This window comes from Micromonospora sagamiensis, assembly GCF_014680085.1.
Taxonomy (GTDB): domain Bacteria; phylum Actinomycetota; class Actinomycetes; order Mycobacteriales; family Micromonosporaceae; genus Micromonospora; species Micromonospora inyonensis.
The window spans coordinates 5,611,914-5,842,599 of the sequence record NZ_AP023438.1 but is presented as its reverse complement, the minus strand read 5'-3'; the positions used below and the strand labels follow the sequence as shown (position 1 = coordinate 5,842,599).

The window sequence follows — 230,686 nt, the reverse complement described above, 5'->3', positions numbered from 1 at the left end:
GGCGCGTGCCGGGTGCTCCCGGTGCGCGCCCCGTCGTCGTGGGTGCGGTCGGTGGGTGACACCCTCGGTCGCGACCTCGGTGGGCGTCAGACCGCCACCGGGGCGGGAGTCCGGTCGGCCGCCGTGGCCCGCAGCCGCAGCACCAGGTCGGCGGCGGCGACGACGCCGCCCGCCTGCCGCAGCCGCCCGCGCCACAGCTCCGCCCGGTGCCGGAAGACCGGATCGGTCAGCAACCGGTGCAGCTTGGCGACCACGTCCTCGACGTCCAGCGGGTCCTCCTGTTCGGCGGCGAGCCCGATGCCGGCGTCGACGACCCGGACCGCGCCGTCGTGGCAGTCGAGCCAGAACGGCATCACCAGTTGCGGCACCCCGAACCAGGCCGCCTCGTGGATCGCGTTGGCGGCGGCGTGGTTGAAGAACACCCGCACGTTCGGGTGTGCCAGCACCTCGACCTGCGAGGGCAGCCACGACTCGATGCGCAGGTTCGCGGGCAGGTCCCCGGCCGGCGGGAGGAGGTGCTGCCGCCCGGCCGGTAGCTTCCACAGCACGTGGTGCTCGGGCCCGAGCCGGGCGGCCACCTCGACCAGCGCGGCCACCTGGGCGGCCGACGGCCGCATGATGGTGCCGAAACCGATGTAGACCACCGACGGGTGGGCGTCGAGCCATGCGCGCAGCTCCGCGCCCTCCGGGCTCGGCGTGACGTCCGGCCGCACCATCGAACCGACCATGCGCAGGTTCGCCGGGGCGGTGTCGAACGGGTACTCCAGACCGAACACCGTGTAGGCCAGCAGGGCCTGGGCGGCGTCCGCGTACCGGCTGGGACTCAGCTCGGCGTTGCTGATCCCGGCGGCCCGCCGGCGCTCGGCGGCGGCGGTGCTGCGCGCCAACCGGTCCGGCTCCGTCAGGGCGGCCAGCAACGCCGCCCGGTGGCGGTCGTTGGCGGCCCGCTGGCTCGGGTTCATGTGCAGCGGCAGGCCGGACAGCGGTGTCGGGTACGCCGACGGGAGACTGTCCTGCAGGAAGTTCGACGGCGGCACGGAGACGCTGACGACGTACGGGACGCCCCGGGTGGTCGCCGCGTCCATCCCGTACGTGGCGAACGAGTCCACCACGGCCAGGGCCGGTTCCACCTCGTCGACCAGCTCCAGGCACCGCTCGTAGAGGTGGTGGAGGTGGTCGTGGTCGGTCGAGGCGTCGACGTAGCTGACGAAGTTCTCCACCCGCGACCCGGTGGACATCCGCTGGTGCTTCTCGTCGTCCCAGTGCTCGGGGCGCATCTCGAGCCGGGCCGGCCCGAGCGACAGGAACCGTACGTCACCGTCGCCGGGCAGCGCCTCGATGTCGGCCCGACGCTCGTCGGTGCAGGCGAACCGGACCGACCCGACGCCCCGGCGCTTCAGCTCGCCGGCCAGGGTGAGCAGCGGGTTGAACAGCCCGGCGCTTCCCGAGCTGACGATCAGCAGCGGACGTTCGTCGAACGTCGTCACCGTCGTCCCCCCTAGTCCATCGCCCGGCGCATGAAGCCACGGATTCCGGTGAGGGTGAAGAACACGAACACCACGGTCAGGACCAGCAGGTCCAGCCAGAGCGGCACCGACTCGACCCCGGGCGGCGCGACCAGCGACCGGGTGGCCTCGCTGACGTAGGTGAGCGGGTTGAGCGCGCAGATCACCTGGAACCAGCGCATCGAGTCGAGCCCGCGCAGCGGGAACTGGGTGGCGCCGGTGAACATCAGCGGCGTCATGATCACGGTGAACATGATCTGGATCAGGTTCGGCGGGACCAGCGTGCCGAAGGTCAGCCCCATGGCCGCGCCGACCAGCGAACCGACCACCAGCACACCGAGCACCGGCAGCACCGTCGACAGCGGCCAGGTCACGCCGAGCATCAGCATCCCGATCGGGATGAGCAGCAGGCCGGCGATCAGACCCCGGATCGCGCCGAAGACGATCTTCTCGATGGCCACCAGCGGGATCGCCATCGGGGCCAGCAACCGGTCCTCGATCTCCCGGGTGAACGAGAAGTCCATCACCATGGGCAGCGCGGTGTTCTCCAGGCCGATCAGGAACGCGTTGAGCGCGATCACGCCGGGCAGCAGCACGTTGGCGAAGTTGTCGCTGGCGTAGCCCAGGTCGCCCAGCACCTTGCCGAAGATCAGCAGCATGAACAGCGGCTGGATGAGAACCTGGGCGACGAAGCCGACCAGTTCCCCCCGGCTGGTGACGAAGAGGTCGCGCCAGAGCACCGCGCGGAAGGTGGCGAACTGGTCCGACCAGCGCACCGGCGGGGGCGTCGCGGCGGACGTCGGCGCGGACGGTGTGACGGGGGCGGTGACGCTCACCGAAGTTCCCTTCCGGTCAGGTGGATGAACACGTCTTCCAGGCTGGGCTGGCCGATGCTGAGGTCGCTGACCGCGCAGTTCAGGTCGGTCAGGATCTTCAACGCCATCGGCACCGCGTTGGCCGGGGCCCCCGAGGTGTAGAGGCGGAACGACAGCGTGGTGTCCGGGTCGGCGGTGACCTGCGGGGCCGGCGTCGGCATCGGGGGCATGCCCGGCATCATCGGCATGCCCGCGGCCGGCGCGGCCGGGGCGCCGCCGGGACGCAGCCGTTCCACCCGCTCCACGTCCGGGATGTTGTCCAGGGCGGCCTGCACCTCCTCGGCGGGGGCGCCGGCGGCGACGACCAGGATCAGCGTGCTGCTGCCCGGCAGGGTCCGGGTCAGCGCGGCCGGCGTGCCGAGGGTGAGCAGCTTGCCGTGATCGACGATGCCGACCCGGTCGCAGACCTTCTCCGCCTCGTCCATGTCGTGGGTGGTCACCACGACGGTGACCCCGGCCCGCTTCAGCTCGGCGATCCGGTCGTGCACGAAGAGCCGCGACTGGGGGTCGAGGCCGCCGGAGGGCTCGTCGAGGAAGAGCACCCGGGGCTCGTGCATGAGCGCGCGGGCGATCATGGTGCGCTGCGCCAGGCCACCGGAGAGGAAGTCGGTCCGGGACTTGGCGTGCTCGGCGAGCCCCATCTGCTCCAGCAGCTCGTCGGCCCGGCGGAGCCGCTGCGCCCGGGGGATGCGGTGGTACGCCGAGTGGAAGAGCAGGTTCTCCCGGACGGTCAGCGACCGGTCCAGGTTCACCCGCTGCGGGACGACCGCCAGCAGCTTCCGCGCCACAGCCGGTGCGCCCAGCACGTCCGCGCCGCACACGACGGCCCGGCCGGAGGTGGCCCGGACCCGCGTCGTCAGCACCCCGATCGTCGTCGTCTTGCCCGCGCCGTTGGGCCCGAGCAGACCGAAGACCTCGCCCGCGGTGACGGAGAAGCTCAGCCCGTCCACCGCCGGCGGCATGTCGGGCCGGTACTTCTTGACCAGCTCCTCGACCACTACTGCGTCGTCCACGTCGTCATGCTCCCGTCCTGGGTCCCGGTGGGACAGTTGTTCGTCGCCTCGATAGGGGGTGCTAGGGGGATGCCAGGGGCACGCCCCGCCGGCCTCACAGATCTCGCCCGGCCAGCCATTCGTGCACGGTCACGCCGAGGTCGGGACCCCGCTCGCCGACCATCGTGAAGTGGTCGCCCGCCGCGTCCACCGCCTCGTGCGGGTACGGCCACCGGGAGCGCCACCCGTCCGGCTCGCCGGACCACTCCCCCAGCGGCTCGCTGGCCCGGACCAGCAGCGTGGCCGATTCGATCGGCGCGGGCCGCCAGTCCAGGAACAGGGGGAGGTAGCCGGCCCACGCGGTGGCCCGGTGGTCGTCCATCGGGGTGTACGCGCTGTCCCGCTCGACCATTCCGTCGAGCAGTTGGCTCGTCCAGCCGCCGAGCACCTCGCTGTCGGCCGGGTAGGTGTCCATCAGCACCACGGCGGCCGGCGGGCGGCCCTGGCGCTCCAACTCCCGGGCGAGCACGTTGGCCACCATCGCGCCGCCGGAGTGCCCGGCCAGCACGAACGGGCCGTCGCCGACGGTGCGCAGCACGGTGTCGGCGTGCACCCGCAGCAGCGCGTCGAGGTCGGCGGGAAGTTCCTCCCCGACCCCGAATCCCGGGTTGGGCAGTGCCCACACGTCACGCCGGCCCCGCAGCCCGGCGGCGAACCGGGCGTACTCGTGGGCGCCGGAGAGCAGCGACATGGTGCAGCAGCAGACCACCGGGGTGCCCGGCCCCTCGGCGAGCCGCAGGATCCCGGCCGGGCGGGTGAGCTGTCCCGGCTCGGTGAAACTGGGCCGGAACTGGGCGAGCTTCACCAGCAGTTCGGCGTACCCGGCGGCGTCCTCGCGCGCCTTCGGCTGGCGGAACAGCGCGCCGAGGATGCCGCCCGCGCCCTCCGCGGTGGCCCCCTCGGCCGGCGCGTCGCCGGCCGCGTCGCCCAGCATCCGGCCGAGCAGGTGCCGGGCCAGATCGGCCGGGGTGGGGTGGTCGAAGAGCAGGGTGGCGGAGAGCTCCGCCCCGGTGTCCTGGCGCAGGGCGTCGCGCAGCTCCAGCGCGGTCAGCGAGTCGAAGCCCAACTCCAAGAAGTCCCGGTCGGCCTCGATCGCGCCGGGCGAGGCGTGCCCGAGCACGGTGGCCACGTGCGCCCGGACCAGGTCCAGCAGGATGCGGTGCCGGTCGGCGGCCGAGGCAGCGGCCAGCCGGTCCCGCAGGGCACGGGCCGGGTCGGTCGCCGTCCCGGCGGGCCGCCCGGCGGCCCGGTCGACGTCCACCGCCTCGGGAACGCCGCGCAGCAGCGGCGCGGGGCGCACGGCGGTGAAGGCCGGCACGAACGCGGGCCAGTCGACGTCGGCCACGGCGACCGCGTCGTCGCGGCCCTCGACCGCCCGCAGCAGCGCGTCGGCGGCCAGGTCCGGGTCGAGCGGCAGGATGCCCCGCCGCCGCAGCTGGCCCGGCTCGGCGACCTCGTCGGCCCAGGGCGCCCAGGCGACCACGGTGGCCGGTCGGCCGGCGGCCCGGCGGGCGGCGGCCAGGGCCTCCAGCGCGGCGCCGGTGGCGGCGGCGACGGCCGCGCCGCCACCTCCCCAGGTGGCGGCGGTGGAGGTGAAGACGACGAACTCGGCGACGGGCCGGCCGACGCAGGCGGCGTCGAGCGCGGCCACGGCGGCGACGTCCTCGCCGACCGCGGTGGCGAGGGCGACCGGTTCGACGGCGGCGACCGGGACGCCGGGCCCGCTGGAGTCGACCAGGTGCAGCACGGTGCACACCGGGGCACCGGCCGCGTCGAGCCGGTCCAGCGCCGCCGGCAGCGCGGCCGGATCGGCGACCGTGGTGACGTCGACGCCGGCGGCGGCCAGTTCGGCGGTCAGCTCGGCCGAGACCGGGGCCCCGGCGAGGAGGAGGTGGGTCGCGCCCCACCTGGCGAGCCAGCGCAGCACGTGCGGGCCGCGCACCGGCGCGGCACCGTGCACCAGCACCGCGCCCCGGGGCCGCCACGCCACACCCGTGGCGGCCGGACCGGCTGGGACGTGTTCCAGCCGCCGGGCGTGCAGCACGCCGGAGCGGACGGCGACCTGGTCCTCGTCCCCACCGCGAGCGACGACCCGCGCCAGCGCGTCGAGGTCCACCTGGTCGGGGCCGGCGGGCAGGTCCAGCAGGCCGCCCCAGAGACGGGGCTGCTCCAGCGCCAGCACCCGGCCCAGCCCCCAGACGGACGCCCCGGCGGGGCAGGGCGCGGGATCGTCGGCGTCGACGGCGACCGCGCCACGGGTGACGCACCACAACCCGGTGACGGTCGCGGTGTCGGCGAGGGCGCGGACCAGGCCGGCGGTGTCGGCCAGCACGGCGGTGCCCGACCGGTCGTCGAACGCGTCGAGCAGGGACACCACCCGCGCCGGAGCCTCGGCATCCGCGCCGAGCGCCGCCCGGACCGCGTCGGCCGGGTCGTCGCCGGAGCGGACCGGCACGGGCACCGGGGACAAGCCCTCGGCGCGCAGCGCCGCCAGCACCGGCTCCACCGGGGCACCGGCCGGCACGACGACCAGGCAGCGCCCGGCCGGGACCGGCCCGGTCGGCGGCTCGACGCGTACCCAGCCGGCGCGGTACCGCAGGCCGTCCACGCGGGACACCCGACGACGCCGGTCCCGGTAGGCGCCCAGGGCGGGCAGTACCGCCCGGAGTGCCTCACCCCGGTCGGCGTCGACCCCGAGCACGGCCGCCAGCGCGGAGGTGTCCCCGCTCTCGGCGGCGGCCCAGAACTCCCGGTCCTCCCCGGCGTCGGCCGGAGGAGGGCCGAGGGTGATCGGGTCGGGCCAGTAGCGTTCGTGCGCGAAGGCGTACGTGGGCAGGTCGACCCGGGCGGCGTCGGTCCCGGCGAAGAGTTCGGCCCAGCGGACCCCGCCGCCGCGCAGGTCCACCGCCGCGACGGCGGCGAGCAGACCGGCCACCTCGCACGCGTCCCGACGGGCCACCGGCACGAACGCCGCCGCCTCCAGGTCGGGCAGGCACTCCCGGGCCATCGGGGTGAGCGCCGCGTCGGGGCCGATCTCCAGGAACGTCCCGGTTCCCGCGCCGGCCAGGGTGGCGACACCCCGGTGGAACCGGACGGTGTCCCGGACGTGTTCGACCCAGTACCCGGGGTCGGTGGCCTGGGCGGCGGTGAGCAGCGCGCCGGTGCGGTCGGAGACCAGCGGCACGGTCGGCGGGTGCCAGGTGACCTTCTCGGCGACCACCCGGAAGTCGTCCAGCATGGCGTCCATCCGGGCGGAGTGGAACGCGTGGCTGACCCGCAGCCGGCGGACCTGCCGGCCCTGGGCGGCGAGCTGGTCCCCGGCCGCGAGCACCGCGTCCTCGTCGCCGGAGAGGACCACCGACGTGGGGCCGTTCACCGCGGCCAGGGCCACCCGGTCGTCGAGCAGCGGGGCCACCTCGGCCTCGGCGGCCCGGACGGCGAGCATCGCTCCACCGGCGGGCAGCGCCTGCATCAGCCGGGCCCGCGCGGCGACCAGGGCCGCCGCGTCGGGCAGCGACAGCACGCCGGCCACGTGCGCGGCAGCCAGTTCGCCGACCGAGTGCCCGAGCAGGTGCGCCGGCCGTACCCCCCAGGAGGTGACCAGGCGGTACGCGGCCACCTCGTAGGCGAACAGGGCCGGCTGGGTGAACTCGGTACGGTCCAGCAGCGCGGCCTGCGGGGTGTCCGGTGCGGCGAACACCACCTCCCGCAGCGGGCGGTTCAGGTGCCGGTCGAGTTCGGCCACGACCTCGTCGAACGCGGCGGCGAACACGGGGAACCGGCGGTACAGCCCGGCGCCCATGCCGACGCGCTGGGCGCCTTGGCCGGTGAACAGGACGGCGAGCTTCCCGGCCGGCCGGGCCACCCCGCGCAGCACACCGGGGGCCGGGCGGTCCTCGGCGACCGCCCGCAGGCCCTCGACGAGCGCGTCCGCGTCATCCCCGGTGACCACCGCCCGGTGCGGCATCGCCGCCCGGGTGGTGACCAGCGAGTACGCCACGTCGCCGGGGCGCAGTTCGGGATGGGCGGCCAGGTGCTCCAGCAACCGGCGGGCCTGCCCGGCCAGCGCCGGGGCGGAGCGGGCGGTGACCAGCCAGGGGGCGGGCGGGGCGGGCCGCCCGGCCGGGGTGGCCACGGCGGCGTCCTCCGGGGCGGCCTGCTCGATGATGGCGTGCGCATTGGTGCCACTGACCCCGAAGGCGGAGACACCCGCCCGGCGCGGGCCGTCCCCGTCCGGCCACGGCATCCGCTCGGTCGCCAGCCGGACCGCGCCGGCCGACCAGTCGACGTGCGGAGTGGGCCGGTCGACGTGCAGCGTGGCGGGGAGCAGACCGTGGCGCATGGCGAGCACCATCTTGATCACTCCGGCGACGCCCGCCGCGGCCTGGGTGTGCCCGATGTTCGACTTCACCGACCCGAGCCACAGCGGACGGTCCGTCGGCCGCCCCTGCCCGTAGGTGGCCAGCAGCGCCTGCGCCTCGATCGGGTCGCCCAGGGTGGTGCCGGTGCCGTGCGCCTCGACCACGTCGACCTGGTCGGCGGTCAACCCCGCGTTGGCCAGGGCCCGGTTGATGACCCGCCGCTGGGACGGGCCGTTCGGGGCGGTCAGCCCGCTGCTCGCGCCGTCCTGGTTGACCGCGCTGCCCCGCACCACGGCGAGGATCGGGTGCCCGTTGCGGCGGGCGTCGGAGAGCCGCTCGACGAGGAGCATGCCGACCCCCTCGGACCAGCCGGTGCCGTCCGCGGCGGCGGCGAACGACTTGCACCGGCCGTCGGTGGAGAGGCCACGCTGGCGGGAGAACTCGACGAACACCGTCGGGGTGGCCATCACCGACACCCCGCCGGCCAGGGCGAGGGTGCACTCCCCCAGCCGCAGCGCCTGGGCGGCCAGGTGGAGTGCGACCAGGGACGACGAACAGGCGGTGTCCACGGTGACCGCCGGTCCCTCCAACCCGAGGGCGTACGCGATGCGGCCACTGGCGACGGCGGCCGCGCTGCCGGTGCCGAGGTAGCCCTCCACGCCACCGCCGACCCCGGCGAGCAGGGCCGCGTAGTCGCCCTGGCTGCTGGTGGCCGCGTACACGCCGGTGGACGTGCCGCGCAGCGTGGTGGGGTCGATCCCGGCGCGCTCGAAGGCCTCCCAGGCGGTCTCCAGCAGCAGCCGCTGCTGCGGGTCCATGGCGAGGGCCTCGCGCGGCGAGATGCCGAAGAACGCGGGGTCGAAGTCCCCGGCGTCGTGCAGGAACCCGCCTTCCCGGACGTACGAGGTGCCCCGGCTGTCCGGGTCGGTGTCGTAGAGCGCGTCGAGGTCCCAGCCCCGGTCGGCGGGGAACGGGGCCATCGCGTCCGTGCCGGTGGTGACCAGTTCCCACAGCTGCTCCGGGGACCGGACCCCGCCGGGGAACCGGCAGCTCATGCCGATGATCGCCACCGGCTCGCTGAGCGCGGCGGTGAGCTGCTGGTTCTGCTGCTTGAGCTTCTGGTTGTCGAGCAGGGACGCGCGCAGCGCGCTGACGACCTCGTCCAGTGAGACGCTCATCGGATCCTCCTCAGGGCCGGCCGGGTCACGAGTCGGAGCCTTCGAGGGCCAGCCGGACCAGACTGGCGACGTCGAGTTCACGGATCTCGGCCTCCGGGGCGGCCGGGGCGGCGACCGGAGCCGGCTCCGCCGGGGTGGTGTCCCGCGCGAGCCGCAACAACGGGTCGAGCAGTCCGGCCCGGCGCAGCTGGTCCAGCGGGATCGCCGCGAGGACCCCCCGGACCGTCTCGTCGTCGCCACCGTCGGCCGGCTCACTCTCGTCGTCGCCGAAGAGCTCCTCGTAGAGGTGGCCGGCGAGGTCAGCCGGGGTCGGATAGTCGAAGACGACCGTGGTGGCCAGCTCGTGCCCGGTCTCGGCGCTGAGCAGGTTACGCAGCTCCACCGCGGTGAGCGAGTCGAACCCGAGGTCCAGGAAACCCCGTTCGGTGTCGACGGCGTCCGCGGTGGAGTGGCCGAGGACCTTCGCCGCGGTCACCCGGACCATCTCCAGGAGGCTGCCGCGCCGCTCGGCGGCGGGCAGCGGGCGCAGCTCGGCGAGCAGGTCCCGGCCGACCGTAGCGGAGGCCCCGGTCGGCTCGGCGGGACCGGCGGTCAGCTCCCGCACGGCCGGCAGGTCGGCCAGGAGCGGGCTGGGCCGCAGCGCGGTGAACAGCGGGTGGAAGGTGGCCCAGTCGATGTCGACGACGGTGACGCAGGCGTCCCCGACGGCGAGGGCGTGCCGCAGTCCGGCCATCGCCACGCCGGGCGGCATCACCCGCAGGCCGCGGCGGCGCAGCTGCTCGGGCCCGCTGTCGTCGAACATGCCGGACTCCGTCCACGGGCCCCAGGCCACCGACGTGGCGGCCAGTCCCCGCGCCCGCCGCCGGAGGGCGAAGGCGTCCAGGTAGGCGTTGCCGGCCGCGTACGCGCCCTGGCCGCCGCTGCCCCACACGGCCGCGATCGACGAGAAGAGCACGAACGCGTCCAGCTCGACGCCGTCGAGCAGTTCGTCGAGCAGTTCCGCGCCGACCAGCTTCGGGCCGACGACGTACGCCAGGTCCTCCAGGGTGGTGTCGGCCAGCGGCACCACCTCGCTGACCCCGGCGGCGTGCACCACCGCCCGTAGCGGCGGGCCCTCCCGCCGCAGCTCGGCGACCAGGTCGGTCATCGCGGACCGGTCGGCGGCGTCGGCGCGGGCCACCCGGCAGTCGATGCCGAGCGCCTCCAGTTCGGTCAGCAGCTCGGCGGCCCCGGGCGTGTCGGTGCCGCGCCGGCTGGTCAGCACGACCCGCTCGGCGCCGGCGCCGGCCACCCAGCGGGCCACGTGCCCACCGAGCGCACCGGTGCCCCCGGTGATCAGCACGGTGCCCCGGGGCCGCCACGGCTCGGGTTCGCCGACGGTGGCGGCGGGGGCGAGCCGGCGGACGAACACCCCGTCGTCGCGGACGGCGAGCTGGTCCTCGGCGACACCGCCGGTGAGCAGTCCCGCGAGCCGCGTCGCTGCCCCGGCGTCCATCGTGGCCGGCAGGTCGACCAGCCCGGCCCAGCGGGCGGACTGCTCCAGCGCCGCCACCCGGCCCAGCCCCCACAGCGCCGCCTGCCGGGGGCTGACCGGCGCGTCGCCGTCGGCGACCCCGACCGCGCCCCGGGTGGCGCACCAGAGCCGGGCCGCCACGTCGAGGTCGCTCATCGCGTGCAGCAGTTGCACGGTCGCGGCGAGGCCACGCGGCAACGCCGGGTACTCGGCGTGCGAGGCGACGTCCAGGCCGAGGAAGGACAGGACGGACACGGGCTGGTCGATGCGACCGAGCGCGTCGTGCAGGACGCCGACCAGCTCGTCCGGGTCGACGGTGGTGTCCACCGGCACGGTGGTCACGTCCGCGCCGAGCGCCCGGACGCAGGCGTCCAGGTCGGGGTCGGCGGCCAGGGCGGCGGGCAGCAGCACCAGCCAACGCTGCGGCGTCGCCGCCGACGGTGTGGCCGGCGCGGCCAGCGGCTGCCAGAGTTCCCGGTAGCGGGCGGCGTCCACCAGGGACCGCTCCCGGCCGCGCCGCCGCCAGGCGGACAGGGCCGGCAGCACCGTGCCGAACGGCTGGTCCCGGTCGACCTCCAGCTCGCGCAGCAGCGAGTCGAAGTCCTCAGCCTCGATTGCCGCCCAGAACCGGCTGTCCGTCTCGGTCCGGTCGTCGACCGGCGCGGTGAGCCACGCGGGCGGTTCGGGCCAGTAGCGCTGCCGGTCGAAGACGTGGGTGGGCAGGTCGGCGAGCTGCGGTTCGGCGTCGGCGTAGAGGGCCGGCCAGTCCGGGGACCAGCCGTGCACGTGCAGCGTGGCGACCGCCCGCAGCAGGGCGGCCGGCTCCGGACGGTCCCGGCGCAGGGTGGGTACCACCAGCGCGGACCGACCGCCGGTCGACCCGCCGTCGGCGAGGACGGCCTGGGTGAGGGCGGTCAGCACCCCGTCCGGGCCGACCTCCACGAACCCGGTGCAGCCCTGCTGGCGCAGGGCGGTGACCGCGTCGGCGAAGCGCACCGTGCCCCGGGCGTGCCGCACCCAGTAGTCGGGCGTGCCCAGTTCCGCCACGTCGACCGGCGCACCGGTGACCGTGGAGACCAGCGGGATGGCCGGGGCGTGGTGCGGCAGCCGCGCGGCGACGGCGGCGAGGTCGTCGAGCACCGGGTCCATCAGCGGGCTGTGGAACGCGTGGCTGACCGCCAGCCGGCGGGTCCGGACGCCCCGCGCGGCCCATTCGGCGGCCATCTCCCCGACCGTGTAGGCGGCCCCGGAGAGCACCACCGCGCTCGGACCGTTCACGGCGGCCACGCAGACCCGGTCCGCGCGGTCGCCGAGGCTGGCGAGCACGTCGGCCTCGGGCGCGGCGACGGCGAGCATCGCCCCGCCGTCGGGCAGCGCCTGCATGAGCCGCCCCCGGGCGGCGACCAGCTCGGCGGCGTCGGCCAGGGTGAGCACCCCGGCGGCGTGGGCGGCGGCGAACTCGCCGATGGAGTGGCCAGCGACCGCGTCGGGACGCAGTCCCCACGAGGTCAGCAGCCGGAACAGCGCCACCTCGACGGCGAAGATCGCCGGCTGGGTGAACTCGGTCCGGTCCAGCAGGTCGGCCTCGGCCGTGCCGGCCTCGGCGAACATCACCTCGCGCAGCGGCCGGGGCAGGTGCGGGTCGAGGACCGCGCAGACCTCGTCCAGGGCGGCGGCGAAGACCGGGTACGCCCCGGCCAGCTCGCGGCCCATGCCGGGGCGCTGTGCCCCCTGCCCGGAGAAGAGGTACGCCACCTTCGGCGTGCCGGTGGCCACCCCGGTGACCAGCAACGCGGAGTCGTCGTCGCGCTCCAACGCCCGCAACCCGGCGCGCAACTCCAACCGGTCGGCGGCGAGGACGACTGCCCGGTGCTCCAGCGCGGCCCGGGACACCGCCGACGACCAGCCGACGTCGACCAGTGGTGCCGCCTCCGGGCCGGTGAGCCGGTCGGCCCACGGGCCGGCCTGGGCGGCCAGTGACGCGGCGGTACGCGCGGACAGCAGCACCGGCACCAGTGGCAGCTCGGCCGGGGACAGGACCGGCACGGCCGGTTCCGGGGCCTGTTCGAGAATGGTGTGGGCGTTGGTCCCACTGATCCCGAAGGAGGAGACGGCGGCGCGGCGCGGCCGGCCGGTCAGCGGCCAAGGCCGGCCCTCGGTGAGCAGTTCGACCGCGCCGACGCTCCAGTCCACCTGGTCGGTGGGCTCGTCGACGTGCAGGGTCGGCGGCAGATAGCCGTTCCGCATGGCGAGGACCATCTTGATGATCCCGGCGACGCCGGCCGCGGCCTGGGTGTGGCCGATGTTCGACTTGACCGACCCGAGCCAGAGCGGCCGGTCGTCCGGGCGGTCCTGCCCGTACGTGGCGAGCAGCGCCTGCGCCTCGATGGGGTCACCGAGCCGGGTGCCGGTGCCGTGCGCCTCCACGGCGTCGACGTCGGTCGCGGTGAGCCGGGCGTTGCTGAGCGCCTGCCGGATGACCCGCTGCTGGGCGGGGCCGTTCGGGGCGGTGAGCCCGTTGGACGCGCCGTCCTGGTTGACCGCGCTGCCCCGGATCACCGCGAGTACCGGGTGGCCGTTGCGCCGGGCGTCGCTGAGCCGCTCCACCAGGAGCATGCCGGCGCCCTCACCCCAGCTCGTCCCGTCGGCGGCGGAGGCGAACGCCTTGACCCGGCTGTCCGGGGCCAGCCCCCGCTGCCGGCTGAAGCCGACGAACACGCCGGGGGTGGCCATCACGGTGACCCCGCCGACCAGGGCGAGGGAGCATTCGGCCGAGCGGAGCGCCTGACAGGCCCAGTGCAGCGCCACCAGTGACGAGGAGCAGGCGGTGTCCACCGAGACGGCCGGCCCCTCCAGCCCGAACGTGTAGGACACCCGACCGGAGAGCACGCTGCCGGCGTTGCCGGTCATCAGGTGCCCCTCGGCGCCCTCGGCACCGATCATCAGGTTGCGGTAGTCCTGGTAGTTGGTGCCGACGAAGACGCCGGTGGCGCTGCCCCGCAGCGCCTGCGGGTCGATGCCGGCCCGTTCGATCGCCTCCCAGGAGGTCTCCAGCAGCAGCCGCTGCTGCGGGTCCATCGCGAGTGCCTCGCGCGGCGAGATGCCGAAGAAGGCGGGGTCGAACTCGGCGGCCCCGGGGACGAAGGCGCCCTCGCGGGCGTAGCTGGTGCCCTCGTTGGCGGGGTCGGCGTCGAAGAGCCGGTCCAGGTCCCAGCCCCGGTCGGTGGGGAACTCCCCGACCGCGTCGCCCCCGGCGGCGAGCAGCTGCCACAGCCGCTCGGGCGTGTCCGCCCCGCCGGGGAACCGGCAGCTCATCGCGACGATGGCGATCGGTTCGTCGAAGACTGCCGCCGTGACCGGCGCGGTCGTGTCGACGGTGGTCCCGGTGAGCAGCTCGTCGAGGTGCGCGGCGAGCACCGTCGGGTTCGGGTAGTCGAAGGCGAGGGTGGCCGGCAGCCGCAGACCGGTCGCGGTGGCGAGGAAGTTCCGCATGTCCACCGCGGTCAGCGAGTCCAGCCCGAGGTCCCGGAACGGACGGGTGGCGGGGACGTCCTCGGCCGCCCCGTAGCCGAGGGCGGTGGCCGCGCACTGCCGGACCAGGTCCCGCAGTTCCGCGTTCCGCTCGGCCGGGCTGAGCCCGGCGAGCCGCTGGGCGAACGCCGACGACGGCGTGTCCTCCACCACGTCGGCCGGCTGCTCTGCCGGACGGGCCAGCTGCCGCACCTCCGGCAGGTCACCGATCAGCGGGCTGGGGCGGACCAGGGCGAACGCCGGGGCGAACCGGGTCCAGTCGATGTCGGCGATCACCGTGGTGATCTCGCCGCGCCGCAGGGCCCGGGCAAGCGCCTCCACGGCCAGCTCGGGGTCCATGGCGGTCATCCCGCCGCGCTGGAGCCGCTGCCGGGCGCGCTCGTTCTCGGCGGGCAGGCCGGCTCCGCTCCAGGCGCCCCAGGCGACGGAGAGCGCGGGGCGTCCCTCGGCCCGGCGCCGCTCGGCGAGGGCGTCGAGGTACGCGTTCGCCGCCCCGTAGGCGCCCTGCCCGGCGTTGCCGGTGGTGCCGGCGACGGAGGAGAAGAGGACGAAGGCGTCGAGGTCGAGGTCCCGGGTCAGCTCGTCCAGGTGCTCCGCGGCGGCGCACTTGGGCGCGGCGACGGCATGCAGCCGGGCCGGGGTGACGGTGTCGACGATGCCGTCGTCGAGGACGGCGGCGGTGTGCAGCACGGCGGTGAGCGGGGCGTCGTCGGGCACGGCCGCCAGCAGGGCGGCGAGCTGCGCCCGGTCGGTGACGTCGCAGGGCGCCACGGTGACGCGGACTCCCAGGTCGGTCAGCTCCGCCGCGAGGTCGGCGGCGCCCGGCGCGTCCGGACCGCGCCGGCTGGCCAGCAGGACGTGGGCCGCGCCGGAGCGGGCCGCCCAGCGGGCCATGTGTCCGCCGAGTCCGCCGGTTCCCCCGGTGATCAGCACGGTGCCGCGCATCTCCCAGCCGCCGTCACCGGGGTCGGTGCCGGCCGGCTCGGGCTCGGTGATCCGGGTGAGGCGGCGGACGAGGACGCCGGTCTCCCGGACGGCGACCTGGTCCTCGCCGTGGCTGTCGCCGAGGACCGCACAGAGCCGCGCCCCGGCACCCGGGTCGAGGTCGGCCGGCAGGTCGACCAGTCCGCCCCAGCGACCGGGGTGTTCCAGTGCGACCGCCCGACCGAACCCCCAGACGGCGGCGGCCGACGGGGCCGGCGGCGCGTCCCCGGCACCGACGGCGACGGCCCGCCGGGTGGCGCACCACAGCGGGGCCTCCACGCCCAGCGTGCCGAGCGCCTGCACCAGGTGGGCGGTCCCGACCACGCCGAGCGGGGTCGCCGGGTGTTCCGGGTGGGCCCGCTCGTCGAGGCCGAGCAGGGAGAGCACGGCGGCGGGGCCGTCGGCGGGGAGGGCCGCGCGCAGCCGGTCGGTGAACGCCGGCTGCTCGTCGGTCACGTCCAGCGGCACGGGTACGACGTCCGCACCGACGTTGCCGAGTGCGCCCAGCACACCGGTGACCAGCGGGTCATCGGCCAGGGCGGCGGGGATCGGGACGAGCCAGGTGCCGGAGAGCCGCGTCAGCGGCAGGTCGGGCAGCACCTCCCAGGTGACCCGGTAGCGCCACTGGTCGAGGTCGGGCTCCTCGTCGTCCTGGTGGACGAAGATCGGCGGTGCCGGCCAGTAGCGCTGGTGGTCGAAGGCGTAGGTCGGCAGGTCGACGATCGCCGTCTCCGCCAGCACCCGCCGCAAATCGACCGACAGACCGATCGCGTACGCGGTCGCGAGACTGGTCAACAGACGGGTCGGATCATCCTCACCCCGCCGCAACGTGCCCAACGTGTGCCCGGAGACACCCGCGTCGTCCAGGATCCCGGTCACCGGCATCGTCAACACCGGATGCGGCGAGATCTCCACGAACGTCGTGTGACCAGCAGCCACCGCAACCCGGACCGCCGGGTCGAACAACACCGTCTGCCGCAGATTCTCGTACCAGTAATCCGCACCCATCGACTCCGGGACCACCCACTCCCCGGTCAGCGTGGACACCAGCCGGACCCTGCCACTGCGCGGCTCGACGTCAGCCAGATCGACACGCAGCTGCTCCGCGACCTCCTGCACCGCCGGCGAATGCGACGCGTAGTCCACCGGAATCAACCGGGCACGCACCCCGTCGGCCTGACACGCGGCCACCAGATCCGCCACCGGCTGCGGCGGCCCCGACACGACCACGGTCGACGGACCGTTCACCGCCGCCACACCCACACCCGGGAACACCGGCAGACGCTCCGCCACCGCCTCGGCAGACAGGTCCACCGACGCCATCGCACCGGTCCCACGAAGAACCGCCAGCGCACGCGACCGCAACGCCACGGTCTTCGCCGCATCCTCCAGCGACAGGATCCCCGCGACACACGCCGCACCGATCTCACCCTGCGAATGACCGATCACCACCGCAGGCGTCACACCCACGTGCGCCCACACCGCAGCAAGAGCGACACCGACCGCCCACAGAACCGGCTGGACGACCTCCACCCGCTCCAACCACGACTCGTCATCACCCGTCAACACCGAGACGAGATCCACGTCGAGATACGGGGCGAGCGCGTCCTGACACTCCGCCAGGCGGGCGTCGAACACCGGCACCCGACCCACCAGACCCGCCGCCATCCGCACCGACTGCGCACCCTGACCCGGGAACACGAACACCGGACCAGCAGACGAACCCGCCAGACCCGTCACGACATTCCCCGCCGGCACACCCGACGCCAACGCGTCCAGCCCCGACAGCAACTCCTCGACACCGGAACCGACGACCACGGCCCGCTGGTCGAGGCTGGCGCGGGTCGTCGCCAGGGACCAGGCCAGCGCGGCGACGTCCGCCTGGTCCTGTGCGCGCACGTGTGCGGCGAGGCGGGCGGCCTGGCCAGCGAGGGCGTTCTTCGTCCGAGCCGACACGGGCCAGACGGTCAGGCCCGAGCCGACCAGGCCCGGAGCCCGGTCGCGGGTCTCGACCGTCTCGTCGACGGACTCGTCCGCCTGCTCGATGATCACGTGCGCGTTCGTGCCGGAGATCCCGAACGACGACACCGCCGCCCGACGCGGACGATCCACCACCGGCCACGGCCGCGCCCGCGTCACCAACTCCACCGCACCAGCCGACCAGTCGATGTGCGGCGACGGCTCGTCCACGTGCAACGACGGCGGCACCAGCCCGTGCCGGATCGCCTGCACCACCTTGATCACACCAGCCACACCGGCGGCGGCCTGGGTGTGGCCCAGGTTCGACTTCACCGAACCCAGCAGCACCGGGGTGGCGTCCCCGCGGTCCTGCCCGTACGTGGCCAGCAGAGCCTGCGCCTCGATCGGATCGCCGAGGCGGGTACCCGTGCCGTGCGCCTCGATCAGATCCACGTCGGTGGTGGAGAGCCGGGCCGACGTGAGGGCCTGGCTGATCACCCGCTGCTGCGCGGGCCCGTTCGGGGCGGTCAGGCCGTTCGACGCGCCGTCCTGGTTGACCGCACTGCCCCGCACGACCGCCAGGACCCGGTGGCCGTTGCGCCGGGCGTCCGACAGCCGCTCCACCAGCAGCCAGCCGACGCCCTCGGAGAATCCGGCACCGTCCGCCCCGGCGGAGAACGACTTGCACCGGCCGTCGGGAGACAGGGCACGCTGCCTGCTGGAGCCGACCAGGAGCCCGGGGGTCGCCATCACGGTGACCCCACCGGCCAGGGCCAGCTCGCACTCGCCCGCGCGGAGCGCCTGCACGGCGAGGTGCAGCGCCACCAGGGAGGAGGAGCAGGCCGTGTCGATCGACACCGCCGGCCCCTCCAGCCCCAGCGTGTACGACACCCGTCCGGACGCGACGGCCGCCGCGCCTCCGGTCATCGAGTGACCCTCGTCCCCGTCCGGCGACATCATCAGCAGGGTGCCGTAGTCCTGCCCGTTGGTGCCGACGAAGACCCCGGTCCGGCTGCCGCGCAGCGAGGCGGGGTCGATGCCGGCGGACTCGACCGCCTCCCAGGCGGTCTCCAGCAGGAGCCGCTGCTGCGGGTCCATGGTGAGGGCCTCGCGGGGCGAGATGCCGAAGAAGCGGGCGTCGAAGTCACCGGCTCCGTCGAGGAACCCGCCTTCCCGGGCGTACGAGGTGCCCGGGTTGTCGGGATCCGGGTGGTAGAGCCGCTTCAGGTCCCAGCCCCGGTCGTCGGGGAACAACGTGACGGCGTCCCGGCCGTCCCGCAGCAGCTCCCACAGGTCGTCCGGGTTTCGCACCCCGCCGGGAAGTCGGCAGCTCATCGCCACGATCGCCACCGGCTCCAGTTCCTGGGACTGGACCTCGCTGAGCCGTCGACGAGTGTCGTGGAGGTCAGCCATGACCCGCTTGAGGTAGTCGCGGAGCTTGTCTTCATTGCCCATGTCGGAGCCGCTTCCTCGCAGGGGACGAAAGAGCCGGAGTGGGTGGCGGGAGAGCCGGGGCGGGTCAGGAGATGCCGAGATCCTTGTCGACCATCGCGAACAGTTCGTCGTCGGTGGCGTCGTCGAGGTGCCGGCCGATGTCGCCGCCGCCACCGCCCTGAGCGAGCCGCGAGAGCATCGCCTGGAGGCGGACGGTGGCCCGGACCCGGGCCGCCTCGTCACCCACCACCACGTCGAGGCTGTCGGCGATGCGGTCCAGGTCGTCGAGGAGCACGGTCGGGGTCACCACGTCCTCCTGGGCCACCTCGGCGAAGAGGTACTCGGCGAGGGTGGTCGGGGTCGGGTAGTCGAAGACCAGCGTGACCGGGAGGGCCACTCCGGTCACCGTACCGAGCCGGTTACGCAGCTCGACCGCGGTGACGGAGTCGAATCCCAGTTCCCGGAACGCCCGCTGTTCGTCGACCGCCTCCGCCGAGGCGTAGTTGAGGACGGCGGCGACCTGGCCCCGGACCAACCCGAGCAGCACGGCCATCCGGTCGGCGGCGGGCAGCCCGGCGAGCCGTTCCCGCAACGAGTCGGGACCGTCGGAGATCTCGGTGCCGGCACCGACGTGCTCGTTCGCCTGGAGCCGACGGACGTCCGGCAGGTCGCTGATCAGCGGGCCGGGACGGGTCGCGGTGAAAGCGACGGCGAACCGCTCCCAGGCGATGTCGGCGATGGTGAGGGCCGGCTCGCCGTGGTCCACCGCCTGGTGCAGGGCGGTGATCGCGGCCTCCGGGGACATTTCCGGAACGCCGTGCCGGTGCAGCAGCTCACCGAACGGCCCCTCGGCCATGCCACCGCCGGCCCAGGCGCCCCAGGCGATGGAGGTGGCGGGCATGCCGAGGCCCCGCCGGTGCTGGGCGAGCGCGTCGAGGAAGGCGTTGCTCGGCGCGTAGTTGCCGACGCCGGAGCTGGCCACGGTGCCGGCGAAGGACGAGAACATGACGAACGCGGAGAGGTCCAGGCCGAGGGTCAGCTCGTGCAGGTGGTACGCGACGTCGACCTTGGCCTGGAGGACCCGTTCGATCTGGTCGATCCGGATCTCGTTGATCAGGGCGTCGTCCAGCACCGCGCTGGCGTGCACGACCGCGGTGAGGGGCTGCTCGTCGGGGATGCCGTCGATCAGCTCCGCCAGGGCGTCCCGGTCGGACGCGTCGCAGGCGACCACGGTGGCGCGGGCACCGAGGGCGGTGATGTCGTCGACCAGTTGCTGTGCACCCGGTGCGGCCATGCCGCGCCGGCTGGCGATGATGATGTGCTCCACCCCGCTGCGGGCCAGCCAGCGGGCGGCGTGCCCGCCGAGGGCACCGGTACCACCGGTGACCAGGGCCGTCCCGGAGGGCTCCCACGGGTTGGCGGGCTGGCTGTCGCCGAGCGGGACCCGGGTGAGGCGGCGGCCGAGCAGACCGGTCGGGCGGACGGCGATCTGGTCCTCCTCGCCGGCGGTGGTGAGAGCCGCGACGAGCAGGTCGGCGGAGCGCTCCTCGACCGCCTCGGGCAGGTCGACGAGGCCGCCCCAGCGTTCCGGGTGCTCCAGTGCGGCGACCCGGCCGAAGCCCCAGACCAGCGCCTGCATCGGCGACCGCAGCAGGTCGGCGCGGCCGACCGAGACGGCACCGGACGTGACGCTCCACATGGGGGCGGACAGGCCGATGTCGCCGAGGGCCTGGAAGAGCGCGACGGTGGCGGCGTAGCCACCGGGTACGGAGGGGTGCAGCGGGTGGACCAGTTCGTCGAACGCGAGCAGCGACACCACACCGGTCACCTCGGCGGGCCCACCGTCGGTGCCGGCACCGGTGGCGAGCGCCTCCCGCAGGAGCTTGCCGAGCAGGTCACGATCGACGTCGGTGGTGCTGACGGGGACCGGCACCACGCTTGCTCCGGCCGCCGCCAACGTCTCGACGCACGCGTCCTGCCAGGGCTCGACGATGTCCCCGGTCGGCATCACCACGACCCAGGTACCGCTCATCCCCCGGTTCGCGACACCGGTCAACGGCTTCCAGGTGTCCTGGTAGCGCCAGCTGTCGATGTCGGACTGCCGGCGTCGCTGCCGCCGCCACGAGGTGAGCAGCGGCAGGGCGGGCCGCAACGCGTCGACGGCCTGCTCGGCGGGGATGTCGTCGGTGGTGACCGCGTTGGCGAGCGCGGCCAGGTCACCGCGCTCCACGGCCGCCCAGAAGCCGGCGTCGCCGGGGTCGGCAGCGCCCTGGGCGAGGCTCTCCAGGTCGGGCCCGCCGCTGCCGTCCAGCCAGTAGTGCTGGTGGTCGAAGGCGTAGGTCGGCAGGTCGACGGTCGCCGTCTCGGCGAGGACGCGCGTGAGGTCCACCGGCAGCCCGGTCGTGTACGCCGTGACGAGGCTGGTCAGCAGGCGGGTCGGATCGTCCTCACCCCGCCGCAACGTGCCCAGCGTGTGCCCGGTGACACCCGCGTCGTCGAGGATCGCGGTCACCGGCATCGTCAGCACCGGATGCGGCGAGATCTCCACGAACGTCGTGTGACCCGCCTCGACCGCCACCCGGACGGCCGGGTCGAACAGCACCGTCCGCCGCAGGTTCTCGTACCAGTACTCCGCACCCATCGACTCCGGGTCCACCCACTCCCCGGTCAGCGTGGAGACGAGACGGACGTGACCGGCCTGCGGCTTCACCTCCGACAGGTCCGATCGGAGCTGCTCCGCGACCTCCTGCACGGCCGACGAGTGGGAGGCGTAGTCCACCGGAATGATCCGCGCCCGCACCCCGTCGGCCTGACACGCGGCCACCAGATCCGCCACCGGCTGCGGCGGACCCGACACGACCACCGTCTGCGGACCGTTCACCGCCGCCACCCCGACACCCGGGAACACCGGCAGACGCTCCGCGACCGCCTCGGCAGACAGGTCCACCGACGCCATCGCACCGGTCCCCCGAAGAACCGCCAGCGCACGCGACCGCAGAGCAACCGTCTTCGCCGCGTCCTCCAGCGACAGGATCCCCGCGACACACGCCGCACCGATCTCACCCTGCGAGTGACCGATCACCACCGCAGGCGTCACACCCACGTGCTCCCACACCGCCGCCAGAGCAATCCCGACCGCCCACAGAACCGGCTGGACGACCTCCACCCGGTCGAGCCACGACTCGTCATCACCCGTCAACACGGACACAAGATCGACGTCCAGGTGAGGCGCGAGCGCCCGCTGACACTCCGCCAGGCGGGCGTCGAACACCGGCACCCGACCCACCAGACCCGCCGCCATCCGCGCCGACTGCGCACCCTGACCCGGGAACACGAACACCGGACCAGCGGGCGAGCCGGCAGCAGTACCCAGCACCACGTTTCCCGCTGGCAGGCCCGACGCCACCGCGTCCAGACCCGACAGCAGTTCCTCGACACCCGAGCCGACGACCACGGCCCGCTGGTCGAACGTCGACCGGGTGGCCAGCAGTGACCAGCCGACCGCCGCCGGGTCGAGGTCACCGTGTTCACGCACGTATTCGGCCAGCCGGCCCGCCTGCCCGGCGAGCGCGCTCCGGGTCCGCGCGGACACCGGCCACACGGTCACGTCCGACGCGACCAGGCCGGGACGGTACGCGGACGCGGTGGCTGCGATGTCGTCCCCGTCCGACTGCTCGTCGGGGGCGGTGGTGACGGACGGCCGGTACTCCTCGACGATCACGTGGGCGTTGGTGCCGCTCACCCCGAACGAGGAGACACCGCCCCGGCGGGGCCGGTCCAGCTCCGGCCACGGCCGACGCTCGGTGAGCAGCGAGACCGCCCCGGCGTCCCAGTCCACGTGCGGGGACGGCTCGTCGACGTGCAGGGTCTCCGGCATCACGCCGTTGCGCAGGGCCATCACCATCTTCACCATGCCGGCGACCCCGGCGGCGCTCTGGGTGTGGCCGATGTTCGACTTCACCGAGCCGAGCCAGAGCGGCCGGTCGGCGGGCCGGTCCTGCCCGTACGTGGCGATCAGCGCCTGCGCCTCGATCGGGTCGCCGAGGGTGGTGCCCGTGCCGTGCGCCTCCACCATGTCGACGTCGGCGGTGCCGAGCCGGGCGTTGGCGAGAGCCTGCCGGATGACCCGCTGCTGCGACGGGCCGTTCGGCGCGGTGAGACCGTTGGACGCGCCGTCCTGGTTGAGGGCGCTGCCCCGGATCACGGCGAGGATCGGGTGGCCGTTACGTTCCGCGTCGGCGAGGCGTTCGAGGACGAGGACACCGCCGCCCTCGCCCCAGCCGGTGCCGTCCGCGCCGGCCGCGAACGCCTTGCACCGGCCGTCGACGGACATACCGCGCTGCCGGGAGAAGACGACGAAGACGCCGGGGGTGGCCATCACGGTGACCCCGCCGGCGATGGCCAGGTCGCACTCCCGGCGGCGCAGCGCGTTCACCGCCAGGTGCAGGGCGACCAGCGACGACGAGCAGGCGGTGTCGACGGTGACGGCGGGGCCGTTCAGGCCGAGGGTGAACGAGATCCGGCCGGAGGCGACGCTCGTGGTGTTGCCGGTGCCGAGGTACATGTCGACGCCCTCGGGGACGTTCGGCAGACCCATGCCGTAGTTGGAGGTGGTGACCCCGACGAAGACACCGGTCTGGGTGCCGCGCAGGGAGAGCGGGTCGATGCCGGCCCGCTCGACCGCCTCCCAGGACGTCTCCAGCAGCAGCCGCTGCTGCGGGTCCATCGCGAGGGCCTCGCGCGGGGAGATCCCGAACAGGGACGCGTCGAAGTCACCGGCGGCGTCGAGGAACCCACCCACCCGGGTGTAGCTCTTACCCGGCTTGTTCGGGTCGGGGTCGTAGAGCGACTCCAGGTCCCAGCCCCGGTCGTCCGGGAACTCGGTGAGGGCGTCCCGGCCGTCGGCGACGAGGTCCCACAGGTCCTCGGGCGAGTGGACGCCGCCGGGGAACCGGCAGCTCATCGACACGATGGCAAGGGGTTCCTGGTCGCGGGCCTCGACGGTCTGCAGCTTGCGCTTCGTGTCGTGCAGATCGGCGGTCACCCGCTTGAGGAAGTACCGCAGCTTGTCGTCGTCGCTCATCGGGCCGCACCTGCCTCGATCCGGGGGTCGGTCATGTCAGGAGATTCCAAACTCTTTGCTGATGAAGTCGAAGATCTCGTCGTCGCTGGCCGACTCGAGGTCGGGCCGGTCCTCCTCGGCGGCGGGGCCGTCGGCCAGGCCGGTCGCCTTGGCCAGCAGGTCCCGCATCCGGGCGGTGAACCGCTCCCGGGTCACCGGATCGAGCGGGATGGTGGTGAGCAGGCTCTCCACGGTGTCGATGCCCTGGAAGAGGGGCTGGGTGGAGGGGGCCTCCCCGGCGGTGATCTCGCTGGCCAGCTTCTCGGCGAGCGCGGTCGGCGTCGGGTAGTCGAAGACCAGCGTGGCGGGCAGCCGGAGACCGGACAGGCTGTTCAACCGGTTACGGAGGTCGACCGCGGTGAGCGAGTCGAAGCCGAGTTCGGTGAAGAGCCGGCCCGGGTCGATCGCGTCGGCCCCCGCGTGGCCGAGGACGGCGGCGATGTTCGCCCGGACCACGTCGAGCACCACCTTGCGCCGTTCCGGCTCGGCCAGGCCGGCCAGGCGCTGCCCGAGCGGCACGCCCCCGGGACCGGCACCGGTGCCGTCGACGGAACGCCGCAGCGGCACCCGGACCAGGGCACGGAGCATCGGGGCGAGCGCCCCGGACTCCGCCTGCCCGCGCAGCGTCCCGACGTCGAGCCGCATCGGTACGACGGCGGCCGCGTCCAGCCGCCAGGCGGCGTCGAAGAGGTGCAGCGCCTGCTCGGTGGGGAGCCCGGCCGCCCCCTGTTCGGCCATCCGCCGCACGTCGGCGTCACCGAGGTGGCCGGTCATGCCGCTGGCCTGCTCCCACAGGCCCCAGGCCAGGGAGATGCCGGCCAGTCCCCGGGCCCGCCGGTGCGCGGCGAGCGCGTCGAGGAAGGCGTTCGCGGCGGCGTAGTTGGACTGCCCGGCGCTGCCCAGCGTGGCCGCCGCCGAGGAGAAGAGCACGAAGGCGGCGAGGTCGCGGTCGGCGGTGAGCCGGTGCAGGTGCCACGCCGCGTCGATCTTCGGTACGGCCACCGCGTCGAGGCGTTCGGGCGTCATCGACTCGAACACCCCGTCGTCGAGGACACCGGCCGCGTGGACCACCGCGGTGAGCGGGTGCGCGGCGGGGATCGCGGCGAGCAGCGCGGTCAGGGCGTCGGGGTCGGCGGCGTCGCAGGCGGCGACGGTCACCTCCGTACCGTGGGCGGCCAGTTCGGCGACCAGGTCGTCGATCCCCTCGGCGGCCGGACCGCGCCGTCCGGCGAGCAGCAGGTGCCGGACGCGGTGCGTGGTGGCGAGGTGCCGGGCCAGGAGGCGACCCAGCACGCCGGTACCGCCGGTGACGAGCACCGTGCCGTCCGGGTCGACGCCGCCGGGCAGCAGTTCCACGCCGGCCGGCACCCGTCCGAGCCGGGGGACGCGCACCTGGCCGGCCCGGACCGCGACCTGCGGCTCGCCGCACCCGATCGCGGCGGCCAGCACGGCGGTGCTGGCCGGGTCCTCGTCGAGGTCGACCAGTTGCAGCCGACCCGGGTGTTCCAGTTGGGCGGCGCGCAGTAGACCCCAGACCGGCGCCTGGCGCAGGTTCACCACGGGCTGTTCACCCGTTGCGACGGCGTCGCGGGTGACCAGCACCAGCCGGGTGTCGGCGAACCGGTCGTCGGCGAGCCAGGCCCGTACCGCGCCGAGCACGCGGTGGGTGGTGGCACGCGCCTGCGCGGCGAGTGCCGGATCCGTGTCGTTCCCGTCACCGCCGACCGGGACGATCACCGCCCCGGGGGCCGGCTCACCCCCGGCGAGCAGCTCGGCGAGGGTGTCCGGGTCGAGGTCGGCGCGAACGCGGACGCCCGCCGACTCGCAGGCGGCGCTGAGCGCCAGGTCGTCGCCGACCACCACCCAGCCGGTGGCAGCGGGCACCGGACCGGCGGGCACGGGCAGCGCCGGCCAGTCGACCTGGAACAGCGACTCGTGACGGCCGGAGCGGGCGGCTCCGAGGGCGTCACCGGTGACCCGTCGCATGATCAGCGACTCGGCGTGCAGTACCGGCACGCCGGTGGCGTCGGCCACCTGGAAGGAGACCCCGACCTCACCGGCCGAGGCGACCCGGACCCGCAGGGCGGTGGCCCCGGCGGCGAGCAGGGTGACACCGGTCCAGGCGAACGGCAGCCGGGGGGCGTCGGGGTCGGCGCCGTCACCCATCCGGGCGAGGAAGCCGCCGATGGACATGGCCTGCAACGCGCCGTCCAGCAGCGCCGGGTGGACCCCGAACCGGCCGGCCTCGGCGTGGTGGTCGGCGGGCAGCTCGACCTCGGCGAAGACCTCGTCGCCGCGCACCCAGGCGGCGCGCAGGCCCCGGAAGACCGGGCCGTAACCGAAGACGGTCGCCTCGATACCGGAGTAGAAGTCGGCGGAGTCGACGGCGGTCGCGCCGGGCGGCGGCCAGACCCCGAGGTCGAACGCGGGCTGCTCGGCCGGACGGGCCGCGAGCAGGCCGGTGGCGTGGCAGGTCCACGCCACGTCGGCGAGGATCTCGTCGGAACCGTCCCGGTACGGGCGGGAGTGGAACTGCACCGTACGCCGGCCGTCCGCGTCCCGGTCACCGACGGTGAGCTGCACCTGGAGGGAGCCGAGGTCGGGCAGGACGAGCGGGGCGAGCAGGGTCAGTTCCTCCACCACGGGCGTGCCGGCCTGTTCACCGGCGTAGGCGGCCAGTTCCACGAAGGCGGTGCCGGGCAGCAGGATCGCGTTCATCACCCGGTGCTCGCCGAGCCACGGGTGGGTACGCACCGACAGGCGGCCGGTGAACACCATCCGCTCGCTGTCCGGGAAGGTCACCGTGGCGCTGAGCAGCGGGTGACCGGCCTCCTGGAGTCCGGCGGAGGCGACGTCCCCGGCGGGTCCGACGGGCAGGTCGACCCAGTAGCGCTGGTGGTCGAAGGCGTAGGTCGGCAGGTCGACGATCGCCGTCTCCGCCAGCACCCGCCGCAAATCGACCGACAGACCGATCGCGTACGCGGTCGCGAGACTGGTCAACAGACGGGTCGGATCATCCTCACCCCGCCGCAACGTCCCCAACGTGTGCCCGGAGACACCCGCGTCGTCCAGGATCCCGGTCACCGGCATCGTCAACACCGGATGCGGCGAGATCTCCACGAACGTCGTATGACCAGCAGCCACCGCCACCCGGACCGCCGGATCGAACAACACCGTCCGCCGCAGGTTCTCGTACCAGTACTCCGCACCCATCGACTCCGGGACCACCCACTCCCCGGTCAGCGTGGACACCAGACGAACCCTGCCACTACGCGGCTCGACGTCCGCCAGATCGACACGCAGCTGCTCCGCGACCTCCTGCACCGCCGGCGAATGCGACGCATAGTCCACCGGAATCAACCGGGCACGCACACCGTCGGCCTGACACGCGGCCACCAGATCCGCCACCGGCCGCGGCGGACCCGACACCACCACCGTCTGCGGACCGTTCACCGCCGCCACCCCGACACCCGGGAACACCGGCAGACGCTCCGCCACCGCCTCGGCAGACAGGTCCACCGACGCCATCGCACCGGTCCCCCGAAGAACCGCCAGCGCACGCGACCGCAGAGCAACCGTCTTCGCCGCATCCTCCAGGGACAGGATCCCCGCGACACACGCCGCACCGATCTCACCCTGCGAATGACCAACCACCACCGCAGGCGTCACACCCACGTGCTCCCACACCGCCGCCAGAGCAATCCCGACCGCCCACAGCACCGGCTGGACGACCTCCACCCGCTCCAACCACGACTCGTCATCACCCGTCAACACCGAGACGAGATCCACGTCCAGGTGAGGCGCGAGCGCCCGCTGACACTCCGCCAGGCGGGCGTCGAACACCGGCACCCGACCCACCAGACCCGCCGCCATCCGCACCGACTGCGCACCCTGACCCGGGAACACGAACACCGGACCAGCAGACGAACCCGCCAGACCCGTCACGACATTCCCCGCCGGCACACCCTCGACCAGGGCATCCAGCCCGGCGAGCAACTCCTCGACGTCCGCGCCGACGACAGCGGCCCGCTGGTCGAGGAGAGCGCGGGTGGCGGTCAGGGACCAGCCGACCGCAGCCGGGTCCACGTCACCGTGCGCACGGACGTGCTCGGCGAGCCGGGCGGCCTGACCGGCCAGGGAGGTCTTGGTGCGGGCGGAGAGCGGCCAGACGGTCACGCCCGCGGCCGGCGCCAGGCCCGGTGCCGGGTCGTGGGACTCGACCGTCTCGTCGGACTCGTCCGCCTGCTCGATGATCACGTGCGCGTTGGTGCCGGAAATGCCGAACGACGACACCGCCGCCCGACGCGGACGATCCACCACCGGCCACGGACGCGCCCGCGTCACCAACTCCACCGCACCAGCCGACCAGTCGATGTGCGGCGACGGCTCGTCCACATGCAACGACGCCGGCACCAGCCCGTGCCGCATCGCCTGCACCACCTTGATCACACCAGCCACACCGGCAGCCGCCTGCGCGTGCCCGATGTTCGACTTGATCGAGCCGAGCAGCAACGGCCGATCCCCCGGCCGGTCCTGCCCGTACGTGGCCAGCAGGGCCTGCGCCTCGATCGGGTCACCCAGGGTCGTACCCGTACCGTGCGCCTCGATCAGATCCACGTCGGCGGTGGAGAGCCGGGCCGACGTGAGGGCCTGCCGGATCACCCGCTGCTGCGACGGGCCGTTCGGGGCGGTGAGACCGTTCGACGCGCCGTCCTGGTTGATCGCCGACCCCCGCACCACGGCGAAGACGCGGTGGCCCTTGCGACGCGCGTCGGAGAGCCGTTCGACCAGCAGCAGGCCGACACCCTCGGACCAGCCGGTGCCGTCCGCCGAGGCGGCGAACGACTTGCACCGCCCGTCGGCGGCCAGACCCCGCTGCCGGGAGAACTCGACGAACGCGGTCGGCGTGGTCATCACCATCACGCCACCGGCGAGCGCCATGTCGCACTCGCCGCTGCGCAGCGCCTGGCCGGCCCAGTGCAGGGCGACCAGGGAGGACGAGCAGGCGGTGTCCAGCGAGACCGCCGGCCCCTCCAGCCCGAACGTGTAGGCGACCCGGCCGGAGATGACGCTGCTGGTGAGCCCGGTCAGCGCGTACCCCTCGGTGCCCTCCCCCGCGTACGCGACCAGGTTGCTGTAGTCCTGGCCGCTGGTGCCGACGAAGACACCGGTGCTGCTGCCCCGGACGGTGGCCGGGTCGATGCCGGCGGACTCGAAGGTCTCCCAGGTGGTCTCCAGCAGCAGTCGCTGCTGCGGGTCCATGGCCAGGGCCTCGCGGGGCGAGATGCCGAAGAACGCCGAGTCGAACTGGTCGACGTCGGTGAGGAAGCCACCGCCCCGGGTGTAGAAGGTGCCGGAGGCGTCCGGGTCGGGGTTGTAGAGCGAGTCGAGGTCCCAGCCCCGGTCGGTGGGCAGGTCGGAGATGGCGTCGACGCCGTCGGCGACGAGCCGCCACAGGTCCTCCGGGGACCGCACTCCGCCGGGCAGCCGGCAGGCCATGCCGATGATCGCCAGTGGCTCGTCGTCGCCCACCGGCACGACCGTGGTCGCCGGCCGGACCGGTACCGGCGTACCGGCGATCTCGGTGCCGAGGTGGACGGCCAGGTCGTAGGGGCTGGGGTAGTCGAAGACCAGGGTGGCCGGCAGGCGCATGCCGAAGGCGTTGTTGAGCCGGTTGCGCATCTCGACGGCGGTGAGCGAGTCGAAGCCGAACTCGTTGAACGCCCGGCGCGGTTCGATGGCGGCCGGGTCGGGGTAGCCGAGCACGGCGGCGGCCTGGCCCCGGACGATCTCGACGAGCGCGTTGACCCGGTCGTCGTCGCCGAGTGCGGCGAGCTGCTGCACCAGGGACGCGCCGGTGGTGGCCGCCGCGCTGCGGGGCAGCCGGATCAGGGCCCGGTACAGCGGCGGGATGCTGCCGGCGAACTGCGCCTTCATCGCGGCCAGGTCGAGGCGGGCGGGGACGAGCGCCGCGTCGGAGGTCCGGCAGGCGGCGTCGAAGAGGGCCAGGCCCTCCTCGGCCTCCATCGCGGCGACGCCGGAGCGGGAGATCCGGTTGAGGTGGACGTCGTCCAGCTCGGTGGTCATGCCGCTGCGGTCGGCCCAGAGACCCCAGGCGAGGGTGAGCGCGGCGCGGCCGTGTGCCTTGCGGTGGTGGGCGAGGCCGTCGAGGAAGGCGTTGGCGGCGGCGTAGTTGCCCTGGCCGGGTCCACCGGCGGTGGCCGCGAGCGACGAGTACGAGACGAACGCCTTCAGGTCCAGGTCGGCGGTCAGCTCGTGCAGGTTCCAGGCGGCGTCGACCTTCGGCCGCAGGACGCCGTCCATCCGCTCCGGGGTGAGCGAGGAGATGACGCCGTCGTCACGGACACCGGCGGCGTGGATGACGGCGGTGAGCGGGTGCTCCGCCGGGATGCCGGCGAGCAGCTCCGCGACGGCCTCCCGGTCGGCGACGTCGCAGGCGGCGACGGTGACCGTGGCGCCGAGCGCCTCCAGGTCGGCGCAGAGCTCGGCGACGCCGCTGGCGGACCGGCCGCGCCGGCTGGTGAGGATCAGGTGCCGGACGCCGTGGACGGTCACCAGGTGCCGGCTCATCAGCTGGCCGAGGGTGCCGGTCGCTCCGGTGATCAGGACGGTCCCGTCGCCGTCGAACGGTGCGACGAGCGGTTCGGCCGGGGCCGGCACGCGGGTGAGCCGGGCCCCGGCGGCGGCGCCGGAGCGGATCACGACCTGCGGTTCGTCGGTGTCGGCGAGCGCCACGAGGGTGGCGGCGGCACCGGCCGGGTCGTCCACGTCGACGAGGACGAACCGGTCCGGGTTCTCCGACTGCGCGGAGCGGACCAGACCGATGATCGCCGCGCCGGCCAGGTCGGTCAGGTCGCCGTCGGGTGTGGTGGCGACCGCACCCCGGGTCAGCACGACCAGCCGGGACGCGGCGAGCCGGTCGTCGGCGAGGAACTGCTGGAGCACGGCGAGCGCCCGGTGGGTCGCCTCGGCGACCGCGCGCGGCACGTCCGTGCCGGCGGGCGGGGCGAGGAACGGCACGACCAGCACCTCGGGGGCGTCCGACTCGTCGTCCATGGCGTCGCGCAGGGCGGCCATGTCGGGGTACGCCGCCACGGCGGTACCGGTGGCGGCGACGGCCCCGGCGAGGTCGGGGTCGCCGACGACCGCCCACGCGGCGGTGGACGGCCCGGCGGGTGCGGCCAGCGGGGTCCAGTCGATCCGGTACAGCGACTCGGCCCCACCGCCACCGGCGGTGCGGAGCTGGTCGGCCGAGACCGGTCGCAGGACGAGGGAGCCGACGGAGATGATCGGGGTGCCGGTGACGTCGGCCAGCAGCAGGGAGATGCTGTCGGTGCCGGTGTGCGTGACACGGACCCGGGCCGCCGCCGCGCCGGCGGCGTGCAGGGCGACGTCGTTCCAGGAGAACGGCAGCCGGCCGTAGCCGGGCGGGATGTTCGCCCCGGCGGGGGCACCGCCGGGCGGGGTGAGGCCGAGGGTGTGCAGCGCCGCGTCGAGCAGCGCCGGGTGCAGGCCGTAGGCGCCGGCCTCGGCGGCGGGCGTCTCCGGCAGCGCCAGCTCGGCGAAGAGGTCGTCACCGCGCCGCCAGGCGGAACGCAGCGCGATGAAGGAGGGACCGTAGTCGTAGCCCTGGGCGGCGAGGTTCAGGTACAGGTCGTCGGTGGCCACCTCGGTGGCACCGGCGGGCGGCCAGGCGGTCAGGTCGGACCAGCCGGTGGGGCCGCTGGGCGCGGCCGGCCCGCTGGCCAGTACGCCGCTGGCGTTGCGGGTCCAGACGCGCTCGCCGGGGGCACCGTCGGCGGGCTCGCCGTCCGGGGCGGAGTGCAGCGACACGGACCGGCAGCCGGTCTCGTCGGCCGGGCCGATCCACAGCTGGATGTCGACCCCGCCGGTCTCCGGCAGGATCAGCGGCGACTCCAGGGTGAGTTCCCGGACGTGGTCCGCGCCGACGTGCGCGCCGGCCTGGAGGGCGAGTTCGACGAAGCCGGTGCCGGGCAGCAGCACGGTGTCGAAGACGACGTGGTCGCTGATCCACGGGTGGGTACGCCGGGCCAGCCGGCCGGTGAACAGGAAGCCCTCGGCGTGGGCGACCCCGACGGCGGCGCCGAGCAGGGGGTGCCGGGCGGGGCGCAGGCCGACCGCGGTGACGTCCCCGGTCCACCCGGCACCGGCCTCCGGCCAGTAGCGCTGCCGCTGGAAGGCGTACGTCGGCAGGTCGACGCGGGTGGCACCGGTGTCGGCGAACCAGGACTGCCAGGTGACCGGAACACCGTGGATGTGCAGCTCGGCCAGCGCCGCCACCAACGCGTGGCCCTCGGGCCGGTCCTTGCGCTGGACGGCAACGGCGAGCACGCTCTCGTCACCGGGCAGGATGTCGGCGGCCATCGCGGTCAGCACACTCTGCGGGCCGACCTCCAGGAACGCACCGACCCCGGCGGCCCGCAGGGCGGTGACCCCGTCGGCGTAGCGGACCGCCTCCCGCACGTGCCGCACCCAGTAGTCGACAGTCCGGATCTCGTCGGCGTCGGCGAGCGCACCGGTCACGTTCGACACCACCGGCAACACCGGGGCGGCGAAGGTCAGCCCGGCCAGGACGGTGCGGAACTCGGCGAGCATCGGCTCCATCAACGGGCTGTGGAACGCGTGGCTGACCGCCAGCCGGCGGGTGCGCGCGCCCCGGTCCCGCCAGGTCCGCTCCACCTCGTCCAGTGCCTCGACCGCCCCGGACACCACCACGGACGTCGGCCCGTTCACGGCGGCGATGCCCAGCCGGCCGGTCAGCCCGTCCAGGGTGGCCAGCACGTCCGCCTCGGACGCGTTGACGGCGAGCATCCCGCCGCCGGCCGGCAACGCCTGCATCAACCGACCCCGCGCCGCGACCAGCGCACACGCATCCGCCAGGGACAGCACCCCGGCCACGTACGCGGCGGTGACCTCACCGATCGAGTGACCACCCACGAAGTCCGGCACCACGCCGAACGACTCCACCAGGCGGAACAACGCCACCTCGACCGCGAACAAACCGGCCTGCGTGAACACCGTCTGGTCCAGCAGCCCCGCCTCCGGCGTACCCGCCTCGGCGAACAACACCTCCCGCAGCGGACGCGGCAACAGCGGGTCGAGGTGACCGCACACCTCGTCCAACGCGGACGCGAACACCGGGAACGTCGCGGACAACTCCCGACCCATGCCGACGCGCTGGGCGCCCTGACCGGAGAAGAGCACCGCGAGCGGACCCCGGTCCCCGACCTGACCAGCGACCACCGCGCCGGACGGCTCCCCCGCCGCCAGGGCGCGCAACCCGGCCAGCAGGTCGTCCCGGCTGGTGGCGGCGACCACGGCCCGGTGGTCCAGGGCGGACCGGGAGGTCGCGGACGAGTAGGCCACGTCGAGGGGGCGCAGCGCCGGGTCGGCGGCCACCCGGGCGGCCCAGTTGCCCGCCTGGGCGGCGAGCGCGGCGGCGTCACGGGCCGACACCGTCACCGGCACGACCGGTCGCTCCACCGTCGGCGCGGCGTCGACCTCGGCAGGGACGGGAGCCTGCTCCAGGATGGTGTGCGCGTTGGTGCCGGACACCCCGAACGACGACACCGCCGAGCGGCGGGGGCGGTCCACCGCCGGCCACGGCGTCGCCTCGGTGACCAGCTCGACGGCACCGGCGGACCAGTCGACCTGCGGGGTGGGCTCGTCGACGTGCAGGGTGGGCGGCACGACGCCGTGCCGCATCGCCATCACCATCTTGATCACCCCGGCGATGCCGGCGGCGGCCTGCGCGTGCCCGATGTTCGACTTGACCGAGCCGAGCAGCAGCGGCTCCGCGCCGCCCCGGTCCTGCCCGTACGTGGCGAGCAGTGCCTGCGCCTCGATCGGGTCGCCGAGCCGGGTGCCCGTGCCGTGCGCCTCCACCACGTCGACGCCGCCCGCGGCGAGGCCGGCGTTGGCGAGGGCCTGCTGGATGACGCGCTGCTGGGAGGGCCCGTTCGGGGCGCTCAGCCCGTTGGACGCGCCGTCCTGGTTGACCGCGCTGCCCCGGACGACGGCGAGGATCGGGTGGCCGTTGCGCTGGGCGTCGGAGAGCCGCTCCAGCAGCAGGACGCCGACGCCCTCGGACCAGCCGGTCCCGTCGGCGGCGGCGGCGAACGCCTTGCACCGGCCGTCCGCGGCGAGGCCGCGCTGGCGGGAGAACTCGACGAACGCGGCCGGGGTGCACATGGCGGTGACCCCGGCGACCAGGGCCAGGGTGCACTCCTGCTGGCGCAGCGCCTGGGCCGCGAGGTGCAGGGCGACCAGCGAGGACGAGCAGGCGGTGTCGATGGTGACGGCCGGGCCTTCCAGGCCGAACGTGTAGGCGATCCGGCCGGAGACGACGCTGCCGGCGTTGCCGGTCATCAGGTGCCCTTCGAGGCCCTGCGCGGCGCCCATCAGCACGCTGCCGTAGTCCTGGCCGGTGCTGCCGGCGAAGACACCGGTCCGGCTGCCCTTCAGCGAGTGCGGGTCGATCCCGGCCCGTTCCAGCACCTCCCAGGAGGTCTCCAGCAGCCACCGCTGCTGCGGGTCCATGGCCAGGGCCTCGCGGGGGGAGATGGCGAAGAAACCCGGGTCGAAGTCGGCCAGGTCGTGGACGAAGCCACCCTGCGCCGTGTACGTCGTACCGGGCCCACCCTGCTCCTGGTCGCCGTCGTACAGGGACGCGAGATCCCAGCCCCGGTCGGAGGGGAAGTCGGAGATCACGTCCCGTCCGGACGCGACCACCTCCCACAGGTCCTCCGGCGACCGTACCCCGCCCGGGAAGCGGCAGCTCATGGAGACGATGGCGACCGGTTCCTGCTCGCCGGCCTCCACCTCGCGCAGACGCTGCCGCACCTGGTGCAGGTCGGCGGTGACCCGCTTGAGGTAGTCGAGAAGCTTCGCCTCGTTAGCCATGGACCGCCCACTCCTTGTGTTGAGCCGTGCACGCAGCGATCACGTCAGGACACCCCCAGCTCCCGGTCGATGAAGTCGAAGACCTCGTCGGGCGTGGCGTCCTGGAGCTTCTCGGCGACGGTGTCCGCGCCGCCCGCCGGGGCGTCGGCCTCGTTGAGGGAGGCCAGCAGCGCCCGCAGTCGCTCCGTGATCCGTTTCCGGGCGCTGCGGTCCGGTGCCGAGCCGGCCAGCGCCGCTTCCAACTTGTCCAGCTCCCCGAAGACCGGTGCGACGCCGACCACGCCGCCGTCGACGATCGCCGCCCGGACGTACTCGGCGAGGGCGGCGGCGGTCGGGTAGTCGAAGACGACCGTGGCGGGCAGCCGTACGCCCGTCGCCGCGGTCAGCCGGTTGCGCAGCTCCACCGCGGTGAGCGAGTCGAAGCCGAGTTCCCGGAACGCCCGGTCCGGCTCGACGGCGTCCGCCGAGGCGTGCCCGAGCACCGCGGCGGCCTGGCCGCGCACCAGGTCGAGGAGCGTCTTGCGCCGCTCGGCGTCGGTCTGCCCGGCGAGAAGGGCGGCGAGGGACTCCGCCGACGACCCGGCGTCCTCGGCCCGCTCGGCGGCGGCCCGCTGCGCCTCGGCGACGCCGGTGAGCAGCGGGCTGGGCCGCACGGCGACGAACCCCGGCACGTACAACGCCCAGTCGATGCCGGCCACCAGCGTCGCCGGCTCACCGCCCGCCACACACCGGGTGAGCGCGGCGAACGCCGTCGCGGTGTCGAGGCGGGCGACGCCGGTGCGGCGGCGGCGCTCCTCCACGGCCTGGTCGGCGGCGGCCATCCCGCCGGCGGCCCAGGGGCCCCAGGCGATCGAGGTGGCCGCCAGGCCCTGCCGGTGCCGCTGCTCGGCGAGCGCGTCGAGGTACGCGTTGGCGGCGGCGTAGCTGCCCTGCCCGGCGGCGCCGAGCTGGCCGACCATCGCGGAGAACAGCACGAACACGCGCAGCGGCAGGTCGGCGGTCAGCTCGTGCAGGTGCAGCGCGCCGAGCACCTTGGGCCGCAGGACGGCGGCGATCCGGTCGGCGGTGAGACCGTCGAGGACGCCGTCGTCGAGGACCCCGGCCGCGTGCACCACCCCGGTCAGGGGCGCGTCGGCGGGCACCTCGGCGAGCAGCTTCGCCAGCGCGGCGCGGTCGGCCACGTCGCAGGCGGCGACCGTCACCCGCGTGCCGGCGTCGGTCAACTCCCGGACGAGGTCGGCCGCGCCGGGGGCGTCCGGCCCCTGGCGGCTGGCCAGCAGCAGGTGCCCGGCGCCCCGGGCGGCCAGCCAGCGGGCCACCTCCGCGCCGAGCGCGCCGGTGCCGCCGGTGACCAGCGTCGTGCCGGAGTGGTCGGGTTCCTCGGGGACGGCGGTGCCGCCGGGCGCCCGCACCAGCCGGCGGACCAGGATCGTGGTGCCGTCGACCGCGAGCTGGTCCTCACCGTCGAGCCCGGCCAGGGCGGCGCAGAGCAGGTCCCAGCCGTGGTCGTCGAGGGTGGCCGGCACGTCCACCAGCCCGCCCCAGCGCTCCGGGTGTTCCAGGGCGACGACCCGGCCGAGACCCCAGAGCAGCGACTGCTCCGGCCGGGCCGGGGTCGCGCCCCGGGTGGTGCCGGCGGCCCCCCGGGTGACACACCACAGCGGGGCGGCCACGTCGAGGTCGCCGAGGGCCTGCACCAGGGCGAGGGACCGGGTCAGGAAGGGCGGCACCGGCTGGGTGTCGTCGACCGGGGCGTCGGCGAGGGCGAGCAGGGACAGCACGCCGTCCACCGGCGCGCGTCCGCCGTCGTCGGTACGGGTCGCGGCGGCCAGGTGCCCGGCGACGGCCGCCCGGTCGGTCAGCTCCTCGGGCAGCAGCACGAGCCGGGCGTCGGCGCCCCGCTGGGTCAGCTCGGCCACGGCCGCCTCGCCCTCGGTCGCGCGGTGCTCGTCCGCGACGACCCACCAGGCGCCGGGGAGGAAGCTGACCGGCGTGCCCGGGTACGGCTGCCAGACGCTGCGGTACCGCAGGTCGTCCAGCGTGGACCTCTCCCGCTGCTGGCGTCGCCAGGAGGCGAGCAGGGGCAGGGCGGCGCCCAGCCGGTCCCGCGAGTCGGCGGCGTCCTGCGCGGTGAGTTCCGCGAGCGCCGCCAGGTCCTCCCGCTCGACGGCCGCCCAGAACGCGGAGTCGACGTCGCTCGACGCCGAATCCGTCCCGCTCTGCCCCTCGGCCCGGGTCGGCCAGAACCGGGCCCGGTCGAAGGCGTACGTGGGCAGCACGACCGTCGGCGTCCTGGCGAGCACCTTCGTCAGGTCGACGGGCAGACCGATGGCGTGCGCGGTGGCCAGGTTGGTCAGCAGGCGGGTGGGGTCGTCGTCGCCCCGGCGCAGGCTGCCCAGCGTGTGCCCGGTGGTGCCGGTGTCGTCGAGGATCGCGGTGACCGGCATGGTCAGCACCGGGTGCGGGGAGATCTCGACGAACGTGGTGTGCCCGGCGTCGATCGCGGCGCGCACGGCGGTGTCGAACAGCACCGTCTGACGCAGGTTGTCGTACCAGTAGCCGGCGTCCATGCTCTCCGGCTCCACCCAGTCCCCGGTCAGGGTCGACACGAGGCGGGTGTGCCCGGCCTGCGGGCGCACGTCGGCCAGGTCGGTGCGGAGCTGCTCGGCGACCTCCTGGACCGCCGGCGAGTGCGACGCGTAGTCCACCGGGATCAGCCGGGCGCGGACGCCGTCGGCCTGGCAGGTTTCCACCAGGTCGGCCACCGGCTGCGGCGGCCCGGAGACGACCACGGTCGACGGACCGTTGACGGCCGCCACCCCGACACCGGGGAACGCCGGCAGCCGCTCGGCGACGGCTTCGGCGGACAGGTCGACCGACGCCATCGCCCCGGTGCCCCGCAGCACCGCCAGGGCCCGCGACCGCAACGCGACCGTCTTCGCCGCGTCGTCGAGGCGGAGGATGCCCGCGACGCAGGCCGCGCCGATCTCGCCCTGCGAGTGGCCGATCACCGCCTGCGGGACCACCCCCGCGTGCCGCCACACCTCCGCCAGGGCGACACCCACCGCCCACAGCACCGGCTGCACGACCTCCACCCGGTCCAGCCACGACTCGTCGTCCCCGGTCAGCACCGCCACCAGGTCCACGTCGAGGTGGGGGGCCAGCGCCCGCTGGCACTCGGCGAGGCGGGCGTCGAACACCGGCGTACGACCCACCAGGCCGGCGGCCATCCGCGCCGACTGCGCACCCTGCCCCGGGAACACGAACACCGCACCGGCACCGTGACCCGAGACCGTGCCGGTCACCGCGTTACCGGCCGGCGAGCCGGTGGCCAGGGCGTCCAGCCCGGCGAGCAGTTCCTCGGCGTTCGCGCCGACCACGGCGGCGCGCTGGTCGAAGACGGCACGGGTCGTGGCCAGGGACCAGCCGACCGTCGCCGGGTCGAGCCCGTCGTGCTCGCGGACGTGCCGCGCCAACCGAGACGCCTGACCCGCCAGGGCCGCCTTCGACCGCGCCGACACCGACCACACCAGCACGTCCGAGTCCACCAGCCCCGGTGTGACGTCCACCGGCGGCTCGGCCTCGTCGGCCTGCTCGATGATCACGTGGGCGTTGGTGCCGGAGATCCCGAACGACGACACCGCCGCCCGGCGCGGCCGGTCCACCACCGGCCACGGCGTCGCCTCGGTCACCAACTCCACCGCACCGGCCGACCAGTCGATGTGCGGCGACGGGGCGTCCACGTGCAACGTCGCCGGGACGACACCCTCCCGCATGGCGAGGACCATCTTGATCACACCCGCCACACCGGCCGCAGCCTGCGTGTGCCCGATGTTCGACTTCACCGACCCCAACAACAGCGGCACGTCCCGGCCCTGACCGTAGGTCGCCAGCAACGCCTGCGCCTCGATCGGGTCACCCAGGGTGGTGCCGGTGCCGTGCGCCTCCACCACGTCCACGTCGGCCGTGGACAGCCGGGCACTGGCCAGCGCCTGCCGGATCACCCGCTGCTGCGACGGGCCGTTCGGCGCGGTCAACCCGTTCGACGCGCCGTCCTGGTTCACCGCCGAACCGCGCACCACCGCCAGCACCTGGTGGCCGTTGCGCCGCGCGTCCGACAACCTCTCCACCAGCAGCATGCCGACGCCCTCGCCCCAGCCGGTGCCGTCGGCCGCCGCGGCGAACGCCTTGCAGCGCCCGTCGGCCGCCAGCCCGCGCTGCCGGGAGAACTCCACGAACAGGCCCGGCGTCGCCATCACCGTCACACCGCCGGCCAGGGCGAGATCACACTCGCCCCGCCGCAACGCCTCCGTCGCCAGATGCAACGCGACGAGGGACGACGAACACGCCGTGTCCACCGACACCGCAGGCCCCTCCAACCCCAACGCGTACGCCACCCGACCCGACAACACACTCGCGGCGTTCCCCGTCGCCCCGAACCCCTCCACGTCATCCGCGGACATCACCAACAGGGCCCCATAGTCCTGACCATTCGTGCCCACGAACACCCCTGTTCGCGAACCCCGCAAGGCCCCCGGGTCAACCCCTGCCCGCTCGATCGCCTCCCAGGAGGTCTCCAGCAACAGGCGCTGCTGCGGATCCATCGCCAGCGACTCACGCGGCGAGATCCCGAAGAAACCGGGATCGAAGTCCGCGACGTCGTACAGGAACGCGCCGCTGCGGACGTAGGAGGTGCCGGTGGAATAGGGGTCGGGGTCGTACAGCCGGTCGACGTCCCAGCCCCGGTCGCCGGGCAGGTCGGAGACGGCGTCACGGCCGGCGTGCAGCATCTGCCAGAACCGCTCGGGGTCGCCCGCGCCGCCGGGGAACCGGCAGGACATGGCGACGATGGCGACGGGCTCGTCGTCGGCCAGGGTCACGGGGGCGGCGGCGACCGGCGTCTCGGCCCCGCCACCCAGTTCCTCGTGCAGGTGCCGGGCGAGCACGGTCGGGGTCGGGTAGTCGAAGACCAGGGTCACCGGCAGCCGCAGCCCGGTGGCGGTGGCGAGCCGGTTGCGCAGCTCCACGGCGGTCACCGAGTCGAAGCCGAGGTCCCGGAAGGCGTGGTGCGGGTCGACGGCCTGGCCGCCGGCGTACTTGAGGACCGTGGCCGCCTGGTCACGGACCAGGTCGAGCAACGCCTGCTGACGCTCGGCGGCGCCCAGCCGGGCGAGGGCGGCGGCGGGGCCGGCCTCCTCGGCTTCCTTCGCCTCGGCGAGGCCCTTGGTGGCGGCGAGCGCCTGCGCCTCGGGGATCTCGGCGATCAGCGGCCCGGGCCGGGTCGCGGTGAACGCCACGTAGAACCGGTCCCAGGCGATGTTCGAGATGGTCAGGAACGTCTCGTCGTGCTCGACGGCCTGGTGCAGCGCGGCGACGGCGAGCCTCGGGTTCATCTCGGGGGCACCGTGGCGGTGCAACATCCGACCGAATTCGCCCTCGGCCATGCCGCCACCGCCCCAGGCGCCCCAGGCGATCGACGTGGCGGGGAGTCCGAGGCCGCGCCGGTGCTCGGCGAGGGCGTTGAGGAACGCGTTGCCGGGGGCGTAGTTGCCGACCCCGGAGCTGCCGACGGTGCCGGCCATGGCGGAGAACAGGATGAACGCGTCGAGGTCCCGGTCGCGGGTCAGTTCGTGCAGGTTGACCGCCGCGGTGACCTTGGCACCGAGCGCGTGGTCGACCTGGTCCAGGGTGAGCGAGCTGATCACGACGTCGTCGAGCACGGCGGCGGTGTGGACCACGGTGGTCAGCGGGTGCTCGGCCGGCAGGTCGTCGATGACGGCGGCGAGGGCCGCCCGGTCGGCGGCGTCGCAGGCGGCGACGGTGACCTGGGCGCCGAGGCCGACCAGCTCGGCCTCCAGCTCGGCGATGCCCTCGGCCTGCCGGCCACGGCGGCTGAGCAGCACCAGGTGGGACGCGCCGTTGGTGGCGAGCCAGCGGGCCACGTGCCCGCCGAGGGCACCGGTGCCGCCGGTGACCAGGGCGGTGCCGCTCGGCCGCCAGGTGCGGGCGGCCGGGGTGTCGCCCAGCGGGGCACGCAGCAGCCGACGGCCGAACGCGCCGACCCGCCGCAGCGCCACCTGGTCCTCCCCGTCGCTGCCGGCGAGGACGCGGACGAGCCGCCGGCCGGCGGCGTCGTCCCGCTCGTCGGGCAGGTCGAGCAGGCCGCCCCAACGGTCGGGGTGTTCGAGGGCGGCGACCCGACCGAAGCCCCAGGCGAGCTGCTGCACGGGGTGCGGCAGCGGGTCGCCGGGGTCGGTGGAGACGGCGCCCCGGGTGAGGCACCACAGCGGCGCACGGACGCCGGCGTCGCCGAGGGCCTGGGTCAGCGTGACGGTGCCGGCGAAGCCGACGGGCACCGACGGGTGGTCGGGGGCCGGGTTCTCGTCGAGCGCGAGCAGGGAGACGATCCCGGCGACGGGTCCGGCGGCGACCAGGTCGCGGACCCGGGCCGCGAGGGCGGCGCGGTCGGTCCGCTCGGCCGCCAGTTCCACGGGTACGACCGTCGCGCCGTGCCGGACGAGTGCGTCCCGGCAGAACGCGGCCTGGTCGGCGGCGGTGTCGTCGGGGCCGGTGACGAGCCACCAGGTGCCGGTGACGGCCGGCTCGTCACCGTCGGCGACGGGCAGCCAGGCGTCGCGGTACCGCCACGAGTCGACGGTGGCCTGGTCACGGTGCCGGCGCCGCCAGGCGGCGAGCACGGGCAGCACGTCGGCGAAGGCCGCCTCGGGCACCGCGTCGGTGGCGTCGGCGAGTTCGGCGGTGAGCGCGGTCAGGTCCTCCGCCTCGACGGCGGCCCAGAACCGGGCGTCGACCTCGTCGTCCGCCACCGGTCCGGCGACCGGGCCGGCGGGGCCCGCCACGGCGGAGGGTTGCGGCCAGTAGTGCTGCCGTTGGAACGGGTACGTGGGCAGGTCGACGAGACGTCCGGACCGGCCGGTGAACGCCGGCCGCCAGTCCACCGGCGCACCCCCGGTGTAGACCTCCGCGAGCGCACGGTGGAACCGGTCGAGACCACCCTCACCCCGACGCAGACTGCCCGTGACGGTGACCATGGCGGGGTCGGCCGCGACCAGCTCCACGCTCTCCTGCACCGCCATCGTGAGCACCGGATGCGCACTGACCTCGATGATCGTCGAATAGCCAGCCGCGACCAGACCCCGCACCGCCTCGTCGAACCGCACCGTCTGCCGCAGATTGCGATACCAGTAATCCGCGTCGAGACCGGCGGTGTCCCGCCACTCCCCCACCACCGTCGACCAGAACCGCACCTCGCCGGTGCGCGGACGCAGCCCGGCCAACAGCTCCAGCAACTGCTCGCGCAGCGGCTCGACGTGCGCCGAGTGGGAGGCGTAGTCCACCGGCACCCGCCGGACCCGAACCTCCCGGGACTCGTAGAGGGCCACCAACTCGTCCAGGGCAGCCACGTCACCGGAGACGACGACGGAGGTGGGTCCGTTCACGGCAGCCAACGCCACCCGGCCGTCCCACCGGGCGATCGTCGCGGTCGCCTCCTCGGCGGTCGTCGCGACCGACACCATCCCACCGTCGCCGGCCATCCCCGCGATGACCCGACTCCGCAGCGCCACCACCGCCGCCGCGTCCTCCAGGCTCAACGCCCCCGCCACGCACGCGGCAGCGATCTCGCCCTGCGAATGCCCCACCACCGCCGACGGACGGACCCCGTACGACTCCCAGAGCGCCGCCAACGACACACCCACCGCGAACAGGGCCGGCTGGACCACGTCCACCCGCTCCAGCGACGGCGCGTCCGGCGCACCCCGTACGACGTCGAGCAGCGACCAGTCCACGTACGGGCGCAACGCCTCCGCACAGGCGGCCAACCGCTCGGCGAACACCGGAGCCGTGTCCAACAGCTCCGCCGCCATACCCACCCACTGCGAACCCTGACCGGGGAAGACAAACGCCATTTCGCCCGGCGCCGCCGCCACACCGGTGACCGCCTCCGCCACCGGACGGCCGTCAGCGAACGCGTCCAACGCCGCGGTCAGCCCGTCCCGGTCGGCGGCGAAGACCACCGCCCGGTGATCGAGGGACGACCGACTGGCGACAAGCGACCAGGCGACGTCGCCGAGCGCCGCGTCCGGCACCTCCTCCAGGTGGTCCCGCAGGTCGCGCGCGCGGTCGGCGAGGGCGTCGGCGGTACGTCCGGAGAGCACCCAGGGCAGCTCGCCGGCCGGTCCGTCGGCCGCCGGTTGCGGCGTGGGCTCCTCGACGGGTGCCGATTCGAGGATGGTGTGCACGTTGGTGCCGCTGATCCCGAACGAGGACACCCCGACGCGTCGTACGCCGTCGACGGGCTCCCAGGGCCGGGCCTCGGTGAGCAGCTCGACGCGGCCGGCGGACCAGTCGACGTGCGGGGTGGGCTCGTCGACGTGCAGGGTGGGCGGCAGGACGCCGTGCCGCATGGCCAGGACCATCTTGATGATCCCGGCGACGCCGGCCGCGGCCTGGGTGTGACCGATGTTCGACTTGATCGAGCCCAACCAGAGCGGACGGTCGTCCGGGCGGTCCTGCCCGTACGTGGCGAGCAGCGCCTGCGCCTCGATCGGGTCACCCAGGGTGGTGCCCGTGCCGTGCGCCTCGACCGCGTCGACCTGCTCGGGGGTGAGCCGCGCGTTGGCCAGCGCCTGCCGGATGACGCGCTGCTGGGCGGGGCCGCTCGGGGCGGTGAGCCCGTTACTGGCGCCGTCCTGGTTGACGGCGCTGCCCCGCACGATCGCGAGGACCGGGTTGCCGTCGCGGCGGGCGTCGGAGAGCCGCTGGAGCACCAGCAGGCCGACGCCCTCGCCCCAGCCGGTGCCGTCCGCCGCACCGGCGAACGGCTTGCACCGCCCGTCGGCGGCGAGGCCGCGCTGCCGGGAGAAGCCGACGAAGATGCCGGGGGTGGCCATGACGGTGGCCCCGCCGGCCAGGGCCAGGTCGCACTCCCCCGCCTGGAGGGCCTGCGCGGCGAGGTGCAGCGCGACCAGCGACGACGAGCAGGCCGTGTCGACGGTGACGGCCGGGCCGTGCAGCCCGAACGTGTACGACAGCCGCCCGGCGAGGACGCTGGCCGAGACGCCGGTGGCGAGGTAGTTCTCGTCGACGTCCCCGGCGGCCATCAGCAGCGAGCCGTAGTCCTGCCCGTTGGTGCCGACGTACACGCCGGTGCGGCTGCCGCGCAGCGCGGTCGGGTCGATCCGGGCCCGCTCGAACGCCTCCCAGGTGGTCTCCAGCAGCAGCCGCTGCTGCGGGTCCATGGCCACGGCCTCGCGGGGGCTGATGCCGAAGAAGACGGGGTCGAACTCGCCCGCCCCGGCGACGAAGCCGCCCTCCCGGACGTAGCTGGTGCCGAGGTGCTCGGGGTCGGGGTGGTACAGCTCGGCGAGGTTCCAGCCACGCTCGCCGGGCATCAGGGTCATCGCGTCGGTGCCGGCGGCGACGAGGTCCCACAGCTGCTCGGGTGACGACACGCCGCCGGGGAAGCGGCAGCTCATCGCCACGATCGCGATCGGCTCCCGGTGCAGGCCGGCACCGTCGGCGACCACCTCGCTCAGGGTGTGACCGGCGGTCAGGCCGTGCAGGTGGGCGGCGAGTTCGGCGACCGTAGGATGGTCGAAGACGAGGGTGGCGGGCAGGGTCATGCCCGTCTCGGCGGTCAGCCGGTTGCGCAGCTCGACGGCGGTGAGCGAGTCGAAGCCGAGGTCGCGGAACGTGCGGTCGGGCAGCGGCTGGCCGGCCGGGTAGCCGAGCACGGCGGCGGCCTGGGTGCGGACCAGTTCGGTGAGCTGCGGCAGGGACCGGCCGACGACCACGGCGCGGACCGGCCCGGCCTGCCCGACGGGCACGCCCGGCAGGCCGGCGATCAGCGGGGTCGGCCCGCCCCAGGCGGCGGCGAGGCGCCCCCAGTCGACGTCGGCGACGGTGACCGCCGGGTCGTCGGCGTTGACCAGCCGGCCGAGCGCGGTGACCGCCTCGGCGGCGGGCAGCGGGTTGATGCCGCCCCGGGTGAGCCGGGCGGTCAGCGCGGCGGTCGCCGCCGCCATGCCGTCGGAGGCCCAGGCCCCCCAGCCGATGGCGGTGGCGGGCAGCCCCTGACCGCGCCGCCACGCGGCGAACGCGTCGAGGTAGGCGTTGGCCGCCGCGTAGTTGCCCTGCCCGGCGCTGCCGACGACACCGGCGAGGGAGGAGAAGAGCACGAACGCGTCGAGGCTCCGCCCGGCGGTGGCCTCGTGCAGCACCCGCGCGGCGCGGACCTTGCCGTCGAGGACGGCCTGCATCCGGGCCGGGTCGAGGCCGTCGAGGACGCCGTCGTCGACCACCCCGGCGGTGTGCACGACGGCGGTCAGGGCGGGCAGGCCGGCGACGAGGGCGGTCACGGCGTCGACGTCGGTGACGTCGCAGGCGACCACCCGGGCCGCGCCGAGCCCGGTCAGCTCGTCGAGGAGTTCGGCCGTGCCGGGGGCGTCCGGACCACGGCGGGAGGCGAGCACCACCTCGGCGGCGCCGTTGGCCAGCAGCCACCGGGCCACCTGGCGGCCCAGCGCGCCGGTCCCGCCGGTGACGAGCACGGTGCCGGAGGGCCGCCAGGCCGCTCCGGTGGGCGGGATGGCGGGGACGAGCCGCCGTCCGAACACGCCCTGCGGACGGATCGCCACCTGGTCGTGGCCGGCGTCGGCGAGGACGGCGAGCAGCGCCTCCCCGACGGCACGGTCGAGGTGACCGGGCCGGTTCGACCCGGTGGCGGGCCGGTCGGATCCGGTGGCGGGCAGGCCGGGCCCGGTGGCGGGCCGGTCGTATCCGGTGGCAGGCCGGCCGGGCCCGGTGGCGGGCAGGTCGATCAGGCCGGCCCAGCGGTCCGGCTGTTCCAGGGCGACGACGCGGCCGAGGCCCCAGGCCGCCGCCGCGTACGGGTCGGCGACGGTCTCGCCGCCGCCGACGGCCACGGCACCCCGGGTGAGGCACCACAGCCGGCCGGGCAGACCGGTGTCGGCGAGGGCCTGGACGAGGGTGAGCAGCAGAGCCGTCCCGGTGGGTACGGCGGGCGCGTCGGGCAGCGGCTCGTCCCGCTCGGGCAGCAGGCAGAGCACGCCGGCCCAGCCCTGCTCCCCGCGTTCGCGCAGCAGTCCACCCAGCGCCTCGCGTCCCACCCCGGCCGCAACCTGAAGGACGTCGACGTCCCCTCCGCCTCGCCGGAGGACGTCGACAACCCCGCCCCACTCTCCGCGATCTTGGACTTCTGGCTGCGGCGAAAGCCACATACCACCTGAATCCGGCGCCACAACTCCATGATCGGCGCGGAGGGTGGGGGTGGGGGTGGGGGTGACGAGGAGCCAGCGGGTGGGGAGGGCCGGGGCGGGGGCGGGGCGGATCGGGTCCCACGTGATCCGGTACGACCAGGCGTCCACCACGGCCTCGCGCAGGCGGGCCCGGCGCCACGAGGACAGCACCGGTACGGCCGGGGCGAGGGCCGCCACGGCGTCCGGGTCGTCCTGCACGGCCAGGTGGGACGCCACGGCGGGCAGGTCGCCGCGTTCGACGGCGGCCCAGAAGTCGCCCTCGGCACCGTCGGCGTGTGCGGCGGACGGGGCGGCGGCCGTGCCGTCGACCTCGGGCCAGTAGCGCTGGTGCTGGAAGGCGTACGTCGGCAGGTCGACCCGGGTGGCACCGGTGTCGGCGAACCAGGACTGCCAGGTGACCGGAACACCGTGGACGTGCAACTCGGCCAGCGCCGCCACCAACGCGTGAGCCTCGGGCCGGTCCTTGCGCTGGACGGCAACGGCGAGCACGCTCCCGTCACCGGGCAGGATGTCGCCGGCCATCGCCGTCAGCACGCTCTGCGGACCGACCTCCAGGAACGTGTCCACCCCGGCAGCCCGCAGGGCGGTGACCCCGTCGGCGTACCGGACCGCCTCCCGCACGTGCCGCACCCAGTAGTCGACAGTCCGGATCTCATCGGCGTCGGCGAGCGCACCGGTCACGTTCGACACCACCGGCAACACCGGGGCGGCGAAGGTCAGCCGGCCGAGGACCGCCCGGAACTTCGCCAGCATCGGCTCCATCAACGGGCTGTGGAACGCATGGCTGACGGTGAGCCGGCGCGTACGCGCGCCCCGGTCCCGCCAGGTCCGCTCCACCTCGTCCAGTGCCTCGACCGCCCCGGACACCACCACGGACGTCGGCCCGTTCACGGCGGCGATGCCCAGCCGGCCGGTCAGCCCGTCCAGGGTGGCCAGCACGTCGGCCTCGGGCGCGTTGACGGCGAGCATCCCGCCGCCGGCCGGCAACGCCTGCATCAACCGGCCCCGCGCCGCGACCAGCGCACACGCGTGCTCCAGCGACAGCACCCCGGCCACGTACGCGGCCGTGACCTCACCGATCGAGTGACCACCCACGAAGTCCGGCACCACACCGAACGACTCCACCAGGCGGAACAACGCCACCTCGACCGCGAACAAACCGGCCTGCGTGAACACCGTCTGGTCCAGCAGCTCCGTTTCCGGCGTCCCCGCCTCGGCGAACAGCACCGCCTTCAACGGCTTCGGCAGCGCCCGGTCCAGGTGGCCGCACACCTCGTCCAACACGGACGCGAACACCGGGAACGCGGCGTACAGCTCCCGGCCCATCCCGGCGCGCTGCGCGCCCTGGCCGGAGAAGAGCACCGCGAGCTGGCCGTGGGCGGAACCCGTACCGGCGAGGACGTTGCCGGCCGGCGAGCCGGCGGCCAGGGCGCGCAGCCCGGCCAGCAGGTCGTCGCGGTCGGTGGCCGCGACCACCGCACGGTGGTCCAGCACGGAGCGGGAGACCACCGACGAGTAGGCGACGTCGAGCGGCCGGGCGTCGCGGTCGGCGTCAACGAGCCAGGCGGCCCAGCGGCCGGCCTGGGCGGCGACGGCGGCGGCGGAGCGGGCGGAGAGCAGGACCGGGACGACCGGCCGGTCGACGGCGGGGGCCGCCTCGTCCGGGGCGGCCTCCGGCACGGGGGCCTGCTCGATGATGGCGTGTGCGTTGGTGCCGGACACCCCGAACGACGACACCGCCGCCCGGCGCGGCCGGTCCACCGCCGGCCACGCAGTGGCCTCGGTGGCGAGCGCGACCGCCCCGGCCGTCCAGTCGACGTGCGGGGACGGCTCGGTCACGTGCAGGGTCGGCGGGACGACGCCGTGCTGGATGGCCAGCACCATCTTGATCACGCCGGCGACACCGGCGGCGGCCTGGGTGTGACCGATGTTGGACTTGATGGAGCCCAGCAGCAGCGGGGCGGCCTCGCCCCGGTCCTGCCCGTACGTGGCGAGCAGGGCCTGCGCCTCGATCGGGTCGCCGAGCCGGGTGCCGGTGGCGTGCGCCTCCACGGCGTCCACGTCGGCGGGGCCGAGCCGGGCGTTGGCGAGGGCCTGCCGGATGACCCGCACCTGGGAGGGGCCGTGCGGGGCGCTCAGCCCGTTGGACGCGCCGTCCTGGTTGACCGCGCTGCCCCGGATCACGGCGAGGACCGGGTAGCCGAGACGTTGCGCGTCGGAGAGGCGGGCGAGCAGCAGCATGCCGGCGCCCTCGGACCAGGAGGTGCCGTCCGCTCCGGCGGCGAACGCCTTGCACCGGCCGTCGGGGGCCAGGCCGCGTTGCCGGGAGAAGCCGACGAAGACCGCCGGGGTGGGCATGACCGTCACACCGCCGGCGAGGGCCAGCTCGCAGTCGCCGTTGCGCAGCCCCTGGGCGGCCAGGTGGATCGCCACGAGGGAGGCCGAGCAGGCGGTGTCGATGGTGACCGCCGGCCCCTCCAGGCCGAGGGTGTACGCCACCCGGCCGGAGACGACGCTGGTGGCGTTGCCGGTGAGCATGTGTCCCTCACCGTTCTCGCCCTGGGCGACCACTGCCTCGTAGCCGTGCGTGGCCGCCCCGACGAAGACCCCGGTACGGCTGCCCCGCACGGTCGGCAGCGGCAGCCCGGCCCGCTCGAACGCCTCCCAGGACGCCTCCAGCAGCAGGCGCTGCTGCGGGTCCATGGCCAGGGCCTCGCGGGGGCTGATGCCGAACAGGTCGGCGTCGAAGTCCGCGGCGTCGTAGACGAAGCCGCCCTCGGAGACGTAGCTGGTGCCGGGGTGGTCGGGGTCGGGGTGGAAGAGCCGGTCGAGGTCCCAGCCCCGGTCGGCGGGGAACGGGCCGATCCCGTCGCCGCCGTCGCGGACGAGCTGCCAGAGCGCCTCGGGGCTGTCGACACCGCCCGGGAAGCGGCAGCTCATCGCCACGATGGCGATGGGCTCGGACTCCCGGGCCTCCAGCTCCCGCAGCCGCCGCCGGGTACGCCGCAGCTCCGAGGTCGTACGCTTCAGGTACTCGACGTACTTCTCGTCCTCGTTGCTCACCGTGGACCCACCTCACTCGGCATGCCGTGGTCGTTGCGGCTGGCGGTCACGATGTCTCCAGCTCGCGGTCGATCAGGTCGAAGATGTTCTCGGCGGTGGCCGATTCCAGGTCGTCGTCGCCGACCACGTCGGCCTGCCGATCGGCCAGCCGGTCCAGCAGGCCGTGCAGCCGGTCGGTGATCCGGCGGAACTCGTCGTCGGCCGGGTCGAGCCCGTCGAGCGCCGCCTCCAGCCGGTCGAGTTCCCGTCCGACGCCCGCCGACCGGTCGGCTGCCGTGTCCGCGAAGTCGAACTGCGTCGCCAGGTACGCGGCGAGCGCGGCCGGCGTGGGGTTGTCGAAGACCAGCGTCGCCGGCAGCCGCAGCCCGGTGGCCGCCCCGATCCGGTTGCGCAGCTCGACCGCGGTGAGCGAGTCGAAGCCGAGTTCCCGGAACGCCCTGGTCGGTTCCACGCCGGCCGAGTCGCCACGGCCGAGGACCACGGCGACGTGCGACAGCACCAGATCACGCAGGGCGCGTTCCCGCTTGTCCGCGGGGAGGGCACGCAGGGTGTCGACGAACGCCTGCCCACCGGCGGCCTCGGCGGCGACGGCCCGACGGCTGGCCGAGCGGACCAGGGCCGCCAGCAGCGGGTGGACGGGCGCACCGGACGCCGCCATCGCCGTGTTGATCTTCGCCGGCATCAGCACCGCGCGCTCCGACCGCCAGGCCGCGTCGAACAGGGCGAGCGCCTCGTCGTTGCCCAGCGCCACCAGTCCACTGCGCTCCAGCCGCCGCAGGTCGACCGTGTCGAGGTGCCCGGTGATGCCGCTGGCCTGCGCCCACAGGCCCCAGATCAGGGAGACCGCCGGCAGGCCGAGGGCCCGCCGGTGTTCGGCGAGAGCGTCGAGGAACGCGTTGCCGGCGGCGTAGTTGCCCTGGCCCGGCCCACCGAACACGCCGGCGGCGGCCGAGTAGAGCACGAACGCGGTCAGCTCACGGTCGAGCGTGGCCCGGTGCAGGTTCCAGGCCGCGTCGACCTTCGGCCGCAGCACCGCCGCGAGACTGTCCGGGGTGAGCGACTCGACGGTGGCGTCGTCGACGACACCGGCGGTGTGCACGACCGCGCGCAGCGGGTGCCGGGCGTCCACCATGGACAGCACGTGGTCGACGGCGTCCGGGTCGGCCAGGTCGGCGGCGACGATCGACACGTCCGCGCCGAGCGCCTTGAGGTCGGCCAGCAGCTCGTCCGCGCCGGCGGCGTCCGGGCCGCGCCGGCTGACCAGCAACAGGTGCCGGGCACCGTGCGCGGTGACCAGGTGCCGGCAGAGCAGCCCGCCCAGCGTCCCGGTGGCACCGGAGACCAGGACCGTGCCGTCCAGCCGCGGCACCTGCGGGATGCTCAGGGTCAGCTTGCCGACGTGTCGGGCCTGGCTGAGGAAGCGGAACGCCTCGGGGGCGCGGCGGACGTCCCAGGTGCGCCGGGGCAGCGGCCGCAGCGCGCCGCTCGCGAACAGCGCCATCAGCTCGTCCAGCATCCGCCTGATCGTGGCCGGGCCGGCGACCATCAGGTCGAAGACCTGGTAGCTCACGCCGGGGTGCTCGGCGGCGATCCGCTGCGGGTCCCGCTTGTCCGTCTTGCCCATCTCGACGAACCGGCCGCCCCGGGGCAGCAGCCGCAGTGACGCGTCCACGAACTCGCCGCTGAGCGCGTTGAGCACCACGTCCATGCCGCGCCCGCCGGTGCGCTCGCGGAACTTCTCGACGAAGTCGAGGGTGCGCGAGGAGGCGATGTGCGCGTCGTCGAAGCCGGTGGCGCGCAGCGCCGGCCACTTGCCGGGGCTGGCCGTGCCGTAGACCTCCGCGCCGAGGTGGCGGGCGATCTGGACGGCGGCCATGCCGACGCCACCGGCGGCCGAGTGCACCAGCACCGACTCGCCCGCCGTCAGCCGGCCCAGTTCGACCAGCCCGTACCAGGCAGTCAGGAAGACCACCGGCACGGCGGCGGCTTCGGCGTACGACCAACCGTCGGGGATGCGGGTGAGCATGCGGTGGTCGGTGACCGCGACCGTGGAGAACGAGCCGGAGATGATGCCCATGACGCGGTCGCCGGGGGCGAGGTCGGTGACGCCCGGACCGACCTGGAGCACCACGCCGGCACCCTCGCTGCCCAGCACCTGCTGGTCCGGGACCATGCCGAGGGCCAGCACCACGTCCCGGAAGTTGAGCCCCGAGGCGCGCATCTCGACGACGACGTGTCCCTCCGGCACCTCGTCCGTCCCGACCGGGACGGGCAGCAGGGCCAGGTTCTCCAGGGTGCCCTTCTCGGTGACGTCGAGCTGCCACGGCACCTCGTCGCCGGGCAGCGACAACGCACCGGCGTCCCGCGCCCGGACGAGCCGGGGCACCAGGACGACGCCGTCGCGGACCGCGAGCTGCCCCTCGCCGCCCGCGACCGCAGCCGCGACCACGGCGAGGGAGGCGGCGGCGGCGTCGGTGTCGAGCAGCGTGAACCGGCCGGGGTTCTCGGACTGCGCCGACCGGACCAGTCCCCACAGGGCGGCGCGGGCGAGGTCGCGGGGGGCCTCGCCGGGCGCGGCGGCGACCGCACCCCGGGTGTGCAGGACCAGGTGGCTCTGCTCCAGCCGAGGCTCGGCGAGCCACCGCTGCACCAGCGCCAGGGCGTCCCGGGTCGCGTCGTGCGCGTCCACGTCGGCGCGGGACGGGTCCACGTCCGATCCGACCCGCAGGTCGACCACGACATCCGGTACGTCGGCGCCGCCGTCGAGCGCGGTGACCAGCGCCGCCAGGTCGACGTGGCCCGCGACCGGGTGTCCGGCGGCGGCCAGCGCGTCGGCCAGGCCGAGGGCGTCGTCGCCGAGCAGCGCCCAGCGCGTCGTGCCCCCGGCGGTCGCGTCGCCCGCCGGCAACGGCGTCCAGTCCAGGTGGAACAGCGAGCTGCGGCGCAGCGCGGCGGCCTCGTCGGCCCGGCTGGCGGCGACCGGACGGAAGGTCAGCGACTCCACCGTGGCGACCGGCTGCCCGGCCGGGTCGGCCAGGGTGACGGCGACCGTGTCCGGGCCGAGCGAACGGAGCCGCACCCGCAGCCGGGTGGCGCCGTGGGCGTGCAGGCTGACCGAGCGGAAGGCGAACGGCAACCAGCCGGTGCCGGCGGCGTCTGCCGAACTGCCGAGCAGGCCGCTGGGCCCGGTGGCCTGGAGAGCCGCGTCGAACAGGGCCGGGTGCAGGCCGAACTGGGACGCCTCGGCGGCCACCTCGTCGGGCAGTGCCACCTCGGCGTACACCTCGTCGTCGCGGCGCCACACCCGGCGCAGGCCCACGAACGCGGGGCCGTAGCTGATCCCGCTCTCGGCCGTCTGCGCGTACCAGGTCTCCAGGTCGGTGTCGACCTCGACCGCGCCGGCCGGCGGCCACTCCCCCGACACGACCACCGGGGCGGGGAACTCCGGCAGCAGCAGGCCCTCCGCGTGCCGGGTCCACTCCCCGTCTCCGCCCTCCTCGGGGCGCGAGTGCACGGTGACGCTCCGCTCGCCGGCGGCCCCGGGCGCGCCGAGGCGCACCTGCACCTGGACGGCACCGGTGGACGGCAGCACGAGCGGGCTGATCAGGGCCAGGTCACCCACCTGGCCGGCGTCGACCTCGTCGCCCGCGCGGACCACCATGTCCATCAGGGCGGTGCCGGGGACGACCACCAGTTCCCCGACGACGTGGTCGGCCAGCCACGGGTGGGTGTGCACGGACAGCCGCCCGGTGAGCACCACCGTCTGGTCGTCGGCGACCGGTACGGCCGCGGCGAGCAACGGGTGCCCGGCGTCCTGGAGGCCGGCCGAGCTGACGTCGCGCACCCGGTGCGCGGGGGCCTTCAGCCAGTACCGTTCCCGGTCGAAGGCGTACGTGGGCAGGTCGACGGCCGGTGCCGGGGTGAGGACCCTCGTCCAGTCGACGGGCAGGCCGAGGACGTGGGCGGTGGCCAGGTTGGTCAGCAGTCGCGCCGGGTCGTCGTCGCCCCGGCGCAGGGTGCCCAGGGTGTGGCCGACGGCCCCGGCGTCCTCGAGGATCGCGGTGACCGGCAGGGTCAACACGGGATGCGCGGACACCTCCACGAAGGTGGTGTGGCCGGCCTCGATCGCCACCCGCACGGCGGCGTCGAAGCGCACCGGGTTGCGCAGGTTCTCGTACCAGTAGGTCCCGTCCATCACGGTCGGGTCGGCCCACTCGCCGGTCAGCGTGGACACCAACGGCGTGTGCCCGGACCGGGGGGCGAGGTCCGCCAGGTCGGCGAGCATCCGCTCGCGGATCCGCTCCACGGCCGGGGAGTGCGACGCGTAGTTGAACCGGATCGGCCGGGCCCGCACCCCGTCGGCCCGGAACTCCTCCACCAGCTCCGCGACCTGCTCCGGCGGGCCGGAGACCACCACCGTCGCCGGCCCGTTCCGCACCGCCACGACCACCTCGGGACGGTCGGCCAGCCGGGCGGCGACCTCGTCGGCGGGCAGGTCGACCGCGGCCATCGCCCCGGTGCCGGCCAGCGTGGCGAGCGCACGGGCGCGCAGGATCACGGCCTTCGCCGCGTCCTCCAGCGACAGGACGCCCGCCACGCAGGCCGCCGCGATCTCGCCCTGCGAGTGGCCGATCATGAGCCGGGGGACCACCCCGGCGTGCCGCCACACCTCGGCGAGGGCGACGCCCACCGCGAACAGCACGGGCTGGAGCACCTCCACCCGGTCCAGCCACGACTCGTCGTCGCCGGTCAGCACGGAGACGATGTCCACGTCCAGGTACGGCGCGAACGCCCGCTGGCACTCGGCCAGCCGCGCGTCGAACACCGGACAGCGGCCGACCAGGCCGGCGGCCATCCGCGCCGACTGGCCGCCCTGCCCCGGGAAGACGAAGACGACCCCGGCCCCGGTCTCACCGGCCGGTTCCGTCACCATGTTCGTCGCCGACGACCCGGTCGCCAGCGCGTCCAGCCCGGACAGCAGGTCCTCGACGCTCGTCCCGACCACGGCGGCCCGGTGCTCGAACGTCGACCGCGTGGTGGCCAGCGACCAGCCGACCGCCGCCGGCTCCAGTCCGTCGTGCCCGCGCACGTGCCGCGCCAGCCGGACCGCCTGACGTGCCAGGGCGGTCCTCGACCGCGCCGACACCGGCCACACCGCCACGTCCGCGTCCACCAGCCCCGCAGCGGCGTCCACCGGCGGCGCGGCGGCGCCGGCCGACGGCAGGTCGTCCGGCAACTCGATGATCGTGTGTGCGTTGGTGCCGGAGACGCCGAACGACGACACCGCCGCCCGGCGCGGCCGGTCCACCACCGGCCACGGCGTCGCCTCGGTCACCAACTCCACCGCACCGGCCGACCAGTCGATGTGCGGCGACGGGGCGTCCACGTGCAACGTCGCCGGCACCACGCCCTCCCGCATGGCAAGGACCATCTTGATCACACCCGCCACACCGGCCGCAGCCTGCGTGTGCCCGATGTTCGACTTCACCGACCCCAACAACAGCGGCACGTCCCGGCCCTGACCGTAGGTCGCCAGCAACGCCTGCGCCTCGATCGGGTCACCCAGGGTGGTGCCGGTGCCGTGCGCCTCCACCACGTCCACGTCGGCCGTGGACAGCCGGGCACTGGCCAGCGCCTGCCGGATCACCCGCTGCTGCGACGGGCCGTTCGGCGCGGTCAACCCGTTCGACGCGCCGTCCTGGTTCACCGCCGAACCGCGCACCACCGCCAGCACCTGGTGGCCGTTGCGCCGCGCGTCCGACAACCTCTCCACCAGCAGCATGCCGACGCCCTCGCCCCAGCCGGTGCCGTCGGCCGCCGCCGCGAACGCCTTGACCCGCCCGTCGGGGGCCATGCCGCGCTGCCGGGAGAACTCCACGAACAGGCCGGGCGTCGCCATCACCGTCGACCCACCCGTCAGGGCGAGATCACACTCGCCCTGACGCAGCGCCTGCACGGCCAGGTGCATCGCGACGAGGGACGACGAACACGCCGTGTCCACCGACACCGCAGGCCCCTCCAACCCCAACGCGTACGCCACCCGACCCGACACCACGCTCGCCGCGTTCCCGGTGCCGCCGAACCCCTCCACCTGGTCGCCGGCCACCACCAACAGGGACCTATAGTCCTGACCGTTCGTGCCCACGAACACCCCTGTTCGCGAACCCCGCAACGACCCCGGAACAACCCCTGCCCGCTCCAGCGCCTCCCACGACGCCTCCAGCACCAACCGCTGCTGCGGGTCCATGGCCAGGGCCTCACGCGGGCTGATCCCGAAGAAGGCCGGATCGAAATCCGCCACGTCGTAGACGAAGGCGCCCTTGTCCGTGTACGTGGTGCCGGGCTTCTCCGGGTCGGGGTCGACCAGTCGGTCGAGGTCCCAGCCACGATCGGTGGGGAACTCGTCGACGGTGTCCACGCCGTCGGCGACCAGCCGCCACAGGTCCTCCGGGCTGGTGACGCCGCCCGGGAAGCGGCAGGCCATCGCCACGATGGCCACCGGCTCGTCGTCGTGCACGGCGGACGGGGTGACGGTCTCGGTTGCTGCCCCGGTGTCGCCGAGCAGTCCGGCGAGCAGGAAGCGGGCCAGCACCACCGCGTTGGGGTGGTCGAAGACCAGGGTGACGGGCAGCGGCTGCCCGATCGCGGCGACGAGCCGGTTGCGCAGCTCGACCGCGGTCAGCGAGTCGAACCCGAGATCCCGGAACGCGGTGGTGGCCGGGATCGCGGTGGCGTCGTCGTGACCGAGCACGTCGGCGGCGAGTTCCCGGACCAGGTCGGCGAGGGTCTCCTCCCGCCGGGTCGGGGTGAGCCCGGCCAGCTGGCGGCGCAGCGTCGCCGCGGCGCTGTCCTCGCCGTCGTCGAGCGGCGCCCCGCCGTCGAGGGCCGCCTTCGCCTCCGGTACGCCCTCCAGCAGCGGTCGACGCCGGGCGGAGGCGAACGCGGGGGCGAACCGGGACCAGTCGACGTCGACGACGGTGAGGGCGACGTCGTCGTGGTCGAGGGCCTGTTGGAGGGCGCTCATCGCGACGGTCGGGTCCATCGGCGGCACGCCCCGGTGGCGCAGCTTCTGGTCGGAGTCGGCCGTGTGCATGCCGCCCTCCCCCCAGGAACCCCAGGCGATGGCGGTGCCGGCCCGCCCGTCGGCGCGCCGCTGCTGCACGAGCGCGTCGAGGTAGGCGTTGCCGGCGGCGTACCCGGCCTGGCCGGCGCTGCCCCAGGTGGCGGCGATGGACGAGTAGACGACGAACGCGTCGAGTTCCTGGTCGGCGAGGAGGTCGTGCAGGTGCGCGGCACCAGCGCTCTTGCCGGCCGTCACCTCGACCAGTTCGGTGGGGGTGACCGCCATGAGCGGGGTGGTCTGGGCGATGCCGGCGGTGTGCACGACGGTGCGTACCGGTGGGCCGTCGGCCTGGACCCGGTCGAGCAGGTCGGCGACGGCGGCCCGGTCGGCGATGTCGCAGGCGGCGACGGTGACCCGGGTGCCGAGGTCGCGCAGCTCGGCCGCCAGCTCGGCGGCACCGGGCGCGTCCGGGCCGCGTCGGCTGACCAGCACGATGTGCTCGGCGCCGGCCGTGGCGAGCCAGCGGGCGGCGCGGGCACCGAGGCCGCCGGTGCCGCCGGTGATCAGTGCGGTTCCGGTGGGCGTGAAGTGCCGTACCGGGGGACGGTCGCCGAGTTCCGCGCGGACCAGCCGGCGGACGAAGACGCCGGGGGCGCGTACCGCGAGCTGGTCCTCGCCGGCCGGTCCGGCGAGGATCGCGGCGAGCCGGCCGGCGGTACGGCCGTCGAGGCGGGACGGCAGGTCGACCAGGCCACCCCAGCGATGGGGTGCCTCGACGCTGATCACCCGGCCGAGGCCCCAGATCGCGCCCTGGCCGGGGTCGGTGAGCCGGTCGTACGAGGCGACGGTGACCGCCCCCCGGGTGACCAGCCACAGCGGCGCGGCGAGTTCGGCGTCGCCGAGGGCCTGCACCAGGGCGAGGGTGGTGGTCAGGCCGGGCAGGGCGGCGGCGTCGCCGGCCTGCGGTTCCCAGGCGAGCAGGGAGATCACCCCGGCGACGTCGACGCCGGCCAGGGACGCGGCGAGCCCGGCCCGGTCGGCGTCGGGTTCGACGGTCAGCGGCAGCAGCTCGGCACCGGCGTCGGCCAGAGCGGCCCGGACGTCCTGCACCGCCGGGTCGTCGTCGAGCCCGGCGGGCAGCGCCAGCAGCCAGGTGCCGTGGAGGCGGGCGGCGGCCGGTTCGGGAGTCACCTGCCAGTCGGCCCGGTACCGCCAGCCGTCGAGGAGGGAGTGTTCCTGCCGCTGGCGTCGCCAGCCGGCGAGGACGGGCAGCAGGGTGCGCAGCGATTCGGTGGCCTCGGCGTCGTCGACGGCGAGGGTGCCGCGCAGGGCGTCCAGGTCGGCGCGTTCGACGGCGTCCCAGAACCGGTGGTCGAGCAGGCCGGCGCTGCTGGTCGGGGCAGTTGGCTCCTCCGCCGGCACCCAGTAGTGCTGTCGCTGGAAGGGGTAGGTGGGCAGGTCGACGAGGGATCCGGAGCGACCGCCGAACGCGGGCCGCCAGTCGACCGGCACACCCGCGACGTAGACCTCCGCGAGGGCACGGTGGAACCGGCCGAGACCACCCTCACCACGGCGCAGACTGCCGGTGACCGTGACCACGGCGGGGTCGGCGGCGGCCACCTCGACGGCCTCCTGCACCGCCATCGTCAACACCGGATGGGCGCTGACCTCGACGAACGTGGCGTAACCGGCGGCGAGCAGACCGCGCACCGCCTCGTCGAAACGGACCGTCTGCCGCAGGTTGCGATACCAGTACCCGGCATCGAGACCGGCCGTGTCCAGCCACTCCCCCGCCACCGTCGACCAGAACCGCACCTCGCCGGTACGCGGACGCAACCCGGCCAGCAGCTCCACGAGCTGGTCCCGCAACGGCTCGACGTGCGCCGAGTGGGAGGCGTAGTCCACCGGCACCCGCCGGACCCGGATCTCCCGGGCCTCGTAGTGCGCCACCAGCTCGTCGAGGGCGGCGACGTCGCCGGACACGACCACGGACGTGGGCCCGTTCACGGCGGCGAGGGCGATCCGCCCGTCCCAGCGCGTGATCGTCTCCGTCGCCTCCTCGGCGGTGGTGGCCACCGAGACCATCCCGCCGTCCCCGGCGACGCCGGCGATGACCCGACTGCGCAGCGCCACCACCGCCGCCGCGTCCTCCAGCGTCAGCGCCCCCGCCACGTGCGCGGCGGCGATCTCACCCTGCGAGTGCCCGATCACCGCCGACGGGCGCACCCCGTGGGACTCCCACAGCGCCGCCAGGGACACCCCGACCGCGAACAGGGCCGGCTGCACCACGTCCACCCGGTCCAGGGACGCCGCCCCGGGCACCCCCCGCACCACGTCCAGCAGCGACCAGTCCACGTACGGACGCAGCGCCTCCGCGCAGGCGGCCAGCTTCTCCGCGAACACCGGCGCGGTGTCCAGCAGTTCGGCGGCCATGCCCACCCACTGCGAACCCTGACCCGGGAACACGAACGCCACCTCACCGGGGTTGCCGGCGACACCCGTGACGACCTCCGACCTGGGCCGCCCGTCGGCCAGCGCCGTCAACCCGGCGGCCAGTTCGTCCCGGTCGGCGGCGAAGACCACCGCCCGGTGTTCGAGGGGCGACCGGGAGACCACCGAGGTCCAGGCGACGTCGGCCGGGCTCAGGTCGGCCTCGCCGGTGACGTACCCCGACCAGAGCTCGGCCTGACGGCGCAGTGCGGTGCGGGTACGGCCGGTGAGCAGCACGGGCGCGGGTGCGGGAAGGACCGGCCGTTCGGCGTCGGCGGGGGTGTCCTCGGCTTGTTCGAGGATGATGTGGGTGTTGGTGCCGCTCATCCCGAACGAGGAGACGGCGGCCCGGCGTGGCCGGTCGACGGCCGGCCACGGCGTCGGTTCGGTGACCAGGGCGACCGCGCCAGCGGTCCAGTCGACGTGCGGGGTGGGCTCGTCGACGTGCAGGGTGGCCGGGACGAGGCCGTTCCGCATGGCCTGGACCATCTTGATGATCCCGGCGATGCCGGCGGCGGCCTGGGTGTGCCCGATGTTGGACTTGATCGACCCGAGCAGCAGCGGAGCGCCCACGCCCCGGTCCTGGCCGTACGTGGCGAGCAGCGCCTGCGCCTCGATCGGGTCGCCCAGGGTGGTGCCGGTGCCGTGCGCCTCGACGACGTCGACCAGGTCCGGGGTGAGCTTCGCACTGGCCAGCGCCTGCCGGATGACCCGCTGCTGGGCGGGACCGTTGGGGGCGGTGAGCCCGTTGCTGGCGCCGTCCTGGTTGACCGCGGAGCTGCGGATGATCCCGAGCACCGGGTGACCGTTGCGGCGGGCGTCGCTGAGCCGTTCGAGCAGCAGCACACCGACGCCCTCGCCCCAGCCGGTGCCGTCGGCGGAACCGGCGAACGACTTGCACCGCCCGTCGGCGGCGAGCCCGCGCTGCCGGGAGAACTCGACGAACGGGCCGGGGGTGGCCAGCACGGTGGCCCCGCCGGCCAGCGCCAGGCCGCACTCGCGCTGGCGCAGGGCCTGGCAGGCGAGGTGGACGGCGACCGAGGACGACGAGCAGGCGGTGTCCACGGTGACCGCGGGCCCTTCGAGCCCGAACGTGTACGCGATCCGGCCGGAGACGACGCTGGCGGCGGTGCCGGTGAGGACGTACCCCTCGACGCCGGGGGCGCGGTGCATGACGGCGGCGTAGTCCTGGCCGGAGGTGCCCATGAAGACGCCGGTACGGCTGCCGCGCAGCGACAGCGGCGCGATGCCGGCCCGCTCGAACGTCTCCCAGGTGACCTCCAGCAGCAGCCGCTGCTGCGGGTCCATGGCGACGGCCTCACGGGGCGAGATGCCGAACAGGGCCGCGTCGAACTGCCCGGCGTCGTTCAGGAACCCGCCGGACGCGGTGTACGAGGTGCCGGGGTTGTCGGGGTCGGGGTGGTGCAGCCGGTCGAGGTCCCAGCCCCGGTCGACGGGGAAGTCGCCGATGGCGTCCCCGCCGGCCGAGACGAACCGCCACAGCTCCTCCGGCGAGGTGATGCCGCCGGGGTAGCGGCAGCTCATGGCGACGATGGCCACCGGCTCGGACTCCTCGGCGGTGACCTCACGCAGCCGCTGGCGGGTCTGGTGCAGCTCGGCGACGACACGCGTCAGATACTCGCGGAGCCGCTCCTCGTCCGACATGGTCGGCTTCGGCCCCTCGTTCTCCACCGGCACGTTCGCCATGGTTGGTCTCACTTCCTCGTTCTCTGCCGGTACGTGACGCGTGCCCTCAGGAAAGCCCGAGGTCCCTGTCCAAAAGATCGAAAAGCTCCTGGTTGCTGGCCGTACGCAGCCGGTCGGCCACGTCGGCGGCCTCGTCGGGCCGCTCGCCGGCACCCCGCTCGGCGGCGCCGAGGCGCTCCAGCAACCGGTGCAGCCGCATGGTGATCCGTACCCGGCCGAGGTCGTCGGCCTCGCGCAGGGCGAGCGCCTCCTCCAGCCGATCAAGCTCCTCGACCGTGGGCAGCGCCTCCACCGACGCCTCGCTGACCAGCTCGGCGCGCAGATGCTCGGCGAGGGCCTGTGGGGTCGGGTAGTCGAACACGACCGAGCTGGGCGGATTGAGCCCGGTGGCGCCCGCCAGCCGGCCGCGCAACTCCACGGCGGTCAGCGAGTCGAAGCCGAGGTCCCGGAACGGCCGGTCGGCCTCCAGGGCGTACGGGCTGTCGTGGCCGATCACCTCGGCGGCGGCGGCGCGGATCAGGTCGACCAGCAGCCGGTTCTGCTCGGCGGTGGTGAGGTCGGCGAGCCGCTTGCGCAGGGCGGTGAGGACCTCCTCGCCGCCCTCGGCGGCCGGGTCGGGGCCGGCGCGCAGGGCCGCCACCTCGGGCAGGTCGGTGATCAGCGGCCGGGGCCGGGCGGAGGTGAAGACCGGAGCGAAGCGCGTCCAGTCGACGTCGGCGACGGTGAGGACCGTCCCGTCGCCCTCGACGGCGGCGCGCAGGGCGGCCATCGCCGGCTCCCGGTCGAGCAGGGAGACCCCGCGCCGGCTCATCGCCACGGCGTGGTCGTCGCTGACCATGCCGCCACCGGCCCACGGCCCCCAGTTGACCGAGAGCACCCGGGCCCGGCCGGCGGGCCGGGACTGCGCCCAGGCGTCGAGGAAGGCGTTGCCGGCGGCGTACGCGCCGTGGTCGCCGACGCCCCACGCCGCGGCGATGGAGGAGAAGTAGACGACCAGTTCGAGGTCGTCCGGGTCGAGCAGTTCGTCGAGGTGGCGGGCCCCGGCGGTCTTGCCGGAGACCACGTCGGCGAGCTCGTCGGTGGTGACCACGGAGACCGGGTTGAGGCGTCCGACGCCGGCGGCGTGCACCACGGCGCGCACCGTCTCGCCGTCGCGGCGCAGTCCGTCGACCAGGGCCGCGACGGCGTCCCGGTCGGCCAGGTCGCAGGCGACCGCCGTGACCTGCGCGCCGATCTCGGCCAGCTCGGCAACCGTGTCGGCGACGCCGGGGGCGTCCGCGCCGCGTCGGCTGACCAGGATCAGCCGCCGGGTACCGTGCCGGGCGAGCCAGGTGGCGGCGTACCGGCCGATGGCGCCGGTGCCGCCGGTGATGAGCACGGTGTCCGGCGGCTGCCAGGCCGGGGCGTCGGCCGTACCGGCGCGGGCCGCCCGGGCCAGCCGCCGCAGGTGCGTGCCGAGCGGGCGGACGGCGAGCTGGTCCTCGGCGTCGGTGTTGGTCAGCGCCCGCAGCAGGTGCTCACCGGCGGCGGCGTCCAGCTCCGCCGGCAGGTCGAGCAGGCCACCCCAGTGAGCGGGGTGTTCCAGGGCGGTGACCAGCCCGAGGCCCCAGGTGGTGGCCTGGGCGGGGTGGGCGATCGGGTCGCCGGGACCGGTGGTCACGGCCTGCCGGGTGAGCAGCCACAGCGGCCCGGCCGGCGCGGCGTCGGTGACGGCCTGGACGAGGGTGAGGTTGCCGGTGAGCCCGGCGGGCACGTTCGGGTGGTCGGGGTGGGGTCGCTCGTCCAGGGCGAGCAGCGAGACGATCCGGCGGGGCGGGCCGGCGGGCAGCAGCCCGGCCAGCTCGGCCCGGGTGACCGTCGCCGGGTCGACCGCGACGGTCCGTACGTCGCCACCGTGCCCGCCGACCAGCTCGGCGATCCGGTCGGCGGTCTCCGCCGCCGCGCCGGCCGGGACGACCAGCAGCCAGTCCCCCGTGGCCGCGCCGGCGGTGAGCCGCCGCTGCGGCCAGGTGATCCGGTAGCGCCAGCCGTCGACCAGCGCGTCGGACTGCCGCCGGCGGTGCCACTCGGCGAGGGTCGGCAGCTGGGCGCGCAGCGGCTGGTCGGGGTCGACGCCGAACCGGGCCGCCAGCCCGTCGCCGTCGCCCTCGGCCACCGCCTGCCAGAACGCCTCGTCGGCGGTGCCGGCCACCGGGGCGACCGGGGCGGCGGCGCCGACCACGTCGCCGTTCTCGACGGGCCAGAACCGCTGGTGCCGGAACGCGTACGTGGGCAGCTCGACCGGGTCGACGGCGGGCAGCAGCGCCGCCCAGTCGACGGGTACGCCGTGGCAGTGCAGCCGGGCCAGCGCGCCGAGCAGCGTCGCCACCTCGCCCCGGCCACGGCGCTGCGTCCCGGTGACGAGCGGGCCGCCCTCGGGCAGCGCGTCGGCGGCCAGCGCGGTGAGCACGGTGTCCGGGCCGACCTCCAGCAGGGTGCCGACCCCGAGGTCGCGCAGGTGGGTGACGGTGTCGGCGAACCGGACCGCCTCCCGCACGTGCCGCACCCAGTAGTCCGGGGTGCAGACCAGGTCGGGGTCGGCGACCCGGCCGGTCAGGTTGGACACCAGCGGCACGGTCGGCGGGGCGTAGTCGAGGGTGGCCGCGACGGCGGCGAACTCGGCCAGCATCGGTTCCATCAGCGGACTGTGGAACGCGTGGCTGACGTTGAGCCGCTTGGTGCGTACGCCGATCGCGGCGAAGCGCCCGGCCAGTTCGGTGAGCGTGGCGTCGGCACCGGAGAGCACCACGGCGGCCGGTCCGTTGACGGCGGCGATCGCCACCCGGTCGGCGTACGGGGCGAGGGTGTCGGTGACCTCGGCCTCACCGGCGGCGACGGCGAGCATCCCGCCGCCGGCCGGGAGGGCCTGCATGAGCCGGCCCCGGTTGCCGACCAGGGCGCAGGCGTCCGGCAGGGTGAGCACGCCGGCCACGTGCGCGGCGGCGATCTCCCCCACGGAGTGCCCGGCGACCAGGTCGGGGCGGACGCCCCAGCCGGCCAGGAGCCGGTGCAGCGCCACCTCGACGGCGAAGAGCCCGGCCTGGGTGAAGACGGTCTGGTCGAGCAGCTCGGCCTCGGCGCTGCCCTCGTCGGCGAAGAGCACGGTCTTCAGCGGCCGGGGCAGGTGGGCGTCGAGGTGCTGGCAGACCTCGTCGAGGGCCTCGGCGAACGCGGGGAACGCCCGGTACAGCTCGCGGCCCATCCCGGCGTGCTGCGCGCCCTGCCCGGAGAAGAGCACGGCGACGGTGCCGCCGGACCCGGCGACGTCCCGGGTGAGGCTCGGGTGGGTCTGCCCGGCGGCGAGCGCCCGCAGCCCGGCCAGGTACCCGTCCGGGTCGGCGGCGAGCAGCACCGCGCGGTGCCGCAGGTGGGACCGGCCGGTGGCCAGGGCCCGGGCGACGGCGACGGGGTCGGCGGCGGGCGTCACGGACGCCCAGTCGGCGAGCCGGGCCGCCTGGGCGCGCAGGCTGTCCTCGTCGTTGCCGGAGACCGCCCAGGGCAGCAGCGGCAGCGCGGCCGGTCGCCCGGCGTCGGGCGCGTCGGCCTCGGCGGGCGGGGCCTGTTCGAGGATGACGTGGGCGTTGGTGCCGCTCACCCCGAAGGCGGAGATCGCCGCCCGGCGCGGCCGGTCCACCCCCGGCCACGGGGTGGGCTCGGTGAGCAGCGTGACGGTGCCCTCCGACCAGTCCACCTGCGGCGTGGGCTCGTCGACGTGCAGGGTCGGCGGGAGCAGGTCGTGCTGGAGCGCCATCACCATCTTGATCACACCGGAGACGCCGGCGGCGGCCTGGGTGTGACCGAGGTTCGACTTGACCGAACCGAGCAGCAGCGGCCGGTCCGCGGGCCGGTCCTGCCCGTACGTGGCGAGCAGCGCCTGCGCCTCGATCGGGTCGCCGAGCCGGGTGCCGGTGCCGTGCCCGTCGACGGCGTCCACGTCGGCCGGGGTGAGCCCGGCGTTGGCCAGGGCCTGCCGGATGACCCGCTGCTGGGCGGGCCCGTTCGGGGCGGTGAGCCCGTTGGACGCGCCGTCCTGGTTGGTGGCGGAACCGCGCACCACGGCGAGGACCCGCCGGCCGTCCCGGCGGGCGTCGGAGAGGCGCTGGAGGAGCACCAGCCCGACGCCCTCGCCCCAGCCGGTGCCGTCGGCGGCCCCGGCGAACGACTTGCACCGCCCGTCGGCGGCGAGGCCGCGCTGCCGGGCGAACTCCAGGAACGGACCGGGGGTCGCCATCACGGTCACCCCGCCGGCGACCGCCATGTCGCACTCACCGGCCCGCAGCGACTGCACGGCCAGGTGCAGCGCCACCAGCGACGACGAGCAGGCGGTGTCGACGCTGACCGCCGGCCCCTGGAGGCCGAAGGTGTAGGAGAGGCGGCCGGAGAGCACCGCCGCGACGTTGCCGGTGGCCTGGTAGCCCTCGGTCTCCGCCCGCGCGGCCATGAGCAGGGTCGCGTAGTCCTGGCCGTTGGTGCCGACGAAGACGCCGGTGCTGGTTTCCCGCATGTCGGCGGGGGCGATGCCGGCCCGCTCGAACAGCTCCCACCCGGTCTCCAGCAGCAGCCGCTGCTGCGGGTCCATCACCAGCGCCTCGCGGGGCGAGATGCCGAACAGGCCGGCGTCGAAGCCCCCGGCGTCGGCGAGGAAGCCGCCCTCCCGGGCGTACGAGGTGCCCGGGGCGTCGGGGTCGGGGTCGTAGATGGCGTCGAGGTCCCAGCCCCGGTCGGCGGGGAACGGGCCGATGGCGTCCCGGCCCTCGGCGACGAGCCGCCACAGGTCCTCCGGACTGGCCACGCCGCCGGGGTAGCGGCAGCTCATCGCGACGATGGCGACCGGCTCGTCCAGGGCGGCGACGGCCCGGGCGGCGGCGGGCGCCTGCTCGGTGACGCCGAGGATGCGGTCGGCCAGCCATCCGGCGAGCAGTGCCGGGGTGGGCCGGTCGAAGACCAGCGTGGCGGGCAGCTTCAGCCCGACCGCCTCGCCGAGCCGGTTGCGCATCTCCACGGCGCTGAGCGAGTCGAAGCCGATCTCGCGGAACGGCCGGTCGGCGCCGATCGCCTCGGCGGAGGCGTGCCCGAGCACGGCCGCGGCGTGCATCCGCACCAGCTCCAGCAGGGTGCGGCGGCGTTCCGGCTCGGCCAGCCCGGCGAGCCGGGCACGCAGCGGGGACGCCTCGGCGGGCTCGTCGTCGTCCCGGGCGCGGGCGGCGACGAGCCGGGCGACCTCGGGGACGTCCTCGATCAGCGGCCGGGGGCGGGTCAGCGCGTAGGTCTGGTGGAACCGGTCCCAGGCGATGTCGGCGACGGCGAGGGTGACCTCGTCGTGCGCGAGGGCCTGGGCGAGGACGGCGACGGCCAGGTCGGGACGCATCGGGCGGACGCCGGAGCGGAACATCTGGTCGGCGCCCTCGGCCTCCATCATCCCGCCGCCGTCCCAGGCACCCCAGGCCACGGCGGTGGCGCGGAGGCCACGGCGACGACGGTCCTCGGCGAGGGCGTCGAGGAAGGCGTTGCCCGCGGCGTAACCGCCCTGGAAGCCGCCGCCCCAGACGCCCGCGCCGGAGGAGAAGAGCACGAAGGCGGCCACGTCGCCGAACGCCTCGTCGAGGTTGACCGCGCCGGCCACCTTGGCGTGCAGGCCGTCGGCGAGTTCGGCCAGGTCGGTGCCGGCGAGCGGGCCGGCGTGGGCGACGCCCGCGGCGTGGAAGACCGCGTCGATCCGGACGTCCTGACCGGCGAGCCGGTCGACCAGGGCGTGCAGCGAGTCGCGGTCGGTCACGTCGCAGGCCACCACCGTCACGGTCACGCCGAGGGCGGTCAGCTCCGCCTCCAGCTCGGCCGCGCCGGGTGCCGCCGAGCCCTGCCGGCTGGTCAGCACCAGGTGGGACGCGCCGTCGCGGGCCAGCCACCGGGCCACGTGCGCGCCGATCGAGCCGAGGCCGCCGGTGACCAGGACGGTGCCGGCGGGACGCCACCCGGCGGCGTCCGGCGGGGTCTCCGCGCCGGCGCGGACGAGCCGGCGGGTGAACAGGCCGGAGGTGCGTACCGCGATCTGGTCCTCGTGCCCGACGCCGGCGAGGGCGACGGCGAGCCGGCCCCGGGCGCGCCGGTCCAGGACGGCCGGCAGGTCGACGAGGCCGCCCCAGCGGTCGACGTGTTCCAGGGCGGCGACCCGGCCGAGGCCCCAGACCATGGCCTGCCGGGGACGGTCGAGCGGGTCGGCCCGGCCGGTGGAGACGGCGCCCCGAGTGGCGCACCACAGCGGTGCGACGATCCCGGCGTCACCGAGAGCCTGCACGAGGACGAGGGTGCCGGCGAGCCCGGCGGACACGACCGGGCGGTCCGGGTGGTCGGCCTCGTCGAGGGCGAGCAGGGAGAACACACCGGTGACGGCGACGTCGAGGTCGGCGAGCTGCCCGGCGAGCGCCACGCGGTCCGGGTCGCCGACGGTCATCGGTACGACGTCCGCGCCGGCCTCACCGAGTGCCTGGATGGTCTGCCCGACCAGCGCGTGGCCCGCGTACGCGGCCGGCGCGACGAGCAGCCAGGTCCCGCCCAGCCGGGCGGACGACGCGGCGGGCAGCGGCTTCCAGTGCACCCGGTACCGCCAGGCGTCCACCGTGGACTCGTCGCGGCGGCGCTGCCGCCACTCGGACAGCACCGGCAGTGCCTCGCCGAGCGCCCGTACCCCGGTCTCGTCGATGCGCATGGCGGCGGCCAGCGCGTCGGCGTCGGACCGCTCGACGGCGTCCCAGAACTGGCGGTCGACGGGGTCCTCGGCGGTGGCGGCCGGGCCGGTCCGCACCGGCGCCTCGGGCCAGTACCGCTGCCGGTGGAAGGCGTACGTGGGCAGTGGCACGGCGGGGCCGGTGCCGACGCCGCAGACGGCGGTCCAGTCCGCGTCGACGCCGTGGACGTGCAGCTCCGCCAGGGCGGTGAGGATGCGGTGCCAACCGCCCGCGCCCCGGCGCAGGGTGTTCACCACGGCGGCCTCGTGCTCGACGGAGTCGATGGTCTCCTGCATGCCGAAGCTGAGCACCGGGTGCGGGCCGACCTCCAGGAAGACCTGGTGGCCGTCGGCGAGCAGGCTGCGCACCGCCTGTTCGAAGTTCACCGTCTCGCGCAGGTTGCGGTACCAGTAGCCGGCGTCGAGGGTGGTGGTGTCGGTCTGCTCGCCGGTGAGCGCGGAGTAGAACGTCAGCTCGGCGGGGCGGGCGGTGATCCCGCCGAGGCTGGTCAGGAGCCGGTCCCGGACGGCCTCGACGTGCGGGGAGTGGGAGGCGTAGTCGACGTCGAGGTGGCGGGTGCGCACGTCGTCGGCGTCGCAGGCGGCAGCCAGCTCGGCGAGGGCGTCCGGGTCGCCGGCGACCACGACCGAACCGGGACCGTTGACGACGGCCACGGTGAGCCGGCCGTCCCACCGCGTCAGCAGCTCACGGACCCGGTCGGCGGACAGGGAGATCGACAGCATCCCGCCCCGGCCGGCGATGTCGGCGAGCACCTGGCTGCGCAGGGCGACGATCCGGGCGGCGTCCTCGAGGGAGAGGGCGCCGGCCACGCAGGCGGCGGCGATCTCCCCCTGGGAGTGCCCGACCACCGCGGCCGGCCGTACGCCGAGCGAGCGCCACACCCGGGCCAGGGAGACCATCACCGCCCACAGGGTCGGCTGCACGACGCCGGAGGCGACCAGCGGCGGGGCGTCGTCGGCGCCGCGCAGCACGTCGGTCAGCGACCAGTCGACCCAGGGTGCGAGGACGGCCTCGCACTCGGCGATGGACGCGGCGAAGACCGGCGAGTCGGCCAGCAGCTCGGCGGCCATGCCGGGCCACTGCGAGCCGTGCCCGGAGAAGACGAAGACGGGGTTGGTGTTGCGCAGGGCCGTGCCGGTCACCACGGCGGGGACGGTTTCGCCCTTGGCGAGCGCGGTCAGGCCCTGGGTCAGCTCGGCCTGGTCCTGGCCGAGCACGACGGCCCGGTGCGGGAACGCCGAGCGGGTGGTCGCGAGGGCGTACGCCACCTCGGCCGGTTCGATCTCGGGGTGCGCGGCGAGGTGCGACCGCAGCCGGACGGCCTGCTCCCGCAGTGCGGCCCGGTCGGTGGCGGACAGCACCAGCGGGACGAGCCCGGCGTCGGCGGCGACGCCCGGATGGAACTCGGTGACGACGGTGGACTCCGGGGCCTGCTCCAGCACGACGTGGGCGTTGGTGCCGGAGATACCGAACGACGACACCGCCGCCCGACGCGGCCGGTCCACCGCCGGCCACGGCGTCGGCTCCGTCGCCAACGCCACCGCCCCGGCGCTCCAGTCCACGTGCGGGGACGGCTCGTCCACGTGCAACGTCGGCGGCACCAGGCCGTACCGCATCGCCAGCACCATCTTGATCACACCGGCCACCCCGGCCGCAGCCTGCGTGTGCCCGATGTTCGACTTGATCGACCCGAGCAACAGCGGCCGATCCTCCGGCCGCTCCTGCCCGTACGTGGCCAGCAGCGCCTGCGCCTCGATCGGGTCACCCAGGGTCGTACCCGTACCGTGCGCCTCCACCGCGTCCACATCAGCAGTGGTCAACCGCGCGTTCGCCAGCGCCTGCCGGATCACCCGCTGCTGCGACGGACCATTCGGCGCGGTCAACCCGTTCGACGCGCCGTCCTGGTTGACCGCGCTGCCCCGGACCACGGCGTAGATCCGCCGGCCCTCCCGCTGAGCGTCGGAGAGCCGCTGCACCAGCAGCACACCCACACCCTCACCCCAGCCGGTGCCGTCGGCGGACGCCGCGAACGACTTGCACCGACCGTCGGCCGACAGACCCCGCTGCCGCGAGAACTCGATGAACGTCCCCGGCGTCGCCATCACCGTCACACCACCGGCCAGCGCCAGGTCACACTCCCCCGACCGCAGCGCCTGCACCGCCAGGTGCAGGGCGACCAGCGACGACGAGCACGCCGTGTCGACGGTGACCGCCGGGCCTTCGAGGCCGAACGTGTACGCCACCCGACCCGACAGGACGCTGCCCGACGTCCCGGTGCCGATGTAGCCCTCCACCTCGGCGGGCAGGTCGAGCAGCCGCGAGGCGTAGTCGTGGTACATCACGCCCGCGAACACGCCGGTACGGCTGCCGCGCAGTCGCACCGGGTCCAGCCCGGCGGATTCGAACGTCTCCCAGGACGCCTCCAGCAGCAACCGCTGCTGCGGGTCCATCGCCAGGGCCTCACGCGGGCTGATGCCGAAGAAGCCCGGATCGAACTCGGCCGCCCCGTACAGGAACCCGCCGTGCCGGGTGTACGTCGTGCCGCTGCTGTTCGGGTCCGGGTCGAACAGCGACTCCAGGTCCCAGCCCCGGTCGGCCGGGAAGTCGCTGATCCCGTCCCCACCGGTGGACAGCAGCTCCCACAGCTGGTCCGGGTTGTCCACCCCACCCGGGTACCGGCACGCCATGCCGACGATCGCGATCGGCTCGTCGAGTCGGGTGCCGGTCACCACCTCGGTCGCCGGGGCCGTGGCGCCCTGGCCGCCGGCCAGCTCGGCGTACACCTGGGCGGCCAGGATCTGCGGGGTCGGGTAGTCGAAGACCAGCGTCGAGGCGAGCCGCAGGCCGGTCGCCGCGTTGATCCGGTTGCGCAGGTCGACGGCGGTCAGGGAGTCGAAGCCCAGCTCCCGGAACGCCCGGTCCGCCGGCACCGCCTCCGCGCCACCGTGGCCGAGCACCTGGGCGACGAGGCCCCGCACGAGGGCGTCGACCTGGTCGCGGGCCTCCTGGGGGGCCAGGCCGGCCAGCCGGTCGGCCCAACTGCCCTTGCCGGCCTGCCGGCGGGCGGGGACCGCGCCCAGCAGCGCCCGCAGCAGCGACGGCACCCGCCCGGCGACGACCTGCGACCGCATCGCCGGAACGTCGATGACGGCGGGCACGAGCGCGGCCCGGCCCACGGCCACGGCGGTGTCGAGCAACTCCAGACCCGTCCGGGCGCTCATCGGGGTCAGGCCGGCCCGCGCCGACCGGGCCCGGTCGGCCTCGGACACGGACGCGGCCATGCCGGGGGTGTCCCACATGCCCCACGCCAGGCTGACCGCCGGCAGGCCCGCCTGACGGCGCTGCGCGGCGAGGGCGTCGAGGAACGTGTTCGCGGCGGCGTAGGCGGCCTGGCCCGGGGAGCCGAGGACGCCCGCCACGGACGAGAACAGCACGAACAGGTCGAGGTCCAGGTCGCGCGTGGCCTCGTGCAGCCACCAGCCGGCGGTGGCCTTGGGGGCTAGGACGCCGGCCAGCCGCTCCGGGCTGATCGCCGAGACCACGCCGTCGTCGAGCACGCCGGCGGTGTGCACCACGCCGGCCAGCCGTCCGGGGACGCCCGCGACCAGCGCGGCCACCCGGTCCCGGTCGGTGACGTCGGCGGCGACCACCTCGACCCGGGCGCCGAGGCCGGTCAGCCGCTCGGCGAGCGCGTCCGCGCCGGGGGCGGCCGGGCCCTGCCGGGACACCAGCAGCAGCGACCGCACGTCGTGCGCGGTGACCAGGTGCTCCGCGACGAGGGCGCCCAGTGCCCCGGTGCCGCCGGTCACCAGCACCGTGCCGTCGCCGACGGTGGGCGCGTCCGCGGCCGGCGGCAGCGCGGCGCGGACGAGGCGGGGGGTCAGCACCGCGTCGGCGCGCAGCGCCACCTGACCGCCGGTGGGCGGCAGGTCGGCGACGACGCCGGCCAGTACGGCGAGCGTGGCGGTGTCCGGGTCCCGGTCGAGGTCGGCCAGGACGATGCGCTCCGGATGCTCGGACTGGGCCGACCGGAGCAGGCCCCACACGGCCGCGCCGGCCAGGTCGGCGAGCTGGTCGGCGTCCCGGGCCACCACCGCGCCCCGGGTCAGCACCACCAGCCGGGAGTCGGCGAGGGCGTCGGCGGCCAGCCACGCCTGCACCGCCGCGAGCACGTCCGAGGCGACCGCCCGGACGGACTCCGGCACGTCCACGCCGGACGGGGCGGCCACCGGCAGCACCAGGGTGCGCGGCAGCGACCCGGGGTCGGTCGCGGCGGCCAGCACGGCCGCCACGTCGGCGTACGCGGGCAGGTCGGCCGGGTTGGACTGGTCCGGGCCGGCGAGCAGCGCCCAGCCGGACAGGTCGTCGACGGGCGTGACCTCCTCGGCCTGCCAGGCGACCTCGAACATCGACCGGGCCGCGGCGCCGGGGGCGGCCAGGCCGGTCATCTCCCGCAGGACCAGGGTGTCCACCGACACGACGGGGGCGCCCGCGCCGTCGGCGGCGACCAGTCGTACCGCGGAGCCCTCGGCGGTCAGCCGGACGCGCAGCGCCGACGCGCCGGACGCGTGGACCTGGACGCCCTGGAACGCGAACGGCACCCGGGGGCCACCGCCCTCACCGGCCAGCAGCAGCCCGATGGGGTGCAGAGCGGCGTCGAGCAGCGCCGGGTGCACCGCGAAGCCGCCCGCCGTCTCCGCGACGTCCTCCGGCAGGGCGACCTCGGCGTACACCTCGCCGTCGCCGGTCCACAGCCGGCGCAACCCCTGGAACGCCGGCCCGTAGGTCAGGCCGCGCCCGGCCAGCGCGTCGTACCAGTCGTCCAGCGCCACCTCGGTCGCGGTGGCCGGCGGCCACGCCCCGAGGCCGGGCTCGTCGGCGGCGGCGGGTTCGAGCACGCCCTCGGCGTGCCGCACCCAGCCGGCGTCCGGGTCCTCCTCGGCCTGGGCGTGCACGGTCACCGCGCGGGCACCGGCGTCGTCGGCGGGGCCGACACGCACCTGCACCCGGGTGCCGCCGGTGGCGGGCAGGGTCAGCGGCGCGGCGACGGTCAGCTCCCGTACCCGGGAGACGCCGATCTCGTCGCCGGCCCGCACCGCGAGTTCGATCAGCGCGGTGCCGGGCAGCACCACCGCGCCGGAGACCGCGTGGTCGGCCAGCCACGGGTGGGTGGCCAGCGACAGCCGGCCGGTGAGCAGCACCATGTCCTCACCGGCGACGGAGACCGCCGCGCCGAGCAGCGGGTGCCCGGCCGCGCCCAGGCCGGCGCCGGAGACGTCGGCGAGCCGGCCGACCGGCTCCAGCCAGTACCGCTCGTGCGCGAACGCGTACGTGGGCAGGTCGACCCGGCGGGCGCCGGCACCGGCGAGCAGGGCGTCCCAGTCGACGGCGAGACCGTCGGCGTGCAGCTGGGCGAGGGCCTCCAGGACGGCACGGGGCTCGGGCCGGTCCTTGCGGGACAGCGGCACCAGCACCGCCGCCGGGTCGGTGAGGCAGCTCTGCGCCATGGCGGTGAGCACGCCGTTGGGGCCCAGCTCCACGTACGTGCCGACGCCGGCCCCGGCCAGGTGGTCGACGGCGTCGGCGAAGCGTACGGCCTCCCGGACGTGGCGCACCCAGTAGCCGGGGCTGCACAGCTGCTCCGGCTCGGCGATCCGGCCGGTCAGGTTCGACACGATCGGCACGGTGGGCGGCCGGAACGTCAGCTTCTCCGCGACCGCCGCGAACTCGGCGAGCATCGGGTCCATCAGGGCGCTGTGGAAGGCGTGGCTGACCCGGAGCCGGTGGGTGGGCACGCCCCGGCCGGACCAGAGCGCGGCCACCTCGTCGACGGCCTCGGCGTCGCCGGAGACGACCACGGCGGTAGGGCCGTTGACGGCGGCGATGTCGATCCGACCGGCGACGCCGGCCAGCGACTCGGCCACGGCCGCCTCGTCGGCGCCGACGGCGAGCATCGCCCCGCCGTCCGGCAGGGCCTGCATGAGCCGGCCCCGGGCGGCGACCAGCGCGGCGGCGTCGGCGAGGGTGAGCACCCCGGCGACGTGCGCGGCGGCCAGCTCGCCGATCGAGTGGCCGACCAGGAAGTCGGGGACGAGCCCGAACGACCCGGCGAGCCGGAACAGGGCCACCTCGACGGCGAACAACCCGGCCTGGGTGAAGACCGTCTGGTTCAGCAGGGCGGCCTCGGCCGAGTCCGCCGGAGCGAACAGCACCTCGCGCAACGGCCGGGGCAGGTGCGGGTCGAGCTGCGCGCAGACCTCGTCCAACGCGGACGCGAAGACGGGGAACGCGGCGTACAGCTCGCGGCCCATGCCGGCGCGCTGGGCGCCCTGGCCGGAGAAGAGGAACGCGACCCGGCCCCGGCCGGTGGCGGTGCCGGTGACCACGGCGGGAGCCGGCTCGCCGGCCGCGAGGGCGCGCAGCCCGGCGAGCAGGTCGGCACGGTCAGCGGCGAGGACCACGGCCCGCCGGTCCAGCCCGGACCGGCGCAGCGCGGACACGGCGACGTCGACCGGCCGGACGGAGTCGTCGGCGGCCAGGTGGTCGGCCCAGCGGCGGGCCTGCGCGGCGAGGGACTCGGGACTGCGGGCGGAGAGCGGGACCGGCACCAGCGGCGGCGCGACGGCCGGCGTCGCCGGCTCGGGCTCCTCAACCGTGGGGGCCTGCTCGATGATGACGTGGGCGTTCGTGCCGCTGATGCCGAACGACGACACGGCGGCCCGCCGCTCCCGGCCGGTCGCCGGCCAGGGGCGGGCGTCGGTGAGCAGCTCGACGTCGCCGGCCGACCAGTCGATGTGCGGGGACGGCTCGTCGACGTGCAGGGTGCGCGGCAGGACGCCGTGCCGCATCGCCAGGACCATCTTGATGATGCCGGCGGCCCCGGCGGCGGCCTGGGTGTGGCCGAGGTTGGACTTCACCGAGCCGAGCCAGAGCGGCTCCCCGCCGGCCCGGTCCTGCCCGTACGTGGCGAGCAGCGCCTGCGCCTCGATCGGGTCGCCGAGGGTGGTGCCGGTGCCGTGCGCCTCGACGACGTCCACGTCCGCCGGGGAGAGCCGGGCGTTGGCCAGGGCCTGCCGGATCACCCGCTCCTGGCTGGGGCCGTTCGGGGTGGTCAGGCCGCTGCTGGCGCCGTCCTGGTTGACCGCGCTGCCCCGGACCACCGCGTAGATGCGTCGACCGTCGCGTTGGGCGTCGGAGAGCCGCTGGAGCAGCAGCACGCCGACGCCCTCGGCCCAGCCGGTGCCGTCGGCGGCGGCGGCGAACGACTTGCACCGCCCGTCGGAGGCGAGCCCGCGCTGCCGGGAGAACTCGGCGAAGACGCCCGGGGTGGAGAGCACGGTGACGCCACCGGCCAGGGCGAAGTCGCAGTCGCGCTGGCGCAGCGCCTGCACGGCGAGGTGTACGGCGACCAGCGACGACGAGCAGGCCGTGTCGATGGTGACGGCCGGCCCTTCGAAGCCGAACGTGTACGCGACCCGGCCCGACACGACGCTGCCGGAGTTGCCGGTGCCCAGGTACCCCTCCACGCCCTCGGGCAGGTCCAGCACCCGGGAGGCGTAGTCGTGGTACATCACCCCGGCGAACACCCCGGTGCGGCTGCCGCGCAGCCGCTGCGGGTCGAGACCGGCGGACTCGAACGCCTCCCAGGCGCTCTCCAGCAGCAACCGCTGCTGCGGGTCCATGGCGAGGGCCTCCCGCGGCGAGATGCCGAAGAAGGCCGGGTCGAACTCGGTGGCCTCGTAGAGGAAGCCACCCTTGTCGGTGTACGAGGTGCCCGGGTTGTCCGGGTCCACGGAGAAGAGGCGTTCCAGGTCCCAGCCCCGGTCGGTCGGGAAGTCTCCCACCCCGTCCCGGCCGTCGGCGACCAGCTGCCACAGCTCGTCCGGGCTCTGGACGCCACCCGGGTAGCGGCAGGCCATGCCGACGATGGCCATCGGCTCGCGGTCCTTCGCCTCCACCTCGCGCACGCGCCGCCGCGCCTCACGCAGGTCCGCCGTGGCGCGCCGGAGGTAGTCGAGGAACTCTTCCTCAGTGGGCATCGAGCCACTCCGTATCGTGGTCAGAGATCCGGGGCATCCGGGGTCAGGCCGATCCGAGCTCGTCGTCGAGAAGGCTGAACAGCTCCTCGGCGCTGGCGGTGCTGAGGTTGCCGTCACCCGTGGCGGCGTCGTCGGCGCCGGCCTCGGCGTACGTCCACAGCGACAGCAGTTCCCGCAGCCGGGCGGCGACGGCGGTGCGGTCGGTGTCGTCGACGGCGACCGCGCGCATGGCGGTCTCCAGCTTGTTCAGCTCGCCCAGCACGGACAGCGCGCTGGTGGTCCGCTCGGCGAGCAGCGCGCCGCGCAGGTGGGCGACCATCGCGCCGGTGGTCGGCCGGTCGTAGATCAGGGTGGACGGCAGGCGCAGCCCGGTGGCGGCGGTGAGCCGGTTGCGGAACTCCACCGCGGTCAGCGAGTCGAAGCCCAGCTCCACGAAGCCCTTCTCCTCGTCGATGTCGCGGATCGAGGAGTAGCCGAGCACCGCCGCCGCGTGGGTGCGGACCAGGTCGGACAGCACCCGGTCCCGCTCCGACTCCGGGGTGGCGGCGAGGGTGTCGCGCAGCGCGGTCGCCGCGTCGGCCGCCGGAGTCGCCGTGGCCGGGGCGGCCCCGGCCGGGCGGACCAGGCCGTGCAGCAGCCGGGGCAGCGCCGGGCCGAGCCGGCCGAGCAGCCCGTGGTCCAGGCTCACCGGCACGACCACCGCGTCACCGAAGCGCAGCCCCTCGCTGAACAGCTCCATGCCCTCGTCGGCGTCCAGCGGGTGGAAGCCGGCCCGGCTCATCCGCTGCTCGTCGACGTGCCCCTGCGGTCCGCCGGGCTCGTCGGGGTTGGCCCACGGCCCCCACGCCATCGAGGTGACGGCCAGCCCGCTCGCCCGCCGGTGGTGGGCGAGCGCGTCGAGGAAGGCGTTCGCGGCGGCGTGGTTGGCCTGGCCGGGGCCGCCGAACAGCCCGGACGCGGAGGAGAACAGCACGAAGGCGGCGAGGTCCAGCTTCTCGGTCAGCTCGTGCAGGTGCCAGGCGGCGTCCACCTTCGGCCCGAGGACGGTGTCGAACCGGGCCGGGGTGAGCGCCGGCAGCACCCCGTCGTCGAGGATGCCGGCGGCGTGCACGACGCCGACCAGCGGCCGGTCGGCGGGGATCTCGTCGAGCAGCACGGCGAGGGCGTCGCGGTCGGTGACGTCGGCGGCGACGACCTGGGCGGCGGCGCCGAGCCCGGTCAGTTCGGCGACGAGGTCCGCCGCGCCGGGTGCGTCGGCGCCGCTGCGGCTGACCAGCAGCAGCCGGGGCACCCCGTGCCGGGTGACCAGGTGCCGGGCGACCAGCCGGCCGAGCGCGCCGAAGGCGCCGGTGACCAGGACGGTGCCGCCGGACAGGTCGGGCGTCGGCCGGTCCTGCGGCGGCGGTCCGGTCCGGACCAGTCGGGGCACCCGCAGGTGTCCGGCCCGGACAGCGAGCTGCGGTTCCCCGGTGGCCAGCGCCGCCGGCAGCGCGACCGCCGAACGGGGGTCGTCGTCGAGGTCGAGCAGCACGAACCGGCCCGGGTTCTCCGACTGGGCGGAGCGGACGAGGCCCCACGCCGTGGCGGCGGGCAGGTCGGCGGGCCGGTCGTCGCCGTCGACGCAGACCGCACCCCGGGTGACCAGGACGAGCCGGGCGTCGGCCAGCGGTTCCCGGCTGAGCCAGTCCTGCGCCAGCGCCAGCGTCTCGTGGCTGACCAGGTGCGCGGCCCGTGCCGGGCTCGGCTCGTCGGTGCGCTGCCCCACGCAGGTGACGACCACCGCGTCGGGCACGGCCGCCCCGCCGGCCACGGCCGCCACCAGTTCGGCCAGGTCCCGGTACGACTCGATGCCCGGCCAGCCCTCGGCGTCGCCGAGCACGGCGATACGGGCGGACCGGTCCGTCCCCGGCTCGGGGGCGATCCAGTCGAGCCGGTGCAGCGACCGGTTGGCCGCACGACGGGCCGCGTTGAGCTGGTCGGAGCTGATCGGCCGCAGGACGAGGGCGTCGAGGGAGGCGACCGGCGTGCCGCCGGTGTCGGTGACGGTCGCCGCCACCGATCCCTCGGTCGCGGTGAGCCGCACCCGCAGTTCGCGGGCCCGGGTGGGCGCGACGGCCAGCCCGGTCCAGGAGAACGGCAGTCCGGGCTGCGCCGCGCCGGACGGCGACGGGGCGTCCTCGGCGCGGCCGAGGGCGCTGGCGCCGATGGCGTGCAGGGCGGCGTCGAGCAGCGCCGGGTGCACCGAGAACCCGACGGCGTCGGTGGTGCCCGCGTCGGCGTCCAGCGCCACCTCGGCCAGGATGTCGTCGCCGTGCCGCCAGGCCGCGCGCAGCGCCCGGAAGACGGGGCCGTAGTGGTAGCCCTGCTCGGCGAGGTGCGGGTAGAGCGTGTCCAGCGGGATCGGCTCGGCGTCGGCGGGCGGCCAGGCGCCGGCCGGGGCCACAGTCACCGCCCGGGTGGGGGCGAGCAGGCCGGCGGCGTGCCGCTGCCACTGCCGGGCCGCCCCCGGCCGGTCGGTGCCCTCGTCGACGTACGAGTGGACGGTCACCGACCGGCAGCCGTCGCCGTCGGCCGGGCCGACGCGGACCCGCAGGTCGACGCCGCCCGTCGGCGGGACGACGAGCGGTGCCTCCAGCACCAGTTCCGTCACGTGGGCGGTGTCCACGGTCCGACCGCTCCAGGACGCCAACTCGACCAGGGCGGTGCCGGGCAGCAGCACGGTGCCGAGCACGGCGTGGTCGGCCAGCCACGAGTGGCTGGCCAGCGAGATCCGCCCGGTGAACAGCAGGCCGTCGTCGCCGGGCAGGTCGGCCACGGCGCTGAGCAGCGCATGGTCCACGGCGTCGAGACCCACCGACGGCAGCCCGGCCCGACCGGCGCCGCCACGCGACAGCCAGTACCGGTCCCGCCCGAACGCGTACGTGGGCAGGTCGACGGTCGGTGCCGGGGTGAGCACCTTCGTCCAGTCCACGGGCAGACCGATCGTGTGCGCGGTGGCCAGGTTCGTCAGCAACCGCGCCGCGTCGTCCTCACCCCGCCGCAGGGTCCCCAACGCGTGACCGTCGACGCCGACGTCCTCCAGGATCGCCGTCACCGGCATCGTCAACACCGGATGCGCCGACACCTCCACGAACGTCGTGAACCCCGCCTCGACCGCCACCCGCACCGCCGCGTCGAACCGCACCGGGTTCCGCAGGTTCTCGTACCAGTAGCCGCCGTCCATGACGGTCGGGTCGGCCCACTCGCCGGTCAGGGTGGAGACCAGCGGCGTGTGCCCCGCCTGCGGGGCAAGCCCCGCCAGGTCGGCCAGCATCCGCTCGCGGATGCGCTCCACCGCCGGGGAGTGCGACGCGTAGTTGAACCGGATCGGCCGCGCCCGCACCCCCTCGGCCCGGAACGTCTCCACCAGCTCCGCCACCTGCTCCGGCGGACCGGAGACCACCACCGTCGCCGGCCCGTTCCGCACCCCGACAACCACCTCGGGGAAGTCGACCAGACGCGCGGCGACCTCCCCGGCCGGCAGGTCCACCGCCGCCATCGCCCCGGTGCCGGCCAGCGTGGCGAGCGCGCGGGCCCGCAGGATCACCGCCCGCGCCGCGTCCTCCAGCGACAGGACACCCGCCACGCAGGCCGCCGCGATCTCACCCTGCGAATGACCGATCACCAGCTGCGGGGTCACGCCGGCGTGCCGCCACACCTCCGCCAGGGCGACACCCACCGCGAACAGGACCGGCTGCAACACCTCCACCCGGTCCAACCACGACTCGTCGTCACTGGTCAACAACGACACGACGTCGACGTCCAGGTACGGCGCGAACGCCCGCTGACACTCCGCCAGCCGGGCGTCGAACACCGGACAGCGGCCCACCAGACCAGCGGCCAACCGTACCGACTGACCACCCTGCCCCGGGAAGACGAACACCACCCCAGGCCCATGATCGGCAGCCACACCCGACACGACGCTCTTCGCCTGCGAACCCGCCGCCAGCGCGTCGAGGCCGGCGAGCAGGTCGCCGGTGCCCGCCCCGACCACGGCGGCGCGGTGCTCCAGCGCGGCCCGGGTGGTGGCCAGCGACCAGGCCACCGCCGCCGGGTCCAGCCCGTCGTGCTCACGGACGTGCCGGGCAAGCCGTTCCGCCTGGCCGCGCAGCGCGATGGCCGACCGCGCGGACAGCGGCCACACCAGCTGCCCCGCGCCGACAAGTCCCGCAGTGGGCCGATCGGCGGCGGGGGCCTCGGGCTCCGCCTCGTCCGCCGGCTGCTCGACGATGACGTGCGCGTTGGTGCCGGAGATGCCGAACGACGACACCGCCGCCCGACGCGGCCGGTCCACCACCGGCCACGGCGTCGCCTCGGTCACCAGATCCACCGCACCGGCCGACCAGTCGATGTGCGGCGACGGCTCGTCCACGTGCAGCGTCGCCGGCACGATCCCGTGCCGCATCGCCTGCACCATCTTGATCACACCGGCCACACCGGCGGCGGCCTGCGCGTGACCGACGTTCGACTTGATCGACCCCAGCAGCAGCGGCGCCGACCCGTCCCGCTCCTGGCCGTACGTCGCCAGCAACGCCTGCGCCTCGATCGGGTCACCCAGCGTGGTGCCGGTGCCGTGCGCCTCCACCACGTCCACGTCGGCCGCCGACAGCCGGGCACTGGCCAGGGCCTGCCGGATCACCCGCTGCTGCGACGGGCCGTTCGGCGCGGTCAACCCGTTCGACGCGCCGTCCTGGTTCACCGCCGAACCGCGCAGCACGGCGAGGACGCGGTGGCCGTTACGCCGCGCGTCGGAGAGCCGCTCGACGAGCAGCATGCCCACGCCCTCGGACCAGCCGGTGCCGTCGGCGGAGGCGGCGAACGACTTGCACCGGCCGTCGCCGGCCAGGCCGCCCTGCCGGGCGAACTCGGCGAAGGTGTCCGGGGTGGCCATCACCGCGACACCGCCGGCGAGGGCGAGGTCGCACTCGCCCCGGCGCAGCGCCTCGCCGGCCAGGTGCAGCGCCACCAGCGACGACGAGCAGGCGGTGTCCACGGTCACCGCCGGTCCCTCCAGGCCGAGGGTGTACGCCACCCGGCCGGAGATGACGCTGTGCGCCCCGCCGGTCATCAGGTAACCCTCGGTACCCTCCGGCACCTCGGTCAGCCCGGTCCCGTAGCCGGAGGTGGACGCGCCGACGTACACGCCGGTGCGGCTGCCCTTCAGGCCGGTCGGGTCGAGCCCGGCCCGCTCCAGGACCTCCCAGGACGCCTCCAGGGTGAGCCGCTGCTGCGGGTCCATGGCCAGGGCCTCGCGCGGGGAGATGCCGAAGAACGCCGGGTCGAACCCGGTCGCGTCGTACAGGAAGCCGCCGGCGGGAGCGAAGCCGCTGTCCGGGGCGGGGACGTCCCAACCCCGGTCGGTGGGGAACGGACCGATGGCGTCGACGCCGTCGGCGACCAGTCGCCACAGCTCCTCGGGGCTGCCGGCACCCCCCGGGTAACGGCAGGCCATGCCCACGATCGCGATCGGCTCGTCAGCGCCGACGGCGACCGCGACCGCGGCCGGCACGGCGGCGTCCGCGCCGAACGCCGTCTCGCGCAGGTGCCGGGCCAGGTCGGTCGGGGTGGGGTGGTCGAAGACCAGGGTGGACGGCAGCCGCAGCCCGGTCGCCTCGTTCAGCTTGGTGCGGAAGTCCACGGCGGTGAGCGAGTCGAAGCCGAGGTCCTTGAACGGCCGGCCGCGCAGGTCGTCCGGGGTGGCGTGGCCGAGCACCCGGGCGGTCTGCTCGTTGACGATCCGGAGCAGCTCCCGCTCCTGCTCGGCCTCGGGCAGGTCGGCCAGGTGGCGCAGCGCCTCGGTCGCACCGGCGGGCGCGGCGGCGGTCTCCGCCTCGGCCGCCACGAGCGCCCGCACCTGCGGCAGCTCGGACAGGAACGGGCTGGGCCGGGTCAGGGTGAACGCCGGATGGAAGCGGCTCCAGTCGACGTCGGCGACGGTGACGCCGGGGGCGGACCGGCGCACCGCCCGGTCGAGGGCGACGAGGGCCCGCTGCGGGTCGATGGTGGGCAGGCCCATCCGGTGCAACTGCTCGGTGGCGGTGTTCTTGGCGGCCATGCCGTCGGCGCCGCCCCACGCCGTCCAGGCGACGGCGGTGGCGGCGAGCCCCCGGTCCCGGCGGTGCACCGCGAGCGCGTCGAGCAGCGAGTTGCCGGCACCGTACGCGCACTGGCCGGCGCTGCCCCACGTCCCGGAGACGGACGAGAAGAGCAGGAACGCGGCGAGCGGCCGGTCGGCCAGGCACTCGTCGAGGTGCAGCGCGCCGAGCACCTTCCCGGCGACCACGTGGGAGAACTCGTCCAGGGTGGTGCCGGTCAGCGGGGTGAGCTGGTCGGTGCCGGCGGCGTGCACCACCACGGTCAGGTCGGGCAGCGACTCCAGCAGCGCCGCGACGGCGGGCCGGTCGGTCATGTCGCAGGCGGCGGCGGTCACCCGTCCGTCGCCGTACTCGTCGAGGAGACCGGCCAGGCCGGGGGTGGCGGCGCCCCGACGGCCGACCAGGACGACCCGACGCGCACCCCGGTCGAGCAGCCAGCGGGTGACGTGGCTGCCGAGCGCGCCCGTACCGCCGGTGACCAGGACGGTGCCGTCGGCCCACCAGTCCGTGGTGGGCCGGTCCGGGGCGGTGGCCGGGGTGAGCCGGCGGCCCCAGACGCCACCGGGGCGGACCGCGACCTGGTCCTCTCCGCTGCCGCCGGCGAGGACGGCGGCCAGCCGGCGCAGCACGGCGGCGTCGACGGTGGCCGGCAGGTCGACGAGGCCGCCCCAGCGGTGCGGCTGCTCGACGGCGGCGGCCCGGCCGAGACCCCAGACCAGGTTCTGGAGCGGGTGGTCCACCCGGTCGGCGGGGCCGGCCTTGACCGCTCCGCTGGTCGCGCACCAGACGGGTGCGTCGAGGTCGAGGTCGGTGAGCGCCTGGACGAGCACGAGGGTGGTGCCCGCGGCGACGGTCATGCCAGGGTGGGCGGGCAGCAGCCGGTCCTGCCCGGCGACGAGGTGCAGCACCCCGGCGACCGGCTGGTCGCCGACGGTGCCGCGCAGCCGGTCGACCAGCGCCGCCCGGTCGAGATCGTCGGCGCCGACGCGCAGCAGTGCCGGCTCGTCGCCGCCGGCCCGGAACAGCTCGACCAGGTCGTCCGCCCAGGCCGGTGCGGCGTCCACCGGCAGCACCAGCAGCCAGCGCCCGGTCGGCCGGTCACCCTCGGTGACCGGAACCGGCTTCCACACCACCTGGTACGACCAGCCGTCCGCCACGGTGCTGTCGTGCCGGTTGCGCCGCCACGAGGCGAGGACCGGCAGCGCGGGCAGCAGGGTCCGCACCGGGTCGTCGTCGCCGCCGAACTGGTCGCGCAGCGCGTCGACGTCGGCCTGCTCGACCGCCGACCAGAACGCGGCGTCCTCGGTGGCGACCTCGCCGGCCGGGGTGGCCGGGGGCGGCTCGGGCCAGAACCGCTCACGGTGGAACGCGTACCGGGGCAGCGGAACGCGGCGCGGGTCGGCCCCGGCGAAGAGGTGCCGCCAGCCGACCGGAACCCCGGCGACGTGCAGTTCGGCGAGCGCGGTGAGCAGCGACGCCGGCTCGGGGCGGTCCCGACGCAGCAGCGCCACGGCGGCCGTCGGGTCGTCGTCGGCGTCGAGGATGTCCCGGGTCAGCGCGGTCAGCACACCGCTCGGCCCGACCTCCAGGAAGGTGCCGACGCCGAGGGCGCGCAGCTGCTCGACGCCGTCGGCGAAGCGGACGGCCGCACGGACGTGCCGCACCCAGTGCGCCGTGGTGCGGATCTCGTCCGGGTCGGCGAGCGTCCCGGTCAGGTTGGAGACGATGGGCAGGGTGGGGGCGCGCAGCTCCAGCCGGTCCACCACGGCGGCGAAGTCCGCGAGCATGGGCTCCATGAGCGGGCTGTGGAAGGCGTGGCTGACCCGTAGCCGCCGGGTGCGCACCTGCCGGTCGGCGAAGACCCGCTCCACCTCGGCGACCGCGTCGGCGGCGCCGGAGACCACCACGGCGGCGGGGCCGTTGACGGCGGCGATGCCGACCGGGCCGTCGATGCCGGCGAGGACGGCCTCGACCTCGTCCGGTCCGGCGGCGACGGAGAGCATGACCCCGCCGCTGGGCAGCTGCTGCATGAGCCGGCCCCGGGCGGCCACCAGCGCGGCGGCGTGGGGCAGGGACAGCACCCCGGCGACGTGGGCGGCGACCACCTCGCCGATGGAGTGCCCCATCAGCACGTCCGGGGTGACCTGCCAGGACTCCAGCAGCCGGTACAGCGCCACCTCGACGGCGAAGAGCCCGGCCTGGGTGTAGAGGGTCTGGTCGAGCAGGTCGGCCTCGTCGGTGCCCGGTTCGGCGGCCAGCACCGGACCGAGCGGGCGGGGCAGGTACGGGTCGAGCGCGGCGCACACCTCGGCGAGCGCGCGGGCGAACACCGGGAACGTCGCGGCGAGTTCCCGGCCCATGCCGGGACGCTGGGCGCCCTGGCCGGAGAAGAGGAACGCGAGCTGCCCGCCCCGGGGGCCGGCCCCGACGACGGCGGAGCCGGTGCCGCCGTCGGCGAGAGCCCGCAGGTCGTGGCGGAGGCCGGCGCGGTCGCCGGCGAGGACGACGGCCCGGTGTTCCAGGGCCGTCCGGGTGGTGACCGAGGACCAGCCGACGTCGACCGGTCCGGCGTCGGCGGCGTCGGGATCGGTGTCGAGCCAGTCGGCCCAGCGTCCGGCCTGCGCGGCGAGGCCGGCGTGGTCGCGGGCGGAGAGCAGCACGGGCACGAGCCCGGCGGCCGTGACCGGGGCCGGGCCGGTGGCCTCGGCCGGTTCGCCGGTGACGGGGCCGTCCACGCCGGTCGCGCTCCCGGCGTCGGTCGTCGTGGCGGTCGCGGTCCCGACGTCGCCGGTCGCGGTCCCGGAGGCCGGGGAGCCGGACGCCACCGGGGGGGCGGTGGTGGCGTCCGGGGTCTCCACCGGCGGCTCTTCGATGATCACGTGGGCGTTGGTGCCGCTCATGCCGAACGAGGACACGGCCGCGCGGCGGGGCTGCTCCCCCGCCGGCCAGGGCTGCGCCTCGGTGAGCAGCGACACCGCGCCCGCGGTCCAGTCCACGTGCGGGGTGGGCTCGTCGACGTGCAGGGTGGCCGGCAGCGTGCCGTGCCGCAGGGCCATCACCACCTTGATCACCCCGGCGACACCGGCCGCCGCCTGGGTGTGGCCGATGTTGGACTTCACCGACCCCAGCCAGAGCGGCCGGTCGGCGGGACGACCCTGCCCGTACGTGGCGAGCAGGGCGGTCGCCTCGATCGGGTCGCCGAGGCTGGTGCCGGTGCCGTGCGCCTCGACCGCGTCCACGTCGGCCGGGGTGAGCCGGGCGCTGGCCAGGGCCTTGAGCACGACCCGCTGCTGGGACGGCCCGTTCGGGGCGGTCAGGCCGTTGGACGCGCCGTCCTGGTTGACCGCGCTGCCGCGCACCACGGCGAGGACGGGGTGACCGTTGCGGCGGGCGTCGGAGAGGCGCTCGACGAGCAGGACGGCGACGCCCTCGCCCCAGGCGGTGCCGTCGGCGGCCCCGGCGAACGCCTTCACCCGGCCGTCGGCGGCGAGACCGCGCTGCCGGGAGAAGCCGACGAACGCGGACGGGGTGGACATGACGGTGGCGCCGCCGGCCAGCGCGAGGGTGCACTCGCCCTGACGCAGGGCGTGGCAGGCCAGGTGCAGCGCGACCAGCGACGACGAGCAGGCGGTGTCGACGGAGACGGCCGGACCCTCGATGCCGAGCACGTACGAGATCCGCCCGGAGACGACGCTCGCGGCGGTGCCGGTGAGGACGTACCCCTCGACGCCCGGCGGGGGAGCCTGGAGCAGCGCGGCGTAGTCCTGGCCGGTGGTGCTGGCGAAGACGCCCACCTGGTGGCCACGGAGCGCGGCCGGGTCGATGCCGGCGTGCTCGAACGCCTCCCAGGAGGTCTCCAGCAGCAGCCGCTGCTGGGGGTCCATGCCCAGCGCCTCGCGGGGAGAGATGCCGAAGAACCCGGCGTCGAACTCGGTGGCCGAGTCGAGGAACCCGCCCTGCCCGACGTACGAGGTGCCGGGGTGGTCCGGGTCGGGGTGGATCAGCCGTTCCAGGTCCCAGCCCCGGTCGGTGGGGAAGTCGGAGATGGCGTCACCACCGGCGGCGACCAGCCGCCAGAGGTCCTCGGGTGAGCGCACCCCGCCCGGGAAGCGGCAGCCGATGCCGACGATGGCGATGGGCTCCCGGTGCGCCGCCTCCAGGTCGCCGAGCTTCCGCTTCGTCTGGTGGAGATCCGCGGTAACCCATTTCAGGTATTCCCGGAGAGTGTCTTCAGTCGCCATCAGTGCCACCCTTTTCGAGCCGGAAGAATTAGGCGACCCAATTCCATCAACCGACGCCTCAAGCCGCGTTACCACAGCCAATTCAGCCCGACCACGAATTGCTATTAATCAACAGCGTCGAAGCGCCGACCACGCCCTAGTTACCGGAGGAAGGTATTGGGCGGCCGGTGACGGTCACAACCCCTAGGCTGCCCCTAGGGCCGCCCCTAACGCAGACGGCGACCGGAACGGCCGCAGCCACGCCGGGGGCGGCCCCGCCGAGGGTCGGCGCGACGGCCCGGCGGAGCCGGTCGGGGTGGCCGTGACCGCCACCTCGACCGGCTCCGTCGACGCGTGTCGACAATGACCGACGACGGGTCAGAAAACGCCGCCGACATTGCCGCCGGGGCCGCCGAGCTCCCGGTGGATGAAATCGAACAGCTCGGCGTCGCTGGCCCCGTCGAGGGTCGGCGCCGCCGGTGCCTCGACCGCCCGGTCGTCGCCCCACCGGGCGAGGAACGCCTGCATCTGCACCAGCAGCTTCTGCCGGGTCAGCGGATCCGGCGCGCTGGTGGCGAACAGGCCGTCCAGCTTCTCCAGCTCCGACAGCAGGCCGGCGGTCGCGGCGACCCCGTCCTCCACCACCAGCGTGCGCAGGTGACGGGCCAGTGCCAGCGGGGTCGGGTAGTCGAACACCACGCTGGCCGGCAGGGTGACCCCGGTGGCCGCCCGGAGCCGGTTACGCAGCTCCACGGCGGTCATCGAGTCGAAGCCGACCTCCCGGAACGCGCGGGTCGGACCGAGGTCCCCGGTGCCGGGATGGCCGAGCACCGCCGCGGCCTGGGTGGACACCAGCTCGACCAGCACGGCGTCCCGTTCCGCCTCCGACAGGGGCCGGAGCCGTTCGCGCAGCGCCTCCGCCGCCCCGTCGTCCGCCGCTTCCCCGCTGTGCAGGTTGCGCAACGCGTCCCGCGCCTCGGGGATCTCGGCGAACAGCGGCCGGGCCCGCACCGCGGCCACCGCCGGCACGAACCTGTCCCACCGCACGTCGGCCACCACGACCTGGGTGCCGTCGACGGCGGCCTGCCGCAGCGCGGCGGTGGCCAGGTCCGGTGCCATGCCGGGCAGGCCGCGCCGGCTCAGCTGCTCCAGGTCGTCGTCGGTCAGACCGTCGGCCCAGGGGCCGAACGCCACCGACGTCGCCGGCAGCCCGGCCCGCCGCCGGTTCGCGGCGATGACCTGGAGCAGGGCGTCGCCGGCCGCCTGGCCGGCCCGCCCGCCGGAACCCCACACCCCGGAGGTGGAGGAGCAGAGCACCAGCGCCCCGAGGGCCTGGCTCTCCAGCTCGTCGGCGTACCGGGGGATGTCGCCGACGGTGGCGACCAGGTCGGCGGCGAGACCCGTGAGGGTCAGCTCCACCAGCGGTACGGTGCCGGTGTCCGCCGGCACGTGCAGCAACCCGGTCACCGGCCGGCCGTCGGCGGCGAGCTGTTCCATCCGGTCGGTCAGCTTCCGGCCGGCCGGCTGGTCCAGCGGCACCACGGCCGCGCCCTGCCGCTCCAGCCAGCCGGTGGCGTGCCGGGCGACCACGCCCGCCCCACCGGTGACCAGGACGGTGCCCTGCGGCGTCCAGCCGCCGCCCGTGCCGTCGGCCGGGCCGGTGTCCCGGACCAGTCGCCGCGCGTACGCCCCCGAGGCGCGGACGGCGAGCTGGTCCTCCCCCTCGGTGTTGGTCAGCGCGGTGACCAGCGCGACGCCGAGGCCCCCGGTCACCGTGCCGGGCAGGTCGACGAGGCCGCCGACGTGCCGGGGGTGTTCCAGGGCGGCGGCCAGGCCGAGACCCCAGCTGGTGGCCTGCCACGGCCGACTGGCCGGCTCGTCGTCGGTGGCGACCGCACCGGTGGTGACGAGCCACAGCGGCAGCGGCTCGTCGACCTCCCGGCCGACGTGCGCCTGGAGCAGCAGCAGGTTCGCCGCGAGCCCGGACGGCAGGGAGTCCTGGCCCGGGTGCGGTGCCTCGTCCAGGGCGAGCAGGGAGAGCAGCCCGGTCGGCTGGTGCTCCGCGCAGGCCCGGACCAGGTCGGCGGCGAGCCCGTCCCGGTCGGCGGTGGACGGGTCCACGGTGAGCAGGTGCACCGTGGACCCACCGGCGCGCAGCGCGTCGGCGATCGTCTCGGCCGCCTGCCGTCGCGGAGCGACGACCAGCCAGCTGCCCGGCTGGCCGGCGGTGAGCCGCTGGGGCCGCCAGGTGACCCGGTACCGCCAGCCGCCGATCGTGCCGTCGGTGTGCTGCCGGCGACGCCACGAGTCCAGCTCCGGCAGCAGATCCTTCAGCGGCTGGTTGGCGTCGATGCCGAGCCGGTCCAGGTCGCCGTCGGTGACCGCCTGCCAGAACTCGGTGTCGACCCGGTCCGCGCCGCCGGTCAGCGGCCTGGTGAGGGTGGGCCAGTACCGCTGCGGCTGGAACGCGTACGTGGGCAGTTCCGGCAGGTCACGCGGTGCGGGGCGGGGGCCGGCGAGCGGCGTCAGCACCGCCGTCCAGTCGACGTCCCGGCCGCTGGTGTACCGGGTGGCCACGGCGGTGAGCAGCGCCGTCACCTCCGGCACGCCGGCCCGCTGGGTCGCCAGGGCCGTCGCGTCGTCGGGGAGCAGGTCGGCGTTCATGGCGGTGAGCACCGCGCCGGGGCCGATCTCGACGAACGTGTCGACGCCCGCAGCCCGCAGGGCGGCCACCCCGTCGGCGTACCGGACCGCCTCGCGGACGTGCCGCACCCAGTAGTCGGCGGTGCGGATCTCGTCGGCGTCGGCGAGCGCGCCGGTCAGGTTCGACACCACCGGCACCAACGGCGCGGCGAAGGTCAGCCCCTCGACCACGGCCCGGAACTCGTCGAGCATCGGCTCCATCAACGGACTGTGGAACGCGTGACTGACCGTCAACCGACGCGTCCGCGCACCCCGCTCCCGCCAGCTTGCCTCCAGCTCGTCCAGCACCTCGACGGCACCGGACACCACGACAGCCGACGGGCCGTTCACCGCAGCGATCCCGACCCGGTCGGTCAGACCGGCGAGCGTCGGCGTCACCTCGGCTTCCGGTGCGGCCACGGCGAGCATCCCGCCACCAGCCGGGAGTGCCTGCATCAACCGACCCCGCGCCGCCACCAGCGCGCACGCGTCCGCCAGGGACAGCACTCCCGCCACGTGCGCGGCGGTGATCTCACCGATCGAGTGACCACCCACGAAGTCCGGCACGACACCGAACGACTCCACCAGACGGAACAACGCCACCTCGACCGCGAACAAACCGGCCTGCGTGAACACCGTCTGATCCAGCAGCTCCGCCTCCGGCGTTCCCGCCCCGGCGAACAGCACGGTCTTCAACGGCTGCGGCAGCAGCGGATCGAGGTGACCACACACCTCGTCCAACGCCGACGCGAACACCGGGAACGCGGCGGACAACTCCCGACCCATCCCGGCACGCTGCGCGCCCTGACCGGAGAAGATCACGGCGGTGCCGCCCGTCGTGGCCGGGACGGCCGACACGAGCGCGGGGTGCTCACCACCGGTGGCGAGGGCACGCAGCGCCGCCAGCCGGGTCTCCCGGTCGGCGGCGACGACCACCGCCCGCTGGGCCAGGTGGGCGCGCCCCTCGGTCAGGACCCAGGCCGCCGCCCCGTCGTCGGGTCGGTCCCCCGTCTCGACGACAGGGTCGCCGAGCCGGCGGGCCAGCCGGTCGGCCTGCTCCCGCAGTCCGGCCGCCGTCGCAGCGGAAACCGGCCACGGCAACACCTCGACGCCGCTCGTCACCTGGTCGGCGGCGTCCGTGGTCGCGGCCCCGTCGGAGCTCGACGGGCCGTCGGTCGTCCCGGCAGGCTCCACGGTCGGTGCCTGTTCGAGGATCACGTGGGCGTTGGTGCCGCTGATGCCGAACGACGAGACGCCGGCCCGGCGGGGACGGCCGTCGGCGTCCCACGGGCGTGCCTCGGTGAGCAGCGCCAGCGGTCCCGACGCCCAGTCCACGTGCGGGGACGGCTCGTCGACGTGCAGGGTCGCCGGAAGCGTCCCGTGCCGCAGTGCCAGCACCATCTTGATCAGGCTGGCCACGCCCGCAGCGGCCTGGGTGTGGCCGATGTTCGACTTCACCGAACCCAGCCAGAGCGGCCGGTCGGCGGGGCGGTCCGGTCCGTACGCGGCCATCAGCGCCTGCGCCTCGATCGGGTCGCCCAGCGTGGTACCGGTACCGTGCGCCTCGATGGCGTCGATATCGCCCGGGGTCAGACCGGCGTTGGCCAGGGCGTGCCGGATGACACGCTGCTGCGCCGGCCCGTTCGGGGCGGTCAGCCCGTTGGACGCGCCGTCCTGGTTGACGGCGCTGCCCCGGACGACCGCGAGGATGCGCCGGCCCTCCCGTCGCGCGTCGGAGAGCCGTTGCAGCAGCAGGACGCCGACGCCCTCGCCCCAGCCGGTGCCGTCGGCGCTCGCGGCGAACGCCTTGACCCGCCCGTCGGTGGCCAGGCCGCGCTGCCGGGAGAACTCCAGGAACGCCCCCGGCGTCGACATCACCGTCACGCCGCCGGCCAGCGCGAGGTCGCACTCGCCGGAGCGCAGCGCCTGCGCGGCCAGGTGCAGGGCGACCAGCGACGACGAACACGCCGTGTCGACGGTGACCGCCGGCCCGTGCAGCCCGAACGAGTACGCCAGCCGGCCGGAGACCACCGACGCGCTGTTGCCGGTGGCCTGGTAGCCCTCCACCTCGGACCGGGCACCGAGGAGCAGGGTCGCGTAGTCCTGCCCGTTGGTGCCCATGAACACGCCGGTCGCGGAGCCACGGACCCGCTGCGGGTCGATACCGGCCCGCTCGAACGCCTCCCACGTGGTGTGCAGCAGCAGCCGCTGCTGCGGATCCATGGCGAGTGCCTCGCGGGGGTTGATCCCGAAGAAGCCCGCGTCGAAGTCGGCCACGTCGTCGAGGAAGGCGCCGCTGCGGGTGTAGCTGGTGCCCACCCGCTCCGGGTCGGAGTCGAAGAGCGCGTCGAGGTCCCAGCCCCGGTCGGTGGGCATCGGCGTCACCGCGTCCACCCCGTCGACCAGCAGCTGCCACAACTCCTGCGGAGAGGACACCCCGCCGGGGAAGCGGCAGGCCATCGAGACGATGGCGATCGGCTCGTCGGCTGCCGGCCGGACCACGGTCACGCCGGTCGCCGGGCCGTCGCCGGCCACGCCGGCCACCAGTTCGGTACGCAGGAAGCGGGCCAGTTCCGCCGCCGACGGGTGGTCGAAGACCACGGTCGACGGCAGGGTCAGCCCGGTGGCCCGGCCCAGCCGGTCCCGCAGCTGCACGGCCGCGAGGGAGTCGAAGCCGAGTTCCCGGAACGCCCGGCCGGCCGGCACCTGGTCGGCGGAGCGGTGGCCGAGCACGGCCGCCGCCTCCGCGCGGACCAGGTCGACCAGCAGGTTCTCCTGGCCGGTGGCCGGCAGCGCGGCGAGTCGGGCCCGCAGCCCCTCGGTGGCGGCGTCGGTCTCCGGGCTTTCCGGCTCCACGGCGACGACCGGGGCGACCCGGTCGAAGAGGTGGCTCGGCCGGGCCGCGGTGAACGCGGCGACGAACCGGGACCAGTCCACGTCGACGATCACCGGGGCCGCCTCGGGGGCGTTCACCCAGCGGCCCAGCGCCGCGACGGCGGCGTCGGGCGCGAGCGGGGTGAAGCCCCGACGGCGCAGGCCCTCGGCCGTTTCGCCGGCCGCCATGCCGTCCTCCGCCCACGGGCCGTAGGCGAGGGCGGTGGCGGGAAGGCCAGCGGCCCGGCGGGCGGCGACGAGGGCGTCGAGCAGGGCGTTGCCGGCCGCGTAGCCGGCCTGCCCGCCGCCGCCCCAGACGCCGGCCACGGAGGAGAAGACCACGAACGCGTCGAGGTCCCGGTCGCGGCACGCGGTGTCCAGGTGCAGGGCACCGAGCACCTTGCCGGCCAGCGTCGCCGACAGGTCGGCGTCGGTCAGCTCGTACGCCGGGGTGGTCCCGCCGGACGCGCCGGCGGTGTGCACGACGGCGGTCAGCGCGGGCAGCCCGGCGACCAGGTCGGTGACCGCCCCGGCGTCGGCGACGTCGCAGGCGACCACCCGGACGGTGCCGTGGACGGCCAACTCGTCGACCAGTTCGGCCGCGCCCGGGGCGTCCGGGCCACGCCGGGAGGCGAGGACCACCTCGGCGGCACCGTTGACGAGCAGCCAGCGGGCCACCCGCCGGCCCAGCGCGCCGGTACCACCGGTGACCAGCACCGTCCCCGACGGACGCCAACCCGAACCGGCCGGCGGCGCGGCCGGCACCAGCCGGCGACCGAAGACACCGTTGCGGCGGACGGCCACCTGGTCCAGGGTGCCGTCACCGAGCACCGCGACGAGCGCGGCGCGGGTGTTCCGGTCCGCGCGGGCCGGCAGGTCGACCAGGCCACCCCAGCGGTCCGGCTGTTCCAGGGCGACGGCACGACCGAGGCCCCAGGTCAGCGTCGCCCAGAGGTCACCGGGCTGGTCACCCGGCGCGACCGGCACGGCGGCCCGGCTGAGCGCCCACACTCGACCCGGCAGGCCGGCGTCGGTCAGCGCCCGGACGAGGGTGAGCAGCACCGCCGTGCCGGCAGGCACACCCGGCGCGTGCGGAAGCGACCGGTCCTGCCGGGGCAGGACGCAGAGCACACCCGCCCACCCGTCGGCACCGGTGCGGCGCAGCCGCTCGCCCAGCTCCGCCCGGTCGACGGTCGGCGCGACGGTCAGGGTGTCGACCTGCGCACCGGCCCCGGTGAGCGTCTTCGCGACGCCCGCGTCGGTGTCGCCGCCCACGGTGACCACGAGCCACCGCCCGGACAGCCCGACCACCGGGGCCGGGCGCACCGGCTCCCAGTCGACCCGGTACGACCACCCGTCCAGCTCGGTGTCCCGGGTTCGGGCCTTCCGCCAGGAGGTGAGGGCGGGCAGGGCCGGGGTGAGGGCGTCCACCGCGTCCGTACCGAGCTGGTCGGCGAGGCCGCTGAGGTCGCCGCGCTCGACCGCCGTCCAGAACTCGACATCTCCGGCGTCGGCGACGACGCCCTGCGGCCGGTCCACCGTCGCGGGCCAGTACCGCTGGTGCTGGAACGCGTACGTCGGCAGGTCCACCCGCCGCGCACCGGCCCCGGTGAACCACTGCTGCCAGCTCACCGCCACACCGTTGACGTGCAGCTGCCCCAGAGCCGCCAGCAGACCCGGAACCTCCGACCGGTCCCGCCGCTGCACCGCCACCGCAACGACATCCCCGTCGCCGGGCAGCACGTCAGCGGCCATCGCGGTCAGCACACTCTGCGGACCGACCTCCACGAAGGTGTCGACCCCGGCGGCGCGCAGGGCGGTGATCCCGTCGGCGAAGCGGACCGCCTCCCGCACGTGCCGCACCCAGTAGTCCGGGGTACGGATCTCGTCGGCGTCGGCGAGCGCCCCGGTCAGGTTCGACACCACCGGCACCAACGGCGCCCGGAACGTCAACCCCTCCAACACCACCCGGAACTCGCCCAGCATCGGCTCCATCAACGGACTGTGGAACGCGTGACTCACCGTCAACCGACGCGTCCGCACACCCCGCTCCCGCCAGATGCGCTCCACCTCGTCGAGAGCTTCGACCGCACCCGACACGACCACCGCGTTCGGGCCGTTCACGGCCGCGACACCGACCCGGTCGGCCTGCCCCTCGATCGAGGCGGCCACCTCGGCCTCGGACGCGGCCACCGCCAGCATCCCGCCACCAGCCGGCAACGCCTGCATCAACCGACCCCGCGCCGCCACCAGAGCACACGCATCCGCCAGCGACAACACCCCCGCCACATACGCGGCAGTGATCTCACCGATCGAATGACCACCCACGAAGTCCGGCACCACACCGAACGACTCCACCAAACGGAACAACGCCACCTCGACCGCGAACAACCCGGCCTGCGTGAACACCGTCTGATCCAACAACCCCGCCTCAGGCGAACCCGCCCCGGCGAACAACACCTGCTTCAACGGCTGCGGCAACAGCGGATCCAGGTGACCACACACCTCGTCCAACGCCGACGCGAACACCGGGAACGTCGCGGACAACTCCCGACCCATGCCGGCACGCTGGGCGCCCTGACCGGAGAACAGCAGCGCCACCTGACCACGCTGACCCTGCACACCGGTCACCACCGTCCCCGACGGCTCACCCCCGGCGAGAGCCCGCAACGAGACGAGCAGGTCGTCCCGGTCCGTCGCCGTGAGCACCGCACGGTGCTCCAGAGCCGGACGCGTCGTCACCGACGACCAACCCACGTCCACCGGACGCAACGCCTCGTCACCGGCGAGCCAACGAGCCCAACGATCCGCCTGCCCGGCCAGAGCACCCTCCGACCGCGCCGACAACAGCACCGGCACGGCCTGCGGCGTCGTCGACGGCACGATCTCGCCCTCGACCACCTCCGCTGGTGCCTGCTCGATGATCACGTGCGCGTTCGTACCGGAGATGCCGAACGACGACACCCCGGCCCGACGCAGCCGGCCAGTCTCCGGCCAAGGCGTCACTGCCGTGGCCAGGGTGACCGCTCCGGCGGTCCAGTCCACGTGCGGCGACGGCTCGTCCACGTGCAGGGTCGGCGGTACCAGCCCGTGCCGCATCGCCAGCACCATCTTGATGATGCCCGCCACACCCGCCGCAGCCTGCGTGTGACCGATGTTCGACTTGATCGACCCCAACAGCAACGGCCGACCCTCCGGCCGGTCCTGCCCGTACGTCGCCAACAGGGCCTGCGCCTCGATCGGATCACCCAGGGTCGTACCGGTGCCGTGCGCCTCGACCGCGTCCACATCCGCCACGGTCAGCCGCGCATTGGCCAGGGCCTGCCGGATCACCCGCTGCTGCGACGGACCATTCGGCGCCGTCAACCCGTTCGACGCACCATCCTGGTTCACCGCCGTACCCCGCACCACCGCCAGGACCCGGCGACCCTCACGCCGCGCATCGGAGAGCCGCTGCACCAGCAGCACACCCACACCCTCCGACCAACCCGTCCCATCCGCCGACGCCGCGAACGACCTGCACCGACCATCCGTCGACAGACCCCGCTGCCGCGAGAACTCGATGAACGTCCCCGGCGTCGCCATCACCGTCACACCACCCGCAAGCGCCAGATCGCACTCGCCGGAGCGCAACGCCTGCACCGCCAGATGCAACGCCACCAACGACGACGAACACGCGGTGTCGACGGTGACCGCCGGGCCTTCGAGGCCGAACGTGTACGCCACCCGACCCGACAGCACACTGCCCGACGTCCCGGTACCGACGTAGCCCTCCACCTCGGCGGGCAGATCCATCAGACGCGTCGCCCAGTCGTGGTACATCACGCCCGCGAACACACCGGTGCGGCTGCCCCGCAGCCGGTGCGGGTCGACCCCGGCGGACTCGAACGTCTCCCACGAGGCTTCCAGCAGCAACCGCTGCTGCGGATCCATCGCCAGCGCCTCACGCGGCGAGATCCCGAAGAACGCCGGGTCGAACTCGCCAGCCCCGTACAGGAATCCACCCTGCCGGGCATACGAGGTGCCGCTGCTGTTCGGATCCGGGTCGAACAGGGACGCGAGGTCCCAGCCCCGGTCGGCGGGGAACTCGCCGATCCCCTCACCACCACCGACCAGCAGCTCCCACAACTGCTCAGGGGTCTCCACCCCACCCGGGTAACGGCACGCCATACCCACGATTGCGATCGGCTCGTCCACCGCCCGGGAGGCCACCACCTCCGCACGGGCACCCACCACACCGGTGAGCTGCTCGTACACGAACCCCGCCAGAACGGCCGGCGTCGGATAGTCGAACACCAACGTCGACCCCAACCGCAGACCCGTCGCCGCATTCACCCGATTCCGCAGATCCACCGCGGTCAGCGAGTCGAAGCCCAGTTCGCGGAACGCCCGATCCGCCGGCACCGCCTCCGCACCACCATGCCCCAACACCTGCGCCACCAGACCACGCACCAACACGTCGACCTGGGTACGAGCCTCGTCCTCGGAGAGCCCGGCGAGCCGCGCGGCCCACGCGCCACCGCCCTGTCCCGCCTGGCGGCGGGTGACGGTCGTGCCGATCAGCGTGCGCAGCATCGGCGGTACGACGTCACCGGAGGTGGCCGCCCGCATCGCCGGTACGTCGATGACCGCCGGCACCAGGGCGGCCGGACCGGCGGCGAGAGCGGCGTCGAACAGTTCGAGCCCGGTCTCGGCGCTCATCGACGGGAGACCCGCGCGGGCCGACCGGGCGCGGTCCGTGTCGGCGAGCGACGCGGCCATCCCAGCGGTGTCCCACATACCCCACGCCAACGACACCGCCGGCAACCCCAGCCCACGCCGGAACACCGCGAGACCATCCAGGAACGCGTTCCCCGCCGCATACGCCGCCTGACCCGGCGACCCCAACACCCCCGCCACCGACGAGAACACCACAAACAGATCCAGACCCAGACCCGCCGTCACCTCATGCAGATGCCAACCCGCATCCACCTTCGGCGCCAACACACCAGCCAACCGCCCCGCCGTCAGCCCCTCAACCACCCCGTCATCCAGCACACCCGCCGTGTGCACCACACCCGCCAGCCGACCGGTCGACGAAATCTCGGCGACCAACGCCTCCACCTGCTGCCGGTCGGTCACGTCGCAACCGGCCACCCGGACGCCCGCCCCCAGCGCGCTCAACCGCTCGACCAGAGCGTCCGCACCCGGCGCGGCCGGACCCTGACGGGAAACCAGCACCAGCGACCGCACCCCGTACGCCACCACCAGATGCTCCGCCACCAGAGCACCCAACGCACCCGTACCACCGGTCACCAGAACCGTGCCGTCACCCACCACCGGCGGCTCCGACGACACCGGCACGGACGCCCGCACCAGCCGGGGCACGAACACCCCACCCGCACGGACCGCCACCTGACCACCCGACGCGTCACCGGCCGCCCACCCGAGCAGGCCGCGCACGTCCGCGTCCAGATCCCCGTCCACGTCGGCCAACACGATCCGGCCCGGGTGCTCCGACTGCGCCGACCGCAGCAGACCCCACACCGCCGCACCCGCCAGGTCGACCACCCGATCACCCGACCCGACCGCCACCGCACCCCGGGTCACCACGACCAACTTCGAACCCGCCAACACCCCGGCCGCCAACCACGCCTGCACCGTCGCCAGAACCCCGGACGTCACCGCCCGCACCGACGCCGACAGGTCAGCGTCGACCTCGGGCGCGACGAGGAGCGGCAGCAGCAGCGTCTCCGGCGCGGCACCGGCCTCGACAGCGGCCAGCACCGACGCCACATCCGGGTACGCCGGCAGATCCCACCGGGCGGCCAGTTCGGCCGCCAGCTCGCGGCCGGTTCCGTCCCCGGTCAGCAGCACCATCCCGGACGGCTGCCGGTCCGGGGTGACCTGCTCGGCCTGCCAGCGCACCTCGAACAGCGAGCGGGCCGCAGCGCTCGGGGTGGCCAGGTGGGTCAGTTCGCGCAGCACGAGGGAGTCGACCGACACCACCGGCGCGCCCGCCTCGTCACAGGCGACCAGACGCACCCCGGCACCGGACCGGGACAACCGCACCCGCAGCACCCGCGCCCCGGAGGCATGCACCTGCACACCCTCGAACGCGAACGGCACGCGCGGACGGGCACCAGTCTCCGCGTCGAGCAGGCCGATCGCGTGCAGCGCCGCGTCGAGCAGCGCCGGGTGGACCCCGAATCCGGAGACGTCCACCGATTCCTCGGGCAGGACGACCTCGGCATGCACCGCGTCGTCACCGGTCCACGCCCGGCGCAGGCCCTGGAACACCGGCCCGTACACCAGACCGTGCCCAGCCAGCGCCTCGTACCAGCCCGCCACGTCCACCTCGGACACACCCGCCGGCGGCCACACACCGACCACCGGCTCGTCGGCCGACGCCGCCTCCAGCACACCGTCCGCATGCCGGACCCAACCCGACTCGGGGTCGTCGTCCTGGCGGGAGTAGATGGTCACCGCACGCTGCGACGAACCGGCAGCGCCGTCCACCCGAACCTGGATCCGCACCCCTCCCGTCTGGGGGACGGTCAACGGCGTGGCCACGGTCAGCTCCCGGAGCCGGGAGAGGCCCACCTCGTCACCGGCCCGGACGGCCAGCTCGATGAGAGCCGTGCCCGGCACCAGCGTCACGCCAGCGACGGCGTGGTCCGCCAGCCAGGGGTGCGTGGTCAGCGACAGCCGGCCGGTCAACACCATCTCGTCGTCGCCGGCCAGGTCGACGGCCGCGCCGAGCAGTGGGTGCTCGGCGTCGCCCAGCCCCGCACCGGACACGTTTCCGGTTCGCAGCCGGCCCGTCGCGGGCCAGTACCGCTGGTGCTGGAACGCATACGTGGGCAGGTCCACCCGCCGCGCGCCGGCCCCGGCGAACCACTGCTGCCAGGTCACCGCCACGCCATGGACGTGCAGCTCGCCCAGAGCCGCCAGCAGCGCGGCCACCTCCGGTCGGTCCCGGCGTTGGGCGGCCACCGCAACGACATCCCGGTCATCCGGCAACACGTCAGCGGCCATCGCCGTCAATACACTCTGCGGACCGACCTCCACGAACGTGTCCACCCCGGCAGCCCGCAGAGCGGTGACCCCATCGGCGAACCGGACCGCCTCCCGCACGTGCCGCACCCAGTAGTCCGGGGTACGGATCTCGTCGGCGTCGGCGAGCGCCCCGGTCAGGTTCGACACCACCGGCACCAACGGCGCGGCGAACGTCAGCCCGGCCAGGACGGCCCGGAACTCGTCGAGCATCGGCTCCATCAACGGACTGTGGAACGCGTGACTCACCGTCAACCGACGCGTCCGCACACCCCGCTCCCGCCAAGCTGCCTCGACCTCGTCCAGCGCGTCCACCGCACCCGACACGACGACAGCCGACGGGCCGTTCACCGCAGCGACACCGACCCGGTCCGTCGCCCCCTCGATCGAGGCGGCCACCTCGGCCTCGGACGCGGCCACCGCGAGCATCCCGCCACCAGCCGGCAGGGCCTGCATCAACCGACCCCGCGCCGCGACCAGCGCGCACGCATCCGCCAGGGACAGCACACCCGCAACGTGGGCGGCGGTGATCTCACCGATCGAGTGACCACCCACGAAGTCCGGCACCACACCGAACGACTCCACCAGGCGGAACAACGCCACCTCGACCGCGAACAACCCGGCCTGCGTAAACACCGTCTGATCCAGCAGCTCCGCCTCCGGCGTTCCCGCCTCGGCGAACAGCACCTCCCGCAGCGGGCGCGGCAACAACGGATCCAGGTGACCGCACACCTCGTCCAACGCGGCGGCGAACACCGGGAACGCGGCGGACAACTCCCGACCCATCCCGGCACGCTGCGCACCCTGACCCGAGAACAGCAGTGCCACCTGACCACGAACGGCAGCCGTACCGGTGACGACGGTGCCGGACGGCTCACCCGCCGCCAACGACCGCAACGAGACGAGCAGGTCGTCCCGGTCCGTCGCCGTGAGCACCGCCCGGTGCTCCAGAGCCGGACGCGTGGTCACCGACGACCAACCCACATCCACCGGACGCAACGCCTCGTCACCGGCGAGCCAACGAGCCCAACGATCCGCCTGCCCGGCCAGAGCACCCTCCGACCGCGCCGACAACAGCACCGGCACGAGGTCGTCCGGCAGGGTCGACTCGACGATCTCGCCCTCGATCACCTCCACCGGCGGCTGCTCGATGATCACGTGGGCGTTCGTACCGGAGATGCCGAACGACGACACCGCCGCCCGACGCGGCCGGTCCACCGCCGGCCACGGCGTCGGCTCCGTCGCCAACGCCACCGCACCGGCCGACCAGTCCACATGCGGCGACGGCTCGTCCACGTGCAGGGTCGGCGGCACGAGGCCGTGCCGCATCGCCAGCACCATCTTGATGATGCCCGCCACACCGGCCGCAGCCTGGGTGTGACCGATGTTCGACTTGATCGACCCCAACAGCAACGGCCGATCCTCCGGCCGCTCCTGCCCGTACGTCGCCAACAGCGCCTGCGCCTCGATCGGGTCACCCAGGGTCGTACCCGTACCATGCGCCTCCACCGCGTCCACATCAGCCGTGGTCAACCGCGCGTTCGCCAGGGCCTGCCGGATCACCCGCTGCTGCGACGGACCATTCGGCGCCGTCAACCCGTTCGACGCACCATCCTGGTTCACGGCCGTGCCTCGCACGACGGCAAGCACCCGGCGACCCTCACGCCGCGCATCGGAGAGCCGCTGCACCAGCAGCACACCCACACCCTCCGACCAACCCGTCCCATCCGCCGACGCCGCAAACGACCTGCACCGACCATCCGTCGACAAACCCCGCTGCCGCGAGAACTCGATGAACGTCCCCGGCGTCGCCATCACCGTCACACCACCCGCAAGCGCCAGGTCACACTCCCCCGACCGCAACGCCTGCGCGGCCAGGTGCAGGGCGACCAGCGACGACGAACACGCCGTGTCGACAGTGACCGCCGGGCCTTCGAGACCGAACGTGTACGCCACCCGCCCCGACAGCACACTGCCGGAGTTGCCGGTGCCGACATAGCCCTCCGCGTCCGGCGGCAGGTCGGCGAGCCGGGAGGCGTAGTCGTGGTACATCACCCCGGCGAACACGCCGGTACGGCTGCCCCGCAGCCGCACCGGGTCCAGCCCGGCGGACTCGAACGTCTCCCAGGACGCCTCCAGCAGCAACCGCTGCTGCGGGTCCATCGCCACCGCCTCACGCGGCGAGATCCCGAAGAACGCCGGATCGAAGTCCGCAGCGCCGTGCAGGAAGCCCCCGTGCCGGGTGTACGACGTCCCGGCGCTGTCCGGGTCCGGATCGAACAGGGACGCGAGGTCCCAGCCCCGGTCGGCCGGGAACTCGCCGATCCCCTCCCCACCGGTGGACAGCAGCTCCCACAACTGGTCCGGGGACTCCACCCCACCCGGGTACCGGCACGCCATACCCACGATCGCGATCGGCTCGTCGACGCCGGCAACCGTGCTGACCGACAGGTCCGCCGACGTCTGCCGCGCACCGGCCAGCTCGGACCACAGGTGGTCGGCGAGCACCGCCGGGGTCGGGTAGTCGAACACCAACGTCGATGCCAGGCGCAGGCCGGTCGCCGCGTTGAGCCGGTTCCGCAGGTCCACCGCGGTCAGCGAGTCGAAGCCCAGGTCGCGGAACGCCCGGTCGGTGGGGACCGACTCCGCGCCAGCGTGCCCGAGCACCTGGGCGACCAGACCGCGTACCAGCGCGTCGATCCGGACGCGGGCCTCGTCGGGGGTCAGACCCGCCAGGTGGTTGGCCCAGTCGCCGCCCTGTCCCGCCTGGCGGCGGGTGACGGTCGAGCCGACAAGGGTCCGCAGCACGACCGGCACCGGGCCACCCGTGCCGAGCGCGGTCCGCATCGCCGGTACGTCGAGAACCGCCGGCACCAGCGTCGGTCGCGCCGCGCCGAGCGCCGCGTCGAACAGTTCCAGACCGGTTTCCGCGCTCATCGGGGTGATGCCGGCCCGAGCGGACCGGGCGCGGTCCGTGTCGGCGAGCGACGCGGCCATCCCAGCGGTGTCCCACATACCCCACGCCAGACTGACCGCCGGCAACCCCAGCCCACGCCGGAACACCGCGAGACCATCCAGGAACGCGTTCCCCGCCGCATACGCCGCCTGACCCGGCGACCCCAACACCCCCGCCACCGACGAGAACACCACAAACAGATCCAGATCCAGACCCAGACCCGCCGTCACCTCATGCAGATGCCAACCCGCATCCACCTTCGGCGCCAACACACCAGCCAACCGCCCCGCCGTCAGCCCCTCGACCACCCCGTCATCCAGCACACCCGCCGTATGCACCACACCCGCCAGCCGACCACTGTCGGTGAGCTGACCGACCAGGTCACGTACCGCGTCGCGGTCGGTCACGTCACACGCCACCACCCGCACCGACGCGCCCAGGCCCGACAGCCGCTCGACCAGAGCGTCCGCACCCGGCGCGGCCGGACCCTGACGGGAAACCAGCACCAGCGACCGCACCCCGTACGCCGCCACCAGATGCTCCGCCACCAGAGCACCCAACGCACCCGTACCACCGGTCACCAGAACCGTGCCGTCACCGACGGTCACCTCGGCCACCGCAGGCACGGACGCCCGGACCAGGCGCGGTACGAACAGCGCACCCGACCGCACGGCCAGCTGACCGCCCGCCGAGTCACCGGACGCCGAGGCGAGCACACCCAGCGCACCCGTGTCCAGGTCACCGTCGACGTCGGCCAACACGATCCGGCCCGGGTGCTCCGACTGCGCCGACCGCAGCAGACCCCACACCGCCGCACCCGCCAGGTCGACCACCCGATTACCCGACCCGACCGCCACCGCACCCCGGGTCACCACGACCAACTTCGAACCCGCCAACACCCCGGCCGCCAACCACGCCTGCACCGTCGCCAGAACCCCGGACGTCACCGCCCGCACCGAGGCGGGTACGGCGGTGTCCTCGTCGGTGCCGGGCAGGGGCAGCAGCAGCACCCGTGGGGCCGCCGCCGGGCCGGCGTCGACCGCCTCGACCAGCGCCGCTACGTCCGGGTACGCCGGCAGGTCCGGCAGCCCGGCCGGTGACTCCCCGGCCAGCAGCGCCCAGCCGGACGTGTCCCCGGCGGTGGTGGCCGCGTCGGCCTGCCAGACGAGTTCGAACAGCGAGCGGGTCGCCGCGACGGGCGCCACGACGCCGGTCAGTTCGCGCAGCACGAGGGAGTCGACCGACACCACCGGCGCGCCCGCCTCGTCACAGGCGACCAGACGCACCCCGGCACCGGACCGGGACAACCGCACCCGCAGCACCCGCGCCCCGGAGGCATGCACCTGCACACCCTCGAACGCGAACGGCACGCGTGGGCCCGAGGTCTCCTCCCCGGACAGCAACAACCCGGTCGGGTGCAGCGCCGCGTCGAGCAGCGCCGGGTGCACCCCGAACCGCGCGGCCTCCCCGGCCTCGTCCTCGGGGAGCGCGACCTCGGCGTACACCGCGTCGTCACCGGTCCACGCCCGGCGCAGGCCCTGGAACACCGGCCCGTACACCAGACCGTGCGCGGCCAACGCCTCGTACCAGCCCGCCACGTCCACCTCGGACACACCCGCCGGCGGCCACACACCGACCACCGGCTCGTCGGCCGACGCCGCCTCCAGCACACCGTCCGCATGCCGGACCCACTCGGGATCGCCCTCGGACTGCGAATGCACCGCGACGGCCCGGAGACCCGTCGGGTCGGCCGCGCCGACGCGCACCTGGACCCGCACCCCACCGGTCTCGGGGAGCACGAGCGGAGCGGCGATGGTCAGCTCCCGGAGCCGGGAGACGCCCACCTCGTCACCGGCCCGGACGGCCAGCTCCACGAGTGCCGTACCGGGGACGACCACCGCTCCGGAGACGGCGTGGTCGGCGAGCCACGGGTGGGTGGCGACGGAAAGGCGACCGGTGAGCACCACCATGTCCTCGCCGGCGACGGTGACCGCCGCACCGAGCAGCGGGTGACCGGCCATGCCGAGTCCGGCCCCGGTCACGTCGCCCGCGCGGGCCCGTCCGATGCCGAGCCAGTACCGCTGGTGCTGGAACGCGTACGTCGGCAGGTCCACCCGCCGCGCGCCAGCCCCGGCGAACCACTCCTGCCAGCTCACGGCCACACCGTGCACGTGCATCTGCCCCAGCGCGGCCAGCAGACCCGGAACCTCCGACCGGTCCCGCCGCTGCACCGCCACCGCGAGCACGTCCCCGTCGCCGGGCAGCACGTCAGCGGCCATTGCCGTCAGCACACTCTGCGGACCGACCTCCACGAACGTGTCCACTCCGGCAGCCCGCAACGCGGTCACCCCGTCGGCGAAGCGGACCGCCTCCCGGACGTGGCGCACCCAGTACTCGGCCCGGGTCAACTCCTGCGGATCCGCCACCGCCCCGGTCAGGTTCGACACCACCGGCACCAACGGCGCCCGGAACGTCAACCCCTCCAACACCACCCGGAACTCAGCCAGCATCGGCTCCATCAACGGACTGTGGAACGCGTGACTCACCGTCAACCGACGCGTCCGCGCACCCCGCTCCCGCCAGATGCGCTCCACCTCGTCCAGCGCGTCCACCGCACCCGAGACGACCACCGCGTCCGGGCCGTTCACCGCCGCGACACCGACCCGGTCGGTCAGACCGGCGAGCGTCTCGACGACCGCCTCCTCGGACGCGGCCACCGCCAGCATCCCGCCACCAGCCGGAAGGGCCTGCATCAACCGACCCCGCGCCGCCACCAGAGCACACGCATCCGCCAGCGACAACACCCCCGCCACATACGCGGCGGTGATCTCACCGATCGAATGACCACCCACGAAGTCCGGCACCACACCGAACGACTCCACCAGACGGAACAACGCCACCTCGACCGCGAACAGGCCAGCCTGCGTGAACACCGTCTGATCCAACAGCCCCGCCTCAGGCGTCCCCGCCCCGGCGAACAACACCTGCTTCAACGGCTGCGGCAGCAACGGATCCAGGTGACCACACACCTCGTCTAACGCCGACGCGAACACCGGGAACGTCTCGTACAGCTCCCGGCTCATGCCGGCACGCTGCGCACCCTGACCGGAGAACAGCAACGCCACCTGACCACGCTGGCCCTGCACACCGGTCACCACCGCACCGGACGGCTCACCCCCAGCGAGAGCACGCAGCCCCACCAACAACTCGTCCCGGTCGCTTGCCGTGAGCACCGCGCGGTACTCCAGAGCCGGACGCGTGGTCACCGACGACCAACCCACGTCCACCGGACGCAACGCCTCGTCACCGGCGAGCCAACGAGCCCAACGATCCGCCTGCCCCGCCAGAGCACCCTCCGACCGCGCCGACAACAGCACCGGCACGGGAGCGACCGGTGCGGGCGCGTCGGCCCGGGAGGTCCGGGTCTCGACCGGAGGCTGCTCGATGATGACGTGCGCGTTCGTGCCGCTGACCCCGAAGGAGGAGACCGCCGCCCGACGCGGCCGGTCCACCACCGGCCACGGCGTCGGCTCCGTCGCCAGCGCGACGGCCCCAGCGGTCCAGTCCACGTGCGGGGACGGCTCGTCCACGTGCAGGGTCGGCGGGACCAGGCCGTGCCGCATCGCCAGGACCATCTTGATGATGCCCGCCACACCCGCAGCCGCCTGCGTGTGACCGATGTTCGACTTGATCGACCCCAACAGCAACGGCCGGCCCCCCGGCCGGTCCTGCCCGTACGTCGCCAACAGCGCCTGCGCCTCGATCGGATCACCCAGAGTCGTACCCGTACCGTGCGCCTCCACCGCGTCCACATCCGCCACGGTCAGCCGGGCGTTCGCCAGAGCCTGCCGGATCACCCGCTGCTGCGACGGACCATTCGGCGCCGTCAACCCGTTCGACGCACCATCCTGGTTCACCGCCGTACCCCGCACCACCGCCAGGACCCGGCGACCCTCACGCCGCGCATCGGAGAGCCGCTGCACCAGCAGCACACCCACACCCTCCGACCAACCCGTCCCATCCGCCGACGCCGCGAACGACTTGCACCGACCATCCGTCGACAAACCCCGCTGCCGCGAGAACTCGATGAACGTCCCCGGCGTCGCCATCACCGTCACACCACCCGCAAGCGCCAGATCGCACTCGCCGGAGCGCAACGCCTGCACCGCCAGGTGCAACGCCACCAACGACGACGAACACGCCGTGTCCACCGTCACCGCCGGCCCCTCCAGGCCGAACGTGTACGCCACCCGGCCGGAGACCACGCTGCCGGAGTTGCCGGTGCCGATGTAACCCTCGAGTCCCTCGGGAAGTTCCTGCACCTGCGAGGCGTAGTCGTGGTACATCAGGCCGGCGAACACGCCGGTACGGCTGCCCCGCAGCCGCGCCGGATCCAGCCCGGCGGACTCGAACGTCTCCCAAGACGCCTCCAACAGCAACCGCTGCTGCGGATCCATCGCCACCGCCTCACGCGGCGAGATCCCGAAGAACGCCGGATCGAACTCGGCCGCCCCGGTGAGGAAGCCCCCGTGCCGGGAATACGAGGTGCCCGGGTGGTCGGGGTCCGGGTGGAACAGGGACGCGAGATCCCAGCCCCGGTCGGTCGGGAACTCGCCGATCCCCTCCCCACCGGTGGACAGCAACTCCCACAACTGGTCCGGGGACTCCACCCCACCCGGGTAACGGCACGCCATACCCACGATCGCGATCGGCTCGTCGGCAGCAGCGGCGGCGACCACCTCCGCACGGGCACCCACCACACCGGTGAGCTGCTCGTACACGAACCCCGCCAGAACAGCCGGCGTCGGATAGTCGAACACCAACGTCGACCCCAACCGCAGACCCGTCGCCGCATTCACCCGATTCCGCAGATCCACCGCGGTCAGCGAGTCGAAGCCCAGTTCGCGGAACGCCCGATCCGCCGGAACCGACTCCGCACCACCATGCCCCAACACCTGCGCCACCAGACCACGCACCAACACGTCGACCTGGGCACGAGCCTCGTCGGGGGTGAGCGTGGCGAGGCGCTGCGCCCAGCCACCGGCCGCTCCACCACTGGCCTGACGGCGGGTGGCCACGGTGCCGACGAGGGCACGCAGCATCGGCGGTACGCCGGTGGCGGTGGCCGCCGCGCGCAGGGCCGGTACGTCGACGACGGCGGGGACGAGCGCGGGGGTGTCGGTGGCGACGGCCGCGTCGAACAGCGCGACGCCGACCGGCCCGGTGATCAGGCCGAGGCCGGCACGGGTGACCCGGGAACGGTCGGTGGCACTGAGGGTGGCCGCCATACCGTCGGTGTCCCACATGCCCCAGGCGAGGGAGTGCGCGGGCAGACCGTGTCCCCGGCGGTGCCCGGCGAGGGCGTCGAGGAAGCTGTTGGCCGCCGCGTACGCGCCCTGACCGGGCGAGCCGAGGACCCCGGCGATGGAGGAGAACGTCACGAACAGGTCGAGGTCCAGGTCGGCGGTGGCCTCGTGCAGCCACCAGCCGGCGTCGACCTTGGGGGCGAGGACCCTGGCGAGCCGGTCGGGGTCGATGCCGGTGACGACGGCGTCGTCGAGGACACCGGCGGTGTGCACCACCCCGGCGAGCCGGCCGTCCTCGGTGACCTGCCCGACGAGGGCGCGCACGGCGTCCCGGTCGGTGACGTCGCAGGCGAACACCTCGACGCGGGCACCGAGGCCGGTCAGCTCGGCGGCCAGTTCCGCCGCGCCGGGAGCGTCGGGGCCACGCCGGCTGACCAGGGCGAGGGATTCCACGCCCCGTTCGGTGACCAGGTGCCGGGCGATCAGGGCACCGAGCGCGCCGGTGCCGCCGGTGACCAGGACCGTGCCACCGCGCAGACGCGGGGTCTCCGCGGGTGAGGCGTCGGCGCGTACCAGACGGGGGGTGAGGGCCGCGTCGCCGCGGACCGCGAGCTGCGCCACGGTCGGGTCGACGGCGGCGGCGAGCAGCGCGACGGTCGGCGCGTCGAGGTCCCGGTCCAGGTCCGCCAGGACGATGCGGCCGGGGTGCTCGGACTGGGCGGAGCGCACCAGGCCCCACACGGCCGCACCGGCCAGCTCGTCGGCCGGGTCGGCGTCGACGGCCCGCACCGCACCTCGGGTGACCACCGCGAGTCGGGTGTCGGCGAGGTCGTCGGCGGCCAGCCACGCCTGCACGACGGCGAGCACGTCGGCGGTGGTCGCACGGACCACGGCCGGCAGGTCCTCCGCCGGCAGGTTGGCCGGCGTCGCCGGCACGGTCAGCAGGATCAGCGGGGGTACGTCGCCGGTGGCGACCAGTTCGGCGACTGCCGGGTACGCGGGGACGCCGGGCAGCGCCGGCGTGGACGCGCCCAGCAGGGCGACTCGGGGTGCCTCGGCGGGGTCGATCGGCTCCGCCTGCCAGGCGACCTGGAACATCGATCGGGCGGCGAGGGCCGCCGCCGTCGGGTCGACGCTGGTCATCTCACGCAGGACGACCGAGTCGACGGAGACGACCGGACGGTCGGTGTCGTCGACGGCGAGCAGCCGCACGCCCCCACCGACCCGGGTGAGCCGGACCCGCAGGGTGTCCGCGCCGATGGCGTGCACCTGGACGCCGGTGAACGCGAACGGCGCCTTCGGGCCGCTGGTCCCGTCGCCGGGCAGCAGGGCGGTCGGGTGCAGGGCGGTGTCGAGCAGGGCGGGGTGCACGCCGAAACCGGTGCTGCCGTCGGGGGTGGCGGGGAGGGCGACGTCGGCGTAGACCGTGTCCCCGCCGGCCGTCCAGGCCCGCCGCAGGCCCTGGAACACCGGCCCGTAGGTCATGCCGTGGCCGGCCAGTGCCTCGTACCAACCGTCGAGGTCGACCTCGACGGCCCCCGCCGGCGGCCAAGCCCCGAGGCCGGTGTCGTCGGTGGGGTCGACGGCGGTGAGCACGCCCTCGGCGTGCCGCACCCAGTCGCCGTCCGGGTCGTTGTCGGGCTGGGAGTGGATGGTGACGGCACGCCAACCGGCGTGGTCGCGCGGGCCGACCCGGACCTGGACGCGCAGCGCGCCCTGGGCGGGGAGGACGACCGGGGCGGCGATGGTCAGCTCCTCCACCCGGCAGGGGCCGAACTCGTCCCCGGCCCGCAGCACCAGCTCGACCAGTGCCGTGCCGGGGACGACCACCGCGCCGGCCACCACATGGTCGGCCAGCCAGGGCTGGGCGGCGACGGAGAGCCGGCCGGTGAGCACGGCGGCGTCCTCGCCGGCCAGCCGGATGGCGGCGGCGAGCAGCGGATGCCCGGCGGCGCCGAGACCGGCGACGGAGACGTCCGAGGACCGGCCGGCGGGGCGCAGCCAGTAGCGTTCCTGCGCGAAGGCGTACGTCGGCAGGTCGACCCGGGTGGCGGCGGTGCCGGCGAAGATCGGCGTCCAGTCGACCGTGCCACCGGCGGTGAAGAGTTCGGCCAGGCCGGCGAGCAGGGCGCGCGGCTCGGCGCGGTCCCGGCGCTGGGTGGGGACGGCGAGGACGCCGTGGGCGTCTCCGGTGAGGGTCTCGCGGACCAGGGCGGTGAGCACCGCGCCGGGGCCGATCTCGACGAAGGTGTCGACCCCGGCAGCCCGCAACGCCGTGACCCCATCGGCGAAGCGGACCGCCTCCCGCACGTGCCGCACCCAGTAGTCCGGGGTACGGATCTCGTCGGCGTCGGCGAGCACCCCGGTCAGGTTCGACACCACCGGCACCAACGGCGCCCGGAACGTCAACCCCTCCAACACGGCCCGGAACTCGTCCAGCATCGGCTCCATCAACGGACTGTGGAACGCATGGCTGACGGTCAACCGACGCGTCCGCACACCCCGCTCCCGCCAGATGCGCTCCACCTCGTCGAGAGCTTCGACCGCACCCGAGACGACCACGGCGTCCGGGCCGTTCACCGCCGCGACACCGACCCGATCGGCCTGCCCCTCGATCGAGGCGACCACCTCGGCCTCGGACGCGGCCACCGCCAGCATCCCGCCACCAGCCGGAAGGGCCTGCATCAACCGACCCCGCGCCGCCACCAGGACACACGCATCCGCCAGCGACAACACCCCCGCCACATACGCGGCAGTGATCTCACCGATCGAATGACCACCCACGAAGTCCGGCACCACACCGAACGACTCCACCAGACGGAACAACGCCACCTCGACCGCGAACAACCCGGCCTGCGTGAACACCGTCTGATCCAACAACCCCGCCTCAGGCGAACCCGCCCCGGCGAACAACACCTGCTTCAACGGCTGCGGCAACAGCGGATCCAGGTGACCACACACCTCGTCCAACGCCGACGCGAACACCGGGAACGCGGCGGACAACTCCCGACCCATCCCGGCACGCTGCGCGCCCTGACCGGAGAAGAGCAGGGCGACAGGGCCGCGGTCGGTGGCGCGGCCGGTCACCACGGCGTCGGTGGGTTCGTCGGCGGCGAGGGCGGCCAGTGCCGAGGTCAGCTCGGCGTGGTCGGCGGCGAACAGGACCGCGCGGTGCTCCAGCGCGGTACGGGCGGTCAGCGACGTCCAGCCGACGTCGACGAGCCGGGGCAGGTCGCCGGTGGCGAGGCGGTCGGCCCAGTGCCGGGCCTGGCGGGTCAGCGCGCCCTCACCCCGGGCGGAGAGCAGCACCGGCACCAGCGGTGGCGCGGTGGGCTCGACGAGTTCGCCCTCGACCACCTCGGCCGGCGGCTGCTCGATGATGATGTGCGCGTTGGTGCCGCTGACGCCGAAGGAGGAGACCGCCGCCCGACGCGGGCGACCGGTCTCCGGCCACGGCTGGGCCTCGGTGAGCAGCTCGACCGCGCCCGCCGACCAGTCGACGTGCGGGGTGGGCTCGTCCACGTGCAGGGTGCGGGGCAGCACGCCGTGCCGCAGCGCCTGCACCATCTTGATCACACCGGCCACCCCGGCGGCGGCCTGGGTGTGCCCGATGTTCGACTTGATCGACCCCAACCACAGCGGCCGGTCGGCCGGCCGGTCCTGCCCGTACGTGGCCAGCAACGCCTGCGCCTCGATCGGGTCACCGAGCGTCGTCGCGGTGCCGTGCGCCTCGACCGCGTCCACGTCGGCGGTGGTGAGCCCGGCGCTGGCGAGGGCCTGCCGGATGACCCGTTGCTGCGAGGGGCCGTTCGGCGCGGTCAGGCCGTTCGACGCGCCGTCCTGGTTGACCGCGCTGCCCCGCACCACGGCGAGGACACGGTGGCCGTGACGCTGCGCGTCGGAGAGCCGCTCGACGAGGAGCACGCCGACGCCCTCGCCCCAGCCGGTGCCGTCGGCGGCGGCGGCGAAGGAGCGGCACCGCCCGTCGGCGGAGAGGCCGCCCTGTCGGGTGAACTCGATGAACGCCCCGGGGGTGACCATCACGTTCACCCCGCCGGCGACCGCGAGGTCACACTCGCCCTGCCGCAGGGACTGCACGGCCAGGTGCAACGCGACCAGCGACGACGAGCAGGCGGTGTCCACGGTGACCGCCGGGCCCTCCAGCCCGAACGTGTACGCCACCCGACCGGAGATGACGCTGTGCGCGCCGCCGGTGAGCCGGTAGCCGTCCAGGCCGGGGGTCTCGTCGCCGGTGCCGTAGCCGGTCGGGGACGCGCCGACGAACACGCCGGTGGGGGTGCCGTGCAGCCGGTCGGCGGCGACTCCGGCCTGCTCGAACGCCTCCCAGGTGGCCTCCAGCAGCAGGCGCTGCTGCGGGTCCATGGCCAGGGCCTCGCGGGGCGAGATGCCGAAGAAGTCCGGGTCGAAGTCGCCTGCCCGGTCGATGAACCCGCCGTGCCGGGTGGCCGAGCGGCCGGGTGCCTCGGGGTCGTCGGCGAGGAGCCGGTCGAGGTCCCAGTGCCGGTCGGTACGGAACTCGGTGATGCCGTCGCGGCCCGAGGCCACGAGTTCCCACAGTCCGTCGGGGTCGCTGACCCCACCCGGGTAGCGGCAGCTCATCCCGACGATGGCGATGGGCTCGTCGGCGCTGTCCCGACCAGCCGTGCCGGCCGGTGTCCCGGCCGAAGCGGCCTCGGCGTCGTCGAGGCGCAGCAGGGACGCCAGGTGCCCGGCGAGGGCCGCCGGGTTCGGGTAGTCGAAGATCAACGTGGTGGGCAGCGCCAGGCCGGTCGCACCGGTGATCTGGTTGCGCAGTTCCACCGCGGTCAGCGAGTCGAAGCCCAGTTCCTTGAACGCCCGCCTCGGGCTGACCGCGTCGGTGCCGGCGTGGCCGAGCACGGCGGCGGCGTGGTCGCGGACCAGGTCGGTGAGGTGGCGGTCCCGTTCGGCGCGGGTGAGCCCGGCCAGCCGTTCGCGCAGCGCGGACGCATGGTCGGTGGTCCCGTCGGCCGGGCTGTCGACCAGGGCCTCGCGCGCCTCGGCGATGTCGTCGAGCAGCGGGCGTGGCCGGGCCGAGGCGTACGCGGGCGCGAACGTGGCCCAGTCGATGTCGGCGACGACGAGGCAGGTCTCGCCGTGCTCGACCGCGCGCCGCAGGGCGAGCAGCGCGGCGGCCGGCTGCATCGGGTTGAGGCCACGCCGGCTGAGGAGCCGCTGTGCCTCCTCGGTGGTGGCCATGCCACCCTCGGCCCACGCGCCCCAGGAGACGGAGGTGGCGGTGAGTCCCCGGGCGCGGCGCTGCTCGGCGAGCGCGTCGAGGTACGCGTTCGCGGCCGCGTACGCGCCCTGCCCACCGCTGCCCCACACCCCGGAGATGGAGGCGAAGGTGACGAAGGCGTCGAGCTGCCGGTCGCCGAGGAACTCGTCGAGGTAGGCGGCACCGGCGACCTTGCCGGCCAGGACGTGGTCGAACACGTCGAGGTCGGTGTCGACCAGCGCGGTGAGCTGGGTGATCCCGGCGGCGTGCAGCACGGCGGTCAGCGGGGCGACCTCGTCCAGCCCGGCGACCAGTGCGGCGACCTGGTCGCGGTCGGCCATGTCGCAGGCCACGACGCTGACCCGTACGCCGGTGGCGGTCAGTTCGCCGGCCAGCTCGCGGGCGCCGGCCGCGTCGAGACCGCGCCGGCTGGTGAGGACCAGGTGCTCGGCGCCGTTGGCGGCGAGCCAGCGGGCGGCCTGCGCGCCGATCGCGCCGGTGCCGCCGGTGACCAGGACGGTGCCGCGTGGCTGCCACGGGGCGACCTGCCCGGCGGTACGCGTGCCGGTGCGGGCGAGCCGACGGACGAAGGTGCCGAACGGGCGGACGGCGAACTGGTCCTCGTCGTCGTCGGTGGTCAGGATGCGGGCGACCTCGGCCCACGTCGAGGCGTCGGGGTCGGCGGGCAGGTCGACCAGGCCGCCCCAGCGGGTCGGGTGTTCCAGGCCGACCACCCGGGCGAGGCCCCAGAGGGCGTGCTGGGCGGCGCTGGCCACCGGTTCGGCCGGGTCGGTGCCGACACCACCTGCGGTGAGGCACCACAGCGGGGCGGGGAGGTCGGCGTCGGAGAGGGCCTGCACGAGCCGGGTGGTGGCGACCAGCCCGGTGGGGACGCCGGGGTGACCGGGGTACTCACCGTCGGTCAGGCCGAGCAGGGAGACCACCCCGGCCAGCGGGGCGTCCCGGTGCGCGGCGAGCGCCTCGGCGAGTGCCCGCCGGTCGACGCCGGCCGGGTCGACGTCGACCCGCCGGACAGCCGGGCCGCCGGCCGCGGCGAGCCCGTCCACCCAGCCGTCCAGGGCCGGGTCACCGGCCGGGGCGACCACGAGCAGGGCACCGGGGACGGTGGTCGGCTTGCTCTGGCCGACGGGCTTCCACACCACCCGGTACGACCAGCCGTCCAGCACCGCCCGCTGCAACCGGGCCTTCCGCCAGGACGACAGCACGGGCAGCGCCGGGGCGAGCACCTCCAGGTCGGCCGGGTCGCCGTCGAGCTGGGCGGCGAGCGCGGCCACGTCGGCGCGTTCCACCGCCGACCAGAACTCCACGTCGACCACGTCCGGGCTGACCGGCCCGGCGCCGGCCGGGGTGGTCCGTTCGGTCCAGTAGTGCTGCCGCTGGAAGGCGTAGGTGGGCAGGTCGGTGAGGACCCCGGCGGCGGGGAGCACCTGCCGGTGGTCCACGGGCAGGCCGTGGGCGTGGGCGGCGGCGATGCTGGTCAGCATCCGCACGGCCGCGTCCTCGCCCCGGCGGAGGGTGGCCAGGACCTGCCCGGGGACCCCGGCGTCGTCGAGGATGGTGGTGAGCGGCATGCTCAGCACCGGGTGCGCGGAGACCTCGACGAAGTCGGTGAACCCGGCGTCGAGGGCGGTCCGCACGGCGGCGTCGAACAGCACGGTGCGGCGCAGGTTCTCCGCCCAGTAGTCGGCGTCCATCTCGGTGCCGTCGATCCAGGTGCCGGTGACGGTGGAGAGGATCCGGATCTGACCCGCGCTCGGGGTCAGCCCGGCCAGGTCCGTCCGCATCCGCTCGGCGGCGGCGTACACCAGCGGGCAGTGCGAGGCGTAGTCGATGTTGATGGCGCGGGCCCGGATCCCGTCGGCGGTGCACGCGGCGACCAGCTCGGCGACCTGGTCGTGCGGGCCGGAGACGGTGACCGCGCGGGGGCCGTTGACCACGGCGATGCCGACCCCGTCGGGCAGCCGTCGGGTGGCCTCGTCGGCGGAGAGGTCGAGGGCGGCCATGGTCCCGGGTTCGGCGAGGTCGGCGATGGCCCGCAGCCGCACCGCGAGCAGTTTCACCGCGTCGGCGAGGGTCAGGACCCCGGCGACGTGCGCGGCGACGACCTCGCTCTGCGAGTGGCCGATGACGACCTGCGGGGTCATGCCGGCGGCCCGCCACACCCGGGCCAGGCTGATGGTGAGCGCGAACAGGATCGGCTGGACGATCTCGTGGCGGCCGAGCCAGGTCTCGTCGTCGCCGGTGAGGTGGCCGACGATGTCCAGGTCGAACCAGCGGTCGAACTCGGCCTGGCACTCCGCGAGCGCCTCGTCGAAGACCGGGCAGGCGCCGATCAGGCTGGCCGCCATCCCCAGGTGGTGCCCGCCGTAGCCGGGGAACACCCAGATCGGGCCTTCGGCCGGCTCGCCGGCCACGGCGGTGACCAGGGACCCGGCGGGGCGGCCCTCGGCGAGGGCGTCCAGGCCGGCGAGGAGCTGCGCCGGTTCCGCGCCGACGACGGCGGCCCGGTGCTCGAAGACCGACCGGGTGGTGACCAGCGACCAGGCCACCCGGGCCGGGTCGAGGTCCTCGCGGGAACGGACGTACCGGGCGAGCCGGGCGGCCTGCTCGCGCAGGGCCGGCGCGGAGCGGGCGGAGAGCGCCCACACGGTGGTGGGCGTGGTGAGCAGGCCGGACCGGTCCGACTCCGGTTCCGGGGCCGGGGCCGACGCGGCCTGTTCGAGGATGACGTGGGCGTTGGTGCCGGAGATGCCGAACGACGACACGGCGGCCCGCCGGGGCCGGTCCGCCGCCGGCCAGTCGCGGGCCTCGGTGAGCAGCGACACCGCGCCGGTGGACCAGTCGATGTGCGGGGACGGCGCGTCCACGTGCAGGGTGGCCGGCAGCCGTCCGTGCCGCATCGCCATGACCATCTTGATGATCCCGGCGACACCGGCGGCCGACTGGCTGTGCCCGAAGTTCGACTTGATCGAGCCCAGCCAGAGCGGATCGCCCCCGTCGCGTTCCTGCCCGTAGGTGGCGAGCAGCGCCTGCGCCTCGATCGGGTCGCCGAGCGTGGTGCCGGTGCCGTGCGCCTCCACGGCGTCCACGTCGGCGGGGGTGAGCCGGGCGTTGCTGAGCGCCTGCCGGATGACCCGCTGCTGGGCGGGACCGTTCGGGGCGGTGAGCCCGTTGGACGCGCCGTCCTGGTTGATCGCGGAGCCGCGCACCACGGCGAGGATCCGGTGGCCGTTGCGCTGCGCGTCGGAGAGCCGTTCGACGAGGAGCAGGCCGACACCTTCGGCCCAGCCGGTGCCGTCGGCGGACGCGGCGAACGCCTTGCACCGCCCGTCGGAGGAGAGGCCGCGCTGCCGGGAGAAGCCGACGAAGGCGCTTGGGGTGGCCATCACGGTCACCCCGCCGGCCAGGGCCAGGTCGAACTCCCCGGCGCGCAGCGCCTGGCAGGCCAGGTGCAGGGCGACCAGCGACGACGAGCAGGCGGTGTCCACGGTGACCGCCGGCCCCTCCAGCCCGAGCGCGTACGCGATCCGGCCGGAGACGACGCTGCTGACAGTGCCGGTCAGCAGGTAACCCTCGTCGGCGCCGTCCGCACCGCCGTCCGCGCCGACGCCGTAGCCGTTGGCGGTGGTGCCGACGAACACGCCGACCTTCTGCCCGCGCACCCCGGACGGGGCGATGCCGGCACTCTCGAACGCCTCCCACGACGTCTCCAGCAGCAGCCGCTGCTGCGGGTCCATCGCCTGGGCCTCACGCGGGCTGATGCCGAAGAAGTCGGCGTCGAAGGAGGCCGCGTCGTAGAGGAACCCGCCCTGCTGGGTGCTGGAGCGGCCAGCCCGCTCGCCGGTCGGGTCGTACAGGTTGTCCAGGTCCCAGCCCCGGTCGGTGGGGAAGCCGCCGATCGCGTCGCCGCTGCGGGCCACCAGGTCCCACAGCTCGTCGGGGTTGGACACCCCGCCCGGGTAGCGGCAGGACATCGCCACGATGGCGATGGGTTCCCGGGCGGCGGCGGTCAGCTGCTGGTTGAGCTGCTTGAGCCGGCTGGTCTCCTTGAGGGAAGCCCGAAGCGCCTCGACGACCTTATCTGCAGACGTGGACATCATGTACTCCGTACGTGGGACAAGGGTCAGGACTCGGAGCCGTCGAGCGCCAGCCTGATGAGGGTGTCGGCGTCCATCTCGTCGATGTCGACGCCCTCGTCGGTGGAGGCGTGGTCGGTGTCGTCGCCGTCGGCGAGGGTGAGCAGCAGGTCCAGCAGTCCGGCCTCGCGGATGCGGGCCAACGGGATGGTGGCGAGCGCCTGCCGCACCGCCGTCTCCGCCGGGTCGGCCGTCTCCTCCCGCTGCGTCTCGGGGACCAGCTCGATGAGCAGGTGCCCGGCGACGGTGGCCGGGTCGGGATAGTCGAAGACCAGCGTGGTGGGCAGGGACAGGCCGGTGACCCGGGTGAGCCGGTTGCGCAGCTCCACGGCGGTCAGCGAGTCGAAGCCCAGTTCCTTGAACGCCCGCCTCGGCTTGACCAGCTCGGGACCGGTGTGGCCGAGCACGGCCGCCGCCTCGGCGCGGACCAGGTCGGTCAGGTGCCGCTCCCGCTCGTCGCCGGGCAGGGCGAGCAGCCGCTCGCGCAGCGACCGGCCGCCGTCGGCCGGCGCGGTGTCCTCGGCCGGGCCGGCGGCCTGACGGGCCTCCGGCAGGTCGGCCAGGAGCGGACGCGGTCCGGCCGACTCGTACGCCGGGGCGAACGTCGCCCAGTCCACGTCGACCACGGTGAGGCAGGGCCGGTTACGGCCGACGGCCACCCGCAGGGCGTGCACCGCGTCCTCCGGCGACATGGCCCGCAGCCCGCGCCGGGCCAGTTCCCGCTGGGCGTCGTCGGTGGCCATGCCGCCGTCCGCCCACGGACCCCACGCCACCGAGGTGGCGGCGAGTCCCCGGGCACGTCGCCGCTCGGCCAGGGCGTCGAGGTACGCGTTGCCGGCCGCGTAGCCGGCCTGCCCGCCGCTGCCCCACACCCCGGCGATCGAGGCGAAGAGGACGAACGCGTCGAGCGGACGGTCGCCGAGCAGCTCGTCGAGGTGCACCGCCCCGGCGATCTTGCCGGCCATCACGCCGGCCAGCCGGTCCAGGTCGGTGTCGACCAGCGGGGCCACGTCGTTCAGCCCGGCGGCGTGCACCACCGCGGTCAACGGTTCCGGGTCGTCGTCGATCCGGACGAGCAGCGCGGCCACCGCGTCCCGGTCGGCCACGTCGCAGGCGGCGAGGGTGACCCGGGCCCCGAGGGCGGTCAGCTCGTCGCGCAGCTCCGTCGCGCCGGGGGCGGCGTCGCCACGCCGGCTGGTCAGCACCAGGTGCGCGGCACCGTTGCCGGCTGCCCAGCGGGCCACGTGCGCGCCGAGCGCGCCGGTGCCGCCGGTGACCAGCACGGTGCCGGAGGGCCGCCAGCGCTCGGCCGCCGCCGGGTCGGCGGGGGTGGCCCGGGTCAGCCGGCGCGCGTACACGCCGGTCGGCCGGACCGCGAGCTGGTCCTCGTCCCCGGCGGCGGTGAGCGCCGCCGCCAGCCGGACCGGGTCGGCGTCCCGTTCGGGCAGGTCCAGCAGGCCCACCCGGAGCTGCGGCAGTTCGAGGCCGGCGACCCGGCCCATCCCCCAGAGGGCACCCTGGGCGGCGCTGCGCGCCGGGTCGTCGTCGCCGGTGCCGACCGCACCCCGGGTGACGCACCACAGCGGGGTCGTCGCACCGGCGTCGTGCAGCGCCTGGACCAGCAGCAGGGTGGCCGCGACACCGGCCGGCACGGCCGGCTGCCCCGGGTGCGGCCCGTCGGCCAGGCCGAGCAGGGAGACCACGCCGGTGACCGGCCCGTCGGCCAGAGCGGTGGTCAACCGCCGGGTCAGTCCGCCACGGGTGGCGGTGGCCGGGTCGACGACCAGGCGCCGGACGTCCCCGCCGGCAACGGTCAGCGCGGCGGCCACCTGCTCCCCCGCCGGGTCGCCGTCGGGGCCGACGAGCAGCCATCCGCCCGCCGCCGTCGCCGGGTCACCGAGGTCGATCCGCCGCCATCCCACCTGGTACGACCAGCCGTTCACCGCCGCGTCGCGGGTCCGGGCCTTCCGCCAGGAGGTGAGGGCGGGCAGGGCCGGGGTGAGGGCGTCCACCGCGTCCGTACCGAGCTGGTCGGCGAGGACGGTCAGGTCGCCACCTTCGACGGCGGCCCAGAACTCGGCGTCTCCCGCGTCCACGACCGGGCCCCTCGGGCGGCTGACCGGCTCGGGCCAGAACCGCTGGTGCTGGAACGCGTACGTCGGCAGGTCCACCCGACGCGCGTCGGTGAACCACGGCGCCCACCGGACCGGCAGGCCGTGCACGTGCAGCTCACCCAGGGCGGTCAGCAGCGCGGCGGCCTCGGCACGGTCCCGACGTTGGACGGCCACCGCGAGCACGTCCCCGTCGCCGGGGAGCACGTCGGCGGCCATCGCGGTCAGCACACTCTGCGGCCCGATCTCCAGGAACGTGTCCACGCCCGCCTTGCGGAGCACGGTGACCCCGTCGGCGAAGCGGACGGTCTCCCGCACGTGGCGGACCCAGTAGCCCGGGTCGTGGAACTCGTCGGCGTCGGCGAGCGCCCCGGTCAGGTTCGACACCACCGGCAGCAACGGCGCGGCGAAGCTCAGCCCCTCGACCACGGCCCGGAACTCGTCGAGCATCGGCTCCATCAACGGACTGTGGAACGCGTGACTCACCGTCAACCGACGCGTCCGCACACCCCGCTCCCGCCAGCTTGCCTCCAGCTCGTCGAGCGCGTCGACCGCACCCGAGACGACCACCGCGTCCGGGCCGTTGACCGCAGCGATCCCGACCCGGTCGGTCAGACCGGCGAGCGTCTCGACGACAGCCTCCTCGGACGCGGCCACCGCCAGCATCCCGCCACCGGACGGCAACGCCTGCATCAACCGACCCCGCGCCGCCACCAGAGCACACGCATCCGCCAGCGACAACACCCCCGCCACGTACACGGCGGTGATCTCACCGATCGAATGACCACCCACGAAGTCCGGCACCACACCGAACGACTCCACCAGACGGAACAACGCCACCTCGACCGCGAACAGGCCAGCCTGCGTGAACACCGTCTGATCCAACAACCCCGCCTCCGGCGAACCCGCCCCGGCGAACAACACCTGCTTCAACGGCTGCGGCAACAGCGGATCCAGGTGACCACACACCTCGTCCAACGCCGACGCGAACACCGGGAACGTCTCGTACAGGTCCCGGCCCATGCCGGCACGCTGCGCACCCTGGCCCGAGAACAACAGCGCCACCTGACCACGCTGGGCAGTCGTGCCGGTCACCACCGTGCCGGACGGCTCACCTGCGGCGAGAGCGCGCAGCCCGACGACCAGCCCAGCCCGGTCGGTCGCCGTGAGCACCGCGCGGTGCTCCAGAGCCGGACGCGTGGTCACCGACGACCAACCCACGTCCACCGGACGCAACGCCTCATCAGCCGCCAGCCAGTCGGCCCACCGGCCTGCCTGCGCGGCGAGGGCCGTCTCCGACCGCGCCGACAGCAGCACCGGGGTCACCGCCGGCACCAGCGGCTCGACGGCCTCGACCGCGTCCGTCACCGGCGGCTGCTCGATGATCACGTGCGCGTTGGTGCCGGAGATACCGAACGAGGAGACCGCCGCCCGGCGGGGCCGGCCCACCGCCGGCCACGGCGTCGCCTCGGTGGCCAGCGCGACCGCCCCGGCGGTCCAGTCCACGTGCGGGGACGGCTCGTCCACGTGCAGGGTCGGCGGCATGAGGCCGTGCCGCATCGCCATGACCATCTTGATGATGCCCGCGACACCGGCAGCGGCCTGGGTGTGACCGATGTTCGACTTGATCGACCCCAACAGCAACGGCCGGTCCCCCGGCCGATCCTGCCCGTACGTGGCCAGCAGCGCCTGCGCCTCGATCGGGTCACCCAGGGTGGTGCCCGTGCCATGGGCTTCGACCGCGTCCACGTCGGCGGTGGTCAACCGGGCGTTGGCCAGGGCCTGCCGGATCACCCGCTGCTGGGCGGGGCCGTTCGGCGCGGTGAGCCCGTTGGACGCGCCGTCCTGGTTGACCGCGCTGCCGCGCAGCACGGCGAGGACGCGGTGCCCGCGCCGTTGGGCGTCGGAGAGCCGCTCCACGAGGAGCATGCCCACGCCCTCACCCCAGCCGGTGCCGTCCGCACAGCCGGCGAACGCCTTGCACCGGCCGTCCGGGGCGAGACCCCGCTGCCGGGAGAAGCCGACGAAGGCGCTGGGGGTGGCCATCACGGTCACGCCGCCGGCCAGCGCGAGATCACACTCCCCGGACCGCAGCGCCTGCGCGGCCAGGTGCAGGGCGACCAGCGACGACGAACACGCGGTGTCGACGGTGACCGCCGGCCCCTCCAGACCGAACACGTACGCCACACGGCCGGAGGCGACGCTGCCGGCGGTGCCGTTGACGAGGTAGCCCTCCAGTTCCTCGGACGCCTCCAACCGGCCCGCGTAGTCGTGGTGGATGAGCCCGGCGAACACACCGGTGGTGACCCTGGTGTCGCGCGGGTCGAGGCCGGCGGACTCGAACGCCTCCCACGAGGTCTCCAACAGGAGCCGCTGCTGCGGGTCCATCGCCAGGGCCTCACGGGGCGAGATGCCGAAGAACTCGGGGTCGAACTCGGCCGCGTCGTACAGGAACCCACCCTGCCGGGTGGTGGACGTCCCCGCCCGGTCCGCGTCCGGGTCGTAGAGGGTATCGAGGTCCCAGCCCCGGTCGGTCGGGAATCCGTCGATCGCGTCCCGACCCGAGACGACCAGGTTCCACAGCTGCTCCGGGCTCGACACGCCGCCCGGGAACCGGCAGGCCATGCCGACAATGGCGATCGGGTCGTCGTCACCGGGCACGGTGACGGTCCGGGTGGCGGCGGGGGCTGCCGCCACGGAGTGCCCCAACTGCTCGTGCAGGTGCTCGGCGAGCCGCTCCGGGGTCGGGTAGTCGAAGACCAGGGTCGCGGTCAGCCGCAGCCCGGTCGCCGAGGCCAACCGGTTCCGCAACTCCACCGACGTCAACGAGTCGAAACCCAACTCCTTGAACGCCCGACCACCCGGCACCGCCTGCGCCGACGCATGCCCCAGCACCGCCGCCGCCTGCGCACAGACCAACTCCACCAACAGCCGACGCGCCTCGTCTTGCGACAGCCCGGCCAACCGCTCCGACCAGCCCGTACCCGCGCCGGTCTCGACCGAGCGCGACTGCCGGCGTGCCCCGGTCCGGGCCAACCGACGCAGGATCGGCGGGACCTGCGCGGGCTCCCCGGTGATCCGCAGCCGCGCGGCCACCACCGTCGGCGGCCTGCCGGCGATCGCGGCGTCGAACAGCGTGGCGCCCTCGGTGGCGGTGAGACCGCTCATGCCGAGCCGGCCCAGCCGCTGCCGGTCGTCGGAGCTGAGACGCGCGGCCATGCCACCCGTGGCCCACATGCCCCAGCCGATGCTGGTGGCCGGCAGGCCCTCCGCCCGCCGGTGCTGGGCGAGAGCGTCGAGGAACGCGTTCGCCGCCGCGTAGTTGCCCTGGCCGGGCGAACCGAGCGTCGCCGCGATCGACGAGAACACCACGAACGCCGACAGGTCCAGACCAGCCGTCGCCTCGTGCAACACCCACGCCGCGTCCACCTTGGGCCGCAGCACCGTCGACAGGGCGTCCGCGTCGAGGGAGGTGATGGTCGCGTCGGCGACGGTGCCGGCGCAGTGCACCACGGCGGTCAACGGGTGGGCGGCGTCCACCCCCGCGACCAGGGCAGCGGCCTGCTGCGGGTCGGACACGTCCACGGCCAGCGGCGTCACCGTCGCGCCCGCCTCGGTCAGCTCCGCGACCAGCGCCGCGTAGTCGCTGCCGTCGGCAGGCAGGCGGCGGGAAGCCAGCAGCAGGCGGTTCGCCCGCCCCGTGGTGACCAGGTGCCGGGCGACGACACCGGCCAGGGCACCAGACGCGCCGGTGACCAACGTGGTGCCGTCCGGGTCCATCTGGGCGGGCACGGTCAGAACGACCTTGCCGACGTGGCGGGCCTGGCTGATGTGCCGCAACGCCTGCCGCGCCTGCCGCACCTCCCACACCCGCACCGGCAGCGGCTTCAACGCGCCCTGCTCGAACAGGGCCAGCAACTCGGCCAGCATCTGCCCGATCCGCGCCCCACCAGCCTCGTTCAGGTCGAACGCCCGATAGGTCACCCCCGGATGCTGCTCCGCCACCACCTCGGCGTCACGGACGTCGGTCTTGCCCATCTCCACAAACCGGCCACCACGCGGCAGCAACCGCAACGACGCGTCCACGAACTCACCCGCGAGCGCATCCAACACCACATCCACACCCGCGCCACCCGACGCGGCCCGGAACACACCCTCGAACTCCGTCGTCCGCGACGACGCGATCCGCTCCTCAGCGACACCCAGCGCCCGAAGGCTGTCCCACTTGCCAGGACTCGCCGTGGCGTACACCGTCGCACCGAAATGCTGCGCCAGCTGGATCGCCGCCATGCCCACCCCACCCGCACCCGAGTGGACCAGCACCGACTCACCCGCGCGCAGACCGGCCAGGACGCGCAACCCGTAGTAGGCGGTCAGGAAGACCACCGGCACCGAGGCCGCCTCGACGAACGACCAGCCGGCGGGGATCCGTGCGATCCGCTCCCGCTGCGCCACCACCTGCGGGCCGAAACCGGGCTCGAACAACCCGAACACCCGGTCCCCGGGGGCGAGACCGTCGACGCCCGGACCGACCTCCAGCACGATGCCCGCGCCCTCGCTGCCCATCACCGCATCCGGGTCCGGGTACATGCCGAGCGCCATGAGCACGTCGCGGAAGTTCACGCCGGTCGCGCGTACCGCGATGCGGACCTCGCCGGGAGCCAGGTCGACCGGCGAGGTCGGGACGATCTCGACGCCGTCCAGGGTGCCGGGACGTACCGCGGCAACGTGCCACGGGCCGTCGGCCGGCGGGGTCAGTTCCGTGCCCACCTGCCGGACGAGCCGGGGCACGTACACCCGGTCGCCCCGTATCACGAGCTGTCCGCCGACAGTGGACGGGTCCGCCGCGACGGTTGCCAGCACGCCGAGCGCCCGCGCGTCGATGGTCTCGTCGGTGTCGGCGAGCACGATCCGGTCCGGGTGTTCCGACTGCGCCGACCGCAGCAGACCCCACACCGCCGCACCCGCCAGGTCGACCACCCGCTCGTCGTCCTGTGCGGCCACCGCACCGCGGGTAGCCACCACCAGCCGGGAGTCGGTCAGCCCGTCAGCGGCGAGCCACGCCTGCACCGTCGTCAGGACCTGGTCGGTCAGGGCCCGCACCGCCTGCGGCACCGGGGCGTCGACGGCACCGCGCACCGTCAGCAGCACCACCTCGGGCGCGGTGTCTCCCGCCGCCACGGCGGACACCAGCTCCGCCACGTCGGTGTAGACCGGGGCGGCGGGCAGGGTAGCGGTGACGTCCGGGGCACCCAGCAGGGCCCAGCCGGTCGGTCCTCCGGCCGGCGTGACGTCCTCGGTCTCCCAGGTGACCTCGAACAGCGACCGGGAGGCCGCCCCCGGGGCGGCGGCCACACCGGTCAGCTCCCGCAGGACGAGGGAGTCCACCGACACCACCGGCGCACCCGACTCGTCCACCGCCACCAGACGCACACCGGCGCCGGCACGACTCAACCGCACCCGCAGCACCCGTGCCCCCGAGGCGTGCACCTGCACACCCTCGAACGCGAACGGCACCCGCGGGCCACTCCCCGCGTCCAGCAATCCGATCGGATGCAACGCCGCGTCCAACAACGCCGGGTGCACGCCGAAGCCGGACACGTCCGCCGCCTCCTGCGACAGGGCCACCTCGGCGAACACCTCGCCGTCGCCCGACCACACCCGACGCAGCCCCTGGAACACCGGCCCGTACGACAGGCCGTGACCCACCAGCGCGTCGTACCAGCCGGTCAGATCGGTCTCGGTGGCCGACGGGGGCCACACGTCGATCGCCGGCTCGTCATCCGTGGTGGGCTCCAGCACACCCTCGGCGTGCCGGATCCACTCGGCGTCCGCGTCGTCGTCGGGCTGCGAGTACACGGCGACGTCCCGTCCACCGGCCTCGATCGCGCCCACGCGCACCTGCACCCGCACCCCGCCGGAGGCCGGCAACGACAACGGCGCGGCGACCGTCAGTTCGCGTACCCGGGAGGCACCGACCTCGTCGCCGGCCCGCACCACCAGCTCCACCAGCGCCGTACCCGGCACCAGCACCGAACCCGACACCACATGGTCGGCGAGCCACGGATGCGTCGACACCGACAACCGGCCCGTCAACACCACCCCGTCGTCACCGGCCAGCCGGACGGCCGCACCCAGCAACGGATGCTCCGCCGCCGCCAGCCCCGCACCCGACACGTCACCCGCACGCCAGGCCACCACCTCCGGCCAGAACCGCTCCCGCTGGAACGCGTACGTCGGCAGGTCCAGCCGGTTGCCGGAGCCGGCGGTCAGCGGGGTCCAGTCGACGGCGACGCCACCGACGTACGCCTCGGCGAGGGCCGCGAGCAGGGCGGACGCCTCGGTACGGCCCCTGCGCAGGATCGGTACCACCACCGGGCCGCTGCCGTCGGCCCCGCCCTCGGCGAGGCAGTCCTGGGTCATACCGGCGAGGACACCGTCCGGCCCGACCTCCAGGTAGGTGCCGACGTTGCGCTGTCGCAGGTAGCCGATGCCGTCGGCGAAGCGGACCGCCTCGCGGACGTGCCGCACCCAGTAGTCGGCGGTACGGATCTCGACGGCGTCCGCGAGCGCCCCGGTCAGGTTCGACACCACCGGCAGCGACGGCGCGTCGAAGGTCAACCCCTCGACCACGGTCCGGAACTCGTCGAGCATCGGCTCCATCAACGGGCTGTGGAACGCGTGGCTCACCCGCAGTCGGCGCGTCCGCGCACCCCGCTCCCGCCAGAGGCGCTCCACCTCGTCGAGAGCCTCGACCGCACCGGAGACGACCACCGCGTTCGGACCGTTGACCGCCGCGACCCCGACCCGGTCGGTTAGACCGGCAAGCGTCGGCGTGACCTCGGACTCCCGGGCGGCCACCGCCAGCATGCCCCCACCCGCCGGCAGGGCCTGCATCAACCGGCCCCGGGCGGCCACCAGCGCACACGCATCCGCCAGCGAGAGCACCCCGGCCACGTGCGCGGCCGTGATCTCACCGATCGAGTGACCGCCGACGAAGTCGGGGACGATCCCGAAGGACTCGACCAGGCGGAACAGCGCCACCTCGACGGCGAACAGCCCGGTCTGCGTGAAGACGGTCTGGTCCAGCAGCTCCGCCTCCGGCGAGCCCTCGGTGGCGAAGAGCACCTCGCGCAGCGGCTGCGGCAGCAACGCGTCCAGGTGGCCGCAGACCTCGTCCAGGGCGGCGGCGAACACCGGGAACGCCCCGTACAGCTCCCGGCCCATGCCGGCGCGCTGCGCGCCCTGACCGGAGAAGAGGACGGCGAGCCGGGCGGTGCGGGCCGTACCGCGTACCACGATGGAGGAGGGCTGGTCGTCGACGATCGTGTCGAGACCGGCGAGGAGACTCTGCCGGTCCCGGGGCAGCAGCACCGCCCGGTGCTCGAAGGCGGAGCGGCCGGTGGCCAGCGCGTGGCCGAGGTCGGGCAGGGCGACGCCGGGGTTCTCCGCCAGCCAGGTGCGGAGCCGGTGGGCCTGCCCACGGAGGGCCGGACCGGTACGGGCGGAGAGCACGCACGGGGTGGTCAGGTCACCGGAGACGGCCGGCGCCGACGCGGCCGGTGCCGCCTCGGGTGCCTGTTCGAGGATGGTGTGGACGTTGGTGCCGGAGATGCCGAACGAGGAGACGGCGGCCCGGCGGGGCCGGTCCAGCTGCGGCCAGGGGCGGGGCTCGGCCAGCAGCTCGACCGCACCGGCCGACCAGTCGACGTGCGGGGACGGCTCGGCCACGTGCAGGGTCGCCGGCAGCAGCCCGTGCCTCATCGCCAGGACCATCTTGATCACACCGGCCACACCGGCCGCCGCCTGGGCGTGGCCGATGTTCGACTTGATCGAGCCGAGCAGCAGCGGCCGGTCCTCCGGCCGGTCCTGCCCGTAGGTGGCCAGCAGGGCCTGGGCCTCGATCGGGTCACCGAGGGCGGTGCCGGTGCCGTGGGCCTCGACGGCGTCCACGTCGGCGGGGGTGAGCCGGGCGTTGGCGAGGGCCTGCCGGATCACCCGCTGCTGCGACGGACCGTTCGGGGCGGTGAGCCCGCTACTGGCCCCGTCCTGGTTGACGGCGCTGCCCCGGACGACGGCGAGGATGCGCCGCCCGTTGCGCTGGGCGTCGGAGAGACGCTCCAGCAGCAGCATGCCGACGCCCTCGGCGAACCCGGTGCCGTCGGCACCCGCGCCGAAGGCCTTGCACCGCCCGTCGGGCGACAGGCCGCGCTGGCGGGAGAACTCGGCGAGCATGCCGGGGGTGGACATGACGCTGACGCCACCGGCGAGGGCGAGCCCGCACTCGTTCTGCCGCAGCGCCTGGGCGGCCAGGTGCAGCGCGACCAGCGACGACGAGCAGGCGGTGTCGACGGTGACCGCCGGCCCCTCCAGGCCGAAGAGGTACGAGATCCGGCCGGAGGCGACGCTGCCGGCGCTGCCGTTGCCCACGTACCCGTCGAGTTCGTCGGAGGTGCCGAGCGCCTTGCCGGCGTAGTCGTGGTAGATGAGGCCGACGTAGACGCCGGTGCTGCTGCCCCGTGCGGTGAGCGGGTCGATGCCGGCCCGTTCGAACGCCTCCCACGAGGTCTCCAGCAGCAGCCGCTGCTGCGGGTCCATCGCCAGGGCCTCGCGGGGGCTGATGCCGAAGAAGGCGGCGTCGAAGTCGGCGGCGTCGTAGAGGAAGCCGCCGTTGCTCGGGACGGCGGTGCCGTCCCCGGCGTCGGTGCGCAGGGCGGCGACGTCCCAGCCGCGGTCGGTCGGGAACGGCGCGATGACGTCGGCCCCCGCCGTGACCAGGTCCCAGAGCTGCTCGGGGGTCTGCACGTCGCCGGGGAAGCGGCAGGCCATGCCGACGATGGCGATCGGCTCGTCGACGTCGGTCGTCGTGACGGTGGCCGGGGACGGTGCCGGGGCGGCCCGGCCACCGATCTCGCGGTCGAGGAAGTCGGCGAGCACGACGGGCGTCGGGTAGTCGAACGCGACGGTCGCCGGCAGCCGCAGCCCGGTGGCCGAGGCGAGCCGGTTGCGCAGCTCGACCGAGGTCAGCGAGTCGAAGCCGATCTCCTTGAACGGTCGCAGCGGGTCGACGGTGTCCGCCGAGCGGTGACCCAGCACCGCCGCGACGCTGCCGGCGACCAGGTCGAGGAGCTGACCGCGCCGTTCGACCGGGCTGAGCGCGGCGAGCCGCTCGGCCACCGACAGGTCGGCGGTGTTGCGCGCCGCCGAGCGCCGTCGGGTGCGGGGCTGCCGCACGAGGTCCCGCAGCAGCGCGGGCACCCGGTCCGCGTCCGGCCCCTCCGCGACCGCCGGCACCTTCATCAGGACGACGTGCGCGCCGCCGTGCCGCTGCGCGGCGTCGTAGAGGGCGAGCCCTTCGGCGTCGGTGAGCGGGGCGCTGCCGGCGCGGATGGCGCGCCGGTGCTCGTTGGCGTCGAGGTGGGCGGTCATGCTGCTGGTGGTGGCCCAGAGCCCCCAGGCGAGGCTGGTGGCCGGGAGGCCGTGGGCCCGCCGGTGCTGGGCGAGGGCGTCGAGGAACGCGTTCGCCGCCGCGTAGTTGCCCTGACCGGGCGAACCGAGCGTCGCCGCGATCGACGAGAACACCACGAACGCCGACAGGTCCAGACCGGCGGTCGCCTCGTGCAACACCCACGCCGCGTCGACCTTCGGCCGCATGACGGTGGCCAGGGCGTCCGCGTCCAGGGATCCGATCGTGGCGTCGGCGATCACTCCGGCGCAGTGCACCACGGCGGTCAGCGGGTGGGCGGCATCCACCCCCGCGACCAGGTCGGCGACCTGCGCCGGGTCGGCGACGTCCGCCGCGACCGTGGTCACGGACGCGCCCGCCTCGGTCAGCTCCGCGACCAGCGCCGCGTAGTCGCTGCCGTCGGCGGGAAGGCGACGCGACGCCAGCAGCAGGCGGTGGGACCGCCCGGTGGCGACCAGGTGCCGGGCGACGACACCGGCGAGGGTGCCCGACGCGCCGGTGACCAGCGTGGTGCCGTCCGGGTCCGGCTGGGCGGGCACGGTGAGGACGACCTTGCCGACGTGGCGGGCCTGGCTGATGTGCCGCAACGCCTGCCGGGCCTGCCGCACGTCCCACACCCGGGTCGGCAGCGGCTTCAACGCGCCCTGCTCGAAGAGGGCCAGCAACTCGGCCAGCATCTGCCCGATGCGGGCTCCGCCGGCCTGGTTGAGTTCGAACGCCTGGTAGGTCACGCCCGGGTGCTGCTCGGCGACGAGTTCCGGGTCGCGGACGTCGGTCTTGCCCATCTCCACGAACCGGCCACCACGCGGCAGCAGCCGCAGCGACGCGTCCACGAACTCACCCGCGAGCGCATCGAGCACCACGTCCACACCGGCCCCACCGGACACCGACGTGAACGCCTGCTCGAACTCCGTCGTCCGCGACGACGCGATCCGCTCCTCGGCGACACCCAGCGCCCGAAGGCTGTCCCACTTGCCAGGGCTCGCCGTGGCGTAGACGGTAGCCCCGAAGTGCTGCGCGAGCTGGATCGCCGCCATGCCGACCCCACCCGCACCCGAGTGGATCAGCACCGACTCACCGGCCCGCAGACCGGCCAGGTCGTGCAACGCGTAGTACGCGGTCAGGAACACCACCGGCACCGAGGCGGCCTCGGTGAACGACCAGCCCGCCGGGACCCGCGCGATCCGGTCCCGCTGGGCGACCACCTGCGGGCCGAAACCGGGCTCGAACAACTCGAACACCCGGTCCCCGACAACGAGACCGTCGACGCCCGGACCGACCTCCAGCACGACACCCGCGCCCTCACTGCCCATCACCGCGGTGGAATCCGGGTACATGCCCAGGGCGATGAGGACGTCGCGGAAGTTCACACCGGTCGCGCGCACCGCGATGCGCACCTGACCGGCGGCCAGGGGCAGATCGGTGCCGGCCACCAGGTCGACGCCGTCGATCGTTCCCGGCTCCACCGCCGCCACGTGCCAGCGGTCGGTGGACGGGACGAGACGGTCGGCGGTGGGCCGGGTGACCCGGGGTACGAGCACCGTGCCGCCGCGGATCGCGAGCTGCCCACCGGTCGGGGCCGGGTCACCGGCGACCGCCGCGACCAGCGCACCGGCGTCGGCGTCCAGGACGCCGTCCAGGTCGGCCAGGACGATCCGGCCCGGGTGCTCCGACTGCGCCGACCGCAGCAGACCCCACACCGCCGCGCCGGCAAGGTCACCGGCCGGGTCGCCCGGCTGCGCCACCACCGCGTCACGGGTGAGCACCACCAGACGGGAGTCGGCGAGCGCGTCAGCGGCCAACCATGCCTGCACGGTCCCGAGGACCTCGGAGGTCAGTGCCCGGACGGCCGCCGGAACGGACGGCCCGGTCGCCGTCGCCGGCACCGGCAGCAGCAGCACCTCCGGCAGGGTTCCCCCCGCCTCGACGACGGCGAGCAACGTCGCCACGTCCGGGTACGCCGGCATTCCGGGAAGATCGACGGGGAAGGCGGCAACATCGGTCCGGCCGTCGGCGGTCAGGAGCACGCAGCCGGAGACCTCCCCGGTCGGTGCGATCTCCTCCGCCTGCCAGGTCACCTCGAAGAGGGAACGGTCGGCCGCGCTCGGCGCGGAGACCGCACCCATCTCGCGCAGCACGAGGGAGTCCACCGACACCACCGGCGCACCCGACTCGTCCACCGCCACCAGACGCACACCGGCACCGGCACGAGTCAACCGCACCCGCAGGACACCGGCCCCGGCGGCGTGCACCTGCACACCCTCGAACGCGAACGGCACCCGGGGCCCGGATGCCCCGTCCCCGGACAGCAGCAGACCGACCGGGTGCAGCGCCGCGTCGAAGAGCGCGGGGTGCACCCCGAAGCCGGACACGTCCGCCGTGCCGTCGGGCAGGACGACCTCGGCGTACACCTCGTCGTCACCGGACCACACGCGGCGGAGCCCCCGGAACACCGGCCCGTACGCGAGGCCGTGGCCGACGAGCACGTCGTACCAGCCGGTCAGATCGATCTCCGTGGCCGACGGCGGCCACGTGGTGAGGCCGGGCTCCTCGTCGACGGCCGGTTCGAGCACACCTTCGGCGTGCCGGACCCACTCGGCGTCGGCGTCGTCGAGCTGCGAGTAGACCGCCACCTCCCGGCCACCGGCGCCGTCGGCCTCACCCACCCGCACCTGCACCCGCACCCCACCGGACGCCGGCAACGACAACGGCGCGACAACCGTCAACTCCCGAACCCGCGACGCACCCACCTCGTCACCGGCCCGCACCACCAACTCCACCAACGCCGTACCCGGCACCACCACCGAACCCGACACCACATGGTCGGCCAACCACGGATGCGACGACACCGACAACCGGCCCGTCAACACCACCCCGCCGTCACCAGCCAGCCGCACCGCCGCACCCAGCAACGGATGCCCCGCCACCCCCAGACCCGCAGCGGAGACGTCACCCACCCGCCAGGACGCCACCTCCGGCCAGAACCGCTCACGCTGGAACGCGTACGTCGGCAGATCCACCCGCGACGCGCCGGAACCGGCGAAGACGCCTGCCCAGTCGACCGGTACGCCGGCCGCGTGCAGGCCGCCGAGGGCGGCGAGGAGCTGGCGGGGGCCGTTCTCGTCGCGGCGCAGCGAGCCGACGACGACGCCGGGCTGCCCGGCGGCGGGGTGCTGGCCCGCCGGTTCGGCGGTCGCCCGGTCGAGCGCGTCCTGCACCACCACCTTGAGCACGGGGTGCGGGCTGACCTCGACGAACGTCCGGTAGCCGGCAGTGATCAGCGCGTCGACGACGGGAGCGAGGCGGACCGGCTCGCGTAGGTTCCGGTACCAGTAGTCGGCGTCCAGTTCCGTGGTGTCGATCAGGTCGCCGGTGACGGTGGAGTGGAAGGCCACCTCGGTCGGGTGGGACTCGATCGTGCCGAGTGCCACGGCCAGGTCCTCGCGGACCGCCTCGACGTGCCCGCAGTGGGACGCGTAGTCCACGGCGATCTGCCGGGCCCGGATGCCGCGCTCGGCGCAGGTGGCGAGCAGCTCGGCGACGGACGTGGCGTCGCCGGAGACAACGGTGACGCTGGCCCCGTTCAGCGCGGCGACCGAGAGGCTCTCCGCCCAGGGCGCGATGAGCTGCGCGGTGTCGGCGGCGGAGAGCGGCACGGAGACCATACCGCCGAGCCCGGAGATGGCGAGCAGGCCCCGGCTGCGGGCCACGACCAGCCGCATCGCGTCGGGGAGAGTGAGCGCGCCGGCCGCACAGGCGGCGGCGATCTCGCCCTGCGAGTGACCGATGACCGCGTCCGGACGGACGCCGCAGGCCTTCCACACCTCGGCGAGGGAGACCATGACGGAGAAGAGCAGCGGCTGGACGACGTCGACGCGGTCCATCGGCGGGGCACCCGGCGTGCCGCGCAGGACGTCCTCGATGGACCAGTCGACCAGTCGGGACAGCTCTGCCGCGCACTCCTCCATCCGGCTCCGGAAGACCGGCGAGGAGTCGAGGAGGTCGAGGGCCATGCCGGTCCACTGGGAGCCCTGGCCCGGGAAGACGAAGACGACCTTCGGCGTACCGTCGCCGATGCTCGCGGGGTGTTCGGCCTCGGCCAGCGTGGCCAGCCCGGCCAGCGCGTCGTCGCGGTCGGCGGCGACCACGACCTGCCGGTACGGGTGGTGCGCGCGGCCGGTGGCGAGCGAGTACCCGAGGTCGAGCAGGTCGAGGTCCGGCCGCTCGGCGAGGTGGTCGCGGATCCGCGCCGCCTGGTCGCGCAGCGCGCGGGCACCACGGGCCGAGACGGGCAGCGGTACGGCGTCGGCGGTGACCAGCCCGGGCAGCGCGGTGGGGCGCTCGGGGCGGAGGGCCGGGGTGTCGGCCGGGGCCTGCTCGATGATGGCGTGGGCGTTGGTGCCGCTGATGCCGAACGACGACACCGCCGCCCGACGGGGCCGGTCCACCGCCGGCCACGGCGTCGGCTCCGTCGCCAGCGCGACCGCCCCGGTGGTCCAGTCCACGTGCGGCGACGGCTCGTCCACGTGCAACGTCGGCGGCACCAGGCCGTGCCGCATCGCCAGCACCATCTTGATCACACCGGCCACCCCGGCCGCAGCCTGCGTGTGCCCGATGTTCGACTTGATCGACCCGAGCAACAGCGGCCGGTCCTCCGGCCGCTCCTGCCCGTAGGTGGCCAGCAGCGCCTGCGCCTCGATCGGGTCACCCAGGGTCGTACCCGTACCGTGCGCCTCGACCGCGTCCACGTCGGCCGTGGTCAGGCGGGCGTTGGCCAGCGCCTGCCGGATCACCCGCTGCTGCGACGGACCATTCGGCGCGGTCAACCCGTTCGACGCGCCGTCCTGGTTGACCGCGCTGCCGCGCAGCACGGCGAGGACGCGGTGGCCCCGCCGTTGGGCGTCGGAGAGCCGCTCCACGAGGAGCATGCCCACGCCCTCACCCCAGCCGGTGCCGTCCGCACCCCCGGCGAACGCCTTGCACCGGCCGTCCGGGGCGAGACCGCCCTGCCGGGAGAACTCGGAGAACATGCCGGGAGCGGCCATCAGCGCCACGCCACCGGCGAGGGCCATCTCGCACTCGCCGGAGCGCAGCGCCTGCGCGGCCAGGTGCAGCGCCACCAGCGACGACGAACACGCCGTGTCCACCGTCACCGCCGGCCCCTCCAGACCGAACGTGTACGCGACCCGGCCGGAGGCGACGCTGCCGGCGGTGCCGGTCAGCAGGTGGCCTTCGAGCCCTTCGAGGCCGTCGCTGCCGCTGGCGGCGTAGCCGGAGGAGGCGGCGCCGATGAAGACACCGGTGATGGTGCCCTGTCCGCTGGTGGGGTCGATGCCGGCGTACTCGAATGCCTCCCAGGAGGTCTCCAGCAGCAACCGCTGCTGCGGATCCATCGCCAGGGCCTCACGGGGCGAGATGCCGAAGAAGCCAGGGTCGAACTCGGCCGCGTCGTACAGGAAGCCACCCTGCCGGGTGGTGGACGTCCCCGCCCGGTCCGCGTCCGGGTCGTAGAGGGTATCGAGGTCCCAGCCCCGGTCGGTCGGGAATCCGTCGATCGCGTCCCGGCCCGAGACGACCAGGTTCCACAGCTGCTCCGGGCTCGACACGCCGCCCGGGAACCGGCAGGCCATGCCGACGATGGCGATCGGGTCGTCGTCACCGGGCACGGTGACGGTCCGGGCGGCGGCGGGGGCTGCCGCCACGGAGTGCCCCAACTGCTCGTGCAGGTGCTCGGCGAGCCGCTCCGGGGTCGGGTAGTCGAAGACCAGGGTCGCGGTCAGCCGCAGCCCGGTCGCCGAGGCCAACCGGTTCCGCAACTCCACCGACGTCAACGAGTCGAAACCCAACTCCTTGAACGCCCGACCACCCGGCACCGCCTGCGCCGACACGTGCCCCAGCACCGCCGCCGCCTGCGCACAGACCAACTCCACCAACAGCCGACGCGCCTCGTCCTGCGACAGCCCGGCCAACCGGTCGCGCCAGGAGGAGCCGCCCGTGCCGGTCGCACCGGTCGCCTGACGGCGTCCGCCCGCGCGGGCGAGCAGCCGCAGGATCGGCGGGACCTGCCCGGCGTCCCCGGTGATCCGGAGGCGGGCCGCCGCGATCGCCGGCAACGCCCGGGCGGTAGCGGCGTCGAACAGGGCGGCACCCTCGGTGGCGGTGAGACCGCTCATGCCGAGTCGGCTCAGCCGCTGCTCGTCGTCCCGGTCGAGGTGGGCGGTCATGCTGCTGGTGGTGGCCCACATGCCCCAGCCGATGCTGGTGGCCGGCAGGCCCTCCGACCGCCGGTGCTGGGCGAGAGCGTCGAGGAACGCGTTCGCCGCCGCATAGTTGCCCTGACCGGGCGAACCGAGCGTCGCCGCGATCGACGAGAACACCACGAACGCCGACAGGTCCAGACCAACCGTCGCCTCGTGCAACACCCACGCCGCATCGACCTTCGGCCGCAGCACCGTGGCCACGGCGTCCGTACCGAGGGAGGTGATGGTCCCGTCGGCGAGCACCCCCGCGCAGTGCACCACGGCGGTCAGCGGATGCGCCGGGTCGACGCCCGCGACCAGGTCGGCGACCTGCTGCGGGTCGGCCACGTCCACGGCCACCGGCGTCACCGTCGCGCCCGCCTCGGTCAGCTCCGCGACCAGCGCCGCGTACTCGCTGCCGTCGACGGGAAGGCGACGCGACGCCAGCAGTAGGCGGTGGGACCGCCCGGTGGCGACCAGATGCCGCGCCACCACACCCGCCAGGGTGCCCGACGCGCCGGTGACCAACGTGGTGCCGTCCGGATCCATCTGGGTCGGCACGGTCAGGACGACCTTGCCGACGTGGCGGGCCTGGCTGATGTGCCGCAACGCCTGCCGCGCCTGCCGCACGTCCCACACCCGGATCGGCAGCGGCTCCAGCACACCCCGCTCGAACAGGGCCAGCAACTCGGCCAGCATCTGGCCGATGCGGACACCGCCCGCCTCGTTCAGGTCGAACGCCCGGTAGGTCACGCCCGGGTGCTGCTCGGCCACCAGCTGCGGGTCCCGGACGTCGGTCTTGCCCATCTCCACGAACCGGCCACCACGCGGCAGCAGCCGCAGCGACGCGTCCACGAACTCACCCGCGAGCGCATCCAACACCACATCCACACCCGCGCCACCCGACGCGGCCCGGAACACACCCTCGAACTCCGTCGTCCGCGACGACGCGATCCGCTCCTCGGCGACACCCAGGTCCCGCAGCGTCCCCCACTTACCGGGGCTCGCCGTGGCGTAGACGGTAGCCCCGAAGTGCTGCGCGAGCTGGATCGCCGCCATGCCGACCCCACCCGCACCCGAGTGGATCAACACCGACTCACCGGCCCGCAGACCCGCCAGGTCGTGCAGCGCGTAGTACGCGGTCAGGAACACCAGCGGGACGGAGGCGGCCTGAGCGTACGACCAGCCGGCGGGGATCCTCGCCACCCGCTCCCGCTGCGCCACCACCTGAGGGCCGAAACCGGGCTCGAACATGCCCATGACCCGGTCGCCGGGGACGAGGTCGTCGACGTCGGGACCGACCTCCAACACGATGCCCGCGCCCTCGCTGCCCATCCGGGCCGCCGGATCCGGGTACATGCCGAGTGCGATCAACACGTCGCGGAAGTTCACGCCGGTGGCCCGCACGGCGATCCGCACCTGTCCCGCGCCCAGCGCGGGAGCCGGGGCGGGCACCAGGTCGACGCCGTCCAGCGTGCCGGGCGTGACCGGCGCGAGGTGCCAGAGGCCCGACGCCGGGGGCACCAGGTCGTCGCCGGTGAGGCGGGTCAACCGGGGTACGAGCACCGTGCCGCCGCGGATCGCGAGCTGCCCACCGGTCGGGCCCGGGTCACCGGCCACCGCCGCGACCAGCGCACCGGCGTCGGCGTCCAGGACGCCGTCCAGGTCGGCCAGGACGATCCGGCCCGGGTGCTCCGACTGCGCCGACCGCAGCAGACCCCACACCGCCGCACCCGCCAGGTCGACCACCCGGTTCTCGTCGCCGACCGGCACCGCCCCCCGGGTGAGCACCACCAGACGGGAGTCGGCGAGCGCGTCAGCGGCCAACCACGCCTGCACGGTGGCCAGGACGTCCACCGTCGACGCCCGAACCGCCTCCGGCACCGGGATCCCGGCGGTGCCCCGCACCGGCAGCAGCACCACCTCCGGCGACGACTCCCCCGCCTCGACGGCGGCGAGCAGCGTCGCCACATCCGCGTACGCCGGCATCCCCGGCAGGTCGACGCCGGAGTCATCGGCCGTCAGCAGCGTCCAGCCGGCGACCTCGACCGGGGTGACCTCCTCGACGTGCCAGGTCACCTCGAACAGGGAACGGTCGGCCGCGCTCGGCGCGGAGACCGCACCCATCTCGCGCAGCACGAGGGAGTCCACCGACACCACCGGCGCACCCGACTCGTCCACCGCCACCAGACGCACACCGGCACCGGCACGACTCAACCGCACCCGCAGGACACCGGCCCCGGCGGCGTGCACCTGCACACCCTCGAACGCGAACGGCACCCGGGGCCCCGAACCCGAACCCGCGTCCAGCAGACCGATCGGATGCAACGTCGCATCCAGCAACGCCGGATGCACCCCGAACCCGGAGCCATCCGCCGCCTGCGGCAGCGCCACCTCGGCGAACACCTCGCCGTCGCCCGACCACACCCGACGCAGCCCCTGGAACACCGGCCCGTAGGCGAGGCCGTGCTCCGCGAACGCCGGATACCAGCCGGTGAGGTCCACCTCGGACGCCCCGGCCGGCGGCCAGGCCGTCAGGACCGGCTCGTCGGCCGACGCGGGTTCGAGGACGCCTTCGGCGTGCCGGACCCACTCGGCGTCGGCGTCCTCGTCGAGCTGCGAGTAGACCGCCACGTCCCGGCCACCGGCGCCGTCGGCGTCACCCACCCGCACCTGCACCCGCACCCCACCGGACGCCGGCAACGACAACGGCGCGACAACCGTCAACTCCCGAACCCGCGACGCACCCACCTCGTCACCGGCCCGCACCACCAACTCCACCAACGCCGTACCCGGCACCACCACCGAACCCGACACCACATGGTCGGCCAACCACGGATGCGACGACACCGACAACCGGCCCGTCAACACCACCCCGCCGTCACCAGCCAGCCGCACCGCCGCACCCAGCAACGGATGCCCCGCCACCCCCAGACCCGCAGCGGAGACGTCACCCACCCGCCAGGACGCCACCTCCGGCCAGAACCGCTCACGCTGGAACGCGTACGTCGGCAGATCCACCCGCGACGCGCCCGTGTCGGTGAACCACTCCGTCCAGGTCACCGGCACGCCGTGGACGTGCAGTTCGGCGAGGGCGCCCAGCAGGCCGGCGACCTCGGGCCGGTCCCGGCGCTGGACGGCGACGGCGAGAATGTCGTCGTCGCCGGGCAGGGCGTCGGCGGTCATCGCGGTCAGCACGCTCTGCGGGCCGACCTCCAGGAACGTGTCGACCCCGGCGGCGCGCAGCGCGGTGACCCCGTCGGCGTACCGGACCGCCTCGCGGACGTGGCGCACCCAGTAGTCGGGGGTGCGGAGGTCGTCGCCGTCGGCGACGGTACCGGTCAGGTTCGACACCACCGGCAGCACCGGCGCGGAGAAGGTGAGCCGGGTCAGCAGGGTCCGGAACTTCGCCAGCATCGGTTCCATCAGCGGGCTGTGGAAGGCGTGGCTGACGGTCAACCGGCGGGTACGCACCCCCCGCTCCCGCCAGAGGCGTTCCACCTCGTCCAGCGCCTCGACCGCACCCGACACGACGACCGCCGACGGGCCGTTGACGGCCGCGATGCCGAGCCGGTCGGTCAGGCCCTCGATCGAGGCGGCCACCTCGGCTTCCGGCGCGGCCACCGCGAGCATCCCGCCGCCGGCCGGCAGGGCCTGCATCAACCGGCCCCGGGCGGCGACCAGCGCGCAGGCGTGTTCCAGCGACAGCACTCCCGCGACGTGCGCGGCCACGATCTCCCCGACCGAGTGACCGCCGACGAGGTCCGGAACGATCCCGAACGACTCCACCAGGCGGAACAGCGCCACCTCGACCGCGAACAGTCCGGCCTGGGTGAACGCCGTCTGGTCCAGCAGGTCCGCCTCGGGCGTACCCGCCTCGGCGAAGAGGATGGTCTTCAACGGCTGCGGCAGGGCCCGGTCGAGGTGCCCGCACACCTCGTCGAGCGCGGCGGCGAACACCGGGAACGCGTCGTACAGCTCCCGGCCCATGCCGGCGCGCTGCGCGCCCTGACCGGAGAAGAGCACCGCGAGCGGACCCCGGTCGGCCGCCTGACCGGTGACCACCGCACCCGACGGTTCCCCCGCCGCGAGCGCCCGCAGCCCGGCCAGCAGGTCGTCGCGGCCGGCGGACGACAGGACGACACGGCTGTCCAGGGTGGTCCGCGAGGTGACCGAGGCGAACCCGACGTCCAGGGAGCGCAGGTCCGTCTCGCTGTCCAGCCAGGCCGCCCAGCGGCCGGCCTGCGCGCTGAGCGCGGCGGGGGTCGCGGCGGAGAGCAGGACCGGAACCGCCGGCAGCGTCCGCGCACCGGGCGCGTCGTCGGTCGCGGGTTCGGACGTGGGGGCCTGTTCCAGGACGAGGTGGGCGTTGGTGCCGCTCATGCCGAACGACGAGACGGCGGCCCGGCGCGGCCGGTCCACCTCGGGCCACGGGCGGGCCTCGGCGAGCAGGGAGACCGCGCCGGCCGTCCAGTCGACGTGCGGGGTGGGCCGGTCGACGTGCAGGGTGCGGGGCAGGACGCCGTGGCGCATCGCCAGGACCATCTTGATCACGCCGGCCACGCCGGCCGCCGCCTGGGTGTGCCCGAGGTTCGACTTCAGGGAGCCGAGCCAGAGCGGCTGGTCGGCCGGGCGCTGGCTGCCGTACGTGGCGAGCAGGGCCTGGGCCTCGATCGGGTCACCCAGCCGGGTGCCGGTGCCGTGCGCCTCGACGACGTCGACGTCGGCGGGGGTGAGCCGGGCGTTGTCGAGGGCCTGCCGGATGACGCGCTGCTGCGCCGGGCCGTTCGGGGCGGTCAGTCCACTGCTGGCCCCGTCCTGGTTGACGGCGCTGCCCCGGATGACGGCGAGCACGGGGTGGCCGTTGCGGCGGGCGTCGGAGAGCCGCTCGACGAGCACCATGCCGACGCCCTCGGCCCAGCCGGTGCCGTCCGCGTCGGCGGAGAACGCCTTGCAGCGCCCGTCGGAGGCGAGGCCGCGCTGGCGGGAGAACTCGACGAATCCACCGGGGGTGGCCATCACGCTCACGCCACCGGCGACGGCGAGGGTGCACTCGCCGTCCCGCAGGGCCTGGCTGGCCAGGTGCAGGGCGACCAGCGAGGACGAGCAGGCGGTGTCGATGGTGACGGCCGGGCCCTCCAGCCCGAACGTGTAGGCGAGCCGCCCGGAGATGACGCTCGCGGCGGTGCCGGTCAGCACGTACCCCTCGACGCCCTCGGGCAGGCGGCGCAGCACGGACGCGTAGTCCTGGCCGGCGGTGCCGACGAAGACCCCGGTACGGCTGCCGCGCAGGGTGCCCACGTCGATGCCGGAGCGCTCGAAGACCTCCCAGGTGGTCTCCAGCAGCAGCCGCTGCTGGGGATCCATGGCGAGCGCCTCGCGGGGCGAGATGCCGAACAGGGTGGGATCGAAGTGGCCGGCGTCGCGCAGGAAGCCGCCCCGGTCGCTGTACGAGGTGCCCGGGTGGTCCGGGTCCGGGTGGTACAGCTCGGCCAGGTCCCAGCCGCGGTCGGTGGGGAACGTCCCGGTCGCGTCCGTGCCGGTGGCGACGAGGTCCCACAGCTCCTCGGGCGAGCTGACGCCGCCGGGGAAGCGGCACGCCATGCCGACGACGGCGATCGGCTCGGGCTCGGCGTCCTCCAGTTCCCGCAGGCGCCGGTGCGCCTGGCGGAGTTCCGTGGTCACCCACTTCAGGTGTTCGAGGAGCTTCTCTTCGTCCGCCATGATCCACCCGCCCGGAACTTGCTACCGATCGATTTCCGCCGAACACTGAGGAAGCCATCGATCCGAGCCGGCATCTTCGACCGGCAGCGACCGATGGCGACACGGACGTGCACTCACCGCTTCAAGGTCTGTTCCTCACCGCTGACCACCCGCACGCCACCGCCCCCTCCGACCGTGGGAATGCCGGCATCCGACCGCTACCGTGAGTGGACGGTACTGAGCGGTGAACTGCCGCCCAACCCCTACGGACCCCTCATTCAGCTGTGGTCGGCGGGCCCTCGGGCAGGCCGGATAACAGCAGCCTGAGGCGGTCGGAACGGCCCTGCCGCCGGCCCGGCGCAGGCGGTCAGGCGAGGTGTCCGGCGGGGGCCGGCAGGAGGGACCGCAGCCGGCCGGGAGGGGTGGCGCGGCGACGCCACTCCCGCGGGTAGCCGACCGACACCTCCTCGAACCGCACCCCGTCGTACCAGGTGGTGCGCGGGATGTGCAGGTGACCGTAGACGGCGACGCGGGCGTCGTAGCGCAGGTGCCAGTCGGCCGTCAGGTCGGTGCCGCACCACTGGGCGAACTCGGGGAACCGCAGGATGCGGGTCGGCTCACGGACCAGCGGGTAGTGGTTGACCAGGACGGTGGGCAGCCCGCCACGCTCCGTGTCCAGCCGGCGCTCGGTCTGGATCACCCGCGCCCGGCACCAGGCGTCCCGGCTCGGATACGGGTCCGGGTGCAGCAGGATCTCGTCGGTGCAGACGACCCCGGTCTCATGGGCCCGCGCCAACGCCTGCTCCCGGGTGTACGTCCCCGGGGGCCGCCACGTGTAGTCGTAGCCGACGAAGAGCGGGGCGATGAGCACGGGATCGCCGTCGGCGTCCCACACCGGGTACGGATCCTCCGGGGTGACCACCCCCAGCCGGCGGCACAGCTCGACCAGGTGCCGGTAGCGCGCCTCGCCGCGCAGCTGCACGGCGTCGTCCCGGGGCGTCCACAGTTCGTGGTTGCCCGGTGCCCAGATCACCTTGGCGAACCGCTCACTGAGCAGACCGAGCGCCCACTCGACGTCGGCGACGAACTCGCCGACGTCACCGGCGACGATCAGCCAGTCCTCGTCGTTGCCGGGGCGCAGGCCCTCGACGATCGCGCGGTTCTCCGCGTACACGACGTGCAGGTCGCTGATCGCGAGCAGTTGGCGGACGTGGGTCACACGGAACCTCCCGTACCTCCGGGTACCCGCGCGCACCCCACCGTCCGTCCCGCGTACCGACCGGGGACGACCACCTGACGGGCTCCGACCCTACGGAGCCCGTCCGGCGGTGGCACACCCCTAGATGCGCGCGGCGCACCCCTAGGGCGGATGGCGGTCACGACTTGCCGAACTCCCGCGCGATGATGTCGAAGATGTCGTCCTCCGTGGCGCCGGCCAGGTCGTCGGCCACGTCGACCGGCTCCCCGGCGGGGGCCTCAGCGGCTGCCGTGGGCGACGCACCGCCCCGCCACCGGGCGACCAGGTCCTCCAGCCGGCGGGTGATCTCCGCGTCGTCACGCCGATCCCCCGGAACGGCCCGCAGGAGCTGGTCGAGCCGCTCGATCTCGGCGACGACCGGACTGGCCGCCCCGTGCGGCACCAGCTCGGCGCACAGGTGCGCGGCGAGCGCCGCCGGCGTCGGGTGGTCGAAGACCAGGGTCGTCGGCAGGGTCAGACCGGTCTCGGCGGTGAGCCGGTTGCGCAGCTCGACGGCGGTCAGCGAGTCGAAGCCGAGTTCCAGGAATCCCCGGCCGGCCCGGATCGCCGCCGGGGTGCGGTGCCCCAGGACGGTGGCCGCGGTGCCGCGTACCAGGTCGAGCAGGGTGCGCTCCCGCTCGGCCTCGCCTGCGGCGGCGAGCCGGTCCCGCAGGTCCTGCGGTGCCCCGGTGTCCGCCGTCGGCGTCTCCGGCTGACCGGCGACGCCGGCCTCCGGAATGCCGTCGAGCAGCGGGCTGGGACGCAGCGCGGTGAAGGACGCGGCGAACCGGTCCCAGGCCACGTCGGCGACGACCACCGAGACGTCGTCCCGGTCGAGGGCACCCTGCAACGCGGTGACCGCCAGCTCCGGCGCCATCGCCGGCAGGCCGCGCCGGGCCAACTGCTCCTGCTGTTCGCCCTGGGCCATGCCGGCCCCGGCCCACGGGCCCCAGGCCACGGCCGTGCCGGCGAGGCCACCGGCCCGCCGCCGCGCGACCAGCCCGTCGAGGTACGCGTTGGCCGCCGCGTAGCCGGCCTGCCCCGCCGAACCCCACACGCCCGCGATGGAGGAGAACACCACGAACGCGTCCAGCCCGTCGGGCAGCAGCTCGTCGAGGTGGGCCGCCCCGTCGACCTTGGCCCGCAGCACCTGGGCCAGCTCCTCGGCGGTCATCGCGGCGAGCGGAACGGACTGCGCCGCACCGGCCGTGTGCACGACGGCACGGACGGGGTCACCCTGCCCGGCCAGGCCCTCGATCAGCGCCGACAGCTGCGCCCGGTCGGCGACGTCACAGGCGGCCACGGTCACCCGAGCCCCCGTCGCCCTCAACCGCTCGGCCAGCTCCACCGCGCCCGACGCCCGCTCACCCTGCCGACTGGTCAGCACCACATGACCGGCCCCGGCACCGATCGCCCACTCGGCGACCCGCGAGCCGAGCGCCCCCGTACCGCCGGTGACCAGCACCGTCCCCGACAGCCGGAAAGCCCGGCGTACCGGATCATTCGCGGCACGCACCAGCCGCCGGACGAACACCCCCGACGGCCGCACCGCCACCTGGTCCTCGACACCGCCCGCCAGGGCCCCGGCCAACCGACGGACCGTCCGGCTGTCCACCGTCTCCGGCAGATCCACCAGGCCACCCCACCGGCGCGGTTCCTCCAACGCCGCCACCCGGCCGAGCCCCCACACCGCAGCCCCGAGGGCATCCGTCACGGCATCGGAGCGCCCGACGGACACCGCGCCCCGGGTCAACCACCACACCCGGCCGCCCACGCCGGCAGCACCCAACGCCTGCACGGTCGACAGCGCCTCACCGACACCCGCACCGGCGAGCGACAGCAGCGACACGACTCCGGTCACCTTGCCGACGTCGCGGAGCGCCTTCGCCACCAGCTCGCGGTCGTCGGCCGGGCCGTCGAGCGTCACCGTCCGGACCTCCCCGCCGGCTTCGGTCAGACCGTCGGTCACGGCCGCGAGCACTGCGGCGTCCAAGCCGAGGTACGGCACCAGCAGCAGCCACGTGCCGGACAGCGCCGGCTCGGCATCCGGTACGGCAGTCCAGTCGACCCGGTAGCGCCAGGAGTCGGCGGTGGAACGCTGCCGTCCCTCCCGCCGCCACCGGGCCAGCTTCGGCAGCAACGCACTCAACGGCTGATCCGCGTCGAGCTGGAACTGCTCCCCCAGCCCGGCCAGGTCCTCCTGCTCCACCGCCGCCCAGAACCGCTCGTCGGTCTCCGACGCGGGGGCTGCGGCAGGGGCGGCGGCCAGCGGGGTGTCGTACAGCCAGTACCGCTGTCGTTGGAAGGCGTAGGTGGGCAGATCGACGGTGCGCGGCTGGTGGCCGTGCTGGGTGAACCAGCCCGCCCAGTCCACCGGCGTGCCGGTCACCTGCAGCCGGGCCAGAGCGGTCACGAGGCTGCTCGCCTCGGGCTGGTCCCGCCGCAGTACCGGAACCAGATGCACCGTCCGGTCGGTCGTTGTGTCGGCGGCCATCGCCGTCAACGTCGCATCCGGCCCCACCTCCAACACGGTGGCCACACCCAACCCGTGCAGCGTGGCCACCCCGTCGCCGAACCGCACCGCCTCCCGCACATGCCGCACCCAGTACTCCGGGCTTGCGATCTCGGACGGATCCGCCACCTGACCGGTCACGTTCGACACCACCGGCACCCGAGGCGCAGACCAGTTGAGGCCCGCGATGGCGGCACGGAACTCGTCGAGCATCGGCTCCATCAACCGCGAATGAAACGCATGACTCACCGACAACCGCCGCGTCCGCCAACCCCGCTCGGCGCAACCCTCGGCCACCCGATCCAACTCGGCGACCGGGCCGGACAACACCACAGCCCTGGGACCGTTCACCGCCGCCAAGTCGACACCGTCACCGGCCAGCTCACGCACCTCAACCTCGGGCGCACCGACCGCCAACATCCCCCCACCAGCCGGCAACGCCTGCATCAGAGAGCCTCGCGCCGCCACCAGAGCACACGCATCCTCCAGCGACAACACCCCCGACACGTACGCCGCCGTCACCTCACCAATCGAATGACCCGCAACGTAGTCCGCCGTCACACCCCACGACGACAACAACTCATACAGCGCCACCTCGACCGCGAACAGACCCGCCTGCGTGAACACCGTCTGATCCAACAAGCCCGCAAGCTCGGTGCCCGAATCGGCGAACACCACCTCCCGCAACGAACGATCCAACCGCCCCTCAAAGAGGGCACACACCCGATCGAACACATCCGCGAACACCGGGAACCGGTCGTACAGCTCCCGACCCATCCCCGACCGCTGCGCACCCTGACCCGTGAACAGCAACGCCCGACGACCCGACACCACCTCACCAGTCACCAGACCGGGAACGGAGCCGCCATCAGCCAGAGCAGTCAGACCCTCCACCAGGTCGTCACCGGCCGTCCCGAGCACCACCGCGCGGTGCTCCAACGCCGCCCGAGCCGTAGCCAGGGACCAGCCCACGTCGACCGGTGACTGTTCCTGGGCCCGGCGCAGGTGCTCGGCGAGGCGGCCGGCCTGCCTGTTCAGGGCCTCCACCGAACGCCCCGACACCAGCCACGGTACGAGTGGCATCCCGGTGGTCACCGGCTCGGCCTCGACCGACGCCACGGACGGCACCGGTTCTGGCTCCGGCTGCTCGACGATGACGTGCGCGTTCGTCCCGGAGATGCCGAACGACGACACCGCCGCCCGACGCGGCCGATCCACCGCAGGCCACGAACGCGCCTGCGTCACCAACTCCACCGCACCGGTCGACCAGTCCACCTTCGACGACGGCACGTCCACGTGCAGAGTCGCCGGCACCACACCGTGCCGCATCGCCAGCACCACCTTGATGATGCCCGCGACACCGGCGGCGGCCTGCGAGTGGCCGATGTTCGACTTGATCGACCCCAACAACAGCGGCTCGTGCCCGTCACGACCCTGCCCGTAGGTGGCCAGCAACGCCTGCGCCTCGATCGGGTCCCCGAGCGTGGTGCCGGTGCCGTGGGCTTCGACCACGTCCACGTCCGCCACGCCCAGGCGGGCGTTGGCGAGAGCCTGCCGGATCACCCGCTGCTGCGAGGGGCCGTTCGGCGCGGTCAACCCGTTCGACGCACCATCCTGGTTCACGGCACTGCCCCGCACCACCGCCAGGACCCGACGACCGTCACGCCGCGCATCGGAGAGCCGCTGCACCAACAGCACCCCGACGCCCTCGGACCAGCCGGTCCCGTCGGCGCCCTCGGCGAACGACTTGCACCGCCCGTCCGGGGCGAGACCGCCCTGACGGGAGAACTCGACGAAGGTGGCCGGCGAGGCCATCACGGTGACGCCCCCGGCGAGAGCCAGGTCGCACTCCCCCGACCGCAGGGACTGCGCCGCCAGATGCAGCGCCACCAGCGACGACGAACACGCCGTGTCGACGGTGACCGCCGGCCCCTCGAACCCGAACGAGTACGACACCCGCCCTGACAGCACGCTGGTCGCGTTGCCGGTGAGCAGGTGACCGCCGACCTCCTGGTCCCGACCCATCGCCGTCGAGGCGTACCCCTGGAAGCTGGCACCCGCGAAGACGCCGACCCGTTCGCCCTTCAGGCGCGACGGGTCCACGCCGGCCGACTCGATCGCCTCCCAGGACACCTCCAGCAGCAGCCGCTGCTGCGGGTCCATGGCCAGCGCCTCACGGGGCGAGATCCCGAAGAACTCCGCGTCGAAGGCCCCCGCGTCGTAGACGAAGCCGCCCTGGCGCGGAAAGGACGTGTCGGTGAGCTGGCCGTCGAGGAACTTGTCCCAGCCCCGGTCGAGCGGGAAGTCGGAGATGCCGTCCCGGCCGGTGGTGAGCAGTTCCCAGAGCTGGTCGGTGTTGTCGACACCGCCGGGCAGGCGGCAGCCCATGCCGACGATGACGATCGGGTCGTCGTCGACCGCGATGGCCCGCTCCTCGGCCACCGCCGGAGCTGGCGCACCGGTCAGTTCGGCGCCCAGGTGAGCTGCCAGGACCAGCGGCGTCGGGTGGTCGAAGACCAAAGTGCTGGGCAGAATGAGGCCGGTCTCGGCGGTGAGCCGGTTGCGCAGCTCGACGGCGGTGAGCGAGTCGAAGCCCTGACGCTGGAACGCCCGGTCGGCCGGTACGGCGTCCGGTGTCGCGTGCCCGAGTACGGCGGCAGCCTGGGCTCGGACGAGGTCGAGCAGGTACGCGTCCCGCTCGCTGCGTGTCATGCCGGCGAGCCGGCGGCCAAGCTGCGTGCCGTCCCCGGTGTCTCCACTGGCGTCGGCCTGCGCGGGTCGCGCGTCGGGGATCTCGTCGAGCAGGGGACTCGGGCGCAGGGCGGTGAAGGACGCGGCGAACCGCTCCCAGGCCACGTCGGCCACGACCACCGAGACGTCGTCCCGGTCGAGGGCCCCCTGCAACGCGGTGACCGCCAGCTCCGGCGCCATCGCCGGCAGACCACGCCGGGCCAGTTGCTCCTGCGCCTCGCCCTGCACGGCCATGCCACCGCCGGCCCAGGGCCCCCACGCCACGGCGGTGCCGACGGCACCCCGGTCACGGCGACGTGCGATGAGCGCGTCCACGAAGGCGTTGGCCGCCGCGTACCCGGCCTGGCCCGCCGAACCCCACACGCCCGCGATGGAGGAGAACACCACGAACGCGTCCAGCCCGTCGGGCAGCAGTTCGTCGAGATGGGCCGCCCCGTCGACCTTGGCGCGGAGCACCTCGGCCAGCTCGTCCTGGCTGACGTCAGCGAGGGGGGTGAACTGGGGGGCTCCGGCGGCGTGCACGACGGCGCGGACGGAATCGCCCTGTTCCGCCAGGCCCGCCAGCAGCGTCACGACCTGCGCCCGATCGGCCACGTCACAGGCCGCGACGGTCACCCGCGCCCCGGACGCCCGCAACCGCTCGGCCAACTCCACCGCACCCGGAGCCCGCTCCCCGCGACGGCTGGTCAACACCACGTGCCCGGCACCCGCACCGACCGCCCACTCGGCGACCCGCGAGCCGAGCGCCCCGGTACCGCCGGTGACCAGCACCGTCCCCGACAGCCGGACGGCCCGGCGCGCCGGATCAGCCGAGGCACGCACCAACCGCCGGACGAACACTCCCGAGGAGCGCAGAGCGAGCTGGTCCTCGGTGCCGGCCGTCACCATCCCGCAGAACCGGCGGACAGCCCGCTCGTCCATCTCCTGCGGCAGATCCACCAGGCCGCCCCATCGGCGCGGCTGTTCCAACGCCACCACCCGGCCGAGACCCCACACGGCGGCCCCGACCGGATCCGCAGGCTCGTCGGCCCTACCCACCGACACCGCACCCCGGGTCACCCACCACACCCGGCCGCCCAGGTCGCAGTCACCCAACGCCTGCACCACTGCCAGCGCCGCACCGACACCCGCACCCGCGAGCGACAGCAGCGACACCACCCCGGTGAGGTCGCCCGCGTGGGACACGGCGGTGCGCAGCCGCTCGGCAACCTCGTCGCGGCGCAGGGCCTGCGGGTCGAGGAGCACCGTCACGACTTCAGCGCCGTGCGCGGCCAGGCCCGCGACCACAGGGTGGTCGGCCAGCGTCGGCGGTGCCAGCACCAACCAGGTCCCGGTCAGACCCGCCTTGGGTACGGACGCCGCCGGCCGCCACTCGACGCGGTAGCGCCAGGAGTCGGCGGTGGAGCGCTGCCGTCCCTCCCGCCGCCACCGGGCCAGCTTCGGCAGCAACGCACTCAACGGCTGATCCGCGTCGAGCTGGAACTGCTCCCCCAACCCGGCCAGGTCCTCCTGCTCCACCGCCGCCCAGAACCGCTCGTCGACGTCACCGTCCGGACGCGAGGTCACGCCTCCGGCAGCCGTCACCTCCGGCCAGTACCAGGTGCGCTGGAAGGCGTAGGTGGGCAGGTCGACGGTGCGCGGCTGGTGGCCGTGCTGGGTGAACCAGCCCGCCCAGTCCACCGGCGTGCCGGTCACGTGCAACCGGGCCAACGCGGTGACCAACGCGGTCGTCTCCGACTGGTCCCGCCGCAGCGCGGGAACCAGATGCACCGTCCGGTCGGTCGGCGTGTCCGCGGCCATCGCCGTCAACGTCGCATCCGGCCCCACCTCCAACACGGTGGCCACACCCAACCCGTGCAGCGTGGCCACCCCGTCGCCGAACCGCACCGCCTCCCGCACATGCCGCACCCAGTACTCCGGGCTTGCGATCTCGGACGGATCCGCCACCTGACCGGTCACGTTCGACACCACCGGCACCCGAGGCGCAGACCAGTTGAGGCCCGCGATGGCGGCACGGAACTCGTCGAGCATCGGCTCCATCAACCGCGAATGGAACGCGTGACTCACCGACAACCGCTTGGCCCGCCAACCCCGCTCGGCGCAACGCTCCGCCACCCGATCCAACTCGGCAACCGGACCAGACAACACCACAGCCCTGGGACCGTTCACCGCCGCCAAGTCGACACCGTCACCGGCCAGCTCACGCACCTCAACCTCGGACGCACCGACCGCCAACATCCCCCCACCAGCAGGAAGGGCCTGCATCAACGAACCCCGCGCCGCCACCAGAGCACACGCATCCTCCAGCGACAACACCCCCGACACGTACGCCGCCGTCACCTCACCAATCGAATGACCCGCAACGTAGTCCGCCGTCACACCCCACGACGACAACAACTCATACAGCGCCACCTCGACCGCGAACAGACCCGCCTGCGTAAACGCCGTCTGACCAAGGAGAACCCCGAGCTCCGTACCCGACTCGGCGAACACCACCTCCCGCAACGGATACACGAGCCGACCCTCGAACAGGGCACACACCCGATCGAACACATCCGCGAACACCGGGAACCGGTCATACAACTCCCGACCCATCCCCGACCGCTGCGCACCCTGACCCGTGAACAGCAACGCCCGACGACCCGACACCACCTCACCAGTCACCAGACCGGGAACGGAGCCGCCATCAGCCAGAGCAGTCAACCCGGTCACCAGGTCATCGCAGCCACCACCCAGCACCACTGCCCGGTGCTCCAACGCCGCCCGAGTGGTGGCCAACGACCAACCCACGTCCACCGGCGACAGCTCGGCGTACTCCCGGACAAACCCGGCCAACCGGCCCGCCTGCCCGGCCAGGGCCTCCGCCGACCGCCCCGACACCAACCACGGCACCACCGGCAACGCGTCAGCCGCTGGTCCGGCCTCCACCGACGCCACGGCCGGATCCGACACCGGTTCGACTTCGGCCTGCTCGATGATCACGTGGGCGTTGGTGCCGGAGATGCCGAACGACGACACCGCCGCCCGACGCGGCCGATCCACCACAGGCCACGGACGCGCCTGCGTCACCAACTCCACCGCACCCGCCGACCAGTCCACCTTCGACGACGGCGCGTCCACGTGCAGCGTCGCCGGAACAAGCCCGTGGCGCATCGCCTGCACCACCTTGATGATGCCCGCCACACCGGCAGCCGCCTGCGTATGACCCAGGTTCGACTTCACCGAGCCGAGCAACAACGGCTCGTCCCGATCCTGCCCGTACGTGGCCAGCAACGCCTGCGCCTCGATCGGATCACCCAGCGTCGTACCCGTACCGTGCGCCTCCACCACGTCAACGTCCACCGTCGACAACCGCGCGGACGCGAGAGCCTGCCGGATCACCCGCTGCTGCGACGGACCGTTCGGCGCGGTCAACCCATTCGAGGCGCCATCCTGGTTCACGGCACTGCCCCGCACCACCGCCAGGACCCGACGACCGTCACGCCGCGCATCGGAGAGCCGCTGCACCAACAGCACCCCGACGCCCTCACCCCAGCCCGTGCCGTCCGCCGAGTCCGCGAACGACCGGCACCGCCCGTCGGCGGAGAGTCCCCGCTGCCGGGAGAACTCCACGAAGGCACCGGGGGTGGACATCACGGTCACACCGCCGGCCAGGGCCAGGTCGCACTCCCCGGACCGCAGGGACTGCACCGCCAGATGCAACGCCACCAGCGACGACGAACACGCCGTGTCCACGGTGACCGCCGGCCCCTCGAACCCGAACGAGTACGACACCCGCCCCGACAGCACGCTGGCGGAGGCTCCGGTGGCGCCGTAGCCGGCGAGGTCTTCGCCGCCGTGCCGGATGAGACTGTCGAAGTCCTGCCCGTTCGTGCCGGCGAAGACGCCGACGCGGCTGCCGCGCAGGGAGTTCGGGTCGATCCGGGCGTCCTCGATCGCTGCCCAGGACACCTCCAGCAGCAGCCGCTGCTGCGGGTCCATGGCGACCGCCTCGCGGGGCGAGATGCCGAAGAAGTCCGCGTCGAACGCGCCCGCGTCGTCGAGGAAGGCCCCCTGCGTGACGTACGACGCTCCGGGGTGATCCGGGTCGGGGTGGTACAGCGCGGCCAGGTCCCAGTGCCGGTTCGTGGGGAAGTCGGACATCGCGTCGACACCGTCGGCGAGCAGCCGCCAGAACTCCTCCGGCGACCCGGCTCCGGCGGGGAACCGGCAGCCCATGCCGACGATGACGATCGGGTCGTCGTCGACGGGGCGTACCGCCGGGTGTCCCGTTTCGGGCCGGGCGTGTTCGCCCAGCAGTTCGGTACGGACGTGGGCCGCCAGGGCGGTGGGGTTCGGGTGGTCGAAGGCGAGGGTCGCGGGCAGCGTGAGCCCGGTGGCGGCGTCGAGCCGGTTACGCAGTTCGACGGCGGTGAGGGAGGTGAAGCCGAGGTCCCGGAACGCGCGCCCGGCCGGCACCTGGTCGGCGCTGCCGTGGCCCAGCACCGCCGCGACCTCGGCGCGCACCAGGTCGTGCAGAGCGTCGAGTTGCTCGGCCTCGGAGAGCCCGGCGAGGCGGTGCCGCAGGACGCTGCCGCCGCCGGCCCGGTCGGCGGTAGCGGCGTCGGTCACCTGGGGTGCGGTCAGCAGGTCCCGGATCAGCGGATCGGGTCGGCCACCGACGACGCTGGCGGACACCCGGTTCCAGTCGACGTCGGCGACAACCAGGTGGGTCTCGTCGTGGTCGAGTGCCCGGGTCAGGGCGCGGACAGCCGTCACGGGGTCCATCGCCGCGATGCCGTTGCGGGCCATCCGGCGTTCGAAGTCGCCGGCGCTGACCCCGCCGTCGGCCCACAGGCCCCAGGCGACGGAGGTGGCCGGCAGTCCCTCGGCCCGGCGGCGTCGGGCCAGGGCGTCGAGCCAGGCGTTTCCGGGGGCGTAGTTGGCCTGCCCGGGTCCGCCCATGGTCCCGGCCAGGGAGGAGAACAGGACGAACGCCGACAGTTCGTGGTCACGGGTCAGCTCGTCGAGATTGCGGGCAGCGTCGACCTTGGCCCGCAGGGCGGTTGTCATCTGCGCGACGGTGAGGGCGTCGACCAGGGTGTCGTCGAGCGCCGCCGCGGTGTGCACGACGGTGGTGAGCGGTAGGTCGGTAGGGATGGTGGAGAGCAGGTCGCGCAACGCGTCCCGGTCGGCCACGTCGCAGGCCGCGACGGTGACCCTGGTGCCGAGTCCGGTCAGCTCCTCGGCCAGGGCTCCGGCACCGGGGGCGTCGGGGCCGCGCCGGCTGACGAGCAGCAGGTGGTCGACGCCCGCCGCCGCGAGAGCGCGGGCGACGTGGCCGCCCAGCGCACCCGTACCGCCGGTGACGAGCGCTGTGCCACGTGGGGTCCAGCTACGGCCGGGGCCGACCGGCTGACTGGCGTGGACCAGCCGTCGGGCGTACGCGCCGGTGGCGCGGAGGGCGAGCTGGTCCTCGGCGCGCTCACCGCCGAGCAGCCGGCGCAGCAGCCGTACGCCGCGTGCGTCCACCGTCTCGGGCAGGTCGACGAGGCCACCCCAACGGTGGGGGTGCTCGGCGCGCAGCACGCCACCGAAGCCCCAGAGCATCGCCTGGTCGGGGTCGACGAGGGCGTCGCGGGGGTCGACGGAGACCGCGCCCCGGGTGGCGATCCAGAGACGGGCGGCGATCCCGGCGTCACCGAGGGCCTGGGCGAGGGTGACCGTGGCGGCGAGACCGGCCGGCACGGAGGCGGAGTCGGGATGCGTACCGGAGGCGAGGCCGAGCAGGGACAGGACGGTCCCGGGCTGTCCCTCGGCGTACGCCTCGGTCAGATCCTGCGCGAGACGCGCTCGGTCGCTTCCGGCGGCCACCGGCAGTACCCGTACGCCGGGGGCGGTGAGTGCGGTCGTCCACTCCCCGGCGGTGCCGTCGGGCTCGGCGGGCACGACGAGGAGGAGGTCCCCGGTCTCGCGGCGGGTGCTGTCGGGCAGCGGCTGCCAGGTGACCCGGTACCGCCACGAGTCGAGGGTCGACTCCGTCTCCTGGCGGCGTCGCCATGCGGAGAGGGCGGGGAGTACGGCACCGAGCGGGGCGTCGGGGTCGACGGCGAGGGTGGCGGCGAGCGTCTCGGCGTCCTGGTTCTCGATGACCTGCCAGAACGCCTCGTCACCGGGGGAAGTGACGCGGCCCTCGACACCGTGGGCCCGGGTACGGGCGTTGAGCCAGTACCGCCGGTGGTGGAAGGCGTAGGTGGGCAGGTCGACGGTGTGCGGCTGCCCGCCGGTCTGGGTGAACCAGCCCGTCCAGTCGACGCGCGTACCGGTCACGTGCAACCGGGCCAACGCGGTGACCAACGCGGTCGTCTCCGACTGGTCCCGCCGCAGGGCAGGAACCAGATGCACCGTCCGGTCGGTCGGCGTGTCGGCGGCCATCGCCGTCAACGTCGCATCCGGCCCCACCTCCAACAGCGTGGTCACACCCAACCCGTGCAGCGTGGCGACCCCGTCGCCGAACCGCACCGCCTCCCGCACATGCCGCACCCAGTAGTCCGGGCTTGCGATCTCGGACGCATCCGCGACCCGACCGGTCACGTTCGACACCACCGGCACCCGAGGCGCAGACCAGTTGAGGCCCGCGATGGCAGCGCGGAACTCGTCGAGCATCGGCTCCATCAACCGCGAATGGAACGCATGACTCACCGACAGTCGTTTGGCCCGCCAACCCCGCTCGGCGCACAGGCCGGCCACCCGATCCAGCTCGGCAACCGGGCCGGACAGCACCACAGCCCTGGGAGCGTTCACCGCCGCCAAGTCGACACCGTCACCGGCCAGCTCACGCACCTCAACCTCGGGCGCACCGACCGCCAACATCCCCCCACCAGCCGGCAACGCCTGCATCAGAGAGCCTCGCGCCGCCACCAGAGCACACGCATCCTCCAGCGACAACACCCCCGACACATACGCCGCCGTCACCTCACCAATCGAATGACCCGCAACGTAGTCCGCCGTCACACCCCACGACGACAACAACTCATACAGCGCCACCTCGACCGCAAACAGACCCGCCTGCGTAAACGCCGTCTGATCAAGGAGAACCCCGAGCTCCGTACCCGACTCGGCGAACACCACCTCCCGCAACGGATACGCGAGCCGACCCTCAAACAGGGCACACACCCGATCAAACACATCCGCGAACACCGGGAACCGGTCATACAACTCCCGACCCATCCCCGACCGCTGCGCACCCTGACCCGTGAACAGCAACGCCCGACGACCCGACACCACCTCACCGGCGACCAGCCCCGGAGCCGAGCCGCCCTCGGCAAGCGCCGCCAAGCCGGCGGACAGGTCGTCGCGGGACGTGCCCAGCACCACGGCCCGGTGCTCCAACGCCGCCCGGGACGTGGCCAACGACCAACCCACATCAACCGGCGACAGCTCGGCGTACTCCCGGACAAACCCGGCCAACCGGCCCGCCTGCCCGGCCAGGGCCTCCACCGACCGCCCCGACACCAACCACGGCACCACCGGCAGGTCCACGCCGACCGAGGCCTGCGTCAGCTCGTCCTCCGCCTCGGCCTGCTCGACGATCACGTGGGCGTTGGTGCCGGAAATGCCGAACGACGACACCGCCGCCCGACGCGGCCGATCCACCACAGGCCACGAACGCGCCTGCGTCACCAACTCCACCGCACCCGCCGACCAGTCCACCTTCGACGACGGCACATCCACATGCAGAGTCGCCGGAACAAGCCCGTGGCGCATCGCCTGCACCACCTTGATCACACCCGCCACACCGGCAGCCGCCTGCGTGTGACCGAGATTCGACTTCACCGACCCCAACAGCAACGGCTCGCGCCCGTCACGACCCTGCCCGTACGTGGCCAGCAACGCCTGCGCCTCGATCGGATCACCCAGCGTCGTACCCGTACCGTGCGCCTCCACCACGTCAACGTCCACCGTCGACAGCCGCCCGGACGCGAGAGCCTGCCGGATCACCCGCTGCTGCGAGGGGCCGTTCGGCGCGGTCAACCCGTTCGACGCACCGTCCTGGTTCACCGCCGTACCCCGCACCACGGCGAGGACGCGGTGGCCGTTGCGGCGGGCGTCGGAGAGGCGTTCCACGAGGAGCACGCCGACGCCCTCGGACCAGCCGGTCCCGTCGGCACCCTCGGCGAACGACTTGCACCGCCCGTCCGGGGCGAGACCGCGCTGCCGACTGAAGTCGATGAACGTTTCCAGCGTGGTCATCACGGTGACGCCGCCGGCCAGCGCGAGCGTGCACTCGCCGGAACGCAGCGACTGCACCGCCAGGTGCAACGCCACCAGCGACGACGAACAGGCCGTGTCGACGGTGAGCGCCGGCCCCTCGAAGCCGAACGTGTAGGCGACCCGGCCGGAGAGCACGCTGCTGGCGGTGCCACCGCCGATGAAGGCGTCCAGGGTGTCCGGGACCTCGTCGAGCCCGGCGGCGTAGTTGTGGTACATCATGCCGGCGAAGACACCGACGCGGCTGCCGCGCAGGGAGAGCGGGTCGATCCGGGCGTCCTCGATGGCCTCCCAGGACGCCTCCAGCATGAGCCGCTGCTGCGGGTCCATGGCCAGGGCCTCGTACGGGGAGATCTTGAACAGGTCCGGGTCGAAGTTCCCGGCGTCGTGCAGGAACCCTCCTTCGCGGGCGTAGGTGCTGCCCCGCCGCTCCCCCGTCGGGTCGTACGCCCGGTCGGTGTCCCAACCCCGGTCGACGGGGAAGCCGGTGACGCCGTCGGTGGCGGTGGCGACGAGGTCCCACAACTGCTCGGGCGAGCGGACCCCGCCCGGGTAGCGGCAGCTCATCCCGACGATCGCGATGGGCTCGTGGTTCTTGGCGTCGACCGCCTTCAGGCGTTCGCTGGTCTCGTGGAGGTCAGCGGTGACGCGCTTGAGGTACTCACGGAGCTTGGCTTCGTTCGCCATCGGGGATTCACCTGTCGCGTTGGTCGGCAAGCGGGGCGGTTCGACGGTCAGGAACGACCGAACCTGCTGTCGATGAAGTCGAAGAGTTCGTCGTCGCTGGCGTCGTCGAGGGACGGGGCGGCGGAACCGGTCTCCCCGGCCTCGCCCTCCCAGCGGGTGAGCAGCGCCCTGAGCCGCGCGGTGACCGCCGTGCGGGTCTCCTCGTCGGCGGTCAGCTCGGCCAGGGTCTCCGCCGGGGTCGCGGAGAACGCCGTCTCCAGCCGGTCCAGCTCGTCGAGGAGGGTCGGCGCGGACCGGCCAGGGCCGAACTGCGCCATCAGGTGCCCGGTCAGCGCCTCCGGGGTGGGGTGGTCGAAGACCAGGGTGGCCGGCAGCGACACACCGGTCAGGGTGGTGAGCCGGTTGCGCAGTTCCACGGCGGTCAGCGAGTCGAAGCCGAGTTCGGTGAAGGACTGCGCGGTGCCGACGGCGGCCGACGAGGCGTACCCGAGCACCTCAGCGACCTGGCCGGTGACCAGCTCCTCGACCAGCCGGCGGCGGTCCTCGTCGGAGGCCGCAGTGATCCGGTCGCGGAACCCGGCCGCCGGCGCGGCCGACCCGGCGGCGCTGCGCCGCACGCGGACGCCGGCCAGGCCACGCAACGGTGCCGGAAGGTGCTCGACGGTGCCGAGGGTCCGCAGCCCGGCCAGGTCGAGGCGGACGGGCAGCAGCAGCGGCTGCCGGCTGCGCCGGCTGGCGTCGAAGAGGGCGAGGGCCTGCTCGGTGCCGAGCGCGACGATGCCCTGGCGGGCCATCCGTTCCCGACCGCCCGTGCCCAGGTCGCGGGTCATCCCGCTGCCCTCCTCCCAGAGCCCCCACGCCAGGGAGGTGGCGGCGAGCCCGGCGGCGTGCCGGTGGTGGGCCAGACCGTCGAGGAAGGCGTTGGCCGCCGCGTAGTTGCCCTGCCCCGGGCCGCCGAGCGGACCGGCGATCGAGGAGAAGAGCACGAACATCGGCAGGTCCAGGTGCCGGGTGAGGTCGTGCAGGTGCCAGGCGGCGTCGGCCTTGGGGCGGAGTACCGCGGCGGTCCGCTCCGGCGTCAGCGCGGTGACGACCGCATCGTCCAGAGCCCCGGCGGCGTGCACCACCCCGGTGAGCGGGTGTTCGGCGGGAACGGTGGCGAGCAGCGCGGCGACGGCGTCCCGGTCGGCCACGTCGGCGGCGACGAGGCGGGCCTGCGCGCCGAGGCGGGCGAGGTCGGCGAGGAGGTCGGCGGCGCCGGGGGCGTCGTGGCCGCGCCGGCCGACCAGGAGCAGGTGCCGGACCTTGTGCGTGGTGACCAGGTGCCGGGCGATGATGCCGCCCAGGGTGCCGGTGGCGCCGGTGACGAGCACCGTGCCGTCCGGCAGCAGGTCGGTGGTGCCGGTCGGGTAGGCGTCGGCCGGGGCGAGCCGGGGTACGAGCAGCTGCCCGTCCCGGATGGCGAGTTGCGGCTCGTCACCGGCCAGGGCCCGGCCGAGCAGGTCGGCGTCGACCGCGTCGTCGAGGTCGGCCAGCACGAACCGGCCGGGGTGCTCCAGTTGCGCCGTGCGCACCAGACCCCAGGCGGCGGCACCGGCCAGGTCGGTCACCTCCCCGGCGGGACCGGCGGGGACCGCGCCCCGGGTGAGCACGACGAGCCGCCGGTCGGCGAACCGCTCGTCGGCCAGCCACTCCCGCACGGCGGTCAGGACTTCGGCAAGCCGGGTGTGGGTCGCGGCGAGGGGATCCCCGGGTCGGGTGTTCCCGACGGGGAGCAGCACCAGCCGGGGATCGTACCGACCGGCGTCGATGGCGTCGGCGAGCGCGGCGATTCCGCCGGGCAGCGACACGGCAGCGGGTGCGGCGTCGTCGAGCGCCACGATCCCGGCCGCCGACCGGGCCGGCAGCGGCAGCGCGGACCAGCGCAGGTCGAAGAGGGGCAGCTCGGCCGGTCCGGTGGTGTCGAGCTGGCCGGCACCGACGGGCCGGGAGAGGAGCGAGCCGATCCGGGCGACGGGTGCACCCGCACCGTCGGCGAGGGCCAGCGACACCGCCGAGCCGGCCCGGGTGACGCGTACCCGCAGGTGGGTCGCGCCGACGGCGGCGAGCGCGACGCCGGACCAGGCGAACGGGAGGCGGGCCCCGGACGCGTCGGCGTCGGCGTCGTCGGTGAGACCGACGACGTGCAGCGCCGCGTCCAGCAGCGCCGGGTGGAGGCTGAATCCGCCGGTGGCGGTGCCGTCGGGCAGCGCGACCTCCGCGAAGACCCCGTCGTCGGTACGCCACGCGGCGCGCAGCCCACGGAAGGTCGGCCCGTGGTCCACACCGAGGCGGTGCAACTGCTCGTAGATCGGCTCGACCGGCACGACGGTGGCACCGGCCGGCGGCCACTCGGTCAGCGGTTCCGGCGCGTCCGGGCTACCGGGAGCGAGGACGCCCTCGGCGTGCCGGGTCCAGTCGCCGCGCGGGTCGTCCGCCTGGCGGGAGTGGATGGTGACCCGGCGGCGGCCGTGCTCGTCGGGGGCGGCCAGGTGGAGCTGCACCCCACGGGCGCCCTGCTCGGGCAGGACGATCGGGGCGGCGAGCGTCAGCTCCTCCAGCGTGTCGCAGGCGGCCTGCGCTCCGGCGTGCAGCGCCATCTCCACCAGTGCCGAGCCCGGTACGACGACCGAACCCCACACCACGTGGTCGGCGAGCCAGGGCTGGGTCTGTACGGAGAGCTGGCCGCCGTGGATGCGGACGTCGTCGGCGGCGGTGACGAGTTCGGCGTCGAGCAGGCCGTGATTCGTGCCGCGCACGCCGAGTCCGGAGGCGTCGGCTCCGGACGCCCCGGCGTTGAGCCAGTACCGCTGTCGCTGGAAGGCGTAGGTGGGCAGGTCGACGGTGTGCGGCTGGTGTCCATGCTGGGTGAACCAGCCCGCCCAGTCCACCGGCGTACCGGTCACGTGCAACCGGGCCAACGCGGTCACCAACGCGGTCGTCTCCGACTGGTCCCGCCGCAGCGCCGGAACCAGATGCACCACCCGGTCGGTCGGCGTGTCCGCGGCCATCGCCGTCAACGTCGCATCCGGCCCCACCTCCAGCACCGTCGACACACCAAGCCCGTGCAGCGTGGCGACCCCGTCGCCGAACCGCACCGCCTCCCGCACATGCCGCACCCAGTAGTCCGGGCTTGCGATCTCGGACGCATCCGCGACCCGACCGGTCAGGTTCGACACCACCGGCACCCGAGGCGCAGACCAGTTGAGGCCCGCAATGGCAGCGCGGAACTCGTCGAGCATCGGCTCCATCAACCGCGAATGAAACGCGTGACTCACCGACAGTCGTTTGGCCCGCCAACCCCGCTCGGCACACAAGTCGGCCACCCGATCCAACTCGGCAACCGGGCCGGACAGCACCACAGCCCTGGGAGCGTTCACCGCCGCCAAGTCGACACCGTCACCGGCCAGCTCACGCACCTCAACCTCAGGCGCACCGACCGCCAACATCCCCCCACCAGAAGGAAGGGCCTGCATCAACGAACCCCGCGCCGCCACCAGAGCACACGCATCCTCCAGCGACAACACCCCCGACACGTACGCCGCCGTCACCTCACCAATCGAATGACCCGCAACGTAGTCCGCCGTCACACCCCACGACGACAGCAACTCGAAGAGGGCCACCTCGACCGCGAACAGGCCCGCCTGCGTAAACGCCGTCTGATCAAGGAGAACCCCGAGCTCCGTACCCGACTCGGCGAACACCACCTCCCGCAACGGATACGCGAGCCGACCCTCGAACAGCGCACACACCCGATCAAACGCACCCGCGAACACCGGGAACCGGTCATACAACTCCCGACCCATCCCCGACCGCTGCGCACCCTGACCGGTGAACAGCAACGCCCGACGACCGGGTGCTGCCTGCCCGACCACGAGCGCGCCGGCCCGCTCGGTGGCGCCACCGGCGAGGGCGTCCAACCCGGCGGACAGGTCGCCACCGGTCGTTCCCAGCACCACCGCGCGGTGCTCCAACGCCGCCCGGGTGGTGGCCAGGGACCAACCGACGTCCACCGGCGACAGGCCAGCCTGCTCCCGGACGAACCCGGCCAGCCGGCCCGCCTGACCCGCCAGGGTCTCCGCCGACCGCGCCGACACCAACCACGGCACCACCGGCAGGTCAACGGCGGTCGTTGCCGGCGACGCGTCGGCTTCCGCCTCGGCCTGCTCCACGATCACGTGGGCGTTGGTGCCGGATATGCCGAACGACGATACCGCCGCCCGACGCGGCCGATCCACCGCAGGCCACGAACGCGCCTGCGTCACCAACTCCACCGCACCCGCCGACCAGTCCACCTTCGACGACGGCACATCCACGTGCAAAGTCGCCGGCACCACACCGTGCCGCATCGCCAGCACCATCTTGATGATGCCCGCGACACCAGCGGCGGCCTGCGTGTGACCGAGATTCGACTTCACCGAGCCGAGCAGCAACGGCTCGTCCCGCTCCTGCCCGTACGTGGCCAGCAACGCCTGCGCCTCGATCGGATCACCCAGCGTCGTACCCGTACCGTGCGCCTCCACCACGTCCACGTCGGCGGGGGTGAGCCGGGCGCTCGTCAACGCCTGCCGGATCACCCGCTGCTGCGATGGACCGTTCGGCGCGGTCAACCCGTTCGACGCACCGTCCTGGTTCACCGCCGTACCCCGCACCACCGCGAGCACCCGGTGACCGAGCCGCTGGGCGTCGGCGAGGCGTTCGACGAGGAGCATGCCGACGCCCTCGGCGAGGGAGGTGCCGTCGGCGGCGTCGGCGAAGGCCCGGCACCGGCCGGAGCGGGAGAGGTTGCCCTGCCGGGTGAAGTCGACGAAGACGGCCGGGGTGGGCATCACGGTGACGCCGCCGGCCAGGGCGAGGTCGGACTCGCCGGAGCGCAGCGACTGCACGGCCAGGTGCAGCGCCACCAACGACGACGAACAGGCCGTGTCGACGGTGACCGCCGGTCCCTCGAACCCGAACGTGTAGGCCACCCGGCCGGAGCTGATGCTGCCGGCGTTACCGAGGCCGAGGTAGTCGACGACGCCGTCGGGCACGTCGGCCGCGCCGGCCGCGTAGTCGCCGTGGGTGAGGCCGGCGAAGACGCCGACCCGGCCGCCCTTCAGCGCGGTCGGGTCCACCCCGGCCGACTCGAACGCCTCCCAGGACACCTCCAGCAGCAGCCGCTGCTGCGGGTCCATGGCCAGCGCCTCACGGGGCGAGATGCCGAAGAAGCGGGGGTCGAAGTGGCCGGCGTCGTGGACGAAGCCGCCCTCCCGGACGGAGGAGGTGCCGGGACGTTCCCCGGTCGGGTCGTAGAGGTCGTCGAGGTCCCAGCCCCGGTCGGTGGGGAAGCCGCCGACGGCGTCGCCGGACGCGGCGACCAGGTCCCACAGCGCCTCCGGGGAGGTGACGCCGCCGGGGAACCGGCACGCCATGCCGACGATGGCGATCGGCTGCCGGGCCTCGTCCTCGACGTCACGGAGCCGTTGCCGGGTCCGCCTCAGGTCGGTGGTGACCCGCTTCAGATACTCCCGGAGCTTCTCTTCGGTGTCCATCAACCTGACCCATCGCAGTGGCCGGCGGAGACCTGACGCGGTCGACGGTGCGCATGCGCGAATTCTCAGGCCAGTTTCGGTTCCACGTCCTTGAGTACACGTCACCCGAGAGCCACGGGTCCCCCTCTGCGGGGAAGTTATGGCGTCGTATGAGCTGCGACAACCCCTAACCGGTACGGCCGGTCCGCTAGGGGTGGCCCGCGTCCGGCGGCGCGGTTAGCGTCCGGTGGAATGGCCGGGTGCCCGGAGGTCCGGGCCCCATCGCTGGGAAGGACCGCGCGACGATGACCGACCACGACAACGGCCTGTGGGTACGCCGGTTCCACCCGGCCCCGGCCGGTGCGCCCCGGCTGGTGTGCCTGCCGCACGCCGGCGGATCCGCGAGCTTCTACTTCCCGGTCTCCCGGGCGCTCTCGCCGGCCGTGGAGGTCCTCAGCATCCAGTACCCGGGCCGGCAGGACCGCCGCCACGAGCCGTGCGTCGACACCATCCCGGAGCTGGCCCGACAGGTCTTCCGGGTGCTGCGGCCCTGGCTGGACCAGCCGTTGGCGATCTTCGGGCACAGCATGGGCGCGAGCCTCGGCTTCGAGGTGGCGCGGCTGATGGAGGCGGAGACCGGCAGGCCGGCCGCGCACCTGTTCCCGTCCGGGCGACGGGCGCCGTCGCGCCGGCGGGACGAGACGGTGCACCTGCTCGACGACGAGGGTCTGCTCGCCGACGTGAAGAAGCTGAGCGGCACGAACTCGGCGGTGCTCGGTGACCCGGACATGCTGCGGGCCGCGCTGCCGGCCATCCGCAACGACTACCGGGCGGCGGAGACGTACGAGTACACGCCGGGCCCGAAGCTGACCTGCCCGGTGACGGTGTTCACCGGCGACGACGACCCGAAGACCACGGTCGACGAGGCCAGGGCGTGGCAGGAGCACACCACCGGGCCGTTCGACATGCACGTCTTCCCCGGCGGGCACTTCTTCCTGGCCCAGCACCAGCCGGCGATCCTGCGTACCCTCTCGGCGGCGCTGACCCGGGCGGCGGTCGGCTGACCGGAGCCTGCCCGACGCGTGTCGTGGCCCTCACCACCGGGTGTTCCCCGACGGTGAGGGCCACGTCGTGTCACGGCTTGTGGGCGACGGCGATCACGTAGTCGAGCAGGGCGATCTCCTTCTTGATCAGGGTCTCGTCCCGCCAGTGGTTGGCCATCCCCTTGACGGCGCTGCGCTCGGCGGCGGCCTGGAACGCCGGGTCGTGGGGCCGGGCGGCCTGGAACCGCCGCCAGCCCTCCCAGGTGCGGTCCTGGATCGACTGCACGTCGGCGTTGACGAACCCGGCGGCGGTGAGCTGCACGGCGTAGACGGTCCGGTCGTGCCAGTTCTCGTCGGGGATGCTGAACTTGACGAAGCTCAGCGGGCCGGAGCTGATGGACATCCGGGGGGTGTCGTTGCTCAGCGGGATGATGTCGGCGGTGGCGAGGGTGCCGCCGGGCTTGAGCACCCGGAAGGCCTCGGCGAAGAAGGCGCTGCGCGGGTGGAAGTGGAAGGCCGACTCGAGCGCGACGACCCGGTCGAAGGTGTTGTCCGGGAAGGGCAGCTCGGTGGCGGTGCCGAGCTGGAACTCGGCCTGCTCGGCCAGGCCCTCCCGGCTGGCGCGCTCGCGCGCGTGCTCGACGTGCCGGGGGGTGACGTTGATGCCGTGCACCTTGGCCACCCGGCGGTCGCGCAGCCAGGCGAAGTCCTGGTCGCCGTAGCCGAAACCGACGTCGAGGACGGTGTCGTCGGGCTTGAAGCCGGCCGCGTCGGCGAGCTTCGTGGCCAGCGCCTCGCCGGCCACGTCGAGGCTGGTCACGCCCTCCTCCCAGTAGCCGACGTTCATGTACCGGCTGCTGCGGGCGGCGAACTCCACGTCCGGGGACTGGATCTCGTAGAAGCGGCGGACCCGGGTCACCGGGTCCTTGGTGGCCAGGGTCCGGATCACCCGGCCGAGGGTGCGGAGGTTCTCCAACATGTCTGTTCCTTCAGCAGCAGGGAGTGGTCAGGGGTGCAGTGCCCGGCTGGCGACCTGCCGGCGCAGGTCGTCCACCAGGGCGGCCGGGCCGTCCGGTCCGGCCGCCACGCCGAAGACGTAGAAGTCGGGTCGGACGAGCACGGCGTCGGCGTTCGCGTCGGCCAGCCAGGCCAGGTGGACGCCGTCGAGGTCGACGACGTCGATCGGCGCGCTGGCCTCGCCGGACGCCGGGACGGCGGCGGAGTCGGCGGGGGTGGTGCCGTCGGCGGGGCGCACGGTGACCCGGTGGGCACCGAGGGTGTCGAGGAACGCGGTGGCGTCCGGGTCGAGTGTGGCCGGGCCACGGGTGAGCAGGACGAAGCCGGTCCCCACCACCTCGTCGAAGCGTCCGGTCCGGCCGCCCGCGGTCACCCGGCCCTGCACGGCGGGAGCTCCCGCGTACGGGGCGGGGTTGCCGGCCGGGTCGCGGCGCAGCACGCCGTCGACGACCGCCTCACGCAGCGAGCGGGCGTGCCGCTGCTGGGTACGCCGGCGCAGCGCGGCCAGCATCACCGCGTCCCGGCCGGCGGCCTTCTTCTGGTCGGTCTCGCAGATCACCGTGCCGGAGTCGATGGACATCCGGATGGCGTGCTGCACGTGGGCCCGCCGCTCCGCCTCGTAGGTGTCGAGCAGGGACGCGTCGGCGACTCCCCGGTGCACCAGGTCCAGCTTCCAGGCGAGGTTGACCACGTCCCGGAAGCCGGAACTCATGCCCTGGCCGAGGAAGGGGGGCATGACGTGGGCGGCGTCGCCGGCCAGGAACACCCGCCCGGAACGCCAGGTGTCGGCGTAGCAGGCCTGGGTGGTGTAGACGCCGTAGCGGTCCAGCCGGGCGGTGTCCGGGGTGATGTCGAACAGGCCCAGCAGCCGCCAGGCGCTGGCCTCGCCCCGGAACTCCTCCAGGCTCTCCCCCGGCACCCGCATGAACTCCCAGCGGCGGTGGTCGGGACCGGCGGAGACGGCGGTGCGGGGCCGGGCGGGGTCGCAGATCTGGAGGTTGTTCGGCTTGAACTCGTGCGGCTCGTCGAGCACCACGTCGCAGACCAGCCAGTCGTAGCCGAAGCCCAGGTCGGTGACGGTGGCGCCGAGCCAGCGGCGGACGAAGCTGTTCGCGCCGTCACAACCCAGCACCCAGGACGCGGTGAAGGCGTGCTCCGCGCCGGCACCGTCGACGGCGGTCACGTCGACCCGGTCGCCGTGGTCGGTCAGTCCGGTGACCTCCAGCCCCCGGTGCACCTCCACGCCGGGCAGGGCGCGTCCCCGCTCGGCGAGGCGGTCCTCCAGGCCGGGCTGGTAGAACGAGATGGAGTCGGGCCAGCCGGTGGGGCCGTCGTCGGCGACCTTGACGTGCAGCAGGGTCCGGCCGAAGCCGTTCTTCCAGGTGTACTCGCCGGACAGTTCGGTGACGTCGTCGAGCCGGTCGCCGAGGCCGCAGGCGGCGAGGATACGGCTGGCCTCGCCGTCGTAGGACACCGCACGGGGCATGTTGTACGGCGTCTGCCACTTCTCCACCACGCGCACGGTGAGCCCGCGCTGGGCGAGCAGGATCGCCGCCACCTGGCCCACCGGGCCGTAGCCCACGATCAGTACGTCCGTCATCACCGTTCCTCGGGTTTCCGCCTCGGGCCGGGCATCTACAGCCCGAGTTCCGTGTCGATCAGGCTGAAGATCTCGTCGTCGCTGGCCTGGTCGAGGTCCAGGTCGTGGTCGGTGGTGGAGGCGCCGCGCATGGTCCGCCACTTGGCGACCAGCACCTCCAGCCGGGCGGTGACCTGGGTGTGCAGCTCCGCTTCGACGGTCGTCTCGGCGAGTGCGCGTTCCAGGTTCTCCAGTTCGGCGAGGATGGCCGGGGTGGCCTCCGCGTCGTCCGGGACGAGCCGGGAGCGCAGGAACGCGGCGAGCGCGGTGGGATCCGGGTAGTCGAAGATCACCGTTGCCGGCAGCCGCTCGCCGGTCGCCTCGGCCAGCCGGTTGCGCAGCTCCACGGCGGTCAGCGAGTCGAAGCCGATCTCGTTGAACGCCTGCTCGGGCCGGATCGCCTCGGGGCTGCCGTGGCCGAGCACGCTCGCCGCCTCGGCACGCACCAGGTCGAGCAGGTACGCGGACTGCTCGGTCGCGGTGAGCGCGCGCAGCCGACCGGCGAGGTCCCCGCCGCCGGTGGCCGTCGTGGCGCGGGAGCGGGGTCGTTCCCGCCGGACCAGGCCACGCATCAGCGCCGGCACCACGGCCCGCCCGGCGAGGGCGGTCACGTCGACCCGGGTGGGCACCAGATGCTCCTCGGCAGCGGCCAGACCGGCGTCGAACAGCGCCATGCCGAGGTCGGTGGGGATGGCCAGCTGGCCGTCCCGGGCGGTGATCCGGGGGTCGGTGCGGTCCAGCCCGCCGGTCATCGCGCTGGCCTGCTCCCACAGCCCCCAGGCGTACGACTGGGCGGGCAGTCCGGCCCCGCGCCGCCGCCGGGCCAGCGCGTCCAGGTACGCGTTGGCGGCGGCGTAGTTGCCCTGGCCGGGTACGCCGAACACGCCCGCGCCGGAGGAGAAGAGCACGAACCCGGCGAGGTCGAGGTGGCGGGTCGCGTCGTCGAGGTGGCGGGCGGCGTCCACCTTGGGCCGGAAGACGGTGTCGATCCGGTCCGGGGTGAGCGCGGTGACCACCCCGTCGTCGAGCACCCCGGCGGCGTGCACGACGGCGGTGAGCGGGTGCGCGGTGGGCACCCCGGCGACGAGCCGGGCCACGTCGGCGCGGTCGGCGACGTCGGCGGCGACCACGGTGACCGTGGCGCCGAGGGCGGTCAGCTCGTCGGTCAGCCCGGCCACCCCGGGAGCGTCCGGGCCACTGCGGCTGGCCAGCAGCAGGTGCCGTACGCCGTGCCCGGTGACCAGGCGGCGGGCGACCAGCCCGCCGAGCAGGCCGGTGCCGCCGGTGAGCAGCACGGTGCCGTCCGGGTCCCACCCGGCGGGCATGGTGAGCACCACCTTGCCGACGTGGCGGGCCTGGCTGACGTACCGGAACGCGTCGGGGGCCTGCCGGACGTCCCAGGCCCGTACCGGCAGCGGACGCAGGGTGCCGGCGGCGAAGAGGTCCATCAGGGTGACCAGCATCCGCTGGATCTCCTCGGGCGCCACCGTGGTCAGGTCGTACGCCTGGTAGGCGACGCCGGGGTGGTCGACGGCGACGAGGTCCGGATCGCGCAGGTCGGTCTTGCCCATCTCCAGGAACCGCCCGCCGCGCGGCAGCAGCCGCAGCGACGCGTCGACGAACTCACGGGCCAGGGCGTCGAGCACCACGTCGACACCGCGTCCGCCGGTGGCGGCGAGGAACCGCGCCTCGAAGTCGAGGGTGCGGGACGAGGCCAGGTGGTCCTCGCCGATGCCCATGGCCCGCAGCGCCGGCCACTTGCCGGGGCTGGCGGTGGCGTAGACGTCCGCGCCGAGGTGCCGGGCGATCTGGACGGCGGCCATGCCCACGCCACCGGCGGCGGCGTGCACCAACACGGACTCGCCGGCCCGCAGCCCGGCCAGGTCGACCAGACCCCGCCACGCGGTGAGGAAGACCACCGGCACCGACGCGGCCTGGGCGAAGGTCCAGTCGTCGGGCATCGGGGCCAGCAACCGGCGGTCGGTGACCGCGACCGGTCCGAAGCAGCCGAGGAAGACCCCGAGCACCCGGTCACCGGGGCGCAGGTCGGTCACGGCCACGCCGACCTCGGTGACCACGCCCGACGCCTCACCACCGGGTGGACCCGGATCGCCGGGGTAGAGGCCGAGGGCGTTGAGCACGTCCCGGAAGTTCAGTCCGGCGGCGCGGACCCGGACGCGCACCTCCCACGGGCCGAGCGGGGCGTCGGCCGCGTCGGTGGGGACCAGCGTCAGGTGTTCCAGGCTCCCCCGGGTCGGCACGTCGAGCCGCCACGCCGGGACGGCCGGCGGGGTGAGCGTGGCCGCGTCGGCGCGGCGGGCCAGACGCGGGGCGTACGGGGTGCCGTCCCGCCACGCCACCTGCGGCTCGCCGGTGGCGAGGACGGCGGCGACGGTGGCGGCGTCCGGCGTGCCGTCGGTGTCGAGCAGGACGAACCGGTCGGGGTGCTCGGACTGGGCGGAGCGGACCAGTCCCCAGGCGGTGGCCGCGTCGGGATCGTCGACCTCGGCGGGGCCGTGCACGCCGACGGCGCCCCGGGTGAGCAGGACCAGCGGGGTGCCCGCCCAGCGGGCGTCGGCGAGCCAGGCCTGCACCAGCGCGAGGGCCTCGGCGGCGACGAGCCGGGCCCGGTCGCCGTCCACCGGACCGGCGGCCGGCACGGCTCCGTCCACACCGGCGGCCGACGCGGGGCCGGCGGTGTGCCGGCCGTCCGCCGTCGGTCCGGGCCAGCCCGGCGCGGCGAGGACGACGTCGGGCGCGGGTGCTCCCGCGTCGACGGCCCGGGCGAGCGCGGCCGGGTCGGCGTGGTGTCCGAACCCGTCGACAGCCCGGCCGAGCGCCACCACCCGGGTCGGGGTGACCGGTTCGGGCACGGTCAGCGGTTGCCAGTCGAGCCGGAACAGCGCGTCGTCGACGGCCGCGTCCCGCGCGCCCAGTTCGGCGCGGGAGATGGGGCGCATGGCCAGCGAGGCGACCTCGGCCACCGGAGCGCCGGCCGCGTCGACGGCGGTCAGGGTGAAGGCGTGCGGGCCCACCCTGCGCAGCCGGACCCGCAGCGCACCGGCCCCGGCGGCGTGCAGGACGACCCCGTTCCAGGCGAACGGCAGCAGCATCCGGTCGGCTCCGGCGTCGGCGAGGCCACCGAAGTGCGCGGCGTGCAGCGCGGCGTCGAGCAGCGCGGGATGCAGGCCGTACCGGTCGGCGTCGGCGCGCGGGCCGGCGGGCAGCTCCACCTCGGCGTGGACCTCGTCGCCGCTGGTCCACACCGCCCGCAGGCCCTGGAACGCCGGTCCGTACGCGTACCCGTCGGCGGCCAGGCGGGCGTAGAAGTCGGTCAGGTCGACCGGGCGGGCGTCCCGTGGGGGCCAGGCGGTGGCCTCCGGCGGCGCGGTGGGCTCCCCGGCGGAGAGGGTGGCGGTGGCGTGCCGGGTCCACGGCGCCCCGGCCGGCCCGTCGGCGGGACGGGAGTGCAGGGTCACCGGGCGACGGCCGTCCTCGCCGGCCGAACCGACGGCCACCTGCACCTGGGTCGCCCCGTCCGGGGCCAGCGCCAGCGGCGCCTCGATGACCAGCTCGTCGAGGGCCGGGCAGCCGACCTCGTCACCGGCGCGCAGGCACAGCTCGACCAGGCCGGTACCGGGTACCAGCACCGTCCCGGCGACCGTGTGGTCGGCCAGCCACGGTTGCTCGGCGACGGAGAGCCGGCCGGTGAACAGGTGGCCGCGCGCCTCGGCCAGCGGCACGGACGCGCCGAGCATCGGGTGGTCGGCGGCGGCCAGGCCGACCGCGCCGACGTCGCCCCGGCCGGTGACCGGCCGGGGCCAGTAGCGGCGGTGGGCGAAGGCGTACGTGGGCAGGTCCACCCGCCGCCCGCCGGCCAGGGCGGGACGCCAGTCGACCGGGACGCCGCGTACGTGCAGCTGGGCTACGGAGAGCAGGAAGCGGTCCAGGCCACCCTGGTCGCGCTGGACCGAGCCCACCGTCACCGCCCGGTCGTCGTCGGCGAGGGTCTGTTCGACACCGACGGTGAGCACCGGGTGGGGGCTGCACTCGACGTACGTGTCGTGGCCCTCGGCGGCCAGCGCGCGGACCGCCGACTCCAGCTCGACCGGCTGGCGCAGGTTGCGGTACCAGTAGTCGGGGTCCATCTCGGGGCCGTCGAGCCAGCGCAGGTCGGTGGTGGAGAACAGCGGCACCGCGGCCGGGCCGGGCGTGATGCCGGCGAGCGCCCCGGCCAGGTCGTCGCGGATCCGCTCCACCTGGGCGGAGTGGGAGGCGTAGTCGACCGCGATCCGGCGGACCCGGACCTGCTCGGCGGCGAGTTCGGTGAGGAGGTCCTCGACGGCGGCCTCCTCGCCGGAGACCACCACGGCGGCCGGACCGTTGACGGCGGCCACGGCGACCCGGTCACCGAAGCGGGCGATCCGCTCGCGGACCACGTCGGCGGGGAGCGCCACGGAGGCCATCGCGCCCTGTCCGGCCAGGGTGCGGATGGCCCGGCTGCGCAGCGCCACCACCCGGGCGGCGTCGGGCAGGGAGAGCACCCCGGCGACGCAGGCGGCGGCGATCTCGCCCTGCGAGTGGCCGACCACGGCGGCGGGTTGGACGCCGTACGAGCGCCACAGCTCGGCCAGGGACACCATCACCGCGAACAGGACCGGCTGCACCACGTCGACCCGGTCCAGGCCGGGCGCGCCGGGGACCCGACGCAGCACGTCCGGCAGGGACCAGTCCAGGTGGGGCCGGAGCGCGGCGTCGCAGGCGGCCATCCGCTCGGCGAAGACGGGGGCCCGGTCGAGCAGGTCCAGGGCCATGCCGTCCCACTGGGAGCCCTGCCCGGGGAAGACGAACACGCACCGGCGGGCCGGACCGGCCTCGCCGCGCACCAGTTCGGGGGCGGAGCGGCCGTCGGCGAGCGCGTCCAGCGCGGCGGCGATCCGGTCCGGATCGCCGCCGACGAGCACCGCCCGGGTGTCGAAGGTGGCCCGGCTGGTGGCGAGCGACCAGGCCACGTCGAGCGGGCGCTGGTCGGGCCGCTGGGCGAGGTGGGCGCGCAGCCGCCGGGCCTGGCCGGCCAGCGCCTCGGGGGTACGCGCGGAGAGCAGCCACGGCAGGGCCGGCACGCCACCCGGCAGGTCGGCCGCCGGTGGCCCGGCGGGCGGCTCGGCCCCGGGCACCGCCTCGACGACGACGTGTGCGTTGGTGCCACTGATGCCGAACGAGGAGACACCGGCCCGCGCCGGCCGGTCGGTACGGGGCCAGGGGCGGGCTTCGGTCAGCAGGTCGACCGACCCGGAGGCCCAGTCGACGCGGGAGGTGCGGTGGTCGGCGTGCAGGGTGCGGGGCAGCCGGCCGTGCCGCATGGCGAGGACGACCTTCAGCACCCCGGCGACACCGGCGGCGGCCTGGGTGTGCCCGAGGTTGGACTTCACCGAGCCGAGCAGCAGCGGCGGGACGTCGGCCGGGCGCTGCCCGTACGTGGCGAGGATCGCCTCGGCCTCGATCGGGTCGCCGAGCGGGGTGCCGGTGCCGTGCGCCTCCACCACGTCCACGTCGGCCGGGGTGAGGCCGGCGGCACCCAGCGCGGCCCGGATGACCCGTTCCTGGGAGGGCCCGTTCGGGGCGGTGAGCCCGTTGGACGCGCCGTCCTGGTTGACCGCCGTGCCGCGCACCAGGGCGAGGACGGGGTGGCCGCGCCGCCGGGCGTCGGAGAGCCGCTCCACGACGAGCATCCCGACGCCCTCGGACATGCCGAATCCGTCGGCGGACTCGGCGAACGCCTTGCACCGGCCGTCGGCGGCGAGGCCGCGCTGGCGGCTGAACCCGGTGAGACCGGCCGGGGTGGACATCACCGACACGCCACCGGCCAGTGCCAGGTCGCAGTCCCCCTGGCGCAGGGCCTGCACCGCCAGGTGCAGCGCGACCAGCGACGCCGAGCAGGCGGTGTCCACGGTCACCGCCGGGCCCTCCAGCCCGAGCGCGTACGCCACCCGTCCGGAGAGGACGCTGCCGGCGGTGCCGGTGAGCAGGTGGCCCTCGTCGGCGGTGGTCTCGCCGTCGTCGGAGGACGCGCCCGGGGCGATGTGGTCGGCGTAGTCCTGGCCGTGGGTGCCGGCGAAGACGCCGGTACGGCTGCCGCGCAGCGTGCCGGGGTCGACCCCGGCACGTTCCAGCGCCTCCCAGGAGGTCTCCAGCAGCAGCCGGTGCTGCGGGTCCATGGCGAGGGCCTCACGGGGGCTGATGCCGAAGAACGCGGCGTCGAAGTCGGCGATGCCGGAGAGGAAGCCACCGGCCCGCACGTACGTCCGGCCGGGGGTGCCGGGGGCGGGGTCGTACAGGTCGGCCAGCGGCCAGCCCCGGTCGGTGGGCAGGTCGCCGATGACGTCGCCACCGGCGTCGAGCAGCCGCCACAGCTCCTCCGGGGAGCCGATGCCACCGGGGAACCGGCAGGCCATGGCGACGATCGCCACCGGCTCGTCGAGGGCGACGGTGGTCGCGTCGGCGACCTCGGTGGCCACGGTGCCGAGCAGCCGGGCGTGCAGGTGCGCGGCGAGCAGTTCCGGGGTGGGGTGGTTGAACACCGCGTGCGGGGCGAGCCGGACGCCGGTGCCGGCGGAGAGCCGGTTGCTCAGCTCCACCGCCATCAGCGAGTCGAAGCCGAGGTCCTTGAACGGGCGGTTCGGCTCGACGGCGGTGGGGTCGGTGTGCCCGATGACGGTGGCGCACCGGTTGCGGACCAGGTCCAGCAGCAGGGCGGCCCGTTCGGGCTCGGCCAGACCGGCGAGGCGGTCGGCGAACCCGGCGGCGGTGCGCGGGGCGGGATCGGCGTTGACCGCCCGGCGGGGCGGCGGGGGCAGCAGCGCCCACAGCAGGGCCGGGACCTCCCCGGCGGCGCGCACGGCGGCCAGGTCCAGTCCGATCGGCACCAGGGTCGCCCGGTCGGCGGACAGGGCCGCGTCGAACAGGGCCAGCCCGGCGGCGGTGTCGAGGGGACGGGTGCCACCGCGGGCGAGGCGGGCCAGGTCGGCGGCGCCGAGGCGGCCGGCCATGCCGTCCTGCTCGGCCCAGAGTCCCCAGGCCAACGCGGTGGCCGGCAGCCCCTGGGCGTGCCGGTGCGCGGCGAGCGCGTCGAGGAAGGCGTTGCCGGCGGCGTAGTTGCCCTGGCCGGGGCTGCCGAACACCGCCGAGGCGGAGGAGAAGAGCACGAAGGCGGCAAGGTCGAGGCCGGCGGTCAGCTCGTGCAGGTGCCACGCGCCGTGCACCTTGGCCCGCAGGGTGTTCGCCCACCGGGCCGGGTCGAGGCCGGTCAGCAGCGCGTCGTCGGTGACGCCGGCGGCGTGCACGACGGCGACGAGCCGGTCGGCCAGCGGGGCGACGACGGCTTCGAGGGCCGCGCGGTCGGCGACGTCCACGGCGACCACCCGGACGGTGACCCCGGTCCCGGCGAGCGCGTCCGTCCAGGGTGCCGGCCGGCCGGTCCGGCTGAGCAGGACCAGTTCGGTGACACCGTGCGCGGTGGCGAGGTGGGTGGCGACGTGCCGGCCGACGCCTCCGGTGCCGCCGGTGACCAGCACCGTTCCCCCGGTGAGCACCGGTGGCGGGGTGCCGGGGTCCGGGTCGGCGGGGCGCAACCGGGGCACCAGGGCCCGCCCGTCGCGGACGGCCACCTCCGATTCGTCGACGGCGGCGGCCAGCGCCGCCCGTACGGTGGCGTCGTCGGTGGCGTCGAGGCGCAGCAGCAGGAACCGGCCGGGGTGTTCGGCGTGGGCGACCCGGAGCAGCCCGACGACCGGCGCGTGCACCGGGTCGCCGTCGCGGACGGCCACGGCGAGCCGGGTGCTCTCGGCGCGCGGGTCGTCCAGCCAGCGCCGGAGCACGCCGAGGAGGCCGAGGCCGACGGCGTGGGCCCGGTCGGGCACCGACGCGTCGGGGTCCCCGTCGCCGGCCCGGAGCACGAGCAGCGGGGGCAGCGGCCCGGCCGGCGGTGCGCCGTCGGCGACGGTCCACGCGGGAACCGGTGTCACCGGGGTCACGGCCGGCAGCCAGTCGACCGCGTACAGGCCGGCGGTGCCGCTCTCGGTGGTCGGGGCCGCCACGTCGGCGGGCGGCACCGGCACGTCGCGCAGGACGACGCGGTCCACGTCGAGCACCGGGGCCCCGGCGTGGTCGACGGCGCTGAGCGTCACCGCGTCGGCCCCGGCGCGGGCGAGGCTGACCCGCAGCGCGTGCGCGCCGGTGGCGTGGCGGCGGACACCGGTCCACTCGGTGGGCACCGTCCGCCGGCCGTCGCCGGGGTGCGGGGCGAAACCGGCGAGCGGGAGCAGGCGCAGGGCGGCGTCGAGCACCTGCGGGTGCACGCCGTACCGCTCGGCGTCGGCGTCGGTGGTGTCCTCGGGCAGGCGTACGTCGACGAGCAGCCGGTCCCCGGCGGTCCAGGCGGCCCGGGCCAGGTCACCGGCGAGCGCCCGGTGCGCGTCGACGGTCAGGTCCACCGGCCGGGCCCCGGCCGGCGGCCACGTCGGCACGACGGTGCTCGGGGCGGCGGTCGGGTCGGCCGGGGTGAGCAGCGCCTCGGCCACCTCCCGCCAGGGCTGTCCGGGTCCGGTGCGGACGTGACAGCGGGCGGTGCGGTGTCCGTCGGAGTCGGGGCCGGCGATGTCGACCTGCACGTCGACGGTCAGGTCGGCCGGGTACGGGACCGGCTCGGGCACGCACAGCCGCGCCACGGTGGGCACGCCGAACTGCTCGCCGAGGTGGGTGAGCACGTCCAGCAGCACGGTGGCGGGCAGCAGCGGTGCGGTGCCGTCGCCGGTCGGACCGGGCTGGCCGGCGGTGCTCCGGCCGGTGGCGACCACCTGGCCGGTGCCGGCGACCGGCAGCACGCCGTCGAGCAGCGGGTGCCCGGCGTCGACGAGCCGACCGGAGCCGGGCCCGCCTGCGGGCAGCCAGTAGTGCCGGCGCTGGAAGGCGTAGGTGGGCAGGTCGACCCGGGCGTGCGGGCCGGGGCCGGTGATCGCGGCCCGGTCCACCCCGACGCCGCGTACGTGCAGGCGGGCGACGGCGGTGAGCAGCGCCTCCGGTTCCGGCTCCCCGGTACGCAGGGTGGGGACGAACGCGACCTGGTCGCCGGCGTCGGCGAGGCAGTCCTGCGCCGTGGCGGTGAGCACCCCGGCCGGGCCGACCTCGAGGAACGTGGTGACGCCGTGCCGGTGCAGGGCGCGGACCCCGTCGAGGAAGCGGACGGTGCCCCGGACGTGGTCGACCCAGTAGTCGGCGGAGCAGAGCCGCGCCGGGTCGACCAGCTCGCCGGTCAGGTTGGACACCACCGGCAGCCGGGGGGCACGGTAGGTCAGGCCGGCGGCGACCTCGCGGAACGCGTCGAGCATCGGCTCCATGCGGGCCGAGTGGAAGGCGTGCGACACCCGCAGCCGGCTGGTGCGGCGGCCGGTGGCGCGCAGGGTCGCCGCGACGGAGAGCACCGCGTCGGTGTCCCCGGAGAGCACCACGCTGGTGGGGCCGTTGACGGCGGCGAGCCCGACCCGGTCGGTGAGGTGGACGGCCACCTCGGCCTCGGCCGCCTCGACGGCGACCATCGCGCCCCCGGTCGGGAGCTGCTGCATGAGCCGGGCCCGGGCCGCGACCAGGGCGGCCGCGTCGGCGAGCGGGAACACGCCGGCCACGTGGGCGGCGGCCAGTTCGCCGACGGAGTGGCCGAGCAGCAGGTCGGGGCGGACGCCCCAGGACTCGACGAGCCGGTACAGCGCCACCTCGACGGCGAACAGCGCCGGCTGGGTGTAGAGGGTCTGGTCGAGCAGGGCGGCACGCTCGTCACCCTCGGGCGCGCAGACCACCTCGGCGACCGGGTGCGGGGCCTCCCCGGCGAGGTGCCGGTCGAGTTCGGCGCAGGCGGCGTCGAACGCCTCGGCGAAGACGGGGTACGCGGCGCGCAGCCCCGCGCCCATGCCGGGACGCTGGCCGCCCTGGCCGCCGAAGAGCACGGCGAGCAGCCCGTCGTCGACCCGACCGGTGACGACGGTGGGCAGGTCGGCGTCGCCCCGGGTGAGCGCGGTCAGTCCGGTCCGGGCAGCGGCCGGGTCGGCGACCAGCAGGACGGCCCGGTGGTCCAGCGCGGCCCGGGTGGTCGCCAGGGCGTACGCCACGTCGCCCGGGTCGGCGTCCACCCCGGGGCCGTCGAGCCAGCCGAGCAGGCGGGCGGCCTGGTCGCGCACGCCCTCCCGGCTGGCGGCGGAGAGCAACCAGGGCACGGCCGACTCGGTGCGGGCACCCGAAGCGGCTCCGGCGGGCTGCGGCGTGACGTCCCCGGCGTCGGGGGCGTCGGGTTCGGGGGCCTCGACGATGACGTGGGCGTTGGTGCCGCTGATGCCGAACGACGAGACGCCGGCCCGGCGGGGCCGGTCGACCGCCGGCCAGGGGCGGGCGTCGGTGAGCAGCTCCACCGACCCGGCCGTCCAGTCCACCTCGGAGGTCGGCGCGTCCACGTGCAGGGTGCGGGGCAGCGTGCCGTACCGCATCGCGAGGACCATCTTCATCACCCCGGCCGCCCCGGCGGCGGCCTGGGTGTGTCCGAGGTTGGACTTCAGGGAGCCCAGCAGCAGCGGCCGGTCCCCGGGCCGGTCCTGCCCGTACGTGGCGAGCAGCGCCTGCGCCTCGATCGGGTCGCCGAGGCGGGTGCCGGTGCCGTGCGCCTCGACGGCGTCCACATCGGCCGGTCGCAGGCCGGCGGCGGCCAGCGCCCGCCGGATCACCCGTTCCTGGGCGGGCCCGTTCGGCGCGGTGAGCCCGTTGGACGCGCCGTCCTGGTTCACGGCGGTGGCGCGCAGCACGGCGAGGACCGGATGGCCGTTGCGACGGGCGTCGGAGAGCCGTTCCAACAGCAGGACGGCGACGCCCTCGGACCAGCCGGTGCCGTCGGCGGCCTCGGCGAACGCCTTGCACCGCCCGTCCGGGGCGAGACCGCGCTGGCGGCTGAACTCGACGAACGCCTGCGGGGTGCCCATCACCGCCACCCCGCCGGCCACGGCGAGGGAGCAGTCCCCGGCGCGCAGCGCCTGCGCGGCGAGGTGCAGCGCCACCAGCGACGACGAGCAGGCGGTGTCGACGGTGACCGCCGGCCCCTCCAGCCCGAGCGTGTACGCGACGCGACCGGAGACGACGCTGCCGGCGGTGCCGACGCCCAGGTAGCCCTCGACGCCGGGCGGCGCCTGGCGCAGGTTCGCGGCGTAGTCGTGGTGCATGACGCCGGTGAAGACCCCGGTGGCGCTGCCCCGCAGCGTGGTCGGGTCGATGCCGGCGCGCTCGAACAGCTCCCAGGAACTCTCCAGCAGCAGCCGCTGCTGGGGGTCCATGGCCAGCGCCTCGCGGGGGCTGATCGCGAACAGGGTGGCGTCGAAGTCGGCCGCGTCGGCGAGGAAGCCGCCGACCCGCGCGTACGAGGTGCCCGGCTGGTCGGGGTCGTCGGAGAACAGGTGGGCGAGGTCCCAGCCCCGGTCGGTGGGGAACCCGGTCAGCCCCTCCCGGCCCTGGTCGAGCAGCTCCCACAGCTCCTCCGGCGCGGTGACGCCGCCGGGGAGCCGGCAGGCCATCGCGACGATCGCCACCGGCTCGTCGGTGGCCGACGTCCCCGCCGCCTCGTCGGCCGCCACCGGGGCGGCACCGCGCAGCCGGGCGGCGAGGTGCCGGGCGAGCGCCTCCGGCGTCGGGTGGTCGAAGGCAGCCGTGGCGGAGAGCCGGGCCCCGGTCTCCCGGGCCAGCCGATCGCGCAGGGCCACCGCGCCGACCGAGGTGAAGCCGAGTTCCTTGAAGGCCCGCCCGGGGCGGACCGCGGCCGGGCCGGGCAGGCCGGCGACCTCGGCGGTGGCCGCCCGGACCAGGTCCAGCAGGAGCCGGTCGCCCTCGGCGGCGGTCAGCACGGCCAGTCGGCGGCGCAGCGCCCCCGCCGCCTCGGCGGTGTCACCGCCCACACGGGCGGGTTCCCGCCAGGCCGGGTGGTCGACCGGGGGCCGGGCGAGCAGGACGAGGTCCGCCCCGTCGTGCGCGATGTCGAAGGCGTCGAGGTCGCGGCGGAGTTCGGCGGTCGTCGGGGCGGGGTTACGGTTCGCGGTGCCGGCCAGCCGGGCGGGCAGCCCGGCCGCGCGCCGTCGGGCCAGCAGGGCGTGCAGGGCACCGACGACGGCGGCGGCCCGGTGGCCGTCGGCCGTTCCGAGCAGCGGCCCGGACGGGACGAGCACGGTGAAGGCGCTGACGTCGGCGTGCCGGGTCCGCCGGTGCAGCCCTTCGGCCAGGGCCAGCAGCCGCCCGCCGTGGTCGTCGGTGTCGTCGTCGGCGCGGTGCCGGCCCGGACGGCCGTCGGGGACCTCGGCGGTGAGGTCGTCGGCGGTGAGGCAGAGCAGGGCCGCCCCGATCTCCTCGTCGCCGAGGGACGCGGCAGGATCCGGGGCGGGCCCGGGGACCAGCGGGGTGGCCTCGGCACCGGCGGCGGTCAACTCCGCCGCCAGGGTGGCCAGCGCGGGGGCGTCCGCCGGTCCGGTGGGGAGCAACCTCAGCCGCCGGACGCCGTACGCGGTGACCAGGTGCCGGGCCAGCGCCGCCCCGAGCGGGGTGTCCGCGCCGGCCAGCACGACCGGGTCGGCGACCGTGGCCGCGTTCTCCACCGCCGGGACGGGCACCGGTCCGAGGTGCGCGTGGCGGACCTCACCGGAGCGCAGGGCGACCTGGGCGGCGCCCGAGGCCACGGCCACCGGCAGCAGGGTGGCCAGGTGCGCGTCGGTGTCCCGGTCGACCAGCACGATCCGGTCCGGGTGGGCGGCCTGGAGGCCCCGGGCCACCGCCCAGGCCGCGACGGCCGTCGGGTCGAGGTCCGGGTCGTCGGGGCGGTCCGGGGTGGAGGCGTCCACCGCCCCGGTGGTCAGCAGCACCAGACGGGAGTCGGCGAACCGGCCGTCGGCGAGCCAGCCGCCAAGCCGGTCCGCCAGCGCCACCGGGTCCACGTCCGCCGGCCCGACCGGCAGGACCACCACGTCCGGCACCGGCCCGCTGTCGCACAGGGCGGCCAGGTCGGGATGGACCCGGAGGCGGTCCGGGTCCACCGCACCCAGCGCGTCGGCGGCGCCGACGACCGCCCAGCGCAGGTCCGGCACCGGTACGCCGGTCAGGTCCAGGCTCGCCCAACTGATCCGGACCAGCTCGTCGTGGTGGCTGCCGTTGACGGCGCGCAGCCGGGCCGGCTGGTCGGGCAGCAGCCGGCGGGTGACCTTCCCGGAGGCCGTGCGCGGCACGGCGGCGATCTCGTACAGCTCCTGCGGGACCTTGTGGTAGGCCAGCCGTTCCCGGCAGGCGGCCAGAGCGGTCCGGGGCGCGAAGCCCTCCGGCCCGGCGACGACGTACGCCACCGGCACCTCGCCGAGCACCTCGTGCGACCGGCCGGTGACCGCCACGTCGGCGACGCCGGGGACGGTGCGCAGCACCTCCTCCACCTCGGCCGGGTGGATCTTCTCGCCGCCCCGGATGATCAGCTCCCGGTGCCGGCCGGTGACGAAGAGGTTGCCGGCGGCGTCCCGGCGGGCCAGGTCACCGGTGCGGTACCAGCCGTCGCGCAGCACCGCGTCGGTGTCGGCGGGCCGGCCGTGGTAGCCGAGCATCACGCTCGGTCCACGCACCCACACCTCGCCCTCCACCCCGGCGGGGACGTCCCGGCCGGTCTCCGGGTCGACCAGGCGCACGTCGACGCCGGGCACCGGGCGCCCGCAGGATCCCTCGACCCGAGGTTCGTCCGGCCGGGTGACGGCGATCGAACCGCAGGTCTCCGTGCTGCCGTACGCGTCGAGCAGCGGCGCGTCGAAGACCTCCTCGAACGCCCGGCGCAGCGGACCGGTGGTGATCGCCCCGCCGACCAGGCACACCCGCAGGGCGGGGGCACGGAAGCCGGTGTCCCGCGCGGCGGCGACCAGGTGGTGGTACATGGCCGGCACCCCGGCCAGCACCGTGGCGTCGTCCTGCTCGACCGCGCGCAGGACGTCCTCGGCGGAGAACCCGTCGACGAGCCGGGCGGTCGCGCCGACCGCGGTCACGCTGAGCACACAGCCGATGTGGGAGAGGCTGTGGAACAGCGGCAGCGGCCAGACCACCCGGTCGGAGGAGGTGAGACCGGGGATCGGCACGTAGCAGGAGGCGACCGACCACAGGCAGGTGCGCTGGGTGGAGAGCACGCCCTTGGGCCGGCCGGTGGTGCCCGAGGTGTAGAGCATCCAGGCGACCTCGTCGAGGCCGAGGTCGTCGCGGGCGTCCACGGCGGGTTCGGCGTCGACCAGGTCGGACCAGGCGGCGACGCCGTCGGGGAACGGACCGGTGCCGGTGACCCACACCCGCAGGTCGGGGCGGTCCCGGCGCAGCCGGAGCAGCTGGTCGAGGTGCTGGGGGTCGGTGACCACCAGCACCGCGCCGGAGTCGTCCAGCAGGTGGGCCAGCTCGGCGTCCGTGCTGCGCGGGTTCACCGGTACGCCGACCGCCGCCGCCCGGGTGACGGCCAGCCACGTCTCCACGGTCTCCACGCGGTTGCCGAGGCAGAAAGCGACCCGGTCACCGCGGGCCACCCCGGTCGCGGCCAGGTGCCCGGCCAGCCGGCGGGTCCGCTCGGCGAGCGCGGCGTAGCCGACCGACCGGTACTCGTCGCGGAACGCGACCCTGTCCCCCAGTCGGGCGGCGTGGGCCCGCAACAGATCGGGCAACGGCTGGACCAGGTCGCTCCGAAGCATGTCACCACATCCGTCCCTCGCCGTAACGGCCCAAGTCTTCCCAGCGACCTTCCGGTGACCTACCCCTGTCACCCCCTAAGTGGTCCCCAGATCCACCCGTGGAGCCGGTGACCAGGCGCGTCGTCGGCCGATGATGGGGTGGCCCGAGGACCGTCGCAACCGTCCCGCCCCGCCCACCAGTCGAGGTGCCGTCGTTGGAACGCTCCTGGATGTTCGCCCACCTCGCCGTACCCGGCGGGGGGTGTCCGGACGCCCGCGCGGCCGAGCTGGTCGGCACCGTCGTGGCGGGACTGGTCGCCGCCGTGCGCGCCGTCGACCCACGGTCACGCTGGTTCTACGACCGGCTCGGCTCCCCCACCGGCCCGCGCCTGCGCGTCGGTCTGCACGCGAGCGCCGCCGCCCTCGACGCGGCCCGGCGGCGGCTCGGCGACGCCCCGACGGACCTCGCCTGGGACCCGTACGCCGTCCGGGACGCCGCCCGCGGCGGGCCGCTGGCGCAGGCGGGCAGCGAGCTGGCCCTGACCCTGCTGGGTGGGGACGTGCCCTGGCTGACCGGCATGGAGCTGCCCCTGTCCGTGGCCCACCTACGGCACCTGTGCGACCTCATGCCGGTCGCCGACCGACCGGCCTTCCTCTTCCTGCACTGGCAGGACCGCAGCCGGTCGCTGACCGCCGCGCACCGCCGCGAACTCGCCGCCCAGGCGGACACCGGGGCCGAGAAGATCGTCCTGGCCGCCGGGGACCTGCCGTCGACCGGTGCGGTCGCGGTGGCCTGGCGCTCCTACCTGGACCGGGTGACCGAGGTGATGGGCGAGGACCACGCGACCACCCCGCGCGGTTTCCTGCTGGCCGAGCACGCCCAGCTCACCCACGAGCGGTGGGGCATCGACGCCGCCGTCGACTCGCTGGCCGCGATGGCGCTCCGGCTCGCCATGCTGCGGGACGGTCCCCCACCGACTGCGCCGCCCGCACCGCCCGCGCCCACTGCGGCGTCCGCACCGACTGCGGCCTCTGCGGTGTCCGTTCCGTCCGCGGCGTCCGCACCGCCCGTTCCGCCCGCGCCGTCCGCGGCCTCGACCAGGAGATCCGCCACCGTATGAACCCCACCCGCACCGACGGTCCCGACGCGACCGAAGCCCGTGTCGACGTCCTTCTCGGCGACCGCACCTACCCGGTGCTCGTCGGAGCGGGGGTCCGCCACCGGCTGCCGGAGGAGGTGGCGCGGATCGGCGCACGCCGGGTCGTGGTGGTCTCCGCCCGGCCACCGGAGTGGACCCCGGATCCGGGGGTGCCGCACCGCGTCGTGCCGGCCCGCGACGGCGAGCACGACAAGACGCTGTCCACGGTGGAGCACCTGTGCCGGGCGTTCGCCGACTTCGGACTGACCCGCGCCGACGCGGTGGTCTCCTGTGGTGGCGGGACCACCACCGACGTGGTCGGTCTGGCCGCCGGTCTCTACCACCGGGGCATCGCGGTGATCCACCTGCCGACCTCACTGCTGGCCCAGGTGGACGCCAGTGTCGGCGGCAAGACCGCGGTGAACCTTCCCGAGGGCAAGAACCTGGTCGGCGTGTACTGGCAGCCCCGAGCGGTGCTCTGCGACACCGAGCATCTGGAGACCCTGCCCGCCGTCGAGTGGCGCAACGGCTACGGGGAGATCGCCCGGGCCCACTTCATCGGGGCCGGGGAGCTGCGCGACCGTCCGGTAACCGAGCAGATCACCGCGTGCGTGGCGCTCAAGGCTCGGGTGGTGGCCGCCGACGAGCGCGACGCCGGCCTGCGGCACATCCTGAACTACGGCCACACCCTCGGCCACGCGCTGGAACGGGCCACCGACTTCCGGCTGCGCCACGGCGAGGCGGTCGGGGTGGGCACGGTGTTCGCCGGTCGGCTGGCCGGTCTGCTGGGCCGGATCCCGGCCGAGCGGGTCGACGAGCACCGCGAGGTGGTCGCCGGCTACGGACTCGACACGGTCCTGCCCGCCGGGCTGGACCACGACGACCTGCTGGCGTTCATGCGACGGGACAAGAAGTCCACCTCGGGACTGTCCTTCGTCCTCGACGGTCCAGCCGGTCCGGAACTGGTCGCCGACGTCGACGAAGCCGCCGTCCGGGCCGCCCTCGCCACCATGTGAGCGCCGGGGCGCTCACGGTTGGGTGGAAGCAGGGGTCCCCTGTTACCGGAATTTGATGAGCAGGGGACCCCTGCAACCACCAAGCGCTCCGGGCACCCTGCAACCACCCGACGGGCACCGACCGGGCGGGGGCAGACGGGGCAGGCGGTCAGGCGGCGGGCACGGCCGGGCAGTGGGCGAGCAGCTCCTCCGGCTTGTGCGCGACCAGGTCGGGGGCGGCGGCCAGCAGGGCCTCGACGTCCCCGCCGTGCCAGGTGGTGGCGACCGTCGTCACCCCGGCGTCCCGTCCGCTGGTCAGGTCGGTGATCGCGTCACCGACCATCATCGCCTGCTGCGGGGGTACGCCGATCAGGTCCAGCGCCCGCAGCACGATGTCCGGCGCCGGCTTGGGCCGGGGCACCTCGTCCGAGCCGATCACGTGGTCGAACAGGTGGAGCACACCGAGCAGGTCGAGCAGCGACCGCGCCCGGGGTCCGCTCTTGCCGGTGGCGATCGCCATCCGGATGCCCCGCTCGGACAGCTCCTCCAGCGTCTCCCGCACACCGGGGAATAGCGGCACCTGGTGGGCGAGCCGGTAGCTCTCCCGGACGAACGGCTCCTCCAGCTCCAGCGGCAGTCCCATCAGGCGCATGATGTCCGGGAAGTACCGCCCCATGTGCTTGTTGTACTCCTCGAACGGCGCGGGGCCCGCCCCCACCACCTCGGCGTAGGCGACGCTGAACGCCTGACGCATCACCGCCGAACTGTCGACCACGACCCCGTCGAGGTCGAAGACGACCGCCCGGATCGGACCCGGCCGCGTGGGGGCTGTGCTGACCTCGAGGGTGGACGGCGGATGGCTCATGGCTGCTCCCGAGTGGGTTCGCCGGTGGTTCTCACCGGTCGAGGGTTCCCGCCAGCGCGTACGTCGGCGCGGTGGGCCGGGCGCAGCGGTAGATCCGTTCGATGACGTCGATGGTGCGGCGGGCGTCGGCCGCCGCCGCGCCCCGGCTGGCCGGCGCGGCGAGCAGCTCGGGCAGCACGTCGAGCTGACGGTCGTACTCGGCCCCGATGGGCTCGACGGGCAGCGGCAGGCGGACGGTCTCGCCGTCGCGGGTGCGGGTGAGCACCGGCGTCGGCTCCCGGTTGGGGCTGAACCCGAACGTGCAGTGCAGGGTCACCGAGCCGCCGGTGCCGTGCACGGCGATGGTGGTGCGGTCGCGCGCCTCGTGCGACGCCCAGCAGGCGTGCAGGCCGGCGGAGGTGCCGTCGGCGGTGAGCAGGAACGCGCGGGCGGTGTCCTCGACGTCGCCGCGGGCCCGGCCGGTGTCGGCGGCCGTGCCCCGCCAGGCCGCGGCGGCGGCGTCGTCGTTGACGAAGTCGTCGGAGACGCTACCCACGGCGTGGGCCACCGGGGAGGGGCCGAGCAGCGGCAGCACCGTGTCGAGCAGGTGCCAGCCGAGGTCGACCAGGGCGCCGCCGCCGGCCAGCTCCCGGCGGGTGAACCAGCCACCGGCGTCGGGCACGCCGCGCGCCCGTACCCAGGCCACGTCGACGTGGCGGACGGCACCCAGGTCGGCGGTCGCCTCGACCAGCGCCCGGACGTCCGCCCGGTAGCGGGCGGCGCTGCCGGCGAGCAGCACCGCCCCGCCGGCCCGCTCGGCCTCGGCCAACTGCTCCGCCTCGGCGGAGGTGAGGCAGACCGGCTTCTCCAGGAACACCGGTACGCCCCGGCGCAGCAGCCGGGCCGCCACGCCCGCGTGCAGGTGGTTGGGCACGGCGACGACCACCAGGTCGACCGCTCCGGCGGGCACGTCGTCGACATCGGCGTACGCGGACGGGACCTGGTGGGTGGCGCGGGCCCGCTCGCGCGCCGCCGGGTCGGGGTCGACCACGGCGGTCACCGCGAAGCGCGGGTGCGCGGCGAGCCGGGGCAGCCAGATCTCCCGTCCGGCCCAGCCGAGGCCGGCCACGGCGACCCGGACCCGCCCCGGCGTGGCGGTCGACGACGACGCGGTCATTCGCCGAGGACGTCGGCGAGCACGGCGGCGATCTGGTGCATCTGCTCCTCGGTACCGAGCAGCGTGCGGTGGTGCAGCCAGATGCAGTCGGCGTGGATCTGCTCGACGTTCGGGCACCGGGCGGCGATCTGGTCGACCGTCTCGTCCGGGGCGCCGGCGAGCCAGAAGCCCTCGCACCGGTAGATCGCGCGGAACGCGACGAAGGCGGGGATGCCCCGGGCGATCAGCTCGTCCACCACGACCCGGCGGCGCGCCTCGCCGATGCCGGGAACCCGGAACATCGCCATGTAGTGCGGGTTGCGGTCGCCCCGGTCGTCGCGGCCCTGCGGCACCACGCCGGGGATCTGGGCGAGCAGGCTCGCCAGCAGCGGCCAGCGCTGTTCGCGCAGCGCGATCTGGCTGTCCAGCCGGGACAGCTGGGCCCGCAGGACGGCGGCGCTGAACTCGTTCATCCGGTAGTTCGACCCGGTGGTGCGGTGCAGGTAGTCGCGATCGGTACGCGGCCGGCCGCAGCTGTGCACGAGGAACGCCCGCTCGTACAGCTCCTGGTCGGGGAAGAGCACCGCGCCGCCCTCGCCGGCGGTCATCAGCTTGCCGTTCTGGAAGCTGAACGCGGCCACCGAGCCCAGCTCGCCGACGCGCTTGCCCTGCCACTGCGCGCCGTGGGCGTGCGCGGCGTCCTGGAGGATGGAGACCCCGGCGTCCGCGGCGATCTTGTCAAGGGCGTCCATGTCGGACATCTGCCCGGCCATGTGCACCGGCATGATCACCCTGGTCCGGTCGGTGATCGCGGCGGCGACGGCCTCCGGCTGGATGCAGTAGGTGTCCAGGTCCACGTCGACCGGTACGGCCACCGCGCCGAGCCGCTGCGCGGCCAGCGACGACGAGATGAAGGTGAACGCCGGGACGATCACCTCGGTGCCCGGTCCGACCCCGAGGACCTCCAGGGCGACCTCGAGGGCGTGGGTGCCGTTGGTGACGGCGAGCGCGTGCGGCGTGCCGTGGTACGCCCCGAACTCCGCCTCGAAGGTGTCGACCTCGTTGCCGCCGACCCGCCACCACTGGCCCTGCTCCAGTGCCCGGATCAGGCCGGCCCGTTCCTCGTCACCGAACTGCGGCCACTCGGGGAACTCCGGCACGCTCGCCGACAGACCACTCATGATGTCCCACTTCCCAATCCAGATGGAACGGCGGTTCACTGGCCGTTCTCCGACGGCGGTGCGCCGCCCCCACGACCCGGGGCACCGGGCGCGACCCGTACCGCTTGGTCGCTTCTCGGGGCGGACGCCACCGTCGATCGCGGCGACGTACCTGGCTCGCGGTGGACGCTAACCGACCTGACCGGCGGCTCAACTCCCCTAACAGCCCCTAACCGCCCCTTAGTCGACCGGCCGTGGGGCGCGTACGGGCCGGCGACGTAGTAAGACTTCGGAGACGGTGCGAGCAGTTCCCGGAAGCGCCCCGGTCGCCGGCCCGCTCCCGGGACGGCACCGCCGGCGACCACCGCATCGACGGCCACGCATAGCACCCCGTCCCCACCGGCACCGGCGAGGACGACCCGCCCGTCCTTGCGCCGCCGCGGTGGTAGGAAGGGCACCTTGCAGTACAGAAATAGCCTGCAGGGGGCCCTTCCTACCACCGCACCCCGGCCGCTCCGACAGGACGGCCGGTGCCCCTAGCCGCCCCTACGCACCCCTTAGTTCGTGCCGAGGGTCGCCGACAGCGGTGGCCGGCGGCGCGATACTGCGGGGACCCGTCGTCGAACCCGTCGGGACGCCGACCGCTCCGCGAGGTGAACCGTGTCCAACGTGCTCCTGCTCAACGGCCCGAACCTGGGCATTCTCGGTCAGCGGGAGCCGGAGATCTACGGCACCGACACCCTGGCCGACATCGAGCGGGCGGTCGCCGAGGAGATCGCGCCGCGCGGCTGGCAGGTGATCGCCCGGCAGCACGACTGCGAGGGCGCCCTGATCCGCACCATCCAGGACAACTACGACACGGTCGGCGCGATCGTCAATCCCGGTGCGCTGATGATCGCCGGCTGGAGCCTGCGGGACGCGCTGGCGAACTACCCCCGCCCGTGGATGGAGGTCCACCTCTCCAACGTGTGGGCGCGGGAGAGCTTCCGGCACGACTCGGTGCTCGCCCCGCTCGCCAGCGGGGTGATCGTCGGGCTCGGCGCGCTGGGCTACCGGCTGGCCGCCCGCGCCCTCGTCGCCACCGTCGCCTGACCGTCCCATCCCCGGCCGGCACCAGCACGGTCGTCCGTCCCGCTCCCAACCCGAGGCAGCCCCGTTCCACCGACCCGAGGCAGCCCCGTTCCCCCCGACCCGAGGACAGCCCCGTGCGCATCCCCATCATCACCCTGACCGTCATCCTCGCCTCCGTCCTCATCGCCGTGGCGCTGCCCAAGCTCCTCGGTCAGACGGAGATGCGGAACCGGATGGCCCGCATCGGCGTCTCGGCCAGCCTCACCCGGGTGATCGGTGCCCTGGAGGTCGCCGGGATCGCCGGGTTGCTGCTCGGCCTGCTCTGGTGGCCGGTGGGCGTCGCGGCGGCCGCCGGGTTGACCCTGCTGCTGATCGGCGCGGCCGTCTTCCACGTCCGCGCCAAGGATCCCGTGCCGATGGCGGTGGTGCCGGTGGCGTTCGCCGTGGCGGCGGCCGCGCTCGCCGTCCTGCACGTCCTCGCCAACTGACCAGCGACATGACGAACGGGCCGCACGTCGGCGTCCTGGGGGTCGACGTCGGGGGCACGAAGGTGGCGCTGCGCGCCGAGGCGGCTGGCCGGCCCGCGTACGAGCAGGTTTTCGCCTGGCCGGCCGGCGGCGATCCGGCCGTCGACCTGGCGGCGCTCGACGCGGCGGTGGCCACGCTGCGGGCCACCTGGGGACCGGTCGGCGCGGTCGGTGTGGCGATGCCCGCCATCACCGACCCGGACGGGCGGGTCCTGACCTGGCCGGGTCGGCCGAGCTGGGCCGGACTCGACCTCACCGGCGCGCTGCGGCGGCTCTTCCCCGACGTCCCGACCGGGTACGCCGATGACGGCGACCTCGCGGCGCTGGCCGAGGCCCGGAACGCCGGTCACGACGACCTGGTGTACCTGGGGGTGGGCACCGGGGTCGGCGGCGGGATCGTGCTGGCCGGCCGCCCCGTTCCGGCCCACGCCTCCGCCGAGGTTGGCCACATGGTCGTCGACCTGGACGGCGACCGGTGCGACTGCGGCCGTACCGGATGTCTCCAGTCGGTCGCCTCCGGCCCGGCCACGCTCCGGCGGGCGACCCGGGAGCGCGGCGGTGACGTCACCTTCGACCAGTTGCGGGACGGGTTTCGGGACGGCCGGCCGTGGGCGGTGAAGGCGGTACACGGCAGCTGCGCCGCGCTGGCCGCGGCGGTGGTGAGCCTCGGCGAGCTGTTGGCCGTACCCGTGGCGGTCGTGGGTGGCGGCTTCGCCGACGGTCTGCCCGGCTTCGTCCCGCTCGTCGCCGACCTCGCCCGGCAGGCGGGACGCCCCGGACGACCGGCCCCGGCGGTACGGCCCGCCGTCCTCGGCGGCCTCTCCTCGCTGCACGGCGCGCTCTGGCTGGCCCGCGACCTCGCCGACCGGCAGAACCCGCAGGACCGGCGGACGAACGTGGCCAGCACCCGGGAGGAAGACCACCGATGATCACAGACGCTGCCGACGCTCCCGCGACGGCCGTGCCGGGGATCAGCGGCACGACCCGGGTGTACGCCCTGCTCGGCGACCCGATCGCCCAGGTTCGCGCGCCCGGCCTGCTCAACCCGGTGCTCGCCCGGCGCGGCGTCGACGCTGTGCTGGTTCCGGTGCACGTACCGGCGGCCGACCTCGAACCGGTGGTACGCGGCCTGCGGCAGATGGCGAATCTGCCGGGGATGCTCGTGACCGTGCCGCACAAGGCGGCCGTCCTCGCCCTGGCCGACCGGGTCACCGACCGCGCCCGGATGGCCGGCAGCGCGAACGCGCTGCGCCGCGAGCCGGACGGCACCTGGACGGCCGACACGTTCGACGGTGACGGGTTCGTCCGTGGTCTGGTCGAGGCCGGACACGACCCCCGGGGACACCGGGTGTGCCTGGTGGGCGCGGGCGGTGCGGGGAGCGCCATCGCGGTCGCGCTGCTCGACGCCGGAACTGCCGAGCTGCGCCTGGTCGACACCGACCCCGACCGGCTCGACACGCTGTACCGGCGGTTGTCCCCGGTGTATCCGGGACGGATCAGCACCTCGACCCACGCTCTCCTGGCCGACGTCGACCTCGCGGTCAACGCCACGCCCCTGGGACTGCGCGCCGACGATCCGCTGCCGTTCGCGGTGACCGGGCTGCCGGCCCACGCCGTGGTCGCCGACATCATCATGACCCCGGCCGAGACGGCGCTGCTGCGCGCGGCGACCGCCCGTGGCCTCGCGGTCCAGCCGGGTCTGCCGATGCTCGCCCACCAGATCGACGCCTACCTGGAGTTCTTCGGCCTCTGACCTGCACCGGAGCCGGTCACCGCCGGTCATCGAGTACGGCGCGGGCGCACGGGGCGAGAGCCGGTGGCCGGGCCGCCCCTGGAGCCGAACGTGTCCTACGACTCCTGGACCGGACGGGACAGCAGGCAGAACTCGTTGCCCTCGGGATCAGCCAGGACGACCCAGCTCACGTCGGAGGTCTGTCCCACGTCGACACGTCGTGCACCGAGGCTGAGCAACCGGTCCAGCTCCTCCGCGGTGGACACACCGTCGGCGCAGCGGTGCCCCGATGACCGACGAGCACGGCTGAGGGCCGACAATCGTGGCTGATGACCGAAGCTACCTCGACCGGGCACCGGACAACTGACCACTACGGCGACGTACGCAGGATCGTCGCGGTGGCGGCCCCGCTCTACCTGTCGATGATCGCCGCGTCGATCGGGTCGACGGTGGTCACGGCGGCGCTGGGGCGGTCCGGCACGACCGCTCTCGCCGCGTTCGCGCTGGCCGGCGCGGTCTACTTTCCGGTCACCGCGGCGGTGACCGGGGCGGTGCGCGGTGTCCTGCCCTTCGTGTCGTCGGCCGCCGGTGACCGGGCGGGCGTGCTCCGCGTGGTCCGCGACGGCACGTGGCTGGCGGTGGCGGTCGGTGTGCCCGGTGCCGTCGCGGTGTGCGGTGTGCCGCTGCTGGCCCGCGCCGGTGGCGTTCCGGCCGGGACGGTCGCCGCGCTCGGCGTGTTCCCGCTGCTGCTGGCCGGGGCCGTGCTGCTGGGCTCGGTCGGGGCGATGGCCTCGTCGAGCCTGGTCGGGCTGGGCCGGACGAGGATGGTGATGTGGTCCGGTCTGGTGGCTGCCGGGTGTGCCGCCGGACTCTCGGCGTTGCTGGTCGCCGGGGTCGGGCCACTGCCCGCGCTCGGACTGTCCGGTGCCGGGTTCGGCATGCTCGTCGCGAACCTGGCCGCCTGCGTCATGAACCTGCGCGGTCTACGGTCCGCGCTCGCCGTACCGCTGGCCGGTCCGGCGCTGGCCCGCCCCGATCCGCGCCGGGTACGGGAGTTGGCGAGGGTCGGCATTCCCATGGCGGGCACCGTCCTGGTCAAGTTCGGGGTGCTCGGCGTCCTCGCCTTCGCCGCCGCCCGGGTCAGCGCGCCCGCCGCGGCGGCGCACGGCATCGCCACCTCGTTGGTCGGCCTCCTCTTCACCGCCGCGGTCGCGGTGGGCCAGGCCGGCGTACCGCTCGTCAGCGGTCGGGCATCGGCCGGCGACCTCCCGGGCGTGCGACGCGGCGTACGGGCCGGGCTGATGGTGGCCACCGGCACCGTCGGCACCCTGTGCGTCCTGCTGGTGGCCCTGCGGCCTGTCGTCCTTCCGGTGTTCACCGACGATCCCGACGTCCGGGCCGTCCTGACCGGGCTGCTGCCGGTCGTGGCGCTGGCCGTTCTCGGCGACGGGTTGCAGGCGGTCCTCGGGTTCGGTCTGACCGGACTGCGGCGCACGACCCCGAGTTTCGTGGTGTTCGCCGCGATCTACGGCCTCCTCGCCGTGGTCGCGCTGCCGGTCGCATCGGTCGGCGGCGTCGTCGGCCTCTGGACCGCCCTCGTCGTCGCCAACACGCTGGTCGCCGTCGGGCAGGGCACCGCGTTCCTCCGGGTCAGCGGTCGCCTGGGGTCGGCGGTGGGAAACGCGCGGTGACCCGCCACACCCGAGGATGCGCCACCCGCCGGACGATCATGGAACGGGCGCCTGCCTGGCGACAGCGAGGAGGCACCCGTTCCGACGATCGACAGCCCATGGCGAGGCCGGTCCGAGCTACCGTGGGTAGCGGTGGTACCAGGGTTGGTACTTCTCGAAGGCAGCGGAAGCGGTGATGACCTCGTCGTCCCGCTTCATGCGACCGATGACCTGCAGACCGACCGGCAGCTCCGGGCCATTGAGGGGGTTCGGCGCGAAGCCGGCCGGCAGACTCATCGCCGGATGACCGCTGAAGTTGAGCGGGTAGGTCAAGCACCAACCGATCTGCGGATCGACGGCGACCCCGTTGACGGCCGACGGACCGAGGGTGTTGCCGTCGTCCGTGTTCTGGACGCCCACCACGGCGATCGTCGGCGTGACGATGTAGTCGTACGTGCCCAGGACGATGTTGAGCTTGTGCAGCACGTCGGCGCGCAGGAAGTCCAGGTGCCGGTACTCTTCGGCCAGGAGGTGCTCCGACCGGTCGAGCATGGCGGCGAACTGTGGCGTCAACTGGTCCTTGTGCTCGCGTAGATCCAACGGAATGCCGAACTCCAGGAACAGGTCCCGGGCGTGGCCGTACAGGCCGGCCTGCATGAGGACCCAGGTGTCGGCGAAGTGCTGACTGGTCAGTGGCCGCCGGTTCCGGCCGCCCAGATCGGTGACCTGGATCTCGTCGAGGCCAAGCTTCACCTGGTCGACCGTCGCCCCGGCCTTCTGGAATGCCTGGAGTGCCTGGCGGACGACACGCTCGACCGGCGCCTCCACCGGGAACAGATCCATGTTCGGCGAGTAGGCGATGCGCTTGCCCGCGAGCGGAAGCGTGCCGTCCACACCCTTACGGAACGCGGCGACGTAGTCCAGCCGACCGTCCATGCTCAGGGGGTCGCCCTCGGACGGACCGCTGATGGCCTGCATCAGCATGGCCACGTCCGCCACCGTCCGGGCCATGGGCCCGGGGGTGAAGAACGGCGCCGCAGCGATCGGCGGGGCATCCTGCGGCCAGCGGCCGACACTGGGTTTGAGTGCCGCGATGTTGCACATGGCCGCCGGGATACGAACACTGCCGCCCGCGTCGGAGCCCTGGGTGAGGGCCGTCATGAACGAGGCCACGGCCGCCGCCGCCCCGCCGCTGGAACCACCGGCGTTGAACCGAGGGTCGAACGGGGTGCTCGTCGGGCCGTGGACCATGTTGTCGGTCGTGCCCTTGTGGCCGAACTCGGGGGTGTTGGTCTTGCCCGTCACCACCACGCCCGCATCGAGTGCGCGCTGGACGTACACCGCGGTGAAGGGCGGCACGAACCCCAGGTCGGCCATCGGCTTGGAGCCGAAGTCGTTGGGGACGCCCGCCAGGAAGTCGAACAGCGCCTTGACGCCGAAGGTCAACCCCTCCAGCATCCGTGGCCGGCCCTGCCGGTACCGTTCGTCGGACCGCACCGCGGCTTCCCGCGCCAACTCCTCCGTGACGTGCACGAAGGCGTTCAGTCGCGGGTTCACCTGCCGGAGCCGACGCAGGTGCGCCTCGGTCAGATCCACTGCGGAGACGCGGTTCTGCTTCCGGCTGAGCAGCGCCAACTGCTCGTAGGCGGGCAGGAACACCAGTTCGTCAGCCGTGGGTGCCGCCTTCCTGACGTTGCCGTACTGCGCGAACTGCTGCAACAGCCAGTTCCAGTTGTCAGACGCGACGTCGGCGCTCGCCGGTTCGGACACAAGTCCCGCGCCGGTGGCCGCAGCCACCGAGCCTCCCAGCACGATGACGCGCCTACGGGTCAACCGCATGGAAAGGTCCTCTCTGAAATAGCACAAGGAGAAAGGGGGGTGAGTGGGGTCTCGCTGCTGTCTACGCCGCCGCGAGGCGACTGTCCACGGCCACCTCAGCTGGTGGGACCCGGCCCCGGGGCCGGGCGACGCGGGCGGCGATCTCGTCGAGATCCGGCCCTCGGCCACGGGGCCGGTGACCTGCCGGCGACCGTGACGGGCGTACGTCAGGGTCGGATCAGGCCGATGCTGGTGGCGAGGCGGGAGAGGTCGGCAGGGGTGGGGCCGGCGCGGAGGACGGCAGCCAGGGTGGCGTGGGCGGTGGCGCGAAGGCGTACCTCGGCGGGGGCGATGTGGTCGGCGGCGACGAGGGCACGGCCGGCGGCGTGATGGTCGCCGACGTCGAGGTGCGCCCGGGTGATGTCGATGAGGTGGGCGGCCCGGTGCTCGGCGGGAAGCCGCTGCCACGCGTCGCCGCTGGTGGCGCGCTGGTGCAGGGCGACGGCGAGGTGGTTGTCGCCGAGGCGGGCGGCGGCCAGTGCACGGGCCAGGTCGACCACGACCGGCCCGAACCCGCTGCCGTCGTCGTGGTGCGCGGCATAGGTGGCGGCGAGGTGTGCGGCACGATCGGCCAGGTCGTCCGTGGCGGTGGTGTCCGCGCAGGTGGCGGCGGCGAGGGCGGCCTCGGTGAGCAGGGTTCCGGCCAGGGCGAGGTCGTCCGGTGCGGGCCCGTGGGTCGGTGCCGGGTCGAGCGGTCGTACGGCGGTGGTGGCGACGGTCATCGCCAGCCGGCCCCGGCCGAGCGCACGGAGCGCCTGCGCCAGCGGGATGGCGGCGAGAGCGGTACGGCGTGGGTGGCCGGCGGCGGTGGTCATGGCCCGGTCGGCGGCCAGCCAGGCGAGCTGGGGCTCACCCAGCTTGACCAGCATCTGGGCGGTGAGCTGGTACACCCGCACCAGCAGAGCGGCGTCGGGGCAGCCGGGGTGGCGGGTGGCGGCGAGCAGGCCGGGCAGCATCCGGAGCACCTGAGGGTGGTGGGCGTGCCGGTAGGCGGTCCAGGCGTAGCCGATCTGGCGGTCGAGTTCCGCCGCCGACAGTGGCGGGTCGGCGTCGGGGGTGTCGTAGCGGGCCAGCGCCGCGCGTACCTGCTCCACGGCGGTGGCGGCGTCGGTGATCCGGGTCCGCTGGACACTGCGCCCGACCAGGACGCCGGGAGCGACGCCGAGGGCGGCGGCCACCGTCTCGATCACGGAGAGGCGGTCGAGGGTACGCACTCCCCGCTCGACCTTGTCGACCCAGCTCTTGGACCTGCCGACGCGGTCGGCGAGGACCTGCTGGCTCATGCCCCGACGCACCCGCAGCTGCGCCACCCGCCGGCCGATCGGCAGCTCACGGCGATCGTGGCGGCCCGGCGCGGTCATCGGTCGTCCGCGCGGCGCAGTGCCTCGGTGGACTGCCCGCAGCGCGGGCACCATCGTGACTTCACCCGGAACGCGAGGAGCCCGAGCAGGAACCCCGGCACCAGGCCGCCGAACACGATCATCGGCACGATCTCGGAAACCACCAACACTCTCACTTCCTGCCGAGGCCGTAGGCCACCCACGCCCCGGCATTCGACCGTCCACGGTTGACGAAGAGCGACGGGGAGCTGCTTACGTTGAGCAAGTTATCGCACTCAAAGCGTGATCAGAAGGTAGTAAGTGCGCTTAATTTTCGCGGTGGGGACGACGCCCTTGTTTGCTGCACCCGGGAGGGCATGGTCGACTTGATACACGTGAGTACGTCAAGTCGAAGGGGCCATCCGATGACCAGCAAGGAACCGCCCAACTACCAGCGCGTCGTCGACGACCTGCGCTCGCGGATCCTCTCTGGTCAACTCGGCCCCGGCGACAAACTCCCCACCGAGAAGGAACTCCAGCAGCGGTGGGGCTTCTCCACCACGATCATCAAGCACGCCCTCACCCTGCTCCGCAGCGAAGGACTCATTGAGGGCCGGCGCGGCTCCGGCAACTACGTACGCGACCGGACGCAGCTCGTACGCCGCGCGCACTCCCGAGACATGCGCAAGCGTCTCGGGAGCACCTCGCCATTCGCCAGGGACAGCGAAGCCGCCGGCAAGCAACCGACCTGGGAAGCGAACAGCAGGAGGATCCCCGCCACGCCCCGCATTGCCGGAAGGCTCGGCCTTCAAACCGGCGACCTGGTCATGCACACCACGTACCGGTACCTCGCCGACGGAGTCCCGATCCAACTCGCCGACTCGTACGAGCCGTTGTCCATCACCGGGGGCACGCCGATCGAGTATCCCGAGCAAGGGCCGGTCATCGGGGTCGTCGCTCGCATGGACTTCATCGGCGTGAACATCGACCGGTACGTGGAAGAAGTCACCAGCCGGCCGGCGGTGCCCGAAGAGGCCGACGCTCTCGAACTCGACCGGCGCGGCGGCAGGTGGGTCATCGCAATCGAGCGCACCTACTACGCCGGGCAGACCGCTGTGGAGTTTGCCGACATCGTGTTTCCCGGCGACCGGTACCGACTCATCTACGAAGTACCTGTCGACCCCTGGTCGCCTTCCGCCGATTCCGAGAAGCCCTGACGAACAGTCCAGGCTGGGCAGGCCCCAACCACGAAGCAACAGCCTGAACGATGGCCGTTCCGGTCATGGAAGGAGCATGGACGGCAGCCGGTCTGCATAAGCGCTCGGCGGACTGCCCTGTCGGCGGCCTCGGCGGATGGCCGCACATCGCCAGGGTCACGTGACAGTGAAGCTGAGCTTGGCGCGCACGATTGGATGCGGTTCCCACGCGCCGCCGGCCTGGTCTCGCGACGAGGAGCAGCAGCACACATGACCATTCCCGCCGAGCCCGCCAGCGGTCCCGTCGTCCGGTCACGGGTCCTGGCGGCCGGGCCCGGTGAGGGGCGGTCGAACCGGTCCGGTGACCACGGAACGGACCGGAGGGCGCGAAACCGGTCACCCCTGCCGGCGTTGGCGCTGGGGGCGTTCAGCATCGGCACCGACAGCCTCATCATCAGTGGCCTGCTGGACCGGGTCGCGGCCGATCTCGACGTCTCCCCGGCCTCCGCCGGCCAGTTGATCAGCGTCTTCGCGCTCCTCTACGCGGTGGGCGCGCCCGTCCTGGCGACGGTCACCTCACGGGCGGACCGGAGGCGGCTGTTGCTGGTGGCGTTGGCGATCCTCGTCCTGTCCAACGTGCTCGGGGCGCTCGCGCCGGACTACCGGGTGCTGATGGCCTCCCGGGTGCTGGCGGCCGTCGGATCAGCGCTGTACCTGCCCTGCGCCCTGGCGGTCGCGGTGGCCGTCGCCCCGCAACACCGCCGTGGGCGGGCGATCGCGTTGGTGGCCGGTGGGCTCTCCGCCGCCACCGCGTTGGGCGTCCCGCTCGGGACGCTGGTCGGCGCGGTCGGCGACTGGCGGCTCACGCTGGCCCTGGTGGCCGTCCTGGCGGCCCTGGCGGCGGCCGTCCTGGCCCTGCTCATGCCGCAGGTCGAGGCTCCGCCGGTGGTCACCGTCCGGCAGCGGCTCGCGGCGGCGGCGCACCCGGGGGTGCTGGTCGCGCTGCTGTCGTACATGCTCGTCATGACGGGCGAGTTCACCGTCTTCGTCTTCGTCGCGCCCCTCGCGTCGCAGGTCACCGGGGTCGGTACCGCAGGGGTCAGCGTGTTCCTCCTGGTGTGGGGCATCGCCGCGGTACTGGGCAGCGCCGTCGGCGGCCGGGCCGCCGACGCGGTCGGCGGAACCCGCGCCTACACGATCCTGGTCGCGGTGCTCTGCGCCGGCCTGTGCGCCCTCGCCCTGCTCGCCCTCGTCACGCCTGCGGACTCCCGGGTCACCGTCGGCCTGTTCGCCGTGGTGCTGGCGGTCGTCAGCGTGTCGGCCTGGGGGGTCTCCCCGGCGCAGAACCACCGGATCGCGAGCCTCGACCTGCCCGAGCCCACCGTCGCGATGTCGCTCAACGGCTCCTTCTCCTACCTGGGCCTGTCGCTCGGGGGCGTGGCGGGCGGCCTGGCGATGGAGCACGGCTCGGTCGTCGCGCTCGCCGTCACCGGCGTCGGCGCGGAGGTGCTCGCCCTCGTCCTGCTGGCCGGGTCGGTGGTGCTGCTGCGGCGGGTACGACCGGTGAGCGGCGGACGCTGACCCCGCCGGCGCAGGCGGGGTCAGCGTCGTCCGGGTCCGGGCCGGGAGTCCGTCGGACGGTCCGCTCAGCCGGCGGCGGCTCCGGCGACCTCGGGGGTCGGTTCGACGAGCGGGCCGCGCACGGTCGTGCCGATCCGGTGGGCCTCGGCCAGGATGTGGGCCCGCCACCGCCGCCACAGCGGGGTCATCCGGGAGGTGACCAGGACGACGTCGACCGCGTCGTCGGGCAGCACGGTACGGATGCCGAGGCCGTGGTGGACGGTGTACGCCGGATCGGACGGCAGTCTGCGGAGCACGTCCTCGTCGAAGTCGACGAGGTGGGCGGGCGGAAAGCCGGGCGGCAGGGTTCCGCCGCAGCCGATCACCGCGATCCGGCTGCCCGCCGGGACGGTGTCGCGCAGCTGCGCCAGTTCCGCCGTCACGTCCCGGCTGCGGGCGTAGGTGGTGGCCCGACGGATGGCCGGCAGTTCCTGCCGGAGGTGCCAGGCCCGGGTGTCCTCCAGTTGCGGCAGGTGCCGGCAGAACCACGCCCAGAGCAACTCCATGACCGGCTCGGGGTGCTTGTGCAGGATGATCAGCGCGTTGCTCGAATTGTCGCCCGACGTGTCCCGCTTCTCCCGGGGGTGCGGGGTGTCCACCGCCCACGCGTCGCGGCTGACCTCGAAGGCCAGGCCGTGCCGTTCCAGCCGGTAGCCCAGTTCGATGTCCTCCCCGCCCCAGGAGCGGAAGTCCTCGTCGAACCCGCCCACCGCGTGGAAGTCCGCAGCCCGGACGGAGCAGTTCAGGGACCAGAACAGCTGCCAGGACACCGGGACACGGGAGAGGTCGAAGCCGCACGACGCGAAGGTGGGGTACCGGCCGTCCTGGAAACCGGCAGAGGTGCCCAGCGTACGGACGATCTCCTCCGGCGTACGGGAACCGACCGCGTCGGCCTCCAGCGCGGGGTTCGGGTCGTCGGGCCGGTAGCCGTAGGTGTACCCGAGCACCGCCCGGGGCCGGCCGGGGCGCTGGTGGGCGGCGAGGTGGGCGGTGAGGAAGTCGGGTCCGGGGAGCACGCCGGTGTCGACGAAGACGAGGATGTCGCCGCTGGCGAGCCGGGCGCCGGCGTTGCGGGCGGCGGCGGCGCGAAAGCCCAGGTCGTCCTGGTGGTGGTAGCGCAGTGACAGGCGCTCGGTGAACGCCTCCGCTGTCTCCCGGGTGTCGTCGGTCGATCCGTCGTCGGCGACGACGACCTCGAACCGGGTCCTCGGCATCCGCTGGTCGGCCAGCGCCGTGAGGGTGTGGTGCAGCAGGGCGGAGCGGTTGTAGGTGGGAACGACGACCGAGATCAGTGGCGTTGCGGTGCCAGTGAACATCGTGGGGACTCCTGTGCCGGTGCTGTCAGAGGGCGGTTCGAAGGGTTAGGTCCGTTTCGAGGTGAGGGTGAATACGCCGGGTTCGTCTTCGGTCAGGATGTTGCGGTTGACCATTCGTTTCAGCTTCGCGCGGGTGCTCTCGACGTGGTTCGGTGAGGGCTCGACGTCGAGTGCGATGCAGATGGCTTTGGCTCGCATGCCGGCGGGCGCGGTGGTGAGGACGTCCAGGATCTGCTGGTAGGGGGCGCTGGCGATCGTCGGGTCGTCGGCGGTGAACTCGGCGGCGGTGAGGGCGCGCAGGGTGGTGCGGGTGGTCGTCAGTGCGGCCAGTTCGCCCTCGACGCGGGCGAGGTCGGCGGTGAGGGCGGTGATCTGCTCGCGCAGCCGGTCGGCGGCCTGACCGGCGGTGGTTTCGCGTGCGGTGATCAGGTCAAGGATCACGGTGAGGTTCACCGGTGCCGCCAGGACGGGGTGCTGGTGCCGGTCAGCCGACGCACGATGGTCACCATCGACGCCCACAACGTCCGTGACACCGCCGATTCCGGGCGGCTCTCGTAATCGCGGACGAGACGACGATGCAGCATCAAGGTGCCGTAGGTCTGTTCCACGATCCACCGTCTGCGTACCGGTACGAACCCGGGGCGGGAGTCGGATCGTTTGACGACCTCGACGTCGACCCCGAGGACGGCGCCGTGCAGGGCGAAGTCCTGCTTGAAGCCGGCGTCGACCCAGGCCCGGGCGACCGTCGGGGTGTGTTCGACGACCTTGTCGAGCAGCCGTATGCCGATGGCGTTGTCGGTGACCGACGCGGCGGTCACCACGACCGCGATGATCAGACCGAGGGTGTCCACGGCCAGGCCGCGCTTGCGGCCGGGCACCTTCTTGCCGACGTCCTTGCCGGTCGTGGCGGCCGGGACATGGTTCGCGGCCCGGATCGACTGGCTGTCCAACACGACCGCGGTCGGATCCTCCGCCCGGCCGGCCTTCTCCCTGGCCTGGCAACGCAGCAGATCATGGATCGCCTGGTCCGTGCCGTCGTCACGCCACAGCGCGAAGTAGTAGTAGGTGGCCGACTTCGGCGGCAGGTCGTGCGGCAGGTACGCCCACTGACAACCGGTCCGGTTCTGGTAGAGGATCGCGTTCACGATCTCCCGCAGGTCGTAGTCACCCTGATGCCCCGACACCGAGACCCGCTTGGCCTTCCACGCCCGCAGGAACGGCCCGATCAGCGCCCACTGCGCGTCGGTGACGTCACTGGGGTACGGCTTCCGATCACCCATGACCGGGCTAACGCCGCCCCGGCCCGAAGGTCACGACCGCGATTCACATTCCACGCCATTGAGGGCCGGCTATCAACGGCGGACCCGATCAAAGACCCTCAACCGGACGCACAGCATAGATCAACTCAAAAATCCTCGAACCGACCTCTCAGGGGGTACGGCAGGTGAGGACCCGGCACAGGCGAAGCTCCCGACAGGACAGCAGTCGACCGGGAACCGACGCCCGACCGGGAGCCTCGCTGCTGTCATACCCTGCCGCGATCGGACTGTCCATCGGCACCGGACCACCGCCGGACGGACGCGACGGTCGACACGGCACGATGGACACGTGGACATCGAGCCGATCGCTCCCGCGCCGGGGCGGGCGTTCCGCCCCGCGATCCTCCGGCAGCGGTGGGAGGACGTCACCTTCGTGCACTGGGCGGTGGCGCCGGAGGTCGTCGCGCCCCTGCTGCCCGCCGGCACCCGCCCGGACACCCTCGACGGGGTCAGCTACGTCGGCCTGGTCGGTTTCCGGATGGTCGGGCTGGGCCTGGGACGGGGTCCGGGGGTGCCGTATCTCGGCAGCTTCTGGGAGACGAACGTGCGCCTCTACTCCGTCGACGACACCGGGCGGCGGGCGGTGGTGTTCCGTTCCCTCGACGCGTCCCGGCTGGTCCCGGTGCTGGTCGCGCGGGTGTCCCTGCGGCTGCCGTACCTGTGGTCGGCGATGCGGCTGGACCGCGACGGTGACCGCTACACGTACCTCTGCCGGCGGCGCTGGCCCGGGCCGGTCGGCGCGACGAGCCGGATGACGGTCCGGGTGGGTGGGCCGATCGACGACCCCACTCCGCTTGAGCACTTCCTCACCGCCCGGTGGGCGCTGCACACCCGGGCGTACGGACGGACGCTGCGGCTGCCCAACTGGCATCCGCGCTGGCCGTTGCACCGGGCAGAGCTGCTGCACCTGGACGACGAGCTGGTCACCGCCGCCGGACTACCGGCCCCGGTCGGCCCGCCGGTGAGCGTGCTCTACTCCCCCGGCGTTCCGGTGGTGTTCGGCCCACCGGTCACCCTGCCCCGCCCCGGCTGACGGCAGCGCCTCAGCCGGAGCGGGGCAGGGTCGCGCCGCTCCGGTCAGACGGCGCGGGCGATGCAGATGCGGGCGTCGAGGCGGGGACCGGCCTCGTAGATCATGTAGGAGACGCCGCCGTCGGTGCCGAAGGCGGGCGAGGCGACCCGGCCGTTGTCCGAGGCGATCGGGGAGTGGAAGACACCGAGGTGCACCTCCCGGTCGAAGTTGTTGCCGACCTCGGTGAGACGCATCCGGCCGTCGTTGCCGTGGTACACCACGTACGTGGTGCCGTTGCGGTGCAGCAGGTGCGGCGCGGAGATGTCGGTCAGCCCGTCACCGGACGGGGAGATCAGCGGGTTCGGGGCGAACTGCCACTGGTCCCAGCCGTTCGGCGACCAGCCCCAGAAGATCTTCCGGGTGCCCGGGGCAACGGTGTGCAAGCCCATGAAGAGCATCACGTACTTGTTGTTCTTCCCGGCCACCTGGTGCTCGAAGACCCGGGCGTAGGACGTCTCGGTGGTGTTCGGCACCAGCCTGGTGCTCAGGATCGGGGTCTCGTTGGTGAAGTTGATGCCGTCCCGGGACCGGGCCACCCGGGTGGTGGTGTTCTCACCGTGGAAGTAGAGGAAGAACTCCTGGCTGGACGCGTTCCACACCACGTGCGGTGAGGAGACGTGGCTGACCGTGGTGGTGGGCAGCACCCGGTCGACGATCGGGTTCCCCGGGTACTCGGTGTACGGACCCTCCAGCCGGTCGGCGTAGGCGAGGCAGATGCCGCCGGGCGCGTCGTGCGGGGCGTAGTAGAGGTAGTAGCGGCCCCGGGCGCCGGAGATCTTGTCGTAGACGCCGCGTACGCACGGGAAGATGAACTCCCCGGTCGGGTTGTAGCGCAGCGGTACGGCGAAGGCGTCGCGGACGTACCGGTAGCTGGGGAATCCGGCCGGTCCGGCGAGCGCGGGGGTGCTGGCCAGGGTGCCACCGAGTGCGGTGCCGGCTGCCGTGGCGGTGCCGAGCAGGGCGGCGCCGCGCAGCACCGTGCGGCGGCTCAGCGCGGCCGGTGGGGTCGGGGAGCGGTCGTCCATCTGGTTCTCCGATCGTGAGGGACGCGCGTCGACGGCGGAGTGGAGCCGGGTACGGGGGCGCGGCTCGCGGGGTGGGGCGGTGCGGGGGGGCGCCGCGGTGGCCGGCCGTACCACGATCGCCGGTCACCGTGTGTGAACTGCTGCTCCGGAGTGGAGCGGGCCTGTGGACCATGAGTTTGACGTTGACCATCCGCAACCGTCAAGACACTAATACGAATTAGCACGGCCGAGCGCAGGACAGATTTTCCGGCCGCAGGGCTTGACGTCGGGGTCGAGCGGGACGCAGGATTTCACACCAACGTAGCTAATGCGTATTAGCGCCGAAACGAATGGACACGCAACGTGACCGGATCACGCAGGCGGGTGACCCAGCAGGACATCGCCCGGATGACCGGCGTCAGCCAGGCCACCGTCTCGCTGGTGCTCAACGGTCGTGACGACGGCAGCGTCCGGATCGCCCCCGAGACCAGGGAGCGCGTGCTGCACGCGATCCGGGCCACCGGGTACGTCGCCGACCCGGTGGCCCGACGGCTCGCCGCCCGGCACAACCGGATCCTCGGCGTCTTCACCTACGAGCCGGTCTTCCCCACCGGCACCGGCGACTTCTACCACCCGTTCCTGGTCGGCATCGAGGAGTCGGCCGAGCGGCTCGGCTGCGACCTGCTGCTGCTCACCAGCGCCCCGGTCACCGACGGCCGGCGGCGGATCTTCCACGACGACAACCGGCTGCGCCTGGCCGACGGCTGCGTGCTGCTCGGCCGCTCGCTCGACCGGGACGAGCTGGGCCGGCTGGTCGCCGAGGGGCACCCCTTCGTGTCGGTCGGCCGGCGCGACGACGCGGGCGGGCCGGTGCCCTACGTCGGCGTCGACTACCCGACCGCCACCGCCACCGTGGTCCGGCGTGCGCTCGACGCCGGGCACACCTCGCTGGCGTACCTCGGCCAGGGAGCCGGCCCGGAGTCGCACGCCGACCGGTTGGCCGGCTACCGGGCCGCGCTCGACGCCGCCGGGCTGCCGGCCCGGCACGAGCCCACCGCCGACCGCAGCCCCGCCGACCTGCTCGACACACTGCTCTCCGCGGGGGTCACGGCGGCTGTCGTCGAGGAGTACGCCGACGGCGTCGCCATCGCCTCCCTCGCCCGGGAACGTGGCCTGGCCGTGCCGGGTGACCTGTCCATCCTGGCGCTGGGTGACCCGACCCGGCCGGCGGCCAGCGACATCGAGTTCACCGGCTTCCGCATCCCCCGCCGGGAGATGGGCTGGCAGGCGGTCGAGGTGCTGACCGCACTGCTCGCCGACGTGCCCGGCACGGTCACCCAGCGGCTACTGCCCTGCCAGCCGGTCGACGGCGCCACCCTCGCCCCGCCCGACCCCCGCCCCTGACCGTCACCCCGCCCGCCGGAACCCCGCCGGCGGCCGAAGACCAACCCCTGAGAGGACGGACCGTGCCCGAGATGCAGGCCGAAGTACTGATCGTCGGCGGTGGGCTCGGTGGCGTGGCCGCCGCCCTGGCCGCACTGCGCGCCGGCCGTACGGTGCTGCTGACCGAGGAGTACGACTGGCTCGGCGGGCAGCTCACCAGCCAGGCCGTACCGCCGGACGAGCACTCCTGGGTGGAGCACTTCGGTGTCACCGCCAGCTACCGGGCGCTGCGCGACGGCATCCGGGAGCACTACCGGCGCTGGTACCCGCTGACCGAGCGGGCCCGGCGGACCACCGCGCTGAACCCGGGCGCCGGCCACGTCAGCCGGCTGTGCCACGAGCCCCGGGTGGCGGTCGCGGTGCTGGAGGGGATGCTCGCGCCGTACCGGGGTTCCGGCCGGTTGCGGGTGCTCCAGCCGTACCGCCCGGTGGCCGCCGACACCGACGGCGACCGGGTCACCGGAGTCACCGTCGCCCACCGGCACACCGGCGAGCGGCTGCACCTGAGCGCCCCGTACGTGCTGGACGCCACCGAGACCGGGGAACTGCTCCCGCTGACCGGCACCGAGTACGTCACCGGCTTCGAGTCGCGGGACGACACCGGCGAGCCGAGCGCCCCGGAGAACGCCCAGCCGGCCAACATGCAGGCCGTCTCGGTCTGCTTCGCGGTCGACCACGTCGACGGGGACCACACCATCGACAAGCCGGCGGCGTACGACTTCTGGCGTGCGTACGAGCCGGCCTTCTGGGGCGACCGGATGCTGTCGTTCCGCTCCCCCAACCCGCGCACCCTGGAGATCTCCGAACGCAGCTTCACCCCGAACCCGGACGACGACCCGTGGCTGGTCCAAGCCGACCAGCGGGTCAACCCCGGTGACGGCAACCTGTGGACGTTCCGGCGGATCGCCGCCCGGCGCAACTTCACGCCGGGGACGTACGACAGCGACATCTGCCTGGTCAACTGGCCGATGATCGACTACTTCGAGCACCCGGTCATCGACGTGCCCGACCCGGACGCGCAGATCGCGGCGGCCCGGGAGCTGTCCCTGTCGGTGCTGTACTGGCTCCAGACCGAGGCGCCCCGCACCGACGGCGGCACCGGCTTCCCCGGGCTGCGGCTGCGCGGCGACGTCACCGGCAACGGCGCCGCCGCCACCGGCGGGGACGTCACCCACAGCGGCCTGGCGCAGGCCCCGTACATCCGCGAGTCGCGCCGGATCCGCGCCGAGTACACCGTCGTCGAACAGGATCTCTCCCTGGAGATCCGGGGCGACAAGGGCGCGGTCAGCTACGCCGACTCGGTGGGCGTCGGGATGTACCGCATCGACCTGCACCCCTCCACCGGCGGCGACAACTACATCGACGTGGCCTCGTGCCCGTTCGAGATCCCGCTCGGTGCGCTGATCCCCCGGCGGGTGGAGAACCTGCTGCCCGCCGGCAAGAACATCGGCACCACGCACATCACCAACGGTTCCTACCGCCTGCACCCCGTGGAATGGAACGTCGGCGAGGTCGCCGGCCTCCTCGCGGACTTCTGCCTGGCCCGGCGGGTCACCCCCCGCGCGGTGCGCTACACCCCCGGCCTGCTGGCCGAATTCCAGAACCGCCTCGCCGATTCCGGCGTCGAGCTTCGCTGGCCCGACATCGCCGGCTACTGAGGAAGGACTCCATTGATGAGAATCCGGTTGACGGCCGTCGTCGCGCTCTCCGCGCTGCTCGGCCTGACCGCCTGTGGCGGCTCCGACTCCACCGAATCCGACGGCCCGGTCACCCTGCGGATGACCACCTGGTCGGCGAACGAGGCGCACCTGAAGCTGTTCAACGACATCGCCGCCGAGTACATGGCGGCCAACTCGAAGGTCACCAAGATCACCTTCGATCCGATCCCGTTCGAGAACTACACCACCACCCTCACCACCCAGATCGCCGGTGGCAACCCGCCCGACCTGGCCTGGGTGCTGGAGAACTCGGCCCCCGACTTCGTCAGCTCCGGCGCGCTGGTGCCGCTGGACGACACCCTCAAGGGCACCGAGGGGTACACCTTCGACGAGCTGGCCCCGGCCGCGACGAAGCTCTGGAAGACCGACGGCAAGCTCTACGCGTACCCCTTCTCCACCTCGCCGTTCGGCATCTTCGTCAACACCGACCTGGTCAAGGCGGCCGGCGCCAAGAGCCCGGCCGAGTTGATCGCCGCCGGCCAGTGGACCTGGGCGAACGCGCTCGCCACCGGCGCGGCGGTGAACGCCAAGACCGGCAAGGCCGGTCTGGTGGTGCGCGACTTCGACTACAAGGGCTGGGACAACCTCTCCACCATCTGGACGGGCTGGGGCGCGCGGGCCTGGAGCGAGGACGGGAAGAGCTGCGGCTTCAACTCCCCGGAGATGGTCGAGGCGATGACCGCCCTGCACAAGGGGATCTTCGTCGACAAGGCACTGCCCGGGCCGGGCACCACCGCCGACTTCTTCGCCGGTGAGGCCGGCATGACCGTCACCCAGATCTCCCGGGCGTCCCTGCTCAAGGGGCAGAAGTTCGGCTGGGACCTGGTGCCGCTGCCCGCCGGCCCGAAGGGCGAGTACGCGGTGATCGGCCAGGGCGGCATGGGTGTCCTGAAGAAGGGCAAGCACGCCGACGCCGCCGCCGACTTCCTGGCCTTCCTCACCAACCCCACCAACTCGGCGAAGCTGGCCCAGTTCTTCCCGCCGCCGCGCACCTCGCAGCTCACCGCCGCGACGCTGGCCAAGACCAACCCGCTGCTCTCCCCCGAGCAGTTGCAGAAGGTGGTGATCGACGGCATCGCCAAGGGTGTGGTCAAGCCCAGCCACACCGGCCAGGCCGAGCTGAGCCAAGCGGTGCGCGCCGCGCTGGACCCGCTCTGGAAGGCCGACGCGGACGTCAAGGGCGTGCTGGACGGCGTCTGCTCCTCGATCAACCCGCTGCTGGCGAAGTAGGGACCGGCCGATGTCGGTCCTGACGAGGGACGAGAAGGGGCGGGCCGGTCGCCGGTCCGCCCCCGCCGGGGCGCCGCCCGCCCGGCGGGGCTGGTGGACGTCCCGCCGCCGCGACCAGCTCGCCGGCCTGCTCTTCATCGCCCCGCAGCTGGTCGGCTCGGTGCTCTTCGTGCTGATCCCGCTCGGGCTGGTCTTCTGGTACAGCCTGCACGAGTGGAACGTGCTCGCCGACACCTTCGAGTTCGTCGGCGCGGAGAACTACCGGGCGATGGCCGACGACCCGAACCTGCCGTCGGTGCTGCGGGTCACCGCGCTCTTCTCGATCGGGCTGGTGGCGTTCAACCTCAGCCTGGCCCTGCTGCTGGCGGTGCTGCTCAACCAGCGGCTGCGCGGCACCATCGTGTTCCGGACGCTGTTCTTCTCACCGGTGGTCGTCTCCCTGGTGGCCTGGACCATCGTCTGGGGCTTCCTGCTCCAGGACAACGGCGGCGTCAACGGGGCGCTCGGCGCGGTCGGCGTGGACGGGCCGAACTGGCTGCGCGGCGACGGGACGGCCCTGCTGTCGGTGATCGTGGTCCAGGTGGTCAAGAACGTCGGCCTGAACATGGTGCTGTTCCTCGCCGCGCTCCAGGGCGTGCCGGCGGAGCTGTACGAGGCGGCCCGGGTGGAGGGGGCGAGCGCCTGGACCCGGTTCCGGCGGATCACCATGCCGATGATCAGCCCGACCATCCTGCTGACCTCGATCATCACCGTGGTCGGATCGCTCCAGGTCTTCGCCCAGATCGCCGTGCTCACCCAGGGCGGTCCGGGCACCTCGACCACGGTGCTCGTCTACTACCTCTACCAGCGGGCGTTCCAGTTCCACCAGTTCGGCTACGGGGCGACCCTGTCGGTGCTGCTCTTCCTGATCGTGCTGGTGCTCACCGTCGTGCAGTGGCGGATGCGCAGGAGGTGGGTCTTCCATGAACAGTAGGCTCTCGCCCCGGGCGAAGGTCGCCCTCTACGGCGTGCTCTGCCTGCTCGCCGTACCCTTCGTCTTCCCGACCTGGTGGATGGTCACCTCCTCGGTGAAGCCGATCGGCGACATCTTCGCCTTCCCGCCCTCGCTGATCCCGACCGAGTTCAGTTTCTCGGCGTACCAGCGGGTGTTCGAGCTTCAACCCTTTGCCCGGCAGTACCTCAACAGCGCGTACATCGCGGCCGTGGTCACCGTCGGCACGCTGGCGGTCTCCTCGCTGGCCGGGTACGCCTTCGCCCGGATCCGGTTCCGGGGGCAGCAGGTGCTCTTCGTGGTGGTGCTGGTCGGCCTGCTCATCCCGAGCGAGGTGACCATCGTGCCGCTGTTCCGGATGTTCAACTCGTGGGGCATGGTGGACACCCACTGGCCGCTGATCCTGGTGCCGGTCCTCGGCGCGCCGAGCGTGCTGGCCACCTTCATCATGCGGCAGTTCTTCCTCGCGCTCCCCGGTGAGCTGGAGGAGGCCGCCCGCATGGACGGGCTGGGCCGGTTCGCCATCTTCTGGCGGATCGCCCTGCCGTTGGCCCGGCCGGCGCTCGGCGCGGTGGCGATCTTCACCTTCCTGCACAGCTGGAACCTCTACCTGGAGCCGATCGTCTTCCTCTCCTCGCCGGAGAAGTTCACCCTGCCGCAGGCGCTGACCCAGTTCGTCGACGCGTACGGCGGCCCGATGTGGGACGTGCAGCTCTCGGCGGCGTCGATGACCGCCATCCCGGTGCTGGTGATCTTCGTGATCGCCCAACGGCAGTTCATCGAAGGGCTGGCCCACACCGGCCTCAAGGGCTGATCCGCACCGCGGTCGCACCGCCGCACGGGGGCGGTGCGACCGCGTGCGGCGTTCCGCACCCGCGCGGTGGGCGGCTCCTCGGCACGGGCGGTGGCCCGGTCAGAAGCTGCTGACCAGCTTGACGAACGCCTCGTCGATCAGGGCCGGGTCGGTGGCGTCGAAGGCCTTGCCGGAGGACGCCTTGGCGATCCGGTCCAGCGTGGCGAAGTTGGAGTCCTTGTCGAAGGCGATGCAGAAGACCTTGACGGGCCGGTCCGGGTCCAGCTTCACGTCAGCGAGCAGCCGGGCCAGGTCGTTGTCCCGGTTGTACTCGTTCTTGCCGTCGGTCAGCACGACGACGGCGTTGATCCGCTCCGGGTCGTACCGCTCGGTCAGGTGCTCGTGGGCGGCCCGGACCGTGGCGTAGAGCGCGGTGTTGCCCTCCACGTGCAGGCCGGCGATCCGGCTGTTGATCCGCTTCTGGTCGTAGTCACCGAGGCGGACCTCCTCCCGGTACGGGCCCTCCGGCCGCTTCGACGTCTCGGAGGAGAACGACCAGAGGCCCACCCGGTCCTCCGCGTTGAGCAGCCCGAGCCCCTTGGCCGCCGCCGCCGTGGCGACCTGGAAGCGGGTGCGGTCCCCGACCTTCTTCTCCATCGACCCGGAGGTGTCCAGCGCGATCAGGATGTTGGCCTTCTTCCGCAGCGTGCTCCAGCTGCCGAGCATCGCCTCGACCACCGCCGGGTCCGGCGGCTCGAAGTAGGTCAGGCCGTCGGTCGGCTCGGTGCCGACGCTGGCCAGCAACTCCTTCGGCGCCCGACGCTCGTGGTCCCGGAAGCCGAGCCCGGCGAAGCTGCGTTGCTGGGCGTCCTCGGTCAGGAAGGCGAGGAAGTCGGCCGCCGCCACGCGCTGCCGTTCGTCGGCGGTGGGCAGCACCACGAAGGGGTGGTCCAGGTTGAAGGTGCCCTCCTTCGGGTGGACCGCGACCAGTGGGACGTTCGGCCGGCGCCCCCGGGCCTCGCCCTCCTGCTTCGGGCTCAGCTCCCCCTCGTTGTAGAGGTGGACCAGTTCCTCCTGCATGACGATGGCGCTCATGTCGTCCTTGCTGGCACCGTCGCCGGACAGGTCGGCCTCGGCGAGGTCGCGCAGCAGGTCGACCACGTCGTCGCTGTAGTGCGACACGTTGGCCTCGATCCGCCGGACGAACTGGGTCACCGCCGGGTTCGCGAGGTCGGACCGGGTCAGGTCGCTGGACCGCTGCACGGCGGCGTAGTAGGTGGCGATGGTCGCCGCCAGCCCCGACGTGGAGAGGTTCGGGTTGTCCTTGCCGAAGGTGAACCGACCCCACTCCGGCTTGCCGAAGCCCGCCCACCCCTCCCGCCCGGAGAGGCCGAGGATCTCGCCCCAGCCCAGCGACCCGCGCTGGCGGACCAGCTCGCCCTTGGGCTTGGGCATCGCGATCACCAGCGGGCTGTTCGCGATGGACGGATACTGGTCCGGGGTCTGCGGTGCCCGGCCGGCGGCCTGGTCGAGCAACCGGAGCTGGCCGGTCCAGAGGCTCGACGTCGGCAGCCAGACCTGCGGCACCGGCAGAACGGTGCCGGTCCAGCCGGCGGCCAGCGCCTCGGTGGCCTTGCCCGAGGTCAGACCGCTGACGTGCACCTGGGCGCAGCCGCCGCCGTCGAGCGACCGGTCGCTGGTGTTGTACTTCTCGGCCAGCTCGCCCAGCAGCGCCGACTTCTCGGTGGAGGAGTTGACCTCCAGTTTGACGGTGCAGTCGCGGGTTCGCCCGGTGTCGGCGTCCTGCTGCCGGACGAGCACGAACGCCCCGGCGATGACCAGCAACCCGGCGGTGACCGCAGCGGTGTACGGCAACCACTGTCGAGTGTGGGATGGGGCCATGGGGACATCCTCCTCGGCGACCGGCTGATGGCAGTCAACCTACCGGTCCGGCACCACCTGACCGGTGCCGGAGCCGGCCACACCGGTCAGGGACGGTCGGACCGGCCGCCGAGGGCCACCGCGACCAGCGTCCGGACCAGGTAGACCACGACGAAGGTGGCGGTTCCGGCCGCCAGGGCCGCAGCCGCCGTGCTCGACGCGACGTACCCGGTGGCACCGCCGACCGCGCCCAGGAAGATCGCGGTCGAGATCCCCCAGGCGTCGCCGGCCTCCCGGCCCAGCCGTCGCCCCCAGCCGTCGTCCACCGGGCCGTACGTGTCGGGTACCGGTGCCGTGGGCCGGTCGAGCGACGACGGCCGGGCCTGCGGTGGCACCGTCGGCACCGGCCGGGTCGCCACCGTCGGACGGGTCGGCGCGACCGGTGTGTCCGGTGCGGGACGGGGCAACGGCAGCGGCTGGTTCGGCGTCGGCGCTCCGGCGGTCTCGTTGCCCACCTGGAGCACGGTCTCCGGGCGGAGCGGCGCGGTGACCCTGGCGTCCTGCCCGAGCAGCCGCATCAGCACCTGCTCGGCCTCCGGCCGATCCCCCGGCTCCTTGGCCAGGCACTGTCGGATCAACTCGTCGAGTTCCGGTGGGAGAGGTGGCAGGTCGGGTGGGTCGTTCAGCACCCGGTGCATCACCGCGAAGAGCGAGTCGTTGCCGAACGGCGGCCGTCCACCGGCGGCGTAGGCGATGGTGCCGGCCCAGGCGAAGACGTCGCAGGGTGGGCCGACCGGGTCGTTGCGGAAGCGTTCCGGGGCCATGTAGGCGGTGGTCCCCATCACCCGGCTGGTCACGGTCTCGGTGACACCCAGGGCGCGGGCGATGCCGAAGTCGATCACCCGGGGGCCGTCCGGACCGAGCACCACGTTGTCCGGCTTCAGGTCGCAGTGCACGATGTCGGACCGGTGGATCGCGGCGAGCGCGGTGGCGGTGCCGATGGCGAGCCGGTGCAGCGCGTTGCCGGCGACCGGGCCGTGCTCGCGCACGTGCCGGTAGAGGGTGGGGCCCTGGATGAACTCGCTGACCACGTAGGGCTGCTCCCCGTCCACCTCGGCGAAGAGCACCTGGGCGGTGCAGAAGGGGGCGACCCGGCGCGCGGCCGCGATCTCCTTCATGAACTGCGACCGCACCCGGAGATCACTCAGATCGGCGTTGATCATTTTGATCGCGACCTGGTGCCCCTGGTCGTCCTCGCCGAGGTAGACCACGCCCTGCCCACCGGCACCCAGCCGGCCGAGCAGTCGGTAGGGACCCGCGGTGACCGGATCGTGCGTCCACAGTGGCGCCACCCCCGGCACCGGCGCGCCGGTCAGTCCTGTCATCGGCGACTCCATCAGTGTCGTGTCCCGGCCATCCGGCGGCGGAGGACACGGTTATGGTGCCACGCCCCCACCCGCCGGTGGTGGACGCCCGCCCCGGCCGCGCCCACGCACCCCGGGGGACGGCCCCGGCCGAGAGCCGCCTCCGCCTCGGGCGACCAGGAGCCGGGCGGACGGTAGATTGTCCGGGTGGACGACCTCCTCGCCGAGCCGGGTGCACGACCGTGACGGACCAACCCGCGCGCCGAGCTGCGGAACTGCTCGGACAGGCCCGGCGGGTCGTGGTCTTCACCGGGGCGGGGATGTCCGCCGAGAGTGGGGTGCCCACCTTCCGCGACGCCCTCACCGGGCTGTGGCAGCGGTACGACGCCCAGGCCCTCGCCACGCCCGAGGCCTTCCGGGCCGATCCCGCACTCGTCTGGGGCTGGTACGAGTGGCGTCGCCACGCCGTACGACTGGCCCACCCGAACGCGGGGCACCGGGCCGTGGCCGCGATCCAGCACCGGGTCCCGGGCACCGTCCTGATCACCCAGAACGTCGACGACCTGCACGAACGCGCCGGTTCACCCGCCCCGGTCCACCTGCACGGCAGCCTGTTCGCCCCCCGCTGCTCGGCCTGCGCCCGTCCGGCACCGGTGTCGGACGACGCGGAGGGCGAGCCGGTGGACGGCCGGCGGGTGCCCCCACCCCGTTGCGCGCACTGCACCGCTCCGGTTCGACCCGGCGTGGTGTGGTTCGGCGAGGCGCTGCCCGGGGCGGCCCTGGACGCGGCCGTCGAGGCGGCGTCCTCCTGCGACCTGCTGCTGACCATCGGCACGTCCGGCCTGGTGTACCCGGCGGCCGAGATTCCCCAGGTGGCTGCCCGCCTGGGTGCCGCCGTGGTCCAGGTCAACCCGGAGGAGACGCCGCTGGACGGGGTCGCCGAGGTCAACCTGCGGGGCCCGGCGGCACGGGTGCTCCCCGCCCTCGTCGACGCCGTGTGGGAAGGCGCGGACGGGTGAGGCCGCGCCGGGCGGCCGGGACGACGGATCCGGGTCAGGCTCCCGGTGGCGGGAACGCGTGACCCCGGCCGCACCGGGCGGGCGCAGCCGGGGTCACCGCTGTGGTCAGGCCGGCAGGCGCCACACCTGGTTGGCACCGCCGAAGCAGTCCCAGATCTGCAACCGGGTGCCGTTGGCGGAGCTGTTGTCGGTGGCGTCCAGGCACCTGTTCGACTGCGGGTTGCGCAGCGTCCCGTTGGACTGGGCCTGCCACACCTGGGCACCGGTGCCGTTGCAGTCCCAGAGTTGGACCTTCGCCCCGTTGGCGGTGGAGCCGCTGGTGACGTCGGCGCACTTGCCGAGGGCACGGAGGGTGCCGTCGGTGGCCACGGTCCAGGTCTGCGCGGCGGTGCCGTTGCAGTCGTAGAGCTGGACGGCGGTGCCGTTGGCGGTGCCCGCCGCGGCGACGTCCACGCACTTGCCACCGATGCCGGTGATCGGGCCGGTCCGCCCCGGCGGCGGTGTGGTGCCACCCATGACGGTGTCGTAGATCGCGCTGACCAGGGAGGTCGAGCCCGTGGTGTCCTGGGAGAGTTCCCAGTTCATCATCCCGCCGGCGTTGGCCAGCGCCCACTGGGTCTTGCGCTTGACGGTCGGGATGCCGTTGTAGCACTGCTGGACGCCGCCGACCGTGGTGCAGTCCCGGTTGGCGTTCGCCGGGTCCATGCCGACCAGCGCGGAGTAGGTGTAGTAGCCCGGTCGGCTGTAGAAGGGCACGCCGAGCACCGCCTTGCTGGCGGGCAGGCCGCGTGCCTTCCACAGGTTCACCGCGTTGATCGACCAGTCGTAGTTGGCGTGCGGGCTGCCGCCGTCGTACGCCATGATGTTCAGCCAGTCGACGCTGCCGAACACCGAGGTCGGCACGCCCTGCACGTAGTAGCCCTCACTGACGACGGCGGCGGTGAGCAGCTTGCCCCGGCTGCGCAGGGCGCTGCTCAGCTGGGACATGAGCAGGCTGTAGTTGGTGGCCGAGGCGCCGGGGTCCGGGTACTCCCAGTCCATGTCGACACCGTCGAGGTTGTACTGGTTGACGAAGTTGACCACGTTGGTGACGAACGCGCCACGGGTGCCGGCGTTGGCGGCGAGGGCCTCGAACGCCGAGTCGTCGCCGTTGTTCCAGCCACCGATCGCGATGGACACCTTGACGTTGTTGGCGTGCCCGAGCGACACCAGGGTGGAGAGCTTGCCGGGGTTCTCCACCGCCCGCAGGCTGCCGTCGCTGTTGGGCAGCACGAACGCGTAGTTGATGTGGGTCAGCTTGGTGTACTGGACGGCGTTGACGTCGCCGCTCCAGGACGGCATGTAGCCGACGCTCCGGAAGTTGTTCGGCAGCACGGCCGCCTCGGCGGGGGCCGAGGTCAGGGTGAGGGTCGCGGCGGCGGTGGCCAGCGCGAGCAGGCCGGCGGCCAGGGCCGGCCGGCGGCGGGGACGCGGTGAGGACATCGAGGGCCTTCCCGTGGGTGGGACGCCGTGCCGCCACGGCCGGCGCTGGTCGGCCAGGCACCGGTCGGGCGTACGGGCGGGACAGGGACGGTCTTCCTCGAGGCAGCCAAATCCTAAGGAGTATTAACTATTGTCGTCAATGACGCTTGTCGATCTAACGGGTGGCGGCACCCCGGGTCCGTACGGGCTGCGGGCGGGCCCGTCCGGTCGACGCCCGGTCCGGGCCGGGCCCGGTGTCCGGTCGTTCGACCCGCACGGGGTCGCCACGCACGAGTTCGTCGTGGATCCGCCAGCGGGCGGTGGTGACGGTCCGGACCGCCTCCCGGTCGTCGCGCTCGATGCGCTGCCGGAGCAGTTCCAGGGCGAGACGGCGGTTCTGGCTGAACTGCCGCTCGGTGTCGACCACGACGACCAGCCCCGAGGGGCGGTGGGTCGCCCGCACCGCCGTGCTGGCCTTGTTCCGGTGCTGCCCGCCCGGCCCGCCGGTACGGCACCCGACGACGTCGACGTCCGACTCCAGGAAGGGCGTCCGTGGCGCGTCGACCTCGCACGGCCGGGCGACGACGTACCAGTTCTTGCGGCCGGCACCCGCCCGGTAGGGGCTCGGAGCCTGCCAGCACAGGGTCCCGGTCCAGGAGCCGACGAACTGCCCGGTCCCGTCTCCCGAGACCCGCAGCAGGACCGACCGGTGGGTGCCGGGTCGGTCGCCGGGGACGGCCTCGACCCGGCGGACGGCCAGGCCCCGCCGGGTGGCGTCGGCCTCCAGGCGACGCACGAGTTGAGTGACCGCCCAGGCACACTCCTGCGGTCCACGTCCGGCCGAGAGGAGCAGGTGGTGGTCGATCCGACCGGGACGGGCCCCGGCCGCGCTCACGACCGGCCCCGTCCGCGCCGGTGGTCGCGTCGCCGGTCGGGTCGCGTGTCGCTCCTCGGCTGGTCGGCCGTCTTGTAGGTGACCAGGGGAACCGTCGAGGCGACCGAGGTGGCCAGACCGTGCTCGGTGAGGTCGGCGATCACCTGCTCGATCCGCTTGTACGCCGTCGGTGCCTCCTCGAAGAGCAGTTGCCGGTCACCGCAGACCACCAGCGAACCCACCGGCGTCCGGCGCAGTTCCTCGACCGTGTGCTTGGCCCGGCCCCGGCGCAGGGCGTCGGCGCGGGACATCTTGCGGCCCGCACCGTGGGCCACCGACCAGTTGGCCTCCGGCCCGGCGTGCGCGGCCACCAGGTAGGAGCAGGTGCCCCGGGTGCCGGCGACCAGGACGTCCCGGCCGTCCCCCGGGGCGGCGCCCTTGCGGTGCAGGTAGACGCCGTCCCGGATCTCGACGAGGTTGTGGCACTGGTCGACGATCGGGGCGGTCGGCCGGGCGCCCAGGGCGTACGCGACCCGGGCCGCGATCAGCCGGCGGTTGAGCGAACCCCAGCGCACCGCGGCGTCGTGCCGGGCCAGGTACCCGGCCGGGTCGGCGGCGGGACCCGCGCCGTACCGCTCGGTGTGCGCCCGCAGGATCCGCTCCCCCAGGCCCCGGGAACCGCTGTGGACGATGAGCACGACGTCACCGGCGGCCAGCCCGAGCCGGGCGGTGTGCCCGGCGTCGAGGACCTCCCGGATCCGGGCCAGTTCGACGAAGTGGTTGCCGCGCCCCACCGTCCCCAGACCCTCGACGTGACCGGCGGGGATGTCGCCGTCCACGACGGACCACGCCGGGTCGTCGGCGTCCCGGTCCGGGTCCAGCGCGCGGTCGAGGTCGGGGAACCGGCCGGCGAGCTGCTCGGGCACGACACGCTTCAGGTCGACGGGGAAGACGGCGATGCCACACCCGATGTCGGAGCCCACCAGGTGCGGGTACAGCACGGTCGAGGCCATGGCCGCGCCGATCGGGGCACCCTTGCCGGGGTGCAGGTCCGGCATGCCGGCGACGTGCCGCATGCCGTCGAAGGCCGCCACCTGGTGGCACTGGGTGACGGCGTCGGACTCGATCCAGCTTCGGGGGCCGGCGAAGACGGTGACCGTGGCGGTTGCCGGGGTCGGGACGGACGACGGCAGGGACCCCTGCCGGGGCTGGTGCTGTGCCAAGACGACGCTCTCGTTCGGGGAGAAGGGGAACGGACGGCACGACGGCTCCCCCGGACGGCGCGGTTCGGCGCGGCGGGGAGGGTCGGCTCAACGAGGTGGTGTCCGTCAGAACGTCATGGCCCCACCGTGGCGGAAGCCGGCCCGCACGACAACTGGTTTTTCCGTCTGCGCGGCCTACCGGGGCAGGTCGGCCAGCCACCGGTCCAGGGCGGCCGGGGAGCGGAACAGCAGGACCGGTGGCCCGGACGGGTCGGCCTGCCAGGCCCACATCCGCCGCCGGGCCCGGCCGTACGCGGTGACGTGCCACACCAGGACCGAGTCCCGGGAGAGCACGCTGCCCAACGACTCGCGGTTGCCGTTGCAGATCTCCTCCCCGGTCAGCACCCGACGGACGGTGCGGCGCAACAGGCGCCAGAAGGAGAGCCAGCGTGGGTAGTCCAGGCCGACGACCAGGTCGGCGCAGGCCAACGGCACGTCCCGCCAGCCGTGGTACGCCCCGTCGAGGATCCACCGGTCACGCCGGCAGATCGCCTCGATCCGGCTGCGCTGCTCCGCGACCGGCACCTCGACCCAGCCGGGTTGCCAGAGCAGGTCGTCGACCGGGTACCACGGCAGCCCGAGACGGTCGGCCAGCCGGGCGGCGAGGGTGGACTTGCCGGCCCCGTACACGCCGTAGACCAGGATGCGGGCCGGTTGGCTCATCGCGGCAGCGTACGGCACCTGCGCACGCGCCGCCGGACGCCCGGCGGCGGGACGGTCCCCGGACGACCGGGCGGGCCCGGACGACCGCCACCGCCGTTCAGGACGCGGACGGCTGGTGGTCGGGCCGGGCCCGCCCGGTCACCGGGGAGCCGACGCCGGCCGGGGCGATGGTGACGTCGGCGATGGTGGTGAGCGCCCCGACCGAGGGGTAGAGCCGGGTCACCAGGTCGGTGGTGACCGTCTCCCGGGGCGTCCCGTCGGCGAGCAGCCGCCCCTGGCGGCCCAACGCCACCACCCGGTCGCAGAACCACAGCACGTGGTTCGGCTCGTGGGTGCAGACCAGCACCGCCCGGCCGGCGCGGGCCAGATCGCGCACGGTGCGCCAGACCCACATCTGGTTGCCGAAGTCGAGGCTGGCGGTGGGTTCGTCCAGCAGCAGCACGTCGCAGTCCTGCGCCAGGGCGCGGGCGATCAGCACGAGCTGACGCTGCCCACCGCTGAGGGTGTGGTAGTGCCGGTCCCGGTCGGCGGCCAGACCGACCTGCGCCAGCACCCGCTCGCAGACCTCGACGTCGCGCCGCCGGGGGCCGAACACCCCACCGAGGTGCGGGGTACGGCCCATCAGCACCATGTCCAGCACGGTGAACGGGAACGGGTTGGTGTGCTGCTGCGGCACGTACGACACCCGGCGGGCGACCTCGGCGGGGCGCAGCCGGCCCAGGTCGACGCCGTCGAGGGTGACGGTGCCGGTGTGCCGCAGGTGCCCGAGGAGGCACCGGTAGAGGGTGGACTTGCCGCTGCCGTTCGGGCCGAACAGCGCGCACAGCTCACCGGCCCGCAGGTCGAGGTCGATGCCGTCGAGCACCGGCCGATCGCCGTAGGCGAAGGAGAGTCCCCGTACCCGGAGGGTCATCACTGCGCTCCCAGGAAGGTGGACCGGGTACGCAGCAGGTAGACCAGGTACGGCGCCCCGAGGATGGAGGTGATGATCGTGATCGGCACCTCGCCGGAGTGGATGGTCCGGGCGATGTCGTCGCAGACCATGACGAAGACCGCGCCCAGGGTGGCCGACAGCGGGATGACGAAGCGGTGGTCCGGCCCGACGAGCAGCCGGGCGGCGTGCGGGACGAGCAGCCCCACCCAGGCGATGATCCCGGACACCGAGACGGCCAGTGCGGTCAGCGCGGTGGCCAGGACGATCACCCACCGGCGCAGCGGTTCGGGGTCGACACCGAGGGACCGCGCCTCGTCGTCGCCGAGGCTGAGGATGTTCATCCGCCAGCCGGCCCGCCAGAGCAGCAGGCACCCGAGCACCGAGGCCGGTACGACGACGGCGACGTCGCTCCAGGTGGCCCGGTAGAAGCCTCCCATGATCCAGAAGACCAGGCGGCGGAGCTGCTCGTCGGTGCCGACGTACTGGAAGAGGGAGAAGATCGCGGAGAAGAACGAGCCGACCACCACCCCGGCGAGGATGAGGGTGACGGTGGGGCGCTCCCCGCGTACCCGGGAGAGGCCGTAGGTCAGCCCGACCGCGACCATGCCGAAGACGAAGGCCATCACCTGCATCGACAGCGGCACGTCCACCATCACGGACACGCCCGCGCCGAACGCCGCCCCGGCGCTGACGCCCAGGATGAACGGCTCCACCAGGGGGTTGCGGAAGGTGCCCTGGTAGGCCGCCCCGCTACAGGCGAGTGCGGCACCGACGGCCCCGGCGAGCAGCACCCGGGTCAGCCGCAGGTCCCACACCACGGCGTCGTGCAGGTTGTTGGTGTCGTCGGTCAGTCCGACCCGGGCGGCGAGCACGGCCAGCACGTCGCCGACCGGGACGACGTACGCGCCGACCATGATGGAGACCACCGCCACCACGCCGACGAGCACGGTCGTGGCGGCCAGCAGCAGGATGCGGACGCGGTCGCCACGCGCGGCGGTGGGGGCGGGGGTGCCGCCGCCCTCTCCCCGCGCCGGCGGGCCGGACACCGGGGAGAGGACGGCGCGGGGTACGGACGGGGTCACCTGACCTCCAGGTCCCCGACGTACTTCTGCGCCTCGATGGCCTCCCGGGCCCGCTGCTCGTCCATGCCGTAGACCTCGCGGTAGAAGGCGACCTCCTCGGCGGCGACGTCGACGTCGGCGAAGCGGTCCGGATACGCCAGCTTCGCCATCTTCAGCAGGGCGATCGGGGTCTCCACGGTGGCGCGCCACTCGTCGTAGCCGAGCGCGACGAGGCGCTTGTTCCTGATGGCCCGCATCTCGCCGAGGTTGGCCCAGTTCAGGCCGGCGTGCCGCCCGGCGTGGATCAGGGCCGGGTCGAGGTAGCCCTCGTGTCCGGCGACCACCATGGCCTCCGGGTCGAGGGCGAGCAGCTTCTCCTCGGAGACGGTGACGAAGGTGCCCGCCCCGGCCACGTTGCGGGCTCCGACGATCTCGGTGAGCAGGTACGACTGGATGCTCTTCGTACCCATCACGTTGTTGATCGTGGCGAAGTACGCCACCGGGGTGCGTTCGGCGGCCGGGATGTCGCGGGTCCGGGCGGTGACCTTGTCCAGGCCGGCCTGGAGCCGTCCGACGAGCTTCGCGGCCTCCGCCTGCTTGCCGAAGACCGCACCGGTGATGGTGATGTGTTCCCAGGCGGTCCGGATGTCGGGCTTGTCGAAGTTGGACGGCGAGAGGAGGACCACCACGGGCACGCCGAGGGACTCGATCTTGTCGATCACCTCCTGGTGCAGGGTCCGGTTCTCCTGGCTGGCCACCCAGGCTTCCAGGAACACCACGTCGGGCTCGAGGCCGACGAGGCGCTCGTAGTTGACCCCGCTCCACGGGGAGCCGAGCGCCTCGGCCCGGTCGATGCTGGGTACGAGCTTGGCGCGGTAGCCCATCTTCTTCGTGGCGGTGTCGACGCCGACCAGGGTGTCCTCGACACCGAAGATCCGCATGGATTTGGTGATCAGACCTTCCCACTCCAGCACCACGACGCGCTTCGGGTCGGCCGGCACCTCGACGGTCCGCTTCCAGTGGTCGGTGACGGTGACCGGCTTCGCGGTCGACCCGGCCGAGGTGGCCGCGCTGTCGGAGCCGCACCCGGCGAGGGTGAGGCCGAGGACGAGCGCCAGCAGCCCGGCGAGTGCCGCACGGGGACGGCGACGGGCGATGTTCGGGACGTTCATCGGTACCTTTCGGGGAACGGGGATTCAGGGGACCTGGACCGGGTCGGCCGGTTGGTCGACGACGTCGCGGACACGACGCGGGGCCAGCACACCCGGCCAGGCAGCCAGTACGGCGGCCGCCGCGGCGGCCCCGGCGCAGGCCAGGAAGCCACCGGCCGCCCCGGCCGGTCCGTCGACGATCGCGCCGGTCACCGCGGAGCCGAGCGCGGCCAGCGACAGGTTGACGGTGGTCAGCCAGGTGTACGCCTCGGTCAGCATCGACGCCGGGGCGATCCGGGCCATCAGCCCGGCCTGCACGGTCATCGCCGGGGCGATCACCGCACCGCTGAGCAGCAGCACCCCGCCGAGCACGGTGCTGTTGGGCGACAACGCCCAGGCGGCGTAGCCGACCGAGAGACCGGCCAGCAGCCAGGTCAACTGCCGGGTCAGCGGGGTCTGCCAGGTCCGGGCGCCGTACCAGAGTCCGGCGGCGGCGGAGCCGAGGCTCCAGACGGCGATCAGCACACCGGTGACCGCCTCGGCGCGGTCGCCGTCGTGCTCCGTGGCGAAGGCGGCCACCGCGACCGGCGACGCGCCGAAGGAGAAGGCGACACCGGCGGCGCAGAGCAGCAGCGCCGGCATCCGGGGCGAGCGCAGCGGCCCGAGCCCCCGGGTCGGGGTGCCGGCATGCGGGCGCAGCTGCCGCAGCGCCCGGCCGCGGGCGAGCACCGCCGTGCCGCCGCCGGCACAGACGGCGGCCAGGACGATCGCGGCGGCCGGGCCGGCGATCCCGGACCGGGAGCCGGTCAGCGCGGCGAGCGGATCGGCGACGAGCATCGCCGCCGACAGCAGCAGCGGACCGACGACGAAGACCAGTTCGAAGAGCGTCGACTCGGCCGCCATCGCGGTGCTACGGACGTCCTCGCGGCCGGTGCCCTCTCCGGTCAGTACGGTCCAGGCCGCGCGCAGCGCCGGGCTGATGGCCGGGAAGACCGCCCCGGACAGCGCGGCGAGGACGCAGAGCAGGGGCACCGGCTGCCGGGTCAGGGTGGCCGCCAGCAGCAGCAGTTGGGCGGTGGCGTAGGCCGCGCCGTAGAGCGGCAGCACCCGGTGCGCGCCGAAGCGGTCGGCCAGCCGCCCCCCGATCGGCGCGGTGACCGCCGTGGCCAGCGACACCGAGGCCCCGACCAGTGCCGCGTCGGCGAAGGAGCCGGTGGTCTCGCGGACCAGGAGGATCCAGGCGAGCACGGTGACGCCCTGGCCGAGCCGGGCCACCACCCCGCCGACGAGCAGCAGCGGCGCTCCGGGCACCCGCCACAGCCGCGCGTAGCGGGCTCCCCCGGTCACCGGAGACCTCCGGCGACCAGTCCGGTCACCGTCCGCCCGGTGACGCGGGCGTCGCGGGCGGTGGCCAGCACGGCCGCGCGTACGGTGGCGCTGTCCGCGCCCCGGAACCGGTAGCGGGCACCGACGTGCTCGTAGTAGGCGTCCGCCGCCGGCAGCACGTCCCCGACGCGGGGAACCACCTCGGCGTACGGGCCCGGGTCTCGTCCGGTCATCGACGTGGCCTCCTCGATGTGGCAGGGCCGGCCGGCGGGGGCGGGTACGAGCAGCCAGCCGGCAACCTCGGTACGGATGCCGGTCGGCGGCGGATCCGGTGGTGGGTGACCCAGCGCGATGCGGAACGCGGCCCGCATCAGGTCGTAGCCGTGCACGTCGCGCCAGACGAACGGGATCTCCGCGCCACCGACGCGGGCCCCGACCTCCAGCAGGGTGCAGTGCGGCGGGCCGTCCCCGGCCCGGCCGAGGAACACCTCCAGGTGGAACACGGTGGGTCGGTCGGTGAGGGCACGCAGCACCGAGGTGGTGAACGCGCCGACGGCGGCGAGCACGGTCGGCTCGTCCACTTCGACGGAGCCGAGCGGCCGACCGTCGCGGAAGGCGAGGCAGGTGTCGAGGTAGGCCGACAGCCGCCACGGGCCGAGTGTCGCGCCGTCGAAGACGCCGTCGACGTGGTGGATCGGGTCGGGCTGGTACGCCTGGACCAGCCGGGCCGGGTCGTGGCCGACGTCGGCCGCCTCGTCGGGGCCGGCGATCAGCCGTACCCCGGCGCTGGAACTGCCGGCGCGGGGTTTGACCACCACCGGCCAGCCGTGCCGGGCCGCGTGTTCCCGTACCGCTGCCGGGTCGGGCGCGGGTGCGGTGGCCGGCACCGGGATGCCGGCGGCGGCGACCGTCCGGGCCATGACCAGCTTGTCGCGGAAGAGGGTGACCTCCTGCGGGCTGCGTCCCGCACAGCCCCAGCGGACGGCGAGGACGGCGGCGGGAAGCAGGTCGTCCTCCTTGAGCGCGACCACCGCGACCGGGCGACCGAACCGGGTGGCGAGCGAGCGGATCCGGGCGTCCACCTGCTCGACGTCGTCGGTGGCGTCGACCAGTGCGACGGCTGCGGCCTGCTCCGGGACGCCGGCCGCCCCGACCTCGGTGGTGACGTAACTGACGGCGTGCGTGTCGTGGTCGACGTAGCGGTCGTAGTGGGCGTACGCGTCGCGCCAGCGGTGCAGCACGACCACGTGCGGGCGGGTTGCCGTGGCGGTCACGCCGCACCTGCGGAGGCGGCCGGTTCCAGGTCGTAGAAGCCGTGCCCGTCCAGCCAGCCCACCGTCGCCAGGTCGCGTTCGACCACCTCGGCCCGGGCGTGACCGAGGACGACCATCATCGGTTCGGTGGTGTCGTCCACGGTCAACGGCAGCCGCTCGCCGGGGTGCACCCCGATCTGGATCTCGTGCAGGCTCTCCAGTTCCCGGACCTGCTCCAGCAGCGGGTAGCCGCGCAGGATCCCGGTGACCGGGGAGGTGAGGAAGGCCATCGCCACGTGCCGACGGACCTGCTGCGGGGTGTCCACGGTGGCGAGGAACCCGGCCGGGTCGAGGTAGGCCTGGACGGTCCGTTCGACCTGGGACTCGCCGAGGGCCAGCAACGCCTGGGCGGCGGTGTCCGCGCCACACAGCCGTACCCCGACCTCGACGAGGCGGGGCCCGTCGGCGGTGAGCATGATCTCGTGGTGCGCCGGGCCGTGCCGCACGTCGAGGGCGTCGAGGACCTCGGCGGCGTACCGGACGAGGGTGTCCCGCTCGGGTGCGGTCGGCGCGACCAGGACCGCCCCACTGATCCGGTCGCGCACGCCGTTGGCGGAGATCTTGGTGTACCGCCAGACGTCGGTCGCCCGGTGCCGGCCGTCACGGCTGACGGTGTTGACCACGTACTCGGTGCCGGTGAGGTACTCCTGGGCGACCACGGCCTCGTTGGGCAGGGAGAAGATGTTGCGTGCCCCGGCCACCGCCCGGTAGGCGGCGACCGACTCGGCCGGCGTGTCGCAGAAGGTCACCCCGTCGTTGCCGGCGCTGCGCACCGGCTTGACCACCACCCGGGTGCCCAGCTCCCGGTGCCAGTCGGCCAGGTCGTCGGCGTCGGTGACGAGCAGTTGGCGGGCGGTGGGCAGCCCGGCCGCCCGCACGGCCTCGATCTGGAGGTACTTGTCCCGCCGGGCCGCGCTGCGCTGCGTGCCGTTGCTGGTCAGGCCGAGCGTCTCGCTCAGCCGGTCGGCCAGCTCGACGCCGAGTTCACCGCCGGTCACCACGGCGACCGGGTCGTGGGCGGCGACCGCCTTGGCCGTCAGCTCGACGTCGCCTGAGTGGACGACGGTGTCGGCGAAGAGCGCCTCGGCCGCCGGGTCGGCGTGCCCGGCGTACACGGCGGGGATCTCCGGGGTGCTGCGCACCCGGACGACGGCGCAGCCGGCGTCGGCGAAGGCCCGGGCCAGCCGCATCGTCGGCGCGTACACGTCGACCATCACCACGGTCGGCGGTGGTGGATTCTGCGCGAGCGAGGTCAACGGTGCTCCTCAGTGGTAGGACGGGGTGGTCAGGGACGCGTCGAGGCGGGCCAGCACGTCGAGGAGCCGGTCCACCTCCTCGACGGTGTTGTAGGCGTGCAGGCTGACCCGTACCGAGTTCTCCCGCTCCCCCGCCGGCCCCTGGCAGTGGGCGTTGGCGCGCACCATCAGCCCGTGGTCGGCCAGCACGAAGCCGAGGTCGGCGGCGCTGATCGCCGGGTGCAGGAAGGTCACCAGGCCGTGCCGGCGCTGCACGGCCGAGTCCAGGGTCAGGCTGTCCTGGCAGCCGAGGACGCGGACGTCGCGCAGCCGGCTCAGCCCGTCGGTCAGCCGGGCGCCGAGGGCCACCGTCCAGCGGGCGATCCGCTCCACGTCGGTCACCTCGAACCAGTCCACGGCCGCCGCCAGGCTCACCGCGCCGACGGTGTGCGGGCTGCCCTGCCAGCCCCGGTGCTCGTACCGGGGGCCACGGCGGTTGCGTGCCCAGAGCACGCCGAGGCCGGGCAGCGCCATCGCCTTGTGCCCGGAGAACGCCAGGAAGTCGACGTCCAGGTCGGTCACCGAGACCGGCAGGTGCCCGACGCTCTGCGCGGCGTCCAGGCAGATCACCACGTCGTCGCCGACCAGCCGGCGGATCCGGTGCACGTTCATGTCCACCCCGTAGACGTGGTGGACGTGGGTGACCGCGACGAGGCGGGTCCGCTCCCCGACCAGCGGGGCGAGCGCGGCGACGTCGTAGTCGCCGGAGGGCTCGTACGGCATCTCCACCAGGCGGACCGTCACGCCCCGGCGGGCCGCCGCGTCCCGTGCCTCCTGCCAGGGGACCACGTTGGCCAGGTGGTCGGCGGCGGGCACGACGATCTCGTCGCCGTCGGTGAGGAGGTCGACGAGCCAGTCCAGGGCCACCCGGCGCAGCGCCTCGGTGGTGCCGCCGACCAGGTGCACGCCGGACCGCTCCGGGTCCGGGTCGTCGATCAGGTCACCGACCCGGGTACGGCAGTCGTGCAGCAGCGTGGTGGTCCGGTTGGCCCACCGGTAGGTGCCGCGCCCGGCGTTGGCGTTCTCGCCGGTGAGGTAGTGCTGCACGGCGTCGAGCACCGCCTGCGGCTTCTGGGAGGTGGCGGCGCTGTCCAGGTACGCCTCGCCGGTGCCGGTCAGGATGGGGAACTGGGCGCGGACGCCGCGCTGCCAGTCGGCCAGTTCGGCGAGCACCCGGTCCGGGTGCCCGGCGGGCAGCGTCACGGGGGCGGCCATCAGGTGCGCACCAGGGGGGCACCGGCGTCGCGCCAGGCCACCACCCCGCCGTCGAGGCTGCGGACGTCGGTGTGCCCCATCCGGGTCAGCAGGGCCGCGTACCGCCGGGACTTCTCCCCCACCGGGCACGCCAGCAGCACCGGCCGGCCGGTGTCGAAGGGCAGCCCTCCGCGCAGCAGTTCGTCGAAGAGTTCGTCGACGATGTTGACCGAGCCCTCGATGTGCGCGGTGGTGTAGGCGAACGTGCCGCGCAGGTCGACCACGAGCGGCTGGGCCCGGGCGATCCACTCCCGGGCGGCGGGCACGTCCACCGTACGGGCCGCGTCCGCCTCGGCGTCGGTGACCGTGCTGACCGCACCGACGCGGGCGGGCTGGTGGAGCAGTTCGGGCCGGCGTCGGCGGATGTAGCTGAGGTAGCTCTCGACGCGGTCGCAGACGATGAAGACGGCACTGCGGCGACGGGGCTCGCCTCCGGCGGTGGCCAGCTCGGCGTCCACCTGGCGCAGGTACCGCACGGCCCCGGTGTACGCGCCACCGCCGGTCGGCCCGGCCAGCACGCCGCAGCGGCGGTTGAGCGCCAGGAGGCCGTCGATCGCCTCGTCGGCGGAGATCGACTCGATGGTGTCGTAGGTGTCCGGGTCGAACAGGCCCACCTCGTGGACCTCGTCGATGTTGCGGATGCCGGGGATGAAGTCGGACTTGGCGGCGACCAGGCCGACCACGGTGACCGCCGGGTCGTTCTCGCGCAGCACCCGGGCCACGCCGGTGGAGGAACCGGCGGTGCCCACGCAGGCCACGAAGTAGTCCGGCACGCGCCCGTCGAGGTCCTTGATGATCTCGGGTCCGGTGCCGTCGACGTGCGCCTGCGTGTTGCGCGGGTTGTAGTACTGGTCGGTGTGCAGGTACGCCGAGCCGGACTCGCTGATCGTGCGGTGGATCCGGGTCAGCGGGTCCTCGGTGTTCGTCGGGTCCAGGCACTCGGCCTGCCCGGGCAGTTCCTCGATGGTGGCCCCGAGCAGCAGGAGCAGGTCCTTGATCTCGGGGACCTTCATCCGGTTGGTGATGCTGGTGAACGGCAGCCCGTGCATGCCGGCGATCACCGCCAGGGCCTTCGCGGTGTTGCCGCTGGAGAGTTCGACCACGGTCGCGCCGGCCTCGCGGGCCTCGGCCAGCCGGGGTGCGGCCATCGTCCAGGCCGCCCGGTCCTTGACCGACCCGAACGGGTTGAGCAGCTCCAGCTTGGCGTAGAGGTCGATGTGGGCCAGTCCGTGCACGGCCGGGTCGATGCGGACCAGCGGGGTGTTGCCGATGGCGTCGGTGATGCTGTCGTATCTCATGCGGCTGCGGTCTCCTGGAGGCACGGACGGGGGGTGGACCGGCCGGCCGTCGTGGTGAGGGTCGGCTCGTCGCCGGACGGTCGCCGTCCGGTGTCGAGGGGCCAGTACTGCTCGTCGAGACACCAGCGCCAGCTGCCGGCGTCCTGCCAGGCGGCCACCATCCGGGCCACCGGCTGGTGCAGGGCGTGGTCGGCGCTGAAGTCCATGAAGTAGCCGGCGGTGTTGGCGAAGGCGAGCAGGTCGCCGGGGCGGGGCAGGGCGGGCAGGAAGACCGTGCGCCGGGTGATCAGGTCGGCCTCCAGGCAGAGGTTGCCCAGCAGGTAGACCGGATGGCCGTGCGCTGCGGGGTCCACCGGCGCGGTCGGGGTCGCCGGCAGCAGGACCGGGTCCATCATCACGCCGTGCTCCTCGAGGCTGACGTCCCCGGCGTTGAGGTCGAGCCGGACGAGGTGGCAGCCGGCGGCGGTGGGCCGCACCTCCAGCACCCGGGCGAGCACGACGCCGCACTGGTCGACCAGCGCCCGGCCGGGCTCGACCCACAGGTCGTAGAGGTGTTCCTGGAGCAGGGTGGCGAGGGTGCGACCGCCGAGACCGGTGGCGCTGGTGCCGAGCAGTTCCGCCAGGTAGCGGTGACCCGAGGAGGGCCGGTGCGCCGGATATAGGCCCAGGGCGCCGCGCAGGGTGCCCGCCTCGGCCCGCCACCCGTAGCCGTGGCCGCCCCAGGTCAGCTCCGGGCGGCGACCGAGCACGGCCCGGGCCAGTTCGCTGGTCCAGCGTTCCCACTGCGCGCCGTCGGCGAGGTAGTCGACGCCGAAGCCGCCGCCGACGTCGACCACCCGGGGGTGCAGGCCGTAGCGGTGCGCTCCGGCGAGGACGGTCAGGCACGCCTCCAGGGCGACCGCCTTCTCGGTCAGGCCGATGGTGTCGAGGTGGTACGCGACCCCGACCAGCTCCACCGCGTCCCGCGCCTCGGCGAGGCGGGCCAACAGCCGGTCCGCCTCGGCCAGCGGGGTGCCGAACCGGCTCGGTCGGGACAGGATGGTCGCCCCGGCCGAGGTGAAGGCGGACAGGCGGGCCAGGACACGCACCGTGGGCAGTTCGTGCCGGCGGACGAGGGCGACGAGGTCGTCCAGTTCGGCGGGTGAGTCCAGGTTGACGGTGATCCCGCAGCGGGCGGCGAGCCACAGGAACTCGCGGGTCTTGGGGCCGGTGGCCATGACCCGCTGAGGGGTGAAGCCGGCGCCGAGCGCGTGCTGCAACTCCCCCAGGCTCGCCACGTCGATGCCGGCGGGTGTCGCCGCCAACCGTCGCAGCAGGGCCGAGGAGCGGTTGGCCTTGTGGGCGAAGAACACCTCGCCGCGCAGGTGGTGCCGCTGGTGTACGGCCCGGAACGCCTCCGTGTTGTCGGCGATCTGGTCCGGCAGCACGACGTTGAGCGGTGAGCCCAGCGCCCGGACGAGGTCGTGCAGCAGGGGTGGTTGCCCCAGCAACTCCTCTAGTCGGCCGTCGACCCGCGGACGCAGGTACAGCGGGGAGTCCATTGACACATCCCTCCTGTCGGTGTTGAACACGATAATCGTTATCAACATCGGAGGGAAGGTCCGAACGGACGACTCGCCGCCTCGTCCGGTGGGTGGGCGCGGATCCGGGATTCCCCCGGGATCCCCACCCACCCACCACGCCTCACGGACGGCGGGCGCGCGGAGCGGTCACGCGGGCACCGGGCCGAGCTGGGTGGTCACGTCGCCGTGGGCGCTGCGGACCCAGTTCTGGCCGGCCAGCCGCAGATGCAGGGTGCGCAGCAGCGCCTCCCGTCGCTCGGGGGACATCGGGCGGCTCCGGGCGTACTCGGCGATGCGCGCCAGCGGGGTGACGTCGTCGAGGTCCGCGAGGCGAGGACACGCGCCGGCCTGCCGCGCCCGGCGCAGACCGGCCTGGGTGGAGAGCACCGTCAGCGGCGCGCCCCCGAGCTCCCGGGCGAGGTAGTCCCGGTCGACCCCGTCGACGACCTTGTTGCCCGCCACGGCCAACAGGTCCGCCACCCCGGCCGCCGCCGCCAGTTCCCGGTAGCGCCGGGCCACCGAGACGGACTCCGGGGTCGGCTCGGCGACCACCACGATCACGTCGAACTGGGCGTGCAGCGAGTTGGCGAAGGCGTCCGTGCCGGCGACCATGTCGCAGACCACCCAGTCGTCGACGTCGAGCCGCAGGTGGGAGAGCAGGTTCTCCAGGATGGCCAGGTGCCCGTGGTAGCACCCCGCGCCGATGTCGTCGGGCTCGTACGTGCCGACGTGCAGCACGTGCGTACGCGCGTCGAGCGCCGTCGCGTGGCGGACCAGGACCGGATCGTCGGCGTCCAGGGTGACCAGTCGCGACCCCGGGCCGGGTGGCGTGGTCGGCACGAAGTGCTCGACGCCCGCCACACGCGGGTTGGTGCCCAACAGGTGCCGCCGCACCTGTCGGGCGTTGTCCGGCCGGGACAGCGCCCCCTCCGGTCCGGCCGCGACCCCGAGCAGGGGCGCGAGGTGAACGTTCACGTCCGCGTCGACGGCGAGCACCCGGTGCCCGGCGGTGCGCAGGTGTCCCACGAAAAGGGCCGCGAGAGTGCTCTTCCCGCTCCCACCCTTGCCCGTAAAAGCGATTCTCATTTTCATTACGGTAGGCGACCCGCCCCCGGGGCCACAAGGAGACGCGCCGGGCGTCGCGGGGCTATCGGCCCGTACAGCCGTCGCAGGTCCCCATGATCTCCAGCGTGTGGTTGACGTCGACGAACCCGTGGTGGGCGGTGGTGCGACGCATCCAGTCCTCGACGGCGGGGCCGGCGATCTCGACGGTGCGACCACAACGCCGGCAGACCAGGTGATGGTGGTGGGTGCGGCTGCACCGGCGGTAGAGCCGCTCGCCGGAGGGCAGCCGCATGGTGTCCACCTCGCCGGATTCGACCAACGCCTGGAGCAGCCGGTAGACGGTGGTCAGACCGATGGGGACACCACCGTCGCGCAGGTCGGCATGCAGGCGCTGGGCACTGCGGAACCCGTCGGACGCCTCCAACAACCGGACGACCTCCGCCCGCTGCCGGGTGTTACGAGCAGGGCCCGGCCTCGTCACCACCGCCACCTCCCCCTCCCCGCACCGGGCGTCCACCCGGCACGGTCGCCGACCACCGCCGCCGCCCGGCAACGGCTTTCTGGCAATGCTAACCAATTTCAGTAGGGCGCCGGGAACCGCCGCACGGGGCGGGACGAGCGGGTGCGGGGCGATCCGCGTGCCAGGCCGGGGTGGGGTGCGTCGAGATCGACCTCGACCGTGCAGGACCGGTCAGGGCCGTGACAACCGGCCCGTTACCGCGACGCGCGCCGGCTCATCGGGACGCCTTGCGGATCCCGGGCAGCTCGCCCCGCAGGGCCATCTCCCGGAAGCGCACCCGGGACAGTCCGAACCGGCTCAGGATGCCGCGCGGGCGCCCGTCGACGACGTCGCGACTGCGCAGCCGTACCGGGCTGGAGTCACGGGGCAGCCGGGCGAGTCGACGGACCGCATCCGCGCGGGCCGCGGGATCGGTGTCGGGATGGATGACGATCTGCTTCAGACCGGCGCGGCGCGCCGCGTGCCGGGCGACGAGGTCGACCCGACGGGCCTGGCGGTTGCCCAGGCTCCGGCGCGCCATCAGCGCGCCTCGCGGAACTCGACGTGCCGGCGCACGATCGGGTCGTACCTGCGCAGGACCAGCCGGTCCGGGTCGTTGCGGCGGTTCTTCCGGGTGACGTAGGTGTAGCCGGTGCCGGCGGTGCTGCGCAGCCGGACGATGGGCCGGAGGTCGGTCTGCCGGGCCATCAGATCCGCACCCCCCGACCGCGCAGCTCGGCCACGACCTTCTCGATGCCCTTGCGGTCCACCGTGCGCAGTGCCTTCGCGGTCAGCCTCAGGGTGATCCACCGCTTCTCCGAGGCCAGCCAGTAGCGGTGGTGCTGGAGGTTGGGGTTCCACCGGCGACGGGTGCGCCGATGGGAGTGGGACACGGCGTTGCCGAAGCTCGGCGCGGCACCGGTGACCTCGCATCGTCGGGACACGGAAACTCCTTCGGGAGACGATCAGTTAACGACAATCGTTTTCGTTTCTACCTCAGGCAGCCTATAATGACAATCGTTTCCAACTTAGTCGAGAGGACTGTGATGCCGACGTCACCTCTCGCATCGGCCGGTCACGCCGCTGCGGAACCCGACACCCGTCCGTCCCTGACCGTGCTCAGCGGCTTCTGGCCGGCCGCCACGTACGGCGTCGCGCACGCCCTGCTCGCCGTGGACCCGTCGCTGCTGCTGGTCCGGCACGACCTCACCGACGTCCGCGACGGCACCGTGCGCCGGGTGGTCCGCGACGGCGCGGGCGTACGGGAGGACGAACGGATCTCGCTGGCCCACGGCTGCGTCTCCTGCACCCTGCGCGAGGACGTGCTGCCCACCCTCGCCCGGCTCGCCCGCACCCAGCCCGACCGGGACCTCGTACTGATGCTGCCGGAGGTGGTCGAGCCGGAGGCGGTCGCCGTGGCCTGCGCCCACTGCCTCGTCGACGGCACGCCGATCACCGACCTGCTGCACGTCGACTCGTACGTCACCGTGGTACACGCCGAGCACCTGCTCGACGGGCTGGCCACCACCGACGACCTCAGGGCCCGACACATCCACGCCGCCGACGACGACAACCGCTCACTCGCCGACGTCATCGTCCGCCAGATCGAGTACGCCGACACGCTCGTCCTGTGGGGACGGTCCGGCGAAGGCGCCTACGACACCAGCCGGCTGTCGGTGCTGCTGTCGCGGATGACGCCGTGGGCGACGCAGGTGCTCGTCGACGACGACGTGGTGGACGCCACCGCGCTGAGCCGTCGGCTGCGCGGCACCGGCCGGCACCGCCCCGAGACCCTCGGCGTGCTCGTCCGCGGGCTGGAGGGCTACACCCTCGGCGTCCACGAGCCCCACCCGGACTGCGGCGTGGTCTCGGTGGTGTTCCGGGCCCGTCGCCCGTTCCACCCGGGGCGGCTGCACGACGTGCTGGAGGACGTCAACGCCGAGATGGTCCGCTCCCGCGGCCACCTCTGGTTGGCCAGCCAACCCGAGACCGTGATCGCCTGGGACTTCGCCGGCGGGGGCCTCGGCCTCGGCTCCCTCGGACGCTGGCTGGTCGCCCTGCCCGACCCGCACTGGGCGGAGGCGCCGGCCAACCGGCGGCTCGCCGCCGCCCTGGACTGGGATCCGTACTACGGCGACCGGCACCAGCACCTGGTCTTCATCGGCCTGGACCTCGACCCGGCCGAACTGCACCGCACCCTCGCCGGCTGCCTGCTCACCGACGCCGAACTCGCCGACGGCGAGGAGGGCTGGCGCGGCTACCACGACCCGTTCGCCGGTTGCTTCCCGCTCGCCGACCTCGTCGGAAACCCGGCCGTCACCGGAGGAGAACCCGCCTGAGTGCGCCGGGGTGCCCGTGGGACCCGGTCAGCACAGCAGCCGCACCGCCGCCGGCACGGCGGTGACCGTCACCGGCAGGTCCAGCGACCGCTCCCCGTCGGCGTACGTGGTGATCCCGTCGGCCGCCAGTTCGACGGTCCGGGCCCGATAGGTACGCACCAACGGGTGTCGTACGTGGGTGCCCTGGTAGATGCGCGGCTTCACCCGCATCAGGGTGCGCCGGTCGAACCGGCCGCCGACCACCACGTCCAGCAGTCCGTCGGTCGGGTCCGCGTCCGGGCAGATCCGCATTCCACCGCCGTACGTGGGGCAGTTCCCGACCGCCACCAGCACCGCGTCCAGTTCCTGCGCCTCTCCGTCGATACGCAGCGTGTAGCGGCGCGGCCGCAGCCGGGCCAACTCCACCAGGATCGCCAGGTCGTACCGGCGGGGGCCCCGGGGCCAGCGCATCCGGTTGGCCCGCTCGTTGACGATCGCGTCGAAGCCGGCGGCCAGGACCGCCCCGTACCAGCGGTGGACCCCGTCGGCACCGGTCATCCGGGCCAGGTCGACCGGGTGGGTCCGGCCGTCGCGCAGGGCGGCGACGACCACCTCCACGGCGGCGAGCGGGTCGGCCGGGAACCCGGTGTCGACGGCGAAGTCGTTGCCCGTGCCGGCGGGTACCGGACCGAACGGCACCGCCGTCCCGGCCACCGCCTGCAACGCGCGGTGCACGGTGCCGTCGCCGCCGACGGCCAGCAGCGCCGACACGCCGTCCGCGACCGCCGTACGGCACGCCGCCTCGGCCTCCTCCGGGGTACGAGCCTCCAGCAATTGGACCGGCCGGCCGGCCGTGGCCAGCCGCTCCAGCATCCGGGGCAGCATCCCGCGGTGCCGCCCCCGGCCGGCGGTCGGGTTGGCCAGAACGGCGACGGGGCCGCCCGGTGACGGGGCGGCGGGCAGGTGGTCGTCTGCGGTCACGGCGAGCACGGTAGCGCGACCGACCCGCCTCCGGCTGACCCAACGGTCAGGCGGTGGACGGTGTGGGCGTGCCATCCGCTGTCCCCACCCTCGCCCGCCGTCGCTCGTCGAGGACCGCCACCCGGCGGGGCGGCGATCCTCGCGTCCCGAGCCGGGTGGTGGCAGGGGTCCCCTGCTACGCAAAAAGCGGTAACAGGGGACCCCTGCTACCGCTTCAGCGTGGTGCGGACGGATCAGGTCATGTCGTCGTACCGGCGGTCGATCGGTGCCGGCGCGGGGATCGGGTCCGGGGCGGCGATCGGTACGCTCGCCTCCACCCGCTCACCGACGCCGACCGACTCCCGGTCGAACTCCAGCGGGGAGACCTCGTCGTCGGCGATGCCGGCGTAGACCTCCTTGCCCCGCCCCTTGCGCTTGTCGTTGAGGAAC

General features: G+C 74.2%; 68 protein-coding genes and 2 pseudogenes (1 of these 70 running past the window's edge). 18 read left to right on the top strand and 52 right to left on the bottom strand.

Features of this window, described 5'->3' with window-relative positions:
- Positions 1–86 precede the first annotated feature (86 nt).
- The 16 genes and pseudogenes from IGA62_RS25125 to IGA62_RS25050 all read right to left on the bottom strand — a co-directional run bounded on the left by IGA62_RS25125 (position 87) and on the right by IGA62_RS25050 (position 160,055).
- Positions 87–1,487 (bottom strand): glycosyltransferase, encoded by a 1,401-nt coding sequence (locus tag IGA62_RS25125; RefSeq protein ID WP_145818571.1) that lies wholly within the window; start codon positions 1,485–1,487, stop codon positions 87–89.
- Positions 1,488–1,498: 11 nt separating this feature from the next.
- Positions 1,499–2,341, bottom strand: coding sequence for an ABC transporter permease (locus IGA62_RS25120; protein WP_145818572.1), 843 nt, complete (start codon positions 2,339–2,341; stop codon positions 1,499–1,501).
- Positions 2,338–3,393, bottom strand: coding sequence for an ABC transporter ATP-binding protein (locus tag IGA62_RS25115; RefSeq protein WP_145818573.1), 1,056 nt, complete (start codon positions 3,391–3,393; stop codon positions 2,338–2,340). Before IGA62_RS25115 ends, IGA62_RS25120 begins: the two co-directional genes overlap by 4 nt.
- 94 nt (positions 3,394–3,487) lie before the next feature.
- Positions 3,488–8,971 (bottom strand): type I polyketide synthase, encoded by a 5,484-nt coding sequence (locus tag IGA62_RS30670; RefSeq protein WP_145818574.1) that lies wholly within the window; start codon positions 8,969–8,971, stop codon positions 3,488–3,490.
- Positions 8,972–8,996: 25 nt separating this feature from the next.
- On the bottom strand, positions 8,997–18,566 hold the full coding sequence (locus IGA62_RS25105; protein ID WP_408632873.1) for a type I polyketide synthase: 9,570 nt from the start codon (positions 18,564–18,566) through the stop codon (positions 8,997–8,999).
- Entirely contained in the window at positions 18,478–23,475 is a 4,998-nt protein-coding gene (locus IGA62_RS25100; protein ID WP_145818576.1) for a type I polyketide synthase, read from the bottom strand. Before IGA62_RS25100 ends, IGA62_RS25105 begins: the two co-directional genes overlap by 89 nt.
- Positions 23,476–23,511: 36 nt before the next feature.
- Complete coding sequence (locus tag IGA62_RS25095) at positions 23,512–34,458, bottom strand: type I polyketide synthase (RefSeq protein WP_145818577.1); 10,947 nt, start codon at positions 34,456–34,458, stop codon at positions 23,512–23,514.
- A gap of 44 nt (positions 34,459–34,502) precedes the next feature.
- Complete coding sequence (locus tag IGA62_RS25090) at positions 34,503–48,821, bottom strand: type I polyketide synthase (protein WP_145818578.1); 14,319 nt, start codon at positions 48,819–48,821, stop codon at positions 34,503–34,505.
- Positions 48,822–48,867: 46 nt separating this feature from the next.
- A complete protein-coding gene (locus IGA62_RS25085) occupies positions 48,868–60,072 on the bottom strand; it encodes a type I polyketide synthase (protein ID WP_408632882.1) in 11,205 nt (3,734 codons plus the stop codon).
- A 55-nt stretch (positions 60,073–60,127) separates the two neighbouring features.
- Positions 60,128–74,905, bottom strand: a complete 14,778-nt coding sequence (locus tag IGA62_RS25080) for a type I polyketide synthase (RefSeq protein ID WP_145818580.1) — start codon at positions 74,903–74,905, stop codon at positions 60,128–60,130.
- A 43-nt stretch (positions 74,906–74,948) separates the two neighbouring features.
- Positions 74,949–85,280, bottom strand: a complete 10,332-nt coding sequence (locus IGA62_RS25075; protein WP_190289210.1) for a type I polyketide synthase — start codon at positions 85,278–85,280, stop codon at positions 74,949–74,951.
- 357 nt (positions 85,281–85,637) lie between these two features.
- Entirely contained in the window at positions 85,638–115,487 is a 29,850-nt protein-coding gene (locus IGA62_RS25070; RefSeq protein ID WP_145822021.1) for a type I polyketide synthase, read from the bottom strand.
- Positions 115,488–115,513: 26 nt separating this feature from the next.
- Complete coding sequence (locus IGA62_RS30280; RefSeq protein WP_190289209.1) at positions 115,514–139,066, bottom strand: type I polyketide synthase; 23,553 nt, start codon at positions 139,064–139,066, stop codon at positions 115,514–115,516.
- Between the two features lie 346 nt (positions 139,067–139,412).
- Positions 139,413–140,264 carry a metallophosphoesterase family protein gene (locus IGA62_RS25060; RefSeq protein ID WP_145818583.1) on the bottom strand — a complete coding sequence of 284 codons (852 nt, stop codon included), beginning with the start codon at positions 140,262–140,264 and terminating at the stop codon, positions 139,413–139,415.
- Positions 140,265–140,421: 157 nt separating this feature from the next.
- A pseudogene (locus IGA62_RS25055) lies at positions 140,422–154,482 on the bottom strand (type I polyketide synthase); the annotation flags it as partial.
- Positions 154,483–154,529: 47 nt separating this feature from the next.
- Positions 154,530–160,055: a type I polyketide synthase gene (locus IGA62_RS25050; RefSeq protein WP_198501108.1), complete on the bottom strand. Its 5,526-nt coding sequence runs from the start codon at positions 160,053–160,055 to the stop codon at positions 154,530–154,532.
- Positions 160,056–160,339: 284 nt separating this feature from the next.
- Between IGA62_RS25050 and IGA62_RS25045 the strand changes: the two genes are divergently transcribed.
- A complete protein-coding gene (locus IGA62_RS25045) occupies positions 160,340–161,098 on the top strand; it encodes a thioesterase II family protein (RefSeq protein ID WP_145818586.1) in 759 nt (252 codons plus the stop codon).
- Positions 161,099–161,168: 70 nt separating this feature from the next.
- Here IGA62_RS25045 and IGA62_RS25040 read toward each other — a convergent pair whose 3' ends face one another.
- From IGA62_RS25040 to IGA62_RS25030, 3 genes are read right to left on the bottom strand one after another with little or no spacing between them, the layout of a single operon-like run.
- On the bottom strand, positions 161,169–162,056 hold the full coding sequence (locus IGA62_RS25040) for an SAM-dependent methyltransferase (RefSeq protein WP_145818587.1): 888 nt from the start codon (positions 162,054–162,056) through the stop codon (positions 161,169–161,171).
- A 27-nt stretch (positions 162,057–162,083) separates the two neighbouring features.
- Entirely contained in the window at positions 162,084–163,694 is a 1,611-nt protein-coding gene (gene mhpA / locus IGA62_RS25035; RefSeq protein ID WP_145818588.1) for a bifunctional 3-(3-hydroxy-phenyl)propionate/3-hydroxycinnamic acid hydroxylase MhpA, read from the bottom strand.
- Positions 163,695–163,729: 35 nt separating this feature from the next.
- Positions 163,730–178,504 carry a type I polyketide synthase gene (locus IGA62_RS25030; protein ID WP_145818589.1) on the bottom strand — a complete coding sequence of 4,925 codons (14,775 nt, stop codon included), beginning with the start codon at positions 178,502–178,504 and terminating at the stop codon, positions 163,730–163,732.
- A gap of 185 nt (positions 178,505–178,689) precedes the next feature.
- On the opposite strand from IGA62_RS25030, the gene IGA62_RS25025 reads away from it, so the two are divergent.
- Together IGA62_RS25025 and IGA62_RS25020 are read left to right on the top strand one after the other, a co-directional pair.
- The gene (locus tag IGA62_RS25025; RefSeq protein ID WP_232624766.1) at positions 178,690–179,604 is read left to right on the top strand and encodes a hypothetical protein; all 915 of its coding nucleotides are present in this window, start codon (positions 178,690–178,692) and stop codon (positions 179,602–179,604) included.
- The gene (locus IGA62_RS25020; protein WP_145818590.1) at positions 179,601–180,638 is read left to right on the top strand and encodes a 3-dehydroquinate synthase family protein; all 1,038 of its coding nucleotides are present in this window, start codon (positions 179,601–179,603) and stop codon (positions 180,636–180,638) included. The genes IGA62_RS25025 and IGA62_RS25020 overlap by 4 nt, the downstream gene beginning before the upstream one ends.
- A gap of 148 nt (positions 180,639–180,786) precedes the next feature.
- Here IGA62_RS25020 and IGA62_RS25015 read toward each other — a convergent pair whose 3' ends face one another.
- From IGA62_RS25015 to IGA62_RS25005, 3 genes are read right to left on the bottom strand one after another with little or no spacing between them, the layout of a single operon-like run.
- Positions 180,787–181,482: an HAD-IA family hydrolase gene (locus IGA62_RS25015; protein ID WP_145818591.1), complete on the bottom strand. Its 696-nt coding sequence runs from the start codon at positions 181,480–181,482 to the stop codon at positions 180,787–180,789.
- 31 nt (positions 181,483–181,513) lie between these two features.
- Positions 181,514–182,638: a Gfo/Idh/MocA family protein gene (locus IGA62_RS25010; protein WP_145818592.1), complete on the bottom strand. Its 1,125-nt coding sequence runs from the start codon at positions 182,636–182,638 to the stop codon at positions 181,514–181,516.
- Positions 182,635–183,798: a DegT/DnrJ/EryC1/StrS family aminotransferase gene (locus IGA62_RS25005; protein ID WP_145818593.1), complete on the bottom strand. Its 1,164-nt coding sequence runs from the start codon at positions 183,796–183,798 to the stop codon at positions 182,635–182,637. Before IGA62_RS25005 ends, IGA62_RS25010 begins: the two co-directional genes overlap by 4 nt.
- Before the next feature lie 639 nt (positions 183,799–184,437).
- Here IGA62_RS25005 and IGA62_RS25000 point away from each other — a divergent pair.
- The 4 genes from IGA62_RS25000 to IGA62_RS24985 all read left to right on the top strand — a co-directional run bounded on the left by IGA62_RS25000 (position 184,438) and on the right by IGA62_RS24985 (position 187,128).
- Positions 184,438–184,869, top strand: coding sequence for a type II 3-dehydroquinate dehydratase (locus IGA62_RS25000; protein ID WP_145818594.1), 432 nt, complete (start codon positions 184,438–184,440; stop codon positions 184,867–184,869).
- A 113-nt stretch (positions 184,870–184,982) separates the two neighbouring features.
- Complete coding sequence (locus IGA62_RS24995; RefSeq protein WP_145818595.1) at positions 184,983–185,336, top strand: DoxX family protein; 354 nt, start codon at positions 184,983–184,985, stop codon at positions 185,334–185,336.
- A gap of 8 nt (positions 185,337–185,344) precedes the next feature.
- Positions 185,345–186,304 carry an ROK family protein gene (locus IGA62_RS24990; protein ID WP_145818596.1) on the top strand — a complete coding sequence of 320 codons (960 nt, stop codon included), beginning with the start codon at positions 185,345–185,347 and terminating at the stop codon, positions 186,302–186,304.
- Positions 186,301–187,128, top strand: coding sequence for a shikimate dehydrogenase family protein (locus IGA62_RS24985; RefSeq protein ID WP_145818597.1), 828 nt, complete (start codon positions 186,301–186,303; stop codon positions 187,126–187,128). Before IGA62_RS24990 ends, IGA62_RS24985 begins: the two co-directional genes overlap by 4 nt.
- A gap of 95 nt (positions 187,129–187,223) precedes the next feature.
- Here IGA62_RS24985 and IGA62_RS30665 read toward each other — a convergent pair.
- Positions 187,224–187,370: pseudogene (locus tag IGA62_RS30665) on the bottom strand (VOC family protein); the annotation flags it as partial.
- 66 nt (positions 187,371–187,436) lie between these two features.
- On the opposite strand from IGA62_RS30665, the gene IGA62_RS24975 reads away from it, so the two are divergent.
- The gene (locus IGA62_RS24975) at positions 187,437–188,798 is read left to right on the top strand and encodes an MATE family efflux transporter (protein ID WP_222433324.1); all 1,362 of its coding nucleotides are present in this window, start codon (positions 187,437–187,439) and stop codon (positions 188,796–188,798) included.
- A 117-nt stretch (positions 188,799–188,915) separates the two neighbouring features.
- Here IGA62_RS24975 and IGA62_RS24970 read toward each other — a convergent pair whose 3' ends face one another.
- The 3 genes from IGA62_RS24970 to IGA62_RS24960 all read right to left on the bottom strand — a co-directional run bounded on the left by IGA62_RS24970 (position 188,916) and on the right by IGA62_RS24960 (position 192,165).
- Positions 188,916–190,616, bottom strand: coding sequence for an amidase (locus IGA62_RS24970; RefSeq protein ID WP_145818598.1), 1,701 nt, complete (start codon positions 190,614–190,616; stop codon positions 188,916–188,918).
- A gap of 206 nt (positions 190,617–190,822) precedes the next feature.
- Positions 190,823–192,016 carry a helix-turn-helix domain-containing protein gene (locus tag IGA62_RS24965; protein ID WP_145818599.1) on the bottom strand — a complete coding sequence of 398 codons (1,194 nt, stop codon included), beginning with the start codon at positions 192,014–192,016 and terminating at the stop codon, positions 190,823–190,825.
- Positions 192,013–192,165 (bottom strand): hypothetical protein, encoded by a 153-nt coding sequence (locus tag IGA62_RS24960; RefSeq protein ID WP_232624765.1) that lies wholly within the window; start codon positions 192,163–192,165, stop codon positions 192,013–192,015. The genes IGA62_RS24965 and IGA62_RS24960 overlap by 4 nt, the downstream gene beginning before the upstream one ends.
- Before the next feature lie 234 nt (positions 192,166–192,399).
- Here IGA62_RS24960 and IGA62_RS24955 point away from each other — a divergent pair, with 234 nt between their 5' ends.
- Positions 192,400–193,191: a GntR family transcriptional regulator gene (locus tag IGA62_RS24955; protein ID WP_186499883.1), complete on the top strand. Its 792-nt coding sequence runs from the start codon at positions 192,400–192,402 to the stop codon at positions 193,189–193,191.
- Between the two features lie 249 nt (positions 193,192–193,440).
- A complete protein-coding gene (locus tag IGA62_RS24950; RefSeq protein WP_186499885.1) occupies positions 193,441–194,751 on the top strand; it encodes an MFS transporter in 1,311 nt (436 codons plus the stop codon).
- Between the two features lie 65 nt (positions 194,752–194,816).
- Here the strand turns inward: IGA62_RS24950 and IGA62_RS24945 are convergent, their stop codons facing one another.
- Genes IGA62_RS24945 through IGA62_RS24935 form a run of 3 tightly spaced genes read right to left on the bottom strand, consistent with a single transcriptional unit; the run spans position 194,817 to position 197,386 of the window.
- Complete coding sequence (locus IGA62_RS24945; protein WP_145818603.1) at positions 194,817–196,106, bottom strand: glycosyltransferase; 1,290 nt, start codon at positions 196,104–196,106, stop codon at positions 194,817–194,819.
- Positions 196,107–196,151: 45 nt separating this feature from the next.
- Complete coding sequence (locus IGA62_RS24940; RefSeq protein ID WP_145816787.1) at positions 196,152–196,559, bottom strand: hypothetical protein; 408 nt, start codon at positions 196,557–196,559, stop codon at positions 196,152–196,154.
- A complete protein-coding gene (locus IGA62_RS24935; RefSeq protein WP_145816785.1) occupies positions 196,556–197,386 on the bottom strand; it encodes an IS5 family transposase in 831 nt (276 codons plus the stop codon). Before IGA62_RS24935 ends, IGA62_RS24940 begins: the two co-directional genes overlap by 4 nt.
- Positions 197,387–197,714: 328 nt before the next feature.
- Here IGA62_RS24935 and IGA62_RS24930 point away from each other — a divergent pair, with 328 nt between their 5' ends.
- The gene (locus tag IGA62_RS24930; protein WP_145818604.1) at positions 197,715–198,458 is read left to right on the top strand and encodes a YqjF family protein; all 744 of its coding nucleotides are present in this window, start codon (positions 197,715–197,717) and stop codon (positions 198,456–198,458) included.
- A gap of 44 nt (positions 198,459–198,502) precedes the next feature.
- On the opposite strand, the gene IGA62_RS24925 is transcribed toward IGA62_RS24930, so the two are convergent.
- Entirely contained in the window at positions 198,503–199,522 is a 1,020-nt protein-coding gene (locus IGA62_RS24925; RefSeq protein ID WP_145818605.1) for a hypothetical protein, read from the bottom strand.
- Between the two features lie 342 nt (positions 199,523–199,864).
- On the opposite strand from IGA62_RS24925, the gene IGA62_RS24920 reads away from it, so the two are divergent.
- From IGA62_RS24920 to IGA62_RS24900, 5 genes are all read left to right on the top strand, one after another.
- On the top strand, positions 199,865–200,905 hold the full coding sequence (locus IGA62_RS24920; protein ID WP_198501106.1) for a LacI family DNA-binding transcriptional regulator: 1,041 nt from the start codon (positions 199,865–199,867) through the stop codon (positions 200,903–200,905).
- 71 nt (positions 200,906–200,976) lie between these two features.
- A complete protein-coding gene (locus IGA62_RS24915) occupies positions 200,977–202,602 on the top strand; it encodes an FAD-dependent oxidoreductase (RefSeq protein WP_145818606.1) in 1,626 nt (541 codons plus the stop codon).
- A 15-nt stretch (positions 202,603–202,617) separates the two neighbouring features.
- Positions 202,618–203,892, top strand: coding sequence for an ABC transporter substrate-binding protein (locus IGA62_RS24910; protein ID WP_145818607.1), 1,275 nt, complete (start codon positions 202,618–202,620; stop codon positions 203,890–203,892).
- A 10-nt stretch (positions 203,893–203,902) separates the two neighbouring features.
- A complete protein-coding gene (locus IGA62_RS24905; RefSeq protein ID WP_145818608.1) occupies positions 203,903–204,865 on the top strand; it encodes a carbohydrate ABC transporter permease in 963 nt (320 codons plus the stop codon).
- Entirely contained in the window at positions 204,855–205,697 is an 843-nt protein-coding gene (locus tag IGA62_RS24900) for a carbohydrate ABC transporter permease (protein WP_145818609.1), read from the top strand. The genes IGA62_RS24905 and IGA62_RS24900 overlap by 11 nt, the downstream gene beginning before the upstream one ends.
- Positions 205,698–205,796: 99 nt before the next feature.
- Here the strand turns inward: IGA62_RS24900 and IGA62_RS24895 are convergent, their stop codons facing one another.
- Positions 205,797–207,578: a vWA domain-containing protein gene (locus IGA62_RS24895; protein WP_145818610.1), complete on the bottom strand. Its 1,782-nt coding sequence runs from the start codon at positions 207,576–207,578 to the stop codon at positions 205,797–205,799.
- A gap of 86 nt (positions 207,579–207,664) precedes the next feature.
- Positions 207,665–208,942: a serine/threonine-protein kinase gene (locus tag IGA62_RS24890; protein ID WP_186499888.1), complete on the bottom strand. Its 1,278-nt coding sequence runs from the start codon at positions 208,940–208,942 to the stop codon at positions 207,665–207,667.
- A 221-nt stretch (positions 208,943–209,163) separates the two neighbouring features.
- On the opposite strand from IGA62_RS24890, the gene IGA62_RS24885 reads away from it, so the two are divergent.
- On the top strand, positions 209,164–209,940 hold the full coding sequence (locus tag IGA62_RS24885) for an SIR2 family NAD-dependent protein deacylase (protein WP_269780466.1): 777 nt from the start codon (positions 209,164–209,166) through the stop codon (positions 209,938–209,940).
- Between the two features lie 105 nt (positions 209,941–210,045).
- Here the strand turns inward: IGA62_RS24885 and IGA62_RS24880 are convergent, their stop codons facing one another.
- The 18 genes from IGA62_RS24880 to rpmB all read right to left on the bottom strand — a co-directional run bounded on the left by IGA62_RS24880 (position 210,046) and on the right by rpmB (position 227,902).
- Positions 210,046–211,422 (bottom strand): glycosyl hydrolase family 18 protein, encoded by a 1,377-nt coding sequence (locus tag IGA62_RS24880; protein WP_145818613.1) that lies wholly within the window; start codon positions 211,420–211,422, stop codon positions 210,046–210,048.
- A gap of 154 nt (positions 211,423–211,576) precedes the next feature.
- Entirely contained in the window at positions 211,577–212,266 is a 690-nt protein-coding gene (prfH, locus tag IGA62_RS24875) for a peptide chain release factor H (protein ID WP_145822023.1), read from the bottom strand.
- Between the two features lie 26 nt (positions 212,267–212,292).
- Positions 212,293–213,498 carry an RNA ligase RtcB family protein gene (locus tag IGA62_RS24870; protein ID WP_186499890.1) on the bottom strand — a complete coding sequence of 402 codons (1,206 nt, stop codon included), beginning with the start codon at positions 213,496–213,498 and terminating at the stop codon, positions 212,293–212,295.
- Positions 213,499–213,672: 174 nt separating this feature from the next.
- Positions 213,673–214,200 (bottom strand): P-loop NTPase family protein, encoded by a 528-nt coding sequence (locus IGA62_RS24865; protein ID WP_145818614.1) that lies wholly within the window; start codon positions 214,198–214,200, stop codon positions 213,673–213,675.
- A 97-nt stretch (positions 214,201–214,297) separates the two neighbouring features.
- Positions 214,298–215,113: an ABC transporter ATP-binding protein gene (locus IGA62_RS24860; RefSeq protein ID WP_145818615.1), complete on the bottom strand. Its 816-nt coding sequence runs from the start codon at positions 215,111–215,113 to the stop codon at positions 214,298–214,300.
- Entirely contained in the window at positions 215,113–216,216 is a 1,104-nt protein-coding gene (locus IGA62_RS24855) for a FecCD family ABC transporter permease (RefSeq protein ID WP_145818616.1), read from the bottom strand. Before IGA62_RS24855 ends, IGA62_RS24860 begins: the two co-directional genes overlap by 1 nt.
- On the bottom strand, positions 216,213–217,367 hold the full coding sequence (locus tag IGA62_RS24850; RefSeq protein ID WP_145818617.1) for an ABC transporter substrate-binding protein: 1,155 nt from the start codon (positions 217,365–217,367) through the stop codon (positions 216,213–216,215). The genes IGA62_RS24855 and IGA62_RS24850 overlap by 4 nt, the downstream gene beginning before the upstream one ends.
- A gap of 24 nt (positions 217,368–217,391) precedes the next feature.
- A complete protein-coding gene (locus IGA62_RS24845) occupies positions 217,392–218,693 on the bottom strand; it encodes an MFS transporter (RefSeq protein ID WP_145818618.1) in 1,302 nt (433 codons plus the stop codon).
- Complete coding sequence (locus tag IGA62_RS24840) at positions 218,690–219,946, bottom strand: ATP-grasp domain-containing protein (RefSeq protein ID WP_145818619.1); 1,257 nt, start codon at positions 219,944–219,946, stop codon at positions 218,690–218,692. Before IGA62_RS24840 ends, IGA62_RS24845 begins: the two co-directional genes overlap by 4 nt.
- On the bottom strand, positions 219,943–221,241 hold the full coding sequence (locus IGA62_RS24835) for an ATP-grasp domain-containing protein (RefSeq protein WP_232624764.1): 1,299 nt from the start codon (positions 221,239–221,241) through the stop codon (positions 219,943–219,945). Before IGA62_RS24835 ends, IGA62_RS24840 begins: the two co-directional genes overlap by 4 nt.
- A 9-nt stretch (positions 221,242–221,250) precedes the next feature.
- Positions 221,251–222,495, bottom strand: a complete 1,245-nt coding sequence (locus IGA62_RS24830; RefSeq protein WP_145818620.1) for an aminotransferase class V-fold PLP-dependent enzyme — start codon at positions 222,493–222,495, stop codon at positions 221,251–221,253.
- Positions 222,495–223,832, bottom strand: coding sequence for a pyridoxal-phosphate dependent enzyme (locus IGA62_RS24825; RefSeq protein ID WP_145818621.1), 1,338 nt, complete (start codon positions 223,830–223,832; stop codon positions 222,495–222,497). Before IGA62_RS24825 ends, IGA62_RS24830 begins: the two co-directional genes overlap by 1 nt.
- On the bottom strand, positions 223,829–225,373 hold the full coding sequence (locus tag IGA62_RS24820; protein ID WP_145818622.1) for a type III PLP-dependent enzyme domain-containing protein: 1,545 nt from the start codon (positions 225,371–225,373) through the stop codon (positions 223,829–223,831). Before IGA62_RS24820 ends, IGA62_RS24825 begins: the two co-directional genes overlap by 4 nt.
- Positions 225,374–225,541: 168 nt before the next feature.
- A complete protein-coding gene (locus IGA62_RS24815) occupies positions 225,542–226,480 on the bottom strand; it encodes an ATP-binding protein (RefSeq protein ID WP_145818623.1) in 939 nt (312 codons plus the stop codon).
- 61 nt (positions 226,481–226,541) lie between these two features.
- A complete protein-coding gene (locus IGA62_RS24810; RefSeq protein WP_145822026.1) occupies positions 226,542–226,940 on the bottom strand; it encodes a Fur family transcriptional regulator in 399 nt (132 codons plus the stop codon).
- Positions 226,941–227,193: 253 nt separating this feature from the next.
- Positions 227,194–227,499 (bottom strand): 30S ribosomal protein S14, encoded by a 306-nt coding sequence (rpsN, locus tag IGA62_RS24805; protein WP_145818624.1) that lies wholly within the window; start codon positions 227,497–227,499, stop codon positions 227,194–227,196.
- Positions 227,499–227,666 (bottom strand): 50S ribosomal protein L33, encoded by a 168-nt coding sequence (gene rpmG, locus IGA62_RS24800; protein ID WP_145818625.1) that lies wholly within the window; start codon positions 227,664–227,666, stop codon positions 227,499–227,501. Before rpmG ends, rpsN begins: the two co-directional genes overlap by 1 nt.
- Complete coding sequence (gene rpmB, locus IGA62_RS24795; RefSeq protein ID WP_145818626.1) at positions 227,666–227,902, bottom strand: 50S ribosomal protein L28; 237 nt, start codon at positions 227,900–227,902, stop codon at positions 227,666–227,668. Before rpmB ends, rpmG begins: the two co-directional genes overlap by 1 nt.
- A 102-nt stretch (positions 227,903–228,004) precedes the next feature.
- Between rpmB and IGA62_RS24790 the strand changes: the two genes are divergently transcribed.
- Complete coding sequence (locus IGA62_RS24790; protein WP_145818627.1) at positions 228,005–229,297, top strand: CobW family GTP-binding protein; 1,293 nt, start codon at positions 228,005–228,007, stop codon at positions 229,295–229,297.
- A 27-nt stretch (positions 229,298–229,324) separates the two neighbouring features.
- Here IGA62_RS24790 and IGA62_RS24785 read toward each other — a convergent pair whose 3' ends face one another.
- Positions 229,325–230,266 carry a diacylglycerol kinase gene (locus IGA62_RS24785; protein ID WP_232624763.1) on the bottom strand — a complete coding sequence of 314 codons (942 nt, stop codon included), beginning with the start codon at positions 230,264–230,266 and terminating at the stop codon, positions 229,325–229,327.
- Positions 230,267–230,490: 224 nt separating this feature from the next.
- Positions 230,491–230,686, bottom strand: partial view of a twin-arginine translocase subunit TatC gene (gene tatC / locus IGA62_RS24780; protein WP_145818629.1) — the 3' portion only. The gene runs 755 nt beyond the window's last position; the window shows 196 of its 951 coding nt (coding positions 756–951); its start codon lies off the right edge, out of view; the stop codon is at positions 230,491–230,493.

What these genes read in the sequence shown, in the direction of transcription:
- IGA62_RS30670 (WP_145818574.1), bottom strand. Translation starts at nt 8,971, where the DNA reads ATGAGCGTCTCACTGGACGAGGTCGTCAGCGCGCTGCGCGCGTCCCTG.
- IGA62_RS25100 (WP_145818576.1), bottom strand. Translation starts at nt 23,475, where the DNA reads ATGAGCGACGACGACAAGCTGCGGTACTTCCTCAAGCGGGTGACCGCC.
- IGA62_RS25095 (WP_145818577.1), bottom strand. Translation starts at nt 34,458, where the DNA reads ATGGCTAACGAGGCGAAGCTTCTCGACTACCTCAAGCGGGTCACCGCC.
- IGA62_RS25080 (WP_145818580.1), bottom strand. Translation starts at nt 74,905, where the DNA reads ATGCCCACTGAGGAAGAGTTCCTCGACTACCTCCGGCGCGCCACGGCG.
- IGA62_RS25075 (WP_190289210.1), bottom strand. Translation starts at nt 85,280, where the DNA reads ATGGCGACTGAAGACACTCTCCGGGAATACCTGAAATGGGTTACCGCG.
- IGA62_RS25070 (WP_145822021.1), bottom strand. Translation starts at nt 115,487, where the DNA reads ATGTCCACGTCTGCAGATAAGGTCGTCGAGGCGCTTCGGGCTTCCCTC.
- IGA62_RS30280 (WP_190289209.1), bottom strand. Translation starts at nt 139,066, where the DNA reads ATGGCGGACGAAGAGAAGCTCCTCGAACACCTGAAGTGGGTGACCACG.
- IGA62_RS25050 (WP_198501108.1), bottom strand. Translation starts at nt 160,055, where the DNA reads ATGGACACCGAAGAGAAGCTCCGGGAGTATCTGAAGCGGGTCACCACC.
- IGA62_RS25045 (WP_145818586.1), top strand. Translation starts at nt 160,340, where the DNA reads ATGACCGACCACGACAACGGCCTGTGGGTACGCCGGTTCCACCCGGCC.
- IGA62_RS25040 (WP_145818587.1), bottom strand. Translation starts at nt 162,056, where the DNA reads ATGTTGGAGAACCTCCGCACCCTCGGCCGGGTGATCCGGACCCTGGCC.
- mhpA (WP_145818588.1), bottom strand. Translation starts at nt 163,694, where the DNA reads ATGACGGACGTACTGATCGTGGGCTACGGCCCGGTGGGCCAGGTGGCG.
- IGA62_RS25030 (WP_145818589.1), bottom strand. Translation starts at nt 178,504, where the DNA reads ATGCTTCGGAGCGACCTGGTCCAGCCGTTGCCCGATCTGTTGCGGGCC.
- IGA62_RS25020 (WP_145818590.1), top strand. Translation starts at nt 179,601, where the DNA reads ATGAACCCCACCCGCACCGACGGTCCCGACGCGACCGAAGCCCGTGTC.
- IGA62_RS25015 (WP_145818591.1), bottom strand. Translation starts at nt 181,482, where the DNA reads ATGAGCCATCCGCCGTCCACCCTCGAGGTCAGCACAGCCCCCACGCGG.
- IGA62_RS25010 (WP_145818592.1), bottom strand. Translation starts at nt 182,638, where the DNA reads ATGACCGCGTCGTCGTCGACCGCCACGCCGGGGCGGGTCCGGGTCGCC.
- IGA62_RS25005 (WP_145818593.1), bottom strand. Translation starts at nt 183,798, where the DNA reads ATGAGTGGTCTGTCGGCGAGCGTGCCGGAGTTCCCCGAGTGGCCGCAG.
- IGA62_RS24990 (WP_145818596.1), top strand. Translation starts at nt 185,345, where the DNA reads ATGACGAACGGGCCGCACGTCGGCGTCCTGGGGGTCGACGTCGGGGGC.
- IGA62_RS24985 (WP_145818597.1), top strand. Translation starts at nt 186,301, where the DNA reads ATGATCACAGACGCTGCCGACGCTCCCGCGACGGCCGTGCCGGGGATC.
- IGA62_RS24975 (WP_222433324.1), top strand. Translation starts at nt 187,437, where the DNA reads ATGACCGAAGCTACCTCGACCGGGCACCGGACAACTGACCACTACGGC.
- IGA62_RS24970 (WP_145818598.1), bottom strand. Translation starts at nt 190,616, where the DNA reads ATGCGGTTGACCCGTAGGCGCGTCATCGTGCTGGGAGGCTCGGTGGCT.
- IGA62_RS24965 (WP_145818599.1), bottom strand. Translation starts at nt 192,016, where the DNA reads ATGACCGCGCCGGGCCGCCACGATCGCCGTGAGCTGCCGATCGGCCGG.
- IGA62_RS24955 (WP_186499883.1), top strand. Translation starts at nt 192,400, where the DNA reads ATGACCAGCAAGGAACCGCCCAACTACCAGCGCGTCGTCGACGACCTG.
- IGA62_RS24950 (WP_186499885.1), top strand. Translation starts at nt 193,441, where the DNA reads ATGACCATTCCCGCCGAGCCCGCCAGCGGTCCCGTCGTCCGGTCACGG.
- IGA62_RS24945 (WP_145818603.1), bottom strand. Translation starts at nt 196,106, where the DNA reads ATGTTCACTGGCACCGCAACGCCACTGATCTCGGTCGTCGTTCCCACC.
- IGA62_RS24935 (WP_145816785.1), bottom strand. Translation starts at nt 197,386, where the DNA reads ATGGGTGATCGGAAGCCGTACCCCAGTGACGTCACCGACGCGCAGTGG.
- IGA62_RS24925 (WP_145818605.1), bottom strand. Translation starts at nt 199,522, where the DNA reads ATGGACGACCGCTCCCCGACCCCACCGGCCGCGCTGAGCCGCCGCACG.
- IGA62_RS24915 (WP_145818606.1), top strand. Translation starts at nt 200,977, where the DNA reads ATGCAGGCCGAAGTACTGATCGTCGGCGGTGGGCTCGGTGGCGTGGCC.
- IGA62_RS24910 (WP_145818607.1), top strand. Translation starts at nt 202,618, where the DNA reads ATGAGAATCCGGTTGACGGCCGTCGTCGCGCTCTCCGCGCTGCTCGGC.
- IGA62_RS24905 (WP_145818608.1), top strand. Translation starts at nt 203,903, where the DNA reads ATGTCGGTCCTGACGAGGGACGAGAAGGGGCGGGCCGGTCGCCGGTCC.
- IGA62_RS24900 (WP_145818609.1), top strand. Translation starts at nt 204,855, where the DNA reads ATGAACAGTAGGCTCTCGCCCCGGGCGAAGGTCGCCCTCTACGGCGTG.
- IGA62_RS24895 (WP_145818610.1), bottom strand. Translation starts at nt 207,578, where the DNA reads ATGGCCCCATCCCACACTCGACAGTGGTTGCCGTACACCGCTGCGGTC.
- IGA62_RS24890 (WP_186499888.1), bottom strand. Translation starts at nt 208,942, where the DNA reads ATGACAGGACTGACCGGCGCGCCGGTGCCGGGGGTGGCGCCACTGTGG.
- IGA62_RS24880 (WP_145818613.1), bottom strand. Translation starts at nt 211,422, where the DNA reads ATGTCCTCACCGCGTCCCCGCCGCCGGCCGGCCCTGGCCGCCGGCCTG.
- IGA62_RS24865 (WP_145818614.1), bottom strand. Translation starts at nt 214,200, where the DNA reads ATGAGCCAACCGGCCCGCATCCTGGTCTACGGCGTGTACGGGGCCGGC.
- IGA62_RS24860 (WP_145818615.1), bottom strand. Translation starts at nt 215,113, where the DNA reads ATGACCCTCCGGGTACGGGGACTCTCCTTCGCCTACGGCGATCGGCCG.
- IGA62_RS24850 (WP_145818617.1), bottom strand. Translation starts at nt 217,367, where the DNA reads ATGAACGTCCCGAACATCGCCCGTCGCCGTCCCCGTGCGGCACTCGCC.
- IGA62_RS24830 (WP_145818620.1), bottom strand. Translation starts at nt 222,495, where the DNA reads ATGGCCGCCCCCGTGACGCTGCCCGCCGGGCACCCGGACCGGGTGCTC.
- IGA62_RS24825 (WP_145818621.1), bottom strand. Translation starts at nt 223,832, where the DNA reads ATGAGATACGACAGCATCACCGACGCCATCGGCAACACCCCGCTGGTC.
- IGA62_RS24820 (WP_145818622.1), bottom strand. Translation starts at nt 225,373, where the DNA reads ATGGACTCCCCGCTGTACCTGCGTCCGCGGGTCGACGGCCGACTAGAG.
- IGA62_RS24815 (WP_145818623.1), bottom strand. Translation starts at nt 226,480, where the DNA reads ATGAGAATCGCTTTTACGGGCAAGGGTGGGAGCGGGAAGAGCACTCTC.
- rpsN (WP_145818624.1), bottom strand. Translation starts at nt 227,499, where the DNA reads ATGGCGCGCCGGAGCCTGGGCAACCGCCAGGCCCGTCGGGTCGACCTC.
- rpmG (WP_145818625.1), bottom strand. Translation starts at nt 227,666, where the DNA reads ATGGCCCGGCAGACCGACCTCCGGCCCATCGTCCGGCTGCGCAGCACC.
- IGA62_RS24790 (WP_145818627.1), top strand. Translation starts at nt 228,005, where the DNA reads ATGCCGACGTCACCTCTCGCATCGGCCGGTCACGCCGCTGCGGAACCC.